We start from the raw sequence: 230,686 nt of genomic DNA, 5'->3' as shown, positions 1-230,686 counted from the left end.
GGGGTGAGGAAGTATTGCTGCCGGATACCATAACGCAGGCACAAATTGGCCGTACGGCTGTGCATCCCATTTCATGGTGGGCGCAGCAGGGTGTGCGGCCACGCGCTGGGCAGTTTTCAAACGCCGTGCAGGAAGGTGCGATTATCCGCCCGGATGGGGTGGGGGGCGAAGCCTTTATCGTCTATCATAATTTCAACGTGATCCGCCGCTACAACCCCTCCGATTTCTACGCGCTGGGTGTAGGGCTTCTTGGTGATGCAATAACGTGAAAAAACTCGCCCTTGTAGGGTGCCTGGCAGTGCTGGCCTGTTCGCGCCTGCAGCCCGTGGCACAGCAGGATCTGCATTATACAGTTGGACCGGCCTGGCAGGCAGGCGGCAAGTGGTTTTACCCGCGCGAAGACTTTGCATGGCAAGGCACAGGCCTGGCTGTAAGGGAACCTGCGCAGGCAGAAGGACATCTGACAGCAGATGGTGAGGTCTGGCACGCTGCCAGCATGACGGGCAGCCATCAGACATTACAGCTGCCCGCCGTGGTGCGTGTGACCAATCTGGACAACGGGCGGCAGATTGTGATCCGCCTGAATGATCGTGGCCCGAATGATCCAGGGCGCATGATTGGCCTTTCCCCACGTGCCGCAGATTTGCTTGGCGTGGGTAAGGAGCCTGCACGTGTGCAGGTGGTGGAAGATGAAATGGTCAGCAGGCAGTTTGCCGAGGTGCTGCCCGGTGGCCCCATGTTGCAGATTAGTGCGGCCCCGCTGGAAAAAGTGCAACAAACGGCATTAGGTAACGCGCCAGTGGATAGGCAGGGCCTTACAGTTCTGGCAGATAACACCACGCAGGAAACACCTGCGCCGGGCAAGGTGGTGCTGGCAGATCTGCCAGCCACTGTTATGCAGGGCGCGCCTGTGTCCAGCATGCTGTGGGTGGAAACCATGGATTTTACATCTCGCTTGGCCGCCATGCGGCAGGCGGCGGCACAGGGTGCCAGCGTTCGGCCTGTGTTTTTGGCGCACAGCACCATGTGGGCTGTGCGCTACGGGCCTTTTGCGACTATAAGCGAAGCAGATGCCGCCCTTAAGCGGGCACTTGCTACTGGTTTAACCGGATCTCATATCGTCGTCGAATAGGGAAAAATGTTGCAGACTCGACGGTTCTTACTCGCAGGGGGCGCTGCCCTTTTCTCTGGTGCCTATGCGCTTGATGCCATGGCACGGCCTCGCCACCACGGCGCGGCGGCCAAAGGTGCAGCACCTGCGGCGGCCCAGCCTGCTGTGCCGGGGGCGGATACACCCGCCACCACGCCCGTGGGGCCGGTGGACACACAGGCACGCTGGGCCTGCATTCTGGATTACAATAGCGGTGCCACACTGCTTGAGAAAAATGCAGATGAGCGCATGCCTCCATCATCCCTTACCAAGATGATGACGGCGTACGTTACATTTGGCATGCTCAAATCTGGCCGCCTGAAGCTGGACCAGATGTTGCCCGTAAGTGAACGCGCATGGCGTATGCAGGGTTCACGCATGTTTGTGCCCTTGGGGCAGAGCGTGAGCGTGCAGGATCTTATTCAGGGTATGGTCATCCAGTCCGGTAATGATGCCTGTATTGTGATTGCAGAAGGCATTTCCGGTTCGGAAGAGCAGTTTGTGGCGCTGATGAATGATACAGCCACCAAGCTGGGGCTGACCAATTCACACTTCATGAACGCAACCGGCTGGCCGGCAGAAAATCATTACATGTCTGCGCGGGATGTGGCCTATCTGGCCCTGCGTCTGATCCATGATTTCCCGGAATATTACCACTTCTTCTCGGAAAAAGAGTTCCTGTTTAACAAAATCCGGCAGGAAAACCGGAACTCTCTGGTGGTTAAAGGTTTGGCCGATGGCCTGAAAACCGGCCACACAGATGCAGGTGGTTTTGGCCTGTGTGCATCTTCCGAGCGTGAAGGGCGGCGTGTTGTGCTGGCTGTTAACGGCCTGCCATCTTCTGCAGCGCGTGGGCGTGAAGCTGAACGCCTGATGGGCTGGGCTTTTGCCAATTTTGAAACCGCACAGATTGTCAGCAAAGGCGATGTGTTGGAGCAGGCTCCGGTATGGATGGGCGTAACCCAGACAGTGCCGCTGGTGGCTGCGCAGGATTTCAAAATCCTTCTGCCACATGGCTGGCGCAATGGCACGCATCTGGCGCTGGACTATAACGGCCCGATTATTGCGCCTGTGCAGGCCGGGCAGGTTGTGGGCCAACTTACAGTGTCGCTCCCCGGTGGGCGGCAGGCCAGTATTCCGGTGCAAGCCGGGCAGAGCGTGCCTGCACTTGGCTTTTTGGGGCGGGCTGCACGTCGGCTGCACCTGTAATCCATGGCTTGTGGCATGTTCATAACGTTGGAAGGCGCAGAAGGGGTGGGAAAATCCACCCAACTGCGGCTTTTGAAGGAAAATCTGGAAGCGCAAGGCCAGAAAGTTTTGGCCACGCGTGAGCCGGGAGGTTCTGCCGGGGCGGAAGATCTGCGCCAGCTTTTGCTTTTTGGTAAAAATCCGCTCTCTGCTCGGGCAGAAATTCTCACCCATTTTGCTGCACGGTATGATCATGTTGATCAGGTCATTCTGCCCGCCCTCAAGGCCGGGCAGATTGTGCTGTGTGATCGCTTTACCGATTCCACCATGGCGTATCAGGGTTACGGGCGCGCCAATGGTGATCCGGCTATTTTAAGCCTGATTGAAACTCTGCAAAAACAGCTTGGTTTGCAGCCAGCTATAACTTTTCTGCTGCAAGCGCCGCGTGCCGTCTCCCGCCAACGTCTGGCTGCACGTGGTGCGCCAACAGACAGGTATGAACAGGCGGACGAGGGTTTTCATGCTCGTTTGGCAGATGGGTTTGCACATATTGCCAAAACCGAGCCGCAACGGGTGGTGGTGGTGGATACCTCCGTTCATTCGGCAGAACAGGTGAACGCCCAGATTCTGAAAGATATCCAGACCCGTCTGGCCCATGCCGGGGGCTGAGGGCGTGCAGGAACCACGCTTGGCATCTTTGCAACTGTGTGGGCATCAGGCCGCTTTGCAGGCGTTTCGGCAGGCCATGCAGGGTGGGCGTTTGCCTCATGCGTGGCTGATTACGGGGCCACCGGGCATTGGTAAGGCTACATTCGCGTTCCGGCTGGCACGTATTTTGCTGGGTGGGGAGGATGAACTGAGCCCCGCTGGGCGGCGCGTTTCTGCCGCTACCCATGCAGATTTGCTGGTGGTTGCCCGCGGGTTTGATGAAAAACGTCAGAAATATCGCAGCGAGATTGTGGCGGATGATGTGCGCCCCATTAACTTCTTTTTGCGGCGCACAGCGGCAGAAGGTGGGTGGCGCGTTGTGATTGTGGATGGTGCGGAATACATGAACCGCAGCGCCGCTAACGCCGTGCTGAAAATTCTGGAAGAGCCACCACCCGCTACGGTATTGCTGTTAACCTGTTCTGCTCCGGGGCGGCTTTTGCCTACCATCCGTAGCCGATGCCGCAAGCTGGAACTTGCCCCGCTGGATGCTGCAGATATGTCTGCCGTGCTGCGTGCGCAGGCTCCAGAGGCTTCGGATACAGAAATACAGCGCGTTATGGCAGAGGCCCACGGCGCGCCCGGGCGTGCTCTGGCATTGCTGGCAGATAAGGGTGGTGAAATTGCCAGCCTTGTGCACGAAGTGGTGCAGGGTATTACGCCATTACGCAGCTATGAGGTTGCAGAAACCATTTTGCGCAGGGATTATGGTTTCAGTCTGTTTTTCAGCCTGTTATCAGACACACTCCAGATACAGGCCCGTCAGGCGGCGCGGCAGGGCAACCCGCAATGTGTGGCCTTGGCCAATGCGTGGGAAGCCACCATGCGCAAGCACGCCGAGACGGAACGCTTTAATCTGGATAAACAGGAAGCCCTGCTTGAAGCTATGACGATTGCGAGCCGAGAATGACCCGTCGTTTCTATGTAACTACGCCCATCTATTACGTGAACGGAGCGCCCCATATCGGCCACGCTTACACGTCTATTGCTGCGGATGTGATGGCCCGCTTTCATCGTCTGGCAGGGGATGAGGTCTTCTTTCTGACAGGCACGGATGAGCACGGCCAGAAGGTGGAGCAGGCCGCGCAGGCCAACGGCACGGATGCCAAAAGCTTTGCAGATAAGGTTTCGGCCGATTTCCGCAACATGGCCGATGCCATGAACATCTCTTATGATGACTTCATCCGCACCACAGAACCGCGCCACATTACCAGCACGCAGGCATTGTGGAAGAAGGTGGCGGATAACGGGGCCATTTATCTGGGCGCGTATGAGGGCTGGTACGCCCTGCGTGATGAATGCTTTTACGGTGAAGATGAACTGGTGCCCGGCCCGGATGGCAAAAAAGTTGCCCCCACAGGTGCGCCGGTAGAATGGGTGAAGGAACCCTCTTACTTCTTCAAGCTGTCCGAGTATCAGGATCGGCTGCTGGAGCTGTATGAAAACAACCCGGATTTTCTGGGCCCACATGGCGCACGAAACGAGATTGTCAGCTTTGTGAAACAGGGTCTGCGCGATCTTTCCATCAGCCGCACCAGCTTCAAATGGGGCATTCCTGTTCCGGGTGATGATAAGCACGTTATGTACGTGTGGTTTGATGCGCTTGCTAACTATCTGAGTGCTCTGGGCTACCCAGATACCAACGCACCGCGCATGGCATTCTGGCCTGCCAACCTGCATCTGGTTGGTAAGGATATTGCACGCTTCCATGCCGTTTACTGGCCAGCCTTCCTTATGGCTGCTGGTATTGAATTGCCGCGCAAGGTGTTTGCCAATGGCTGGTGGACCATTGAAGGCCAGAAGATGAGCAAATCTCTGGGCAATGTGGTGGACCCGCGTGATCTGGTAAAGGAATTCGGGCTGGATGCGGTTCGCTTCTTCCTGCTGCGCGAAGTGCCTTTTGGTGGGGATAGTGATCTTTCCCGCAAGGCGCTGATCATGCGCAACAATGTGGAACTGGCGAATGATCTGGGCAATCTGGCCCAGCGCACGCTTTCTCTGGTAGCGCGTAACTGCGGCGGCATTCTGCCAGAACGGCGTGAGCTGACAGAGGAAGATACCCATCTGCTGGGGCAGGTGATGGTGCTGCCAGATCTGCTAAAATCTCAGATTGAGCGGTGCGCCCTGACTGATGCGTTGGAAGATGTGTGGAAGGTTATCCGTGCCTGCAACGCGTATATCGATCATCAGGCCCCGTGGGCGCTGCGCAAAACAGATCCCGAACGCATGAAGGATGTGCTGCGCGTGTTGGTGGATGCCCTGCGTGGTATTTCCACCATGCTCCAGCCTTTCATGCCGCAGAGCATGGAGCGCATGTTGGATCAGCTTGCCGTTACGGCAGAAGAACGCAGCTTTGCCGCGCTGGAAACGCCATTGCCCGGTGGGCGTCAGCTTCCGGCGCCGCAGGGCATCTTCCCCCGCTATGTTGAGCCCGAACAGGCATAATGATGACAGAGGACGTTACAAAGTTGGCAGGGCTAATAGATTCTCACTGCCATCTTGATCATTTTTCAGCCGAGGAAATGCCAGAACTGCTTGAGGCCGCCAAAGAGGCGGGCTTGAGCGGGATGGTTACCATCGGCACCCGCTTGGCCCGTGCACCGCAACAAAAGGCGCTGGCCAAGCTGGATACGCCAGATATGCGCGTATGGTGCACCGTTGGCACACATCCAGACCATGTAGAGGAAGAACCTCTGCCCACTGTGGCGGATATTGTGGCCATTGCAGATGTGCCTGAAGTGATTGGCATTGGTGAAACCGGGCTGGATTACTTCCACGGCAAGGAAGACGTGCGCCCGCTTCAGCATGAATATTTTCGCCAGCATATTCGTGCCGCGCGGGAACTGGATGTGCCGGTTATTATCCATGCCCGCCAGGCAGACGAAGATGTGGCCACCATTTTAGAGGAAGAACACGCGAAAGGGGCTTTTCTCATTTTGCTGCATTGTTTTGCCTCTGGCCCCGAACTGGCGCAGCGTGTGGTTAATCTGGGCGGATATGTCAGTTTTTCAGGTATCGCCACATTTCCGAAATGCGATGAAATCCGGGCAGTTGCGCGCGATCTTCCAGCAGATCGCATTGTGGTGGAAACGGATTCTCCCTACCTCGCACCCGTGCCAAAGCGCGGCAAGCGTAATCAGCCGGCTTTTGTGGCGCATACGGCAGCCCGGATTGCACAGGAACGCGGCATGGAACTGCCAGATTTCACACGTATGATCACAGAAAACTTTTACCGGTTATTCCGCAAGGCAGTGTGATGGTTGCCAAGAGAATGCGGGAGAAACGGGTATGAAAATTACAGTTCTGGGGTGTGGTGGCTCTGCTGGTGTGCCCATGGTTGGTGGTGCCGATGGCCACGGAATCTGGGGCGCGTGTAACCCGAAGGAACCCCGGAACACCCGCACACGCTCCTCCATTCTGCTGCGGTTAAAAAATGGTGCTGGCGTATTGGTGGATACGGGGCCGGATTTGCGTACCCAGCTTTTGGCGAATGGCATTAGGGATTTTGAATCCATTATCTTCACCCACGCCCATGCGGATCATATTGCCGGGTTGGATGAAGTGCGCGCCATTAACCGCGTGATTGAAAAGCCTCTACATGCTTATGGAGCAGCGCAAACGCTGGAAGATATTCAACAGCGGTTTGATTATGTGTTCAAACCGTGGACACCACCAAACTTTTTCCGTGCTGTGGTGGAAGCACACCCGGTGAAAATGGGGCAGCCTGTTACCATAAGCGGTACGGAGTTTACCCTGTTTGATCAGGTGCATGGCCGTGTTGGCTCGACTGGTGTGCGATGCGGAGACTTTGTTTACAGCACCGATGTGATGGAGTTTCCCGAAGACTCTGTGGAAGTTCTGCGTGGGGTAGATACGTGGATGGTGGATTGCTTCCAACGCCAGCCCCATAGTGCACATGCTTGGTTGGAACGCGTGCTGGAATGGCAGCAGGCTATCAATCCACGCCGCATAATACTCACCCATATGGGCCCGGATATGGATTGGCAGTGGATGCAGGACCATCTTCCCGCAGGTATGGAACCCGCATGGGATGGCGCTGTGTTTGAGGTTGCTGACCCCTAAAAGAAACCGAGAGAGGGTTTGTTTTGGCAAACCCTCTGCACATTTTGGGCCTTAGCGGCTCATCAGCACCGTAATGTCGGCATGTTCCAGCGTATAACGGGTAACACCCCCCAGAATGAGCTGGCGTAGGCGAGAGTGCGAATAAGCACCCATGGCCAGCATGTCGGCATTAAAGTCTTTACACGCAGCTTCCAGTCCTTTGCCCACATCTCGATCCACGGGTGGGAACTCCACACAATCCGCCGTAATGCCGTGAATAGCCAGATAATCCACTACGTCCTGCGCGGTGGGGCCGCGTCGCTGGTAATCTCCACAGTGCAGCACGCGTACGGCATCTGCGGTTAATGCCCATGCCAGAGCGCCACGCAGAGCGGACGAAGCCTCTGCCGTGCCGTTCCATGCAATGCAAACACGCTTGATAAGCCCTTTGGGTGGCGTGCGCGGGGCAATAACTACCGGGCGTCCGCTATCAAACAGAACGGCATGTAGGGTTTCGGAAGATGAAACAGCATCACCTGAATCGGGGTGCGGCACGAGCGTGAAGTCAGACAAGCGTGCCTGCGCAGGCACAATTTCACTTTCCGCACCGCGCAGAATGTTAAAGCTGATGGTTGGCGTATCCATCGGGAAGGGGCCGCGTGGTGGCACCACCTGAATATCTGGATGCGCTGCCACAAAGCGTTCAAACAGGGCGTGCACTTCATGCGCATGGCGTGCGCCTTCGTGCTCGGCAGAGCGCATCAGGTCTTCCACCATAGCGCCGGAAAGGCCTTCACCAGCCAGCGGCGCCATTTCCCGCCCATCTGGGCGAATGTGCAGCACAGCCAGATGAGCGCCAAAGCGGCGGGCAAAGTTATAGCCTCGGATCAGTGCGGCTTCAGCATTGGATGTGCTGGGAAGCGGCAGCAGAATTTTACGAACATCTTTCATTCTTATTTTTCTCCGCTGTCTTTTAAAATAATACGTTTCAAGTGGCTGTGTGCTTACGGATATAAACGCGTAACATCCCAATCGTTTCCATTACGTGCCCATACAGCGCGATCATGCAAGCGGAAGCGCCGTTCCTGCCAGAACTCAAAATATTCGGGGTTTACCCGGTAGCCAGACCAGTTGGCCGGGCGGGGAATAGGGTCTTGCGGGTATGCTTCTTCCGCCTGTTTCAGGCGTTCTTCAAATACGGCGCGGTCTGCCAGCGGGCGGGATTGATCCGATGCCACAGCACCAAGGCGGGAAACGCGGCTCCGACTCGCAAAATATGCATCGGCTTCTTCCGGTGTTACGGGGGTAACAGCCCCTTCAATCCGAATCTGGCGGCGCAAACTTTTCCAGTGAAACAGCAGGGCTACGTGCGGGTTTTCTTCCAGCTCACGCCCCTTGCGGCTGTGCGTGTTGGTATAAAACACAAACCCTTTATGGTCTGCCCCTTTAAGCAACACAATGCGGGCCGATGGTCTGCCATCCCGCGTGGCGGTGGCCAGCACCATGGCGTTGGGGTCGTTCACCTCTGTCTTTTCCGCCTCCTTCATCCATGTTTCAAACAGCGTAAACGGGTTGGCTGCCAGATCAATCAGAGGCTGACTGTCTAATGGGAGGGCTGCGGGAGAAGGTGAGGTTTCCGTCATGCTCGGACTCAATTCGTGTTCGTTTACGTCAAGCTGCGGCATTGCAGCTTTACGCCTGTTATCATACTCCTACGTTCACCGGGTTTGAAGCATGTGTGTCGCTTTGCTCTTGTTTCAATAGCGCGTGTATGCGACCAACCAGCGAACATTCGGATATTTGAACAACAGAAAATAGGTTGAGGTCACGCATGTCTTCTCCCAACGCCACATTGCCTGCTCAGGGAACGCTCATGAAGGGCAAGAAGGGTCTGGTAATGGGTGTCGCTAATGATCGTTCCATTGCATGGGGCATTGCCTCCGCCGTTGCGGCACAGGGTGGGGAGCTTGCGTTTACGTATCAGGGCGAAGCTCTGGGCAAGCGCGTGCAGCCTTTGGCAGAAAGCGTGGGCTCCAGCCTGGTTCTGCCTTGCGATGTTACAGATGACGCCGCCATTGATGCTGCTTTTGCCACCATTGAAAAAGAATGGGGTGAGCTGGACTTTGTGGTGCACGCCATTGGTTGGGCAGACAAACAGTTCCTGCGTGGGCGCTATGTTGATACCCCGCGTGAAGCGTTTTTGAAGGCGCTGGATATTTCCTGCTACTCTTTCACGGCCGTTGCGCAGCGCGCTTCCAAGCTGATGAAAAATGGTGGCTCCTTGCTAACCCTGAGCTATCTGGGTGCAGAACGGGTGATGCCGCATTACAACGTGATGGGCATTGCCAAGGCCGCGTTGGAAGCTTCTGTGCGGTATATGGCAACAGATCTTGGGCGTGATGGCATCCGCGTAAACGCTATTTCCGCAGGCCCGATCAAAACCCTTGCCGCCAACGGCATTGGGGATTTCCGTTACATTCTGAAGTGGAACCAGTACAACTCACCGCTCGAACGCAACGTGGCGTTGGAAGAAGTGGGTGGCGCTGGCCTGTATATGGTGTCTGATCTTTCATCCGGCGTAACGGGTGAAGTGCACCATGTGGATTGCGGCTACCATGTTGTGGGCATGAAAAACCCAACTGCTCCTGATATTTCTGTAGCTGGGGACTGAGGGCGCGCCGTGTCTTACAATACCTTCGGACAGCTTTTTCGTGTGACCACTTGGGGTGAAAGCCACGGCCCGGCCATTGGCTGTGTTGTGGATGGATGCCCGCCACGTCTGGCGCTTACAGAAGCAGATATTCAGCCGTTTCTGGATAAGCGCAAGCCGGGGCAATCCGCCTTTACCACGCAGCGTAAAGAGCCGGATCAGGTGCGTATTCTGTCTGGCGTGTTCGAAGGGCAGACAACAGGCACGCCTATCTCTCTGATGATCGAAAACACAGATCAGCGCTCGCGCGATTACGGCGATATTGCCCGTACATATCGCCCCGGCCATGCTGATCTGACGTATGATCTGAAATACGGCATCCGTGATTATCGTGGTGGCGGCCGTTCCTCTGCGCGTGAAACGGCTTGCCGTGTGGCCGCTGGCGCTGTGGCCCGCAAGATTTTGGGCGATGGCGTGCGTATTCGTGCCGCGCTGGTGCAGCTTGGCCCGCATGATATCGACCGCACGCGTTGGGATTGGGAAGAGGTAAACCGCAACCCCTTTTTCTGCCCAGATGCCGGTGTGGTGGCGGAATGGGAAGAATATCTTGCGGGTATTCGCAAGGCGGGATCTTCCATTGGTGCCGTGATTGAGGTTGTGGCAGAGGGTGTGCCCGCCGGTTTGGGTGCCCCCGTTTATGGCAAGCTGGATTCAGATCTTGCCGCTGCTCTTATGAGCATCAATGCCGTAAAAGGTGTTGAAATTGGAGATGGCTTTGCTTCTGCATCCCTCACGGGGCAGGAAAATGCAGATCCGTTGTATATGCGAGATGGCAAGCTGACTTTTGGCGCCAACCACGCTGGTGGTATTTTGGGTGGTATTTCCAGCGGCCAGCCTATTGTGGCCCGCTTTGCCGTTAAGCCAACCAGCTCCATGCTCACGCCGGTTCCATCCATCACAACGGATGGCAAGGAAACGGAAGTGATTACCAAAGGCCGGCATGACCCATGTGTGGGTATTCGTGCCGTACCAGTGGGTGAAGCCATGATGGCCTGCGTGTTGGCAGACCATCTAATGCGCCACCGGGCACAGGTGGGCTAAAAGCCCACCCATTCACCTTTTAGTCTAGCAGAGTGGCTTCCAAAGTAATGGAGGCCCCTTTGAACAGTTTGGAAACCGGGCAGCCTTCCTTGGCTTTTGTGGCCAGTTTTTCAAACTGATCCGCAGTTGCGCCCGGAATACGCGCCTTAAGGGTGAGGTTGACTTTATCTATTTCAAACCCGCCATCCTTTTTGTTCAGGCTCACGTCTGCGCGTGTATCAATGGCAGAAGCGGTCAGCCCCGCTTCACCCAGAATGAGCGAAAAAGCCATGGAAAAACAGGCGGCATGTGCAGCGCCCAAAAGCTCTTCCGGGTTGGAACCGGGCTTGCCTTCAAAGCGGGTGTTAAAGCCGTAAGGTTGGTCTTTTAAGGCTCCACTTTCGGTGGAAATTGTGCCTTTGCCTTCCTTGATGGAACCTTCCCAATGTGCGGAACCGTATTTGATAATGCTCATACCCAAACCTTTTCATTTATGTGTGAATGTTAGAAAACCATCCTAACGGTTAGCAGCCCAAACGCTCTTACGGGGGAATGGTTCAGGAAAAGCTGCCATGCTCTCGCAGAGATGAGCAGGCGAGAGCGCAACGATGTGCCTATAATGCTTTCCAGTTAAAGGCCTGCCGCGCGCGCATACTTCTTTCTTGCATGCAAAAGAAGTTGGGGGCATGTGCAGGTATGGATCCAGCCCTGCCAGCATGTAAGGTGCAAAAGGCAGATACGGCTGACAATGCGGAGACCACGATGAGTTCCACCACGACCGATACCGCTTCTTCTGTTGATGTCGTCCTGATCGGTGGGGGCGTCATGAGCGCCACGCTGGGAACCCTGCTGCGGCAGCTTCAGCCGGACTGGAGCATCAGCATTTTTGAACGCCTGGATAGCGTGGCGGAAGAAAGCTCCAACGCCTGGAACAACGCCGGCACAGGCCATTCTGCTTTGTGTGAGCTAAACTACACGCCACAGCAGGCAGATGGCAGCGTTGATATCTCCAAGGCTATCAACGTAAACGAGCAGTTTCAGGTTTCCCGCCAGTTCTGGACGTATCTGGTTGAGCAGAACATTCTGGCTTCTGCGCGAGATTTTCTGACCCCCGTGCCACATATGAGCTTTGTGTGGGGGGATAAAAACGTATCCTTCCTGCAAGCCCGTTATAAGGCGCTGAGCGAACACCCGCTGTTTTCCGGCATGGAGTTTACGCAGGATCAGGCACAGATTGCGCAGTGGGCACCGCTGATTATGCGCAACCGCCCCGCGGGCCAAAATCTGGCTGTCACGCGCAGCCTGCGCGGCACGGATGTAAACTTTGGTGCACTTACGCGCTTGCTGTTTACCTATCTGGTCAGCACGCCAGCCTGCACATTGCACACCAAGCACGAGGTGCATGATATCCGCCGTGATGCAGATGGCCGCTGGGTTATTAAGGTGCAGGATACGCGCCTGAATACGGAACGTGAGGTTAAGGCGCGGTTTGTCTTTATCGGTGGTGGTGGTGGTGCTCTGCCGCTGTTGCAGAAAACGGGTATCCCGGAATCTCGCGGTGTGGGTGGCTTCCCGGTTAGCGGGCAGTTCCTGCGTTGCACCAATCCGGATCTGATTGCACAGCACCATGCCAAGATTTATGGCAAGGCCTCTGTTGGTGCACCGCCCATGTCTGTTCCGCATCTGGATACACGCATGATAGACGGCACCCCAGCGCTGCTGTTTGGCCCATATGCGGGCTTTTCTACCCGGTTCCTGAAAAATGGTTCCTTAATGGACCTGCCGCGTTCCATTCGGGCAAGCAATATCAGCGCCATGCTGGCTGTGGCCCGTGATAACTGGCCGCTTACCAAGTATCTGATCGAACAGGTCATGCAGTCCCATAACGATCGGATCAAGGCGCTGCGGGACTTTATTCCCGATGCACAGGCCAAGGATTGGGAACTGGTTGTGGCTGGCCAGCGCGTGCAGATTATCAAGAAAGACGCCAAAAAAGGCGGTGTTCTGCAATTTGGTACGGAAGTTATTTCCAGCGCAGATGGATCTGTGGCCGCACTTCTGGGGGCTTCTCCGGGTGCATCAACTGCAGCCCCAATTATGCTGACGGTTCTGAAAAAGTGCTTTGCCAGCAAGCTGCCTGAGTGGGAAGAAAAGCTGAAGCAGATTATCCCATCCTATGGCCAGAAACTGGCAGATAATCCGGCACTCTGTGCGCAGCTATTTGATAAAACCACCAGTGTTCTGGGGCTGAAAGAAGCCTGATATTGCATAGAGCCTGCCTGTTATTGCGGCAGGCTCTTATTGCGTTTTATCAGATAAAGGTAACCGGGCTGTTGGTATCGGATATGCTCATATCCGCCCGGTTCCACCAGCAATTTTCTGGCGGCCGTGGGGTAGGGATAAACTCTGCCGGATTGCCGGAAAAAGAGACTGTGTTGGTGGGTGTTTCCTGAATACTCAGCTCAGAACACCATAGCAGGCCGCCTTCTGCTGCCAGAAAGGCATTGATCTTGGCCATAAGCAGGCAGACCATCAATTCAGTGGTGGGGTCTCCCGGTGTAATGACAATACGGGCCGCGCGGGCTGGCTCGTTGGTTTGAAACCACGCCAGCAATGGATCATCCTCTGCAAGTTGTAGGGCATGATCCAGCTTTTCATCTACAAACCGATGCCATGTGCTTTTGGCTTTCTGGAAGGAAACCGGCATGTTGCCTTTGCCATCCAGCGGCGCAAAAGATGTGGGTTTCAGACGTACGGTTACAAACTCATTATGGCCGTGGGGCAGGGCGCAGCTTTCACTCGCACCATGAATAAGCCGATGGCCCATGGAAAAACGGCGGGTAAAAACAAGATCAGGCATGTGTCTGTGTGCCTTTTTTGTGGGCTGCGTAGTCATCCCACCCAGATTTGCGCAGTTGGCAGGCGGGGCAGGTGCCGCACCCATGCCCCCATGCGTGCAATGTGCCGCGCTCTCCCAAATAACAGGTGTGGCTTTCTTTATTGATCAGCTCAACAAGCGGTTGCCCGCCAAGCTCTTCCGCCAGCTCCCATGTCTCGGCTTTATCCAGCCACATCAAGGGAGTGTGCAGAACATAGCGGGATTCCATGCCAAGGTTGAGCGCAACCTGTAGGGCTTTGATGGTATCATCCCGGCAATCCGGGTAGCCCGAATAATCAGTTTCGCACACGCCGGTAACAATGTGCTTAATGCCACGCCGAGCTGCCAGAGCAGCCGCAAAAGTAAGAAAAATCAGATTTCGGCCCGGCACAAACGTATTGGGCAGGCCGTTTTCTGCCATGCTGATTTCAGCATCTCGCGTTAAGGATGTTTCAGAAACCTCGCCCAGCGCGTGCAAGGGCAGGGTGTGGTCTTCTCCCAAACGCGCAGCCCAGACGGGATTCTGATGCGCAAGCCCTTGGCGAATACTGGCACGGCATTCCAGCTCAACCGCATGGCGCTGGCCGTAATCAAACCCCAGTGTTTCTACGCGCCCATAGCGTTCCAGCGCCCATGCCAGACAGGTTGCGGAATCTTGGCCACCAGAGAAAAGAACAAGGGCAGATTCCTGTTTATCACGGGCAGGAAGGGGCATGATTAAGGTATTCCGATAAGCTTGTGGGTCTGGAGTGAAAGCCCCCATAAAGGGTGCGCCAGACAGTATTCAATAGCGGCCTGGGTGTTGGCTGCCTGTTGCGGTCCATCCATAGGCTGAAGCCAGAAATGTTGGAAATCAAGATTTTCCAGAGCAGCAGGGTCAATGTCCGGCTGCGGGAATACGAACTTCAACTCGGTTCCCGTTTTTTGCACCAGCTCAGCTCCGGCTTTGGGGCTGATGCATAGCCAGTCTATGCCTGCGGGCGCGGTTACTGTGCCGTTGCTTTCCACTGCAATGCTAAAGCCTTGGGCGTGCATGGCATCTATCAGGGCGGCATCAAGCTGGAGCAGGGGTTCACCCCCTGTAAAAACAACCAGTTTTTGGCCGGTTGCTTTTGTATCCTGCGTAGGCTGCGGCCAGAAACTGGCAATGGTTGCTGCCAGTTCGGCCGCATTTTCAAACTTGCCGCCGTTCACGCCATCTGTGCCGATAAAATCGGTATCGCAAAACTGACAGATAGCTTTAGCCCGATCTTCCTCCCGCCCAGACCAGAGGTTGCAGCCTGTAAAACGGCAGAAAACAGCCGCACGACCAGCCTGTCCACCTTCACCCTGAAGGGTAAGAAAAATTTCTTTAACCGAATATGTCATGAATTATGCAGAAGGCAGGCTAATGCCTGTTGTGTGCATACCAAGCTTATCCAGCAGGGCTCTGTCACGCGTGGCCTGTGGGTTGGGGGTGGTCAGCAGGCGTTCACCATAGAAGATGGAGTTGGCGCCAGCCAAAAAGCAGAGTGCCTGTGTTTCATCACTCATGTTTTCACGGCCAGCGGCAAGGCGTACGCGGCTTTTGGGCATGGTAATGCGTGCGGCGGCAATCATGCGCACAAAATCAAGCGGTTCCACTTCGTCCGCTTTGGCCAATGGTGTGCCTTCCACCTTAACCAGCAGATTGATTGGCACGCTTTCAGGGTGTGCGGGCAGGGTGGCGAGGGCCGTAATCAGGCCAGCGCGATCTGATTCATTTTCACCCAACCCCACAATGCCGCCGCAGCACACATTGATGCCAGCATCCCGCACGTTGGAAAGCGTATCCAGCCGTTCCTGATAGGTACGGGTGCTGATGATTTCTCCATAATATTCGGGGGAAGTATCCAGATTGTGGTTGTAGTAATCCAGCCCGGCATCATGCAGTTTATGAGCCTGCGCATTATCCAGCATGCCTAGTGTGACACAGGTTTCCATGCCCAGTTGCTTTACGCCTTCAATCATGGCGCACACGGTATCCAGGTCACGCTCCTTGGGTGAGCGCCAGGCCGCACCCATGCAAAAACGGCTGGCCCCAGCGGCCTTGGCTTTTTTGGCTTCGGTCAACACGGCTTCAACAGCCATCAGCTTATCTGCCTTTACGCCTTGCTCATGCTTGGCGCTTTGTGGGCAGTAGGCGCAATCTTCCGGGCAGCCACCTGTTTTGATGGAAAGCAGCGTGGAAATCTGGATTTCCGTGGGATCAAACGTAGCGCGATGCAGGGTTTGCGCCCGGAACATCAGTTCAGGAAACGGCAGGTCAAGCAGAGCCTGAACTTCTGCGACCGTCCAATCATGGCGGACTTCCGAAGAGGAGGTGACAGAAGAGTGAGCGAGCGGGGAAGAACCATCAGGCATGGAGTGCAAACCGAACCAGATTTATAGAGAAGGAAAGTGATTTATAGCCTTTTTATCGCAGTAAGGCCAGTTTTCACGTTGCGTGTTAAAGACATATTCAGGGCTATACGCCATACTAAATGTTTATAATTCAGCTTGTCATGATGCGGCTGGAATGAAGGAGAACAAAATGTCTGCAAAAAAAAGGCGTTTCCGGCGCGGTTCTTGCTGTTGCAATTACCGGACTTCTGGGTGGCTGTCATGAACAGCATGAAGAAAATGCCAACCGTGCGGTACGGCCGTTGCGGATGCCAAATCCGGCTGCAGTCTATTGTATCAAGAAAGGCGGCACGCTGAGCACCGAAAGCACAGACAAGGGCAGATCAGTTACTGCCATCTGCCAGACGGCAGCGTGATGGAAGAATGGGAACTGTTCCGCAGGGACAATCCAGCGCCCAAAAAGTGATCTGATCGATCGAGCGTGATTTTTGGCCCGATGCAGAGCGTTTTGACCCGTGAGGGGGCTTTGCATCGGGTATTTTGAGCGCTTTAGGCGGTAGGGTGGATCGATTTCAGGATTTTAGGGCGTCAGAATGAGCGTGTGAAAGCATGCGGTGTGGATATGATGGATCGACCGGAGTATTTTCGAAACGGCCATAAATCGCATAAGATATATTATGCCAACAAAATGGACTATAAAACATGAGCGCATGAGGGATCGTGTATATAACTATCCATTATGATAGTTAATTGGGGAATATGACCCTTGCGGCGTTGAATTTTGGGTTGTGGGTTCCTTATTATATCTGTATCACATCGTTAATTACATTTTCTGTCATACGGGTTTGTGTGTAGTGACCGCTCTTTCTGATGATACAGCGACCATAGCAAAGCAGCTTGTGCCTGTGCAGGAGAACCCAGTTCTGCTGCTGCGCAAGGCAAGTGAGCTTTTGGGAGACAGATTGGCTGTTCTCTCCTCTTTCGGGGCGGAATCTGCGCTGCTTCTGGCAATGGTGGCAGAGGCCGATCCGGCCATGAAAGTGCTGTTTCTGAATACCGGAAAACACTTCCCGCAAACCCTCGAATATCGGTGGAATTTGGCGGATTTTCTGCATCTTTCCAACGTTCAGGATGTAGCGCCCCAGCCCCAGCAGGTCGAAAATCGAGATCCTACCGGGGAATTATGGGCGTTTGATCCGGATGCCTGCTGCGCCTTGCGCAAGGTGGAGCCTCTAAAAGTGGCCTCTCTGCCCTATGAGGCATTGGTGACCGGGCGTAAGCGTGGGCAGGCCGTTACAAGATCTACGCTGGAAATTGTGGAATTACGAGAAGATGGGCAGCTACGGCTCAACCCTCTTGCATTTTGGAGTGCGGAAGACATTACGCAGGAAATGCAGCGCCGGGGGCTGCCTCCTCACCCGTTGGTGGCGGAAGGCTATCTTTCCATCGGCTGCGCCCCGTGCACGCAACCCGTCAATGGTGAGCAGGATGCACGGGCCGGACGCTGGGCCGGGTTGAACAAAACCGAATGCGGTATCCACATCAAACACTAACGGGTTTTGGCTGATTTTACCCTCAGCCGCATCGTGTCATACACAGGGTTACGGAAACGGAAACATGGATCATCTTGATCAACTCGAAGCTCAGAGCGTTTTCATTCTGAGAGAAGCGTACAGAAAGCTCAAACCTCTGGCCATGCTGTGGTCTTTGGGTAAAGATTCCAATGTGATGGTCTGGCTGGCCAAAAAGGCGTTTCTGGGCCGGGTTCCCTTCCCTGTCATGCACGTTGATACCGGCAAGAAGTTCCCGGAAATGTACAAATTCCGCGATGAATACGCCAAAAAGTGGGACCTCAACCTGCTGCTGGGCGAGTGCCCGCCGGTAGAAGATATGGACCCCTCCCTGCCTCCTGCTGCCCGTTCTGCAGCCCGCAAAACGGCAGGTCTTGCCGCCATGATCGAAAAGCACAAGCTGCAGGGCGTTATTGCCGGTATCCGCCGTGATGAGCAGGGTACACGTGCCAAGGAACGTGTTTTCAGCCCGCGTGGTGCTAGCCATAAATGGGATATCCGCAACCAGCCGCCCGAATTCTGGGACCAGTACGCAACGCCGCACGAAGAAGGCATGCACATTCGCGTGCATCCGCTGCTGGCTTGGCGTGAAATCGATATCTGGCGCTATATCGAGCGTGAAGGCATTCCGCTGGTTGATCTGTATTTCGCTAAAAACGGCAAGCGTTACCGCTCCTTGGGTGATTCAGACATCACCTTCCCGGTAGAAAGCAACGCTTCCACTCTGGCGGAAGTGATTGAAGAACTGGAAACAACCAAAACATCTGAACGCGCAGGCCGCGCAATGGATCATGAATCTGAAGATGCTTTTGAACGCCTGCGTGTGGCGGGTTACCTCTGATTACGGCGTGGACTGGAAATAGAATATCATGAGCGAAAAAGTTTATTCATCTCAGGATGCCGCCACGCCAATCGTGATTGTGGGGCATGTTGACCACGGCAAATCCACCCTTATTGGGCGTTTGCTGCACGATACGGACAGCCTTCAGGATGGCAAGGTTGCCCAGATTATTGAATCATCCAAAAAGCGTGGCCTGAAGATTGAGTGGAGCTTCCTGCTGGACTCCCTTCAGATCGAGCGCGATCAGGGTGTTACGGTTGATTCCACCCGTATTCCGTTCCGTTTGGGCCAGCGCGAATTTGTGATTGTGGATGCACCGGGACACCGCCAGTTCCTGCGTAACATGATTACAGGTGCCGCCGATGCAGAAGCCGCCGTGCTGGTGGTGGATGCGCAGGAAGGTGCGCGTGAACAGACACGCCGCCACGCCATGCTTTTGCACCTTATCGGCATTCGCCACGTTATTGTGCTGCTGAACAAGGTGGATCTGCTTGATTTCGATCAGGCCAAGGTGGAAGCGGTCGAAAAATCCGTAACGGAACTGCTGAACAAGCTGGGGCTGGAAGCTGCTCTGTTTGTTCCGGCTTCTGCGCGTGATGGTGATAATATTGCCAGCCGTTCAGAACGCTCTCCGTGGTATAAAGGCCCTACGCTGACAGAAGCTCTGGCCAGCGTGCCCTCACCCGCTTCCCGCTCCGAACTGGCGTTGCGCCTGCCCGTGCAGGATGTGTATCGTTTTGATAACACCCGCTATGTGGCTGGCCGTGTTGAACGTGGCCGTGTGCGTGTGGGCGATACGGTTATTATCGGCACGCAAAAAACCCCTGCCCGCATTGCTTCGATTGAAAGCTGGCATACGGCACCGCATGTGTCTGCCTCTGCCGGGCAATCCATTGCAGTAACGCTGGAACCAGACGTTATTCCCGATCGTGGTGACCTGTTGCACCATGCCGATGCTGCGCCTATGGAAGCCTCCCGCGTGCGGGTGCGTCTGTTCTGGCTGCGTCAGGAACCGCTGCGTGTGGGTGAGCATTTCCGCCTGCGTCTGGCCACGGCAGAACATGCCGTTACCGTGACGGCCATTGATAAAGTGGTAGATCTGGATGATCTGACAGAACATCCCGGCACCGAAGTTCCGCCCGAAGGCTTTGCGGAAATCGTGCTGTCTGCGGCAGAAAACATTCAGTTTGACCCGTTCACCCCCGGCACGACGGATGGCCGCGGTGTGTTGGTTGACCGCCAGCAGCGTATTGTGGGTGGCGCACCCATTATTGGCCCAGCCAGCATTGCAGATGGTGAAAAGGTTATTCACCCAAGTGCCAGCACCGTTACCGTGCAGGACCGTGAACGCGCCAAGGGCCATAAAGGCTCTGTGTTCTGGCTGACAGGTCTGTCTGGCTCTGGCAAAAGCACGCTGGCCCGTGCGGCAGAAACCCGTCTGTTTGCAGATGGTGTGGATGTGACCGTGCTGGATGGTGATACGCTGCGTGCCGGCCTGTGCAAGGATCTGGGCTTCTCTGAAGCTGATCGGACAGAAAACGTGCGCCGGGCTGCGGAAGTGGCACGCCTGCTGCGTGATGCCGGTCAGGTTGTGATTGTGGCCCTGATTTCCCCACTGCGTTCTGACCGTGATCTGGCCCGCCAGATTATTGGGGACGGGTTTGAGGAAGTGTTTGTAGATGCCGATCTTGGCACCTGCGAACAGCGTGACCCCAAAGGCCTGTATGCAGCCGCCCGTGCAGGAAAAATCAGCGGCTTTACGGGCATTGATGCTCCGTATGAAGCCCCTGCCGCCCCTGCTCTGCGGCTGGTAACAGGTAAGGATAGCGTAGAAGCAGCCACAAAAACGCTAGTGACTTTTGTAGAAGACACCGTGCGTAACAAAACGGGTGCCCGCGCGCAGTCCTGATTGCGTTCTGGTTTGATAAGGCGGGTGTAAAATACCCGTCCTATCTGCCCTTGCAGGTGGTTGTTAAGAGCATATGTGTATCTTGAGGTGCCGGGGGTGCTTCAAGATACGTTTTTGATTCGTGATATATTGATATTCTCGCATCTGTTGTGTAATTCTGAACCTGCACACGGGGCAGAAAGGGATAAGCGTTGGATCGGAGAAATAATCGGCGGGATGAACAGGGGCTGAGCGTTGTTACAGCCAACCGTCTGCTTGATGGGCGTATTGTATGGTTGGATGCGCAAGGTAAGTGGCAGCTTTTTATCCAGCAGGCGCATCCTTTCCCCAATGCGGAAATGGAACAGGTTCTGGCCCGCCAGAACGCAAAAGCTGCCGCGGATGAAGTGGTTGGGGTGTATGGTGTACAGGTCGAGCAAACATCGTCTGGCCTGCTGCCCATAACCACGCGGGAGCGTATTCGTGCCCTTGGGCCAAGCGTTCATGCCGAATTCACACCTGCATGGCAGGCTGCGCAACACGCCAGCGCCTGATACCAGCAGAGCAAGACGGACACAGTTAAAGCCATGTCTCATTCCACCCAGCCTGCCCTTCCGGTTGGTCGTTACGCGTATGATGATGTTGATCGTACGTTTCTCAATCAGCGTGTTGAGCAGTTTCGGGATCAGGTTCAGCGTCGTATCGCTGGGGAGCTGACCGAAGAAGAGTTCAAACCCCTGCGGTTGATGAACGGCCTGTACCTTCAGTTGCATGCCTATATGCTGCGTGTGGCCATTCCCTATGGCACGCTCAGCTCATCCCAGATGCGCGCCTTGGCACATATCGCCAGAACGTATGATCGGGATTACGGGCACTTTACCACACGGCAGAATATCCAGTTCAACTGGATCAAGCTGGAAGATACGCCCGATATCCTGAACGTGCTGGCTGATACAGAAATGCACGCCATTCAAACCAGCGGTAACTGCATCCGTAATGTTACGTCAGACCAGTTTGCTGGCGCTGCGGCGGATGAGGTGCTGGATCCGCGCGTGCATGCTGAAATCCTGCGCCAGTGGTCTACCCTGCACCCGGAATTCACGTTCCTGCCGCGTAAGTTCAAGATCGCCATTTCCGGTAGCAAGCAGGACCGTGTTGCTGCACGCTTTCATGATATCGGCCTGCTGGCCCGTAAGGGTGAAAACGGCCGTGCCGTGTTTGAAGTGTACGTTGGCGGTGGCTTGGGCCGCACCCCTATTGTGGGTGTAAAGCTGCGTGATGACCTGCCAGAAGAAGACCTGATTGCGTATCTGGAAGCCGTGCTGCGTGTTTATAACGAATACGGCCGGCGCGATAATATGTACAAGGCTCGTATCAAGATACTGGTGCAGGCCTTGGGCGCAGAGGCTTTTCTGGCCAAGGTAAACGCAGAATTTGCGGCTATGGATCGGGCGCGCTATCGCCTGCCAGCAGAAATTGTTGCGGCCATTCAGGCCCGTTTTGGCACGCCAGAGTTTCAGGCAGAAAATGGCGCGGCAGATGCTTTGGCCGCCCAACAGAAAGCCGATGCGCAATTTGATGCATGGGTGCGCACCAACACGCATGCTCACAAACAGCCCGGCTACGCATGCGTTACCATATCCTGCAAGCCGGTTGGTGGTATTCCGGGGGATGTAACATCTGCCCAGATGGATCTGCTGGCTGATCTGGCAGATAAATACAGCTTTGGTGAACTGCGCATTACGCATTTGCAGAATGTGGTTCTGGGCCATGTGCGCCAGGATGCGCTGCATGAATTGTGGCAGATCCTTAAGGCAAATGGGCTGGGCACGGCCAATATCGAGATGGTGACAGACATTATTGCCTGCCCTGGTCTGGATTATTGCGCACTGGCCAATGCGCGTTCCATCCCGATTGCGCAAAAGCTGAGCGAACGCTTTGGAGATGCCACACTCCAGCAGGAAATTGGCAACCTGCGTTTGAATATCTCTGGCTGCATCAATGCCTGCGGGCACCATCATGCGGGCCATATCGGTATTCTGGGTGTTGATAAACGGGGTGAGGAAGCATTCCAGATCACTCTGGGTGGCAGTGCAATGGAAGATGCCTCTGTCGGGCAGATTCTGGGCTCTGCACTTTCTGAAGATGAAACGGTTGATGCCGTGGCGCGGATCATAGATACATATCTGGCCCAGCGTGAGGTCGGAGAACGGTTTATTGATACGTGCCGCCGTCTTGGCACAGCCCCCTTCAAGGATGCAGCTTATGCCCCTGTTTGAAAACGGCCAGATTATTGAAGATACATGGCTGATCGCACAGGATGATCAGCCATTGCCGGAAGGTGATGTGCTGGTGCCGCTGGCGCGTCTGGCAGAAGGTTTGGGCCGTAATGGCAATGGGCGTCTGGGCGTTCTGCTCAAGCAGGATGAACAGGTGGAAGACCTGAAAGCCGCCCTGCCCCGGCTTGATATTGTGTGTCTGACATTCCCCATTTTCCGTGACGGACGGGCCTTCACGCAGGCGCGTAGCTTGCGTGAACACCTGCATTATGCGGGAAAAATTCGTGTAACCGGGCATTTCCTGCCCGATCAATACGAATTCCTGCTGCGTTGCGGGGTTGATCAGGTGGTTATTCCGGAAGGCAGCAAGATTGATGTGTGGGAAAAAGCGCATCATCGCTTCACCATCGCCTATCAGCCTTCTGTGTTGAACGAAAAGCCGGAAGGCTTTGCATTCAGGAGATTTCTCTCCTAATCAGGCTGCGTGATTATGCTGCGCGCCCTGAAGACAGATTGCACAAATATGGCCCGCAAGGCTGGCGTATGGAGTTTACGCCAGTACTTGGGGTTTGCCCTTAAAACAACGCGATGGACATTTCGGGTAAACGAACAGGCATGGCCGCTGTTAACCAGCCAGAATGGGCAAACAGCGGTTGTGGCTTTCTGGCACGAAATATTGCCCCTTACACCAGCCTTGTGGTGGTGGGCTGAACCTCAAAACCCCCATATCCGCCTACGTGTGCTGATAAGCCGCAACCGTGATGGCCGCATGATTGCAGATGTGGTGGCCCCGTGGCGTATCTGGTCCATTGCCGGATCATCAGATTCCAAAGGAAAAAACAAAGGTGGGGCCGCAGCTCTCAGGCGGATGCGTGCAAGCTTGCGCAATGCCACCCTTGTTGCCATTACGCCCGATGGCCCGCGTGGCCCGCGCCGGCAGGCGCAGCAGGGCACGCTGGCCCTTGCCAAACTGGCGGGCAAACCGATTGTGCTGGTGGGTGCAACATGCACAGGCATACGGCTGAAAACATGGGATAAGATGATTTTCCCGCTGCCTTTTGGGCACGGCACCATGGCCTGTGCGCCTCCTATAGATATGCAGCGGCATAATCAGGAAGAAGGCAGCGGCGGCGAAACATTTACCCAAAAGTTGGAACACGCGCTGGATAACATGATGCATCTTGCGCAACAGCCTTCCAGCATGTCTTCTCCAGCAGGTTACTCGCAGGAAAAAGTGGCCCTTAGCCCGCTTTCCCTTATGCCTTCGCGCGTGTGGCAGGTGGCAGCTACGGTTCTTTCCCCTGCTCTGCCTTTTTTTCTGAGATGGCGGCAAACCAAGGGAAAGGAAATTCCATCCCGCGTGCGGGAAAGAATGGGTTTTCCTTCACGCTCTCGGGGCAATGCAAATCTGATATGGTTCCACGCCGCCAGTGTGGGAGAAACCGTTTCTATTCTGCCACTTGTTTGCGCATGTCTGGCGCAGAAAACAGATTTTCAAGTGCTGGTCACAACTGGCACGGTTACAGCTGCGCGGCTATTGGCGCAGCGTCTTACGCACCCGCGTGTGGTACATCAGTTCATGCCGCTGGACGTACCGCGTTGGGGCAAGCGCTTTTTAGATTACTGGCAGCCAAAAGCCGCTGTTTTTACGGAAAGCGAACTATGGCCCAACATGCTGGGGCTGTGCCATACACGTAATATTCCCGTCATGCTGGTTAATGGCCGTATGTCTGCATCTTCCTTTAAGGGGTGGCAGCGTATGGGGCGTGTGGCGCAGCGGATGCTGGAGCGTTTTGCGTGGGTTTCTGCACGCTCGGATGAAGATGCCCAGCGCCTGAAACAACTGGGTGCCACCAAGCTGCTTGAAACGGGAGACCTGAAAACCGCAGCCCCCCCCTTGCCGGTGGATGAGGCTGAATTGGCGCGTCTGAAAGAACGTTTGGCAGGCCGCAGGATTTTTGCTGCGGTTTCCACCCATCAGGGTGAAGAACAGCAGATTGCGCAGGCAGCCAAGCTGATCCGGCGAGATTACCCGGATGTGCTGGTTCTGGTTATTCCGCGCCATCCAGAGCGCGGGGCAGATTTAAGTGTGATGCTGGGCTATGTGCCGCGCCGTGGTGCCGGGCAAATGCCTACAGAAGATGATCTGCTTTGGGTGTGCGATACGCTGGGTGAATTGGGGCTGTTTTTCCGTCTGGCATCGTGCGTGTTTATTGGCAACAGTCTGCCCGGTGTATTGGGTGGTGGTGGCGGACATAATCCGTACGAGCCTGCTCGGTTAGGATGTGCCATTGCATCTGGCCCATTGGTGCAGAACTTTGTAGATGCCTTTGCGCACATGGCCACAGGCATTACAATTGTAAGCACTGCGCAGGAACTGGCTGCATGGGTGCGAGATATGTTCGCAAATCCTGGCAAACGGCAGCAGCTTGCAGATAATGTGCAGCGCATTGCTACGGCCAATGCAGATCTGCCAGAACGTCTGGCAAAGCATATTCTAGCGCAGATATGGTAAGGCTGCGTGCCCCTGCGTTTTGGAGCCAGCCTTCTGTCCAAATAAGGCCGCTCCTGTTATCTCCCTTTTCTGCCATTGTGGCGGCAATAACGGCACGTAAACAGCGCCAGATGGGCTGGGCGGCACCGGTGCCCGTGTTGTGTTGCGGGAATATTTCTGTAGGCGGCGCAGGTAAAACTACGGTGGTGCTGGATCTGGCTTCTCGCCTGCTCCAGCGGGGCAAAGCCCCTCACATCCTCACGCGCGGATACGGTGGGCGCCTACGCACCACAACACAGGTAAACCCTGCACAACACACCGCGCAGGATGTAGGGGATGAACCCTTATTGCTGGCACAGCTTTGCCCTGTATGGGTTGGGGCAGACCGTGCAGCTTCTGCGCGTATGGCTGTGGCTGCTGGTGCTGATTGCCTGTTGATGGATGATGGCTTTCAAAATCCATCCCTCCACAAAAATCTCTCCTTGCTGGTGGTGGATGGTGGTGTTGGCTTGGGTAATGGCCATGTTTTGCCAGCCGGCCCGTTAAGGGAGCAGCCATTGCAGGCCTTTGCGCGGGCACAGGCTACAGTTTTGATCGGGCCGGATAAAACAGGCTTTCAGGAACGATTTAGCAAAATGGCACCGCATCTTATGCGGGCAGAACTCCGGCAGTCTGATACGGTTAGAATGTTACAAGGGCAGCGTTGTGTGGCGTTTGCTGGGCTGGGGCGGCCAGAAAAGTTTTTTGAAGGGCTTAAAAACTGCAATATTGCATTAGCGCAGAGCGTAGCCTTTCCTGATCATTATTTTTATAAACAACAGGATTTGGCGCGTCTGGCAGACATGGCTGTTTCTCTGCAGGCGCGTTTGGTGACAACACCCAAGGATGCCGTGCGTTTGCCTGAATACTTCCGCCAGAAAGTGATAACCGTAGGTGTAGAACTGGTATGGCAGGACCCTGCTGCACCAGAAGTCTTGCTGGACCAGTTTTTGAACGGGGTAGCAGAATGAGCAGCAAAGCTCTCACCGCTGCCTTGCTGCAGGCAGAGGCTCTTTTAGCAAGCGGTTTGCTGAAGTTTCTGACATGGCTTGGCCCTGCCACCGCATCCAATGTTGCGGGGAATGTCTGCCGTTTTATTGGCCCTAAACTGCCGGTTTCTGGGGTGGCATATCGCAATCTGGAACTCGCTATGCCAGAGCTCAGCCCTCAGCAGCGCCGCCAGATTGTGCATGGTGTGTGGGAAAATCTGGGCCGCACGGTGGGGGAACTGCCTCATATTGCGGCCTTGCAGGAAAACACACCTTCTGGCCCGGGTTTTGAGGTTCAGGGTGCTGAATATCTGGAGGAACAGGCGCGCAAGGGTGGGTCTGTTCTGTTTGTATCCGGCCATATCGGAAATTGGGAAATGCTGCCCCCCGGAGTAGCCCGGCATGGCACGCCTTTTGCCTCTTTCTACCGGGCCGCAGGCAATCCGCTGATAGATGGCATGATCCGCCGTTTGCGTGATAAAGCCATGGGCAACACGCCTGTGCCATTGTTTGCCAAAGGCGCCAAAGGTGCGCGAGAGGCACTCTCTTATGTCTCCAAGGGAGGCAGGCTGGGTATGCTGGTTGACCAGAAAATGAATGATGGCATTGAGGTCTCATTCTTTGGTCGCCCGGCCATGACAGCCCCTGCCCTTGCCGCCATGGCGTTGCGTTATCGATGCCCGGTTATTCCTGGCTATGTGGAACGCCTTGGCCCTGCCCGTTTGCGTATTGTGGTTGAGCCACCGCTGGATCTGCCTGATACGGGAGACCGCAAGCAGGATCTGCACACATTGGCGCAGATGATCAATGATCGCCTTGAAACATGGATAAGGCGCAAGCCAGAAAGCTGGCTGTGGTTACACCGGCGTTGGCCCAAGGAACTTTATAAGCGCAAGGCCTAGTTTTTTGGGTGTGTGCATGTAAGGCATGGGCCGAATGCAGGCCTGCGTGCTCGTCTTGCCACACGTAAAGGCGTATGATGCGCTCAGTCTTTAATGCCTTATTTTATTAGGAGTTACAGCAATATGTCTTCACCCAGCCCAGCCCTTGCCACACGTTTGGAAGCCGCGCGGGCTGTGGTGCATGATGCAGCACAAATGGCCATGGCCATGCGTCCGCCGCCGGGAGGGCCGCAGGCCTCGCAAAAATCTGCGCAGGATTGGCTGACAGAAACAGATGGCGCGGTAGAAGCCTTTATTGCCAACCGCATGAAAGCTCTTTTCCCTGATGATGGCTTTCAGGGCGAAGAAGGTGGCGTGGCCCGTACAGGTAGCCTGCGTTGGGTGGTGGATCCTATTGATGGTACGTCCAACTATGCCCGTGGCCGTTGCCGGTGGTGTATTTCACTCGGCCTGCTAGATGGGGATGAACCCGTGGCCGGTGTGATTGATGCCCCAGCATTGGGTGAAGTTTACACTGCCCTACGTGGATATGGTGCATTTTTAAATGGCAAGCGTATTCAGGCCTCTCCGGTAAAAGACCCCGCCAGTTCCATGATTGAAATGGGCTGGAGCAACAGAGTGCCCAAACCTGTATTCATGGAAAAAATGGATGCCATTATGGCAATGGGCACCATGCCCCGTTCTGGTGGTTGTGGTGCGCTGGCGCTGGCTGATGTGGCCAGTGGGCGGCTGGATGGCTATATCGAAATCGTTATCAACCTGTGGGATGTAGCCGCCGCCCTGCCCTTGCTGGCAGAAGCCGGGGCACGTGTTTCACCCTTTTTGCAGGAAGGTGGGCTTACGGGGCCAGCTACAATTATGGCTGCAAACCCGCATATTGCGCAGGCTCTTTCCGAGGCTGTGTCCATTCCGCTAGCATAAATGAAAAACATGTACGCTGGGCCTTTCTGCGGCCACAAAAGCGTGCTTTCTAGCAGATCATATTTACCGGCTTATTGTGGAGAATTCCGGCATGCGTCTGGTTACTCACCTCTCTTCTGCTTCTCTGGCTTTGGCTGCTGCGTTTTCTCTGTGCGTTGCGGCACCGGCTCAGGCGGCTGATAAGCCGCAGGCGCTGGTTGATAAGGCTGCCCTGAGCGTACAGGATGTTTTTGTAGGCGCAACCGGCCAAAGCCCGATGGTAACCAATCTGGCCAAGGCGCGTGCCGTGATGGTGTGCCCGGATATGTTCCGCATGTCTATTGCCTTTGGTGGCGCGCATGGTGGCTGCCTACTGCTGGCGCGCGATGCGCGTGGTTCATGGTCTGACCCGGCATTTTATACCCTTAGCACCGCATCCTTCGGTTTGCAGTTTGGGGTGCAGAGTTCCGAGATTGTTTTCTTTGTCATGACGGATCGCGGCTTGCAGGCTCTGCTTGATAGCCAGTTCCAGTTTTCTTCTAATGCTGGAGCTTCTTTTGCCAGCATGAGCACGGCAGTTGCTAAGGGAAATGCGGGTGCACGCAATACGGATATTCTGATTGCCCAGAAATCTCAGGGTGTGTTTGCTGGTGCTTCCTTGGGCGGCAGCAAGCTGACCGTGAACAGTGATGCCAACCGTGAATACTACAAGCAGAGCGTTGGGCCGGAAGATATTGTGGTGAGCATGCGTGTGAACAACCCGGATGCAGACCCCCTGCGGAGTGTGCTGATGCGTTATGCCGCTATGGCAAAAAATGTCAGCGCGTCTTCTACATCCTCACGCGCATCTAACAGCAACACGGTTTCTCAGAGCGATGCAGATGCTCTGGCAGCAGATACGGTTGGGGCATCTGGCGGTGGTGGCATCAAGCAGGAAAGCCTGAGCCCCTCTAGATAAGTTTTTTCTATGCTGAAGTATTAAGCGCTTTTTACCCTTGAGGGTGGAAAGCGCTTAATGCGTATTATGCTGCCGAAAAGCAGAAACATTCCGATTATGTTCGGCCAGAGTGGTGGAAAAATTATGTCCACCATTGCCATTTGCCACAAAAAAAAGAGCATCCCCACTGGCTGGATGTGCTGCGGCCTCTAATGAAGACAGGCCGGGTGAGCAAATAGGCCCGGGAGGCAACCCCGTAACAGCATACGTATTATACGGATCTGGCGTAGCGAGATCTGTGTGTGTAAGTGCGCGCCCCAGCGGTGGATTGCCATGTGTTATGGCATAAATCACGGTTGGGTCTGTTTGCAGTTTCATGCCCTTTTGCAGGCGGTTTAGAAAAACGCGCGCAACCATGGGCCTTTCTGCAGGTAAGGCTGTTTCTTTTTCTATCAGGGAAGCCAGCACAAGCAGAACCTGCGGTGAGGATATAGTGCCATCCAAAGCTGGATCATGCTTTTGCCAGACAGTATCTAGCGCTGTTTGCATGGCGTTTTGTGCACGCTTTACAATATCCGCACGCTGGCTATTTCGCAGATAATTATAGGTTTGCGGTAATGTGCTGCCTTCTGCTGGCAGAGGTGCCTCGCCTTCCAAAAAAGGGGCAGAGGCAATAATGGCCTGAATCTGGTGGGCAGAAAGCCCTTCAGGAATGGTCAGCTTATGTAAAACAGGTTTGCCGTGCCGCAAAATAAACAGCACATTCTGCATGGAAACATGTTGTGGAAAATGCAGTTCTGCAGCGTGTAGCTGGCCACTTTTACGCGTAAGAGAAATAGCTGTTACAAACAGCTTATCTGTAAACCAGCCAGACGGCAAAACTTGTGCTTGTTGTAGCGCGCTTATCGTGCTGGCGTAGCCACCATGTGGCACCACAACATCCGTAGCCACTGGCAGAGGCCCCGGTTTTGTATAGTTATACCATGCAAAAAAACCTGTTCCTCCCCCTGCTAAAGCAGAAAGAAGAAACAGGCCCCCTAGCCATTTCAGGGCAGCACGGCCTTTTTTGGCAGGCTGTTTTGCAGGCTTCTTTTTCGGTTTAGACGCCACGCACAATCAGGCTGGCATTTGTGCCGCCAAATCCAAAGCTGTTGGAAAGAGCCACGTTGATTTCCCGTTGCTGCGCCGTGTGGGCAATGCGGTCAATCACGCTTTCACGCGATGGATTATCCAGGTTCAGCGTAGGCGGTGCCACGTTATCCCGAATAGCCAGAATGGAGAAAATGGCTTCCACTGCACCAGCCGCGCCAAGCAAATGGCCTGTTGCAGATTTGGTGGAAGACATGGCCAGCTTACGGGCATCATCACCAAACAGACGTTCAACAGCTTCCAGCTCAAGATCATCCGCCATGGTGGAGGTGCCGTGAGCATTAACGTAGTTGATATCTGCCGGGGTAAGGTCTGCACTTTTCAGTGCAGCGCGCATGGCGCGGTATGCCCCGTAATGGCCTTCTGCCGGTGCGGTAATGTGGTATGCATCACCAGACATGCCGTAGCCGATAATTTCGCCATAAATCTTGGCGCCACGGGCTTTGGCGTGTTCGTATTCTTCCAGCACCACAACGCCGGAACCTTCACCCATTACAAAACCATCACGGTCTTTATCCCATGGGCGGGAGGCTTTTCCGGGCGTGTCATTAAAGCCGGTGGACAGCGCGCGGGCTGAACAGAAACCAGCAATACCCAATGGGCAAACGGTTGCTTCTGCCCCACCTGCCACCATTACATCGGCATCACCAAACATGATAATGCGCGCGGCATCACCAATGGCATGCACACCGGTGGCGCAAGCTGTCACAACTGAATGATTTGGCCCCTGAAAACCATATTTGATGGAAACATGGCCAGAAACCAGATTGATGAGAGCGGACGGGATAAAGAACGGCGAAAGACGCCTAGCCCGACCTTCATGCACGGTAATGGAGGCATCATAGATGGTTTGCAAACCACCAATGCCAGAGCCAATCATCACACCGGTGCGGCATTTATCTTCTTCGGTTTCGGGTTTCCAACCGGAATCCTCAACCGCTTCCGTTGCTGCCACCAGCCCCATGTGAATGAAGCGGTCCATTTTGCGCTGGTCTTTGGGGGAAATCCACTCGGAAAGTGTAAGCTTTCCTTCTGCGGTCGGCCCTTCCGGCACTTCCCCAGCCACATGGGCCGGCAGATCGCTTGGGTCGAACTGCGTGATTCTACCAATCCCGCTTTCGCCTGCAATCAGACGTGACCATACGTTTTCAACGCCCAGACCCAGAGGTCCGACGATGCCCATTCCGGTGACGACTACCCGTCTCCGTCCAGAATTTACTCCGGCCGACTGCAACAAACCAGCCCGCTCCCTGTTCTGCACGTATATGGTCCCTCAAATAGCAGAGGGACCTACAGTTTCCGTTAAACGCAAAAGTACCTGAAAATCAGGCAGCTTTCTGCTTTTCGATGTAATCGATAGCATCTTTAACGGTGGTGATTTTTTCCGCTGCATCTTCCGGGATTTCGACATTGAAGGCTTCTTCAAACGCCATCACCAGCTCAACGGTATCAAGGCTGTCAGCGCCCAGGTCATCGATGAACGATGCATCCGGTGTGACCTTGCTTTCCTCGACGCCGAGATGCTCGACCACGATTTTCTTAACCTTATCAGCGATTTCGCTCATCTGTCTTTGTATCCCATAGGCCCGGTTTTACATGCGGGCAGGTTGTTCTGGTGCCTGCTCTACCACAACCCCCATTGGTAGAAGAATAGAAAACAGCACTGCTTCCGTTATTCTTCCCCAGCAACAGGGGTTGCGGGCGCTTAGCACGTTTTTCCATCACAAGCCAAGGCAAACCGGAAAAGACTTTCTTCCGGCCCCTTGGCCATGTGCGTGTTTGTATAGTCTGTCTGCCACATCTGAAAGGATTTTGCACCCTCTCTTCTGCGCAGAGAAATGCAGAGGCCAAGTTTAAGGGCGTTACCCCTTAAACCATTGCCATACCGCCGTTTACATGCAGCGTGGTGCCCGTAACCCATGCAGCTTCGTCCGATGCCAGATACAGCACGGCAGAAGCCACATCTTCTGGCTGGCCCAGACGCCCCAGCGGAATCGCGCCCAGAAGTTTTTCTTTTTGTGCGTCTGGCAGAACATCTGTCATGGGGGTCACAATAAAGCCCGGAGCCACCACGTTTACTGTTACGCCACGCGGCCCGGCTTCCTGCGCCAAGGATTTGCTCATGCCTACAATGCCAGCTTTTGCAGCAGCATAGTTGGCCTGCCCGGCATTGCCGGTAGAGCCGATTACCGAGGAAATGTTGATAATACGCCCTGCCCGGCGGCGCAGCATGCCCTTAAGCGCTGCGCGGCACAGCCGGAAAGGAGAAGACAGATCAACATTCAGAACCTGATCCCAGTCTTCATCTTTCATGCGCAGGGCCAGCATATCGCGCGTTAGGCCTGCGTTGTTCACCAGAATATCAATGGGTGCTCCAGCAGCTTCTTCTGCCTTGGCAATCAGCCCATCGGCTTCTGCCGGGTCAGAAAGGTTGGCAGCCACGTAGAATGCGCGCCCCTCCCCCAGTTCTTCTGCCTGTTTCTGCAACACGGCTTCACGCGTGCCAGACAGCACCACTTTTGCGCCCTGTGCGTGCAGCAGGCGCGCAATGGCGCTACCAATGCCACCGCTTGCGCCTGTAACCAGTGCTGTTTTTCCGTCCAGTTTGAACATGATATGTATTTACCCGCTGTTTTTACAAAGTTTTCAGGAAAGATTCGATATCGGCGGGCGTTCCCACAGAAAGGCCAGTCACTTCAGAATCAATGCGGCGCACAAGGCCGGAAAGCACTTTACCTGCGCCAATTTCTACAAACGTATCTACGCCCATGCCCACCATAGCGGCCACACTTTCGCGCCAACGCACACGGCCAGTAACCTGACGCACCAAGTTTTGCCGAATCGTATCGGCATCGGTTTCGCGCTCGGCTGTTACGTTGGCAATTACGGGCACAATCGGGGCGGCAATTTCGGCTTTGGCCAGTGCTTCGGCCATCACATCTTCTGCTGGTTTCATGAGCGAAGAATGGAATGGGGCGGAAACCGGAAGCTTGAGCGCGCGCTTGATCTTCATTTCCTTGGCGATGGCAATGGCTTCATCAATGCCTGCGCTCTTGCCGGAAATAACAATCTGGCCGCCGCCGTTATCGTTGGCAATTTCCACATCGCCTTTGGCAGAGGCTTTGGAGCAAATATCTTCTGTCTGCGCCAATGTAACGCCAATCAGGGCTGCCATACCGCCTTCCCCTGCGGGAACAGCTTTCTGCATGGCCTGCCCGCGCAGCCGCAGCAGGCGTGCGGCTTCTGCCACACCAAAGGCACGCCCAGCAGCCAGAGCAGAATATTCACCTAGAGAATGCCCGGCCAGCAGCGTAACTTTGCCGGCAAGATCCAAGCCGCCATCCTGTTCCAGAACGCGCAGAACAGCCATGGAAACCGCCATAAGTGCAGGCTGGGCGTTTTCTGTGCTGGTCAGGCTTTCCATCGGGCCTTCAAAAATGATTTTGGAGAGTTTTTCGCCCAGGGCGTCATCAACTTCTTCAAAAACAGAACGTGCCGCAGGAAAAGCTTCTGCAAGTTCCTGCCCCATACCAACAGACTGGCTGCCCTGTCCGGGAAAAACAAATGCGTAAACGGCCATGATACTCACTGTTCCAAATTTTTCCTTGCCAGACGGATGGAAGCCACCTGTTTTGGCAAGATCATGAACTGCACGGGCTGCTTTGTTATGTTTTGCGCTTTATGGCGGCCTGTAAAAAGGAAGCCACGCAAAACGCAGACCGGCAGGAAATCGGGCGGCAGAATACGGTGCAGTTTAGCGCCGCACAATACGCCAGCCCAGAACAAGCAGTGCATCCCACGGCAGGGCAAGACATTCATGCGCGATACGTAGGAGTTTTTTGCGCATGTTGGGCACATGCGGCTGTGTACGTAAAAAAGGCACAGCCTGCACTTTCCAGCCTGCAAGGCGCATAAGCAAAACGCAGCGCGGCAGATGCAAGGGGCTGGAAACAACAGCTATGGGCTGAGCAGTAGAATACCCTGCCTGACGCAACAAACGTGTGCAGGCAATGGCGGAATCAAACGTATCTCCCGCCGTGGGTTCGGGCAAAATAGTGTCTGGAGCAACGCCGGCCTTTAACAGGCAGGAAGCCATAACATCTGCTTCTGTCTGGCCATTTTGTGGCACGCCACCTGTGGGAATATACATAACGGGCCCATGCGCAGCGCCAAACACAAGTGCTGAATGCACCCGGTTTAGGAGCGCTACAGAAGGGCTGCCATCTGGATTGAGGGCTGCACCAAAAATAATTACGGGCAGTGCTGACACTTCAAATCTCCTCCCCGCAATGGGTGCAATCAGGCTGGAGGACGTAACAGCACGCGGTTAAGCCGCTCCAGAGTGGTAAAGCCTTCAGCCCACACTTTGCGGAACTTGCTTTCCGAAATACCACGTGGGGCCACGGCCTCTGCCAAGGCGCCAACAGTGCGTTCTCCATCAATTAATGGCAGAATGCCGCGCATTTGTGGCGGCAAGGGAATGGGCACCACCAACGTGCCAAACGCAAAAGGTAGTGTGTGATCTGGCCGCATCTGCTTGGCCAACTCTACCCCCGGTATTTCACGCATTACTGGCACAGCCGCAAAATCTAGCGGGTCTGGAGGTGTAACGCGTGCGCCTTTGCGTACAACATAGGCAACGTGTGTGGCCATATTGCCCGCCAGATCTTCCGCTATAGCGGCCTGCTGCTGCCATGGTAGGCCGCTGATGCGTGCACGCAGGCGTGGGTCTGGCAAAAACAGGGTTGGATCATACCGCGCCGGTTCCATCAGGCAGGATGGTTCCAGACCGGCTTTGTCAAGAAAATTCAAAAATTCGGTAACGGTATAAGCACGATCTCTCGGGTTCAGCAGCAGATCATACAATCCTGCATCGCCGCCAGAGAGATGATCTCCAAAGTTACCATTCTGCCGCAACCACGCAGTAGCCGGTAGTGTGCGCATGACGCGGCGCGCCATATCCAGCCGCGCTTGAGGCGTTTCGGAATGCGGGGCAATTTTTTCCAGTGCATCCTGCACCATGTAAACGCCTGTGCGCCCATAAGGGGCATAGACCATCAGCCCCATTCCACCACCGGGCGCGAGGTGCTTTTCCAGCATGGCTAATGCGGCATCAGGATCAGGCAAATGATGCAGTACACCACAGCAATCAATATAATCAAAAAGGCCCAGATCCAGCCCATCCAGCTCTGTCAGAGAGCCCTGAATGAAGCGGATATTTGCCAGCTCCCGCGCCTCTGCCCGCGCCTGTGCAATGGAGAGCGCTTTTTGGGAGCGATCCACACATACAACCTCACCGGGGCGCCCCGCGCGTTGTAGGTGTGTTGCCAGCATGATGGCGCCATCCCCCGTGCCGCACCCCGCCACCAGTGCCCGCAAAGGCTGGCTTTGCGGCCGTTTGGCACCAAAAACCCAGTAGTCAATTTCCCGCAGGTGGCTGGGGCTGCCTATTAAAAGGCGCTTGGCCTCATCCTGCGGGTTTCTTTCCGGGTATGGATACGCCTCATACTGGGCGGCAAGGCTGGAATCGCGCGTATCGGCGGGGGATTGATCTGTCATGCTGGCGCGGCCTTTCCTTAGCGGGGCAGCAGTTTGCCGCGCTGCCAGGCTTCTGCCGCTTCATCGGCTGTCATGCCTTCAACACGCATGGCGTAATCCATGGCGCTGATAATTTTGGCGCTCAGCATCAGTTCATCCAGTTCGTCCAGAAGGTCCTGCTCCATTTCATCCTTGGTTTCTGCACGGATCAGAATGCGTGCATCCTGTTCGCCCCCCAGTGCGTTCTTGGGGTCGTTCAGGATACGGAAACCGCCAATGTGGAACAGGAAGCAAGGCTGAAACAGCGGCATCAGCACCAGTTCTTCCCGCTTGAGGGCAGCGTTCAGCTCTGCCAGAGCTTCTTCATCCGGCAGCACTTTCAGGCTGAAGCCTGCGGTGTCCAGCCCATACTGCTGCAACACGTTTTCCATGTGCTTTTGCAGGGATGCAGGCGTGATAATGGTGCGGGAAAGTTCTGGCCCAGCCTGTGCCACATCATCCAGAGATGTCAGCGGCGTATCTTCTGCAGAAATGCAGCAATGGGCGGCTGGGCGAAACAAATTGCCAAGAGGCAAAATACCGGGGGCCAGCATGCCCGCATCTTCATCCGGTAGCCATGCAGACACGTAAAAATCAACCTCACCCTTTTTGAGCATGTCTGTCAGCACGTCTTTAGGGCCAGTGACAATATCCGGCTCTACATCATTGGCTTCCAGAACGCGGATGATTGCTGCTGCCGTAGCCTCATGCACGGTGGTTTCGGGGTATGCGAGGGTCAGGCTTGTCATCTCAGGATCCTTTCAGATCTGCTCGAACTGGTGATGGTCTGCGTAGTCCTTGCAGCAGGAGAAACCCATGAGGCAATCCCTGAAATGGAAATAACAGGATTTCGTAATGATTTGGTGCAAGGCAAAGGGCAAAAAAAAGCCGCCCTTCCCTTGTAAGGGAAGAAGGCGGCCAACCGGAATAATACCTTAAACTGGGGCGTTTAAGCGGCAACAATACCCTGTTCGCGCGGCATGACGGGGCGGATCATGTTCAGGGCATCTGCAAAGGTGTTAAAGCTGCCTAGTTTATTATCACGGATAGCATCCATAACAATCCAGCGGTTGCCGTGGCAGTAAATCTGGTAAGCCGGATCTGGCGTTTCGCGCACCCATACCACAACATAACCAGCGGAAACGCCGGCCTGCTTCTGTTCAGATACAAAAACATCCGCATCGCAAATGCCCATGGGCTGAGCAGCCTGAACCCAGCGGGTAAGGTAAGCCTGCTGGCGGGATGTGATCTCCATCTGGAATGGGATGATCTGGCAGGTGTGTTGCTGAGAAGATGTTGTTGTGCGCGTCATGGTTTCTTTTATCCCCCTTACAATCCCGGTTCGGTCTTGATGTTTGGAGTGTAAAAGAGCCGCAGCGCGCTACGCTATGAGAAAACGAATGTTAACGCCTCAAAAGCAGGCAGGTTCGAGGCCTCGTGACGAAAAAAACACAGACGCACGCAAATTGCACAATTTTTATGCCTGTTTTTTGTGCAAACGCCTTTCTGCGATGCAGAAAAAAGAATCAGAACTTTGCCGAAACCATTAATGAGCCATAGTTAAACAGGCCAGACTTGGCTGTGGTGAACTGCTGTGTCTGCCAGACCTGACTGTAGGAAATGCGCAAACCGCAGAACATAAAGGCCAAACCGGCGTGAATTTCACCCACATCCCATTTTTTAATCACATGCAGGGAATTGCTGCGCATGGTGTTGCCTTGCAATGAGGCATCATACCCAACGGCCTCACCCGTTACGCCACCAAAGATGTACCATGAAAAAGGACGCCGAGATTTATAGGCATCTGTGCCATCTGTGCCGGAGGCCTGAATGGTAGGTGTGCCGAAATCACTATCCAGCCCCTGCCCGATACGGAACACATCCCCAATGCGGCCATAAATCTGGTAATCACCAATGGCTGCAGCGGCGGATGGCAGCATGTCAAATTCTACGCCAAACACATGCGCCAAAGGCAAACGCCAGATACGCCCACCCTGCACCTGAAAGATGGGCTGGTTTTTAAGCTGGTGAGACCAGCCCTGGTTTTTGGTATCGCCAATCAGGCCATGGAATCCGTTCTGGAGCTGCTCGCCCAAGCCGCCCGGCCCCATAATACCAAACTGAATGCCAAATACGCTGCGGGTTCTATCCGTATCATTAATAAGGTTCACGGTGCCCAGCAACAGGCTGGAATAGGGCCTATCATTAATACGGGCAGTTTGCGCCTGCCCCGGAGCCCACGGGCTGGAAACCTGCGTGTTGCGCGGCGTAAAGATAAGCTGCTGCAAGCCTATACTGATACGCTGCACCCCTTCCCCCCAAATGGCCTTGTTAATGGCGGCAATGGGTGTGGGCAGCGTGTTGGTGCCGGATGTCCAGTTAAAGCGCAGGCCGCTGGTATAGTATTGGTCCGACGTACCTTTCAGGGTGGTTATGGCATCGTTTTCACCCTGAAGAGTCCATGTGCCTTTGTTATCAGAGGCAGGAGTCGCTTTGGCGGAAGAAAGAGAACACACGGATGCCCCTGCCAGCATAAGAGACGCAAGGGCAAGGCGCCGTGCGCGAAGCCGTTTTAAAACTACGGGCATGCTTTTTCTTCCATTTGGCCATGTGCGGGCATGATTCTAGGCTGTTCTTAATGGATAATACCCGCACAAGAAAGCCCGTTTCCCCTTATCCTGTCTTGCTGTGGCTATCATGCCAGCATCAGGCGGTTATGGGGGCGGAGGTATCACATAACTGTGAGATTAAGAAAAGTGTGTGAAACTCCCGCCAATTTCATGCTTTCCTATAGTCGCACGCTGTTGGCTGTGCTACGGAAACAGTGGGCGCATTTGCAGCTTTCAGGAACGGGAACGGTGGCGTTTTCTTCAAAATACGTAAACGTGTCAACCCATTCCGGCAAACTGCCCGTTTTTCAATATCGGGAGAAGCTTCAGCCTTCTCCGTACTCCAGGATCAAGACCGTTGAAAAGTAACAGGACCGACCGCAGCTCTCGTTTTCCTCGCCGCGGCGGATTTGATGACGATTACATGTCCATGCCTTCCTTTGGTGAGCGCCCAGCATTTGGTGGCGGTGACCGTGGTGGATTTGCACCGCGCCGTGGCGCTGGTGGTCCGCAGGTTGTGGCTTCCGGGCCGGAAGTTGGTGCAACTGTTAAATGGTTCAACAGCGAAAAAGGCTTCGGCTTTGTTGAACTGGCAGATGGCACCGGTGATGTATTCCTGCACGCCAATGCACTCTCTCAGGCAGGCCATCAGGGTGTAAGCCCCGGTGCGACACTGGTTGTACGGATTGGCCAGGGCCCGAAAGGTCGCCAGGTTGCGGAAGTTATTTCCGTTGACGAAAGCACCGCTCAGCCAGAACGCCCCCGTGCACCGCGCCCCGGTTTTGGCAGCCGTCCGGCTGGCCGCCCTGCCCCGGATCTGTCCATGGCTGAAGACACACGTGGTACCGTAAAATGGTACAACTCTGTCAAAGGCTTTGGCTTCATCACACCGGAAAGCGGTGGCAAGGACATTTTCGTTCACGCTTCTGCTCTTGAACGGTCTGGCCTGAGCGCACTGAACGAAGGTCAGGGTGTAAACGTAAAGGTGGTTCAGGGTCAGAAAGGCCCGGAAGCTGCTGAAGTTTCTCCGGCCTGATCCTGATTTTAGAATTAGGTTTCAAGAAAAACCCCGGTTTTGCCGGGGTTTTTTTTATGCTTGGCTGATTGAATATTTCAACAGGCAAACGGGAAAGAGAGGTTAGTAGTCCCCCTTCCCCTTATTCCGGATCAGGCGCGCTTTATCACGCTGCCAATCTCTGTCTGCAATACTCTGTCGCTTGTCATGGCTTTTCTTGCCAACGCCCAAGCCGAGCGTAACTTTTGCCAAGCCTCTATCATTAAAATGCACATTTAAAGGCACAAGTGTTGCGCCCTGCTTGGCAATGGCACCTATAAACTTGCGCATTTCCTTACGGTGCATCAGCAGCTTGCGCGGCGCGCGCGTATCAAAGCGAGAAAGAACGCCGCCCTGATATTCAGGAATATAGCTGTTAAACAGCCAGAGCGCTCCATCCCGTTCGCCCGCAAAGGCTTCGTTAATGGTGGCACGGCCAAGGCGTAGGCTCTTAACCTCAGCGCCCTTCAGCACAAGTCCGGCTTCAATGGTTTCCAGAATATTGTAATTGAAGCGCGCCTTACGGTTTTGCGCCACCATGCCATGAGAGATCATGGAGCTTTTGGCAGATTTTCCAGATTTGGAGCTCATCAGTTCAGTAGCCCGACATCAACAAGGGCAGCGCGTACTTTCTCACGAGAAGGTTCGGTTAGCGGAGCAAGCGGCAGGCGGCAAGTTTCCCCCGCAAGCCCTAGCAGGCTGGCTGCGTATTTGGCCGGGGCCGGATTGCTCTCGCAAAACAGCGTATCATGCAACGGTAGAAGCTTGTCCTGAATGGCAATGGCATCCTGCGTGCGGCCTTCTTGCCACGCCTTTTGCACATTGGCACACAAGGCAGGCGCCACATTGGCGGTTACGCTAATGCAGCCATCACCACCTGCAGCCAGAAAAGCTACGGCAGTGCCATCTTCCCCAGAAAGCTGGTTAAAGCGTTTTTCTACTGCGCGGCGCACCTGTAATGGGCGCAAAAGATTTGCTGTGGCATCTTTTACGCCAATAATATTGGGGTGCCGCGCCAGACGCGCCATTGTTTCCACGCTGATATCAACAATGGAACGGCCCGGAATATTGTAAAGAATAACCGGAATGGAAATGGCATCTGCAATAGCCATGTAATGCCGGTAAAGCCCTTCCTGCGTGGGCTTGTTGTAATATGGCGCTACCACCAACACAGCATTTGCCCCGGCTTTTTCAGCATACTGCGCCAGATCTATGGCTTCGGATGTGCTGTTTGAGCCTGCGCCTGCAATAACAGGAACCCGCCCGGCCGATACCTTAATGGTACGTTCCACTACCGCGTGGTGCTCAGCATGAGAAAGGGTTGGGCTTTCCCCCGTTGTGCCAACAGCACACAAGGCGGACGTACCCTCACGGATCTGCCAGTCCACCAGTTTTTCGAACGAGGCAAAATCCAGACTGCCGTCCCGGTTCATGGGGGTAATCAGCGCGGTAATAGACCCGGAGAAAAAGGTATCAGACATGGGCAGTCACTTATCCTGAAATGGCATGTGCCGGCACACTGCGCGGCGTGTCCTGCCCTTCGGCAGGGGTATGCTGGCGGAAGGGCGATTGAGGGTAGACACCTAGAATTGTGGTGTTCTGTGCAAAAAAATCAAGTTCTGCCAGTGCTTTGCTCAACCGTATATCATCTGGATGACCATCAACATCCAGCAAAAAACGGGTGGCGGCAAAGGTTTCACCAGACATGTAACTTTCCAGCCGGGTCATGTTGACGCCGTTGGTGGCAAACCCGCCCAACACTTTATACAACGCGCCGGGTTGGTTTTTGACACTGAAGATCAACGTCGTCATCACATTAGGAGTTTCTACCGGCGGACGATCTGCTGTGCGGGAAGCAATATAAAAACGCGTGGTATTGTGGTCTGCGTCTTCCACGTTCTTTTTAAGAATTTCCAGCCCATAGAGTTCTGCTGCCAGAGCAGAAGCCACAGCGGCCTCTTCCGGCTTTTTCCATAAAGCTACCAACTCCGCGGCACCCGCCGTATCAAACTCGGCCACGGGTTCCAGATTGTAATCACGGATCAGGTTTCTGATCTGCCCCAAGGCTACAGGGTGCGTATGCACGCGCCGCACCTGTTCCATACGGGTGCCGGGCACAACCAGCAGGCAGTGTTCCACCCGTTGAAAGTGCTCTCCCACAATTTGCAGGCCAGAAGCTGGCAACAGGGAATGGATATCCGGCACGCGCCCGGCCAAGCTGTTTTCGCACGCCAGCATGGCCAGATCTGCCCGGCCCTGATGCACAGCATCAATGGCATCAGCAAAGGTACGGCATGGCAGGGTTTTCCACCCCGGTTTGGCGTTACGGCAGGCCAGATCTGAATACGCGCCCGGTGTGCCCTGAAAGGCGATAACCTTTTGTGTCATGCCTCAATTATGCTCCAAATGCACGGCGTGCGCGTTCCAGATCTTCTGGTGTATCCACCCCAAATGGCGCTGATGCAAGGCGTGTGCAGCCAATACGCATGCCAGCTTCCAATGCCCGAAGCTGTTCCAGACTTTCACGCTTTTCCAAGCCAGATGGTGGCAGAGCTACAAACCGCTCCAACGCAGCCCGGCGCCATCCATACACACCAATATGGTGCCATAGCGGCCCATTGCCCCACGGAATAGGCTGGCGGGAAAAATAAAGCGCGGGCGCTGTTTGCGTATCCTCTGAAAAATCACAGGCCACTTTCACCACAGAGGGTGCGTTTTTTTCAGCATCCGATGTTACGGGCGCAACCAGTGTGCCAACATCATACGCTGGGTTGGCCATAACATCCATAACCGCACGTAAGGCCTGTGGCTCAAATGTTGGCAGGTCCCCCTGCAGATTCAGCAGCACATCATATTTGCCGTCAGGATCAAACGCTTGGGTGGCCTGCCATACTCTGTCTGACCCGGAAGGTAAGTTGGGGTCTGTTAGAATCGCGGTGCCACCTGCTGCGGTTACGGCATCATAAATTTCCTGATCTGCTGCGGCCACCACAACCGGGCCAATATTGGCGGCCATGGCTGCATCCCACACACGCAGCACCATGGGGCGGCCAGCAATGTCTGCCAGCGGTTTTCCTGGCAGGCGAGTGGAAGCAAGCCGGGCAGGTATGACAACAAGAGAAGAAACCATCAGCTTGCTCCGAAAAGCGGCTCGTCCTATAGCCGGTTGAAAGCGGCGCGCAGTTTATGAAAGCTGCACGGTAAACGCAACCGGCAGAAAACGAGGTGCCTCCCGGGCATGGATGGCAGGTTTCTGAACAGAATAGCGGTTTCCACCGTACTCAGTGCGGCAGTGCTGGCAACATGTGTGTTTGCCGCACGCAGCACCGTGCCAGATACAGCCCCTGCCCGCCCTGTTTTTTCTCTGCCGGGGTTAGAGCCCGTACCTATTGCTCCGTTAATGGTGCAGGCCAATGCGCAGCGTGGTGGCGCAACCGTAAGGCAGGTTTGTGCGCAGTGCCACGCTTTGGCTGGTGGAGCTACGGAAAATGCTGGGCCACCACTGGCCGGCGTTGCCGGGCGTGGTGTGGCATCATGCACAGGCTACATCTATTCTGCGGCATTGCGGCAGCATGCAGGCCAGCACTGGACGGACCAGATGCTGGCAGATTGGCTTATGGCTCCTGCCCGCTTTGCGCCCGGCACACGTATGTCTCTCACCGGTATACCAGACCCCGCCCAACGGGCGGATGTTATTGCATTTCTTCACACTCTCGGCGGGCAGGCTGCGCCCGCGCAGGCAGGATGCACACCATGACACATTCGGAAGAACTCGGCCTTTTTACTGATGTCGCCACCATGATGGCAGATGCTGCCCGCACGGTTGTGCGTCCGTGGTTCCGACGAGATGTGGCGGTGGATGATAAAAAGGATGCAAGCCCCGTAACCATTGCAGACCGCAGCGCAGAACGGGTGATGCGTGCCATTCTGGCTGAACGCCTGCCCGATCACGGTGTATTCGGTGAAGAATTCGGCCACGAAAACGCAGAGGCTCCGTGGCAATGGTTGCTGGATCCGGTAGATGGCACGCGGGCTTTTGTAACGGGTCGCCCCATGTTTGGAACGCTTATTGCCCTTTGCCATCATGGTGTGCCGGTGCTGGGGCTGTTGGATCAGCCGGTGCTGAATGAACGCTGGCTGGGTGTGAAAGGCCAGCCTACGCAGTTTTCATCACCGCTGGGCGGGCGGCCTGCCACACGCCAGAACGTGGCGCTGGAAGCCGCAGAAATGTCCTGCACATCCCCCGAAATGCTGGAACTGGCCCCGCATACCGGCTGGAAAACCCTGAAAGCCTGCGCCAAGCGCATGACATGGGGTGGAGATTGCTACGCCTATGGCCTGCTGGCTCTGGGGCAGATTGATCTGATCGCCGAATGTGACATGAATCCGTGGGATTGGGCTGCCCTTGTGCCCGTTATTGAAGGCGCAGGTGGCGTGATAACAGCATGGGATGGCACACCCTTACGGATGGATGGAGACCGTACAGTGCTGGCGGCTGGTTCGGCATCTTTACATCAGCAGGCCGTGGCAACCTTGCAGGCAGATCGCTAGATTTCGGTATCTTTTCTTTATCTCTCATGCGGCGGCCCTATCAATTTTGTAGTTTTTGAGATAGGTCTGCCGCTCGGCACAACAGCTATTTGGTCGGTTCCACATGAGCACAAGCACGCACCTGTCTCTCCCCAAGGACAAGATCCGCATTCTGCTGCTGGAGGGTATCCACGATAGTGCCGTCGCCCTTCTTAAAGCCAGCGGTTATGAAAACGTTGTGCGTCATAAAGGCGCGCTGGAGGGCGATGCCCTCAAAGAGGCGCTGGAAGGTGTGCATATTGTTGGCATCCGTTCCCGCACGCAGCTGACCAAGGAAGTGCTGGATGGCGCAGACCGGCTTATGGCCATTGGCTGCTTCTGCATCGGCACCAATCAGGTTGATCTTGAAGCTGCGCGCATGAACGGTATCCCCGTTTTTAACGCACCTTACAGCAACACACGTTCCGTGGCGGAACTGGTGATGGGCGAAATTGTCATGCTCATGCGCCGTATTTTCCCACGCTCTGTGGAATGCCATGAAGGTAAGTGGTCCAAATCCGCCCATAATAGCTGGGAAGTACGCGGTAAAACGCTGGGTATTGTCGGCTATGGCTCTATTGGTTCCCAGCTTTCCGTGCTGGCAGAAGCCTTTGGTATGCGCGTTGTGTATTACGATGTGGTGGACAAGCTGGGCCACGGGAATGCGCTGCCGGTAGAAACGCTGGAAGACCTGCTGGCACAGAGCGATGTTGTTAGCCTGCACGTTCCGCAGCTGCCCACAACCAAGAATCTGATGGGTGAAGCCCAGATCAAGGCGATGAAGAAAGGTTCTTTCCTCATCAACAACGCACGTGGCAACGTGGTTGATCTGGATGCGCTGGCAGAAGCACTGAAAAGCGGCCATCTGCTGGGTGCTGCTATTGACGTGTACCCCAAGGAACCCAAAGGCCCGAACGATAAGCTGGAAACACCCGTGCAGGGGCTGGATAACGTTATCCTCTCCCCACATGTTGGTGGCTCCACCGTGGAAGCGCAGGAACGCATTGGCGTGGAAGTGGCGCGCAAGCTGGTGGAATATTCCGATGTGGGGTCCACATTCGGTTCCGTGAACTTCCCCGGCGTTCAGTTGCCGCAAAGCCCACGTGGCACGCGCTTTATGCACGCGCACCGCAATGTGCCGGGCATGATGATGCGCCTGAACGAAATCTTCATGAACGCAGATTGCAACGTTACGGCGCAGTTCCTGCAGACGGATGGAGAAATCGGTTACGTGGTGATTGAAGCCGATACCGGCGGCAACACGGAACTGGATGATCGTCTTCTTCAGGCTCTGCGCGGTCTGGAAGGCACAATCCGCGCACGCCTGATTTACAAAGGTAAATAAGCGTGTCTATCGGGGCGGGAATACTCAATTCCCGCATCCGTAGCTTTGCCTTTTGCGGCATAGAAGCCCGCCCCGTTTGGGTGGAAGTGCAGATTTCCAGCGGTTTGCCTGCCTTTTTAATGGTTGGCCTGCCGGATAAAGCCGTAGCAGAAGCGCGTGAGCGTGTGCGTGCGGCGCTCACTTCCATCGGGCTTGCCCTGCCTGCCAAGCGTATTCTGGTTAATCTTGTTCCCGCGGATATTCCCAAGGAAGGATCGCATTTCGATCTTCCCATAGCCTTGGCGTTGCTAACGGCCATGGGTGTAATTCTGGGTGAGGAAGTGGCGCGGTATGCCGCTTTGGGCGAACTTTCCCTAGATGGGCGGCTCAACCCGGTTGCGGGTGTGCTTTCTGCTTCCCTAGAAGCAGCTGCCATGAATTTGGGTTTGGTATGCCCTGCGGCACAAGGGCAGGAGGCCTTGTGTGGTGGGGATATTTCCATTCTGGCCGCACCAGATCTGCTAGCACTTATCAATCATTTTAACGGATTGCAGGTTTTGTCTCCTCCAGCGTTTGCTGTGCAGGAAGATGAACCGGTGTCTGAACCCGATCTGGCGGATATACGCGGGATGGAAACGGGCCGTCGTGCGTTGGAAATTGCAGCGGCAGGCGGGCATTCCCTATTGCTCAGTGGGCCGCCGGGTGCGGGTAAATCCATGCTGGCTGCGCGTTTACCGAGCCTGCTGCCAGATCTTTCTGTGGCAGAGAGTCTGGACGTTTCGCGCATTTATAGTGCGGCGGGTTTGCTGACTGGTGGCCGGCCCATAAGGCGCCCCCCTTTTCGTGATCCGCACCATTCCGCCAGTCTGCCCGCTTTAGTGGGCGGAGGTGCCCGTGCGCGGCCGGGTGAAATCAGTCTGGCGCATCGGGGTGTGTTGTTTTTAGATGAATTGCCAGAATTTTCCCGCTCCGCTTTGGAGGCGCTACGGCAACCGTTAGAAACCGGCCAGATCAGCATTGCGCGGGCTGCCGTGCATGTAACCTACCCTGCCCGCTTTCAGCTTATTGCGGCCATGAACCCGTGCCGTTGCGGGTATCTGGGTGATGCCAGCCGGGAATGTAGAAAAGCCCCGCGCTGTGGTGAGGATTACATGAACCGTCTTTCTGGCCCATTGCTGGACAGAATAGACATGCATCTGGCCATGCAGCCCTATGAACCCTTGGGCTATATGGCAGGCCCACCGGGAGAAAACAGCGCAACAGTGGCAGAGCGAGTGCGGTGCGCGCGCCAGATGCAGGCAGAGCGACAAGGTGCGCGCAAGAACGCAGAGGCCGCGTTGGAAGATTTGTGCGTATCAGCAGAAGCGCAAAACATGGCGCAAGCCATAGCGGCCAGATTTCGGTTTTCTGCTCGCGGCTATACACGCATGTTACGCGTAGCACGCAGCATTGCTGATCTTGCAGGAGAGCTAGATATTCAGCCCCAGCATGTGGCAGAAGCAGCCACCTATCGCAGCCGGAGCTCTGCTAACTAACCCCGGCTGGTAGAAAATTGGTCAGGCGCTTTTAAGAACCTGCAAGCCCTGTTCCAGATCAGCAATCAGATCATCCGGGTTTTCCAGACCAATCTGAAGGCGAAAAGCTGGGCCAGCCTGTACAGGGGATTCACCGCTGCGGGTAATGCCACCCGTGGTAGGCAGAATAAGGCTTTCATATCCTCCCCAAGATGCGCCAATGCCATACATCTTCAGGGCATCAATCATGCGCTGCATGTCCTGCACTGTGTAATCGGCCTTCAGTACAACACCAAACAGGCTGCCTGCTCCGGTAAAATCACGCTTCCAATATGTGTGGCCGGGGCATTCCGGTAATGCGGGGTGTAACACGCGGGCCACTTCCGGCTGCGTTTGCAGCCATTTGGCAATGTACAGGGCAGATTTTGCCTGCTGAGCCAACCGCACACCCATGGTGCGCAGGCCGCGTAACGTAAGCCAGCATTCATCTGGCCCAGCTACCTGCCCCATCTGAATGGCGGCATCACGCAATGTATGCCACAGGCGTGTATCGGCAACAGTAATGGCACCAGCAATCACATCAGAATGGCCAGCCGGGTATTTTGTAAGCGCCTGAATAGACACATCCACGCCGTGTTTAAATGGCGCAAAAATGCCAAAGCCCCATGTATTATCTAAAAACAACAAGGCACCATGCGCATGGGCAACTTCTGCCAGCATGGCAACATCCTGCACCTCAAACGTGTGGCTACCGGGGCTTTCTGTAAACACCACACGCGTATTGGGGCGCATAAGGGCCGTTATGCTTGTGGTATCCGCACATGGTGAAAAATAAGAAATTTCCACCCCAAAGCGTTTGAGCATATTTTCTGCAAAGCGCCGGGTTGGGCCATATACGTTATCTGCCAGCAGGCAGTGATCTCTGGCTTTGAGAAAAGCCAGAAGCGGCGTGGTGCAAGCTGCCAGACCAGAACAGACTACTTGCGTGTCCGAGCCGCCTTCTATGGTGGCAATGGCTTTTTCCAGCTCATGCTGGGTGGGTGAGCCCATGGCCCCATAAATACTGACATGCTCATACCGTTTGCGGCCCGTCTGCTGCATGGCATCCAAGGATGGAAACACAACGGTAGAGCCACGTTCCAGTGGCAGGTTTACATAGGTACCTGCCTCTGTTGCTTGTGGGCGTGCAACATGGCTGAGGGAAGATGCAAGTTTAAGCCAGCCGGCGGAAACTCTGTTTTCGTCTGTCATGCTGTGCGTTCCACTGTTACGGGCGCATTGGGGAAGCTGCCCCATTCGGCCCAGGATCCATCATACAAGGCACCCATATTAAGCCCGGCAATAGCCAAACCTGCTGTCAGCACGGCGGCGGTCATGCCGGAGCCGCAGGTGGTTACGGGGGTATCAGCTTCCGTAATGCCTGCTTGCGCAAATAGAGTATGCAACTGTTCAGGCGGTAAAAACTGCCCTTTTGTATTCAGCAGGTTTTTATAAGGCATATTACGCGCGCCCGGCATGTGGCCTGAAGCGACATTGGGCCGAGGTTCTGGAGTTTCACCATAAAAACGGGCAGCGCTGCGGGCATCCAGAATGGGGCGTGCGCCGTGTTTTACAATATCCAGCATGTCCCCCAGCCCTACAATATGCGTATAACATGTGCGTGGCTGGTAAGGTGCCGGTAACGCTGCGGTTGGGGCTGCGGCTTCTGTTGGGTGTCCATCACGCACCCATGCGGGCAATCCGCCATCCAGAATAAAACTGTGTTCATGCCCAAACAGGCGCGTTAACCACCACCCGCGGCAAGCCGATGCCACATTGCCCTGATCATAAAAAACCACGGTATCCTGTGCCGTTATGCCCAACCTGCCAAACAGGTGGCTAAACCGCGCGGCGGAGGGGGCAGTATGTGGCAACGCGCTTTCTGGATCAGAAAACAGTTCGATATCAAAATACCGGCTACCGGGAATATGCGCAGCGGCAAAACTTTGCTGCGGGTTAAAGGTTTCTCCGGGCAAGAGGGCAGTTGCATCCAGCACATGCACGCCGGAGGAGCCAAGCATTTCGGCCAGTTTTTGTGTGGAAATAAGAGGTGACATATCGGCTGTCTGACCCATTGTTATTCTGAATATTCTACCGCAAAGATCACACAGCCCTGTCTGGCTGGCAAACAAAACATCATGGTGCGGCATGTTGAGTGTGCATGGAGAAGTTTTGTTTTCACACCAGACAAAATCCAGATTTCATGATTTAATGGCGGAATGGCAACTGGTCAGCCCGCTTCTACCGAACGCATCATGCGGCTGCTGCTTTTGGGCGGCATTACGTATGGGTGCGTTCTGGTGCTTGCACCCTTTTCTTCCGCTCTGCTGTGGGCGGGCGTGCTGGCTTATACAACGTGGCCATTGTTCCAGCATTTGCGCCGCCGCATGGGGCCAAACGCTGCCAGTTTGACCATGACATTGCTATGCGCCGTTGGCGTGGTGTTGCCGCTGGCATTTCTGGCATCTGCCTGCGTATCATCCGGCCCACGCTGGGCGCGGCAGGTTATGGCGTTTGTTGGCACTATTCATGAACTGCCACCCCTGCCCCATTGGATTGCATCACTGCCGGCGTTTGGGCCGGATATCAGCCACCATTGGGAGCGCTGGAGCCGTAACATCAGCTCTGTGGGGGATGAACTACGCCCCTATGCGGGTGAGATCATTCAATCTCTCCTTGAAGTGTTGATGCGCATGGCCAATGGCGCCCTGCATCTGGTTATGGCGCTGTTTATTGCCTTCTTTTTTTGGCTCAGCGGCCCCATGTTATGGGATACGGTGCAAGCCGTTATGGTGCGTATTGCAGGCCATCAGGCCGGGCGGCACCTGCATATTGTGGGCAGCACGGTACGCGGAACAGTGTATGGCATTTTAGGCACCGCGATCATACAGGGTATTCTTACAGGTTTGGGCCTGTGGCTGTTAGGGGTTGGAGAAGCTGTTATTTTAGGTGTGCTGGCGGCATTTCTGGCGGTTTTTCCCATAGGTGCTCCGTTGGTGTGGATACCTGCCGCCCTATGGCTGTTTGGTATGCACCATCCGGGAAAAGGCATTTTACTGCTGCTTTATGGTGTTTTGGTTATCTCGGGGGCAGATCATCTTATCCGCCCGCTGTTTATTGCGCGGGGCAGTAAGCTTCCCTATTTGCTGACAGTTCTGGGTGTTATTGGCGGCCTTCTGGCTTTTGGCGGTGTAGGCATTTTTCTGGGGCCTATTCTGCTGGCTATTGGCTTTACGCTCACAACAGAATTTGCAGCAGATGAAGCCGCGCAACCTCTTACGCAGGATGAAAAAAGGACTCTGACATCATGAGGCGTCCACTCTCTCGGCTGGTTGAGTTTGCGCGTCGCAAGTCAGCCCATTCCTTTGTTGCCTGCGATATGGAGGGCGTGCGGGTTATTAGCTGGAACCTGCTGCGCCGCACGGGGGCAACCGTGCATGACATTGCCGCCCTTATTGAGGCCGAAAAGCCCGATGTGCTGCTGATGCAGGAGGCCACGGTAGAAATAGACGTGCTGCCAGATGTAATTGGTGGCCACTATGCGCGTAACCCGCAGCCGGGGCGTATTCATGGTGTGGCATGTTGGAGCCGTATTCCATTCGCGCGCGCGCCCAGAGCCTGCACCATTCCTTCTGGGCCGCTGTTTAAGCGTCATGCCCAGATTATTGAGTATGATAAGTTTTCTCTGGCCAATGTGCATCTGTCTCATGGGCAGATGTTAAACCGTAAGCAGTTGCGGCGTTTGGCCACTCTGCTTTCTCCCCCATGTGCCATTTTGGGGGATTTCAACCTGTTGGGCCCAACATTGGTGCCAGGTTTTAAGGATGTTGGGCCTAAGGCCCCCACACACCGGATGGTAGATTTGCTGCCTATTAGAATTGACCGGTGCTTGGTGGAAGGCATGCAGTGTTTAAGTGCACGTGTTCTGCCGGTTTTTGCCTCGGATCACCGGCCTATTGCGGTCACTTTACGGCCTTTGATTGGGCTGTAATTTTTACAAATAGGGCATAAACAATCTGGCAAACGCATCTCGGATCTGGATGATCTTGTTACGATTATCCAGATCATAATGTGTGAGCCGTTTGTTGCGGTGTTTGGTAATAAAATCATCCAGCATTTCGGCCAATACGGTATCGTAGATTTCCATATTGATTTCAAAATTCAGCCTGAGGCTGCGAATATCAAGATTGGAACTTCCCACACAAGACCAAGCCCTATCCACCACCATTAACTTGGAATGGTTAAAGGGTGGATTGGCCAGCCAGACACGCACCCCGGCATTGAGCAAAGGTGCAATATTGGCAGCACACGCCCAATCCAGCGGGAGATGATTGCTCTGGTGGGGGATAACAAGATCAACCTGCACACCGCGAAGGGCTGCCAGCCCCAGCTCGGACATCAGGCGTTGCCCCGGCAGAAAATAAGGCGTCATCAACCTTACGTTTTTGCGGGCCAGCGTAATGGCCTGCAACATGGTGTATTCTATTTTTTCCAGATCTGTATCCGGCCCAGCCGTGACAATACGTGCTAGTGATTCGCCTGTGCTTTTGTGTTCCTGAAAATACAGATCACCATGCAGGCGCTCCTGCGTGGTAAAATACCAATCCCACGCAGCGGCTTCGGCCAACTGACGGACAACCGGACCTTCCACTTTAAAATGCGTGTCCGATACCGGGTGCTTGGGTTTGCGGGAAACCATGTTTTCATCCGCAATATTCAGCCCGCCTAAAAAGCCGATACGCCCGTCTACCACCAGAATTTTGCGGTGATCGCGCAAATTGATGAAAGGCATCCGCCACGGCAGCAAAGAATGCATAAAGCGCGCGCACGGCACCCCTGCCCGCCGCAACCGATGGTAAAGGGGAGAAAGAAAATAACCGCTACCTATGCCATCAACCAGCACACGCACTTGCACGCCACGTTTATGGGCAGCAACCAGTTTATCTGCAAACAGGCCACCTACTTTGTCATCTCTGAAAATATAGGAACACAGCAGAATGCTTTTGCTGGCTTTTTCTATGGCATCCAGCATATGCGGGTATGCGCCATCTCCATCATGCAATGGAATGATGGAATTGCCACCGACCAGAGCGCGACTGCTCAGCTTACCCACCATAAGGGCTAATGGCGCAAACTGCCCTTCTAGCTCCCTGTTCCAGGATGAAGGTTGATCTATTTCCAACCGGCGGGGGGAGCGATCTCCAACCAGCTTTTTGGCCAAGCGGGTTACGCGGTTGATGCCGAACATCAGATAAAGGGTTGTGCCCAGTATAGGCATAAACACACACGCGCCTATCCACCCGATAGCAGATGCCGTGTTGCGTTTTGTAAGCAGAATGTGCAACCCGACAGAAACAACCAGCACAAACCTGATAATTGTAAGCACAAGCGTAAAAGGTGAAATGGATAAGTCTGGCAACATGATAGGTAAAATGCTCACACAAAATGGGCTGGGCTATAAGATACCGAACAAAGTGGCTGCAAAACAGGGGCCAGCATTTTTGCAGAAACAAAGACGCGGCAGTGTTGCCTACACGCAAGGTGTGGCAGCCGAACAGCAAGCCTGTGACTGGCTGGAGCAGGACGGATGGACCGTGCTTTTGCGCCGAGCCCGCACCCACCGCGGTGAAATTGATATTGTGGCCAGTAAAGCAGCAGTTCTGTGTTTTGTGGAAGTAAAAAAACGGCGTTCTATAGAAGAAGCCTTGGTAAGTTTACAGCCAGCACAACAGCGGCGCTTATTCCGTGCGGCGGAATGTCTGCTGCAAAAGCACCCTTATTGGCAATATGAAGAAATGCGTTTTGATCTGTTTGTGTTTGATGAGGCAGGCAGGATGGAGCGGTTGGAGGATGTTATCCGCCAAATGTAAAAAAGGCGCTTCTGCAACAGGAGCGCCTTTAAAACATTCGTGGGTGTAAAAGAGAAAAAATCAGGTGCGATGGCGGCGTTTGACACTATGTGCAGAAACCGCATGCGCTGGGTGGTAGCTTACAAGCCGCACCATGCTATGGGCCTTGCCGTGCTGGGCTGCAGCCAGAACAACACGGTGTGAGGACTTGGCCACAGCAACATGCCGGACATGGTGCACAACCGGCGGCGGCGCTGCTGTAAGCGCCGCGAAAGTCAACTTGCTGGCTTCCAGATCAGAAATAATGCGTTCTGCCCGAGCAGAGGAAGAAGTGGTGACTAACCCTACGCCAAGTGCTGTAAGAGCAAGAGCGCCACGTACAACCGCAACTCGTTTCATTAATCTGATCCCAACCTGTTTCTCTTTTCTTTAGGAACTATACAGTCCCACCCCCACTTGACAACCCAAAAATCAGGCTGGGGCGTTACAAGGAATGTTTTTTTCCTTGAACAGGTTTTGCAGTTCACCAGACTGATACATTTCGGTGACAATATCGCACCCGCCAATGAATTCCCCTTTTACGTAAAGCTGGGGAATTGTCGGCCAGTTTGAGAAATCCTTAATGCCCTGACGGATGGCCGGATCAGCCAGCACGTTTTCAGTTTTGAAAGGCACGCCAAGGTGCTGGAGAATCTGCACAACGCGAGCAGAAAAACCGCACTGAGGGAAATCGGCATCCCCTTTCATGAACAGCATGACGGGGTTGGCTTCAATGTCCTGCTTGATGCGCTGCTGTGCTGTATCTGTCATGGTCTGATATCCTTAAAGCTAAGTGATTAGGGAGCAGAAGTTGTAAGCGCCAGCGCATGCAGCTTGCCGCCCATGTGGCCCTGCAGGGCCTGATAGACAAGCTGATGCTGCCGCACGCGTGAAAGGCCCCGGAAGGCTTCGCTCACCACGGAACAGGCATAATGATCACCATCCCCTGCCAGATCATCAATCTTGATCTGGGCATCCGGAAAAGCCTGCCGGATATAGGTTTCGAGTTCTGTGGCGGACATTGCCATCGGTCTGCTTCCTTCCCGCTTGTTTGTTAGTTGCCCATCAGCGTCGGGAAAAACGCTTCATGGGCCGTTTTTAGGCGTGCTGCGGATATGGTGACGCCGCTGGGCAGAATCAAATCATTTCCGCCTGAGCGGGCAATAATGCGTGCTGGCACACCAGCTGCCTGAGCGCGTTCGCACAGGGCTTTGCCGTTTGCCACACAAGCCAGATAGCGGGCCTGATCTTCACCAAACCAGAAGGCTTCTGGCCGGATGCCGGAATCTGGGCTTTCCAGCTCACATCCAATGCCGCTTGCCATCACCATTTCTGCGGCGGCAACCATAATGCCACCGTCAGCAATGTCATGACATGCGGTAATGGTGCCATCCAGAATGGCGCTGCGCACAAAGTCACCATTGCGTTTTTCAGCAGCCAGATCGACCGGCGGTGGTGCACCAGCTTCCTGACCAAGGATTTCACGCAGCCAGATGGTCTGGCCAAGTTCACCCTTGGTTTCACCAATCAGCACCACGTCAGATTCTGGCTGCATGCCAAGGCCAACAGCCTTGTTCACATCATCCAGAACGCCCAAAGCGCCAATGGCGGGTGTGGGCAGAATGGCTGTGGTGGAGCCATCTGGGTTTCGTGTTTCGTTATAAAGAGACACGTTGCCGCTCACGACCGGGAAGTCCAGCGCTGTACAAGCTTCCCCCATCCCTTCAACCGCGGCCACAAACTGGCCCATGATTTCTGGCTTTTCCGGGTTGGCGAAGTTCAGGTTATCCGTTACGGCCAGTGGGCGTGCGCCAGTAGCTGTAAGGTTACGCCATGCTTCTGCAACAGCCTGTGCACCACCCGTTTTTGGGTCTGCCTGACAGTAGCGCGGGGTGCAATCTGTGGTGATGGCCAGACCGATGTCTGTATCTTCCACCTTCACAATAGCTGCATCAGCCGCACCCGGACGGCGGACTGTCTGCCCCCCTACGGTGCTGTCATACTGGTTCCATACCCATGCGCGGGAGGCCAGATCTGGAGACCCAACCAGCTTTAGCAACGTGGCATCCAAAGAAAGCGGTGCATGCACGCCTTCCAGCGGAGCCGGCGCTTTGGGTGGTGTTGCTGGGCGATCGTAAATGGGGGCCTGTTCTGCCAATGGGTCCAGCGGAATATCGGCTTCCAACTGCCCTTTGTGCTTGACGACGATGTGGCCGGTATCTGTCAGATGCCCGATAATGGCAAAATCCAGTTCCCATTTTTCAAAGATCTTGCGCGCCACGTCTGTCCGGTCAGGGCGCAGCACCATCAGCATGCGTTCCTGGCTTTCAGACAGCATCATTTCATAAGCCGTCATGTTCGGCTCACGCTGTGGCACGGCATCCAGATCAAGCTCGATACCTACGCCGCCCTTGCCTGCCATTTCCACGGAAGAAGATGTCAGCCCTGCAGCGCCCATGTCCTGAATAGCCACAATGGCATCTGTTGCCATCAGTTCCAAACAGGCTTCAATCAGCAGCTTTTCAATGAAGGGGTCACCCACCTGCACCGTGGGGCGCTTGGAAAGTGCATCTTCATCAAACTCGGCGGAAGACATGGTGGCACCATGGATACCATCACGCCCTGTGCGGGAGCCCACGTAAACAACCGGGTTGCCAACACCTGCCGCAGCGGAAAGGAAGATACGGTCCTTACGGGCCAAACCAACCGTCATGGCATTTACCAGCGGGTTGCCATCATAGGCCGGGTGGAAGTTGATTTCCCCGCCTACGGTGGGCACGCCCACGCAGTTGCCATAGCCGCCAATGCCACGCACCACGCCATCAATCACGCGGCGGGTTACGGGGTTTTCCGGGCTGCCAAAACGCAGGGCGTTCAGGTTGGCAATGGGGCGTGCGCCCATGGTGAACACATCGCGCAGAATACCGCCAACACCCGTGGCCGCACCCTGATAGGGCTCGATAAAGGATGGGTGGTTATGGCTTTCCATCTTGAAGATGGCGGCATAGCCCTGCCCAATATCCACCACACCAGCATTTTCACCGGGACCATGAATAACCCACGGCGCCTTGGTTGGCAGCGTGCGCAGCCACTTGCGGGAAGATTTGTAGGAGCAGTGTTCCGACCACATCACAGAGAACACGCCCAGTTCTGTCAGGCTGGGGGTGCGGCCCATAATGGACAGCACGCGGCCGTATTCCTCAGATGTCAGCCCGAATTCACGGGCGAGAGATTCATCAACGGTTACAGGCTTATTCACCGGACTACAGCCTCCACCAGACCTTGGAACAACGGCAGACCATCTTCACCACCCATCAGAGGATCAACCAGATCTTCTGGATGAGGCATCATGCCGCAAATGCGTTTGTTTTCGCTCAGAATGCCCGCAATGCTGTTAACGCTGCCATTGGGGTTGCTGGCGGCATCATCCGCCTGCACGTTGCCCTTGGCATCGGCATAGCGGAACGCCACAAGGCCTTCACCTTCAAGCCGTTCCAGCGTGGCGATATCTGCCGTGTAATTGCCATCACCATGCGCCAGCGGGGTGCGGAAAACATCGCCCTTTTTCCACTTGTGCGTGAAAGGCGTGTTTTCTGCTTCCACTTTCAGGTAACAATCCTGAGAGAGAAAGCGCAGGTTGGCGTTGCGCAACAGTGCACCGGGCAGAAGCCCTGTTTCCGTTAAAATCTGGAAGCCGTTGCATACACCCAGAATATGGCCGCCCTTTTGGGCAAAGGCTTTGATAGCCCCCATAATGGGAGAATGCGCGGCCATGGCACCACAGCGCAGATAATCGCCATAGCTAAAACCACCTGGCAGCACGACCAGATCGGTATCTCCCAGATCTGTTTCATGGTGCCAGATCATGCGCGGGGCCTGCCCTGTAACACGCTTGAGGGCAATGGCCATATCGCGCTCCCGGTTCGTGCCGGGGAATACGATAATTGCTGCTTTCATTTTTTCACACTGCACGGATAAGAGGCATGCAGGGCGGCAAAAACGCTTTCACCAACCGGCTTGTCCAGTGTTTCAGAATGCGCTTTCAGCCAGGCGAGAACCTTGGAACGCATAACGGGCATGGTTTCTGTGGTAGGCACACAAAAACCAGCAGGTGCAGATGGATCACCCTCGTTCCGATCATTGATCTTGGAAAGAGAGACACCATCCGTCAGGCCGCCAATATAGGCATCGCAAATGCCAGCGCTGGTGGCGCGCGTGCAAAGGCGGGCAAAGTTGCCTGCCTTCATGGGCGCAATGCGCTGGGCATGGGCAAAGCCCGGTGCCGCGCATGCCAAAGCCAAAGTTACAAGGAGGGTGCGCTTCATTCCGCCACCTCTACAGAGTAATCTTCAATTACCAGATTGGCCAGCAGATCACGCGCCATGGCATCGGCCTTTTTCTGGGCTTCCTCGGCTTTTGCGCCGGGCAGATCCAGCTCAATCACCTTGCCCACGCGCACATCCTGCACGCCTTCAAAGCCAAGTGTCTGCAATGCGTGGCTAATGGCCTTGCCCTGCGGATCCAGAACACCGTCCTTCAGCATGACGGTTACACGTACCTTCATTTTCAAGCTCCCGTTGCCACCAGCGTGGTTACTGGACCGTTTCCGGCCCCTTCATATCTCCGCCTGCCCCGTTTTCTGGCAGGATGCCCATGCGGCGCGCCACTTCCTGATAGGCTTCTTTTACGTTGCCCATATCGCGGCGGAACCGGTCTTTATCCAGTTTTTCGTTTGTGTGCATATCCCACAGGCGGCAGTTATCTGGCGAGATTTCATCTGCCAGCACAATCTGCATATCTTCGCCTTCCCAGATACGGCCAAACTCCAGTTTGAAGTCTACCAACTGGATGCCGATACCGCTGAACAGGCCGCACAGAAAATCATTTACCCGCATGGCCATGCGGGTAATTTCTTCCATATCGTGCGGGCAGGCCCAGCCGAAGGCGATGATGTGGTCTTCTGAAACCAGAGGATCACCCAGCGCGTCATTCTTGTAATAGAATTCCACAATCGGGCGTGGCAGACGCTCCCCTTCGGGAATATCAAAGCGCTTGGAAATGCTGCCAGCGGCAATATTGCGCACAACCACTTCTAGCGGAATAATTTCCACTTCCTTTACCAACTGCTCACGCATGTTGATGCGGCGGATAAAGTGCGTGGGAATGCCGATTTCCTGCAACCGCAGCATCAGAAATTCACTGATACGGTTGTTCAGAACGCCTTTCCCGGTAATTACGCCGCTTTTTGCGCCGTTCCCTGCTGTGGCATCGTCCTTGAAATATTGCACAAGGGTGCCAGGTTCGGGGCCTTCAAAAAGGATTTTGGCTTTACCTTCATAAAGCTGACGCCGACGGGCCATGATGATCCTTACCTGTCGAAAAAGGGTAAGCCAGTTCGGGCAGAACTGGCTGTTGTTCAAGGGGCCAGCCAGTATGGCCCCTTACATGCTAGGATATGGTTCATAGCAGGCTTCCGGGTAGGAAGATATATCCTGCTATGACAGGGGAGCCTGCTTACTGGCGGGGCCCTGTTTCACCAAAGATTTTTTCGTACTGCGTATCCAGCGCCTTCAGGTGCTGGCGGCTATCCATTGCTGCATCCAGAACGTCGGGGGAGATACGGCCAGAAATTTCCGGATCTGCATCCAGATTTTCACGGAAGGTTTTGCATTCCGGCGTGCCTAGTTTGGTCCATGTTTCCATGGCGTTACGCTGCACGATCCGGTAGGCATCCTCGCGCGAAAGACCAGCTTTGGCCAGTGCCAGCAGCACTTCGCCGGAATGTACAACACCGCCAAGGCTTTCAATGTTGGCGGCCATGCGGTCTGGATACACCAGCATTTTGGAGATCATGCCAGACAGACGCACAAGGGCAAAATCCAGCCCGATAGTGGCATCTGGGCAGATGTTCCGTTCTACAGAAGAATGGCTGATATCGCGTTCATGCCACAGGGCTACGTCTTCCAGCGCCGGAATAACGGCCGCACGTACCAAGCGGGCCAGACCTGTCAGGTTTTCTGTCAGCACCGGGTTGCGCTTGTGCGGCATGGCGGAAGAGCCCTTCTGGCCCTTATGGAAGAATTCTTCTGCTTCACGCACTTCAGAGCGCTGGAGATGGCGCACTTCAATGGCTAGACGTTCAATGCCGCTGGCAATCACAGCCAGAGCACAGAAGTAAGCGGCATGCCGATCACGCGGGATAACCTGCGTGGAAACGGTTTCCGGCTTCAGGCCCAGACGTTCTGCCACGTAGGATTCAACGCGCGGGTCCAGATGCGCATAGGTGCCCACAGCACCAGAAATGGCACAGGTGGCAATTTCAGCGCGCGCAGTTTCAAGCCGTTCTTTGTTGCGGGCGAATTCTGCGTAATGGCCAGCCAGCTTCAGCCCGAAAGATGTGGGTTCGGCATGAATACCGTGGCTGCGGCCAATGGTGAGGGTATGTTTGTGTTCGAAAGCGCGTGTTTTCAGCGCATCCAGAACACCATCCAGATCTTTCAGCAGCAGGTCTGTTGCCTGCACAAGCTGTACGGCCAAACAGGTATCCAGCACATCGGATGATGTCATGCCCAAATGCACAAAGCGGCTTTCCGGGCCAACCTTTTCTGCCAGCCATGTCAGGAAGGCAATGACGTCGTGCCGGGTTTCGGCTTCAATTTCATCAATGCGGGCCAGATCGGCATCAGAGAAGGCGGCCATTGCGGCATCGCCTTTTTCGCGCACAACCTTGGCGGCTTCCTTTGGCACGGTGCCATATTCAGCCATGGCTTCACATGCCAGCGCTTCAATTTCAAACCAGATGCGATAGCGGTTTGTGGGAGACCAGATGGCGGCCATGACGGGGCGAGTATAACGCGGCACCATAACGCAGAATTCCTTAACCAAAACAATAAAGCCAACAGGTGGCGTCTCTCTAGCGGATTTCGTGCCTTTCGTCTGCCCGCAAAGCGGAAAACTTTGACTTTTTGTGTTCCTTCCCGAAACTGCCGCCTTTTCGGGCGCATTTTGCGCCCTGTTTTTCGAATCGGAGCTCACGTGAACGGCTTTCTGGATTCCTTCAGCCTGACAGCATTTGTCGCCTTTTTGCAGGTTGTGCTGATTGATGTGACACTGGCGGGGGATAACGCCGTTGTTATTGGTATGGCGGTGCGGTCTCTTTCTGGCGCGCAGCGGCGGAAAGCCATTTTTGCCGGTGTAGGGCTGGCGGCTGTTATCCGTATTTTGCTGGCGCTGGTGGCGGTACGGCTGCTGGAAATTGTGGGCCTTACGCTGGCCGGCGGCTTTTTGCTGCTTTGGGTATGCTGGCGCATGTACCGCGAAATGCGGGAAAGCCATGCCGATGCTGATGCAGGCCCGGCTCCACCAGCCAGCTTGGGAAAAGCGATTTTCCGTATCCTGATAGCTGATTTGTCCATGAGCTTGGATAACGTGCTGGCTGTTGCCGGTGCTGCGCGGGAGCATCCGGCTATTCTTATAGCCGGTCTGGCGCTTTCCGTGCTGCTTATGGGGCTGGCGGCGTCTGTTATTGCGCGGCTACTGGATAAATATAAATGGATTTCCTGGGTTGGCCTGCTGATTGTTCTGGCCGTTGCCATTGAGCTGATTGTGAAAGGTGGCGGCGAAGTTTGGGGGCATTTGCCCCACTGATTGAAGGCTGGTGCGGAAAGCACTTGCCAAGGCGCGGGAAACGCGCTGATTCTGCGGTATGAGACGTTTTGCGATTTCGTACCGATACCGCCTTGTGGCGGCTGTTTCTCTGGCGTGCATGGGGCTGAGCGCCTGCTCGTCCTCCTCGCCAGAACAGCAGGGAGCCTCTGAAAACCGTTTGGCATGGCCAACGGAGCAGCAGGCCGCCCAAGGCACACCCCCTACAAGTGATGTCGCCAGCCGGTTGACGGTCTGGCTGGGGTTGGTGAAATCCTCGCAGAACAGTGCGCAGGCTTATGCTGATTTCCTACAAACACGTCCGGTATGGCCCCGTTGGCAGTTGCTGACATCACGCATGCAACTGGCATTGGCCAAGGAAACAGATCCAGCCGTGCTGGCCCGGTTGTGCGCCACACAAAATCTGACATATGGCCCTGCCCTTGCGCAATGTGCCACGCAGGTTCCGGCCTCGGCGGATTTAAGCAAACGCTTGAATGCAGAAGCCGCACAGGCTTGGGTAAATGGGAATGATGCCAGCTCCGCCGCCGCAGCCCTGCAAAGCAACTTTGCATCTGCCATCACGCCAGAACGTTCTTGGTTGCGGTTTGATCGTGAAGAAAAAAATGGGCTGATCGCGGCAGCCAAGCAAACCCTGCCCACTCTTTCGGCCCAAAAGCAGCAGCTGGCGCAGGCCCGCCTGGCTTTCCGTGCCGATGATCCGGCAGCAGAAACACTGCTAGCCGCCCTACCCGCTAACCAGCGGTCTGACCCTTACCTTATTTTTGATCATGCGCGCTGGCTGCGCAAACAGCAGCGTTATGATGAAGCCGTGGCGCTATGGAAAAGCGCTGGTGTAGATGCCGAACGCAGCACACATGGTGCCTCATTCTGGCGGGAACGAGATACGCTGGCGCGGGAATTGATTCAGGCAGGTCGTGCCGCAGATGCTTTTGCTGTGGCAAATGATACCGCGACCACACCAACAAACAGGCTGGATGCACAGTTTCTTTCCGGTTGGATTGCCCTGCGCCTGCAGCATGATCCGGCAACAGCAGAAACTTTTTTCCGCCCGCTTGCGCAGTCTTCAGCCCTTATTACGCGTAGTCGCGGCTTTTATTGGCTTGGGCGGGCGCGTGCTGCGGCAGGAGATTCCGCTTCGGCCCACGCAAATTGGCAGCAGGCTGCGGCCCTGCCCGGTACATTTTATGGGCAAATGGCAGCTGCTGCACTGGAAGGCCGCAACAATGTGCTGCTGGACCCCGCCAATGTGCCAGAGGAAACCCGCACGCGCCTAAAAGCTGAGCGTGACCCGGAAACAACCACATCAGAAGATGTTTACGTTTCTGGCAGTGAACTGGCGCAGGCAGCGCAAATTCTTGTTTCATGGGGAGATCGCCCCCATGCGCGAGATTTTATGAACATGCTGGAACAGCAGGTTACAAGTACGCCGCAGCGTCTGGCACTGTCTTCTTTGTCTGCGCAGTTGGGCTTGCCGGATATCGCCGTAACAGTCTCCCGCCATGCGGGCCGAGATGGCGTATTTTTGCTGCGCTCTGGTTGGCCGCTACCTTATACGCCGCCATCCAGCACGTTGCCTGCGGGCGTGGCACTCGGTTTGATGCGGCAGGAAAGTAACTTTAACCCTGATGCCGTTAGCCCCTCTAACGCTATTGGGCTTATGCAGCTTAAGCCTTCCACTGCAGGAGATATGCTGCGCGTAACGGGCCTGCCGGCCTCAGCAGCAACGGCTGCCGGGCTGCATGATCCAGAAAACAACATGCGTTTGGGCACAGCTTATCTGGAGCATATTCAATCCCGCTTTGGGGCTGTGGTGCCGTATATGGCCGCAGCGTATAATGGAGGCCCTACCCGTTTGGCACGCTGGTTGAGCACAGCTGGCAACCCAGCCCAGAACGGCGCTTCTGCCGAAGAGATGATCGACTGGATTGAGAGTATTCCCTATTCCGAAACGCGGAATTATGTGCAGCGTGTGTGGGAAAACATGACCATCTATGTGGCATTGGGGAACTAATAAAATGGATATGGCACGGCTGATAGCAACATTTGGTGGGTGTGGGCTTTCCCCCCGCGCACCGGGTACGGTTGGTTCCTTGGCTGCACTGGTGGTGGGGTTGCCTTTGTTAAAGCGCCCACGGCTTTTGGTGGCAGGTATTGCTGTTGTCACCGTGGTGGGTTGGTGGGCCACAAAACGCAGTGGCAAAGGCGAAGATCACAGCTGGATTGTGATTGATGAAGTGGCCGGTATGTGGATAGCCCTGCTGGCGTGCCTGCCCAAAACAGAGGAACAGGCCCGTGAAAAATGGTTCTGGATGTATCCTCTGCTCTCGTTTGCCTTTTTCCGTTTGTTTGACATTACAAAGCCCGGCCCCGTTGGTGTGCTGGATAAACGGCATGATGCCACAGGTGTGATGGGGGATGATGTAGTTGCAGGCGCTATGGCAGCGTTATGTGTAAAAGGCGTGCGCACGGTTGTGGGGCGCTCATCACACTAAGCGGAAGGTTTGGGCCATGTCTGCGGTTGATGCATCTTTTTCAGAGCTTTCTGTGTTGGCAGCAGCTGAGCGTGTGCTGGCCCGTTTACGGCAGATAGATGGACACGTGGTAACAGCAGAAAGCTGTACAGGTGGTTTGGCTGCGGCCATGTTGACGCATTTTCCCGGTTCTTCCGATGTTACGGAAGGCGGGTTTGTCACGTATTCCAACATCATGAAGCAAAAGGTGCTGGGCGTTCCGGCTAAAGTATTGGAAAAGCACGGGGCCGTAAGTGCACAAACCGTGGAAAAAATGGCTGAAGGTGCGTTAGCAGCCTCTCCACTCGCAACTATTTCTGTCGCTATTTCTGGTATTGCTGGGCCGGGTGGCGGATCAGAGGAAAAACCCGTAGGGCTTGTATGGTTTGCCACAGCCAAGAAAGATGGTGCTGCTGTCTCGGACAAGCAGATTTTTTCAGGCGGGCGGGAAGATATAAGAGCGCAAGCGGCATTACATGCGTTTGAACTGATTTTACAGCGTTTGAGCTAAAATCACCAATAAAATGCTGCTGCCGAAACAGGTCCGACAGCAGCACGCCACTCAGATTACTGAGCCGGAACAGGAGCCGGCAGCGGAGCATTTGTTGGCGCCGTAGCAGTAGGCGCTGTAGGCAGAGCTGGCGCTTTTACGCCTGTGCCAGCAGCTACCGGGGCCGGAATGCCAGGAGCAGATACGCTTGGTGCGGTAAGAGTTGGTGCAGATGGAGCTGTTACGGCAGGTGCTGCGCCAGCAATGGCAGGAACCTGATTGCTCTGTGCCGCTGCCAGGCTTTTGGCGTTCAGATCTGCTGTTTCAGCATCACCGTTGTTCTGTGCAGCTTTTTCACCTGCGGCACATTTGCCTTTCAGGCAATGCTCATGGTGATGGTGCGCATGCATACCATGATGCGTTGCGGTTTCAGCAGCCATAGCTGGCGCAACAGCCAGAGTTGCAGAAGATGCCAGCAGAGCTGCCGCAAAAAGTTTTTTCATATGGATATATTCCTTCAATAAGGTTGAATCGCCTTTTCACAGGCAATTCCCATATTCCACAATAGGTTACAGAAAATTGCCTGCGCGTATCATAAGCAGGGTTTCAACTGAAACAAAGGAATAAACCAAAGAAAATATCCGCGCTGCTTTCAGGTGGCGGGGTGTTCACTGGTACAGGCTGTTGCTGTGTTGGTGGTTGGCGTTTGTGGCGGCCCATATACTTCCCGCGCACGTTTGATAAAGGCAGAAACCATCAGCCTTGTGGCCTCTGTAAATACAACACCAATAGCCGCCTGCAAAATGCGCGAACGGAACTCAAAATCCACAAAAAACTCTACAAGGCAGCCTTCAGGCGTTGCAGTGAATTTCCAGATATTGCGCAAATACCTAAAAGGCCCGCGCTCATACCGAACGGTAATGGATGATGGACGGTCCAGGGTCACGCGCGATGTAAAACTTTCCCGAAACGGGCCAAAACCAATGGTTAAGTCCGCAACAAGTTCTGTGGCGGTGCGAGTGCGCACTTTGGCGGCAACACACCAAGGCAGAAACTTGGGATACTGGCCAACATCGGCAACAAGATCAAAAATCTGATCCGGGCGATAAGGTAAAACACGCTTTTCTGCGTGCTGTGGCATTACTGATCCTCCTTCAGGCGGGCATTGCGTGCATCACGCAGTGCGGCAAAGTCGGCATCGGCATGGTAGGAGGAGCGCGTAAGCGGGCTGGAGCTAACCTGTAAAAAGCCTTTTACGCGTGCCATTGTGCCGTAATCCTCAAACTCTGCCGGGGTAACAAAACGTGCAACTGGGGCATGTTTGACTGTAGGCTGGAGATACTGGCCCATTGTAATAAAATCTACATCTGCCACGCGCAGATCATCCATGACCTGAGCGAGTTCCATTTTTTCTTCCCCCAATCCAAGCATCAGCCCGGATTTGGTAAAAATGGATGCATCAAGCTGTTTGACCCGATCCAATAACCGCAAGGACTGGTAATAACGAGCCCCCGGCCGAATAGTCGGATACAGGCGTGGCACGGTTTCCAGATTGTGGTTGAAAACATCAGGTCGTGCTTCAACAACCACTTCTAACGCGTTCTTTTTGCGTAAAAAATCTGGTGTCAGGATTTCAATGGTTGTTTCTGGTGCCGCAGTACGGATGGCATGAATAACGCGGGCAAAATGGTGTGCGCCCCCATCTTCCAGATCATCCCGATCTACGGATGTAATCACAACATGCCGTAGCCCAAGGCGTGCTACGGCTTCTGCCACGCGGGTGGGTTCATCTTCATCCAACGCATGCGGCAGGCCGGTAGTCACATTGCAGAATGCACAGGCCCGAGTGCAGATTTCCCCCATGATCATCATGGTGGCATGGCGCTGAGACCAGCATTCCCCAATGTTGGGGCACGCAGCTTCCTCACACACGGTTACCAGTTTGTTGCTGCGCATCAACGCGCGTGTTTCGTGGTAAACTGGGTGGTTGGGTGCCTTAACGCGTATCCAGTCCGGTTTGCGGGCTATGGGGTTGTCTGGCCGGTGTGCTTTTTCTGGATGACGCAGCTTGTTGGGGCTGCTGCCTCCTGTTCGATGATCAATCACAACGCGAATAGACATATCTTTGCCCGCTTTTGCCAAGGGTTACCACAGAACTGGAACGCTCCTGCCGTGGCGTCAAGGCAGGAACGCTCCAGATAGTGCTTTGGCAACATCAAACCCTTGAGATGATACACCAAAACTAGAAGTGAAGCGCCCCGCCATAAGCGGCCAGAACGGCTTCGTGCATGGATTCAGAAATGGTGGGATGAGGGGAAATGGTTTCCATCAGCTCGGCTTCAGTCAGCTCTGCTGTGCGGGCAATAACAAAACCCTGAATCATTTCCGTAACTTCCGCGCCAATCATATGCGCGCCCAACAGTTCGCCTGTCTGGGCATCAAATACGGTTTTTACCATGCCCTCAGGCTCACCCATGGCAAGCGCTTTGCCGTTAGCCATAAGCGGAAATTTGCCAACGCGCACTTTGTAACCGGCTTCCTTGGCACGCGCTTCTGTATACCCAACAGAAGCCACCTGAGGCCGGCAATATGTGCAGCCCGGAATTTTTGTAACATCAATGGGATGCACGGTTTTGCCAGCAATGGCTTCAACGCACATCACAGCTTCATGGCTGGCTTTGTGTGCAAGCCACGGGGCCCCTGCCAAGTCACCAATAGCGTAAACGCCCGGTTCACCCGTACGGCACAGATCATCGGTAACCACATGTGTGCGGTCTACTTTGATCTTGGTGCCTTCCAGCCCGATATTTTCAACATTGCCGACAATGCCCACGGCAGAAATAACGCGGTCTACGGTAATGGTTTCCGTTTTGCCGCCTACTTCTACCGGCACAGTCACATCGTTCTTGCCCTTTTTCAGCGCCCCAACCTTGGCGCTGGTAAGAACGCGCATGCCCTGTTTTTCAAATTCCTTGCGGGCCAAGGCGCTGATTTCTTCGTCTTCCACGGGCAGAATACGCGGCGCAACTTCCACCAGCGTAACTTCAGACCCCATGTTGCGATAGAAGGAGGCAAATTCCGTGCCAATAGCGCCAGACCCAATAACAAGCAGCCGCTTGGGGAGTTCATCTGGCACCAAGGCTTCCCGATAAGACCAGACAAGTTTGCCGTCTGCTTCCAGCCCCGGCAATGCACGCGCACGCGCACCTGTGGCCAGAATAACATGCTTGGCGGTAAGGGTTTGTGGTGCGCCACTTTCCGGCTGCACCAGCACCTTGCGCTTGCCACCGGCAGCAACGCCGCCCAGCTTACCAAATCCTTTAAAAACAGGAACTTTGGCTTTTTTCAACAGGTGCTGCACACCAGATGCAAGCTGTTTGGAAACAGCACGAGAGCGCGCAACAATTGCTTTAAAATCAAAGCTTACGCCATCAGCTTTAAAGCCATATGTGCCCAGATCATGCAGCAGGTGGTTGATCTCGGAAGCGCGCAGCAATGCCTTGGTGGGAATACAGCCCCAGTTCAGGCAGATACCCCCAAGATGATTGGCTTCCACCACAGCAACGGAAAGCTTGAGTTGTGCTGCCCGAAGTGCCGCTACATAACCGCCCGGCCCACCGCCAATAACGATGATATCAAAATCAGTCTGGCTCATAATATGCCTGATCCTCAGAAAGCCGCGCGGTTAGAGAACGAGTGAAAGCGGAGATTCAACCGCTGCACGGAAAGCAGAGAGCCAACGGGCTGCCGCAGCCCCATCCACCACGCGATGATCCACCGAGAGGGTAACGGTCATGACTGTGGCAATAGCCAGCTCATTCCCTTTCACCACAGCCTGTTTTTTACCTGCTGCAATAGCCAGAATGGCAGCCTGCGGCGGGTTAACAATGGCGGCAAAGTCTTTTACGCCGTACATCCCCATGTTGGAGATGGAGAACGTACCACCCTGAAACTCTTCTGGCTTCAGCTTGCCGGCGCGGGCGCGGGCAATCAGATCCTTGGCTTCCTGACTGATGTCTTTCAGGCTCTTGCGGTCTGCCTGTTTGACGATAGGCGTGATCAGCCCATCATCGAGAGAAACGGCAACCGAGATATCTGCATCTTCGTGCAGGATCATGGCCTCTTCGGTGTAAGACGCGTTCACTTCCGGCACCTGCTTGAGAGCAACGGCAGAAGCCTTAATAAGCATGTCGTTTACAGACAGCTTGAAAGCATCTGCCCCTTCTGCCGGAGACATGGCATTAAGCTGCGCACGCAAAGCCAGAAGTGCATCCAGTTCTACATCTATGGAAACATAGAAGTGCGGAATGGTGGCTTTGGATTCACTCAGGCGGCGGGCAATAACCTTGCGCATGGTGGTGTGCGGTACTGCGCTGCTGCCACCAGATGCAGGCAAGGTAGAAGCCACCAGCCCTGCACTCGGGGCTTTGTTAAGAGCTGCTTCCACATCCCGTTTGACAATGCGGCCATTTGGGCCAGTGCCTTTAATGGCTGCCAGATCAATATTCTTCTGGCGTGCAATGCGTCGCGCAAGCGGAGATGCCACAACCCGGCCAACAGGTTTATCTGCCCGCTGTGCAGGGGCTGCCTGCGTTACCACTGGTGCTGCTGAAGCGACAGGTTGCGGTACAGGGGCTGGCTCAGCAGATGCCGCGTTTTGAGGTGTGTCGATGTTATCGGGCACCGCCTCGCCTTCTTCCACCAGAATGGCGATAGGTGTGTTGACCGCAACACCTTCTGCACCTTCCTGAATAAGGATACGGCCCAGAATACCTTCCTCAATGGCTTCTACTTCCATTGTGGCTTTGTCGGTTTCAATCTCGGCCAGAACGTCACCGCTATTTACGGCGTCCCCTTCCTTTTTCAGCCAGCGGGCCAGTTTGCCCTCTGTCATGGTAGGAGAAAGAGCGGGCATTAAAATTTCAGTCGCCATCTGTCATTCCCTCACATCAGGCCAAGTGCGGCTTTAACCACATCTTCAGGCTGTGGCAGGGCCAATTTTTCCAGATTGGCGGCAAACGGCATGGGCACATCCACACCCGTTACACGGGCCGGTGGGGCATCCAGCCAATCAAACGCGTGTTCGATCACCTGCATGGCAACTTCTGCGCCAATACCTGCAAACGGCCAGCCTTCTTCTACCGTAACCAGACGGCTGGTTTTCTTTACGCTTTCTACAATTGTATCTGTATCCAGCGGGCGCAGGCTGCGCAGGTTGATCACTTCAGCCTCAATGCCTTGTTTGGCCAGCTCAGCTGCAGCATCCAGCGCCGTGGTAACAGCAATGGAGAATGCAACAATTGTGACATCCGAGCCAGCGCGTTCGATCTTGGCCTTGCCGATGGGCACAATGAAATCTTCATCAATCGGGCAAGGGAATTTGCGCCCGTAAAGAATTTCGTTTTCCAGCACCACAACGGGGTTGGGGTCACGGATAGCGGCGCGCAACAGGCCTTTGGCATCTGCGGAAGACCACGGCACAACCACTTTCAGGCCCGGCACATGGGCGTACCAGCTACCGTAACACTGAGAATGCTGCGCACCCACGCGGGATGCAGGGCCGTTTGGCCCACGGAACACAATGGGGCACCCCATCTGGCCGCCAGACATATACAGCGTTTTGGCTGCGGAATTGATGATATGGTCAATAGCCTGCATGGAGAAGTTCATGGTCATGAACTCTACAACGGGCTTGAGGCCAGTAAGAGCAGCGCCCACGGCCATGCCTGTAAAGCCGTGTTCGGCAATAGGCATGTCAATTACGCGCTTCTCACCAAATTCCTGCAACAGGCCTTGGGAGATTTTGTAAGCGCCCTGATACTGAGCAACTTCTTCACCCATCAGGAACACGTCTGGATCACGCCGCAATTCGGCAGCCAGTGCATCGCGCAGTGCTTCACGCACAGTGATTTCCTGCGTCTCGCCCCAGTCTTTTTCTTCTTCCACCGGGGCAGATACTGGTGCGCTTACGGGAGCAGATGCGGTTGGCTGTGCTGCGGGCGCGGCTTCTGCAAGGGCAGTGCTTTTAGGCGTGTCGATATTATCTGGCACCGCCTCGCCTTCTTCCACCAGAATGGCGATAGGTGTGTTCACAGCCACACCTTCAGTGCCTTCTGCTGTGAGAATACGGCCTAGAATACCTTCTTCAATGGCTTCTACTTCCATTGTGGCTTTGTCGGTTTCAATCTCGGCCAGAACGTCACCGCTATTTACGGCGTCCCCTTCCTTTTTCAGCCAGCGGGCCAGTTTGCCCTCTGTCATGGTAGGAGAAAGGGCGGGCATTAAAATTTCAGTCGCCATGTTTATGCTCAAGCCTCCAGAACAACATCCGTATAAAGTTCGGCCGGATCTGGTTCCGGGCTGGTCTGCGCAAATTCCGCAGAGTCGTTCACGATGCCCTTGATCTCGGTTTCCATGGTTTTCAGTTCTGCTTCTGTCACGCCAGAATCCAGCAGGATGTGTTTAACGTGTTCAATGGGATCACGCGTTTTGCGGACTTCATCCACCTCATCTCGCGTGCGGTATTTTGCCGGGTCAGACATGGAATGGCCACGATAGCGGTATGTCATCACCTCCAGCAGGTAAGGCCCCTTTCCTGCGCGGCAATGCTTTACGGCTTCTTCTGCTGCGGCATATACGGCGGCAACATCCATGCCATCCACCCGCTTGCCGGGAATGCCCCACGGCTCGCCATTTTTGTAGAGTTCGTGCGATGCAGACGCCCGCTCAACAGCGGTGCCCATACCGTAACGGTTGTTTTCAATAACAAAAATACAGGGGAGCTTGAGCAGAGCAGCCAGATTGAAACTTTCGTAAACCTGGCCCTGATTGGCTGCGCCATCACCAAAATAAGCTACGGAAACTTCATCCGTATCACGGTATTTGTTAGCAAATGCCAGCCCGATACCCAGAGAGACCTGCGCGCCAACAATGCCGTGGCCACCGTAAAAGTTCTTCTCGCGGGAGAACATGTGCATAGAGCCACCCTTACCGTGGGAATACCCGGTAGAGCGGCCCGTCAGTTCTGCCATCACGCCACGAGGGGTCATACCGGCTACCAGCATCTGGCCGTGGTCTCGGTAAGATGTAATCAGCTTATCGCCTTCTTTCAGGCTCATCTGGATACCAACCACCACAGCTTCTTGCCCGATATACAGGTGGCAGAAACCGCCAATCAGACCCATGCCGTAAAGTTGCCCGGCTTTTTCTTCAAAGCGGCGGATCAGAAGCATGTCATAGTAGGCTTTAAGAAACTGGTCTCGTGTTAAGGAAGGACCATTATTCCCTGCCTTACCGACCTGTTTGGCGTTCGTTCCCATGCGTGATGAACCTTCTGCGATATGTAAACAGTTCGTAATAAATGGTGCGTAACAACGGCATCCGTTTCCAGATCTTCAGGTGTTTCCTAAAGGCCCAGTAAAACCGCATGGTGTTTCGCGTGATTCATTATGCAGCGTTGTAGTCTCCTGAGCGTCCTCCACTTTTGTGAAGGAGCTTTATATTTTCTATCTGCATGCCGCGGTCAACTGCTTTGCACATATCATAAAGTGTAAGGGCTGCAGCAGACACGGCGGTTAACGCTTCCATTTCCACCCCGGTTGCGCCGGTTGTTGTAACAGTTGCGGTAATCTCGATCCTGTTATCGTTCGGCGCCAGATCCACTGTTACACTGCTCAGGCTAAGTGGATGGCAGAGCGGAATAATATCAGCTGTTTTTTTTGCGGCCATAATGCCAGCAATACGGGCTGTTGCCAGAACATCACCTTTTGGCGCTGCGCCTGAAAGGATCATTTCCAGTGTTTGGGGCTGCATAATAATAGCCCCGGTGGCAACAGCCTTGCGGCGTGTGGCAGCCTTGGCGGAAACATCCACCATATGGGCATGTCCCGCCGCATCCAGATGTGTGAGTGCTGGAGAGGAGGCCACGTTAGGCCAGCCCCAGAAGTTTTTTGGCTGCATCGCCCGGGTGCGGATTACGCAGCAGGGATTCACCTACCAGAAAGCCCGTTACACCGATGCCAGAAAGCTGAACGATATCTTCATGCGTTTTGATACCGCTTTCAGACACAATAATCCGATCCGGCGGCACAAGCGGAGAAAGTTCCCGCGTGGTCTCCAGACTGGTCTGAAGTGTTTTGAGGTTACGGTTGTTGATACCTATCAGGAAGGTATCCAGCGCAAGGGCGCGGTTGAGTTCTTCCTCATCATGCACTTCCACCAGCACATCCATGTCCAGCCCTTTGGCGTGGTCAACCAGTTCCAGCGCCATTTCATCAGACAGGATGGACATAATCAGCAGAATGCAATCTGCCCCGATCATGCGGCTTTCATAAACCTGCCATGGATCAAGGATAAAATCCTTGCGCAGAACTGGAAGGGAGCATGCCGCCCGCGCCTTGCCCAGATCTTCATTATCACCATGAAAGCAGGAGCTTTCCGTCAGCACGGAAATACAGGCTGCGCCGGCTTGCTCGTATTCTGCGGCAATTTCTGCGGGATCATAGGTTTCACGCAGAATACCGGCAGAAGGAGAAGCCTTCTTGATTTCTGCAATCAGGCCAACGGCACGGTCCGCAGCTTTTTCCTTCAGGGCCCGACCAAACCCGCGTGGGGCCTCTTTGGTTTCCTGCGCTTTGGCCATGATTTCCTTAAGGGACATCAGGGTGGAGCGATGTTCAACTTCCAGCTTGGTGCGTGCGCAGATGCGGGAGAGAACATCCGGCAGTTCGTCAATCTTGCTGGCAAGAATGTCCGGAGCAGAACCTGCCGAGGACGCGAGTGGTGTATCGTTCATGATTATCCTGTCATGTCTCAGGCGCGTGCATCCGGGGTGGAAGCACGCAAACCATTCAGCACTGCCAAAGCCGTGCCATCATCCAGTGGGCGTGCAGCCAGAGCCACACTTTCCCGCAAGGCCTGCGGATCAATGCGTCCGTCCCGCAGGAGCGTTACCCGCCCTGCCACGTGGAGTGCGCAGGCGGCGTTCAAAACCACTGTATCACGATATGCCCCGGGTGCGCCATGCAACAAAGCTTCCAGAGCTTGAGCATTATATTGGGCATCTCCCCCCAATATGGCGCTAACGGGGGCATAGGCAAGGCCAGCCATTTCCGGCGTAATGGAAAACGGGCAGATGGCACCATCTTCCAGCGCCATAACCTGCGTGGGGCCTGCCAGCGTAATTTCATCAATGCCGCCCTGCCCGTCTGATGGCAGGCCGCATACGGCCCAGACTTTCTGGGAGCCCAGATTTTTGAGCACATTGACCATCGGCTCTAGCCATGCGGGTGAGAACACGCCCACCAGTTGCCGCTTAACACCTGCTGGATTTACCAAAGGCCCCATCAAGTTAAACAGCGTACGCACACCCAAGGCTTTACGTACCGGGGCAGCAAAACGCATGGCAGGGTGATGGTGCGGGGCAGATAAAAAGACAGCCTTATGCGCCTGCATCTGTTCCGCCAGCACTTCAGCCTGTGCAGAAAGCGGCACACTCAGCGCGGCCAGCACATCGGAAGCGCCTGATCGGGAGGAAATAGCCCTGTTGCCATGCTTGGCAACAGGCACACCCAGCGCACCCATTACAAACGCCACGGCGGTAGATACATTCAACGTGCCGTAATTGTCTCCGCCCGTGCCGCATACGTCTATTGTATCGGCTGGCATGGCGGGTACACTGTGCATACGGGCCCGTAAGGCGGTTACACCGCCCAGCAGTTCTTCCTGTGTTTCCCCACGCACGCGCAAGGCCATAAGAAAAGCTGCAATACGCTCTGGCGCAATCAGGCCATCCATAATTACGCCAAAAGCGGCTTCTGCTTCGGCTGCGCTGAGTGTCTGTCCTTCAGCGACACGTGCCAGAATGGAGGAAAAAAACTGTTCACCTGCCTGCTGAGGCGCGGTGTCCTGAGTGGTGACAGGCATCAGGCAACGGCCTGTTTTTCTTTCCAGGCAGCAGCGATGGAAAGAAAGTTTTTCATCAGATCATGGCCGTATTCCGAGGCAATGCTTTCCGGATGGAACTGCACGCCCGAAATAGGATATTGCCGGTGGCGCACACCCATAATCACGCCATCTTCCGTCCACGCCGTAACTTCCAGAGCATCAGGAATGCTGGCGGGTTCAAGCGTGAGGCTATGGTAGCGTGTGGCATTGAATGGGTTGGGTAGCCCTGCAAAAACATCTTGCCCGTTATGGAAAACGGGGCTCACCTTGCCGTGCATGGGCGTAGGTGCACGCACTACTTCTGCGCCAAATACCTGCCCAATGGCCTGATGCCCCAAGCACACCCCAAAAACTGGCACCTTACCGGCTGCGGCAGATATCAGATCACAGCAGATCCCTGCCTCATTGGGGGAGCATGGGCCGGGAGAAAGCACGATGGCCTCTGGCTTAAGGGCCAGAGCATCTTCCACACTCAAGGTATCATTGCGGCGTACGTCACACTGCACACCCAGTTCACCCAAGTAGTGAACGAGGTTGAAGGTGAAGCTGTCATAATTGTCGATCAGAAGGATCATGGCCGAATGATGACCTTATGTGCTGTTGGGGTCAAATAAGAATGAAACAGAAGCGACATTAGGAACGCCCTGCCCTTGCCTGTTCCAGCGCAGCTTCTGCGGCGCGGAATACGGCGCGAGCTTTATGGCGTGTTTCTTCATATTCTGTTTCGGGCACACTGTCTGCCACTACGCCACAGCCTGCCTGCACATGCATTTGCCCGTCTTTTACAACGGCCATACGCAGCCCGATACAGGTATCCATGTTGCCGCCAGCACCAAAATAGCCAATGCACCCGGCATAGGTGGCGCGGCGGGTGCGCTCAACTTCATCAATAATTTCCATGGCGCGGATTTTAGGCGCGCCCGTAAGGGTGCCTGCGGGAAAAGCGGCCACAAGAGCATCCAGCGCTTCCAGTTCCGGCTTGAGCGTGCCCTGCACGTTAGAAGAGATGTGCATGACGTGGCTGAAACGCTCAATGACGAATCGTTCCGTTACTTTCACCGTGCCGGGAATGCTGACACGGCCCACATCATTACGGCCAAGGTCTATCAGCATCAGGTGTTCGGCTAATTCTTTCTGATCGGCCAGAAGGTCTTTTTCAAGCCGCAGATCTTCCTCGGCAGTTTTGCCGCGTGGGCGCGTGCCCGCAAGTGGGCGTACCGTCATGGTGCCATCCTGCAAACGCACCAGAATTTCGGGCGAGGAGCCGACAAGCGAGAACTCACCAAAATCCAGATGGAACAGGAATGGCGCCGGATTGATGCGCCGCAGCGTACGATACAGCGCCAGAGATGGCAGCGGAAACGGTGTGGAAAAACGCTGGCTGGGCACAACCTGAAAGGCATCGCCGGCGGCAATATAATCCTGAATACGCTCAACAGCCTGACAGAATTCATCCTTGCTGAATGAGGAACGCGGCTCGGCGGGTTCGGGCAGGTTTTCTGGCGGTTTGGGTAAAGGCGGAAGCGCCCCTGCCAGACATTCCCGCGCACGGCGGAGCAGGTCTTGCGCTTCATCCCAAGCTTGCCCTGCGGTTTCATCTTTTTGCGGGCGAACGGGTGCGGCCAGAATGAGTTCGTCACTCACCGTGTCAAACACAGCAAAAAGACCGGGACGCATCAGAATAGATTCGGGCAGGTTCAGGTCATCCGGTGGGGCATCTGGCAGATGCTCCATCTGGCGCACCATGTCATAGCCCAGATACCCAAACAGGCCCGCCACCATAGGGGGCACACCCTCGGGCAGCTCCAGACGCGTGGCGTGGATGAGCGCACGTAGGCTTTCCAGCGGCTTTTCTGTCAGAATGTGCGGGGCGCTATCCGGGTTTTCCGGGTTTTCATCCAAGGTGATCTGCCCGTTATGGCAGGTCCAGATGATATCCGGTTTGAGGGCGATAACAGAATACCGCCCGCGGGATGTGCCGCCTTCTACACTTTCTAGCAACAGCGTGTTTTTGCCTGTGCCACCATCAAATCGTGCAAGGCGCAGATAGGCCGAAACCGGTGTGAGCAGATCCGCAGCTTCTACAGAGAACACAACAGAAGGCAGACCTTGCGCCCAAGCGGCCTCACATTCCTGCCGAGAGGGTGAAGGCGCAATGCGTGCGGTAATGCTCATGGCGTGGCTGCTCCTCCAAATCCGGCTGCAGATAGTGTGGCCATAACGGCGCGTTCGTTAATATGGGGCGGCGTGCGTTTGCTTAATGCTTCAACGTAACTGGCAACCAGATCATCACTATCGGCCTGTGCCAGAGAATCTTTCAGGCGCTGCACGCCATCGGCAGGCGCTGGCGGATTGGGCACGAACAGTTTTGTAACAACCGCCACAAGGAAGTGGCCATCATCTTCCGCCATAACTGCCTGCCCCGGCTGCATGCGCGGCAGATAGTCCATCAGTGCGTCTGGTATGTTTTTGTTGGGCTTGGCGTAGGAGAATGCCGCATCCCGCGTCATCAGTGCGCCCGGTGCGTTTGTTGCTGCCAGAGCCTGCTTGTTTTTGGCTGCCAGATACAGGTTTGTTGCCTGCTCATTTGCGGCATGTTTGCGGGCTTCGGCCTGCCATGCGGCCAGAACATCTGCATGTGCCTGCTCAAAGGTGCGTGGCGCTGCTGGCGTTGCGGTATCTACTTCCACAGCAAAGCTGCTGTTGTCTGGCCCATCAACAAGCGTTGCGCGAGCGCCGGGTTTTTGCGTGAAAATCTGGTGGATAATGGCTTCACGCAGCTTGCCCGATGCAGGCAGCGGTGCGGGTTCCTTATCTGCAGTCAGGCCCTGTGCATCCAGTGTGCCTGCAGCAGCAACAGCACCCAGATCAGCCGGAATGGCATCCAGCCCTTTACCTGCAAGGGCATCTTGCAGTTTGCGTTTGCGTTCACCCGCAACCGATGGCGCAACAGCGGCCCGATACTGTGAGAGAATGTCTTTTTTGGCATCCTCATACGGCGTGGTATGCGGAGCCGTTATTTTGGTGACGCGAAAAACAGCCCATCCCCCTTCTGTTTTAAGCGGATCACTCACCTGCCCTTCAGGTGCCTGAAAAACCGCCTGCCGCAATGTGGCGGAAGGAATGGTGGATGGGCGCGCATTTGGCATTTCTACCGCTGCGGCATCTTTTGCGCTGTTCTGGATAGCCTGCCAGTTGCCACCTACTTTCCATGCATTGGCAATGGCGGTTGCCTGCGCCTGATTTTGCAGGGTTATCAGCTGAATATCGCGCGTTTCTGGCACATTGTAGCGGGATTTCTGCTCATCATAAATGCGTTTGATGTCAGCTTCATCCAAGGTGATGCTGTCTGCCACTGTTTGGGGGGAAAGCACCACAATTTTGGCATGGCGCAATTCCGGCGTGCGGAACATCCACGGATGGTTGTTGTAATAGCGCTGGAGCACAGCATCGTCTGGCGCTTTGGGTGTGGGCTGTGCATCAAACGGAATGCTTACAAAATCCACCACGCGCGTTTTTGCACCGTAGGTGAGAAAACGCTGAAGCATTGTGTCGGAAACGCTGCCAGCCTGTGCCAAAGGCTGCAGAATGGTGCGGGTTGTCAGATCATTCCGCACCATATCCAAAAAGCGCTGCTCGGTCAGCCCGCGGTCACGCAGTTTCTGATTAAAGCTGGCGCGGTCAAACTGGCCATTGGCCCCTTTGAAATAAGGGAGCGAGAACACTTCATCCCGCACGGCCGAATCAGGCACGGCCACTTTCAGTTTCTGTGCAGTGTTCAGCAGTTCTGCCTGCCCAATCAGGCGGTGCAGAATCTGGTAGGCAACCTGCCGCTGCATGGCCAGAGGAATTTGCGATGGGTCCGTCACCCCCATCTGGCGCGCAATAGTTGGCAGTTCAGATTGCAGGGCTGTGGCCAGATCATCGGCAGAAACCTGCTGTTGTCCCACTTTGGCAACAACATCTGTTTCTTCCCCCATATAGCCCATAACATCGCCTATTCCCCAGCCGACAAACGCCAGAAAAATGACAATTGCAGTCACCCGGCCCAGCCAGGACTCAACAAAAACGCGACGTAGATAGGAAATCATGACCCGATGGATCCACAGCTATGCTTTAAAAAAACCATACCACAAAAGGGTATGCACAGGCGCGGCACCATAAGGGTAGCTGCGGTGCTTGACCAGACATAACCGTGCCTGCACGCCAGACAGGCAAGAATAAGGCGCCTGCTCTCTTGCCCCAAAGGGTGCGTCTATGGTTTAGCCTTCATGGAAGAACCATATTGTAAAACGCGCGTGCCCGTTGGCATGGCGCGCTACAGGCAAGGAGCAGGGCATGACCAGACAGATTATTGTCGGCAACTGGAAAATGAATGGCCTAAGCCGTGATTCGCAGGAACTCGTCAAGGCTATTACCAGCGGCCTGCCCGCCAACAGCGCAGATGTTGTGGTATGCCCGCCCTTTACCCAGCTTGGGCTGCTAACAGATATGCTTAAGCCCACACCGGTAAAGCTGGGTGCGCAGGATTGCCATCAGGAAGTTTCTGGCGCGCATACGGGTGATATTTCTGCCCCCATGCTGGCCGATCTGGGCGTGTCTTATGTTGTTTTGGGTCATTCAGAACGCCGTCAGGAACATGGTGAGCTGGACGAAACGGTGCGTGAAAAAGCCATGGCCGCTGCCAAAGCCGGGCTCACCCCTATTGTCTGTATTGGTGAAACAGAAGATCAGCGCGAAACCGGTGAGCACTTTGATGCGCTGGGTTGGCAGATCAAGGGTTCCCTGCCCGATGGTTTCAACGGTATTCTGGCATATGAGCCCATCTGGGCAATTGGTACAGGCCTTGCTGCCACCACCGATCAGATAGCCGAAACCATGAAATTCCTGCGTGAAGAATTGGTGCGGCAGTTTGGAGAGGCTGGAAAAGTCATCAAAATCCTGTATGGAGGGTCCGTAAACGCCGGGAATGCGGCCACCATCCTGCCCATTCCTGAAGTGGCGGGTGCGCTTGTTGGCGGCGCCAGCCTTAAGGCGGACGCGTTTCTTTCCATCGTCAGCGCAGCATCTGCTGCCTGATTTGCTGTTCTGATCTGGAATCTGACATGACCACAGCCCTGCTGATCCTGCATTTCTGTGTGACCATAGCCCTGATTGGCGTTGTGCTAATTCAGCGGAGTGAAGGCGGTGGCCTTGGAATTGGCAGCAGCCAGGGCATGGGGGCTTTCATGTCCGGCCGTGGAACAGCCAACCTGCTTACGCGCACAACGGCTGTGCTGGCTGGTGTGTTCATGCTGCTTTCCCTGTTGCTGGCCGTGCTTTACAAAGGCTCTGTTACGGGTGAAGGGCACGATATTCTGGCCCAGCCCCCGGCAGCCACCACGCCCGCACCTGCTGCTCCGGCAACAACGGCTCCGGCTCCGCAGCCAGCTGCTCCGGCGCATCCGTAAAATGCAGGTTACTCTCTCCTTTCCGCCATGTGTGAGGAGAGAGCCCTTTTATCCCTTCAGCTCCGCATGTCCTGTGGCATGCGGTAGTTTGCGTTTGTCCATCTTTACCCGCCCGGCCATGTCCGTGTAGGAAGTCTGCTCATGACCCGCTTTGTTTTTATCACCGGTGGTGTGGTATCCTCTCTTGGCAAAGGCATTGCATCTGCTGCCCTTGCTGCCCTGTTGCAGGCGCGTGGCTACAAAGTGCGCCTACGCAAGCTTGATCCCTACCTGAACGTTGATCCCGGCACCATGAGCCCCTACCAGCATGGGGAAGTGTTTGTGACTGAGGATGGTGCCGAGACAGATCTTGATCTTGGGCATTACGAACGCTTCACAGGGGTGAATGCTTCCAAGGAAGACAACACCACAACAGGTAAAATTTATTCAGACGTTATCGCGCGTGAACGGCGTGGTGATTATCTGGGCGCAACTGTGCAGGTTATCCCGCATATTACGGATGCCATTAAAGATATTGTTGTGGCCAATACGGATGATCTGGATTTCGTATTGGTGGAAATTGGCGGCACAGTTGGTGATATTGAAAGCCTGCCGTTTCTGGAAGCGATCCGTCAGCTGCGCAATGATCTGGGCCCGGATCAGACCATGGTTGTGCACCTTACGCTGCTGCCGTGGATCCCTTCTGCAGGTGAGCTGAAAACCAAGCCGACCCAGCATTCCGTTAAGGAATTGCAGAATGTGGGTATTCAGCCGCAGATTCTGCTGTGCCGGTGTGATCGCCCCATTCCACCAACAGAGCGGCGCAAGATTGCCAACTTCTGTAACGTGCGGCCAGAAGCCGTTATTGCCGCGCGGGATGTGGATACCATTTACTCCTGCCCCCTCTCTTACCACGCAGAGGGCATGGATACCGAAGTGCTCCGTTACTTCGGCCTGCCACATGCAGAAGAACCAGATCTGACAGGGTGGGAAAAGATTGTAGATGCCATCCGCCACCCGGATAACGAGGTGCGTATTGCCGTGGTTGGCAAATACACAGCCCTGCTGGATAGCTATAAATCCCTGAACGAAGCCCTGCTGCATGGTGGTATTGCCCACCGTACCAAGGTTGTTCTGGACTGGGTGGATGCCGAGGTTTTTGAAAAAGATCCTGCATCACTGGAAGCCAAGCTGGGCGATGTAGATGCCATTCTGGTGCCCGGCGGGTTTGGTGAGCGTGGCTCTCAGGGCAAGATTGAGGCCATTCGCTTTGCGCGTGAAAAAGGTATTCCGTTCCTTGGGATATGTTTTGGCATGCAGATGGCGGTTATTGAATGTGCCCGCAATCTGGCAGACCTGCCCAATGCGTCTTCCACCGAATTTGGCTATACGGAAGAGCCTCTGGTAGGCCTGATGACGGAATGGGCACGCGGTAACGAACGCCTGCGCCGGAGCGAAGGCGGAGAACTGGGCGGCACCATGCGCCTTGGGTCCTACCCTGCCAAGCTGATTGAAGGTTCCCGCGCAGCGGAAGTGTATAACGCAACTTCCATTCGTGAGCGGCACCGCCACCGGTATGAGGTGAATATTCATTACAAGGATCAGCTTGAAAAAGCCGGTATGAAGTTCTCTGGTCTTTCACCAGATGGCATCTTGCCAGAAGTGGTGGAATACCCAGATCATCCGTGGTTCATTGCTGTGCAGTATCACCCGGAACTGAAGTCTCGCCCGTTTGCACCGCATCCGCTGTTTGCCGGTTTTGTGGGAGCTGCACTGGAAAAGGCGAAAAAAGCATGACGCAGGCATTGGGTTCAGATTTCCAGCTTGGGTCTTTGTACATCGGGAACGATCAGCCTTTTGTGCTGATCGCCGGGCCGTGCCAGATTGAATCTGCGGCTCATGCCATGGAAACAGCCACAGCGCTGAAGGAAATCTGCCAGAAGGCTGGTATCGGGCTGATCTATAAAAGCTCGTTCGATAAAGCCAACCGCACTAGCATTTCTAGCGCACGTGGCATTGGCATGGCAGAAGGGCTGGATATTCTGGCAAATGTGCGCAACACGCTGGATATTCCGGTGCTGACAGACGTGCACGCGCCAGAACAGTGCGCCCCTGTGGCGGAAGCTGTAGATGTGCTGCAAATTCCCGCTTTTTTATGCCGCCAGACGGATTTGCTGTTAGCTGCTGGTAAAACTGGTGCTGCGGTCAACGTGAAAAAAGGCCAGTTTCTCGCTCCGTGGGACATGAAGCACGTGGCGGCCAAAATTGCCTCCACCGGTAATAATCGCATCATGCTGTGCGAACGCGGCACCAGCTTTGGCTATAATACGCTGGTAAACGATATGCGCGGCCTGCCCATTATGGCCCAAACCGGTTACCCAGTTGTGTTTGATGCCACGCATTCTGTGCAGCAGCCCGGTGGTTTGGGCGGCGCATCTGGTGGCCAGCGAGAGTTTGCCCCTGTGCTTTCTCGTGCTGCTTTGGCAATTGGTGTGGCATCTCTGTTTATTGAAACGCATGAGAACCCGGACCAAGCACCGAGTGATGGCCCCAACATGCTGCCAATTAAAAGCCTGCCTGCCTTGCTGGAGCAGTTTAAACAGATTGATGCTCTCATTAAGGGGTAAGCAGCCAGCTTGCTTTCTAGCAAAAAGCCGCAACCTGATTATTCAGGCTGCGGCTTTTTTTGTAGATTCTGCAAGGGAGAGATAAATCCTCTCCCTTGTTTGTGCGGGTATTAGACGTCTAGATTGGCAACCTTGAGTGCGTTGCCGACAATGAAGTCACGGCGCGGTTCAACAATATCGCCCATCAGGGTGGTGAAAACATCGCCCGCTTCTTCCACATCACCTACGCGTACCTGCAGCAGTGTGCGCATGGCCGGATCCAGCGTGGTTTCCCAAAGCTGGGCATCATTCATTTCGCCCAGACCTTTAAAGCGGTTGATGGTCAGCCCACGGCGGCCCTGAGCCAGAAGACGGGCGTAAAGATCAGCCGGGCCGCTCAGCTGGTGCTCGGTGGTATCGTTTTTCAACGCCACGCCCTCTGCAAAGTCTTTTTGCAGGCGGTTTGCTTGCATGGTCAGCCAGCGGGCATCGTTACTAGCCAGCATGGTGGGGTCAATGCGGTACACTTCCCCTACTCCACGCACATTGCGGGCCAGTTCCACACCATCGGTGCTGGCAACGGCTTTCCAGCTTTTTTCATTTTCAGCAGATGCGGCATCAAGGCGTTGCTGCAGTGCGGGCATCCGCTGCTGGAGCTGCTCCACATCCGTTGTCAGCGCGCCAGCCAAGGCTACCTGCTCAATAATCCAGGAAGGAATACGGTTGGAAAGGCGGTTAATAGCCTGCGCCGCCTGCCGAATAAACGGAAGGTCTGCTGCCAGTTCTTCACCGCTTACAACGCGTTTATCCGTGTAAACAAAGCTGGCGTTGCTCAGGGCCTTGTTGAGCAGATACTGCTCAAGTGCTGCATCGTCTTTCAGATAGGTTTCTTCATTCCCGCGTTTGGCGCGGTAAAGAGGCGGCTGGGCGATATAGAGGTAACCGCGCTCAATCAGTTCCGGCATCTGGCGGAAGAAGAAGGTCAGCAGCAGTGTACGGATATGAGAGCCGTCCACGTCAGCGTCAGTCATGATGACAATGCGGTGGTAGCGGAGCTTCTCAATAGAAAAACCACCCTGCTCTGGCTCACCACGGCCAATGCCAGTGCCCAATGCGGTAATAAGCGTGCCAATTTCGGCAGAACCCAGCATACGGTCAAACCGTGCACGCTCTACGTTCAGGATTTTACCTTTAAGCGGCAGAATGGCCTGAAAGCGTCTGTCACGTCCCTGCTTGGCGGTACCACCTGCGGAATCACCCTCCACAATAAACAGTTCAGCTTTGGCGGGGTCACGCGCCTGACAGTCTGCCAGCTTACCGGGAAGCGAGGAAACATCCAGCACACCCTTGCGGCGTGTTAGCTCACGCGCCTTACGGGCGGCTTCACGCGCAGAGGCCGCATCCAGCACCTTGGAGATAACAATTTTTGCTTCTTTGGGGTGGGTTTCAAACCAGTGGCTGATAATGTCTGCCGCCGCCGCATGCACAACGGGCTGCACTTCGGAAGAAACCAGCTTGTCCTTGGTCTGGGATGAGAACTTGGGGTCTGGCACCTTAACGGACAGCACAGCCGTCAGCCCTTCACGCATATCTTCCCCTTGCAGGGAGAGCGCATCTTTTTTGGCAATGCTTTCTGCATATTTACCAACAACACGGGTAAGCGCCTGACGGAAACCTGCCAGATGGGCCCCACCATCACGCTGCGGAATGTTGTTGGTGAAGCACAGCATGGTTTCATGGAAGCTATCGTTCCATGTCAGCGCAAACTCTACCTTAATGCCGTTATCCGGGTTTTCCAGACTGCCGGTAATGGGCGGGGCAAACAGCGAGGTACGAGACCGATCCAGCCAGTTTACAAAAGCTTCCAGCCCGCCTTCGTAAAAGAATTTTTCTTCCCGCACGGGGGTAACGCGTGCATCACGCAGCACAATTTCTAGCCCGGAGTTCAGGAAGGCCAGTTCACGCAGGCGGCGCTCCAGAATGGTGAAATCAAAATCCGTTTTGGGGAATGTTTCACTGCTGGGTTTGAAAGTGACTTCCGTGCCAGAGGGTTCGGAAGAAGGGCCAACCACTTCCAGCGGGGCATCACGCTCACCATGCTGGAAGCGAATGAAATGTTCCTTACCGTTACGCCAGATGCGCACTTCCATCCATTCGGACAGAGCATTCACCACAGCAGCGCCCACGCCGTGCAAGCCGCCAGAAACCTTGTAGGAGTTCTGGTTGAATTTGCCACCAGCATGCAGGCGCGTCAGCACCACTTCAGCGGCGCTAATGCCTTCTTCAGCATGCATATCCGTAGGAATGCCGCGCCCGTTATCACGCACGCTCACACTGCCATCTGCATTGAAAGTGACAACGCAGCGAGATGCAAAACCGGCCTGAGCCTCATCCACCGCGTTATCAATAATTTCAAACGCCATGTGGTGCAGGCCGGAACCATCATCCGTATCACCAATATACATGCCGGGCCGTTTACGGACAGCATCCAGCCCCTTCAGCACAGAGATCGACGCGGCATCATACTCTTCGGAAACGGCAGATGGCGTGGGCTGAGAGAGGTCGGTCATAAGAACGGTACGCTCCGTACAGGAAAGAACAAAAAACCTTTTATTCTTATACCCTGATCAAACCTCTGGGGCCAGATTGAGCAGCATGTTTTATGACCCTGAGAGCAAAAAAGCTCCGTTTTTCAGGGTTTCAAACTGGGCAGTCTGCTTAAGTGGTGCAAAAGGCGCCTGATCTGTGCCGGTAAGCAACACGGTTGTGCGAAAATCCTGCACAATTTCCAGTAATGAGGCCCGGCGCGCGGCATCCAGATGCACCAAAGGTTCATCCAAAAGCAAGATGGGGGGCTGCCCACGATAATCCGTTACAAGCCGGGCATGTGCCAGCACAACACCAATAAGCAAGGATTTTTGCTGCCCGGTGCTTGCTAGTGCAGCGGGTTGTCTGGACGAAAGATCTTCCAGCAGAAAATCACTGCGATGCGTGCCAAATGTGGCCCGGCCACGTGCTGCATCATCTTCGCGCAGATCAGCGAGTTTTTCGCGCAGCCAGTCCTCTACGGCCAGTGCTGGAGATGTTTCCAGTTTTTGGGCCACAGCGCATTCCAATGTTGCAATGGCAGCAGGAAAAGCCCCCAGACCATTTTGGGCGTAATGGCAAATCTGGCGCACGGTCTCTTGCCGAGCTGCTGCAACAGCCACAGCATGCCGCGCCATGGAGGCCTCAAGCCCGGATAGCCATGAGTGTTCGGAAAAGCGTGTTTGCAGCAGTTTGTTACGTTGTGTCATGGCGCGATCATACGCTGCCAGTTCTCGCGCATGGTGGGGCGTAACTGCCATAACCAGACGGTCCAGAAAGCGTCGTCTGCCGGATGCGCCCTCACTAAACAACCGGTCCATCTGCGGGGTGATCCATACAGTGGCGAGGGTATCTTCCCACGCCTCCTGCCCCCGGATCTGCCGCCCATTTAGTAAAAAAACGCGGCGTGGCCTCTCCTGCCCCCCCTGTGTGCCGGTGCCGAGCTCAAGAAACTCATCTTCAGTTTCAATGCGCGCAGAAATACCCCAGTTGGTTGCACCCATGCGGCCGAATTGTGTAAGGGGTGCCGCGCGCAAGCCTCTGCCCGGAGAGAGAAGAGAAACCGCTTCCAGCAAATTGGTTTTGCCGCTGCCGTTTTCGCCCGTTAGTACCAACAGGCTTGAATCGGGAGACCATACAAGCCGTTCGTAATTGCGAAAATTGGAAAGCGTAAGTTTAAGAAGCCGGGGCATGCCACGCTGCTTCTGCTGGCCTGCCTGCATTTGGGCAATGCTGGCAGACCGTAAGTGTTAAAGCAAAAAAGCGGATCACACGCGCATCGGCATGAGAACATACAGTGCGGATGGGCTATCTACATCGCGCACAATGGTGGGGGATGCGCTATCAGCAAACGCAAATTCCACCTCTTTTTCTACCTGATCTGTAATGTCGTTGAGGTAGCGGGCCTGAAAGCCGATTTCCAACCCTTCTGCATCGTAGGAAATGCGGTTGTCATCCAGTTCTTCCTTAGCCACCCCTTGCTCGGCACTGCTGGCAGACAGAGTGAGCAAGCCGGGCTCGAGCGTTAGCTTTACCGGGCGAGAGCGTTCCTGACTAATGGCAGCAACACGGGCCACGGCATCGGCAAAGTCTTTTTTACCAACCCGCAGAATGCGTGTGTTGTTGCGTGGGATAACGCGTTCATATTCAGGGAACGTGCCGTCAATCAGCTTGGATGTGAGTGTAACTGGCCCTGCCGTGAACTGAATACGCGTTTCAGAAAGTGCAATTTCCACTTCTTCCGGCGCTTCATCAATCAGCTTGCGCACTTCGGCCACTGTTTTGCGCGGGATAATAACGCCCGGCATTCCCGCAGCACCCGCAGGCAGGTCAGCTTCTACGCGGGCCAGACGGTGCCCGTCAGTCGCCACGGCGCGCAGTTTCGGTTCTCCATCTACTTCCGTGCCATGCAGGAAGATACCGTTCAGGTAATAGCGGGTTTCTTCGGTGGAGATAGCAAACCGTGTGCGGTCTATGAGCGAATGCAGTGTTGTGGCAGGCAGTTTGAACCGATGCGGGAAATCCCCTGCGCCCATGGATGGAAAATCATCTACGCTCAGCACGTTCAGGCGGGTGGCATAGCGGCCGGCACGCAGCAGAAGCGGGCCTTCGCTATCGGCCTGATCCAGCTCTACATCCACGCCATCGGGCAACTTGCGCACAATTTCGTACAAAACAGCTGCGGGGGCCGTTGTGGCCCCTTCCCGCGTGATTTTGGCGGGAACTTCCTCAACCACTTCAATTTCCATATCTGTGGCTTTCAGGCTGAGCTGTCCGTTAGCTGCCTGAATAAGAACATTGGCTAGAATGGGTATGGTGTTACGCTTTTCCGCAACACTCTGGATATGGGCCAACGCCTTAAGCAGTGTTGCGCGTTCCGCCGAAAACTTCATCTAACCCTCTTTCCTGCAAGACAGGGCCTCTGTTTTGCAAGAGGCATCCGCTTTTTCCACCTCGAAAAGTAACAGGTGGGCGTTATCAGTCAATCCCTTTGGAATCTCTACGTTTTCAGCTTTCCAGCATCCGCCGTAGGAGTTCCACATCTTCTGCAAAAGCTGCATCCAGCCCCATAAGTTCCGTAACGCGATTTACCGCATGCATAACGGTTGTGTGGTCACGATTACCGAACTTGCGCCCAATTTCTGGCAGTGAGCGGCTTGTAAGCTGCTTGGCCAGATACATGGCAACCTGCCGGGGCCGCGCAACATTGCGCGCCCTACGGGCGGATGACATGTCTGTGAGGCGGATATTCCAGTGCTCTGCCACTTTTTTCTGGATTTCCTCAATCGTCACACGCCGGTCGTGTGCTTTAAGGATATCGTGCAACACTTCCTGTGTCGCTTCCAGCGTAACGGGGCGCCCAAACAGGTTGGCATGAGCAATCAGGCGGTTAAGCGCGCCTTCCAGTTCACGCACGTTGGACGTGATTTTGTGTGCCAGAAACTCCAGAACCTTACCGGGCACCACAACGCCAGACGCAGCAGCTTTTGATTCCAGAATAGAAATACGCAGTTCAAACGTGGTGGCGTGAATGTCCGCCACCATGCCACATCCCAAACGCGTGCGCAGCCGATCTTCCAGCCCCGATAGATCGGATGGAGATTTATCAGCCGAAACCACAATCTGCCGCCCAGCATCCACCAGCGCATTAAAGGTATGGAAAAACTCTTCCTGTGTGTTGTCCTTGCCGATCAGGAACTGCAGATCGTCAATCATCAACACATCGACAGAGCGCAGTTGTTCCTTGAACTCGATGGTGGACTGAGAGCGAATGGCCGCAATAAACCGATACATGAACTTTTCGGCAGACATGTAGGCCACAGACACGTTGCCGCTCTGGATCAGCTCGGCCCCGATGGCGTGCATCAGGTGTGTTTTACCCAGCCCGACGCCGCCATAAAGAAATAGCGGGTTAAAGCCAACGCTGGAGGGCTTTTCTGCAACACGGCGGGCGCAGGCATAAGCAAATTCGTTTGGCTTGCCCACCACGAACGTATCAAACGTAAAGCGGCTATCCAGCGCGGTTACCAAATCACTCCGCACTTCTGGCGCGGTGCGTGCCGCTGGGGTTACCTCTTCCTGCGCGGGTGTTGTCGCACTGGCGGTGGGAATATCTTCCAACGGTATGGGGGCAGGATCACCGGCGCGGGCAACCTGCAACTCTACCCGGCGGATACTGGGTATTTCCTGGTTCCACAGTTCACTCAGGCGGTCACCATACTGGCTTCGCACCCAATCGCGCAAAAAGCGTGTGGGTAAAAGCAGGGTGATTTCATCGCCATCAATCGGGCCCAGCGCAATTTTGGTCAGCCAGGTGCGGTATTCAACTTCGCCAACTTCGCCCTTCAGGCGGGCGCAGATACGCAGCCACGATTCCTCAAGCCCCTTGCCGTCTTCAAGCCGGGAAAAGGCGCTTTCGTCATCGTCCACTCCGATTGTCATTTTTGCTCCCGAGCTGTCATTAAGGCGCGAATGGGTTCACGCAATTCACAAAACTGGCGGCAAGTGTGCTGCCGGTGCTGTGCAACATCTGTAACGGCCTTGGCAGCCTATGGTGCAGGCTTGCTTTTATCTTGCAAAAAGATAGCCCGAACAGCGCCAAGCCATCCAGCAAGGTAAAGCAGTGAGAGCAAATGGAGCAATCAATATTTCATGCTGCCAGCCCTGCTTGCACTTTATCCAGCCAAGGTGGTGATAAAAACAAAGCCGAACCATCTGGGTGATGATTCGGCTTTATCTCAAAGCGTCAGATGGCCACCATTTAGGTGGCCCCGCACTTTCCTCAGGCCGGAGCCAGTGCTTTCACACGGGCAGACAGGCGGGAAATCTTGCGGGCCACAGTGTTGTGGTGGATAACGCCCTTGGTGGCCGCACGCTGGATTTCTGGCTGAGCAAGGCGCAGTGCTTCGCGCGCAGCGCCATGATCACCAGCTTCAACTGCGGTTTCTACTTTCTTGATGAAAGTACGCATGCGGGATTTGCGGGCGGTGTTACGAGCAGTCCGCTTCGCGGTCTGCCGGATGCGCTTACGCGCCGAAGCGATATTCGCCATGAGTTTCTATTCTGTCCAGCACTTAAGAAAGATTAAAAGGGCAGACACGCCGGAACGCGCTACCCAAAAGAGTAAGCGGTGCTGTAATGCACCTAAGCGCCTTCCGTCAAGCTTCTTCCGTGCCGACCACTAGGATTTTACCCGTTTTTCTGCCTTTGGGGACAAAAAAATGTGGATCGTCCGGCCTGTGTTATCTGCTGCACGCCAGAGCATGCGGGCGCGCCGGGGCAATTGGGGCATGGTTTGCCCGTTTGCCCATATACCCGCCATGCGTGCTGAAAGTATCCGAGCCCGCCTTCTGGGCGCACATAATCCTTCAGGCTGGAACCTCCTGCTTCTATGGCCTCTTCCAGCACATCCCGTATGGCCTGCGCCAATTTGCGGGCTTTGGGGGCGGTAAGATTGCAAGCTGGCATGGTTGGAGCAATGCCAGCCCGAAACAGGGCCTCGCACACATAAATATTGCCCAACCCCGCCACAACCTTCTGATCAAGCAGAAAAGGTTTGATAGGCATCCGCCTGTTCTTGCTGGCAGCCAATAAAGTTTGAGGAGTAAAATCAGGTTCAAGTGGCTCAGGCCCCATACCTGCCAGCAATGGGTAGGTCTCTTCCTGATCGGTGGGCACCAGATCCAGCATCCCAAACCGGCGCGGATCTATATACCCGCAGCGCTTTCCGTCCTGCAGAATCAGCACGACGTGCTCATGCCGTAACGGCTCTGTTGGAGAATCGAGAAGCACGCGCCCAGACATGCCCAAATGCCAGATTATGGACATTCCACCAGACAGGCGCATAAGAATATATTTGCCCCGGCGACGAAAGCCTTCTATCCGGCGGCCTTTGATTGTTTGTGAGAAATCGGCAGGAATCCGCCATCTCAGGTCGTGACGGCGCACAATTGCTTCTTGGATGGTACCGTTTTGCAGGGCAATCTGCATCCCGCGCATTACGGTTTCTACTTCAGGGAGTTCCGGCATGGCTAAAAAGCAGGGTATAGGGGAACCCCATGACCGACAACAGCTTTACGCCCTCCCCCGCTTCTTCTGACGCAACAGTGGAAGAAACGGATTTCGGCTTCCGTTCCGTAAGGAAGGAAGAAAAGAAAAACCTTGTTCGTGACGTGTTCGATAGCGTCGCCGGCAAGTATGACGTGATGAATGACATCATGTCCCTTGGCATCCATCGGGTATGGAAGCGTATTTTTGTAACAGAGCTTGGCCCGCAGCCCGGCATGTCTTTGTTGGATCTGGCCGGTGGCACGGGTGATATCACCTTTGGCTGGCTGAAGGGTGGCGGTGGTTCCGCTATCATGACCGACATCAACAGCAGCATGCTGTCTGTTGGGCGGGACCGGGCCATTGATCGTGGTTTTGTGTCTGACCTGTCTTTTTGCGTTGTGGATGCAGAAGCCATTCCACTGCGTGATATGTCAGTAGATCGGGTTTCCATCGCTTTTGGCCTGCGCAACTGCACAGATAAAATGGCCGTGCTGCGTGAAGCGCGGCGTGTGCTCAAGCCCGGTGGGCGTTTTCTGTGCCTCGAATTTTCCCGCGTTCAGGTGGCAGCTCTGGCCCCTATTTATGATGCGTGGTCTTTCAAGGTGCTGCCTGCCATGGGCAACCTGATTGCCAAGGACCGTGATAGCTACCAGTATCTGGCAGAAAGTATCCGCACCTTCCCGGATCAGGAAACACTGGCGGATATGTTCCGTGAGGCTGGGTTCTCTCATGTGCGGTATCAGTCCCTTTCCGGTGGTATTGCGGCCATTCATTCCGGCTGGCGCGTGTAAGGCCAAAAGGTATGGATGTGGCTTTGCCTTCCCGTTCCATTCTGCTCATTGTGGGCGGCAGTATTGCCGCCTTCAAGGCGCCGGAGCTGGTGCGCCTGCTTAAAGGTGCGGGCATGCAGGTGCGCTGCGTGCTAACGGAAGGTGGAAGCCAGTTTGTAACCCCACTTACCCTGCAAGCGTTAACTGAGGAGCCGGTTTATACAGACCTGTTCTCGTTAACAGCTGAGCAGGAAATGGGGCATATCGCGCTTTCCCGCTGGGCAGATCTGGTTCTTGTTTGTCCTGCGTCTGCCAATTTGTTGGCGCGCATGGCAGCAGGTCTGGCGGATGATCTGGCCAGCACGCTTTTATTGGCCACAGATGCGCCTGTCATGGCTGTTCCCGCCATGAATGTGAGAATGTGGGAACACGCTGCCACGCAGGATAACGTGGCCACGTTGCAGCAGCGCGGTGTGCACGTTGTGCCACCAGCTATTGGCCCCATGGCTTGCGGTGAGTTTGGTGCAGGCCGTATGCCCGAACCTGCCGATATATTGGATGCCGTGTTGGCCTTTTTTCGCCATCAGCAACAGCAGGATGGCCCTTTGGCGGGTAAATCTGTTCTGGTAACGGCAGGCCCCACGCATGAACCGCTGGATCCTGTAAGGTATCTAGCCAACAGGTCATCCGGTAAGCAGGGCTATGCCATTGCGGCAGCGTTGGCAGACCTTGGGGCAACAGTTACGCTGGTAAGTGGCCCAACTACGCTACGCGCTCCTGCCGGTGTGACGTGTGTTCCGTGCGAAACGGCCTGCCAGATGCTGGAATGTGTGAAGGCCGCCGCTCCGTTTGATGCAGCAGTCTGCACCGCAGCGGTAGCAGATTGGCGGCCTGAGGTGCAGGCTGGGCAAAAAATTAAAAAAACCAGCCGGGATGATGTGCCCGCCCCTATTCGGCTGGTGCCTAACCCAGATATTCTGGCCGAAATTTCAGCCCCCAGCCCACAGCGGCCAGCGCTTGTTGTGGGGTTTGCGGCTGAAACCGAAAAGGTTGAAGAACACGCAACCGCCAAGCGCCAGCGCAAGGGATGTGACTGGATTGTTGCAAACGATGTAAGTGCTGGCACAGGTATTATGGGGGGTGATAGTAATCAGGTTGTTCTGATAACCGCCCAAGGGAGCGAGCGCTGGCCACACATGCCCAAGGAAGAAGTTGCACAAAGGCTTGCTTCCCGCATGGCAGATTGGTTTACAGAATCCTGATAGAGTGTTTTTGAAATTTTTATAGAGGCTTGTTGATGTCTGCACCCATTTCTCCTTCGGCTGATCTTAGTGTGCAGGTGCAACGCCTCCCTCATGCGCAAGATTTGCCTTTACCCTCCTACGCCACAGCAGGCGCCGCGGGGATGGACCTGTTGGCTGCGGTAGTAGAGCCCGTAGTATTGCTGCCCGGCGCACGGGTGCTGGTGCCAACCGGGCTGCGTATTGCTCTGCCCCGTGGGTATGAACTTCAGGTGCGCCCGCGCTCTGGTCTGGCCCTTAAGCACGGCATCATTCTCCCCAACTCTCCCGGAACAGTGGATGAAGATTATCGCGGAGAACTGGGTGTTATTGTGCTGAATGCCGGGCAGGCTCCGTTTACTATTGAGCGCGGCATGCGCATTGCTCAGGCTGTTGTGGCACCCGTGACACGCGTGGTGTGGGCCGAATGTGATGAACTGGATGAAACGCAGCGCGGCGCAGGTGGGTTTGGCAGCACGGGAACCGGAGTGCCATGAACAGAAGCTGGATGAACCTTGTACCTAGGCCACAAGGTTCGTCTTCTCTGCCTTTACGTTATCTGAACAGCGCAGATGCCCTGCTGCTTTTGTGTCTGGCCGCTGCGGCAATAGCGCTTGGGGCCGCGGTAAGGCACATGCTGGGCCCATTGGTGGCCCCAGCCAGCATGCCCATACATCTGGATATGTGGCACCTGCCCGGTTACGCGCTACGCACCACCATACGCATGTTTGCGGCTTTGGCGTGCTCACTTGTGTTTACGTTTGTGTATGCAACGCTGGCGGCAAAAAGCAGGCGTGCAGGACAGATTTTGGTGCCGCTGCTGGATGTGCTGCAATCTGTTCCCATCCTTGGGTTTCTGTCTTTCACCATTACGTTTTTTCTGGGGTTATTTCCGGGGCGCATACTGGGTGCGGAATGTGCTGCCATTTTCACTATTTTTACCAGTCAGGCATGGAACATGGCGTTGGGCATGTATCAGGGCCTGCGGTCTGTGCCGCCTGAACTGGAAGAAACCGCCCGCTGCTTTGGCCTGACAAGCTGGCAGAAGTTCTGGCGGCTGGAAGTGCCTTGCACCATTCCCTCTCTGGTGTGGAACGCCATGATGTCCATGGCCGGTGGCTGGTTCATGGTGGTGTATTCTGAAAGCATTACCGTTGGCAGCACGGATATCACTCTGCCGGGCATAGGCTCCTATGTGGGTATGGCCATAGATCACCAGAATATTGGCGCCGTAGCTGCAGCCATTGTGGCCATGATGGGTGTTATTCTGGTGTACGATCAGGTGCTGTTCCGGCCTTTGGCGGCATGGGCCACGCGTTTCAGGCTGGAAAGTGTGAACGCAACCCAGGTTGTGGAGCCATGGTTTTTGCGGCTGGTGCGCCGCACGCGTTTGCTGCGGATGTGCGGGAATGCCCTGCTTTCTGTTGGGCGGCGTATTAGCTACTTGCCTCTGGGGTCTCGTCCTAACTCTGTGCTGGTTAATGCCGAGGAGAATAATGGTGGCGCAGACTGGCTGTGGTGGAGCTTTCTTCTGCTCGTCTGCCTTGGGGCGTCATGGCAAGTGTGGGACTACGCCCATACACATTATACACTTGGCCAGATTGCCTATGTGTTTGGGTTGGGCGGTATAACATTGGTGCGTGTGGTCAGCATGCTGGTGCTGGCTTCGTTAATCTGGGTGCCTGTAGGTATCTGGTGCGGTCTGGACCCAACGCGCGCCCGGCGGGCACAGATACTGGCGCAGTATGGGGCAGCTTTTCCTGCAAACCTGTTCTTTCCGGTGTTTGTGGTGGTGATTGTGCATTTCCACTTAACCCCGGATATCTGGCTCACCCCTCTGATGATTTTGGGTGCGCAGTGGTACATCCTTTTTAACGTTATTGCCGGGGCGTCCTCCTTCCCATCCAATCTGTTGGAAGTTGGCCGCAATCTGGAAGTGAGAGGCTGGTTCTGGTGGCGGCGCATCATCCTGCCGGGTATTGCCCCTTATTACCTTGTAGGCGTTATGGCGGCCGCAGGTGGCGCATGGAACGCAGCCATTGCATCTGAAGTGGCGCAGTGGGGAGAAACAACCTTAACGGCCCATGGCTTGGGCGCCTATGTTGCGCAAAGCACTCAGCTTGGAAACATTAGCAATGTTGGGTTGGGTACGGTGGTGATGTGTGTATTTGTCATGTTCACCAACGCTTTGGTATGGCGCCCCTTGTCTGACTTTGTGGCACGCCGCCTGAAACTGAACTGAACCGGATAGATAGCAATGGCATCTGGCCCAGAGAAAAAAACATTTCCATCCGGCTCTGTTTTGGCAGAAGCACGCAATGTCAGCCGTTTTTACCATAAGGACAGCGCCGCCGATGTGCAGGTGCTGGATAATATCAGCCTGACCCTGCATGCCGGAGAAATAGTGGGGCTGCTTGGGCGGTCTGGTTCTGGCAAATCCACCCTGCTGCGTATTCTGGCAGGTTTGTTGCCGCCCTCATCTGGTGAGGTGTTGTGGAAAGGGCAGCCGCTACGCAAACCCACGCAGGAAATTGCTGTGGTGTTTCAGTCCTTCGCCCTGTTCCCGTGGATGACGGTGGAGGAAAACGTAGCACTGGGTTTGGATGCGCGCGGCGTGCCTGCGGCAGAACGTGACAAGCTGGTTGATGATGCCATAGATCTGATAGGGCTTGGCGGTTATGAAAACGCATGGCCCAAGGAGCTTTCTGGCGGCATGCAGCAGCGCGTGGGGCTAGCGCGCGCCTTGGTGGTGCATCCTGATCTGCTGCTGATGGATGAGCCTTTTTCAGCCTTGGATGTGCTGACAGCGGAAAACCTGCGGACAGACCTGATTGAGCTTTGGTCGGAAGAAAAGCTGCCGGTTCAATCCATGCTGATTGTGACGCATAATATTGAAGAAGCCGTGCTGATGTGTGATCGCATCGTGATTGCGTCTTCTAACCCCGGACGCATTGCGCATGTGTTGCACGTGCCATTTGCACACCCACGCAACCGCGAAGATGCAGAGTTCCGCCAACTGGTGGACCACATTTATGCGTTGATGACGCAACGTGCCCCCATTGTTTCCGAAGCGGATCTGGCACGCCGCGGCGCGCCGCAGGGGGCTGCCCTCACCCGCTCTTTCCGGGCTTTGGTGCCTGTTTCCATCACTATGATGATTGGGATGATGGAGGCCTTGGCCGCCCCCCCTCTAAATGGGCGAGCTGATTTGCCGGTATTGGCAGAAAAACTTCAGCTTGAGCTGGATGATCTGTTCCCATTAGGTGAATCTCTGGAACTCTTGCGTCTGGCAGAGCTGGAAGATGGAGATATCCTGCTCACCAATGAGGGCGTGCATTTTGTTCTGAGTGATCTGGATGAGCGCAAAGCCATTATGGGCCATGCGCTGCTGCATAACGTGCCATTGGTGCGGATGATCTGCACCCTATTGGATGAACGCCCTACACACAGCATTAAGGCAGAGCGCTTCCGTAGTGAGCTGGAAGACAGCATGTCTGCCGATTACGCACGCCAGACACTCCAGACCATTATTGGCTGGGGCCGGTTTGCGGAACTGTTTGACTATGATGAAGAAGGAGACCGCTTCTTTCTGGAAGATGAAACTTCCGAATAAGCGGTCTGCTTTTTATGCGGGGCTAAAGTAACGCGCAAATTCCTTGCGGGCTTTAGCCACTTTGGGGCTGATAACCACCTGACAGTACCCTGCCATAGGGTTGCGGACATAATAATCAAAATGCGCTTCTTCCGCAGGCCAGAAAGTGGTGAGAGGTTGGATTTCCGTCACCACAGGCTGGTCACCCCAGATTTTTTCCTGCGCGATGTCTTGCTTCGTACGTTCTGCAATCTGCTTTTGCTGGTCATTTTCATAGAAAATAACGGAGCGATACTGCGTGCCCTTGTCATTCCCCTGCCGGTTCAGGGTTGTGGGGTCGTGCATAATAAAGAAGATGCGCAGAATTTCAGCGTAACTGATAATGCTCGGGTCAAACTCCAGCCGGATCACTTCGGCATGGCCAGTCTGCCCAGTGCACACCTGCTGGTAGGTAGGGTGTTGCACAGTGCCGCCAGCATAACCCGGCGCAATGGAGAGAATGCCCTTCATGCCGCGGTAAACGGCTTCTAGGCACCAGAAGCATCCACCGCCTAATATTGCTGTTTCCATGCTTCCGTTCTCCCCTTATCTTGTGTGGGCAATAACCTGCCAGCAATTAAGCCTGCAGGCTATATTGGCTCGCGCGGTTGTTACCCGATGCGAGACAGAGCGGCCTTCAGGCGCACACATTCGCCCTGCTGTGCTTCCAGGCGGTCCCGCATTTCCTGCACCACTTCCGGTTTGGCGCGAGTGACAAAGTTTTCATTGCCAAGTTTCTTTTCGGTTTTGGCAACTTCATCTTCCGCCTTGCCTAGTTCCTTTTTCAGGCGAGCACGTTCGGCATCCAGATCAATCAGCCCGGCCAGCGGGATAATAAGGGTTGCCTCATCCACCACAGCCTGTGCGGAACCATGCGGAATATCACCCTGCAATGGCGCAATTTCCGAAACACGGGCCATACGGCCAATGGCTTCCTGCCAACGCTGTGCGTGTTCCAAGGTTTGCGGCAAGGCGTCTTTCAAAAAGACTGGGGCTTTCTGTGCTGGCGGCACGTTCATTTCTGCGCGCACCGTGCGGATTTCCGTAATCAGGCGGATAATCTGATCGCACTCTGCCTGAGCGGCTTCTGCACCGGCAGGCACGACAGGTTCCGGCCAGCTAGCAGAAATGAGGCTACCTTCTTCCCCATATCCAAAGGAATGCCACAGCGTATCCGTTACAAACGGAATAACGGGCTGTAACAGACGCAGGATAACGCCCAGAACATAAGCCGCTACAGCGCGAATTTCGGCTGCTTCGGCTTCATCCGTGGAATTAAAGACGGGCTTTGCAAACTCCAGGAACCAGTCACAAAAGCGGTTCCAGACAAAGCGGTAGCAGCTGAGCGCATATTCATCAAAACGGTAGGAATCCAGCGCCCGCGTTGCTTCCGTAATGGCAGCAGCAGCTTCCGCAATAATCCAGCGGCCCAGCGGAGATTTCACGGTTGCCGGATCAAACCCTTCTACAGGTTTAACGCCGTTCATTTCGCAGAAGCGTGCGGCATTCCAGAGCTTGGTGATAAATGCGCGGTAGTCTTCTACCCGCTTGCGGCCCAGTTTAACGTCTCGCCCAATGCCGGTAAGCGCGCAAATGGTAAAGCGCATGGCATCTGCGCCGTACTGCTCAATCAGTTCCAGCGGATCAATGCCGTTGCCTTTGCTCTTGGACATCTTCTGCCCGTGCTCATCGCGCACAAGGCCATGAATGAAGATGTTGCGGAACGGCACATCGTGCATGAAGTGCTGGCCCATCATCATCATCCGGGCAACCCAGAAGAAGATAATGTCAAAGCCTGTTACCAGCACATCAGTGGGGTAATAGCGGGCAAGTTCTGGTGTTTTATCTGGCCAGCCAAGTGTGGAGAACGGCCACAGGGCGGAAGAAAACCACGTATCCAGCACGTCTTCATCACGCCGCAGTTCTACTGCCTTGCCGTAATGGGCATTGGCCTGTGCCTGTGCATCGGCGTCATCATGCGCCACAAACACGTGCTCATCTGGCCCGTACCATGCAGGAATACGGTGGCCCCACCAAAGCTGGCGCGAAATGCACCACGGCTGGATATCACGCATCCATGCAAAGAAGGTATTTTCCCACTGTTTGGGAATAAAGCTGGCACGGCCAGATGTAATGGCTTCTACCGCTGGGCCAGACAGCTTTCCGGCATCACAATACCACTGTGTGGTCAGGCGTGGCTCAATAACCGCGCCACCGCGTTCGGCATGGGGCACCTGATGGCGATGGGGTTCGATTTTTTCCAGCCAGCCATCTTCTTCCAGACGGGCGACAATGGTTTTGCGTGCTTCCTCGCGGGAAAGGCCAGACAGGCTGCGCACAAAAGCCGGGTCAGCCAGGCCTTTAACCGCGCTCAGGTCCTGCTCAATTTCGTCCAGCACAACACGGGCCTGATCGTCCAGAACAGAGAGCATGGGCAGGTTGTGGCGACGGCCGACTTCGAAGTCATTAAAATCGTGCGCGGGGGTAATTTTAACCGCACCCGTGCCTTTTTCCGGGTCCGAATGTTCATCCGCCACAATCGGGATCAGACGGCCAGTAAGCGGCAGGCGAACGGATTTGCCAATCAGGTTTTTATAGCGTTCATCTTCTGGATGAACAGCTACCGCAGTATCGCCCAGCATGGTTTCTGGCCGCGTGGTGGCCACAGTAATTGTTGCATCCCCCGCGCCTTCAACCGGGTAGCGAATATACCACAGGTTACCGGCAACATCCTTGCTTTCCACTTCCAGATCGGAAATGGCGGAGCGGAAAACCGGGTCCCAGTTCACCAACCGGCGGTCACGATAAATCAGCCCTTCGTTGTAAAGGGTTACAAACACTTCCCGCACCGCGCGGGAAAGACCTTCATCCATCGTAAAACGTTCACGCGGCCAATCGAGCGATGCCCCAAGGCGGCGCAGCTGCTTTGTAATGCCGCCGCCGGACTGCTCTTTCCACTCCCACACGCGTTCAATAAACGCATCGCGGCCCATTTCCTGGCGGGTTTTACCTTCGGTGGCCAAGGTACGTTCCACCACCATCTGGGTGGCAATGCCTGCGTGGTCTGTGCCGGGCTGCCACAGGGTGTCAAACCCCTGCATGCGCTTCCAGCGGATAAGTGTGTCCTGCAATGTCATGGTCAGGGCATGGCCCATGTGCAGGGTGCCGGTAACATTCGGCGGTGGAATCATAATGGTGAACGGCTTTTTGCCGCTGTTGGGCTGTGCAGAAAATGCCTTTCTGCTTTCCCATAATTCGTACAGGCGTGTTTCTATTTGGGCCGGCTCAAAAGACTTGTTCAGCATATGTATTCCACCACACAACGTAAAAAAGGCGGCAGGCATGTACTGCCTCCGCCTTTGCAGAGCAATCATCCGGTTTTATGCAGCGCACCCGTTACTGAAATGTGTGCATTTACCCAGTAACGGTGTGTCTGATTTCCGGTATTACAGACCGCGCTGCGTCAGACGTTCCACTTCCTTACGGACAGCAGCCTGCACGATGCCTGCAAGATGTGCATCCAGCCACTTTTTAAGGAATACGCGCACTTCCTGGCGCACGATATCTTCAACAGTCAGAGACCCTTCATGTGAAATAGCCACTTTTCTCTCCTCATGCTCTCTTAGATACTTATCCTGCAGGGTTTTCTGCAGAACAGCGAATGAATTTGATGTATCTGACATGGTTTCGTCATTCAGGGGGATAGGGAGAGGACCAGACATATCGTGTTCTGCCTTTTCAGTTAGCGGGATCTGTCTCAGATCGGTTACGGATAGAATACCGTCATCATGAGCGATAGGTGATGACTGCACAAGAGCCGCGTCTTCTCCCATATTGACTGGATGATGAGCCGAATTGTCGGGCTGGCTGGAGTGATGATCCGGCTCTGCTTCCTGCACAAGCCCTTCCATCATGGAAGGTGAAAGAACCAGCATATCGTCGTCTTCATCACCCTCAGCGGAGTCTGTGTCCGAAGAAGGGGGAGCCATGGCTGCCAGATGTTCATCATGCAGGGTCTGTCGGATAGAAGACAGCACATCTGCTACTGATTTACCTGTACCTTCAGATGAATCCTGTGACGATGCCATACAATAACCCCTGCCCTTACCCTTGCTGTTCAGCTTTTAGCGCCCTGGTTGGCTGACCGCATAATCGTTCAGCCCCCAAAGACGATCTTTTACAGCGTTATAGTATGCCTTGTCATCATAAAGAGGAACATTCAGCTTGAGATCGACCGCCGTTAGGCGGCCAATGGCGGCTGCAACGTTGTACGAAGTCAGCACCATGTTGCTCAGGCTTTGCACAAGGGCAACTTGTGCCTGCAGCAGAGTTTGCTGTTGCTGTAAGACTTCTAGCGTGGTGCTGGTGCCCACAATAGCCTGCCGTTCTACCCCATCCAACGCCACGGTGCCTGCCTGAATGGCTGCGCGGTTACTGTTGATGGCAGCTTGGTAAGCAACGAGCTTCTGCCAGTTTGAAACAGCATCCTGGGCAGCAGTTCTACGCTGAACATCAACTTCGCGGTGAGCTGCCTGCGCTTGTTGCTTAGCCTGCCTTACGGCCGCGTATTCCGAACCGCCCTGATAAACAGGAATATTGAAGTTGATCATGGCGTATTTGTTTTCATCAATCTGGTTATTCAGGCTTTGGTTAACCTGCCTGGAATAAGCCACAGTGGCGGAAACTTTGGGCATGATTGCCGACATTGCAACAGATACCGCATCTTTTTGGGAAGATTCGGCAAACAGTGCATTGATAACATCAGGATTGTTTTTAACCGCCATGGCGGCGGCCATCTGTTCATTTTTAACTGGCAATACCAGAGGTTGCGGCGGCATCAAATTAGGCGGCGGCGCCATGCCCACAATTTGCATATATGTGGCCTGCGCAGTTTGGAGTGTGCCTTCAGACTGCTGACGGGTGGCCTTGGCTGTTGCATAAGCAGATTCAGCCTGCGCAACGTCTGTACGCGTAATTTCCCCTACCCGGAAGCGTTCATTCGTTGCGCGAAGCTGTTGCTGAAGCACGCGTTCGTTGTTGATGTTCAACTGTAAAAGCTGCTCATCCTCAATAACCGCCACATATGCATTAACAACTTGCTTGAACACTTGCTGTTCAGTGGAAATCAGATGCGCACGGGCCGCCATAACCTTGTTGACGGCCTGATGTGTCGAGGAGGTGGTTTTGCCGCCTGTATACAAGGGCTGGTTGACAGTTACGCCTGCTGTGTAGCCTGGGGTATTATACTTACGAATATAGCCAGTGGCGGGTTGATCTGCCTCCCCCTGATAATCGTTTACACCATTATAGTATGTCAGGCCTACTGTTCCACTGACAGTGGGGCGCCAGCCAGCCAAAGCGGTTGGCACCTGTTCATCTGTCGCACGTAAGGTGGCGCGGGCTTCCTGAAGGGTCGGGTTTGTCAGATAGGCCGCGGCAAGCGCTTCCTGCAGCGTGTGTGGCACAAAGGTTGGCGAACCACTGCCATCGTATTTCTGTCCCCATGCAGTGGAACTGCATAGCAAAACAGCCATACCTACCCCTGCTCCGCAAATACGCCGCATCTGATACTCCTGATTCAGTTACCGTATTGCCGCTTAAGGCACTGCTCATGCCACGATACTGAACCTATTTCTACAAATTTGTAATCAGCTGCGGCAGAATATCTTTCTAAAAGTTTATTTCTAGAATTCAAAAGTAATGGGCGCGGCAAGATCTGGCAGTAAGGGAAGCTGTGTTTCAAAAAGGTTAGTGACAATAAAACTGGATGCACTTTCTGGCTCTCTCATGGCAACAAAGGCTTTTGCCAATTTGTTGGAAGATGCCATTACGCCAGCCATGGTGCCGGATGCAGCAAGTTGCGCGGCGCAAAAAGCGGGAAAATGCAGAATGGCGCCATCAAAATAAATAACATCATAAGGAGCATTGCCTGCCGCGCCTTCGCTGAGGGGGGCAATGACCCATGAAACATTTAAAGCTTCTTGTTGGCAAAAATGTTGCCCTTGTTCGGCAAGATGTATGTTGGATTCAAGGGCTGTAACATGGGCGCCGAGCGTAGCAAAAAGTGCTGCCGTGTAGCCGGTGGCGGCCCCCACAACAAGAACCCGCGCCTTTTCTAACGGCAGAACGGCCTGAATGAGGCGCGCGGTAAGTAGCGGCTGAGGCAGCACGCGCCCTTGGCCCAGAGGGAGTGTGATATCTGCATAAGCTACAGATTGCTGATCGGGCATAACGCAACATTCACGCGGCAATTCCCGCATGGCCGATAATAATGAGAGGTTTGTAATTTCTGAGGGACGAAGTTGATCGTCCACCATAAGGTTGCGTGCGGTTTCCATATCTTTATCTTTTGGATACGGCATTGGGTAGGAATTCTGCTGTATTGCGGCTTGAAATGTCACGTTTTCCCATCCCTTGCGGTTAAGGTTTATGCCCTTTGCGGTTCCTGCCAGATCAAGGGCAAAACATTTTGTGACACACTGATTTAAAATTCGCACAACACAACGGCTTGACCAATCCGCCAGAACAGGAGATAAGGCACCCCATCACCCGATGGTCTGGTGGCAGAATGGTGATGCAGCGGACTGCAAATCCGCGAATGTGGGTTCGATTCCCGCCCAGACCTCCATCTGCCTACGAATCTAAAAGACAATGCTTGATATTTTCCGCAGAAAGCCGCGGTTGTCAGCTCTTGTTCGTATGCTAAAGCCCCAAAAATAAGCCTGAAAAACTGACCGATTCGGAACGTTTCTATCTGCGTGTGAATCCGAGGAGAGATCGGTTATGACGCTTGAAGTGCTGTACAGGCGCGTAAAAAGCAGTTTTTATTCGGCAACTCTATCGCCTTCATACGGCGGAGGGCGCAGGTTCAACCTCTGTCGCTCCCACCATAATACTTGCAGAGTTCACAAAAGCTGTCCTGTTGCGGGCACATTGGGCGCAATGTACGTTCAGAACCCCTTGGGTAGTCTGCATATTTTGGGTGGTCTGGGGTGCAGGTAGAAGCGTTGCCTCTTGTGGCTGCTGCGTTCACATTCCCGCTGTCATAATTTTGCAAAGGAATACTCTCGTGAGTAATGACACAACAGCACAGAATGGCGTTCTGCGTTCCGTTAAGGTGCAGAAGGACGGAAGCACCAAGGCAAAGCTGTGCTTTACAAAGCAGGATCAGAATATTGAATTTTCTGTAACGGTCACCCTGCCCCCAACGCCGGGCGCAAGTGCTGATGCTGCGTTTGTTGATACCGCCAACCTGCTGGGCCTGACCAAGGTTGCCATTCAGAAGGTGGCAAAAGATCAGAACATCACGCTTCCAAATTTTGCGGAATAAAAGATACTGCGGGCAGCGAATCTGTAAAAGGTGCTGCTGCCCACATATCTTGGGCTCCGGTTTGCCATGCCGGGTATAAACATTTCGCAAGAAAGGGCTTGGCTTGTGCAGAAAAAATTTGCCGATGTTTTTCTGGAAAAAGTAGAACAGATAAACGCTGGGCGATCAATTTATGCCAGCGCAGGTGCGTTTTTATGTGTCTGCTTTATGCTGGGTTTGGCCAACCTGATCTGCCATTTCGGCCTGCATATTGATCTGGCTTATCTGGTGCGAGATCTTATTTTTATCATGGCATTTTATTTTTTCCTGCCCCCTCTCATTCTATGGGTCGGAAAAGGCAGATTACCGGGTGGTGATAGCTAAGGTTTTTTGCCCCCATCAAGCTTGTGCTTTACTTTTTTTAAGCAGCACAAGCTCTCAGGCAAAAACTTATTATCGCTCTTTCTGGCCGACAATCAGGCTGCGTAAGATACGTTCACGCAGGCATTGCGGCAGCAGTCGCTCAAGAACCCGCAGCACCCTAAATGGCCACGGAAAGATATAAACTTTCTTTTGTTTGGTAATGGCCCGGATAATGCGGCGCGCAGCACTTTTGGCCGAAACCAGAAATGGGCGCGGCCCTTCCAGCCTGCGGCTCATGGGGGTGTCTATAAAGCCTGGCACAATCAGCGTTAGGCCCACCCCTTTATCTTCCCACGCCAGACCTGCCGCGCGTGCAAAGAAATCCAACCCACATTTGGAACTGCTATAGGCCGGAGAGCACGGAAGCTCGTAAAACCCAGCAACGGAGCCAATAAGGGCAATGTGCCCGCCCCCATTGGGGATCATATTCTGGGCAGCAGCCGTGGCCAAGGCTACAGGTGTGGCATAATTCACCTGCGCAAGTTTTAATACTTTTTGCGGGTCTTCTGTCATGCTGCCTAACGGCTGTATGTCAGATAGCCCAGCCCCCAGAATAACCAGATCAGGCTTATGGTCCGCATAATCGGCTTCAAACGCCGCCAGAGCGGCTTCACCGTCACACAGATCAATCTGGCGGGTAAAAACCGCAGAGCCGCGCGCGCAGCACGTTGTGGCAATTTCTGTCAGGCGTTCGGGGTTTCTACCCCATAATATCAGGGTCCGGCCCGGCCGTGCGTAGCGTTTGGCCAGTTCCATTCCAATTCCGCCGGTGGCCCCAGTTAGCAGAACAGAGCGTGCGGTGTGTTTTCCGTTCGCAACAACTTTCACACTTTTCCCTTTCCCAATGCTGCGTAATAAGGCATCACCCACTGGCTTTTGGCTTTCACACAACGGAGTGGCAATGTCTTCCCCCACTCAGATTACGGTTACACCTGTTTCGGGTTCACGCCAGCTTTCTCTCTTTATAAAACTTCCACGCCTTCTTTACGATGGCTTGCCGAGTTATGTGCCCTCTTTAGATATGGAGCAGCGGGATATTTTTTCACCCACGCATGCACCATTTTTTGAGCACGGCTTTGCTTGTTATTTTCTGGCGTGGCGGAATGGAAAGCCCATTGGGCGTATATCTGCCCAGATAGATGCCTTGGCTCTTAAGCAGCCCGGCCCGCGCACGGGCTTTTTTGGTGCGCTGGATACGCTGGAGCCGGAATGTGTGGCCCCATTGCTTGAAGCCGCCACACAATGGCTGAAGCTGCGCAAAGTTGAGCGCATACGAGGCCCGTGGACACTGAATAGCAATGGTGAATCCGGGATTATGGTGGAGGGGCAGGATGAGCCCCCCATGATAGGCATACCGTGGCACCCCAAAACTCTTGGCCCCGCGGTTGAGGCTGCCGGGTTTAAGCGTGCTGTGGACTTGCTGTCCTACCGGATGGAAACCAGCCCTTCTGCCGAGCGTGCAAACCAGATACCTGCCAATATCCGGCAGCGTCTGGGGGCTATTACCATGCGCGGCCTGCGTAAGGACAAGGTGAATGAAGACGCCGAAATCCTGCGCGAGATCTATAATGATGCGTGGTCTGATACATGGGGGAACATTCCCCTTACACAGGATGAGGTGAAAAGCCTGCTTAAGGCGCTTAAGCCCATCTTGCGGCCAGAGCAGTATGTACTGGCTGAAGTGGCAGGAGAACCCGCAGCCATTGCGCTGGTTATTCCCAACATGTTTGATATCAGTGGTGATCTGGGTGGCGCACCCTCTCCGCTTGGGTGGCTCAAGCTGGCTTCACGCGTGGTCAGCCATGATTTCCGGTCTGCTCGTGTGGTGTTGCTTGGTGTACGCAAAAAGTATCTTGGCACCGCCCTGCGCGCCATGCTGCCAGCCCTGATTATTGATGAGTTGATGAAGCGTGGCCACGTGCTGCCTTACCGCAGCATTGAGCTTGGTTGGGTTCTGGAAACGCATGAAGGACTGCGCAAGCTGATTGAGCGCATTTCTCCCACGCCTTACAAACGGCACCGGATGTACGAAAAACTTTTGACGGAATAAACCGCGCTCTGGCGGGTGGAACACCTAAAGGTGGCTCCACCCGTGGGAACGGAATTGCAGGTTTTTGCCTGCGCTATCCAGAACCGTTACGCCTGTAGATCCCTGCGTAAATTCCCCTATGCGGGTGACTTGTACGGGGCCGCAAACAGTATCTAACGTGCCGTTGCTCAGCAGCGTGGCTTCGTGTTGAGCAGGAACGGCAAATAAGATCTCATAATCATCGCCGCCAGTCAGGCACGTTTCCAGCCATTTTGGGCCGGTTTGGCGGGCTGCGTCTGATAGAGGCACTGCATCTGCGTGGATGGTCACATGCAGCGTGTTTTCCCGCGCCAAATGCCCTGCATCTTGTAGCAGGCCGTCTGAAATATCCATGGCAGCAGAGGCAAGGCCGTATAAAGGCAAACCAATACGGGGCTGCGGCAGGCGGTAACGCTGTGCCAGATACCCGGATGGATCAGCTATTTCACCTTGAAGGGCGCGTAAGCCCAACGCACCATCGCCAATGGTGCCGGTAACCCACAAACCATCGCTAGCCTGTGCGCCTTGTCGGCGGATAGCCTGCCCCGGCAACACAGAGCCAAGAATGGTTAGGGATAACACCAGCGGGCCACGGGTAGAGGTTGTATCTCCCCCCAATAACTGGAGCCCGAATTGCTCCTGATCCGCTTTCAGCCCCTTACAGAACTGCGCTACCCACTGTTCGGTAATATGGGGCGGCCGCGCAAACGTGAGCAGCCAACCTTCTGGGCGACTGCCCATGGCTGCCAGATCAGACAGATTGCAGCGTAACAGCTTGCGGCCAATGGTTTCTGGTGGATCATCTGGCAGAAAATGAACATTTTCCACCATGCCATCCGCTGCAATCACCAACTCCCGCCCTTCTGGCGGCGTGAAAACAGCGGCATCATCCCTCAACTCAAGGGCAGCAGCACCAGCCAGAGCAGAAAAATGCTGCCGGATAAACGCAAATTCCTGCGGCAGATCAGTCTGGCTGCTGGGTTTGTTCTGTATCATGGTTCCGTTCAGCCGCCAGACGTTTGAAGAGCGTATCCAGAACGCCGTTCACAAGGCGCGGTTCGTCACCAGAGAAGAACGCATGGGCTACGTCCATGTATTCATTGATCAGCACAGGAGCAGGTGCATCACCTTCTGTGGCTTCTGCAGCAGCAGCCAGAAGCAATGCGCGCAATACCGGGTCTAGCCGTGCAATGGGCCATGTTTCTGGAAGTGTTTTTTCAACTTCCTGCGTAACCTGCGTGCGCATGGAGGTGACCAGCCGCACAATATGGCTGAAAAGCTGTGTATCGGCCTCTGGAATGCAGCCATCTTCATAGCTTGCGCCATCCAGCGTTGTGCCAAACCGATGGACCAGAAACTGCTCAATAACGTTTTCTGGGCGGTCTCCATTCTGGTCAATCTGGAACAGGGCCTGCACAGCGGCAACGCGTGCTGCCGTACGGGGGCGTTGTGCCCCTTTCAAACGGGGTTCATCCTGTAATTCTGTCATCCATCCCTCCTGCCCGGCTAGTCAGTTGCAAAGCCGGGTTTCATGACGTTTTTCTGTTCTAAGGTCTAGTCTTTTCCGGGGGCTGGGGCGCCACCTATTTCCATAAGGTTCAGAATTTCCGAAAAATCCTTGGCTTCCGTAAAATCGCGGTACACGCTTGCAAACCGCACATATCCAACGCCATCCACTTCCTTAAGGGCATCCATTGCCAGTTCCCCTATGCGGGTGGATGTCACCTCGGTTTCCCCATTCCCTTCAAGCTGGCGCACAATGCCAGTTACAATCTGCTCAATCTGTTCTTCCGAAACAGGGCGTTTGCGCAGGGCAATGCGGATGGAGCGTGCAATTTTTTCCCGGTCAAAGGGCGCGCGCCGGCCATCGTTTTTCACCACAACCAGTTCACGCAGTTGCACGCGTTCTACTGTGGTAAAACGCTGCCCGCAGGACAGGCATGCACGCCGCCGCCGAATGGCCAGTCCTTCCTCATTGGGGCGACTGTCCTTGACCTGACTATCTGGGTTCCCGCAAAAAGGGCAACGCATGGTGGTATCAACCTTCCCTCAGGCGCATTTTTGGCTGGCGTTTTCTGTTGTTAAAAGAGCGCGTATGTAAAGGCACCACTTATTTCTTTTGGGCCGTTTCGTCCATACCATGTGGCGGTCCATCTGGATGGAGAAATTATGAAACGCAGCCATTTTGCTGTTCTATTCTGTGCAGCTCTTTCTTGTTTAGCCTATGCCGCACCACAGGTTTGGGCCGATAATCAGCCTCCCCTGCCCGTTTTGCCCGATCAGGCAGATGCGCAAAAAGATATTAGCATATTTAACACATCACTGCATCTGGCACCGGAAGGAGAGCCGGCAACGGTGTATTTCTCTTTGTCCAATTCCAGTGAAACAGCACATCTGCTTACGGGTGTAAGCTCTCCTGTTTGTCAGAAACTGGTTGGGCACCATGCTGACCAGGAAAGCACAGGTGGCACTCGGGTGCTGTTTACCCACCTTGCCCTACCCGGCAATTCTACACTGGTGTTTCCGCCGGGCGGTTACCACCTGCTCTGCTTTGGCCTTTCCAATAACGTGCATGCCAATCAGAACGTGCAGTTTACATTCACATTTATGGGCGGGTCTTCAAAAACTGTTTCTATCCCTGTGCAGGATGCAGGCACAGACGCAGAAAGTGACCACAAGCCAGACTGATCACGTTTAATTCAGTAAAACGCCATTCTGGCAGGAAAGAACTTCCTGCCAGAAATTGTGGTTTCAGCCGCCCGTATAGGTGCTGAGGGTGCGCTTAACAGCCTGATGCCACCCGGCAATCATGGTGCGGCGCTGTTCATTTTCCATTTTGGGTTCAAACAGAGCGCCCCGTGCCCATTCAGATGCCACGGTCTGCTCACTATCCCACACACCTGTTGCAATGCCTGCCAGAAAGCCTGCGCCCAGAGCGGTGGTTTCCACATTGCGTGGGCGTTCCACCTTGGCCTGCAGCATGTCTGCAAGAAACTGGCAATACCAGTCATTGGCAGACATGCCGCCATCTACGCGAATGCTATCTGTGGTGCCACCGCCATCCTGCATCATGGCGGTTACCAGATCGAGCGTCTGATACGCCACGGATTCCAGAGCTGCGCGGGCAATATGCGCGGCACTTGAATCCAGCGTGAGGCCGCAGATAAGCCCGCGTGCGTCCGGGTCCCAATGCGGGGCGCCAAGGCCTACAAAGCCCGGTACCATATAAACGCCGTGGCTGTCTGGCACGCGCGTGGCCATATCATCGGTTTGAGAGGCATGGGTAATCAAATGCAGCCCATCACGCAGCCATTTGATAGCTGCACCGGCCACAAAGATGGAGCCTTCCAGCGCATAGGTGGTTTTGCCATTAATGCGGTAGGCAATGGTGGTGAGCATGCGGTTGCGTGATGTTACGGGTTTATCCCCCGTATTCAGCAGCAAAAAGCAGCCCGTTCCATAAGTGGCCTTGGCCATGCCGGGTGTGAAACACGCCTGCCCCACCACAGCGGCCTGCTGATCCCCTGCAATGCCAGCAATAGGAATAGGCCGACCGAACAGTTCCGGCACGGTTTCACCATAAATGCAGCTGCTATCCTTCACTTCTGGCAGAAGTGCCGCAGGTACGCGGAAAAGACGCAGAAGGTCTTCATCCCACTGTTGGCGGTGGATATCAAACAGCATGGTGCGAGATGCGTTGGTTACATCCGTTGCGTGCACCTTGCCGCCAGTCAGACGCCACAGAATGAAGGAATCAATGGTGCCAAACGCCAGTTCACCCTTTTCTGCACGCTCGCGGGCCTGAGGCACGTTATCCAGCAGCCAGGCCAACTTGGTGGCAGAAAAATACGGGTCAATCAAAAGGCCGGTGCGTTCACGCACCAGTGTTTCTGCACCTTCATCCCGCAGCTTTTGGCACACATTGGCCGTACGCCGGTCCTGCCAGACAATGGCGCGATGGATAGGCTTGCCGGTAGCGCGTTCCCACACCACAATGGTTTCGCGCTGGTTGGTAATGCCAATGCCTGCCACCCGGTCTGCCGCGCCAGATTTTTCCAGCGCTGCGCGCGCGGTGCTTACAACATCTTTCCAGATATCTTCGGGGCAGTGCTCCACCCAACCAGCCTTGGGGTAATGCTGTGCAAACTCCTCTCTGGCGGCGGCGAGTTCCTGCGCATCACGATCAAAGACAATGCTGCGTGTTGATGTCGTTCCCTGATCAATAGCCAGGACACAGTCTTGCTTGCTCATTAAGGAGTATCCTTCTGCGTGTTGCGGTCAGTCGGCCGCCGTCGTGGTCACCCGGGCCCGTGCGGGCATAAATGGGCGGAGAAGTGTCTGGTAAAGTGTGGCACCCACTAAACCGCCCACCATGGGGCCAGCAATAGGCATCCACCAATAATTGCCGGGGGAAGGAAACGCGGCACGTCCCCATCCTGCAACAAAACAGAAAATGCGCGGCCCAAGATCACGCGCAGGGTTAAGCGCCCACCCTTCCAGAAAGCCGGAAGATGCGCCCAGAATGGCCACCAGCAGGCCAATAATCAGCGCGCCGGAATTGGCTTGCGGGGCCACGGTATTGTATTCACAGGTAATGGCAAAAATACCCAGCACCAAAATGGCGGTCAGGATAACCTCATTCATCATGGCATGAAGTGGGGTTACAAAATCACCGGGATGGGTAAAGAAAACGCCAGAAGCTGCGCCATCATTCACCCAGTCCAGATGATTGGCGAGCGCGTAATGCTGGATAACAGAGCCATAGAGGGCGTACACAAGCGAGGCCCCTAAAAAGCCGCCGCCAATTTGTGCCACCCAGTAAGGCACAACTTTTTTCCAGGAAAATCCACGGTAGCATGCCAAGGCCAGCGTAACGGCCGGGTTGGCATGCGTGCCAGATACAGAGCCAGTTACATAGATGGCCAGCGTAACGGCCAGCCCCCATGTAATGGCAACACCCCAGTAAGCCTGCTTGTAGGGGCTGGGATCATACAGCGAGAACATTGCTGCCACTGAATCCCCAATAGTCACAATAATCATAACAGCCAGACATTCGGCTATCATTTCCCCAAGCAGGGCTTTTCCTGTTTTTTCCATGACCTTCCTCATTATTATTTTTGTTGTTGGAAAGGACGTATCTATGGTTCTCAGATATCAGGCAAGTTTCTTCCCGACATATGCTTCAACATTGGCTTTTTCTGCATCGTTCAGATGCAGGCCCAGCTTGCTGCGGCGCCACAGAACATCTTCTGCCGTGCGTGCCCATTCACGAGAAATCAGATAATCCACTTCGCGCGCTGTCAGGTCACCGCCCAGCACTTCACCCATATCCTGCATGCTATTGGCTTCACCAATAATTTCGTAGGTCCGGCTGCCATAATTGCGCATCAGGCGCCATGCAAGACCTTCCGGCAGCCATGGTGCTGTGCGGCGCAGGCGTGCCAGAGCCTGATCAAACCCACCGTCACCCAAGTCACCACCAGGCAGAACTTCCTGTGCAGTCCAGCTCTGGCCGCCCACTGCGGGCAGAACAGGTGCCAGTTTTTCCAGCGCGTGTTCGGCAAGCTTACGGTAAGTGGTGATCTTGCCACCAAAGATGGAAAGTAGCGGCGCACCATCCTGCGTATCCAGATCCAGCACGTAATCACGCGTGACGGCAGAAGCGTTGGCAGAGGCATCATCATACAGCGGACGCAGGCCAGCGTAGCTCCACACCACATCGCTTTCTTTTACCTGCACGTTCAGATAGCGGTTTACGCTTTCACACAGGTAGGTCACTTCATCGGGCGCAATTTCCACTTTGCCCGGTTCCTGCTTCCACGGAATATCGGTGGTGCCAATCAGCGTGAACTTCTGTTCATACGGAATGGCGAACACAATACGCTTATCCGGGTTCTGGAAGATGTAAGCCTGCGGGCCTTCATACACGCGCGGCACAATAATGTGGCTACCCTTGACCAACCGAACCGATTTGGAGTTCGGGATCTTCAGCGTATCGGCCAGCAGGCGCGCAACCCATGGGCCAGCAGCATTTACCAGCGCCTTGGCGCGTACGGTTGTGGTTTTGCCGGTTGCGCGGTCTTCCAGCGTGGCTTCCCATACGCCGTTGGCGCGGCTGGCGGCAATCAGGCGGGTGCGGGTGCGCACATCTGCCCCACGTTCGGCGGCATCCATGGCGTTCAGCACCACAAGGCGGCTGTCCTGCACCCAGCCGTCGGAATACACAAAGCCTTTGGTGTATTCGGGCTTCAGTGCCGCGCCGGATGAGTGCGTGCGGAAATCAATGCAGCGAGACTTCGGCAGTGTCATGTTGGAAGCAAGGTGATCGTAAAGGAACAGGCCAGCCTTGAGCATCCACGCCGGACGAACCAGCTTGGAATGTGGCAACACGAACCGAAGCGGCCACATGATATGCGGTGCCATTTTCAGCAGGCGTTCGCGTTCCATCAGCGCTTCGCGCACCAAGCGGAATTCGTAATATTCCAGGTAACGCAGCCCGCCGTGGATCAGCTTTGTGCTGGAAGATGACGTGTAGCTGGCAAGGTCATCCTGCTCTACCAGCAGAACAGAGGCGCCACGGCCAACAGCATCTCGTGCGATGCCTGCGCCGTTTACCCCTCCTCCAACAATGAGCAGATCATAAATGCGGGCGGGAGATGCAGTAGGTGTGGTCATGGTTTCTTCCGGTTTCGGTCAGAACGCAAACTTCTGTCTTTTATTCGTATTCGAAAAGAAAACGCAAGAAGAATGGCGTCAATATGGCCAGATGGCGGTTTTTAACAGCCTTCTCCGCTTTCCTTTACGAAAAAGAACGATCACGGCTGGGCAATATGCAGCTTTACATCGTGCTCTTTTAGCAGAGCGCGAATGCCCGCAGGTGGCGGTTGATCGGTATAAAACGCGTTAACCTGTGTAATATGCCCAACCCGTGCCATGGGTCTGCGGCGGAATTTGGTATGATCCGCCAATAAAAAAACAGTGCGCGCATTGCGTAGGATCGCCTGCGCTGCGTTAATTTCATCGGCATCAAAATCCAGCAATGTGCCGTCTTCATCTATGCCGCTAATGCCGATCACACCAAAATCTGCTCGGTATTGCTCAATCATGGCGGCGGCTGTGGGGCCAACTATGCCACCATCACGCAGACGCACATGGCCACCCGTAATAATCAGGCTACATTCAGGGGCTGGGGCCAGAAGTGTAGCAACATGAATGTTGTTGGTAATAACCCGCAGCGCCTTATGGGTGCGGAGAGACTGGGCAAAGGCTTCTGTGGTGGTGCCGATGTTGATGAAAAGCGAAGCCCCATTGGGAATAGCCTGTGCGGCATTGCGCCCAATAGCTTCCTTTTCGCGCAGGTTCAGGATTTGCCGATCGGAATAGGAAATGTTTTCTGAAGGTGAAAGGGAACTGGCCCCGCCATGATGCCGCGCTAAAAGCCCTTGTGCCGCCATGGTATTGACGTCTCGCCGCACGGTTTGCACCGTAACATTGAGCTCACGTGCCAGATCTTCACTGGTTGCGTAGCCATGTTGCTGCACCAGCTTGAGAATACGAAACCGACGTTGTTGCACTGCCTGTGTCATGCCTGCGCTGTTTCAAGAACCTCCAGCACGGCTTCTCCGTACCGTTCCAGCTTGGAGCGCCCTACCCCTTTGATATCGCCCAGTTCATCTAGGTCTGAAGGTTTTTCCATGGCGATATCGCGTAGCACGGAATCATGGAAGATAACGTAAGGCGGAATCTCCTGCTCCTGCGCTTCTTCCCGGCGCCATTGGCGCAAGGCATCAAACAGCGCTTTGCTATCTTCTGTAAGGGCTATGCCTGTGCTTTGGCTCCCGCGGTCTGATAACCGGCTGGTTGTTTCCACAACAGGGTCTGCCCGTAAGTGAACTTCTTCTTCTCCGCGCAAAATGGGCCGGGCTACATTCTGGTTTAAAATCAGGCCGCCGTACTGGCCTTCTGTGCGCAAGGCGCCACGGGCTATAAGCTGGCGCACCACGCCGCGCCAGAATTGCTCGCTTTTATCCTTGCCAATGCCCCATACGGTCAGCTTGTCATGCCCATTCCGCGTAATGGCTTCTGTGGTTTTGCCACGCAATACACCGATAACATGTAGCGCGCCAAAGCATTGCCCTGTGCGATACACGGCAGAAAGCAGCTTGCGTGCGGCTTCGGTGCCATCAAATGTCAGCACCGGGTGCAGGCAGTTATCACAATGGTCACAGGGTTCGGCCAGCTCCTCACCAAAACAGTGCAGTAAGGCGCGGGTGCGACAGCCTGTGGTTTCAGTCAGCGCAATCATGGCTTCCAACCGGCTGCGCATAATCCGCTTTTCGCTCTCTGGTGCGGCAGATTGATCCAGCCAGTAACGGGCACGGGCCATGTCCTCCCCGCCGTAAAGCAGGAGTGTGTCTGATGGCAGGCCATCGCGCCCTGCTCGGCCAATTTGCTGGTAATAGGCTTCGGGCGAGGCTGGCATATCCAGATGCACAACGGCACGTACGTCGGGCCTGTCTATACCCATGCCAAAGGCAACGGTGGCCACAATAACAAGGGGTTCACCAGAACGAAAACGCAGCAATGCGGCGCGTTTTTCTATAGGGGAAAGTCCGGCATGATACGCCAGCGCTGGCCATCCACGTTCACGCAGAGAAGCGGCCATGCGCTCCGTACGCGCACGGCTGCCGCAATACACAATACTGGCTGCATCCTTATGCCGCTCCAGCGCTGTAATAAGTTGGCGCGTTTCAGATGCTTTGGGCTGGACGGAAATGTTGAGATTAGGCCGATGAAAGCTGGAAACCAGCACTTCGGCATGCGGCATATCCAGTGCTGCCAGAATATCTTCGCGCGTACGTTCATCTGCTGTGGCAGTAAGGGCAATACGCGGTACATGCGGAAAATGCCGCGGCAATGCTGTAAGCGCGCGGTATTCTGGCCGGAACTCATGCCCCCAAGCCGAAATACAATGGGCTTCATCAATAGCAATAACCGAAAGCGGTATGCGCACCAGCCGGTCCAGCGTGCCGGATGAAAGCAGCCGCTCTGGGGATATATACAGCAGGTCTATCCGCCCGTTTGCCAGATCTGAACGGATTTTGGCGGCTTCATCGCCTTCCAGTTCAGAGTGGAGAGCCGCCGCGTTAATGCCAAGCTGGCGTAGGCCCGCAACCTGATCATCCATCAAAGCAATAAGGGGGGAAATAACCAGCCCCATACCTTCCCGGCACAGGGCAGGTATTTGGTAACAGACACTTTTGCCGCCGCCGGTTGGCATAAGCACCAGTGTATCTCTGCCTTCCATAACGCATTCAACGGCTTGCGCCTGAAGGCTGCGAAAACCCGGAAAGCCAAAAACCGCCTGCAGGACTTCCTGCGGCGGTTTGCCAGCAAACCGGTCCCGTTCCAGCCTGCTATGTGAAAACTGAGAGGGCGTGGATATGGAGCCGGTTTCTGTCATTCTATCAGGGGTTGGCCAGTTCAATCTCCACGCGGCGGGAGCCAACCTGCATGCCTTCGCTGCTGGAAGGTGCGCGTGGGGTCTGGACGATATGATCACCCGCCACGCCATCTTCGCTCAGCTGCTGGGCAACAGCCTTGGCGCGCTGAATGGCCAGAAGAGCATCAGCAGAAAGATCATGTCCTGCGTGTGCATAACCTTCCACTTTTACAATGCGGGAAGGATGCTTTCTGGATTCGTCCGCCACCTGCAACAGGACATTGCGAGCATTGTCATCCAGCTCTGTTGACCGAGCGGAAAAGAAAACCACGTATTTGCGTGGTGCATTGCCAGCACAGGCAGCCAAAAGGCAGAGACCAGCAACAGGAAGCAAGCGGCGCATATAAAATGTCCTAATCAAGATATGTAATTATTTCCTAACTGGTGCCCTGCCGGGGCCATTACGTCAACATAGATTTGCTTACGCAACGGCAGCTTTGGCAATTCCGGCAGAAAGCCGCCAGATACGGTCCAGCTTTTCCACACCAGTCAGGCGGTGGGCAATAAGGATAACTGTGCGCCCTTCTGTAACGGTGTTGAGTGTGCGCAGGAAGTCTTGCTCGGTCTGGGCATCCAACCCGGTTGCCGGTTCATCCAGAATCATGATGGGTGCTTGTGTAAGCAATGTGCGGGCCAGTGCAATACGCCGCCCCTGCCCGCCAGATAGCCGTACCCCACCTTCACCCAGCCATGTGTCCAGCCCTTCTGGCAGGTTGCGAACAACATCTGCAATGGCGGCTTCTTCCAACGCCCGCCACAGGTCTTCTTCCGAGGCGTCCGGGCGGCCCAATAGCAGGTTGGCGCGGATGGTATCATCAAACAGATGGGTAGCTTGGGAAAGCCATGCGATACGCTGGCGCAGAGAGTCTGCCTTAATGCGGGAAATATCCTCCCCACCCAGCGTGATGGTGCCTGCTTCTGGCGTAGCCGCTTTGAGAAGTAGCGCCGCAAGGCTGGATTTACCCACGCCAGATGGCCCCAAAATAGCCACGCGCGTACCTGCGGGAATATCCAGCGTAAGGCCATCAAACACCCATGGGCGATTTGCAGCCCAGCGGAACTTTACGCTTTCTACATGAATATGTGTGTCTAGCGGTGCATCTGTTTGCTCAGATGCCGGAATGCTGATGGCAGATGGCTGTTCAGCCACTTCTACCACGCGACGTGCTGCGGACCCCATTGCGCCAGCCTGTAACCCGGCGCGGGTGAGTGCTGCGGCACTTTCAAAAGCAGCAACGGTCAGGAACAGAATGCCTACACCTTCAAGCGCGGGGATGTGTTCTGCAAATAGGCCACCAATGCTCAGCAGCACAGCAAACACGGCAATCTGCCCGGCCAGAAAAGCCATGGCATTGGCAAGGGCAGCCCGCCGTGCCAGACGCAGCTGATCTTGCAGAAGTGCTGCATCTGCCGCCTGCACACGCGCCAGCATCCGGCCTTCAGCACCAAAGGCGCGGATTTCACGCAGGCCCCCTACCAGATCCAGCACCGTAATGCGCAAATGGGCCAGATGATGCACAATCTGGCTGGCAGATGCGCGGCTGGACCGTGCAATCATCCACGGCACTACAAAAGCAGAGCAGGCAAACAGCAGCCCCACCATAAAGCCTAGCAGCACACTGGCATGGCCCGCAATAATGACCAAAGCGGGGAATGTTACACAGGCGCAGATAAGCGGCATGACAATGCGCAGGTACAGCCCATCTAGCGTGCCAATGTCTGAAACAAGGCGGGAAAGCATATCCCCAGCCCGGCGGAAGCCCAGCCCGGCAGCAGCGCCCTGTGCGAGGGAGCGGAAAAACCATACGCGCAAATCAGCCAGCGCGCGGAACATGGCATCATGCGCGAACAGGCGTTCTGCATAACGCAGGATCACGCGGCCTGCACCAATCCAGCGCAAGGCGGCTGTGGCAATAACAATTTCGCCCATAACGCAACCGGCCAAACGCAGACCGGAAGTTTGCATCAGGGCCAGACCAAAAGCCAAGGCCAGCAGAGCCAGAACAATACCACCCGCAAGGCGCGCACCCTGTTTGCGCCAAAGCGCAAAAACGGTGCGGATAGCTTGCCAGTCTGTCAGTTCCCCGGTGGGACGAGGGTTAGGGAGAGAGGTCATGCTCAGGCTGCTCCCTGTCGGCTGATAACGCGGCCACCGGCCAGATCTATACGGCGGCCTTTAAACATATGCACGGCGGCAGAATGGGTGGCCAGAATAACGGTGCGGCCTACGGCCAAGCGTTGCAGGCTTTCAAACACGCTTTTTTCTGTTGCCGGGTCCAGATGCGCTGTGGGTTCATCCAGCAGCAGCACCGGGGCATTTTTCAGATAAGCGCGGGCAATGGCAATACGCTGGGCCTGCCCACCGGAAAGACCAAACCCACCTTCCCCAATCCGGGTTTCCAGCCCTTCGGGCAGGCTGGGCAAAAACTGGTCAACCGCAGCAGATTTTAGCGCGGCCTGAAGTTCGGTATCGCTGGCATCAGGTTTTGCAAACAGAATGTTCTCGCGCAGGGTGCCGGCAAATAGAACCGGTTTTTGCCCAATCCAAGAAACCATGCGTGCCAGTGCGTCTGGCACAATGCTATCCAGCGGTGCGCCGTTAAACAGAACGCGCCCTGTATCAGGCTGAATAAAGCCCAGCAGCAATTCCATGATGGTGGATTTGCCGGAACCTGAAGCCCCTGCCAGAATCAGGGTTTCACCTGCAGGCACGGTAAAGCTGACATGGTCTAGCGCCAGACCACGTGCGGGGTCCCACGCAAAGCTGACATCATCAAAGGAAACCATCACGCCATTGGCGTTGACGGTGCGTGCACCCTCCGGCGCAGGGCGATCCTGAGCTTCAGGCAGTTCCAGAACAGCCGTTGCGGCCCCTTGGGCGTGTGCCCTGTCCTGATAAGCAAGAGCCAAGCCACGCAGAGGCGCAAAAAACTCGGGCACAGCCAGCAGAACAAACAGCCCCGCTGTAACGGCATGCACCAATGCCGGAGCACTTCCCTCCGCCTGTAGGGCCAGAGCCTGCCTGCCATCCATAATGGCAATGGCAATCAAAGCAACAACCATGGCGCAGTCGATGGAAGCGGAAGACAGAAACGCAACCCGCAGCACTTTCATGGTGCGCTGGCGTAGTTCTTCTGCAGCATCGCCTAGTTTGCGGGTTTCATCTTCTGCCCGGCCTGCCAGCACAATGGTGGCAATGCCTTTAACCCGGTCCAGAAAACGCGCCTGCAGGCGTGTCATGGCCAGAAACTGATTGCGGGAAGCCACAGCCGCCCCAATACCGAACAGTGCCTGCCCAAAAGGTACGGCGATACCGCATAGACCCAGAACCAGAGCCGCGTGAGGCTGCACAAAGGCTATGGGGATAAGAATGGCAACAGGTGCTGCAATCCACAGAATAGAAGCAGGAATCCAGCGGCCAAAAAAGCCGTCTAGCGCTTCCACACGGTCTACAATGGTGGAGGCCAGCACACCGCTATGCACGCGGCGCAACAGTGCAGGCCCACCTGTAAGAACAGAAGCCAGAACCTCACCACGTAACCGGCGGCGCGCGGCAATGCCTGCACGTGCGGCACCTGTATCGGCCTGAACCATAACCAAAGCGCGTAGAATGGCCAGAACAGGAAAGGCCAGAAAAGGCCATACAGGCATGGGGCCTGCGGCTTCTGCCATTTTCCAGTTTACCAGGGCATGCCCCAGCACAACGGCCACACACCAGACTTGCCCTATACCGACAAGACTGGAGAGCAGCCCGGCTCCAACCACTGATCGCGCTGCCTGACGCCCCAGACGCGATTGTGTCCGTGTCCAGTTGCGGATTGCTGCTTTCTCGTTGCTCATAACACAAGGCGTTTATACCGACAGGCGCAAGACGCAAACAGTTTAGAAAGCCAACCCCTGCTGCAATCTGGGCATAGCGTGCATTTTTTGCCTTATTTTTTGGTCTCTGGTGGGTTTTCTGGCAGGCGCATGACCAACGTATATTGCACGCCGCCTTCCCCCTTATACGTAAGTGTTGCCTTAAGCTGGCGCGCAAATGCGTGAATGAGTTTAAGGCCAATACCTTGATGTATTGGCGGTTCTTCCCATACGCACCCTACGCCGTTATCTCCAACCTGCATGGTAAGTTGGCCATGGCTGCGGTGCAGGCGCACAAAAATCGTGCCTTTCTGCCCATCGGGGAAAGCATATTTAATGGAGTTGGTGATAATCTCCGTAACAATCAGGGCGAGAGGCACAGCCTGATCCGGGTCCATCCAGAAACTGTCTGAAACCACGTCCAGCGTCATGCGCCCAGATTCTGATTCTCCGGCAATGTGGAGTGTCTGCTCACAAAGCTCTTTGAGAAAAACAGACATGTTCAGGCTGTTCAGGGCATCTTCTGCGTAGAGTGTTCGATGCAGTGTTGCCAGTGCACGAATTCTATCACGCGCGAGGGCAAATTCTGCCCGCACCTCCGGGTGTTCAATCTGGTTGGCCTGCAGGTTGAGCAAGGAGGCCACAATCTGGAGATTGTTCTTAACGCGGTGGTGCACTTCCTTCATCAGCAGTTGCTGATGCGCCATTGCCTTTTTAAGCCGTGCTTCATGGCGAGAAAGGCGGCGTGTGGCACGGGTAAAAGCCTGCCCAAGGCGTTGGAGTTCAAGTGGCATGGAGCGGGTGATGCGTGCATCAAAAATCCCTTCCATTTGCCATTTCTGCACGGAATATGTGAGGCGACGCAAAGGACCTATCAACACAATATTGGCCGCTAACGTAACGGCAACCAGGCCGATGACCAGTAGCAATACCAGCCCTACAATTTGCAGGATCATGGTATGCAGGGCATCAGATTCCATGGATGTGCGCTGGGTGGAAACCAGAATATCTGCTCCACCAGCAATAGCGCCCAGAGCATAGCCCCCCAACCCGGTGGGGAGCGTGATAATGCTGCGCTCACTGTTTTCCAGCGCATTCTTGAGTTCATGCACGATGGAAGGTGGTGGAGATTGCCACCCGCAATCCGAACATACAGGCAACAACTGCCCATTATGCATGAGCAGCCACGCCTGTATGGGGTTGTCATCTTCTGCAAAAACCTGCCAGCCGGAGGCACTACCCAGATACGCCCTTTGCCGGGATATCTGGAGAATGCCCATCAGATAGCCATGTGCTTCAGGGAGGGCCAAAAAACCTGCTGGCACGGTAATGCGCAAAAAAGCGCCACCTTCCCCCGGTCCGCCACTGGTCTGCACGGCCTCAAGCAATGTGGAATGTACATCTGTTGGCATGGAAAGAGCCCCTACCTCCGCACATCCCCGCCCTTGGGGGGAAACGGATTGAATGGGTTTTCCTTCATCATCCAGCACGGAAAGAAAGCAGTAACGCTGCCCGCTAATGGTTTCCATAAGCCGGAGGGCATGCACAATCTGATCCGGTGTCAGATCCATATGGCCTATGGTTTCAAGGGCGCTACGTAATCTGTCTGTATCGTGGCGGAATTGCAGGTCCAGCCGCATAATGGCGTTGCCAGCACGTTGCGCACTGCCCAGAGTAACTTCGCGGTAATTATGCAGAGCCAGCACAGCGCCAATGGCAATAACAGGAACGGCTGAAAGGCAGATCAGCAGCCGCATCCGTGCGCTTGTGGTGCTGAAAATACGCCCTAAACCAGACAGAAGGGAGGCCGCTACCCGGCTTGCAGGGCCTTCCCCTCGCCCACTGATATGCAAAGTGCTTAATCCTGTTTTTCTCGATCTTCCTGAATCAGCTTAAGCAGTTCTTCAGGCACGGGTTCATTCACAACGTTATCAAACATCTGGTGCAGGCCACGCTTCAGCCAGAGGTCAAAAGCTTTATCCCGCTTTTTTTTCGGCTTTCGGGATTGGGTATCGTCTTTCCTTTTTCCCATCCTGAACTCCGGTTTCTGCCATACCATCCATTCGGGCATGACCTGTTGGGTGCTGTGTTTGCACGACTCTGCGGGCTTTGGATCCCTGACATCAGTATCGTACGCCATTGCATTTATGCCGTCTGCTGTGCGTTACGCGTTGTGTTGCGGGCCGTGCGGGTTTTACGTCGAGCAGAAGATGTTCTGGTGGTGGATTCTGAACCTGTTTTGTCAGAAACACCAATGTCCTCTTCTCCCATCAGCCAGACTTCCAGCTGCCGACGTGCCCGAAAAACCCGGCTTTTTGCTGTACCCACAGCGCATCCGGCAATGTCTGCCAGTTCCTGATAGCTCATCCCTTCCAGAACTCCCAAGACCAAAGCTTCCCGCTGGTCGTCTGGCAGCCGTGCAAGTGCTGCATCCAGTTCTTTCAGGGCCAATCTGTCTTCATGCCGCCCGCTTACAGACAGCAAAGACTGAGGGGTATCATCAATGTTCCCGACCTCACGCTTTTTGCGAAGATCAGAGATAAAACGGTTACGCAGAATACGGTGCATCCATGCGGCAAAATTGGTGCCCATAACAAAGCTTTCCTGCGCTGCCAGAGCATTGCACACAGTATCCTGCACAAGATCTTCGGCTACAGAACGATTGCGGGTAAGCGCCAATGCCTGCACGCGCAGTTTGGGGAGGATAGCGATAACCTGATCATGGAAAGAGGCTGTCATTTTTGTGTTCTCCGCCTTGTGGATCTCTTACCCCTTCAATGTTCGGCGGAGTGAAAAGGTTACATTCAAAAACAAGCGAGTGTTCACGAAAACGAGAGCGCCAGATTTACGAGCCTTCCGGGTCGTTTTGTTTATCCTGTGTGGCCATGACCTTCTTGAGCGCGGCGCGTGCGCGTGAAACGCGCGCCTTCATGGTGCCCACTTCCACCTCGCATATTTCTGCGGCTTCTGCGTATGTCAGCTCCTGCGCGCCAACAAGCACCAGAGCCTCACGCAAGAGCGGAGATATCTGCCACAACAGGCTTTCAAGCTCCTGCATTTCGGTTTGCGTGTGCGGAGACGATTCGGAGGTGGATGCAGGCTGGTGGCCATAATCTTCCAGCGCAATGCGCTCCCTGCGCCCGCGGCGGTGCTGCTCCAAAAAAAGATTGCGCAAAATGGCAAAGCACCAGGCCCGCAGGTTTGTGCCCGGTGTAAAGCCATCTGCCTTGTCCAGAGCACGCACAATTGTATCTTGCACCAGATCATCGGCAATGGCGGAATCACGCGCCAGAAAGCGTGCAAACCCACGTAATGCAGGGATAATTGCAAGAAGTTCTGTGCGAAACGTGCGCCGCGTGGCAACATGGGTGGAATGTGGAGTGCGAGTCAGGATAAATCCCCTTTCCGGAAAGCCGGTGCGCGTGCATCATCGCGTTCTCGCATGTTTTTGTCATGACCCATTATGAAGGAGACTTGCCATGTCAGAGTCGCTGCGTGACGGCCTGATCCGGGCCCTCCCTTATGGCAGACGTTATGCGCGCGCGCTGACAGGCAGCCAACCAGAAGGTGATCTGCTGGTGGCCGAAAGCCTGCGCGGCCTTTCTGCGCAACGGCTGAAGGAAGGCTTTACACCCCTCTATCAGCTCTATGAGGCAATTTCAGGGCTATTTTCTCGTAAAGGGTTTGCTGCGGAATATGATGTTGCAGGGCTTTCTGTAACACAGCGCCAGCTTTTGCTGCTGATCACGCTGGAAGAAGTGCCGGTTGAAATGGCCGCGCGGATTACAGGCGTATCCACCAAACAGGCGGAGCAGGAACTGGAAGACGCACAGGGCCGCTTACACAAGAATGTGCAGACATCCGTGCTGATTATTGAGGATGAACCCATTATCGCCATGGATATCGAACAGCTTGTGCTGCAATGTGGGCATCAGGTTGCAGGCATAGCCCATACACAGGTCGATGCGGTAAAACTGGCCAAGGAAACCAAGCCGGGGCTTATTCTGGCAGATATTAACCTTGGCCCGGGCGGAGATGGCATACAGGCGGTGGCAGAAATTACCTCCTCCTTCAATGTGCCGGTTATTTATGTAACCGCGTATCCTGAACGCTTGCTGACTGGGGAAACCATGGAACCCAGTTTTGTCATTACCAAGCCGTTTGACCCCCTCACCCTTGCCGTAGCCACGTATCAGGCCGTTAGCAGCGCACGCACGCAGGCTGTATAACTAACGGGCCTTCATCGCTCTTTCATAACTCGGATTATCTTTTCTAAGCATGGCGCATCCTCCTTTACTCCACCTTCAGGACATCACTCTTACACTGGGGGGGAACCCACTTCTGGATGGCGCAGGCTTTGCCGTTGGGCGGGGTGAGCGCTTGTGCCTTGTAGGCAGAAACGGTTCGGGTAAGTCCACTCTCCTAAAAATTGCGGCTGGCGTTATTCAGCCGGATTCAGGTTCTGTTTTTGTGCAGCCCGGAGCCTCTCTGCGCTATCTGCCGCAGGAGCCGGATTTAACCGCCTATGCCACAACGGCAGATTACGTGGTGGATCAGATTGCAGACCCGGACATGGCATGGCGCGCCGCGCCATTGCTGGATGCGCTAGGGCTGACAGGCAAGGAAAACACGCAAAACCTTTCTGGTGGTGAAGGCCGGCGCTGCGCCATTGCCGGGGTACTGGCGGCCGCCCCTGATGTGCTGCTGCTGGATGAACCCACCAACCATCTGGACATGCCGACCATTGAATGGCTGGAGCGCGAGCTGCTGAGCCTTGGCTGCGCCATGGTTATTATCAGCCATGATAGACGCCTGCTTTCCACTCTTTCACGGTCTGTTGTGTGGCTGGATCGGGGCATTACCCGCAGGCTTGATGAAGGTTTTGGACGGTTTGAAGCCTGGCGTGAAGAGGTTCTGGAACAGGAAGAGCGCGATGCGCACAAGCTGGACCGGCAGATTGCGCGCGAAGAAGACTGGATGCGTTATGGTGTTACGGCACGCCGTAAACGTAACGTCCGCCGCGTGCGGGAACTGGCAGATTTGCGTACAGCCCGTAAGGAGGCCATTCGGGCACCAGGCACCCTCACCCTGAACACGCAGGCTGCCGCAACATCCAGCAAGCTGGTGGCTGTGGCCGAAGATATCAGCAAGGCGTGGGGTGAAAAACAGGTGGTTCGCCATCTGGACTTGCGCATCTTGCGCGGAGACAGGCTGGGTATTGTTGGTGCCAACGGTGCAGGCAAAACCACATTGCTGCGTATGCTCACGGGGCTGGACCAACCCGATAGTGGCACCATCGCTCTTGGCCCTTCCCTCAACATGGTTACGCTGGACCAGCAGCGCCGGAGCCTGAACCCAGAACGCACCTTGGCTGATACCCTTACCGAAGGTGGCGGTGATATGGTGCAGGTTGGCACGGAAAAGCGCCACGTTATTGGGTATATGAAGGACTTTCTCTTTCGGCCCGAACAGGCGCGCACCCCGGTAAGCGCTCTTTCTGGTGGGGAGCGCGGGCGTTTGATGCTGGCCTGTGCCTTGGCCAAACCCTCCAACCTACTGGTGCTGGACGAACCGACGAACGATCTGGATCTGGAAACACTGGATATCTTGCAGGATATGCTGGCCAGTTACGAAGGTACAGTGCTGCTTGTAAGCCATGATCGTGATTTTCTGGACCGGGTTGCCACATCTGTTCTGGCAACGGAGGGAGATGGCAACTGGATAGAATATGCCGGAGGTTACAGTGACATGCTGGCCCAACGGCACCAGAAACCCCTTACAACTGCCGCCGTGGTGGAAAATGAACCTGCCAAACCCAGCAAAGAGGCAACACCAGCACGCGGCCCAGCCAAAAAGCTGAGTTATAAGGACCAGTTCGCGCTGGATAATTTGCCCAAGGAAATGGAAAAGCTGGAAGCACAGGCCACAACCCTGCGTGAAAAACTGGCTGACCCAGATCTGTATGGAAAAAATCCGGCGCAGTTTGAAAAGATTTCGGCCGATTTGCAAAAGGTGGAAGCCAAGCTGGCTGAATCTGAAGAACGCTGGCTGGAACTGGAAATGAAGCGCGAGGCCCTGCAGGCAGACTAAGGGCTGGCGCATTTTTCAACCATCTTCGACTTGCAGGTAGGCAGCGGCAGTGCCTATGTTTTGGTATGCCCTGTTTTACTGGTTCTCTTTATAAGCGCACTCTTCCTGTATGCAGTGTGGCGCTTCTTGCCCTCCTAACCGCAGCGCCAATGGCGTATGCGCAGGATACGCCTGCCGCTGCAGATGCTGAAGGCGCGCAACCATTGCTCAGTCTGGCGCCTTTACCGCCGGGGAGCGTGCAGCCAGAAGCCCCAAAGCCGGAGGGGCCGAAAGCGCCAGAAGTTATGGCCAAAAGCAAGACTGAAGCGCCAGCAATGGTGGAACAGGATATCCGCCCACCATCCATTGCGTTTGATGGGCTTTTTGCGGCCATCCATCAAACACGCATGTTTACAGACCCCAAAGTGGTTTCAGACATTGTGCCCGATCGCTCACCTACAGATCTGGTGGCACTCTGGAAGCAGGAAAAAGACAAGCCGGGCTTTAACCTCAAAGACTTTGTAACAGACCATTTTACTATCCCTGCCCTGCGCTCTGCCGCCTATACGCGCAAGCCTGATGAAAGCGTGCGTGATTATATTTCCGGCATGTGGGATGTGCTTACGCGAGACCCGGACGTGGCCATGTCATGGTCTACCCTGCTGCCTCTGCCCTATAAATATATTGTTCCGGGCGGACGGTTTGCAGAGATTTATTATTGGGATAGCTACTTCACCATGATCGGCCTGTATGAGGATGATCATGTGGACCTCATGCGTGATATGGTGCGCGATATTGCATCGCTTATCAATACGTATGGGCATATGCCCAACGGCAACCGCACCTATTACCTCAGCCGTTCCGGCCTACCATTCTTTTCCCTCATGCTGGATTTGCTAGCCAGCCACGATGGGCAAATTGCCTATACCTCCTTCCTGCCAGAATTGCAGAAGGAATATGATTACTGGACATTAGGTGCCGCCAATCTGCCACCGGGTATGGCACGCCACCATGTGGTGCGCCTGCCAGATGGCACCCTGATGTTCCGTCATTGGGATACACGCAGCGCCCCGCGTGATGAAAGCTGGCCGCAGGATATGGCCACAGCGCAGGAAACAAGCCGCCCTTCTGGCGAAGTCTGGCGTGATTTGCGTGCTGCGGCAGAAAGCGGGTGGGATTTTTCATCGCGCTGGCTGGCTGATGGCAAAACGCTCACAACAATCCAGACCACATCGTTGCTGACCATTGAGCTGAACTGTCTGATGGTGCATCTGGATCAGACGCTCTCTCATGCGTACGCACTGAATGGTCAGGAAGATAAGGCGGCCTACTACGCGCAGCAGGCAGAAATTTTGCGCTCTGGCATCAACCGGTTTTTATGGAACGAAAAACAGGGTGCCTATTTTGATTATAACTGGCGCACCGGGCGGCAGACGGACATTCTTTCCATTGCGACGTCCATGCCGCTGTTCCTGCATCAGGCCAGTGTAAACCAGGCTGATGCGGTGGCCGAAACGCTTAAAACGCGCTTACTGCATGTGGGCGGCCTAACAGCAACCGAGCACCCAACAGGCCAACAGTGGGATGCCCCAAATGGCTGGGCGCCGTTGGAATGGATGGCCGTTAAAGGATTGGAACAATACGGGCATCATGAATTTGCGGCTGATATTGCACGCCGCTGGATGGCCCGCGTGATTGGCACCTTTGAACGCAGCGGTGTGTTGCTGGAAAAATACGATGTTTCTGCCACCGAGATCAGCCCAACAGGCGGTAAAGGTGGTGGGGAATACCCCATGCAGATTGGCTTTGGTTGGACGAACGGCACCTTGGTGGGCTTTATGAACCGCTACCCGCAAAATACGCGGCAGGTGTTGGATAACAACCCGCTGGCGGATCAGCCTTCTCAGCAGCCCCTACCCCCGATTGATGCGTGGGATGCCAAAGGCCCGGAAATTCCGGTGGAAGAGCGCTCTCCTTTGCGCGGTGTGCCGCTATCATCCCTCAATATGGAGCAATTCAACAAGGATGATGATGGCGATGATGACGATGCGCCTGCGCAGGAAGCCCCGCACAGTGCGTCATCATCAGATAAACCGGCCCAGCATACTGATCAGCCAGAAAAACCAGATAATCAGTAAGCACAGGCCAATGTGTTACGGAGTGTAGTGGATAACACTCCGAATAGATTTACCTTCGTGCATCAAATCAAATGCTGTGTTGATATCTTCCAGCGGCATGGTGTGGGTTACAAACGGGGCCAGCTCAATTTTGCCTGCTATGGCATCTTCCACCATGCCGGGCAGCTGAGTACGGCCCTTAACACCGCCAAACGCCGTGCCTTTCCATGTACGCCCCGTTACCAACTGGAACGGACGAGTGGAGATTTCCTGCCCGGCGCCGGCCACGCCAATAACAACAGATTGGCCCCAGCCACGGTGTGCGCATTCCAAAGCCGCGCGCATAACTTCCACATTGCCGATACATTCAAAGCTGTGGTCCACACCCCAACCTGTCATTTCAATAATGACCTGCTGAATGGGGGCTTCGTAATCCTTCGGGTTGATAAAATCTGTGGCCCCAAAAGCCTTGGCCAGCTCAAACTTGTCCGGGTTGGTATCAATGGCAAAAATGCGCCCGGCCTTGGCTTGGCGGGCACCCTGAATAACGGCCAGCCCGATACCGCCCAAGCCAAAAACAGCTACGGAATCTCCTTCCTGCACCTTGGCCGTGTTGTGTACGGCCCCAATGCCAGTGGTGACCCCACAGCCCAGCAGGCAAACATGTTCGGGGTTGGATTTGGGGTTGATCTTGGCCAGGGAAACCTCAGCAACCACTGTGTATTCACTAAAGGTGGAACACCCCATGTAGTGGTAAAGCGGCTGGCCTTTGTAGGAAAAACGGCTGGTGCCATCGGGCATTACGCCCTTGCCCTGTGTGGCGCGTACAGCAATGCACAGGTTGGTTTTGCCAGAGGTGCAGAACTCACACTTACCGCATTCTGCTGTGTATAGCGGAATAACGTGGTCTCCCGGCTTTACGCTGGTAACGCCTTCGCCCACTTCCATTACAATGCCTGCGCCTTCATGCCCCAGCACAACGGGAAAAAGCCCTTCCGGATCTTGGCCAGAAAGAGTGAAGGCATCTGTATGGCAAACGCCAGTGTTCAGGATTTTAACCAGAACTTCCCCCGCCTGTGGGGGGGCTACGTCAATTTCAACAATTTCCAGAGGCTGGCCCGGTTTGAATGCAACTGCGGCGCGTGATTTCATGAAAACCTTCTCCTGTTCCTCAAGGCTGGCAGTAATCTGCCATATCCTCTTGCCCGTTGATATTGAGAGTTCGGGGTTAAGGCATCACAATTTCCCTCAAACATAAACATCGTGGTATTTCGTGTTCTCCATCATAAATGGTATTTATCAAAAACACCTTCTGCCCTGCCCTTCAGGATCAGGATTTCAGACGGAGAAATTAAAGGATGAGAAAATGAAGTGCCCTTCTTGTGGTTCCGAGTATCCCTATCATGATGGAAATTTGTGGGTTTGCCCGGAATGTGCCCATGAATGGAATGAAGAAACCCAAGCGGATACTGCCGGAGCGGAAGATTCATCTGTTGTGCTGGATGCCAACGGAAACCAGCTTGCTGATGGTGATACGGTAACGGTTTTGAAAGACCTGAAAATCAAAGGGTCTTCTCAGGCTGTTAAAGGTGGCACCAAGGTAAAGAACATTCGGCTGGTGGATGCGAGCGATGGCCACAACATTGCCTGTAAAATTGCTGGCTTTGGCGCGATGAACCTGAAATCAGAATTTGTGAAAAAATCCTGATTATTTACACAGAGGGCGCATTTTCAAACATGCGCCCTCTGGTTTGTTAGCCTGTGTTTTTTACATCCATGCCAAAAAGGGTGAGATGCACAGCAGAATGCCTATAAGGGTAATAAATATCAGGCTGGGTTTGCGGTATTTGCTCAGATCAGGTGTTTTTATTACCAACCAAACGGGTAGCAGGCAGCCAATAATACCAAAAATCGGGCTGCTGAATGTTGTAAAAGACAATACCGGCAAATTGGCAACCACTGCCCCCCATGAGAGCAGGATGGCAAACCCCATAACGCCGTATTGAACCCAGTTGCGGTGCAGATGTCCGGGTTTAACCCAGTGCCCAAGCATGGAACTGAAAATACCCACGCTGGCTTCCCGAAAGCCAAGGTACACCCCAAAAAATGCTGTCATAACGGCAAAAAGATTTAGGATAACGCCAATCAGGCTAATGGAACTTGCCGGAAACACCTGTGCGATAATGGCCAAGGCAGAGATATTCTGCTGGTACGCAGCAATGGCATCACTCGGCTTCATGGCCAGAGTAAAGGAAATTGCGTAGAAAAAGACCGTTACAAACAGGATTGCAAAAGCAATATTCATGGCCCGCAAGGCCTTGTAACGCGCCACTTCTGGAGATTTTTCCCGCGCCCGGTAGGAAATGACCATAGGGCTGAGGGTTTGAATAAACAAAATAGACGTAAGTGTAAAAGGCAGCGTGATAACCGCTTTTGTTATCAGCGTGCCAACAGGCGGTAATGCGCCAAGATTAGCGGTGTTCCAGCGCGGGATCATGAAAACACCCATGGCTGCCACAATCAGCAGTTTGGTGATGACCATAAAGGAAGACATGCGGAACAGCAGCTTTTCCCCGCGAGATGCCAAACCTACCAGAACAGTGAGTAGAATAAGCGGGTACCACGCATAATTGGAAAGTAGATGCTGTGTTATGCCAAAGCTGTGCAGGTAAGATGCACTATCGCGCGTAATGGCGGTGGCATATACAAACATCCATATAACCAGCATGACAAAATACAGTGCACCCAGCAAAGTGCCCCAACCCCGCCCCAGATAGCTGGAGATCATATCCGGGTAGGTCTGGCTTACGCGCGCAGAAGCTAAGGTGTTGATAAACAACCGCTGAAACAGATACATACCCGGGTATCCAACCACGGCTGATAGCAGAAAAACCCACACGCCCATTAGCCCCACCTGCACGGGCAAAAACACAATGCCCGCACCAATGGCCATGCCAATGCTCATGAAAATCCAGCCGATATCAGTGCCATCAAACCGTGTAGCTTCTTTCCATTGCTGGGGAGAAAGCGCATCGGCTCCGGCGTTTGATGTGCGCGTATCTGGAGGCTGCATAAAGGTTTCCGTTATCTAGGTGATCTCATTTATAGAACGAGTAGATTGAGAGAACTCATAAAACAACAAAAATGATGTGATCCGATAATTTAACGAATAAAAATAGTTAATTGTATCCCAAGTTAAAGCGGTTTGTGGCAGATACGCTTCGTTTGGGTATGAGGTATGGTATGGGGCGTTTTTGCCCTGCCACCTCTGATTGTATTGTTTTGATAAAAATGCACACACAGCCTGTTTCAGCCCCCAAGACTATTGCCCTTATTGGGGCTGGAGCCGTTGGGCTTTGCCTGGCGGCCGCTTTTGTTCGGGCCGGATGGCAGGTTGTGGTGTGTGGAGCGCGGGTGCGGTTTTCACAAATTGAAGAAACCGAAGGGGCAAACACGCATACATACCCTATTCGACATGCAGTCACACCGGCAGATATTGGCCTTTGCGATGCCGCTATTCTGGCAGTGAAGTCTTATCAAACCCAAGATGTATCCGCTTGGTTGCGCGCATTTAATCGGGCCAGCGCTACTATTCTGGTTGCACAAAACGGGCTTGGGCAGAAAGAGTGCGTGGCAACCTATGCGCCACAGGCCCACATTCTACCGGCTATTGTTTACTTTAACGCGCAACGTTCAGCCCCTGGCAAGGTCACGTTAAAACGCATTGGAACGCAGGATTTATGTGTGCCAGATGATGCAACTGCACAATATTTTGCGGATGTTCTGCAAAAAGGAAATATGCGGGTTGGGATAACAGCAGATATCACGACTGCTTTGTGGTTGAAATTGCTGGCAAATATTACAGCCAATCCTATAACCACGCTGACTGGCCGCCGCACAGGGGTCATGCGAGGTCCTGCCATTCAGGCGACAGCCCGACAGATTATGGTCGAAGCTGTAAAGGTTGGCCAAGCCGAAGGCGCAAAACTGACTGCGCAGCATGTAGAGGATATTCTGTTATGGCTGCAAACCATACCGGCTGAGAGTATCACATCCATGTTGCAGGATCGGCAGGCCGGACGAGAGTTGGAATATAAGGCTTTAACCGGTTACGTTGTAAAAGCGGCAGAAAAACATGGAATTGATGTTCCACTGAACCATCTGATTTTATCTCTGTTATCTTCTATCCACCCCGCAGATTCCTGAAAGGCATAACAGCATCATGAAACGTGCGTACAAAGTTGTAGATGTTTTTACAAAAACACCTTTGCTGGGTAACCCGGTAGCTGTTGTGCTGGATGCGGATGGGCTGGATACCAAAACCATGCAGGCTATTGCGAGTTGGACAAATCTGTCTGAAACCACATTTCTGCTGCCTCCTACAAACCCGCAAGCCGATTATCGGTTGCGCATCTTCACCCCCAAGCATGAGCTCCCATTTGCCGGGCACCCCACCCTTGGCAGCGCGCATGCCGCGCTAGAAGCTGGGCGCGCTGTGCCTCGCAATGGTGTGCTGGTGCAGGAATGCGGCGTTGGGCTTGTAGAACTGGCTGTGGAGGGAGATGGCGCAAACAGAACGCTCTCTTTTTCCGTGCCGCCAGCAAAGCTTACCCCTTTAAACCCTGCCCAGATTGAACGGCTGGAGGGCATTCTGGGCGCAACAGTTGAGCGTAAAATTACCCCCATGATTGTGGATATGGGGGTTGTGTGGATTGTTGCGCAGCTTTCCAGCGCATCTAAAGTGCTGGCTCTGCGCCCGGATTTCGGGCGCTCTGCGGCGTTTGAGCACAGCCTTGGTGCGACCGGCATTACAGTTTTTGGGCCACATGCAACAGATAATGCGCAAATAGAAGTGCGCTCTTTTGCGTGCTCCCAAGGCGTGCAGGAAGATCCTGTTTGTGGCAGCGGAAATGCTAGTGTAGCCGTATTCCGTCAGGCGCTTGGCCTTCTTCCCAAAGGGCGTAGCGATTATACGGCAACACAAGGGCATTGCCTTGGGCGCTCTGGCCGCATTGCAGTGCATATTCACGCAGAGGATGGGCAAATAACTATTGGCGGCCAATGTGTAACGGCAGTGGATGGCGTTTTAAAAACCTAACAATCGCAGTTTTTAAAACGCTTTTCTTTTTTACGCAGATACAGCTTGCGCCAGACGTTTTACAACTTGGCGCGAATGCTGCATGAGCTCTGGCACATCAACACCTTTTACCACGCCATCATACACAACAGGCTTACCCGCTTTGAGCACGTGCCGAACGCAGGCAGCTCCAGAGGCTACGGGTGCAATCAGTGGATCTGCCAACCCAGCGTGACGTGGATGATTGATATCATGCACCACCAGATCCGCCACCATACCTTCTGCTACGGTTCCTATATCTGGTAGCCCCAGAATACGCGCACCTTCGTGCGAACTCCAACGCACAACATCTTCACAACGAATGGCATCTGCGCCATGCACAAAGCGGTGCAAAAGCCATGCAGTGTGCATTTCTGCGCCCATATCGCAGGCCTCGTTTGAGGCCGCACCGTCAACCGCCAGAGAAACACGCCCCCCAGCCTGTTCCAACGCTGGTGCTGGTGCAATGCCAGACCCCAGCCGTCCGTTGCTTTGCGGGCAATGGGCCATGCCTGTTTGGGTTTGGGCCAGAAGTGCTATTTCGCTGGCATCAAGGTGTACCAAATGGGCAAACCACACATCTGGCCCCAGCCAACCATGCTCACCCACAAACTGAACGGGGCGCATGCCGTACACCTCATTGCAGTATTTTACGTAATTTTCTGTTTCTGAAAGGTGCGTGTGCAGGCCAATGCCCATGCTACGTGCGCCTTCAGCAAGGGCGCGCAGTTCATCCGGCGTTACGCCCCATGTGGGGGTGTTGGGCGCTATGGCGATGCGTCTGCTGCTATCTGGCGCCGGATCATGGTAACGGCTGACCAGATCACTCACCCGCTTGAGCATTTCATCCAGCGTTTCTGTGGGGGCCGGAACAATTTCATCCGTATCAAACTTACGGGTTCGCGTGGTGCCACCGCGGGCCAGAACCAGCCGCATGCCCAGCTTTTCTGCTGTTTCAAACAGCACGGCGGCAGGATCATACTGATAGCTGCGGGCGAATAGATAGTGATGATCCACTACTGTGGTGCAGCCGGAGAGAAGAAGCTCCACCATACCAACCTGGGCGGCCGTTTGCAGTGTGTCTTCATCCAAATAGCGCCAATATGTGTTGGGCACCAAACGCAGCCATTTTTCAAGCGGCGCGTTAATAGCGGTAGGAATACCTTTCAACATGCTCTGAAAAAGATGGTGGTGGGTAGAAACCAAGCCGGGTGTAATCACGCCACCTTTTGCATCCAGCACTGTATCGCCCGCTTGTTCGGGAACATGCCCAATGCTGACAATACGCCCTGCCCGTATGCGGATATCTCCCGTGCGCCGTTCCTGCAGGCCTTTCAGGCCAGTAAGAATGCCGGATGCATTGCGAATAACCAGATCATTCATGCGGGCATCACCTTGGCGCGGTCTGTAAATTTGGTTGTAAAGGCGGATTGCCAGTTTACGGTTTTATCCAGCAGATCATTATCCACCATGAATTGATATGTTGCCTGCCAGCGGGCTTCTGTCATACAGCCTAGGCCTAATGTTTTTGTATCTCCGCCTTCCACCACGTTGGCTTTGGCCATGGCACTATGGCCAAACATAATCTGGCCTTCTGTCATGCGTGGATTGGCTTTGCGTATCAGGGCATTGCCGGGCTCTGGATCACGCATGTAATCTTGCCACCCTAATAGAGATGCATGCACGAAGGCTTGCGTGGTGGCATCATTTTTGTCTGCCAATTCATGGGTGGTCAGCACTGGTGTGCCGTATGGTGGATAGCCCAGATCTGCAAATGGAAAGAACTTTACAGGCACATTGCGCTGCTGGGCCTCGTAGGGCTCAGAGGATGCATAGGCTTGCACCGCCATTTCCGGGTCCAGAAAAAATGGTTGCAGGTTAAAGGTATAGGGTTTTGCCTGCGCTGGGCTGTAACCAAACTTCTTGCACAACCACCCCCAATAGGATGCATGGGCCGGGCTGGAAATAAGAATGGGATGATTACGTAACTGGGCCAGATCTGTAATGTTATCGTGCGTCATCAACCCTTGCAGATCATGCTGGAAAGAGGACATGACAGTAAGTAACGGCATGCCGCCCTGTATGCCGCGCAGGGTTTGAAAATCATAACCCGTTACAAAATCTGCACGGCCAGCCGCCAGTATCTGCATGGTGTTTACCTGCGGGCCGCCCATATCTATGTGAACATCCAGCCCTTCCTGCGCGTAAAACCCTTTAGCCAGAGCCTGATAAAACCCGCCTACTTCTGCCTGCGCAAACCATGATAGCAGCAGCCTGACCGGCGTTGCGGCCTGTGCACGTTTAAACGGCGTAAATGCCGCAACAGACGATGCCGCAGCAGCTGAAAGCAATGTTCGACGTGTAAGAGACATCCCGAATTCCTGCACTGGCATGATCTGTTTATTTCGTATTCGGTATGTTCATACAGAACGTGCGCGTTTGGGAAGCTGTAAAATAGAGCACGCTTCATTGCTTTTTTTGTAACGATTTACCCCTTGATCTTCGCAGGATTGAATGGCCTAAACTGCATAAATCATTTCTATGCAGGAATGTTATATGTCGCGTCTCTCAGCTTTTTCTTCCCCAGTTGCTATTTCTCGGCTGGCTAAAACCATCATGGTGGGAGCATTGGGTGCGTTTGGCCTGATTGTCGCGCTGAATAACGTTACTGATTACAACTCGAACTTTCAGTTTGTGCGCCATGTTCTTAGCATGGATACAACATTCCGCGGCAACAGCTTGATGTGGCGCGCCATATCCCAACCTGTTCTGTGGCACCTGTTTTACGGCCTGATTATTTTGGGGGAAGCCGTAACCGGTCTGCTTTTTGCCATTGCAGCTTATCAGATGAGCGCGCGCCTTTGGGCCCCGGAAGATGCCTTTAAAACCGCAAAAAAGTTTGTGCCAGCAGCTACGGCTTTGGGGTTTCTGATCTGGTTTTTTGGTTTTTCTGTTGTGGGGGCCGAGTGGTTTCTTATGTGGCAATCACAGGCATGGAACGGCCAGCAACCTGCATTCCGCTTTTTTATAACCATGCTGGCTGTGTGCATTTACGTGCAGCAGCCCGAATAACCTACCGCCTTATTCTTCTGCAAAGTTTGGATAGATCATGCAAGAAACCGTTATCAGCATTCAATCTGCTGAAAAAACCTTTCCAAACGGTGTTCAGGGGCTGGCACCTATTACCTTGGATATTCACCCCAAGGAACGTATTGGCCTAATTGGCCCTTCTGGTTGCGGCAAAAGCACATTGCTGAAGCTGATTGCCAACTTACACCAACCATCTTCCGGGCATTTGACGTGGTGGAACAAAGGGTTTGCAGAAGTTGGTAAGGAAAATCGCCGCCTGTCCTTTGTGTTTCAGGAACCCACGCTTATGCCGTGGAGCACGGTGCGCAAAAACGTACGTTTACCGCTAGATCTGGAAGGGATTTCTCCTGATGTATCAGCGCCGCGCGTGCAGCAGGCGCTGGAAATTGTAGGCTTGGCCCATGCGGCAGAACGCTTTCCAGCCCAGCTTTCAGGCGGGATGAAGATGCGTGTTTCCATTGCGCGGGCATTGGTCACGCGCCCTAACCTGCTTTTAATGGATGAACCCTTTGGCGCTTTGGATGAATTAACGCGCAACCGGCTGGATGAGGACATGGCCACGCTATGCGCCAAGGATGACCTTACCCTGTTGTTTGTAACACATTCTTTGTATGAGGCGGCTTTTCTTTCCACCCGCGTGATGGTTATGGCGGCACATCCGGGCCGGATATTTGCCGAATATGAAATTGACCCAAGCATTCCCAGAAATGAGGAATTTCGCCTCAGCGATACATTTGCCACGATATGCCAGGACCTGAGCAAACTGCTTATTGAGGCATCTCACTCTTCCCTTCTTGCAGAGGTGGCCTAACTTATGCCTGCCCGCCTGATATCCATTTTTGCCCCCCTTGCTGTAGGCATTCTGTTTTTGCTGTTGTGGCAAGGTGTTTGTTATTTCTGGCATATTCCGCCTTACCTTATGCCAGCACCATCTGATATTGCGCGTTCTCTGTTCAGCAATATCGATACGCTTTGCCACGCGCTTTACAGTACGCTTACCGTTACATTGGCAGCACTCTGTGTTTCTGTCGTTCTGGGTGTTTTGGTTGCTTTTGTGCTGGTGCAGCATCCGCTTATTGAACGCAGCCTGATGCCCTATGTGGTGCTCATGCAGGTTACACCTGTGGTGGCTCTTGCCCCATTGATTATTATTTTAGTAAAAACAACACTGTTGGCACTTGTTATCTGCGCCACGCTGATTGCTATTTTCCCTATTATTTCCAATACGTTGCAAGGTTTTAAAAGTGTTGATCCGGGGCTGGAAGCGTTTTTCCGTATGCACAAGGCCTCACGCCTGAAAACACTTTTGCGCCTGCAAATACCCAGTGCTCTGCCCATGTTTATGGCGGGCTTGCAAATTTCCAGCGGCTTGGCCCTTGTGGGCGCTGTGGTGGCCGAGTTTGTGGCTGGCACGGGTGGCAACAGTGCCGGTTTGGCTTACGAGATTTTGCAGGCTGGGTTCCAGATGGATATTCCACGCATGTTTGCTGCGCTGTTCATGATTACCCTTACCGGCCTTGCCCTTTATATGGCCACAAGCAGTATCAGAAAGCTTGTTTTGCATAACCGTGTTCAGCACTACGGCGTGTCGTCAGTTAAGCAGGATGATGATTGAGGCGAACTGCACGGCTGCGAGGAAGGTCGATTTCAGTTTATCGTAGCGGGTTGCGATAGCGCGAAACTGCTTGAGTTTATTGAAGAACCTCTCAACAAGGTTCCGTTCGCGATAGAGAGAAAAATCGGTTTTCCGTCGTGTCGTTCTGTTGCGTTTTGGCGGGATGACCGGGGTAATCCCGCGCTGTATCAGCCGATCGATCAACCTGTCCGCGTCATACGCCTTGTCAGCAAGGAAAGCATCCGGTTCGATGTTTTCCAGAAGTGGTTCTGCCTGGGTGATATCGGCATCCTGTCCCGGTGTGATGCCGAGTTCCACTGGATTGCCCAGAGCGTCGCAGATGGCATGGATCTTTGTAGTTAGCCCGCCTCGTGATCGTCCGATGGCCTGATCCGTGCCCCTTTTTTGAGAGCTCCGGCACTATGCTGATGCGCTCGGACAATTGTGCTGTCGATCATCATGTATTCGTTGTCGTAATCAGCGGCCAGATAACGAAATATCCGTTCGACGCGGATTTCTCACACTTGAGGCAATTTCGGGTCATTTTGTAGAATTCAGTCATCCCACAGGAGCCCGATCTGGAATATTGACGATATTCTGCTTCTGGCGGCGGGTTCTGAACGCAGTGAGGGTGTCACGGCCTGAGAAGGCAGTGTTGGTGGAAGCTATGTGGTCTGTGCACTGTCTGTTTCTTCAGATGGCCTGCCGGAGCCTTCGCAATCGTGCATGAGCGAGGGCGAATTCATGCTGACAGGGGAACATGTCCGGCATGGACAGGACAATCCGACGGACGCTGAGCGTTACACGTGTCGCGATTTTGAGCAGCCGTGCGCGTATGGTGCCACAGGTCGCCGTCTCCAGGCTGGTCTGGCCAAGGGCCAGTCTTTGCAGAGCGGTCAGCAGGACATAGGCTGCGGCCGAGAACCACAGCCGGAGCTGGTTGGCCCGGATGGTGTGGGACGAGGTCCTGTCTGAGAACAGATCCATCTGGCATTCCTTGATGCGGTTTTCCATATCCCCGCGTGCGCAGTAAATCTGTTCGTAGAGATGGCGGGGGTCGGACATTCCCTGCGGTAGGGTGGTGACAATGAAGCGATGATAGCGGTTGCCGTGGCGCCATTCGGCCTTGGCCACCACCCGCCTGCGGCGCGTCCAGCTGTCCTTTGTGATCCAGTCAAAGGAGGCGAAACCGCGCGCAGCTCTGCCTGTCGTGGCGGCTTCGTCACGAACCTCAGCGGACAAAGAGGCAATCCGGTCATACAGGCGGGTGTTGCCTGCAAGCCCGAACAGGAAGTCAACGTGGTTGTCTTCGCACCATGTCATCAGACTGTCCCGGGCGAAACCGCTGTCCCCACGCACCAGGATACGCACCCGGGGCCAACGGCTCCTGATCTGCTCGACGATCCGGCGGATGTCTGCCAGTGCTTCCTTCCCCGGGTCCCTGTCTGCCGTGCGCAGGGTAGCGCTGAGGAGATGGTCCCCGCAGAAGACATACAGGGGAAGATAGCAGTTATGGCCGTAATATCCATGAAAGGCGCGGCCTTCCTGATGGCCATGGATACGGTCATCGGTGGCATCCACATCCAGAACGATCCGGGCGGGTGCGTGCTCATGCTGGTCAAGGAAGAGCGTGACGAACAGGGTAGCCAGGGCCTCATGATCAGCAATGATCCGACAGTAACGATCTGCCTTGTGCCCACTGCGCTCCAACCGGTTCAGTGTAGATTTGCCAGCCAATGCTGCGCAGTTTGCCCGGCCTCCTGACAGACGACCCGAGGCCAGACCAAAGATCAGGTCATGCCGCAGGGCATCGTGATCATTGAGATCTTCATAGCCCAGTGCCAGGCCCATGATCCGCTGACGGACAAGGTCTTCAACCCGGTATTCCACAAAGCCGGGATGCCGCTTATCGCGAAAACAGGCAGCAAAGCGGCGGCTGAGCCCCAGAATGTCATCAGCCTGCTTCACCAGAATGACGCCCCCATCCGAACTCATGCGACCCCCGTCAAAACGGGCCACAACACGCCGTCCACAGGAGGCTGGAAACTCATACGCGCCTGCGCTACACTCTGTCTGCATCGGGTTTTCTTGATGATTATGGAAATTTCTTTTCTACAAAACAGACTTTTTCATAATCTAACCCGATGTACAACCCTTCTGTGAGATTTCCGCGTCGATGACGCCGCTTTCACACCAGCGGCGCAGACGCCGGTGCACGTTTTTCCAGTCACCGAAACGGGCAGGAAGGTCGCGCCATGGAATACCCGCGCGATAGCGATACAGCACCGCCTCCACGAACAGACGGTTATTCACCGCAGTGCCGCCGACATAGCCTTCTCGACCAGGAAGAAGATCCTTTATCCGCTCCCACTGGTCATCGCGTAAACTATAGCGCCGCATCTGTCTGTCTCCCCAAAAAATGGGAAAACAGTCAGCACACGCAGACACAAAGTACAACCCTCACGTGCCACTCTCAGGGCTTAACTGACGACACGCCGTAGAAATAAAGTGTTTACCCATATCATTTTGTTGACTTATCGAAACATCAAGATCTATACTACAACAAGTGAGTAGAAGCGGTCGGAATAGAAATATTCTGGGCATTGCTCCACCATGTTGGTCTTATTCAGCATGGGGGAAGCTTTGGCCGCTAGAAAACACGCTTTCCCACATGCTGGTTTGCACCAACTGCTACGCCCTATGGGCCAGTTTGCAATTTGTGTGAGAAACGCCATGACCCTGAATACCAAAACCACCCCGGATTACCCTATGGAAGAGCTCAAGCGTGAGGCCACTATAGGCAGCATGGGCACAACCTCCGTCCGCTCCATCCCTGTTATAGATTTTTCAGACTATGAGAACAGACGCACTCAGATTGCGGATGATCTGTGGAATGCCGCAACTCAGGATGGTTTTTTTCAGGTTATCAATCACGGAATTTCGTTAGGAGACATTGATAATGCTTTTGCGGAGGCAAAAAGGTTTTTTGCTCTTCCTATGTCTGAAAAGGAAGTTTTCAAAAAGAAGCCCACCGTAAATGCGGGCTGGGAATATTGCTCTCAGGTACGGCCTTCCACCGGCACGCCAGATAACAAGGAATCTTACCAGATTACTTTGCCGGAAATGGATAATCTGTGGCCGGATGAGCAGGTTCTTCCCGGATTTCAGGCAAAACTTCTGCAATTTGAGGAAGATAACTGGCAGCTTGCCATGAAAATACTGTCCTGTTTTGCAGAAAAACTTGGGTTTGAAAAAGATTTCTTTGCAGAGTGCTGTAAAAGATCTTCTCCGGGGTATCAGTGCACCTTACGTCTTATCCACTACATGAGCATGGAAAACGCCAAACCGGAAGATTTCCAGCAATGGCGTGCAGGTGCGCATTCAGACTTTGATTGCCTGACACTCCTGCACCTGCGTGAAGGTGAAGGCGGCCTGCAGCTTTGCCCAGGCAATGAAATTTCATCCAATGCGTGGACAGAAGTGACACCCGTGGCAGGTGCTGTCACCTGCAATATTGGTGACATGCTGATGCGTTGGAGTGATGATAAACTAAAGTCCACCCTCCACCGCGTGCGTATGCCGCAACCAGGCGAATACCTTGGCCCACGTTTGTCTGTTCCCTTTTTCTGTCAGGCAAATCGGGAGGCTGTCATTGAAGGGCCAGAAGGTAAATACCCGCCAATTACAGCGGAAGACTACATCTACCAGCGCCTGCATGCCAACTTTGTACAAAAGCACAAGTAATGGGTGCGTATGGGGGAAGGTTAACTTCCCTCATACAGTTTTTGTGCCAGACGGTTATGCTGTTCTATAACCATATTCACATCCAGCTTTGTAAAATGGCCGTCCTGTATCAGCACTTTGCCGTTAACCATACTAAAGGCAACGGAAGATGGGGTGCAGAACACCAGGGCCGCTACCGGGTCACTTAATGCGCCGGTATATTCCAGCTTGCGCATATCAAACGCAATAATATCGGCTGCTTTTCCTACCGTTAACTGGCCAATATCAGTGCGGCCCAGAACTCTGGCCCCTCCGCGTGTGGCTAAAGTCAACACATCACGCGCTTTAAGCATCATGGCCTGTTCATCCTGAGCAGATAATAGACGGGAAACCAGCATAGCTTGCCGTGCTTCTGCCAGAATGCTCGCGCCATCATTAGAGGCAGACCCATCAACCCCCAACCCGACAGGAACACCCTGCTTCTGCATAGACCAAATGGGGGCAATGCCAGATGCCAAGCGCATGTTGGAACATGGGCAATGCGCTATTCCCGTACCTGTTCGGCCAAAGCGGGCCATCCCTGCAGCATCCAGTTTAACGCAATGGGCATGCCATACATCGGCACCAACCCAGCCAACATCTTCTGCATATTCTGCAGGTGTCTGGCCAAAGCGTTCCTTGCTGTAAGCCACATCGTGCTGGTTTTCGGCCAAATGTGTGTGTAGCCGGGTGCCAGTGGTGCGGGCTAGTTCTGCCATGTCACGCATGAGTTCCCGGCTAACAGAAAAAGGAGAACATGGTGCGCCGCCTACGGTCAGCATCGCCAGCGGTTCCGGGTCATGGTACGTTTCAATCACGCGTAGCGTATCACGCAGAATGTCGGCTTCTTTTTCCACCAGACTATCCGGCGGCAGCCCCCCTGCACTTTCTCCAACACTCATGCTGCCGCGGCAGGCATGAAAGCGCATACCCATTTCAAGCCCAGCCTCAATTTCATCATCAAGGCGGCACCCATTGGGGAAAAGGTAAAGATGATCACTGGTTGTAGTGCAACCAGACATCAGCAGTTCTGCCATGGCCGTGCGGGTGGAGGCTTTTACCATGTCTGGCGTAAGGCGTGCCCAGATGGGGTAAAGCGTTTGCAGCCATTGGAACAGAGATGCGTCCTGAGCCTGCGGAATAACCCGGGTTAAGGACTGGTACATATGGTGGTGCGTATTCACCATGCCGGGCATAACCACATGGCCAGACATATCCAGCACGTCATCCGCGGGAGGATGCGGGTCTTCCATACCACCAAGGGCGACAATCTGCCGCCCCTCTGTCACGATCCACCCGTTTTTCAGCTCCTGCCGGGCATCATCCATCGTGACGAGGCACAGGGCGTTTTTCAGCAAGTATCTACGTGACATCATAAAAACACCTAGCCCCTCCCTTTGTTGCAAAGAGAGGGGCGTTAAGTTTGTTCAGGACGGTATTAGAAAGAGGTAGAGATCGTGCCTGTCATGGAGAAGCGTGGTTCCACCATAAAGGTATTGCCGTAACCTGTGTAAGCTGCGGAGCTCCCGCTATAAACCGTGCCGGCATCATGCTTGCTGTAAACAGCGCCCATGGCACCCGTGCGCACAATGGAACCGGTAAGGTTGGTGAAGTTCAACCGGAAAGTGGGGGACTTCACAAAGCCAAATGGCTTGAAGTGATACCCAACTGTCAGGCTGTTGGTCACGTAACCCGGTATTCTCTGGTCTCCGGCAACGCTGACGGACTGCGGGCCGGTGTAATGGACGGAACCGTTGGCAAAGAAGCCTTTATACTTATACGTCAAACCAAAGTTGGCCATAACCCGTGGCGCCATAATGGCCTGCGTGCCTTTGGAATGTAGCATGATGTTCTGGTACGGATCGAACACGTTGCTGTCCTGCGTGGCGTGCAGATACTCCACAGAGGCATAAGGGCTGAAGCCATGGATCTCACGCCCGGCGATCATGAAGTCCAGCCCGCGCATGGTCTGGCTGCCGATGGAGAACGGACGGTAGTTGTTCATGCCCATATACTGGTCAACCACACGGTTGGTCACGTTGTAGTTGAAGAATGACAGATCCATCATCATGTAGCGGTTGTGGTAGCGGTAACCCAGTTCTTCCTTGATGGAGTACTGGTTTTTTAGGATCGGCACATCAGTGTACAGCCAGCCCATATCGTTTTCTGTTGGCTGACGGTAATCCCCTTCCGCATTCACATAAATCTGGTTCTGATCATTGATGTTGTAGCTGATGGAAAGCTGCGGCAATGGTGCCGTGCTGTTGCGCCCCTGTCTGCCGTAGTAATCCTTGTTCCATGCGTTGGACATCACAAACTTGAAGCCACCGTTAATCAGCAGTTTGTCATGCAGATACTTGGCTGTATCCTGAATGAACAGCGAGTGGATTTCATACCCCGCAACCTGCCGATCACCTTTATCAATGCGATATTGAGACCAGTTCGGGCTGGGTGCGCCCCCTGCGGGCATGGCAAAGCTGGTGGGGTAGCTGCGGTCTGATTGGCTGTTGTTATACCAGTAACCGAAGGTCAGGTGGTTGTGCTTGTCAATATCGTAGCCGAGTGATGCCGTGGCACCCACTACGCGGTCACCATGTTCCTGAAAGTAGCCAATCGTGTTCTGCATATCACCCGCAGAGTTGGCTTCCGCGCCATTGGGTTTGGCGCTCCAGCCCTGCCCATAGGTAAGGTATGGGTGCAGATCGAAGGACAGCTTGTCTGTAATAACGGTGTGGATAGGCGCACTCAGGAATATCTGGTTCCAGTGGTCAGCGTTGTTCTTCCAGTAGTTCGCGTTACCCGGATGGGATGAGCGATCCCAACCCTGCCCCGTGTGCTTGTACCGCATGAACTGGTCTTCTGTGGGGTAGTTATCAATTGTCCAGTCAGCAGAGTTCCATGAGATAAACAGGTTGGCGTTGGACCCGTTTTCCCAATCCTTGCGGGCGCCAAAATCAATATGCTTACGCTCGTTAATGCCAGAGCCCATCCAGCTGCGTGCATGCGTGTTGGAAAAGGAGAAGTAGCCCCGGATACCGCTGTTGCCGATATCACCTGAATCAAGGCGGATGAACTCACGCGAGAGGTTGTTGGTGCCGTAGGAAAAATCCGTCATACCGCCAAATTTGTGGGAGGAGATATGGGATTTGGAGTTCATCACCCCACCCGCAGCAGACATAACGGGCAGATCACGCGCCGCACTGCCGGGTGTGATGCTTACTTCATCCACGTTTTCTGAATCAATAATTTCTGCAAGATATTTTGCCTGCCCGGCAGAAATGCCATCCACCATAATGGCCATGTCACGGTCTGTCAGGCCGCGTGTCTGCACCTGCCCGCCCTGCATGCCCGATGTATCCGGGGTGGTCACGTTCACACTCGGCAGGTTTTTAACCAGATCCAGAGATGTGGAAACGGGGCTGCGCATATCAATATATTCTTTGGTGACCGTCTGCACCGCATGGGGAGCTGTTTCAAGCCGCATCATGCCGCCGCCGCCATTGCGCTTGCGGCGTGTGGACCCCACCGAAACTTCTTCCGTTCCGTGTGCCTCAATCGCTTTTGTGGAGCGCGGGCGCACATGTGCAGCGGAAGATGTTGCAGATGTCCGTGTGAGCTGGGATGATTTTTTGGCTGCCGTGGCCGTTTGTGCTTGCGCCGTAGAAAGACTGGCACAAAACCCAACAGCACTGACAAGGCAGGACAACGTTGCCAGATGTTGGCGGTATGTCAGTCGGGACAGAACTGGGCGGGCTGGCGCAATAATCCGAAAGGACATGAGAAAATTCCTCAGCAGGGAAGCTTAACAACGATGCAGGAACACAAGGCCTTTTTTTTCAAATTGGCCTGTGCAAGAGCCGCAATTTGAAAATCAGCAGAGATCTTTGAGTAAGCTTCCGACATGAGATTAAGGCTCCGGGCAGCGGGCTATAAAACGATACGATATCGATATATATAGGCTTATAAGCGAACGCACAAAAATAAAAAAGGCACTTTCTTGTTGCTGTTTTAAGAGCGCCGCCTGATCTGAATTTGGCAATGCAACATTGCTTTTTTTGCTTTTGAGAGAACGGAAAAAACCTGCGTATAGTTTGTTTCGCCCTTGATATGGCGCAAGAACGAACGCTTTTGATTGACCTCCTAACCCCAGAGGCCCGTATGCAAATCCTGCCCAATGTTTTACGTGTTGCAGATGCGTCCGGGAAAAGGGCAGTGCAACGGTGTGACTTTTTAGCGCACCCTCCTTTTTCAGATATACCGGATGGCCTGTTCCGCTCCTATCTATCCCCCGCCTATACGGCGACAGTGAAGCAGGTGCGTGAATGGATGGAAGATGCCGGCATGCATTGCCGGATAGATGCTGCAGGTAATCTGATTGGCCGTTATGAAGGTCTTGCGCCCAACGCCCCGGCCCTGCTGATTGGTTCTCATCTTGATAGTGTGAAAAACGCAGGCAAGTATGATGGCACATTAGGCGTTATTCTGGGCATAGAGGCCGTTGCCAGCTTTCATGCACAGCAAAAGCGTTTCTCCTTCGCCATAGAGGTGATCGGTTTTGGGGATGAAGAAGGATCGCGCTTTCCTGTCTCCATGCTAACATCCCGCGCTGTAGCGGGCTCCTTGGACGCGTTGCCAGATGTACAGGATGCTCAAGGCACCAGTATCCAGCAAGCACTTCAGGAAAGTGGGCTAGACCCCGCGCAATATCTGGAGGTCAGCTATAAGCCCTCTCAGGTTCTGGCTTATTTTGAAGCGCATATAGAACAGGGGCCTGTTCTGGAAAGCACGCACCATGCCGTTGGGCTGGTGACATCTATTGCCGCGCAATACCGGTTTAAGGTGACAATGAAAGGCATGGCCGGGCATGCGGGCACATTGCCCATGCATTTGCGCCAGGATGCCTTGGCTGCTGCTGCTGAAGCCATTTCCTGCATAGAAAAAATTGCGCAATCAGGCCCGGATGATCTGGTGGCAACCGTTGGGCAAATGAGTGTAAAGCCCGGTGCGCCCAATATTGTGCCGGGCTGGGTGGAGTTTAGTATTGATGTGCGTGCAGGCACCGAAAATGTGCGTAACAAAGCCGCAGAAACACTAACCCAAGCCCTGCACGAGATCAGCCAAAAACGCGGTGTGGAAATGGAACTTGCACTTCAGCATGATCTTTCCGCCACACCGTGTAACCCGCAGCTTAGCAATATTCTGGCATCATCCATTCAAACAGTCACGGGGCAACCGGCTTATGCGCTGGTAAGTGGTGCCGGGCATGATGCCATGATCATGGCTGCCCTTACCCCTGTATGCATGCTGTTTATCCGTTGTGAAAAAGGCATAAGCCACAACCCTGCCGAAGCTGTGCAGGATGAAGATGTAGAAACGGCTTTACGTGTCATGTGCGATTTCATCCAGAATATTCCATCAGAAAAAGCCGCTTAATCATGGAGCAAACCCGTATGATTTCACCAATGTTCAAACAGATTGATCCGCCCCAACGGTTTTTGATGGGCCCCGGCCCCATTAACGCCCATCCGCGTGTTCTGCGTGCCATGTCTGCCGATATGCTGGGGCAGTTTGACCCGGAAATGACGGAATACATGAATGAAACCATGGCGCTGTATCGTCAGGTATTCATGACACAGAACAAATGGACATTTCTGGTAGACGGCACGGCCCGTGCCGGTATTGAAGCGGCTCTTGTTTCTCTGGTGGAACCGGGCGCAAAAATTCTTATTGTGCGGGCTGGTCGCTTTGGTTTGCTGCTTTCAGAAATTGCAGAACGCATAGGGGCAGAAATCTGCACGCTGGACCTGCCGTGGGGTGAAGTGGCCTCGCTAGAGCAGATAGAAGCGGCATTGCAGGAGCATAAGCCGCAGGTTCTGGCCTGCATTCATGGTGATACCTCCACCACAATGGCGCAACCTTTGGATGGCGTTGGCGCATTGTGTAAAAAATACAATGTTCTTTCCTATGCAGATGTTACGGCCACACTGGGTGGTGTGCCGGTTTGCACAGACCAATGGGGGATTGATGTGATCTCCGGCGGTTTGCAGAAATGCATGGGCGGGCCGCCGGGTTCTGCCCCCATTACCATTTCGGATCGGGCTGCCGAGCACATTATGGCCCGCCGCCATGTAGAGGCCGGTATCCGCAGTGCAAGCCTTACGGATGGGCTGCGCCCGCGTATTCCATCCAACTACTTCGATCTGGCCATGGTGATGGATTACTGGTCTGAAAAGCGGCTGAACCACCATACCGAAGCCACCACCATGTTGTACGGCGCCAGAGAGGCTGCCTGTATTGTGCTGGAAGAAGGGCTGGAAAACCGCTTTGCCCGCCACAAAATGGCCAGTACGGCGCTTATTGCGGGCCTGCGCGCAATGGGGCTGACCATTTTTGGTGATGATGCACACCGTATGGCTAACGTTACAGGCGTATGGATTCCAGCCAGTGTTGATGGAGACAAAGTTCGCATGCGTATGCGGGATGATTTTGGCATTGAAATTGGCACGGCTTTTGGTCCGCTTACTGGCAAAATCTGGCGCATTGGCACCATGGGTTACAATGCCGTTAAACACAAAGTGTTGCTGACATTGGGTGCATTGGAAGCGGCTTTGGCTGCTGAAGGGTTTAAGCCCCCGCGCGGCGCTGCGGTGGATGCTGCCATGGCATCTTGGCCGTAAACTAACGGAGTAAAGTGCAATGGAATTGAATAATCCAGAAACACTCCGGCAGGTTGAAGCCTGTTCAGACCTTTATGAACGCGCTCTGGCCGAAAATAATGTGCAAGTTCTGGATGATCTGTTCTGGAATGGCCCGGAAGTGGTGCGCTACGGCGTGGGTGAGAACCTGTATGGAGCGGAAGAAATAGCAGCGTTTCGCCGCTCCAGAAAAGGAGGAAGCCCGCCACGCCGTAACCTGCGGCGCACCATTACCGCCATTGGCACTGAAAGTGCTGTTGTCAGTCTGGAATTCCAGCGAGAAGGGTCGGATCGTATCGGCCGTCAGATGCAGACATGGATACGGACTGACAATGGATGGAAAATTTTGGCAGCCCATGTGTCACTCATGGCGGCGCGGCCAGAAACCGAAAGACCTGCTTTATAAGGAAATTAGGCCCATGACCGCCCCTTCCTCTGATCAGGAAAATCTTGTGCACGCACGCGCAACAGCCATAGGGCTAGATCTTTCTCCCACATGTCTGCCGGGGGTTATCAGCAATTCCGCCCTTTTGGCGCACTATGCCAAACTGGTTGAACAGCACACCCTGCCCGATACGTGTGAACCAGCATACGAGTACATTCCATGACCCGTTTTTCCAGCGCGCATGCCATTGCGGAGGCTATTCGCTCTGGTAAAAAAAGTGCAGTTTCCATTATTCAGGAAACATTAAATACGTTGCGTACACAGGATCATGACATCCAGAGTGTCACGCATCTTTTTGCAGATGAGGCCTTGCTACAGGCCCAGAAAATAGATGCCATGCGGCAGGCGGGCCAAATTTTGCCCCCATTGGCGGGTGTGCCATTTGGCGTGAAGGACCTGTTTGATATTGCAGGCCACGTAACCACGGCAGGCTCTGTTGTGCTGCGCAATACGCCACCAGTACAAAAAGATGCCGCCATTGTGCAGCGGCTTAAAGCTGCTGGGGCCATTCCCGTTGCAACATTGAACATGGATGAGTTTGCTTACGGTTTTGCAACCGTAAATGCTCATTACGGCACAACCCATAATCCGCATGATCTGGCCCGTATGGCTGGGGGGTCCTCCGGTGGGTCTGCTGCGGCTGTTGCTGCGGGTTTTCTACCATTTACCCTTGGGTCTGATACCAACGGATCTATTCGTATTCCGGCATCATTGTGCGGTGTGTGGGGGATAAAACCTACTTTTGGCCGCCTGCCCCGTGCTGGTGCCTATCCGTTTTCTGCCAGTTTGGATGTAGTGGGCAGCTTTGCATCCTCTCTGGATGATCTGATTACAACATTTTACGTGATGGATGGCAGCACACCAGCGCCAGAACCAGCAGCCGATACGCTGCGGATTTCCAGATTGGGGGGATGGTTTGCATCCAATCTGGCGCCTGCCCTTGTGGCAGCGCTGGACCGTGTTTGCGCCAGCCTGCAAACCACCAGCACGGTTGAATTGCCAGAAGTGGCAAGCGCACGTGCAGCATCTTTTCTGATAACCGCAGCAGAAGGCGGAAACCTGCACCTGCCGCGCCTGCGCAAACAGGCAGCAGAATATGACCCCGCCACGCGAGACCGCCTGATTGCCGGAGCCTTGTTGCCATCATCCACCTATCTGCAGGCTCAGCGTTTTAGAAACTGGTTTCGTACAAAAATCCACGAACTCTTTCAGAAAACAGATGTTCTCATAGCGCCTGCTGTTATGGGGGAAGCGCCTCTGCTAGACCAACCCACTGTTATGGTGGACGGTAAACCTGTATCCGCCAGGGCTAATCTGGGCCTGTTTACGCAACCGCTTAGCCTGCCAGGCTTGCCTGTATTGTGTTTGCCCTTGAAAAATACAGGCTCTTTGCCGCTTGGCTTGCAGCTTGTTGCTGCTCCGGGGCAGGAAGCCGCGCTGTTTAGTGTTGCGCGGGCGCTGAAGAAAAGCGGTTTGGCAGGGTGCGTGCCCCTGCCAGAAAAAGAAATGGCCTAAACAGTTATGGGGATGGGTGGAGCACATGCTCCACCACTTCCGCCGCAACAAGGGCGGCAATAACTTCTGGCCGTTTATCCCTGATTCCACGCTCTCCTATGGGGCAAATGAGGGACTGTAAGCGCTCTTCTTCCATGCCAAGCTGGCGGAAGCTGTGTTCAAACCGCCTGCGTTTGGTGGCAGAGCCAATAAGCCCCACGTAAGAGAGATCATCCCGCAAAAGAGCAGATTCTATAATTAACGCATCCAAGGTGTGGCTGGGTGTAAGCACCAGCACGCCTGCTTTGGCAGGTGCAGTGTGCAATATTGTTTCCCATTGGTCTGTTATGCGTGTTTCTACGCCTGCGGGCACAGGGCCAAATTCGTGTTCTCTGGGGTCTATCCAAATCAACCTCAGGGGTAGCGGTGCCAAGCTATAGGCCAGGGCACGCCCAACATGGCCCGCTCCAAACATCAGCAGCACCGGGCGCGCTTCAAGTTCTTGCCGAATATTGTTTTCCAGTTCGTTTACAATATCTGGCGTTACACGCTCCAGCCGAACGCGTGCCCAGCCTCCGCAGCACTGGTTGGTATTTTGCCCACCCAGAATAAATTCATGTTCACGCAGCTTTTCGTGCTGGCACAGCATCTGACGTGCCTGTGCAACGCATTCATGCTCCAATGCGCCACCACCCACAGTTCCGGCTAGAAAAGAGGTGCCCACCAGCATGAAGGCACCTGTTTCACGCGGGGTGGAGCCTTTGGCTTCCGTAACACGCACAAGAATGAGCTGTTCTGGATGGCGGTGCCAGTGTTGAAGAACCCTTGCAACCTCTCGCATGATCAGCTCCGTATTAGTGAGGCATGTCCTTTTGTTTTTTAAGCCGCTCCACTGTGCGTAAAATCTGCTCTGGTGTGGCGGGTGCATCCAGTTGCGGGCAGATGCGATAATCCGCAATGCTTGCTATGGCGTCCGAGATGGCATGCAATACCGCCAGCCCATGCACAAAAGGTGGTTCTCCCACAGCTTTGGAACGGAAGATGGTTTCTTCCCGGTTGGGGGAGTTCTCAAGCAGCTTCACATTAAAAATCGGCGGTCTGTCTGAGCAGGCCGGAATCTTATAGGTGCTGGGGGCATGTGTACGCAGCCGGCCTGTTTGATCCCACACCAGCTCTTCCATTGTCAGCCATCCTGCCCCTTGTATGAAGCCCCCTTCAATTTGGCCAATATCCAGAATTGGGTTTAGGGATTGCCCGGCATCGTGCAGGATATCCACGCGCTCCATGCGGTTTTCACCGGTTAGCAGGTCAACCGCAACTTCTGCACAGGCGGCTCCGTAGGCAAAATAGTAAAATGGGCGGCCGCGGCCGGTTTTCGGGTCCCACGAAATTTTGGGTGTTTTGTAAAAACCGGATGAAGAGAGCGAAACACGGGCCATATAGGCGGCCTTCACCACATCCACAAACGGAATACAGTTTTCCCCCACCTGCACGCCATTGGCTCCAAAATGCACGGTGCTTTCTGGCGCCTGCCAATGCGTGGCGGCAAAGCTGACAAGCCGTTCCTTAATTTTGCTGATAGCATCTAGCACGGCCATGCCGTTTAGGTCTGCCCCGCTGGATGCTGCTGTGGCTGATGTGTTGGGCACCTTGCCTGTGGTTGTGGCCGTAATGCGCACGCGGTTTTCGGGCAGGCCAAATTCCCGCATGGCAATTTGCACCATTTTGGTATGCAGCCCCTGCCCCATTTCTGTGCCGCCGTGATTTACCTGCACAGAACCATCCGTATAGACATGCACCAGAGCGCCAGCCTGATTGAAATGCGTGGCGGTAAAGGAAATGCCAAATTTAACGGGCGTAAGGGCTATGCCGCGGCGAATGTATTTACTGGTGCGGTTAAAGGCACGGAGTTCCTCACGGCGTTTACGGTAATCACATTCTTCAGCAAGCTGTTTCATGATTTCCCGGGAAATGGAATCTTCCACGGTCATGAAATACGGCGTGATGTTTTTGTCTTGCGTGCCGTAAGTGTTGCGCAAACGCACATCCAGCGGGTCCAGCCCCGTGGCAAAGGCAATTTCTTCTACAACCCGTTCGGCGGCAGCAATGCCTTGGGGGCCACCAAAGCCCCGGAATGCTGTGTTGGACTGCGTGTTGGTGCGAAAGGGTTCTGATCGCAGCCGCACATCAGGATAGTAATAGGCGTTATCTGCATGAAACAGCGCTCTATCCGTTACCGGGCCAGATAAATCAGCAGACCATCCGCACCGTGCGGCCAGCAGCATATCTACGCCCTGAATATGCCCTTGCGCATCAAAGCCAACATCATAATCAATCACAAAGTCATGCCGCTTGCCTGTCATGATCATATCATCATCACGATCAAGGCGGCATTTTGCGGGGCGTTGGGTTATTTCTGCAGCCAAGGCCGCCAGACAGGCCGGAGCATTTGCCTGGGTTTCCTTACCACCAAAGCCGCCGCCCATACGGCGCACCTCTACAGTTACCAAATTGCTGGGGCGGTTAAGAATATGCGCCACCATGTGCTGGGTTTCTGTGGGGTGCTGTGTGGAGGAGCATATGCGCATCTCCCCTTCTTCGCCCGGCGTAGCGAGTGCAGCTTGCCCTTCCAGATAAAACTGTTCCTGCCCCCCAACTGTAATGCGCCCGGAAAGCCGTTTGGGAGCGTTTTCTAGCGCATTTTCAGCATTGCCACGCACCATTTCAAGCGGACGGCACACCATGTCTCCGCCTTTTTGGCGGGCTTCTTCAACGGAAAGAACTGTAGGCAGGTCTTCATACACAATCTTGGCTTTGCGCGCGGCTTTGCGGGCTGCCAGACGTGTTTCGGCCACAACGGCAAAAATGGGCTGGCCGTAATAAAAAACCTCATCAGTGGCCAAAAGAGGTTCATCCCCCGCGCCTACGGGGCTAACCTGGTTTTCCCCCAGCACATCTTGGGCAGTAAGCACGCACAAAACGCCGGGAAAATTCTTAACGGGCTCCAGGTCCATAGAAACAATGCGAGCATGGGCCTTGGTGCTTAACCCGGGCACCACATGCACAACATTTGCGGGTGTGGGAATATCATCAATATACGTTGCCTTGCCGGAAACGTGCAGGCGCCCACTTTCATGCTTCAGGCTTTGTGTTGCGCCACCGGGAACAGTTTGGGGTTCGTGAATATGCTTTTTAAGCATGGGAAATCTCCCTCTAACCTTCCAGGCAGATAGGTTGAGCACTTCCTTGATGGGCTGTTTCTTCAAAAAAGCGCGTTAACAGGTTGGCGGATACAGTGGAGCGATACCACGCACTGCCCCGCATATCCGTTAAGGGCGTAAAGTCATTCTGTATGGCTGTGCGTGCGGCTTCTAACGCTGCAGTATTCCACTTTTGGCCAACCAAAGCTTTTTCCGCCATTTTGGCACGGCAGGGAATGCCCGCCATTCCGCCAAAAACCAGACGCGCTTCTGTTATCTTGCCTTCTGCATTTATGGAAACTGCAAAGGCAGCCATAATGGCAGAAATATCCTGATCAAACCGTTTGGAAACCTTGTAGGCCCGCATAATTGTTTGGGCAGATTGATCCGGTATAAAAATACCTTCTATAAATTCAGCGGGCTGCCGGTCCTGCTTTCCGTATTCTACAAAGTAGTTTTCTAACGGAAGCTGCCGCCGTGTATCGCCTTGCCGTAAATGTAGCACGGCACCGGCGGCTATAAACAAGGGTGGCCCGTCCCCAATGGGTGAGGCATTGCCTATATTGCCGCAAACAGTAGCGGCATTTCTGACCTGCGTAGAGCCAATGCGTTTTACGGTTTCCAGCGCATCTGGCAGATGCATTGCCAAGGCAGGAAGGGCCTGCGTGTATGTTACGGCTGCGCCTATCCACAAACCGCCATCATGCTGTTCGAGTTTGAGCAGATCCTTGGCAGATCTTACAGCAATAACATGCGGCAGATCGCGCAAATGCTTGGTAACCCACAAGCCAACATCTGTAGCGCCAGCAACAAGAGTGGCCTTGGGGCTTTCCTGATAAACGGCAGCAAGTACATCGGAATTGGCAGGCAAAGTGATGCGGCCATGGGCGTTTTGAATATCTACACTGCTGCCATCCTGTAAGGCAGAAAGGCGCAGGATTATGTCCTGTTTCTCCACATCAAAACGGTTGCCCTGCTGCACCATAATACGGCGCGCCTGCTGCATGGCGCGGATAATGGGGGCATACCCTGTACAGCGGCACAAATTGCCAGCAAGTGCTGTATTTATGGCTTTAGGATCATCTCCCCCGCCGTTTTGTACATAAGCTACCATGGACATTACAAAGCCCGGCGTACAAAACCCGCATTGAGACCCGTGCAGATCGACCATAGCCTGCTGCACTGGATGCAGTGAGCCATCTGGGTTTTGCAAATGCTCAACTGTAAAAAGCTGGGCACCGTCCAGCATCCATAAAAACTGGATACAGGCGTTTACGCTACGCCATGTCAGTTGGCCGTTTTCAAGGCGTACAACCATAACAGTGCAGGCCCCGCAGTCTCCTTCATTACAGCCTTCCTTGGTGCCGGTTAGCCCTTTTTGGTCACGTAGCCAGTCCAATACTGTGTGAGTGGGAGAAAGATCAGACACTTCGTGCAAAGTCTGACCCAGATAAAACCTTATATGGTGTCGCATTTTTTGGTCTCTGTAGAAGAAGTATAGGGTCAGGGTTTATCTGGAGCAGGATTTGGGAGGCCGAGAGCCCAGTTTATCTTCCGAGATCACAACAACATTCTTCCACATTTCCGGGTGAGTGGTTGCTGGCTGCGGGGCGGCCTCTACGTCTTCCACAACAGCATCATGCGTGCCGTGATTGAAGATGAGGTGCAGGATAATGGCGGACATGGCCCCTAGTGTGATGCCGCTGCCAAAGATGATCTGAGCCCATGCCGGAAAGTGGTCTGCAATGTGGGGCTGTGCCGTAGCAAGCATGCCCAAGCCAACACTGGTGCCAACAATAATGCCGTTATTCTGGTTATCAAAATCGACCTGCGCCAAGGTTTGAATGCCCACCACAGCCACAGCAGCAAACATGGCCAAGGCAGCGCCACCCAGCACTGGCAGAGGCACGCAGGCCATCAGCACAGCCAGTTTGGGCAGGCAGCCCATAACCATCATGATAAGAGCTGCAGCAGCTACAACCCATCGGCTTTTTACGCCCGTAAGCCGCACAAGGCCCACGTTTTCGGCAAAGCAGGTATAGGGAAAGGAGTTAAAAATACCCCCCAGCATTGTGGCGGCCCCATCTGCCCGAATAGCGCGGGTGATATCATGCGGAGTGATCTTTTTGTCCACAATCGCGCCGGTGGCAAACACATCGCCCGTTGTTTCCAGCATGGAAATCATCATCACGATAATCAGTGAGAGAATGGGCACGATATGAAAGCTGGGCATGCCAAAATACAGCGGGCGCACAATGGTTAGTAATGGAGCGGATGACACATCTCCAAAATGCGCGTCTCCTAAAACCCATGCTACCAGCGTGCCCATAATCAGCCCGACCAACACAGCAATGGTGCCAATGAAACCTTTGAAGAAACGCTGAACAGCCAGAATGCACAGCAGCGTGCCCAAGCCATACGCAACATTACGCAGGCTGACAGGGTTTTGCATGGTGCCCGTGCCTTGGCCATTCACAATATCATTGGCAGCCACCGGCAGCAGAGCCAGCCCGATAACCAGAATGACAGACCCGGTGACAACAGGCGGGAAAAAACGGATCAGGCGTGAGAAAAACGGCGCCACAAAGTAGGAAAAAATGCCTGCAACAATAACTGCGCCAAAAATCTGATGCAGCCCTTCAATCCCGCCCCCGGCAGCCGTGCCAATGGCGATCATGGGGGTGACGGAAACAAAGGTAACCCCTTGCAAAAGCGGCAATTTTACCCCAAGCGGGCCAAGGCCTACGGCCTGAATAAGAGAGGCAATGCCACAGGTAAATAGATCGGCTTCAATAAGATGTTCCAAGGCATCGTGCGAAAGCCCAAGAGCACTGGCAAGCAGAATGGGCACAATAACGGATGCAGCATAGAATGTGAGCACATGCTGCAACCCATAAACACCCAACTGCCAGAAAGGCAGGAATTCATCTACAGGATGAACCGCTTGCGGAACGTTTCTGGCAGCTTTCATCTTTCAGCTTCCCCTGTAAGTGGAATAACCATAAGGCGCAGCAAGCAGCGGCACATGGGCGTGCATGGCCTCACCCAATCCAAAAACAATTGGCACGACATCCAGAAATAGTGGTTCCGGCAGGTTCATGCCCTGTTGCTGGAAATAGGCGCCTATTTCAAATTCCAGCCGATACGTGCCGGATTTGAGCTCAAGACTTCTGAGCTCCGCACACCGGCCATCGGCATTTGTTAGCCCCGTAAACACAAGGGTATCGCCCGCAAAAAGGCGGATCTGCACAGCGCTGGCCGGACGGCCAGAAACTGTGTTGAGCACATGTGTGGAAAGAGAGCTCATGCCTGCACCTTATCCTGCAATCTCAGGGCTGCTATTGCATCAATCTGCTTTAGCGCCTCTGCAAGCTCTTCCGTAAAAGAGCTTGTCAGACGTTGTTCCATGGCTTCCAGAATAACGGCTTTGGTGGCTTGTCGAACACAAATAACAAACGGCATGCCAAACTTTTTCTGGTAAGCATCATTCAGATCACGCAGTTGCCTGTATTCTGCGGGAGAGAGCTTATCTAACCCGGCACTCCCCTGCTCCTGCGTTGATTCAGCGCTTAGGTCCGGGTCTATGCCCATACGGTGGCCAAGTTCCGGGTGAGCACGTACCAAAGCCAGCTTCTGGCTTTCTGGAGCCTGTTGCACGGCTTGAGAAAAAGCGTGTTTCATCTGCTGCATGGAGGCAAAGGGGCGCTGCTTTGCAGCTGCTTCTGCCACCCACGGAGAATGCTCGTAAATGCCGCCAAATGCTTCAACAAACTGTTGGGGAGAGAGCGTGTTGACATCTTGCAGGGGTATCATGCCGGGTGCACCTTTTGCCAATGCCGGGCAATTTCCAGGCGGGTTGGTGCCCATACATCTTCATATTGCTGGATATGCTGTATGAACTTGGCAACAGCCAATGCCCGCGCAGGTTTGCCTGCCAGACGGCAATGCAGGCCAACGGACATCATGCGCCCGCCTTCCTGATACAGCATGTCAAAGCAGTCTCGCAGGTAGCGGAAAAACTGTTCACCTTCCGTAAAGCCGTTCAGGGCCGCAAACTTCATATCGTTTACGTCCAGTGTGTAAGGCACAATCAGCTGTGGCTTGCCGTGTGTTCTATCATAATACGGAAGGTCATCTGCGTAGGAATCTGCATCATAAACAAAGCCGCCTTCTTCTGCCACAAGGCGTGCTGTGTTGGGGCTTGTGCGCCCCTGATACCAGCCTAGGGGGCGCTGCCCCGTAACCTGCGTATGGAGCGCTATGGCTTGCCGAATATGCTCGCGCTCAACATCTTCAGGCACATGCTGATAATCAATCCAGCGCAAGCCGTGGGAGGCAATTTCCCACCCGCTTTTCTGCATGGCGGCAACGGCTGCGGGGTTACGCGCCATGGCTGTTGCCACACCAAATACGGTGGGCTTTATGCCTGCCTTTTCAAACAACCGGTGTAAGCGCCAGAACCCCGCGCGGCTGCCATATTCATACAGACTTTCCATCTGCATGCAGCGTTCGCCTACGATAGACGTTGTGCCGATCATTTCCGAAAGAAAGGCCTCGGACCCTTTATCTCCGTGAAGAACAGAGTTTTCGGCACCTTCTTCGTAATTCACCACAAACTGTACGGCTATGCGGGCCGCATTCGGCCAGTGAGGATCCGGCGGGCAAGCGCCGTATCCAACCATATCGCGCGGGTAATTCTGCATTATTTCCCTACCTTCCAGAACACATCATCAAACACACTGAGGAGGTTCCAGACTAACCAATTCATCTACGTTGTAATCCAGCAAGCTTTGCAGGTGTTTTTCACCGTCCTGCACAAACAGATCACGCCCGATGCCAAAGGTTAGTTTTTCCACCCCAAAGCGCATGGCACTGATGGAGGAACCCGAAAGCCCCATGCTGGGTGTGGCAGAAAATGTAAAGTTATGGATAGCCGCCAGCATGGGAGCCAGCGGATCAGACGCATTGCGCGGCAGAAACTGGAAGCGTTCGCCCAGATAGGGGTGACTGCCTAAAAGTGTGCTCTGTTCGTCTTCCGGTGGGGCAAAACAATCCCGCCAGAGGGCAATATGTGGTGCCAGTTTGGCCAGTTCTGGCCGCTGGGCCAGATCAATTACAAAACCGGTGCCAATAATCAGGAAGTCAAACCGCATTTCACCATGTGGTGTGGTTACAACCACTTCCTTGCCTTCCTCTTTTACGGAAAGCCATGGAGTGCCCGTATGGAAGGCAAAGTTTTTATGGCTCCGGCAGCGCCAGAACGTATCCTGCGGGGGCGGCTGGTTGAGATCATAAATCCGCCGCATGAAGCGCCAGCGCACAAGATCATCCAGTTCTGAAAAATAGCTGAGGAACCCGGCATTTTCCATCCAGCGATAGGGATTTACAGATGGAACTTTTTTGCGGCGCAGGCACAGATCAACCTGCTTGGCGCCATGTTCCAAAGCTGTTGCAGCGTTATCAAAAGCCGAGGCCCCAGCCCCAAGAACGCCAATGCGTTTGCCACGCAGTTTTTCAAAATCAATCTGTTCATGCGTATGGGCATAACGTGTTTTGGGCAGTGATTTGGTAATGAAGTCTGGCACATGCCATGCGCCACCGCCTTCAATACCGGTTGCCAGCACAATTTTACGTGCCCAAACCTGTTTTTGCACACCGCCAGCGCATGAAAATGTCAGTTTCAGCAGGTTGTCCTGCCACTCAATATCTACCAGTTCATGCTCATTTTTTACGGGCAGTTCCAGAACATCACGCACCCAATCCAGATAAGCCTGCCAATCCTGACGGGAGATTTTATCCAGCGTATGCCATGCGGCAGCACCGTAGCGGGCTTCATACCAGGATTGAGGTGTCAGGCTGGGGATACCGAGGTCCGGGCCAGTAACATATTTGGGCGTACGCAGTGTTAGCATACGTGCAAACGTAATCCATGGTCCTTCTCCCCCTTTAGGGGCTGTATCAAAAATACAGGTGTTTGTAATGCCGCGCCGCTTCAGCCCAAAGCAGGTGGCCAGACCACCCTGCCCGCCGCCAATAATCGCAACATCCAGAACATCTTCGCCATCATGCTTGTGGGGAATGCACCAATTGCCTGTTGCATACTGAATTTTTGCGAGATCATCACGCACACGTTTATTAAGCTGTTCCATGCCTGCATATCAGTCCGAAATATGCGTTGCCCGAAAACAATCTGATTCATGTCCCTGACAACGACGATAAAATCAAGCATAATGTTTCACATCCGCATCGTTCTTGTATATGACATAATTCAGCATGGTGCGTTCGCAAAATGAGAGCAAAAGCAAATGCCAGTTTTTTCCCGTTTTCTTCGTTACTTCATGGCTGTTGCTCAGCATGGCTCAATCCGTAAGGCTTCGGACGAACTGCATATTGCCGCTTCCGCTATTGATAGGCAGATTCTTCAGGGTGAAAAATTGCTGGGCACGCTGTTGTTTGAGCGCCTGCCAACGGGCCTGCGCCTGACAACCGCCGGAGAGTTACTCTTAACATCCTGCCGCCATTGGTCGCGCGACTTAAATACGCTTAAAATCCAGCTAGATAACCTTAAAGGCCTGCGGCAGGGTACGGCGGATATTCTTATCCCGGATGCGCTCACCAAAGGTTTTCTGCCGGTTCTTCTGGGGCGGTTGCGTGAAAGTCATCCAGGTATTCTGGTAAGTGTGCATGTGCGCAAAAGCCAGAATATGGGAGAACTTTTGGTAAAGGGACACGCAGATTTTGCCCTGATGTTCAACCCAAGCCACATGCGGGAATTGACCGTGCGGGCACATAAGGAAATCCCGCTAGGGTTTATTTCTCTGCCGTCTCACCCCGTTGCAGCGTTGAGTGAGGCACGCTTTAGTGTGGCGGCGGAATATCCGGTTATTGTGCCCTCGCCGCCTCTTGCACTTTGGCGGCCCATTGGGCTTTTGGAAGCAGAAACAGGTATAGAAATAGCCGCCGTTGCGCGCGCAGATAATATTCAGATGATCAAATCTCTGGTGCTGGAAGGCACGGGAATTGGGATATTAAGTTATCTGGATGCCTATGATGAGGTGCAAAAAAATCAGCTGGCTTTCACCCCTATCGTGCATAAAAAACTTACGCCACTTTCCTTGGCTTTGTGTGTAGATCGTTCTCGCCAGCTTTCTACGGCAGCGCGGTTTATTATTAGTGAAATTGAAAATTTCTTTCTGGAACAGCTATAAAATCATGTCAGTCTCTTCTGCAAAAACGGCTATTCGGGGTTGCTACATCACTTTCAAGGGCAATCCTTTTATGGTGCCCCCGGAAGAAAGTTTGAGCGTTGAAGAAGACGGCCTGATTGTAATGGAAGCTGGCCGCATAACGGACTGCGGGCCTTATGCGGCCCTTGCACCCAAGCTGGATAAGGCAGTTCCGATTACGCATTACCCGGATAGCATTATTTCTGCCGGGTTTATTGATACGCACGTCCATTATCCACAAATGCCAGCTATTGCCTCGTGGGGGCAGCAGCTTTTGCCGTGGTTGGAGCAGTATATTTTTCCAACTGAAGCCAGGTTTGATGATTCCACTTACGCAGAAGCAGTTGCCAGTGCATTTCTGGACGAGCTTTTGCGGAATGGCACAACCACGGCAGCTGTATATTGCACTGTGCATGCGCAATCGGTGGATGCGTTTTTCAGACAATCAGAAAAACGTGGAACCCGCATGATTGCGGGCAAGGTGCTGATGGACCGCAATGCTCCAGATAACCTGCGTGATACCGCCAAAAGTGGATATGATGATTCAGCCGCTTTAATCCAACGTTGGCACAATAAAGGCCGCCAGCTTTATGCAGTAACGCCTCGCTTTGCCATTACCAGCACGCCAGAACAACTTGAAATGGCTGGAGATCTGCTCACGCGCCATTCCGATGTCTTTATGCAAACACATCTGGCGGAAAATATGGATGAAATTAAAGCTGTTTCCAGCCTGTTTCCAGAATCCGCTTCATATCTGGATGTTTATGCGCAAGCAGGTTTGGTTGGAGCACGTTCTATTTTCGGGCATGGTATTTATTTGCAGGAAACAGATTTTCAGCACTGCCATCATGCCAAGTGTACACTTGCACATTGTCCAACCTCCAATCTGTTTTTAGGGAGCGGCTTATTCAAGCTGTTTGACGCCATTCGGTCAGACCGGCCCGTTCATGTTGGGCTGGGTACAGATGTTGGTGCTGGCACAACGTTATCCATGCTTGGCACAATGGGCGAAGCCTATAAAGTTTCTCTCATGGCTGGAGGAGAACGGCTGCAAGCCATTCAGGCTTTTTGGCTTGCAACGGCTGGAGCCGCAGAAGCACTTAAACTGGATACAAAAATCGGCCGCATTGCACCCGGAATGGAGGCTGACTTCTGTATATTGGATCCAGCCGCTACACCTATGCTTGCGCAAAGAACCGCCCACTGCCAGGCGGTGCAGGATATGCTTTTCCCGTTGATGATCTTGGGGGATGACCGCAGCGTAAAAGCAACTTGGGTGAATGGGAAAGCTGTGTATGAGCGGCCTTAAAAAGCCGCCACACATCCATCGCTACGCGGGTCAGCCGCACCTTCCAGCACACCATCGGCATGCCTTACAATAGCGCCTGCATGCCCCATCATACTAGAAAAAGGCGCAACACGCTCTACGGGGTGGCCTGCTTTTTCCAGCTTGGCCACAACGCCCGCATCCATGTTGCTTTCCACTTTCAGGGATTGGCTTTCACTGCCCCATGTGCGGCCCAACAACCACCGAGGCGCCGTAACAGCCTGCTGCAAAGGCATGCCAAATTGTGCATATCTGGTAAAAACCGCAGCCTGTGTTTGAGGTTGGCCCTCGCCCCCCATTGTGCCGTAAACCATCACGCGGCCATCATCAAAATGTGCGAGTGCCGGGTTAAGGGTATGGAAAGGCTTGCGCCCCGGCACAAAGGCATTCCATGCGCCTTCCTCCAGTTGGAAGGAGGCTCCGCGATTTTGCCAGAGAACACCCGTTTGCGGCAGAAAAACGCCAGATCCAAACTCAAAATACAGGCTTTGTATCATGCTTACGGCAACGCCAGAGGAATCAATAGCGCCCATCCATGTCGTATCTCCAGCCTGTGAAGGCTGAGGCCACGGGGAAGCACGCTGCATGTCAATTTTATGCGCCAGTTCTGTGCAAAGCTCTTCATTGTCCAGAAAAGCCTGAGCGTCTTCTGTCATCCATCGTGGATCGCCCACATGGGCATTACGGAACAGAAAAGCCTGTTTTGTTGCTTCTACCAACCCATGTATGTGGGCAAATCCCTCGCCTTCCTGTACTTCCAGTTTTTCAAATAGTCGTAGAATAGCCAAAGATGCCACACCCTGCGTTGGAGGTGGCGCATTGTAAAGCTGAGCATGTTTCAGCTTTGCGGAAAGCGGTTTCCTGAAGACGGCCTCATGTAATGAAAAATCTTCAGAGCTTAAGGGGCTGCTTATTCGTTGTAGATCCTGCAAAAGGTTTTGCGCGGTCGTTCCAGTATAGAAACTTTGCAGTCCATCTTGAGCGAGTTGACGTAGCGTGTGCCCTAATGCTGGGTTCTTGCGCACCATGCCATGCTGAAACAATTTGCCATCTGGCGCATAGGATTGCGCAAAATCCTCATTTTGCAAAAGCTCATTTTGCTTGGAGGCCAGAAGTTCTGCTTCACTTTCTGAAACAACATAGCCATTTTCTGCATACCAAATGGCATCTTCCAAAAGTGCGTTTATTGGAAGGGGATTTTTGATAGATGCACTCTGTTGCAAGGCAAGCTGCCAGCCAGAAACAGTGCCTGCCATTGTATTGGCCGCCCAGCCCCCACGCCATGGCACAGTTGTATGGCCCGCGTTACGATATGCGTCTATTGAACCCTGTAAAGCTCCGGCACCACAGGCTTCTATAACTTCTACCCGGCCATCTGGGTAAGAAACCAGCCAGAAGGCATCGCCCCCAATGCCGGTCATATGTGGGTAAACGGCACATAAGGTAGAGGCCATTGCTACAACGGCCTCCAGGGCTGTGCCGCCCTGTTTTAGTATGGAAAGGCCGCTCTGGCTGGCCAGATGATGCGGTGATGTCACCATCCCGCGCCCCGACTGGAATGTATTTTGCATGACAATCAACCGCTTTTCATAAATGGAAATAAGATAATACGACGTATCAGATACTTGACCACACCAGCAGGTCAAACCCCTCCTTAATCACTTACCGTCAGCGAACTGTTCCTGTCCGACGATTCCGAGTTTTGTGACGCCGAGGCGCTGTGCGTCGGCCATGACGTGGATGACGGTCTTGTAGTCAGCCAGACGGTTGGGCTGGAGATGGAACTCCGGGCGGGAAGCCTCTGGCCCGCTGGCGATCTCACGCAGATGCGCCTGCAGATCGGCCTCGCCATTGATGGGCTGGCCATTCCAGGTCAGCGAGTTGTCAAAGTCCACAACCAGTGTCACCACAGGTGTTTCTTCCGTGCTGGGCGGCGGGTTGCCCTGCGGCAGATCAATCGAGACCGCCTGCGTCTGCAACGGGATGGTGATGATCAGCATGATCAGCAACACCAGCATCACGTCAATCAGCGGCGTGGTGTTGATATCGACAATGCCTTCATCTTCCGTTGTGCTCTCAGAGCCAACATTCATGCCCATGGCCTGTGCTCTCCCCCACAGGATGGGGTGGCGTGCTGCGCCACCCGCCCCTGCCTATTTCGGCTTTTCCGTAATGAAATCGATATGGCTGATGCCCGCTTCCTGACACGTCGCCACCAGACGGCCCACACTCTCATAGCGTGTGGTCACATCTCCGCGGATCTGGATCTGCGGCTGAGGCTTCTGCACCGCCGCCTTCTCCAGCCGGGCCAGAAGATCGGCCCGGTCCTTGATCGGCGTTTCATCCCAGAAGGTCTGACCATCCGCCGTGACTGCCAGAACCACATTGCTCAGCTTGGTCTGGGTTGGCTGGTTCATGTCCTTGGGCAGCTGCACCTTCACGGTATGTGTCGCCACCGGAATGGTGATCAGAAAGATGATCAGCAGCACCAGCATCACATCCACAAGCGGTGTGGTGTTGATGGCGGAGACGACGTCGTCTTCCCCGCCGCTATCGCCAACCTGCATGCCCATAAGCGTTCTCCTTGCCTTGACCTGACCCGTTGATTAGCCGACGCGGTTGGAAACCGTGGCCGTGGTGGGGGAGTTATCGGGGCGCACCACAATCTGATCCACCGCAGCCCCATGACGCACGCCACCGATGAGGATGGACTGCAGGTCAGCGGCAAAGTCACGCACCAGGTCCATGGCCGTCTTGTTGCGACGTACCAGCAGGTTGTAGCCCAGAACGGCCGGCACAGCGGTGGCCAGACCAATGGCCGTCATGATCAGGGATTCACCCACGGGCCCTGCCACCTTGTCGATGGAAGCCTGACCGGCAATGCCGATGGCTGTCAGTGCGTGGTAGATCCCCCACACCGTGCCGAACAGACCGATAAACGGAGAGGTGGAACCCACGGTGCCCAGAAAGGCCAGACCCTTTTGCAGGCTGTTCTGGATGTTGTTGACCGCGCGCTGGATGGACATGCCCGTCCAGCTATGCAGGTCAATGCTTTCCTGCATCGTGCCTTCATGGTGTTCGGCAGCCACAATACCGGTATCGGCGATGTAGCGGAACGGAGAGGTGGAGGTGAGTGCGGAAGCACCTTCCTGAATGCTGTGCTTGGTCCAGAAGCTTTTGGTGGCTTCCTTGGCGGCGGCGAACAGGCGGGCCTGCTCGATGAACTTGGTGATCATGATATACCAAGTGCCCAGGGACATGGTGAGCATGATCAGCAGCACGCCGCGGGCAATGATATCGCCATTGGACCACAGAGCACCCAGACCGTAGGGGTTGGCTTCTTCCTTGGTGTCTGCTGCCGCAGGTGGCGCCTGTTCAGCCGGAGCGCTGGCAGCAGGTGCAGGGGCTGGGGCTGCATCCGGTGTGGCGGCAGGTGCCGGTGCGGAAGATGGCGCCGCATCAGGAGCCGGGGCCGTGGCTGCGGGTGCTGCAGGAGCAGCATCCTGCGCAAAAGCCGCAACTGGGGCTGCAGTGCTCATCAGCAGCGCCAGAGCCGGAGCCGCAAGACCTGACACAAAAGAACGGGGCAGTCTGGTCATCTTCCTCATAATCCTCATCATCAGGGCCCGATCCGGCAGGGTATGGCCATTATGGGCCGGGCAATCCGTTATTGTGTTCGTAAGCTGATCTCAGTCATCCAGCTTGAAATGGATGACATAGACCTTGTGCAGTTCCTTCACCGGCACACCATTGCGCATGGCCGGACGATAACGGGCCTTGTGCACGTAATCCAACGCCGCCTGGGCAAAGGCCTGACCACCAGAGACCGACTGCACCTGGCAGTTGCTGGTCATGCCCGTGGGTTCCACATCACATGCAACCGTCACGCGGCCTTCAATGTTGTCTTCCTCCATTTCTGGGGGATAGACCGGCTGCACATGGTTAAGCGGTGCCGTTCCGGCCGTGGTGTCTGGCGCATCGGATGACGGTGCGCTGGCTGCGGGTTCGGTAGCGGCAGGTGGCGCCTTGGCCGTTTTGGTCTGTGGGGGTGCCGGATGTTTGGGGGGCGCCTTGGCCACATGCTTGATGGGCGGCTTGGGCGGGGGCGGCACCTTGATCTTGGGCGGTGGAATGAACGGCGGGGGCGGCTCTGCCATCACCGGCGGTGGCGGCGGCGGTGGAGGTGGCGGCGGTGGCGGCTGAGGTGGTGGCAGCACTTCCGTCTGGATGGGCGGGTGTTCAACGGGCACGCTCGCCTTCGTGCCCATCCCATACATCAGCCCCCACACACCAGCTCCATGCAAAAGAAGAACCGCTATAAGCGCACCAGCCCCAACCGCACCACCAGCGCGAAGAACATAACGCTCCTTCCCCTCTGTTCGTTGAGAGTTATCCTGCATTGCGCCAGTTTCCCTCCGTTGCTTTCTTGAAAAACCTCTGGAAAAGCAACTCTAGAAAAATATTATTCCTGATAAATAGTTACTTTTATAAAGTTAAGATAAATTTTCGTTTCTTACCAAAAACAAAAAATGCACTTCCTCGTTGCCAAATAGTGATCGGGTAGGAAATGTCCGTCAGAATCATGGCAGCGCATATCAGTTCCTCACAAAAATAACGAAATTAGAAGTTATATAATTAAATTACACATAAAAAATTGAGTCAATTATAAAACACAAAATTTTAATAGTGATTTAAACTTGAAGCTCTGCCCTATCTTAAAAAGCGTGATGCGTGAGGCGGCACTGCAAAATAAAATGTTTGGGCACACAAATGGGTGCGCGAATATCAAATATATTTTTGCAATTATGTAATTGTTATATCTACATGCTCATAAATGAATATTTTATGAGTAATAAAATGTAGAGAGAAAGGTATGAGTAATTATTTTAAGTTCTGTATGCGCTTATTTTATCGATCTATGTGTTCCAAATCTTTTTCTGGGGCAATAATATTTCTTACTCTTTGTTTGAGTTCTTTGGGGTTGGGAAAGCCCCCGTCCCGCTTGCGCTCCCATATTACTTTATCATCTAAACGGATTTCAAATTTTCCCCCTGTATCAGGGCAAAGGCAATAAGTGTGTTTTCCGGTTTGAATCTCTAATGTCAAAGACGAATGGGCAATGAGTAAGGTTGCTATGCTAACGTCTGTTTTTAAAGCGATATAGATGCTTTAGGTATGTAACAACTTCATTATGATACACTTCAAACATGAACAAAATGTCAATTTGTTTTGGTGCAATTGTTAAGGTGTTTATGCAGCTTTTTTGATCAAGATCATTGAGGGGTTTTTGTTGTTCTTTTAATCTGCAAAACTCAGAAGATTATGGGTTATGCAGCCCGTGTAGAGCAATGTGTTGGTATATAAAATAATAACTTGACCATTGTGTCATAATTTAATCATATGCCCCGTCTGCATTCTGCGCTTTGAACATATTGTTATCAGCTTTTTTCCAGCAAGGTTTATTGTGAAAACTCCTGCCAAAATTGCAATCATCGCTGTTTCTCTCTTTGCAGTCGCGGGCGGGGCCTTCGCATGGCATGAACATCAAGTCGCTCAAAGTGTGCCAGATGGCATTATTTACGGAAACGGGCGATTGGAATTTACCCGTGTGGATGTGGCCGTGAAATATCCGGGGCGCATTACGCAATTATTGGCGCAGGAAGGGGATACCGTAACCTCCGGTCAGATTCTTGCGCAGGAAGATAAGGCAACCATTCAGGCGCAATACGATCAGGCAAGTGCACAGCAAAATCGCGCAGCAAGTGCGGCAGGCCGAGCCTCGGCTGAGCTTGTGGCGCGTCAGGCAGCCTTGCAGCTCGCACGTGATGAATTGCGGCACGCCCAGAAAATGCGGCAGCAAAACCTTGTTTCCGATATGGAGGTTACGCAACGGCGCACGCAGGTTGAAACTGCACAGGCTGCGGTAAATGCGGCCTCTCAGGCCGTGCAGGAAGCTGTGCATGCCAAGGAAGGCGCCGCAGCGCAGGTCAATCAGGTTCAGACCGTTCTGGATGATATGACCATTCGCGCCCCTGTTTCTGGCCGGATTGAATACCGTGTTATTGAAACGGGAAGTGTTCTGCCGCCGGGCGGGCGTGTGTACTCCATGCTGGATCCGGTGGATCCTTACATGACGCTGTTTTTCCCCACCGCATCTATTAGCAATCTGAAAATAGGTGATGAAGCGCGCATCCGGTTTGATGGAATGGATACGCCGGTTGCGGCCACTGTTTCCTTTATTGATAGCCAGGCCCAGTTCACCCCCAAATATGTGGAAACAGCCACCGAGCGTGAACAGCTTGTATACCGCGTAAAACTGCGCGTAACCGCAGATGAGCAGAAGAAACTCGGCACATTGTTAAAAGCTGGAATGACGGGTGAAGGCTATATCAAGCAACGGCCAGATGCCGCATGGCCTAAAGCAGCACTGTCTGGCGATGCCAGATAATGGGGGCATCTGCTTCTGAAATTCGTGTTGAAGGTGTAAGCCATGCTTATGGTGGGCGCGATGTTCTGCACGATATTTCCCTTACCCTTCCCGCAGGGCAAACCATTGCGTTTATTGGGCCGGATGGTGTTGGTAAATCAACACTTCTGGGGCTGATTGCGGGGGTTCGGCATCTTCAGCGTGGGGCCATTCACACACTTGGTGTGGATATCAGCAACAGAGCCGAGCGAGAGGCTTTTCTTTCTCGCCTGGCTTTTATGCCGCAAGGGTTGGGCAAGAACCTCTACCCTACCCTTTCTGTGCGTGAGAATATCGACTTTTTTGGCCGGCTGTTTGCGTTGGATGCCACAACCCGCGCCAACCGTATTACGCATCTGCTGGATGCTACCGGTCTTGCGCCTTTTCCAGACAGACCCGCAGGCCACCTTTCTGGCGGTATGAAGCAAAAGGTCAGCCTTTGCTGCTCCTTGGTGCATGAGCCAGACTTGCTTATTCTGGATGAACCCACAACGGGGGTGGATCCACTTTCCCGGCGTCAGTTCTGGGCGTTGGTGGAGCAGATGCGGGCTGAGCGCCCCTCCATGACCGTTATTGTTTCTACCGCTTATATGGATGAAGCCGAGCGGTTTTCATGGCTGGTGGCCATGAATGCCGGGCGTATTCTGGCCTCTGGCCCCACAGATGAGGTGAAGAAGCAGACCCACACCACAACAGTGGAAGCGGCTTACATCTCACTTTTGCCTGCGGCGGATCAGAAGGAAATTTCTGATTTTGCAATTCCGCCTTATCAGGATGATGGCAGCCCCCCGGTTATTGATGCTGAAAACCTGACGCGTAAATTTGGATCTTTCACGGCGGTTGACCATGTGAGTTTCCGTATCCGCCGGGGTGAGATTTTCGGGTTTCTGGGCTCTAACGGCTGCGGTAAATCCACCACCATGAAAATGCTGACAGGGCTACTGGATATTACCAGCGGCACAGCAACCCTGTTTGGCCGCCCGATAACACCGGGAGACATGAAAACGCGTATGCGTATTGGCTACATGTCTCAGGGTTTTTCTTTGTATGAAGAACTGACGGTACGCCAGAACCTGATGTTGCAGGCAGAGCTTTTTCAGCTTTCCTCAACCGAGGCCAAACAGCGTGTTGAAAACATGCTGCAAAGCTTTCAGTTGGCAGATGAGGCCGATAGCCGCCCAACGGGCTTGCCCTTGGGGTTTCGGCAACGGCTGCAACTTGCCGCCGCCTGCATTAACAACCCGGATATTCTTATTCTGGATGAACCAACTTCTGGCGTGGACCCGGCTGCGCGGGATATGTTCTGGAAGCACCTTGTAGCGCTTTCACGCCAGAAACATGTGACTATTTTTGTTTCCACACACTTCATGAACGAAGCCGCCCGGTGTGACCGTATTTCCCTTATGGATAAGGGCAAGGTGCTGGCTATGGGCACCCCGGCCGAGATTACGAAGGAGGAAGGTGCCTCCACTCTGGAAGATGCGTTTATTTCGTGCTTGGAAAAAGCTGGTAATTCCATAGCTGTAGCCAAGCCTCAGCAGGCTGCCACAGCAGCAACGGGCGCAATGCGCACAATACCGCCCTATATCCGCTGGTTTTCACGCTGTTGGGCTTTTGCGCGGCGAGAAGCTGTGGAACTGATGCGTGACCGCCTGCGGTTGATGTTCGCTATTCTTGGCCCGACCATTCTACTGCTGATTTCAGCTTATAGTATCTCGTTCGATATCAACACCATTCGCTACACTGTGGTAGATTACGATCATACCCATGCCAGCCGAGAGCTTGTCGAGCAGTTTCGGGGCTCTCGTTATTTTCAGGAAACCGCGTTTTCACCAGATCGCGAAATACTGGAAACACGCATACGCCATGGGCAGGTTGCAATGGGGCTGGATATCCCGCCCGGTTTTGGGCGAGATGTTGCCGCAGGACGTAACCCGGCCATTGGTGTGGTTATTGATGGTTCCATGCCCTTTTTAAGCGCCAATGTGCGTTCTTACACAGATGCCGTGCTGTTAACCTATATGGCGAATATGCAAAAAACGCTGCCGGCATCCGTAACATCCAGCCTGATACCCGTAAGCATAGTGCCGCGCTTTGTGTACAATCAGGAATTCCGCAGCATTTTTGCCATGACCCCCGGCACCATCATGCTGGCGCTTATTCTTGTTCCCACCATGCTGACAGCTCTTGGTGTTGTGCGCGAAAAAGAAATTGGTTCCATTATGAACCTATATGCCTCCCCTGCCAGTTCCGGGCAGTATCTGGTGGGCAAGCAACTGCCTTACGTGGCATTGGCTGTCATGGCTTATCTGGTGCTGGTGGCGCTTTCTGTTACCGTTCTGGGGGTGCCGCTTAAAGGCTCTTTTATAGGGCTGAGCATTGGGGCCACGCTGTATATTCTGGCAAGCACCGGGCTGGGGCTGCTGATTTCAACTTTTGTCAGTTCTCAGGTGGCGGCCATTTTTGGCACGGCCATTATTTGCCTGATTATGTCTGCCAATTTTTCTGGTTTGCTGTATCCGGTTTCAACGCTTACCGGGTTTACCTATTATCTGGGCAAATCTTTCCCGGCTTCGTGGTTTCAGCTTATTAGCCTTGGCAGTTTTACCAAGGGGTTGGGTATTAAATCCTTTCTTTCCATGTATCTGGCACTGGGTGGTTTTGCCGCGCTTTACATGGTGGGGGCACGCCTTTTCTTGAAAAAGCAGGATACGTGATGCTGCGCTGGCTCATAAATGTCGGCCTGCTGTGCCGCAAGGAATTCCACAGCCTGATGCGTGATTTTGTGCTGATGGGCCTGATTGTTTTTGCATTTTCGGCGGCCATTGTTCTGGTTGCGCATGGGGTGCGTGTGGATGTTGCAAACGCAACAGTTGCGTTTATTGATGAAGACCACTCAGCCCTTTCGCGCCAGTTACGTTCTGTTGTGCTGCCGCCTTACTTCAAGCCCCCTACCCTTACTAACCGTATTGACGGCAAAACGGGCATGGATAACGGAACCTACAATTTCGTTATTGATATTCCACCGCGTTTTGAAGCCGATGTGCTGGCAGGCCGCACGCCACAGATACAGGAACTGATTGACGCCACGGCCATGACACAGGCAGGGCTTGGCAGTGTTTATCTGCAACAAATTTTTCTGGGTGAAGTAGAGGCGCAGCTCCATTCCCCCGATATCAACAAGCTGATGCCGTTTCATCCTGAAAGCCGCATCCGTTTTAACCCGAATAGTGAATCTGCATGGTTTACGTCTGTTATGCAGGTTGTCACCAACGCAACAATTCTTTCCATCGTGCTGGTTGGGGCTGCGGTTATTCGTGAGCGTGAGCACGGCACCATTGAGCATCTTCTGGTTCTGCCCGTTTCCGCCAGCCAGATTGCTATTGGGAAAATTCTGGCAAATGGTGCTGTTATCTTTGTAGCCAGCATGCTTTCCCTTTGGGTTATTGTGCATATCGGGCTGGCTGTGCCTATTTCTGGCTCGCCTTTACTGTTTGCCGCCTGCCTTATTTTATACCTGTTTTCGGTAACATCTCTGGGGATGATGCTGGCCACCATTGCGCCCACCATGCCGCAGTTTGGGCTTTTGGTCGTGCCGGTTTATGCCGTGGCCTACCTGCTTTCTGGCGCGGCAACACCAGTGGAAAGTATGCCAGAGGCTGTGCAATCCTTGGTGCGGTTTTTCCCTACCACGCAATTTGTCAAAATCTCACAATCCATTCTGTATCGCGGTGCGGGTCTGGAAAGTATTTGGCCTTCGCTGCTGGCTATTGTGTTCTCTTCTACTCTCTTTCTTGCCATGGCGCTGCTTCGCTTCCGTTCCATGCTTGCCCGCCAGGATTGAATGCTGATGTCCCTTTCTTCCTCTTCTACGCGCTTATTGTTCGGCACTCTTCTATGCACTGGCTTGGTGGCGTGCTCTCCTTTCCATACCAAACTGCCGCCTTCCCACGTGGTGGTTCCGGCGCAGTTCAGCGCTACACCGCAGGATGCACAACCTACAGACCTGACAAACTGGTGGACAGCATGGCAGGACCCGTTGCTTGATCAGCTTGTGCAAAATGCGTTGGCTGCCAACCCGGAAATACGCATGGCGCAAGAGCGTGTGCAGGAATCTCGCGCCTATACCCAAATGGCCAAATCCGCCTTGTATCCGACCATTGGCGCAACAGGCGGCATGATGGGTGGTGGTGTGGATTGGCGGCACCCGGTGCCACCCCTTATGAAAATGGCAGATCCAGACATTCAGGACCCGGCAACGGATGGGCATCTGGCAGGCATAACCATGGCGTGGGAGCCAGATATCTGGGGCCGCAACCGAGCCCGCAAACGGGCCGCGCAACATATGGCCTTGGCGGCAGCAGATGTGCTGCATGGCACACACATGGCCATTGCGGCAGATGTGGCTGCTAATTACCTTACGGCGCGCGGGCTGCAACAACGCATTACATTGCTGGATCAATCTGCCCGCACGCTGCAGGAGCTTTTGCAGTATGCCTCAGCTCGGTTTGATGCTGGCCAGACAACACGGGCTGATTTGGAAACCATAACGGCCCAGATCAATCAGGTACAGGCGCAACGGCCATTACTGGTTGCCGCGTTTGATGCGTGCCGGCATCGGCTGGCTATTCTATCCGGCCTGCCGCCCGAACAGGCGCCTGATCTGTCAGCGCCGGCGCAATACCGAGTGCCAGCGCCACCTGCTACCGAATTGCCTTCTACAGTGCTGGACCGCAGGCCAGATGTGTTGTTGCAAAAGAATATTGTGCAAGCCAATCTGGAGCGGTTGATCAGCACAAAAACAGATTTGCTGCCACGGTTTGGGCTAGAGTTTTTTGGTGGTGATGGACGCTTGCGGTTTGATGGTATTCCGGGTGTATCCGGCTCTGGCGGGCTTATGGCGGTTAATGCCTATCTGCCTATTTTTACGGCTGGGCGCATACAGGCCAAGATACGTGCTGCGGACTCTCAGCTAAAGCAGGCTGTGGCATCATATGATCAAACGGTTCTGACAGCTTTGGCAGAGGTGGAAGACGCCTATGAAAGCCGTTCCAGCGCAGACCAGAACATTGCCAGCCTGAGTGGAGAAGTTTCATCCCTCTCTCTCGCCACAACTCAGGCGCAGGGCCTTTACGAGGGCGGGCAGTTTACCATGCAGGATATTCTGACAACCCGGATAAAAAAGATTTCCGCACAGGATGAACTGGCAAGTGCCCAAACCCGGCAGGCTTTGGCAACAGTGCGCCTTGCGCGGGCTTTGGGCGGTGGCTGGGATACGCAAACAACCAAGCGGTAAAAGCCTAGCGCCCATTGCTGTGCTTTTAGGTCTGAACTTTGCTGGATTGGGCAATTAAATCCAACAGAGCTTCTGCTGCCGGGCTGCGATAACGCTCCTTATGCCGCAAGCCATAAAAGAAGCGTGTGCCCAACGCTTGGGGCACGGCATGCAACGTGCCCGCCTGCACGGCGGGTGCAATGACGAGCGCAGAAAGAGCACCAATACCAGCCCCTGCCTCAATGGCAGTGCGCACACTCTCGTTAGAAGGCAACACAAGCGTTACATCCAGTTCTGCCGGGTCTATGCCGTGTTGGCGCAAAGCGTGTTCCAGTGTGGTGCGGGTGCCAGAACCCGGTTCACGCATGACCCATTTGGCAGATCTAAGCCACGTGGCATCTATAGTGTCAGGCACATGCGCATCGGCTTGCACAATACTCAGGCTATCTGTTGCAACGGGCCATTGCGCCAAGGCGGGATCATCCACCAGCCCTTCTACAATACCTAAATCAACTTCACCGTTTTTAACGCGATGTGCTGCTTCTTCTGTGTTGCTGATGGCAATATCCATAACAATTTGCGGATATTGCCGGTGGAATTTTACCAAAAGCGCAGGCAGCCAATAGGCAGCAATAGTCTGGCTGGCAACAACGCGTAATGTGCCTTGCTTTAGCCCGCTAAAGGCTTCCAGCATGTTCTCGGCCGTTTCTGCCTGCGCCAGAACTGCACGTGCTTCTGGTAAAAACAGACGGCCTGCTTCTGTGAGGCAAATACCACGCCCAACACGGTGAAACAGCTTGACCCCATGCTGTTCTTCCAGCGTGGCAATGGCGGCAGATACGGCGGATTGCGTAACATGCAGGGCCTTGCTGGCCGCAGTAACGTGCTCGCGCTCTGCAACTGCAATAAAAAAACGAAGCTGTTCTACGGCGTGTCGTCAGTTAAGCCCTGAGAGTGGCACGTGAGGGTTGTACTTTGTGTCTGCGTGTGCTGACTGTTTTCCCATTTTTTGGGGAGACAGACAGATGCGGCGCTATAGTTTACGCGATGACCAGTGGGAGCGGATAAAGGATCTTCTTCCTGGTCGAGAAGGCTATGTCGGCGGCACTGCGGTGAACAACCGTCTGTTCGTGGAGGCGGTGCTGTATCGCTATCGCGCGGGTATTCCATGGCGCGACCTTCCTGCCCGTTTCGGTGACTGGAAAAACGTGCACCGGCGTCTGCGCCGCTGGTGTGAAAGCGGCGTCATCGAACGGATATTTCGTTATCTGGCCGCTGATTACGACAACGAATACATGATGATCGACAGCACAATTGTCCGAGCGCATCAGCATAGTGCCGGAGCTCTCAAAAAAGGGGCACGGATCAGGCCATCGGACGATCACGAGGCGGGCTAACTACAAAGATCCATGCCATCTGCGACGCTCTGGGCAATCCAGTGGAACTCGGCATCACACCGGGACAGGATGCCGATATCACCCAGGCAGAACCACTTCTGGAAAACATCGAACCGGATGCTTTCCTTGCTGACAAGGCGTATGACGCGGACAGGTTGATCGATCGGCTGATACAGCGCGGGATTACCCCGGTCATCCCGCCAAAACGCAACAGAACGACACGACGGAAAACCGATTTTTCTCTCTATCGCGAACGGAACCTTGTTGAGAGGTTCTTCAATAAACTCAAGCAGTTTCGCGCTATCGCAACCCGCTACGATAAACTGAAATCGACCTTCCTCGCAGCCGTGCAGTTCGCCTCAATCATCATCCTGCTTAACTGACGACACGCCGTAGTGTCATGCCTGATTTCATACTTCAATCAATCATAATTTTCGATTGGAATGAATAGAATAATGAGTTGGAGTGATGAAATGGCTTTCCCTTATTTTTTGCGCAGAAAGGGAAATTGCCATGTTCACCACATCTCAGGCGCAGCCATTATTCAAACAGCGTATGTTGGACGTTATCAGCCATAATCTCCCTGGTGTTTTATTGTGCTTGGGTATTACGGGCATTGCTTACCTTTGCCAGCAGGTTGAAGGATTTTTATTTGGGAAAATCTGGCTGGAAATGCTCAATCTGGCGCTTATTGCCGGTGTTGTGGTGCGGGCTATGCATAAGCCAGATCATCTGTGGCAGCCGGGTATCAGAACATGCTCCAAAACGCTTTTGAACATCGGGATTGTGCTGCTTGGGGCTTCTTTTAGCATTGATGCCGCATTTGCTGCCGGGCCATGGCTTTTGGTTGGCGTTATGGGGCTGGTGGCATTTAGCCTGATATTTACCAGCTGCATTGGCCGCCTGGTGGGGTTACCTTTACCCCAAACTCTACTGGTAGCTTGCGGAAACTCCATCTGCGGCAATTCGGCCATTATGGCGGCAGCCCCCACCATTCATGCCAAAGATGAAGATATTGGCGCAACTATTGCCTTTACGGCAGCAGGTGGCCTGATACTGGTTGTGGGGTTGCCACTTGTAGCGCCCTTTCTGCCCCTAGATAGCCGCACCGGTGGCGCCCTTGCCGGGCTAACGGTTTATGCCGTGCCCCAGGTTGCAGCTGCGGCCTCGGCTTTTGGCGGTAATGCGGGCCATATTGGTATGCTGGTGAAGCTGATGCGTGTGTTGATGTTGGGGCCAGTGTGTATTGTCCTGTCCATACTTCATGCACGTTTCAACCGTGAAAAAGTGCAGCATACGCATCGTGCTCCGCAGATGGTGCCGTGGTATATTGTTGGCTTTATTGTCATGATGATTGCGCGTTCCGTGAACGTTATTCCGCATGAACTCATTGCGCCTTTAAGCTTTACAGCCAATTTTTTAACCATTCTGGCCATGGCTGCGTTGGGCTTGTGCATAGACATACGTTCGGTTTTTCGGGCGGGCCGTCCACTGCTTCTGACGGAAGGGTTTTCTCTGCTCGGGCTGATTTGTGCCAGTATGTTACTGCTTAAAGTCATGTTCTAGAACAGCCATCAGCATCGGGAGCCCATATTGCATAATCTAGACTTTAGTTCATGGCACAGCTTCCTGTTCACCATGATTGGGCTCTCGCTCATTACCTTGATTGGTGTGGGCATCAGGCTGTTGATGATGGTGCTGATCCAGCAGCGGCGAGAGCGTATGAACCGCCAGATCAATGAACGTTTGCGCACATTGATTGCAGCTTACCGCACATTGGGTGGCTCTTTTACCGGAGATCTGGCGGTAGACCCACGGCATAAGCGAGATTTCCGTGTTATGGCGGATACGGATGCCACAACAACTACTTCCATATTGGAAGATGCCAATGCATCAGACCGGGCACGCCGTATTCGTGATGCTGTAGAGGCAGCTTTATCCGACATCATTCTTCTGGGTAAGGAAGAACATGTGCGTTTAGCAGAACATGCTGCGCGTGAACTGGTAGCAGGCCAGCGGGTGCATACGCATGATCTGGTTGTATCCTTGCGTAATTTTGTAAGGCAGGCGCTGGATCTTGCCCCTATTCCATCTGATCTGAGTATTCCCACACAAGGCCCAACCCGCGTGCAGGCTTCTGGTGGCAAAGGGAAAGATGGTGGGGCAGAAAAAGCCGGTGGCGGCGGGGGTGGTAATGGTGGAGGTGGCGGTATGCAGGGCGGTGGCGATATGGCCATAACCGGCAGCCACACCGCAGATAATCAGGACTCAATCACCTCTTCAGGGCATTAAAGACTGCCAAGTCGGATGATGTAATGCCTAAATTATAAAGGATGCAGAAGGAAACTTCTGCATCCTTATTGTAAGTTAGTTTCCGATTTTGATTAAACGGGATGCACGGCTGAGTGCGATAATCGGGAAGAGTTGGCGGTAAAGATCATAACGCAGCATAAAGGCGCGTGAGAGCTCGGCCCCCTGCATCAGACGCTTTGAAATGGCAGGGTCATCCAGCTTGATGGTCTGGCCTACACCGTAACCGGGGAAGCCCGTACCGGTGAACTCCTCTTCATTCCAGCTTCCGTCTTCTTCCTGCAAATCAATCAGGTAGCGGCAGCCTTTGGCTATGGCCTTATAATCCTGCGGACGGTTGGCTGCTATCAGCCCCATAAGAGCCCAAGCCGTTTGGGATGGCGTGGTGGTGCCGTGGCCGATGGAAGATACTTCCATATAGGATGCACAGCTTTCACCCCAACCGCCATTTTCCTGCTGACAGTTAATGAGCCAATCACATGCCTTGGAGATGTAAGGCTGTGTCATATCCTCACCCAATGCCGCCAGAGCAGGCAGAACAGCCCCGGTGCCATACAGGTAATTTACACCCCAGCGGCCAAACCAGGGCCCTGTTGGGTCTTGCTCCTTACGAATGTAAGCCAGCCCACGCTGGATACAGGGCAGATCACGCGGCAAGCCCAACAGGCCAAAAGCTTCCAGAACGTGCGCCGTAACATCTACCGATGGCGGATCCAGCGCTTCCCCAAAATCGCAGAACGGGATTTTGGCAAGAATGCTCTTGTTGTTGTCCTTATCAAAAGCGCCCCAGCCACCGCAGGAACTTTGCATGGCAACCAGCCACCGCACGCCACGGCCAATGGCTTCTTCTACGCCTTTGGCTTGCCATTCAGGCCGGTTGCGGCAGGATGCCAGGGCAATTAGCGCGACGGCGGTATCATCTGTATCGGGGTATCTGTCATTGGCGTATTCAAACGCCCAGCCACCGGGTTCTGTATTGGGGAGTTTAACAGACCAATCCCCCTTCACGCGCACTTGGCGAGAAAGCAGCCAGTCCAGAGCTTTATCCATTTCTGGGGTAAAGCGTTCTTCGGCATTGGCATCATGCAGCGCCATGAGAGACAGCATGGTATCCCATACCGGGCTGTTTGTGGCCTGAATCCAGCTGGCATCCCCCTTATCATGCCGCCAACCCGGATCATTCAGTGCATCCAGCGCCTTTGCCATAACGGGATGGTGGAATTGATAGCCCTCACCATGCAGGGCCATCAGCCCGTACACCCATGGCGGCTGAATACCCCCCCAGCCACCATCTGCATCCTGATGCCAGATAATCCATTCTAGCACGTATTTAATGGCCGCTTCCCGCGAAGGAGCGCGTTTAAGAAAAGAAGACTGCAGCCAATGCAGGCCTTTATCTGCCAGACGGAAGAAGTCCGCAATAACATCCCTGCCCTCTTTGGTGGGCAGTTCGTAATCAAAATTTGCTCGCCCTTCAGGGAAAAGAGCATCCAGCCGATCTTGCGGGCGCAGCGGGCGTGATGGACGACGCGCAGACAAAATTGCCAGCGGCATCATGGTGGCGCGGGCCCACTGCGCAAAGTTGTAAATGGAAAAAACAAAATTATCGGGGAACCAGATAATTTCAGGCGGAAGGTTCGGTGTTTTCTCCCACGGCCATTCCCCAATCAGGGCCAACCAGTAGCGGGTGAAAACACGCACATTCTTCAGGCCGCCTTTGCTGATAATCCAGGCAGCAGCTTTGCTAACGGCCGGGTCATCTTCTGCATAACCCAAAGATCTGAGAGCTGCATAAGATTCCACAGTCGCGTTGATATCACCACAGCCAGCACCATAATATGTGCCCCAAGAGCCATCGGGCCGCTGCATTTCAAGCAAAGCCTTGCCCAGACGTGGGCGCAGAGGGTGATCTTCCAGCCCCAGGAACCACAAGGCCAAGCACCATTCAGCTTCCATGGAGGCATTGGACCCAACAGAACCCACCCAATGGCCATCGGGCTTTTGCTGCTTCATCAACCATTCACAGGCGGAAGACAGCGTGTGTGTCAGGCTGTTCCCCATTGCTTTCAGGGCTGACAGATCTGCCGGAACCTGTGGAGCAGGTTTTTGACGCACAATATCCGAGGTTCCAGACTGAATAAGGGTGTTAACGTTTGTTCCCTGTGTGTCTGAACCGGAACGCAAAATCTTCTTTAATGAAAAACGGCTTGCCATATTCATTGTGTCATACCTGCGCGAAATATCATGAAAGACTCATTGGTTCCTGTTTTAAAGATCACGGTGTTTCTGCTTGGGGCGTAATAAGCCGCAGGCAATCTGTAAACACTGAATCCCATCCAGACTGATCCATAGCGATAAAGCCGAAGCTTCTGAGAAGGAAAGCCCCTTCGGCTGCAAAAATTGCAGTACGTGCCTGCCGCGCATCTTCTGCGGTAACGTTACAATCCCCAAACCATCCTGCGTACCATTCCCGTATCCGGTTAAGGTATTTGGGGGATTGCAGCAGGGTAATCAGCATACCCACCATTCTGGCTTGCGTGGCGGCATCTATCTGGCGGCATGCCAGAACATAGGCACGCGCCCGCTCTGCCAAAGATGCCTTGGGCCCCGCATGTTTTTCTATTTCCAGATCAAAAGCCGCTATCCAGCGATCAATCATGGCGGTAATCAGGTCATCCTTGTTGCCAAAGCAGTATTGCAGGCCACCTTTGGTAATTCCTGCGGCTTTGGCTACGGCATCAAGCGTTAAAGCGGTGGCGCCGCCTTTCTGAACAAGCAGTTCCGCGCTGTCCAGAACGCTCTCCCGATCAATGGTTCTGCGGCGGCCCATGCACCGTCCTCTATTATTTCAATCCATCCGGATGGAATTAAAATGAGAGCGATGATTGTGCAACCATATTATTGGAATACACGGATGCATTTTTAGAATGGCAGAAAACATCCCGATGCAAGTAAGAAAATTCACATAATGTCATGATAATAAAAAATAAATTCCGATTTTTACGACCTTAGTGCATCTTCAATAAGGGCATTGAGTGTCATCTTCTCACCTTCTCGCATCAGCAAGGCTTCCAGAAGCCCGTCTATGGCCAATACAGCCAAGCCATGCACTTTGGCCCACAAGGCTGCGCGCGCACCAGCACGTGTATGGGCAGAATGCTGACCTTTCAGTTCTCCCACCAATTGTGTGAGCATGGCAGATGTTTTGGCTGCGGCGGCATCCAGATGCGGGTTTTTCCTATCAATTACATCGCTGCGGAACATAAGTGTAAACAGGCCGGGGTGCTGCATGGCAAATTGCACATAGGCTACACCCACAGCGTATGGCCCTTTATCAAGCAGCGGCGTAAGCGTTGCGGCCAGTTCCTCATACCCTATGGTTGCCAGTGCGCTAAGCAGGCCAGTTAGATTACCAAAGTGCGGAATTGCTGCGGTTTGTGAAACACCCGTATGGCGTGTAATGGCCCGCAACCCCAGCGCAGCAATGCCCTGCTCCTCCAGAATAGTGCGCGCGGAACGCAACAGAGCGGCACGCAAGTCTCCATGATGATAGGCTTTTTTAGGCTGAACAGGCTGGCCCATTACATATTTTCCAGAATATTCACGATGACCATCAGAACACTTGACATTCTATCCCCATGTTCCATTCTTAACATTGTTAAGTTTCAATTTGTCGGGCGGTCAAACACAAGACCAATAGCCTGAGGAAGGATCCCTCTTGCGTTTTCTCCCCTCTGTTTATCATGTTTCTCGTCTGGTTGCTGGTCTTTGCCTTATGGGGGTGAGTTCTGGCGCCATTGCAGCAACAGTATCCCCTTCTGGCACGGCTGGTACGCTTACATCGACGCAATCTTTACCAGAGGCTTTTACGCTGCCAGATGCTGGGCGTTCCCTGCGCATTACGTACCTTTCCACCAATGGCATTACAGGCAAAGGGCTTGTGCCGGTTACGGCAGAGGTGATTTTGCCCGCGGGTAAGCCACCTGCTGGTGGGTGGCCCATTGTTGCCTGGGCACATGGCACGGTAGGCGTTGCAGACCGTTGCGCGCCCTCTAACAACCCGTGGAGCGCACGTAACAAGCGTTATCTTTCTGAATGGATGAAGCGTGGCTTTGCCGTAGTTGGCACAGACTATCAGGGCTTAGGCACTCCCGGCACGCACCCATACCTGAATACGCGTGTGGAAGCCTATAGCCTGCTGGACGGCGTGAAGGCAGCTTTGGCCTCGGTGCCGGATTTGCAGAACAAGATCATGATTGTCGGGCAGTCTCAAGGTGGTGGGGCCGCTTTTGCTTCGGCTGCTTTTGCTCCAACCTATGCGCCAGAACTGAATATTCGGGGCACGGTGGCCACGGGTGCGCCTTATATTACCCCGGAACTGCTCAAGCAGATGGCAACAGCGCCAGACAATGCGCCATATAACCCCGTTATTGTTTATGCGCTTTATCTGGCGCAGGGCCTTTCTGGCTATGATACAGGCTTTAAGCCGGAAAGCGTTTTTACGGCCAAAGCCATGCCAGCCTACCGTGCTGCAGCTAATTTGTGTGTGTATGAGCTGACAGATAAGGTGAAGGAAGATGGCCTGAATTTCAGCAACTCCCTTAAGCCCGATTTTGCAAAAAATCTGGCTCCGGCTTTACAGGCAATGCAATACCCCACCATGCATCTGGCTCAACCCCTGTTTATTGGCACCGGAGAGCTTGATAAGGATGTGCCTCCGCCGCTTCAGTACGGATTGGTAAAGGCAGCCTGCGCTGCTGGCACAGTTGTGCAGGCGCATGTTTATAAAGGCCTGAACCATGATCAGACGGTAAATGCCTCATTACCAGATTCAGCTTCTTTCACGCAGGCTGTCATGAACGGGCAAGCTGTTACGCCTCAGTGCACCCCCATGCCAGAATAAAATCACCTACACATATTCGGGTTTGATTGCGGGAGGGAAAGCGGCGGCTTTACGTTTTTCCTCCCTTGTGCGGGGCATATAACGCCTTCAATATTCATGCATGACAGAAACCCCTGCTGCGTATGTTCATCGCATCCATCATTTTTTGCAGTCTCCGGCAGGAGGAGCAACTGCCCTGCTTCTGGCCTCGATCACGGGGTTTGTGCTGGCAAACTCGGCTTGGTGTGGTGGTTACGAAGCCCTGATTACAACACCCATGCGGCTTTCTATTTTAGGACCGCACACGCCAGATACGCTTGAGGCATGGGTATCTGATGGGTTGATGACGCTTTTTTTCCTGCTGATTATTCTGGAAATCAAGAAAGAGATGGTTTCTGGCCATCTTTCATCCATGCGTCAGATTGCCTTGCCGTTGATTGGCGCATTGAGCGGTATGGCTGTGCCCGCGCTTACCTATTTTTGGGTAACGTATCAGCATGCAGATGCGGTTCATGGATGGGCCATTCCTGTAGCCACCGATGCGGCATTTACACTGCCCGTTATTATGGCGCTGGGTGCGCGTGTTTCTGCCGGGGCGCGGGCATGGCTTATGGCGCTTGCCATTTTTGATGATGTGTTGGGCATTGTTGTTATTGCCCTGTTTTACGGTTCTGCACTTTACTGGCCTGCACTGGCTGGTGTGCTGTGTGTAACCGTAGCCATGATTGCTGCAAACCGGTTGGGATGCAGATCTTTGTGGGGGTATTTTGCCGGATGCCTGCTGCTGTGGGGTATGCTTTTATCTTCTGGCCTGCATCCAACACTTGCCGGGGTGATTACTGGTCTTTGCCTGCCGGCTCAACCGCGTACAACCGATGCAGAACAGATTACACCGCTTGAAAAAGTATCATCCGCATTAACACCATTCGTGACATGGCTGGTCCTGCCCCTGTTTGGCTTTATGAATGTTGGGGTTTCTCTTGCTGGTGTGCATATGGAGGCACTTCTTGCTCCTGTTCCCTTGGGTATTATGCTGGGGCTGATTATAGGAAAGCCCGTGGGTGTGTTTGGCGCAACCATATTGTCACTCCAACTGCGCATAGCGCCTGCCCCAGCAGCAACATCCATAAAAATGCTTTTCGGGCTTTCTCTGCTGTGCGGCATTGGCTTTACCATCAGTCTGTTTATTGCTGGTTTGGCTTTTAAGGATGCAGATACAATAGTATCAGCAAAACTGGGGATATTTGCAGGATCTGTTATTGCAGCATTGGCTGGCTGGAGTTGGCTGCGCTGTTTGCCTGTTAAACAACCAAGCCAGCATTCTGCAAACCTTGCGGCTGTAAGCGGCAAATAGCTTGGCATGTTCGTTTGCTTTGTGTCTGCCGCGTTTGTTAAGGGCAGACACAAAGCAGAACGATACGTTTTTAACCTATACGAATAAGCTTGCGGTTAATGAATTCCTCAATCCCGAGGAAAGAAAGCTCCCGCCCAAAGCCAGAATTTTTAATGCCACCAAATGGTAGTTCGGGCGCGGCAGCGGTGGCTGTGTTAATAAACATCATGCCGGTTTCAACCTGCTCGGCCACCTTTTCTGCCCGTCCGATATCGCGTGAAAATACGGAACCACCAAGGCCGTAGGGTGAGTCATTCGCCAGATCAACAGCTTCCTGCTCAGATGCCACCTTATGAACAACCGCAACCGGGCCAAAGATTTCCTGATAAAAAACAGGGTTATCTTTTTTCACATTGGTCAGAATTGTGGGTTCCATAAAAAACCCTTTACGGTTTATCCGCTTGCCACCAGCAACCAGTGTTGCGCCGGCTTTTACGGCTTCATCAATCTGTTCCAGCACCAGATCCAAAGCGCGTTGGCTGCTCATGGGGCCATGTGTTGTGCCTTCTGCCAGTGGGTCCCCAATATGGAATTGGGTGATGGTCTTTTTTAGCCCATCCAAAAACGCATCATAAATTTTTTCATGCACAATCATGCGTTTGGCAGCAGTGCATACTTGCCCGTTATTGGCAAAGCGGCCCCATGTAGCCCATTTGACGGCAAGTTCCAGATCGGCATCATCCAGCACAATAAAGGCATCACTGCCGCCAAGTTCCATTGTGTCCTTCTTGAGTGCCGCACCTGCTTCTGCCGCTACGGTTTGCCCTGCCCGCTCACTACCGGTAAGTGCCACACCACGAATACGCACATCCTTGATCAACTCGGCAGATTGATCATTGCTTAGGAAAATATTGGTATAAACGCCTGCTGGCGCTCCGGCATCATGAAACAGTTTTTCAAACGCCAGGGCACATTGCGGCACGTTGGGGGCATGCTTGGCTATTACCACATTGCCCGCCATCAGGTTGGGCCCGGCTACCCGTGCCAATTGGTAATAGGGAAAGTTCCAAGGTTCGATGCAATAAATAACACCGAGTGGCTGATTGATTATTTTTGCGCTGCCATCTTTCACCTTAAGTGGTGTGGGAGCCAGAAACTCCTCTGCCCCATTGGCGTAAAAGGAAAGAATATCTGCCGTAATATCAATTTCTTCCAATGCATCTGGCAGCGCTTTGCCCATTTCCGTGGCAATCAGGCGCGCATGGGCTTGCCGATCCTTACGCAGCAGATCAGCCGCCTTTGACATGATGACTTTACGCTCGGCAATACTGCGCTTTTTCCAATCTGTGCGCCAGATATGGTCTGCCTTGTCTATAATCTGGCGCATCTGTTCTGGGGTATGCAGTTCAAACGTGCGTTCAACAGCTTCAGTTGTGGGGTTAATTGTCTGATATGTAATCATTTTTTGGTATCCTGATTATAGAAAGGGTAATCGGTGTATCCGTGCGCGCCGCCGCCATACATGGTTGTGGGGTCTATGGCGTTAAGGGGCCATCCGTGCTGCAAACGCGCAGGCAAATCCGGGTTGGCGATGAATTTGCGGCCAAACCCGATCATGTCTGCCCAGCCGTTTTGCAAAACGTGGTCTGCTTTGGCTTTATCGTAACGACCCGCGCACAAAATGCGGCCCGGAAAGATATCTCTTACGGCCGCACGGAATGAATCCGGCATATCTGGCGCGTTATCCCAGTCCGCTTCTGCCAGAGAGAGATACGCAATGCCTGCATCCGCCAAAACACGTACCGCTTGGGTATAGGTTTCTGCCGGATTGCTTTCCAACAAGCCGAGATAAACGCGTTCCTCCGCGGTTGTGCTGAACAGTGGAGAAAACCTGACGCCCAGCCTTTCAGGAGAAACCACGGCAGAAACGGCCTCAACCACTTCACGCAGAAATCTCAGACGGTTGGAGAGTGAACCACCATAGGCATCTGTGCGAAAATTGGCGCGTTCAGAAATAAACTGGTTGATGAGATACCCATTGGCAGCGTGAATTTCCACGCCATCAAATCCGGCTTGCAGTGCGTTTCTGGCGGCCTGCGCATAAAGTTCTACCAGTTCATGAATTTCGGGAATGGTTAAAGCGCGCGGAGTATCCGGCGGCACCAGTTTTCCGGTGCCCGGGCCAGTTGGGATAAAAACATTCACACCCGTTGCGGCCACAGCAGAGGGGGCAATAGGCGGTTGGTGATTGGGCTGCAAAAGATGATGAGAAACACGGCCTACATGCCAAAGCTGTGCAAAAATGGGGCGCTTTTTGGCATGTACTGCATCTGTTACCAGTTTCCAGCCTGCAATCTGTTCAGGAGAGTAAATGCCGGGTGTCCAGGCATAGCCCTGCCCGCGTGGTTCAATTTGCGTGCCCTCGGTAATCAGAAAACCAGCCTGTGTGCGCTGGGCATAGTATTCGGCCATAAGCGCATTGGGGATATCGCCCGGTTGGGTGCTGCGGCAGCGCGTGAGAGGCGGCAGAAAGATCCGGTTTTTCAGGGGCAGATCACCCAGTCTTATGGGATCAAAAAGAGAAATTGAAGTCATGATCAGCCTTGTTCAGAAGCAGAAATAGTCTCTGGTCTGCTCGTAAACATTGGCCTATTAGGTTTAAGGCGCAAGAACGCACATAAACCGCCTATAGTGTCAGGAATGATACCATGCCCCGTATTCGCCACACCACGCTAACATGCAGCCCCGGCTGCACCGTAGAAGCCACGCTGGAGTTGTTTGGGGGCAAATGGAAGGCGCTTATTCTGTATCATCTGTTTGAAGATGGCGTGCTGCGCTTTAGCGAATTCCGTAGGCGTATGCCAAATGTAACGCAACGTATGCTGACAAACCAGTTGCGAGAACTGGAAGCCGATGGCCTGATTTCCCGCACGGTTTTTCCAGAAGTGCCACCACGCGTGGAATATGAACTGACCGACTTGGGTAAAACACTCAAGCCGGTCATCCATGCATTAAAGGAATGGGGTGATAAATATGCCCACAGCGTGAGGCAGAAAAAAGAATCAAGTGGTGGGTAAAAGCCCCCTCACCTACGTTCATAAACGCACATGAGGGGGAGTTTCTTTACTTCAATCCAGTTTTTCACGCTGCCAGAAGCGGAGATTGCCGCAGGTTTTTACAAATGCGTTGGCATCGTTTTGACTGCCCAGTTTAATGCAGCCTTTATCAACATCATCTGCCAAACCTGCCTTTTTGAACAATGTGCAGGCTTCTGAAGAATACCCAATATATTTGCAGTGCGTGAAAGCGTCCGTCAGGAAATCTTTGGCAGCAGGAGTGCTGGCCAGCACTTTTGTGCCTTCCTTGGAAGCCAGAATGGCTACAGCATCGTATAATACCGATGGCCCGCCGTCTGTTTTCTGTTGCGCAGCTACCTTGGTACCATCTGAGAGTGTAATGCCGCCAATTTTGGGGGCGATGACTTCGTAATTGGCTTTTTCTGCCTGAAGAGCGGAAATGAGCGCAGCAAAAAGGTCTGCATCCACGCCATCTGTCGCCAGAATACCCATTTTACGGCCAGCAAACGCTTTTGGCCCATTTTTAACGATACTGAGGGCATCAGATGGAGGAAGGTCAGTGCGTGTAGGCTGCGTTGCCTCAGCGGGTTCGGGCACTACAGGTAAGCCCAGATGATCGGCCACCGTTGTTGCCAGCTCCTCATCAATATGCAGGAGATGAGAGACAACGCGCGAACGGATATCAGGCCGCTCCACCTTGCTCAGTTCAAACGTAATGCCATCTGCAATATGTTTCTGTTCAATAGGCGTCTGGCTGATGTAAAATTGTCGGGCCTGACTGTAGTGGTCTGAAAAACTTTCGGGCCGCAACCGCCGTTTCGGGCCGGTTTCCTCACTTGCAAAACTGCGGAAGCCCTGTTTGGGGTTTTCACGCGGGCCACCTGCTGCGCCCCAACTATTTGGCTCGTAATTGGCACGGCCCACGGGGTTGCGCATGGCCATATGCCCATCTTGCTGAAAATGCGCCATGGGGCATTTGGGGGCATTAATGGGAATATGCGTAAAATTGGGGCTGCCAAGCCGTTTTACCTGCGTATCCAGATATGAGAAATTGCGACCCTGAAGCAATGGGTCGTTCGAGAAATCAATCCCAGGCGGCACATTCTGGGTGCAAAACGCAACCTGCTCTGTTTCGGCAAAAAAGTTATCAACTACGCGGTCCAGCACCAGGCGGCCTACCGTTCTTACAGGTACTAACTCTTCGGGAATGAGTTTGGTGGGGTCCAGCACATCGAAATCGAACTTTTCAGCAAATTCTTCATCAAAAAGCTGCACGCCAAGTTCCCATTCAGGAAAGTCTCCGCTGGAAATTGCGTTCCAAAGATCTCGCCGATGGAAATCAGGGTCCGCCCCATTGATCTTGACCGCTTCGTTCCAGACAACAGACTGTAAGCCCTGCTTTGGCTTCCAATGAAACTTTACAAAGGTTGAACGGTCATTGCTGTCCAGAAAACGGAATGTATGCACCCCAAACCCTTCCATAAAACGAAAGGATCGCGGGATACCCCGGTCTGACATAACCCACATGATCATATGGAAGCTTTCTGGGGTAAGCGAAATGAAATCCCAGAAGTTATCATGGGCCGATTGAGCCTGCGGAAAATCACGGTCTGGCGCGGGTTTTACGGAATGCACCATATCGGGAAACTTGATAGCATCCTGAATGAAGAATACCGGGATATTGTTGCCAACCAGATCCCAGTTGCCTTCCTTGGTGTAGAGTTTAACGGCAAATCCGCGAACATCTCGCGCAACATCAAATGAGCCTTTGGAGCCTGCAACTGTGGAAAACCGCACAAAAGCAGGTGTACGTTCTCCCACATTCTGGAAAATAGCTGCGCGAGTAACGTCTGCAAGGCTATCTGTCAGCTCAAAATAACCGTGGGCACCATAGCCACGGGCATGCACAACGCGTTCGGGAATACGTTCGTGGTCAAAGTGGAAAATCTTTTCCCGAAAATGGAAATCCTCCATCAATGCCGGGCCGCGGGCACCGTAACGCAACGTGTTCTGATCATCCGCTACGGGAATACCCTGAGCAGAGGTAAGCGTTGCAACATCCCCCCCAGCTTGTTGGTGTGTTTCTCCTCCATTTCCCTGCTGTTCTGTATAACTCGGTTCAAATTTGGTTTTAGCAGCCTTGCCTGACGTATTTTTTTTGACAGCCATGATCTTCTCCTCGCCGTTGTTTTGGCAGGAGCGTCGTCCCTTTACATGTCTTAAAATCGTACGCCTTTAAGGTTTCGTCGCTCCCCGTATTTTAAGTCTTACGTATGGGGGACAGAATAGTTCCTGTGGTGGATGCCAGCACGCAAGCACAACAGCACAAAACGTGTTATATTGGGTTTATGGCAATTTCTATCCTTCCCAATATTTCTCTGGCCGATTCCGAATTGGAGGTCACTTATATTTTGGCGTCTGGTCCGGGTGGGCAGAATGTCAACAAGGTTGCCACGGCTGCTCAGTTACGGTTCGATGCAGCGCATTCTGCATCTTTGCCAGATCGGGTGCGGGCGCGTTTGCTGGAATTAGCGGGCAGTCGAGCCACGCGTGATGGCGTTATTGTTATTACGGCACGGCGCTTTCGCACGCAGCAACGCAATCGGGAGGATGCAATAGAACGTCTGGCGGCTCTGATACGTGAGGCTGCGCACCGCCCGGCTTTTCGTGTTGCCACCCGCCCTAGCCGCGCAGCACGGCAGCGGCGCCTACAAGGAAAAGCTCATCGCGCACGTATTAAACAAGGGCGAACAGTGCGGTTTGATGATTGATACCGCCCAATAAGCCCAAGCTGAATGAGCGGCTATTTTCCGTTAAAAATTATTTCTGCTTCTACTTTTTAAGATACATCCCGTTCTGGAACGTTTAATGCATTCCAGCGTTGAATAACGGCTGAATACTTGGCGGTTAGAATAATATTTTATCTGCTGGGTAACTTCATTTTCTTTTTTGCAATCTACCCAAAGTACACGCGAAACACCTGCGACTGCTTCTCTTGGATGGAGAACGAATATGCGCACTCCTTTTGTCAATACTCAGGCCCCTTCCAGTTCCTCCAAAACACAGAAAAAGGCGGAGCAGAAGACGGCTGATGCCAAAGCAGGCGGTAAAAAGCCGGCTCCAGAAAACAACAAAGCGCAAAATGAAGCGGTGAAAAAGCAAACTCTTCTAAAAGAAAAAGCACCGTCTTCTACCTCAAAAACAAGAAAAAGCCTGTTTCGGAAATAGCACATAAAGGCCGCGTTTAACGTGAGTACGGCCCTTATAAGGGAGTTGGTACATGCATACAGAACAACTATCTGATACCGGCCCCAAAAGTGCCAGCCGTTCGTTTTTACGCCGTTTGTTCGGGGGGCATATTCACATCAACATACAGGATGACCTTTTCCCGATAAAAAGCGAAATTTTTGGCATTGAACGTTTGGAAGCGCACGCCAAAAGCTTGGCAGTTGCACAGGCCGTTGTGCCCGCCAAGCATAATCGGCGCGGGCAGCCTCTTAAGCGCAGATTGGCAGAAAATGCGGCCCTGCTGGCTGCGGCAAATGAAACAGTAACCAAGGCAAGCCAAAGAGGGCGATTGTTACCACCAGCCGCCCAATGGTTGGCAGATAACTATGCCCTTATTGATATGCAGATTAGAGAAACCAGTCTGGATTTGCCGAGTGGTTACTATACGCGCCTGCCCAAGCTTGCGAATGGCCCTTTTATAGGTTTGCCGCGCGTGTTTGGCATTACATGGGCTTTTGTGGCCCATACAGACAGCTATCTTCAGCCCGATTTTCTGCGCCGGTTTCTGCTTGCCTACCAAACGGTTACACCACTTACGATAGGTGAGCTTTGGGCTGTTCCCATTACCTTGCGCATTGTTTTAATAGAAAATCTGCGCCGGATTGTAAGCGCCATTATAGATAGCCATGCCAGCCAACAAGCAGCGGATATTTTGGCTGATCAACTTGCATCTGCCCGAAAGAGCGATGCGCCCGCATTGTCCGCCATATTATCTCAAATAGATCCACGCATTATTACGCCTGCATTTACGGCGCAGCTTGCTCATCGCTCAAGAGGAATAGATCCAGAAAAAGATCCTGTACTTATATGGCTGGAGCAGCGTCTGGCAGACAAAAAAACAAATATCGAGCAAGGCATTCAGGAATATTTACAAACACAGGGCGCCTTTAACGCCACCATTCGAAATATTATTACCAGCCTGCGGCATATTGCAGAATCAGACTGGACAGAAACATTTGAACAAGTGTGTTTGGTGGATACAGTATTTGCAGAATACGCAAGTTTTACATGCGCTGATTTTGCCAGCCGAGACCTTTACCGCAAAGCCATTGAAGATTTGGCCTATGGCAGCACTGTTGATGAAATTGATATTGCCAAAAAGGCAGTTTCCTTAGCGCAGGAAGCTACTTCTTCCAATACGTTTGACCAACGCAAGAATGATCCCGGTTATTATCTGGTAATGGAGGGGCGCTCCATTCTGGAGGCCTCCATCGGTTTTCGCCCAAGCCTTACCAGAAAACTGGCGCAAACATTCTGCCAAAGCGGCATTACAGGTTATGCCGTAATTGTTTTTATGCTGGCGCTCATCTTCCTGGTTGGTCCTGTATGGCTTTCCTTTCAGGAAAGAGCATGGTTCCCGTGGGTACTCTTGGTGGCAGTTCTGGCATTTGCCCCCGCATTGGAAGCAGCAGTTGCGTGCATTAACTGGATGGCTTTGCGCGTTACCAAGGTAACGGCATTACCGGGATTGGAGCTTTTAGGCGGTATTCCGGTAAAATTGCGCACAATGGTGGTTATTCCTGCCCTGCTTACTAACGTAAAAACGGTGGAGGAGCTTTTATCCCGGTTGGAAGTCCACTACCTGGCCACACATGATAGCGGTGTGTACTTTGCGCTTTTAACAGACTGGTCTGATCATTCAGAGGCTTCTGCCCCAGAGGACGAGGCACTTTTTCAGTCAGCTGCTGCCGGTATTCATCATCTTAACCAAAAATACGGATCTGTCCCGGATGGTAACAGGTTTCTCCTTCTTCATCGCCACAGGGTTTGGAGCGAGAGTGAAGGCGTATGGATGGGGTGGGAACGCAAGCGGGGCAAGTTGCATGAACTGAACCGACTGTTGCGCGGTGCAACAGATACCACTTTTTTGGCAGAATGCTGCCAGAATATTCCTCAAGCTGTAAAATATATCGTCACGCTGGATGCAGATACACGCCTGCCCCTTGAAACCGTTAAAAAACTGGTGGGTAAACTGGCGCATCCCCTTAACGCGCCACAGTTCAATGCCACAACCGGGCGTGTGCAGCAGGGTTATGCCGTTTTACAACCGCGCGTTACCCCCTCTTTGCCTATCGGGCATCAGAGCACTTTGTTCCAACGCATTTTTTCTGCATCTAGCGGAATAGATGCCTATTCATCTGCCATATCAGATCTTTATCAGGATATGTTTGGAGAGGGATCTTACGCGGGCAAAGGCATTTACGAAATTGATGCGTTTGAAGCAGCCTTGGCCGGACGTGTGCCAGAAGCAACCCTTTTAAGCCACGATCTGTTTGAGGGTATTTTTGCGCGTGCCGGGTTGGCGTCTGATATTGAGGTGATAGAGGAGTTTCCGACAGATTATCTGGTTGCGGCTCAAAGGCTCCATCGTTGGACACGGGGAGACTGGCAACTGCTTCCCTGGATTGTTTCAGGCATATTCCGCACCCCTTCCCCGCGCGACAGTTTATCTGGAATTGCGCGCTGGAAAATGGTGGATAATTTGCGCCGCACCTTATGCGCACCCTTTACTCTGTTGGCTCTGATTATCAGTTGGATTTTGTTGCCAGAAAACGCCGGTATCTGGACGTTGTTTATCCTTCTGATTATGGCTGTGCCTGCTTTTCTGCCAGTTATTCCCGATATTGCCCCCCGCCGAGAATGGATCAGTTTTCGTAGCTATTTTAATGTATTGGGAGCATCCATTTCCAATGCCGTTGTGATGACGGCACTGAACATCACGTTTCTGGTGCATCAGGCCTGTTTGTTAGGTGATGCAATTATACGCACCCTTGGGCGCGTTTTTGTAACACGGCGATATTTGTTGCAATGGGTGCCTGCAGCGCAAACGGCAGATCTTTTGCAATCCGGGCTGCTTCAATATTACCTGAAGATGCTTTCTGCCCCACTTATTGCGGTTATTCTTGTCATACAAGTAACCATGCAAGATGTAGAAAACCTGATTTTTATTGGCCCACTGGCTGTTCTGTGGGCGTTTTCTCCCGCTATTGGGTTATGGACAAGCCGGGTAGCTGTTTTAACGGCTCAATCCCGCCCATCTCGCACTGATATTCGCACTTTACGACTGACAGCCCGCAATACGTGGCGCTTTTTTGAGGAGTTTGTTACAGCGGATGATCACATGCTTCCGCCAGACAATTTTCAGGAAGTCCCCTCTCCCGTTGTAGCCAGACGTACATCTCCCACCAATATAGGGCTTTATCTTTTATGCACTGTCAGCGCCTATGATTTTGGCTGGAATGGCTTGGCGGATACAATAGAGCGGCTTGAAAACACATTTAAAACACTAGATGCATTAGAAAAACACAAAGGGCATTTGTATAACTGGTATAGTACGGCGGATTTGGAGCCTCTGGCGCCTTTATATGTTTCTACCGTAGATAGCGGTAATTTTGCTGGCCATCTTGTTGCCCTAGCCCGTGTTTGCCGAGAATGGACTCTCAATTCAGCCCAACCATCCATGTGGCGTGAGGGAATAGCAGATGCCATTACTTTAGCCATTACAGATCTTACTTTCCGTAATGGTGAACGATTGCAGAATACAAAGCAGCAAAAAGTTCTTGTTCGGTCACTCGCACGGTTAAAAACATCTGTTCTGAGCGCCTCCGAAGTAAAAACCGAGGCCAGTTTGCTTTCATTGCTGAAGCAGGCGCAAACCATAGCAGAACACGCATCTCACCTGTACGCTGAACCCACTGCAGCAGAAGAACAAACTACCGCAGATCCACTTTTTTGGTGTTTGGCACCATTAAAAGCGATTGAAAGCCATTTGCGTGATTTGGACCACGCGCAAGGCACAACATTTGAAGCCCGGCTGAAAGAGCTGCAAACCAAAGCAACCATGCTTGCATATGGTATGGACTTTGCCTTTTTGCGTGATCCTGCACGCAAGCTTCTGTCTATCGGGTTTGTGGTAACCGAAGATACGCCCGATAGTAACTGCTATGATCTGCTGGCTTCTGAATCTCGGTTAGCGGTCTTTTTTGCTATCGCAAAAGGAGACATTCCCGCGCGAGACTGGTTCCGTCTGGGGCGGGCCCTTACCTCGGCTGGCAGCGGAGCCGCACTGGTATCGTGGTCTGGCTCAATGTTTGAATATCTTATGCCTTCTCTGGTTATGCGTGCGCCTATAGGCAGCCTGCTCCAGCAAACCAATGCGCTTATTGTGCAGCGCCAGATTGCTTATGGGCAATCACACAACATTCCATGGGGTATTTCGGAATCAGCCTATAATGTGCGGGATGTTGATTATACGTATCAATACTCCAACTTTGGCATTCCGGGTCTGGGGTTAAAACGTGGCCTTGGGCAGGATAGAGTTGTGGCGCCCTATGCCACCCTGCTGGCGTCTATGGTTGATCCGCAAAAAGCTGTGGCTAATCTCTCTGTTCTGGAAAAAACAGGAGCGCACGGTCGATACGGTTTTTACGAAGCCCTGGATTACACTCCAGAACGCGTGCCGGATGGGCAGAAAATGGCCATTGTGCAGGCTTACATGGCGCATCATCAGGGCATGTCTATTCTTTCCGTTGCAGATGCCGTTCTGGACGGCATCATGAGAAAACGCTTTCATGATGACCCAGTAATTGCCTCGGCCGAATTGCTGTTGCAGGAACGCGCCCCACGCACCGGTGCGGTGGCTCACCCTCTGCCAATTGAAGAATACCCGCTTCCACGTTCGGAATTGCCGCAAGCCACATCTGGCCGCTATTACGGTACGGATTATACGCCAGTACCTTTTACGCATCTTCTTTCCAATGGCCGTTATACAGTTATGCTCACGGCTGCGGGGTCTGGCTACACCATGTGGCAAGGCTTGGCTGTTACGCGGTGGCGGGAAGACCCAACGTTGGATAATTTTGGGTCATATCTCTACCTCAAAAACGTAAAAACCGGGAAAGTCTGGTCTGCTGGCATTCAGCCCTGTGGGGAGGAGCCGGATGATTACGTAAGTGTTTTTCATGAAGATCGTGCAGAATTTACCCGGCGTGATGGTGCTCTCACCACAACGGTTGAGGTTATGGTTTCTGCGGAAGATGATGCTGATGTGCGCTACCTGACCGTTTTTAATGGTGGCTATGAGAATGTTGAAATAGACATTACATCTTATGCAGAACTCGCTTTGCTTGCGCCAGATGCCGATCTTGCGCATCCGGCGTTTACAAAACTGTTTGTAGAAACAGATTATCTACCAGAAGCCAAAGCCCTTATAGCAACCCGTAGGCGCCGCACGCCTGATGAACCGGAAATCTGGGCTGCGCATGTGGCTGTGTGCGCCACACCCATGACGGTAGAAACAAACCGCGCACAGTTTGTTGGCCGTGGCCGCACACTACAATCCCCTGCGGCATTGGCGGGAGAAACAGAACTATCTGGCCAAACAGGAACAGTGCTGGACCCCTGCTTTGCAATGCGCAGCCGTGTCAGCATTAAACCTGGTGCTACAGCGCGGATAACGTTCTGGACAATGGTGGCTTCATCCCGTCAGGAGCTCGAACGCCTGATTGAGGTGCATCAGGATGATACAGCGCTGGACCGTGCGCGCACACTGGCCTGGACACAGGCGCAAATCCAGTTTCGGCATTTTGATATTACACCAGCAGAAGCAGATCTGTTCCAGCGTTTGGCAGGCCACATTCTGTTTGCAAATGCTGCCTTACGGGCACCATCCTCCGTTATCATGCAGGGTATGGCCGCCCAGCCAATACTGTGGGAACAAGGTATTTCTGGTGATCTGCCTTTGGTGGTTTTGCGCGTAAAGGATACGCCAGATACGGATATTATCCGGCAGGTTCTGCTGGCCCATGAATACTTGCGGCTTAAGCAGGTTGCTGTCGATCTGGTGTTGATGAATGAACACCCATCTTCTTACCTGCAGGATTTACAGAACACTCTTGAAAACCTTGTTCGCTCCATGCCCAAAACGGCAACCGTGGCTGGCTCTATCAGCATTTTACGGGCTGATCTGATATCCGCACCAGTTAAGAACCTTTTGCTGGCGGCAGCCCGGGTTGTTCTTTCAGCAGATAAGGGTTTGGCAGAACAGCTTGATCAGGCCGATGTGGCGGTGGCTCCAAAATCTGTTTTGTTTCAAACACCGCATGTGTTCGCGCCCAGTGCCTTCAAGGTACCAGATATTCCCGAACTTGAATTTTTTAATGGCCATGGTGGGTTTGCTAAGAATGGGCAGGAATATGTGGTGGTATTGGCATCTGGCCGTACAACGCCAGCCCCATGGATTAACGTGATTGCCAATGATACTGCGGGTTTTCAGGCATCTGCCGAAGGAAGCGGTTATACATGGGCGCTGAACAGCCGTGAACACCAGATAACCCCGTGGTCCAATGATCCTGTCAGCAATCAACCGGGCGAGATTTTTTATCTGCGGGATGAAGATACAAAGGTATTATGGAGCCCCACAGCCACTATTCGCCGTGATATAGAAGCAACCTATGTTTGCCGACATGGGCGAGGCTATACGCGGTATGATCGTATCGCGCACGGCATAGGCAGCACGCTGTTGCAATATGCGCCGGTAAAAGACCCTATAAAGATTTCTCGCCTTCAGTTGCATAACCTTTCAGGCCATGCCCGCACACTTTCTCTGACCGGATATGTTGAATGGGTGCTTGGTACGGCACGCTCCAAAACAGCGCCGTTCATTACAACGCAAATAGATGAAGCCACAGGGGCGCTGTTTGCACGCAATCAATGGAGTGCGGTTTATGGTGGCTGCGTTGCCTTTGCCGATATTGGTGGTTACGTCACTGCCAGTTCAGGAGACCGGACCTCCTTTGTTGGTAGAAATGGTACACTGAATAGCCCTTATGCCCTAACACTGGCAGATACCGTGCAGGGAAGCACCGGTGCTGGGCTTGATCCGTGCGGTGTTTTGCAAACCATAGTTACTTTGCCAGCAGATGGACGGGTGGAAATTGTTTTCCTGCTAGGAGAAGCAGAAAACGAGGCTGAAGCCAGACGAATAATTGCCCATTACCGGACGGTTGATCTGGACACCGTTCTGGATGAGGTCAAACAGCAGTGGAACAGTATTTGTGGGTCTGTTCAGGTTAAAACGCCTGATCGCAGCATGGATATCATGCTCAATGGCTGGCTGTTGTATCAAACACTTTCCAGCCGCGTGCGTGCGCGTGCAGGTTTTTATCAGGCCAGTGGGGCTTATGGGTTCAGAGATCAGTTGCAGGATGGCATGGCCCTTGCAGCCTCCTGCCCCACTTTGGTGCGGGAGCATCTTGTTCGCGCGGCCTCCCGCCAGTTTGTGGAAGGCGATGTGCAGCATTGGTGGCTGCCGCAAACAGGAGCAGGCGTGCGCACTCATATTTCGGATGATTGCACATGGCTTGGTTACACGGTTGCGCATTACGTAACCACAACAGGTGATCTGGCTGTTCTGGATGAAAATATCGGTTTTCTGGAAGCCCCTCCGCTACCCATAACCGAGCATGACAACTTCATGGTTCCAGCACACTCGGCCGAAAGCGCAACACTTTTTGAGCATTGCGCCCGTGCGCTTGATCGGAGCCTTGCCGTGGGTGTGCATGGCCTTCCCCTTATGGGCACGGGGGACTGGAACGATGGCATGAACCGTGTGGGGGAACAGGGCCGTGGAGAAAGTGTGTGGCTTGGTTGGTTCCTCTACTCCACGCTTGAGATATTTATCCCTATCGCTCGCGCCCGTAATGAGGATATGCGGGCAGATAAATGGCAACAACACACCCGTAAACTGGCCAAAGCGCTGGAACATACATGGGATGGAGATTGGTACCTGCGGGCCTATTTTGATGACGGCACGCCCCTAGGTTCCCACACCATGCCGGAATGTCAGATAGATGCCATTTCCCAATCATGGTCTGTGCTTTCTGGGGCAGCCATGCCGGAACGGGCCAACCACGCCATGCGCTCCGCCATTCACAGGCTTGTGCGGCAGCAGGATGGGCTCATTCTGGTGCTTACGCCACCATTTGATAAAGCCATGCCAGACCCCGGCTATATTCGTGGGTACCCACCTGGCATACGTGAAAATGGCGGCCAGTACACCCATGCAGCTTTATGGACGGTTATGGCGATAGCGGCCTTGGGTGATGGTAATCTGGCCCAAACGTTGTTTCATATGCTCACCCCCATTACCCATAGCCAGACACAGGAACAAGCAGCCCGTTACAAGCTGGAACCCTACGTTATTGCTGCTGATGTGTACTCCGAAGCCCCGCATGTTGGGCGTGGTGGGTGGTCTTGGTACACCGGTTCTGCCGGTTGGATGCAACGGGTGGGAACCGAGACCATTCTTGGCGTGCGTATCCATGCAGACAAGCTTTTGATAGACCCGTGCATTCCGCAGCATTGGCCAGAATTTGAGGTAACATTGCAATGGAAAACAGCGCGATACAGTATTCTGGTGAAAAACCCGGATCATGTCTGCCGTGGTGTTAGAAAGATCACCGTAGATGGTCTGCAAAGTTACATGATGCATGAAGTGAACATGCAAGATGATGGGCTTTTACATAAAGTAGAAGTGATACTTGGCTCATGAATATTTGCTAAACATGGAACGAATACCAATTTCTTCCCGTTCATGCCGCTCTTAGGGGGATCAATATGCGCCGTATGTTTTTCATCACAACCGCTCTGTTCATGATAACACCGGCGCTTGCAGCCTCTGCCCCTCCCGTTGCACTCACGCATGTGCGTATTGTGGATGGCACCGGAGCACCCCCTATAGAAGATGCAACACTTGTAATGCAGGGAGATCATATTCTTGCTGTTGGCAAGGATGTGGCCATACCCAAAGATGCCAAAGTGCTGGATCGTTCAGGAGATACTGCCCTGCCCGGCATTATTTCCGATCACAGCCATGTTGGGCAGTATGAGGGCGTAACCACGGGGTCCCAGTTTTATACACGTGCCAATATCATGGCTGCACTTGGGCAGTATCGTCGTTACGGTGTTACCACGGTTACGGCGTTGGGTAATAACGTGCCAGATGTGTTTGATCCGCTCCGTAAGGAGGCACACGCAGGGAAAACGCCAGCTGATCTATTTGGGGTTGATCAGGGCATTGGCGTTCCCAACGGTGCGCCGCCCGTAAATGTTGCTCCTAACCAGCTTTTTCGCCCCAAAACGGCCAATGAAGCCCGAGAAGCCGTGGATACAATGGCAGATGAAGGCACAGATCTGGTTAAAATCTGGGTTGATGATTTTGATGGCACGCTGCCCGTTAAAATGAACCCGGATATTATTGCTGCCGTTGTGGAGGAATCTCACAAACGCAAGTTACGCGTGGCAGCGCATATTCATGACTTGGAAGATGCCCAGCATGTTGTGGCTGCCGGGGTGGATATTCTTGCCCATGGCGTGCGGGACAAACCTGTTACGCCAGAGCTGGTTGCGGCGCTGAAATCTCGCGGCATCTGGTATATTGCCACCCTTCAGCTGGATGAAGCCACAACAGCATGGGCTGATCGCGCACCGTGGACGCAAACTCCCTTTGCAATAGCAGGGCTTTCTAGCCCGTTACAGAAACAGATTAATGATCCTGCATGGCAGGCACAGCACAAAGCTGGCAAACAGGCTGATTTTGCCCACTCATCTTTAGAGATGAACCTGCAAAACCTGAAAACACTGCATGATGCTGGTGTAAAAATCGGTTTTGGCACAGATAGCGGCGCCACCCCTTTGCGCGTGCCCGGTGTGGCAGAACATCGGGAACTCGCCCTTACCGTGCAGGCAGGGCTAGCACCTTTGCAGACTATTCATGTTGCCACCCAGAACGCAGCAGATTTGCTGAATCTTTCTGATCGGGGCGTATTGGCACCGGGTAAACGGGCAGATGTATTGGTGGTTGCCGGTAACCCTGCCGCCAATATAGCAAATGCCGACAAGATTATTGAAACATGGGAAAACGGCGTAGCCATTTCTCCCCCTGTGCTGCAAAAATAAAAGGCAGTGTTCCCCCGGCCTGCCAGATTCACCTTTAATATGGCGTGCATAAAGGGGCTTGCCCTGATACGTTAGGCCTTACCGAGGGGTGCCCCGACATGGGGCTGAGAGATTGCAGAGCCAACAGGCAGCGCAATGACCCTTTGAACCTGATCCGGGTTATGCCGGCGAAGGGACAGGTTTGGCCACCCTATCCTTTTTGCTGGAATTGCGCGGCAGGGAGCCACGTTCTTGCGGAAAGGGAATTGCCTGACCATGATCGCCAATGTTTTGAGTATTGCCGGCACCGACCCCACAGGTGGCGCAGGAATTCATGCAGATATTAAAGCATTTTCGGCCATGGGAGCTTATGGCATGGCGGCCATTACGGCTGTGGTGGCCCAGAACACCCAAGGTGTACGGTCCTTTGTGGCGCTAGACCCACAATTTGTGGGTGAGCAAATTGATAGCGTGTTTGATGACGTGCGGGTGGATGCCGTTAAAATTGGAATGGTGCCCAATATCGGCATTGCCGAGGTTATTGCAGAACGGCTGCATCATCATGGTGCAAAAAATATTGTGCTTGATCCGGTTATGGTGGCCAAAAGTGGAGATCACCTTCTGGAAAGCAGTGCAGTCAACACTATCAGAGACCTTCTGGTGCCACTTGCAACGCTTATTACCCCCAATCTGCCAGAAGCAGGCGTTTTGCTGGATGCCGACCCTATGTGGACGCTGGATGAAATGCGCTTACGGGTAAAAGAGTTGGCCAAGCTGGGTTCAGAATGGGTTTTGCTGAAAGGTGGCCATCTTGAAGGATCAACCGAGAGTGTTGATCTGCTGTATGGCCCCGATGAAATTATGGAGTTTGCAGCGCCCCGTATCCACACACGTAATGACCACGGTACCGGCTGCACACTCTCTGCTGCAATAGCGGCGTTACTACCTTCCAAATCGGTGGAAGAAAGCGTGCGTGAGGCAAAAGCGTATCTACATGGCGCTCTTGCGGCGAGTGATACGCTTGATGTCGGGCATGGCCACGGCCCCCTGCACCATTTTCATCACCTTTGGAAATAATGTGCGGTTTTATCGGCATCACAGAGCGTGATGCCGATAAACAGGGGTATATCAGAGTTCAATATCTACTTCACGAATGCCAGCGCGCTGTGCGGCATCCGGGTGGCCTTGGTGGAACGGCTCATCTGCAAGCAGTTTCACGTCGCTCAGTTCAGATACGGCAAGGCAATCCCACTGCCCCTGAGCAGGCACGCGCTTTTCATGTGCATCCACACCACGATACATCAGCACTTTTTCTACGCCATCTCCTTTGCCCAGAGCGTGGGGTGAACCAACCTGCGGCTTGTCATGAAGCGTAAAAGAAACGGCTTTTTTCTGTTCAATAGCGGTACGTAAAATGCTGTAAGTTGACATGGTTTGTTTCCTCTTTGCAGGAATAACAGTCTAACCCGCATGTGGCTTAAAAAAGCCGGAAGCTGACAAAAGCATCGTGCAGGTCTTTTACGGGGTTACGCCCCTTCATCCACAAAAGCGAGAGAACTGATATAGGAGCAGCTATACCTGCCCCTACCACAGAACAGCCTTGCTGATCTGTGGCATGTGTCATTTTACAGCCCACATTGTGCAATGCCACTTACTCTTTCTTGACAAAAGGCAAATAATCTTCCTTTAACAAGAGCACAATTTGGAGAGGATTTTTGTCTAGATCAGTCACCATGCACGCAAAAATGCGCCTGTTTGCCAGCCGATGGCTGGTGGCCATTTGCGTGATGGTGGGGCTTGTTGGGCAGCTTTTCCTCCAAAGTCATGCGCAGCTGGGGGAAATGCCCCGCGCTACGCTTGAACGCCTTACCGGCCTTCATATTGGCCCAGCACTTAAAAGCCCGGCATGCCCTGATATGGATGATGCCATGGTTATGCCTGACGATGATGAAAGGCATGATCCCGCACACCATTCGCATGATGATAACAACGGGTTCTGCCCTCTCTGCCCGCTGCTGCAACTGCCTGATATCGCCTTTATCGGGGTTTTTGTTGCCTTAAGCATTATGCTGCTGGCAAAGCGGCAGATCTATCATGATCGTGCCCCACGGGCTCCACCTGCTGGTGTTTTTACGGGCCTTCCCCATACACGTGGGCCACCTCTTTCCCTGTCATGTCTTTACTGACAGGAACACGTTTTTGCGGCTGCTATCTGTAATATAATAGCATCTGTCATTCCCGCCCTATGCGGGAACCAGCCATAAGGGCTGGATACATCAACCTGCCCTGTCAGCCTTTATGTATGACGCTGTCAGGACAGATAGGTATGTCTCGTATTTTTCGAACACTCCCATGTTTTGGGGTTATGGTAGGCGGTCTTACGCTTATCTGTGCGCCAGCTTTGGCTGCTTCACCCCCCGCCTACTGCACGCCAACCTCAACCAGTGGGCCTAAAAAATGCAGCGCTTCAGGGCCTTCATGCGGGTGTTCATCTTCGGCAAATCACGCATCTGCTGAAACAACCCATCAGAATATTACGGTATATGGATCTGGCTCCCGACATTCCTACACTGTGCCAACAATAGAAGCGTGGGGGAAAACGCCGGTTGCACTGAAGGATATTCCCCAGTCTGTATCTGTCATTACACAGCAGCGTATGGAAGATTCCAACATGCTGACAATGACGGACGCCATGCGCCAGATTAACGGTATTCGGGTTATGCCGGCCTCTACGGCCAATTCAAATTTCTACTCACGTGGGTACCAACTCACCACTTCTGTGGATGGCACGCCAAACGCTTCTGGCACGTTGAATAACGCCAGTTTTGATCTTTCCATGTATGATCGTATCGACGCGGAAATCTCACAGAAGGGTTGTACATCGGGTTAGATTATGAAAAAGTCTGTTTTGCACAAAAGAAATTTCCATAATCATCAAGAAAACCCGATGCAGACAGAGTGTAGCGCAGGCGCGTATGAGTTTCCAGCCTCCTGTGGACGGCGTGTTGTGGCCCGTTTTGACGGGGGTCGCATGAGTTCGGATGGGGGCGTCATTCTGGTGAAGCAGGCTGATGACATTCTGGGGCTCAGCCGCCGCTTTGCTGCCTGTTTTCGCGATAAGCGGCATCCCGGCTTTGTGGAATACCGGGTTGAAGACCTTGTCCGTCAGCGGATCATGGGCCTGGCACTGGGCTATGAAGATCTCAATGATCACGATGCCCTGCGGCATGACCTGATCTTTGGTCTGGCCTCGGGTCGTCTGTCAGGAGGCCGGGCAAACTGCGCAGCATTGGCTGGCAAATCTACACTGAACCGGTTGGAGCGCAGTGGGCACAAGGCAGATCGTTACTGTCGGATCATTGCTGATCATGAGGCCCTGGCTACCCTGTTCGTCACGCTCTTCCTTGACCAGCATGAGCACGCACCCGCCCGGATCGTTCTGGATGTGGATGCCACCGATGACCGTATCCATGGCCATCAGGAAGGCCGCGCCTTTCATGGATATTACGGCCATAACTGCTATCTTCCCCTGTATGTCTTCTGCGGGGACCATCTCCTCAGCGCTACCCTGCGCACGGCAGACAGGGACCCGGGGAAGGAAGCACTGGCAGACATCCGCCGGATCGTGGAGCAGATCAGGAGCCGTTGGCCTCGGGTGCGTATCCTGGTGCGTGGGGACAGCGGTTTCGCCCGGGACAGTCTGATGACATGGTGCGAAGACAACCACGTTGACTTCCTGTTCGGGCTTGCAGGCAACACCCGCCTGTATGACCGGATTGCCTCTTTGTCCGCTGAGGTTCGTGACGAAGCCGCCACGACAGGCAGAGCTGCGCGCGGCTTTGCCTCCTTTGACTGGATCACAAAGGACAGCTGGACGCGCCGCAGGCGGGTGGTGGCCAAGGCCGAATGGCGCCACGGCAACCGCTATCATCGCTTTATTGTCACCACGCTACCGCAGGGAATGTCCGACCCCCGCCATCTCTACGAACAGATTTACTGCGCACGCGGGGATATGGAAAACCGCATCAAGGAATGCCAGATGGATCTGTTCTCAGACAGGACCTCGTCCCACACCATCCGGGCCAACCAGCTCCGGCTGTGGTTCTCGGCCGCAGCCTATGTCCTGCTGACCGCTCTGCAAAGACTGGCCCTTGGCCAGACCAGCCTGGAGACGGCGACCTGTGGCACCATACGCGCACGACTGCTCAAAATCGCGACACGTGTAACGCTCAGCGTCCGTCGGATTGTCCTGTTCATGCCGGACATGTTCCCCTGTCAGCACGAATTCGCCCTCGCTCATGCACGATTGCGAAGGCTCCGGCAGGCCATCTGAAGAAACAGACAGTGCACAGACCACATAGCTTCCACCAACACTGCCTTCTCAGGCCGTGACACCCTCACTGCGTTCAGAACCCGCCGCCAGAAGCAGAATATCGTCAATATTCCAGATCGGGCTCCTGTGGTATGACTGAATTCTACAAAATGACCCGAAATTGCCTCAAGTGTGAGATGGGGTGGTTGCCGTCCTCCCCGCACGGCATCGCAATGTGCCAGAATGGTCGTTGGAAGAAACGACTGCGCGAAAGGACGGCAGATGAAGGATACAGTGATAGGCGTTGATCTGGCAAAGAACATTTTCCAGGTTCATGGAGCTTCGCGTGCGGGCGAGGTGATGTTTCGCAAAAAGCTGCGTCGTCAGCAGTTTATGCAGTTCATGGCCACGCAGCCGCCTGCTCTGGTCGTTCTTGAAGCGTGCGGGAGCGCGCATTACTGGGCTCGCGAACTGGCAGGAGCTGGTCACGAGGTCAGACTGATCGCTCCGCAGTATGTGAAGCCTTTCGTGAAGCGCCAGAAGAACGATGCTGCTGATGCGGAAGCGATCGTCATTGCGGCCCGGCAGCCGGAAATGCGCTTTGTCGAACCACGCACTGAAGCGCAGCAGGCGCGTGGCGTTCTTTTCCGGGCCCGGCAGCGTCTGGTGCACCAGCGCACGGAACTGGTGAATGCCCTGCGTGCCGTTCTGTATGAATTCGGTCTCGTCGTGCCACAGGGGATTGCGCATATCAGACACATTGAAACCATGCTGGATGAGGCGGTTCTGCCAGAGGCTGTGAAGCAGGAATGCCTTGATCTGCTGCGACAGATTTCGGAGCAGAGTGTGCGGATTGATGTCAGAACAAAGAAGATCAGGATGCTTGCCCAGGAAAGTGAAAACACCTGCAGATTGCAGAGCATGCCTGGAGTGGGTCCTCTGACCGCTCTTGCGATTGAAGCTTTTGCGCCTGACCTGCAGAGCTTCCGGCGCGGGCGCGACTTTGCTGCGTGGCTGGGGCTGGTGCCCCGTCAGTTCTCATCTGGCGGAAAGGAAAGGCTGGGGAAGATATCAAAAGCCGGGCAGGCTGATATCCGCAGGCTTCTCATCATGGGCGCCATGACCCAGGTGAACTGGGCCAGCCGTAAGGCCCCTGCACCGGGAAGCTGGCTGGCACGGATGCTGGCCCGCAAGCCCCGTATGCTGGTAGCCATTGCGCTGGCCAACAGGATGGCACGAGCCATCTGGGCCATGGCAACAAAACAGGAGGATTATCGGGATCCGGCCCTGTCCCTGGCAGCCTGAGCGATGGCTCGGCTCCCGCGGATGGAACCGGTAGGGGTGTGAGAGGGCGATGACCTGAATGGGCGCATGATCGTTTGATCCGGATCGGAAAAACCAGTGGATTTCTCTGTGCTTTAAAGCACGCCTGTGAGATTTGGATCTGATCCGCTGATCACCATACCGGCCAGTGGCTTCTGAAAGGCCACATCAACAGGCCTTACAGAAGACCGCACACGATCACACGTCAATATTGGTCAGAAAACTCTTGCATAACGGACGGTAACCACAGAAGAAATCCGCGTCGAACAGCGCGACATGATTGCGTCATTTCCGTCCTTCAACCCAGAGCAGGATGATCTGATGGAGTTCCGCCGCAGCTTGGTTGAAGGGACAACAGCTCTCCTCAATTCTGGAGCTGTCAAATATGAGGAGCGACTGATCCCCGGCCCAGATGCAGCCCCGGATGTTCGCGTTATCCTATTTCACCCACCTAAAACCAGCAGAACAACGTCTGCCATTCTTTACGTCCATGGTGGCGGCATGATTGCCGGAACCCCTGACATGCAGGCGGGTATGCTGGACCGACTGGCATCTGAAACAGGCACCCTCATTGTCTCGGTTGATTATCGCTTGGCACCGGAAACGCCTTTCCCTGGTGGGTTGGAAGATGTTTATGCCGCACTGGTCTGGCTGCATGAGAGTGCGGGAGAATTGGGCATTAATTCTGAGCGCATCATGGTTATGGGTGATAGTGGTGGAGGATGTTTGGCCGCCGCCACAGCACTTCTGGCGCGAGATCGCGGCAAGATAAAATTGCACGCACAAGTCCTGATTTATCCAATGCTTGATCTGCGCACAGGCAGCACAGATGCACCTTCAGATGATCCGACAACAGGAGAGTTTGTGTGGACACGCGCCCAGAACCAACATGCTTGGTCTGCCGTGCGTGGAGAATTGGCTGATGATGATCCGCAATTTGGTTATTTATCGCCTGCATTCATGCGTGATCTCTCTGGCTTGCCGCCAACATTCATTATTACTGGTGCGCTGGATCTATTTCGCGATGAAGATATCACTTTTGCGCAGCGCCTATGGAAAGCAAGCGTACCAACAGAACTTATCGTCTATGCCAATGAAGTACATGCCTTTGACCTATTGCCCTCCTCTCTAGGCAAGCGTGTGCGTCATGATGTGTTGGAAGCCGTACGTCGCCTGTTATAAACTTACAAACCCCGCCAATACACGGCTTGCAAATCTGGCACCAATTACAGACACTCCTCTTTCCTATGAAACATGAATAACTTTGTCATAATACAAGCGATAGTTGTGTTATTGAGCGCATGATAACGGCAGATAAAGGGGATTTTTGGGTGGATACAGAGCAAAAACAGATTTCTGAAAACACCGATCACCCCTTGCCTGCCGAAACACCATCGCTGCAAATCGCACTACAGGAAGCCGTAAATGCAAGCCTGTGGGAAAACAGTGTTCCCGTTCTTGAAGAACTTGCTTTCGACAACAAAACGGACGTTGAATACCCTGCCGTAGAAATTACCATCAGCAGTGAACCTCCGTTTCTTACGCCACGCACATGGATGTTGCAGCAGGTTCGCCCCCAAGAACTGCGCGTGCTGAATGATCGTGACATCACGCTTGATGGGGCATTGCTTTCCGCCCAAACGGAGGCTTCCAAAGCTGTCGTAACAGTTATCGCACGTGCCGGAGAGCAGGAATTAACCAAAACCACCCGCGATGTGCGCGTGTTGGCCCGTAATGAATGGGGCGGCTTATGTGGCATTCCTGATATTCTTGCAGCATTTGTTTTGCCGAATGACCCAGCAATAGCCCGTATTCTGCGCAATGCAGCCGATATTTTGCAGCAGGCTGGGCAAGTTGCCTCGTTAGAAGGATATCAGGGCGATAAAACCAGAGTATGGGCACAGGCGCAGGCTATCTGGTGTGCTATTTGTGGGCTGAACATCACTTACATCAACCCTCCCGCATCGTTTGTGGAACATGGGCAACGCATTCGCCTGCCCTCTCAGGTGTATGAAGAACGGCTGGCCACCTGCCTGGATACCACCGTTCTTTTTGCCGCCTGCCTTGAGGCCATTGGCCTGCGCCCATTGATTGTTCTTACCAAAGGGCATGCATTTGCAGGTTTCTGGCTTTCTCAGCAGGATGCAGGTGCATCCGTTGTTCAGGATCTGCCAGGCATACGCAACCGCCTGAAACTTGATGATCTGCGCGTTTTTGAAACAACGCTTGTAACGGCTGCCCGCAAACCTAGCTTTGCAATTGCCTGTGAGCGCGGAGAGGCCCACCTGCGCGATATCGGCGATGATGACGAAGACGCATTCCGTGAAATTATTGATGTGCATCGCGCACGTCTTCGCCGCATCCGTCCTCTTTCTACACCAGGTTTGCGCACAGATACGGCGCTTGATGAAACCTCGGAAGATACTTCCGAGCAGCCACTTTTTGAGGCTCCTCCGGCCCTGCGTGAGGAACGTGAAGAGGAACTGTTACCGGATCGCCCCGCTGATCGTGTTCAGCGTTGGTGCAATCGTCTTCTGGATATGTCAGCGCGTAACCGCCTGCTTAATTTACCGAAGTCTGACCGTCAGCAAATTGAGATTGAGTGCCCAGAGCCTGCCACGCTGGAAGATATGCTGGCAGACATGCGCGCAGGCGGTAACGCTAAACCTTTGCGCTTTATTTCTGCGCCAGACCTGATGGATGAGGATGATCCGCGCAACAAATCCCTTCATCAAGGCCGCCATCAGGAGGATGCCGCACGCGCCTATGCCATAGAGGCGCTTGCACGGCGCGAGATTGTTGTCCCGCGCAAGAAAGAAAACCTCCAGAACGCCCTTATCGAGATTTATCGCCAAGCCAGAGCTGCGGAGCAGGAAGGCGGCACGAATGTGCTCTTTCTGACCATAGGGGCCTTGGCGTGGACACCAGAGGATAAGAGCAAGCCTTATCTTGCGCCACTTATTCTTGTTCCGGTTATTCTGGAACGCGCCAGCATTAAATCTCCCTTTACGTTACGTGCGCACAGTGATGAAACCCGCATAAACACAACACTTTTGGAAATGCTGCGTGCGGATTATGATATCCGCATCCCCCTGCTGGAACATGAAAACCTTCCTGAAGATGGTTCAGGGTTGGATGTACCAAAAATTATCGAAGCATTCCGGCTTCATCTGCGCCACATTCCGGGATGGGAAATTCGTGAACATGTTAGTCTGACCACATTAAGTTTCTCAAAGTTCTTGATGTGGAAAGATCTTCTTGAACGGCGAGACAAGCTGGCTACCAATGATGTTGCAAGCCGTCTGTTAAATGGTGTTCAAGAACCCGAGCAAGATGGTGCTACACCTTCCAATGGGTTTGATGCTTCTCAGGATCTCGATACGGCATTGGCTGAAGCCGATCTTGTCTGCCCGATGGAAGCTGATTCCTCACAGCTCAAAGCCGTGGCACGGGCTGCTGCGGGCGAAAACTTTGTGCTGATTGGCCCACCTGGCACAGGTAAAAGCCAGACTATTGGCAACATTATTGCCAATACGCTTGCGCAAGGCCGCACCGTATTGTTTGTGGCCGAAAAGCGTACAGCGTTGGAGGTTGTACGCAATCGGCTGGCAAAGCTGGGTATTGCCGAGTTCTGTCTGGATCTGTTCTCACCCAAAGCCAGTAAAATGGGTGTGCTCCAGCAATTCCAGACAGCCCAGGCCGCGCTGGAAGATTTTCAGCAGGAAGAATACGCACACACAAAACAAACACTTGATGCGCTGCGGCTTGAACTGAATGCTTACGTTCACGCGCTCCATGCCCCACGCCGAAATGGCTGGACGCCGTACCGAGGTATTGGCATCACATTACGTGCGCAGGAAGAGAAAATCGTACGCATCCCCCTTGTATGGCGCGATGCTGATGCACATTCAAAAACAGATTACGACAACTTAGTGCAGGCGGCCGAAGACCTGGCCACACTCTATGCCCGCATTGGCGATATTGTTGTATCTCCCCAATTAGCAGGCCTTGAGCAGACGGAATGGTCCCCTCTGTGGGAGGCGCGGTTGCTGGAGACAGTCAACGCAACGCTGGCAGCTTTGGAGGAACTCCGCAACGCGGCTCATGATGTGGTCAAGGCGCTTGCATTGGGGGCAGATAATTTATCATTTATCCGCCTCGGGCAGATTGATGCGCTATGCGCACATTTATTACAGCCCCATGTTGCCGGTTGGGCGTTTGGAGATGCCGCGCAGGACATTTGCAGCCAAGTGCTTGCAGAAAAAGAGCAGGTTGCCAAACATCGCACCCTGACTGAAGACCTGAATACACGCTGGAAAGAAAGCGTTGATACGCTTCCAGTGTCTGACATTCTTACTGAATGGCGCACGGCAAAAGAAAAATGGCTGATAGCACGTTCCATGGGGCAAAAAGCCATCCGCAAGCGGTTAAATGACCATGCCACAGCCATGCCGGAAGATTGCGAAAGTGATCTGGAAAAGCTGGTGGAACGCCAGACCATTGCCAATAAGCTGGAAGAAGCACCGCACAAGGCACATATCGGTGCCCTATGGCGCGGGCTTGAGACTGATTTCGACCAGGTAAACCTTGTTTTTGAATGGGGACAGCAGGCCAGAAACCATCTTGGCGGATGTATGGCAGACACTGCTGCCCTCCTCTCTGCCCGCACTCATCTCAAAACCTTGCTTACCGAAGGGCAGGATCTGCTGGCACCGGGAGGCAGCGTTCATACTGCACTCACGCAGTATCGGGCTGCCTTCTCAGCACTGCAAACAACCCTGAAAACGCTTACTGAGTGTAGTGCCAGTAATATCAGCGCTCTGGTAAACCCCAAGGCTCCTGATTGGCTTAACGAGGTTAGTGAAAAACTACAAAGCTGGAAAAATTCTGCGCGTGAATTGCGTGACTGGTGCGCATGGCAACGCGCCTGCCACCATGCAGCACAACTGGGTTTAACGCCTTTGGTGACTGCAATAGAGCAAGGTCTGGTTTCGCAGGAAGATGTGCTTTCTGTTTTTGAGGCAAATTACGCCCGTTGGTGGACCATGCATGCCGTAAGTGATTCCGCACTGTTAAGCGGTTTTGTGGCTGCAACGCATGAAGGGCGTATCCTGCGTTTTCGTGAACTTGATGAGAAACTGAAAAACCTAGCGGTCAGGTTGATACGTGCACGCTTGGCAGGACAAATTCCCGGAGAAGCCACGCGGCAGCATGACCCTGAATACAAGGTATTAACGCGCGAAATTGCAAAAAAGACCCGTCATCTCCCGGTACGTCAACTGGCTGAAAAAATGCCTCACGCCCTGCGCACGTTAACCCCCTGCCTGATGATGAGCCCTCTTTCTGTGGCCCAATATCTGCCGGCCGATGCTGAACCTTTTGATTTGGTGATTTTTGATGAGGCCTCTCAGATTGCAACATGGGATGCCATTGGCGCTATTGGCCGAGGAAAACAGGTTATTGTTGTGGGAGACCCCAAACAGCTTCCGCCAACAGACTTCTTTATAGCCGGCAAGGCTGCGGAGGATGCAGCCATATCCGATGAAATGACTGACCTTGATTCCATTCTGGATGAATGCCTTGGCGCAGGTATTCCTGCCATTAGTCTGGAATGGCATTATCGTAGCCGGCATGAAAGCCTGATCGCCTTCTCTAACCAGACATATTATAGCGGCAACCTCGTCACCTTCCCCTCACCTGTCACATCAGATCAGGCGGTATCATTCCGTTTCGTGCCCAAAGGCATTTATGAACCCGGACGTAACGGCTCCCATACCAACCCTGTAGAAGCACGTATGGTGGTTGCCGAGGCGGTAAAGATCATGCGGGATGGGCGGGAACGTTCCGTTGGTATTGTTACCTTTAATAGTGAACAGCAAAAACTGATTGTCGATCTGCTGGAAGCAGAAGTGCGCAAAGACCCAAGCCTTGAAAGATTTACGGGCGATGCTGCCCCAGAACCTCTGCTTGTAAAAAATCTGGAGAATATTCAGGGTGAAGAGCGCGATGTTATGCTGTTCTCCCTGACTTATGGCCCTGATGTTGCGGGCAAGATTTCCATGAACTTCGGGCCGCTTAACCGGGAAGGCGGTGAACGGCGCCTGAATGTTGCCATCACTCGTGCCAGAGAACAGTTGATTGTGTTCGGCTCACTCCGAGGCGACAAGATTGCAATTGAGCGCACGCGCGCCGCAGGTGTGCGTGATTTGCGCCGCTTCCTGCTCTTTGCTGAACGTGGCGCAACAGCACTGGCTGGTGCGCATGAAGGTTCTGTTGGTGGTTATGACAGTGTATTCGAAATTGAAGTTGCCTCTATGCTGCGTGCCAAGGGGTGGGATGTCATAACGCAAGTAGGTGTATCCGGCTTTCGTATTGATTTGGGTGTGGTGGATCCCGATCTGCCCACCACATTTTTAGCGGGCATTGAATGTGACGGAGCGACCTATCACCGAAGCGCTACTGCGCGTGATCGGGATAGGCTTCGGCAGGCCGTGCTTGAAAACCTTGGCTGGAACATCCTGCGCATCTGGTCCACAGACTGGTGGACCAATGCACCGCGTGAAGTGGAACGGGTTGACCGTGCTCTGAACGCGCTTTTGGAAGAAGCACGCAAAAAACGGGCAGAACAGGCAGAACATGATGCGGCAATGGCAGCAGCAAGCCTGAGCGAAACTTCCCCCGAAATAGAGGAGATTTCTGCCAATTCTGTCGCTACATCTCACGCAGAACCTCTGGCGGAAACCCCACCATCCGATGCGTTGGCACTAGCTGCGCCACCATCTGAACCACTTTACGCCAAGGCTCCTACTGAAAGTGTTACACTCACACCTTCAAAACCGGTGATTGATCCTTCCCGCTTTCATCAGGAAGATTATCTGCCCACATTAACGCAACTCATTCATCAGATTGTGGATGAGGCAGGCGTTATACGTGAAGATGTGCTTATCCAGACACTCTCGCGCGATCATGGCTTTGCCCGTGTGGGCAGAGAGATACGTGAGCGCATTCAACGTGCAGTTCCATCCTCGCTTGGTCGTACGGAAGAAAGTGTGGGTGTATTCCTGTGGTCAGAACGCCTGCCTGTTGCGCCACGCATGCCTCTGTCTTCTTTCTCTTCAGAAAAAAGCATAGATCCTACCAAAGTCCCGCTGCCTGCTCTGGTGGATCTTGCCTGCCGCGCTATCGCCATTGATTGCCCTGATGATGAAGCCATTACACGTATGCGCGATGCCTGCGGTATGAGCCGTATGGGGCAAGCAACACGCACCAGATTTGCTGAGGCCTTGCAAGCCGCGCGGCTGATGAATGATAACCAGACCGAAGTATTATTCTGAAAATATCAACAGGCATTGCAAGAATGAAGGTGTGTGACTGAGCACCTTCATTCTCCATTCTGATTGGCCACGACACCATAAAAAACCAAAGCGTTTGTATGAACATACGCTCCGGCCAGAAATCAGTATGGCTAAGTTATTGACAGATATATTCGCGTCATAAATGTTGTATTTTATGACGAACCCATAGAAATGGTGAAATATATATTCCATGTCAATTGATCTACAGACCGCGCACAGTGCCATTGATGCTGCTACGCATCTCAAGCAACAGTTTGCCACACGTGCCGCGCATCATGATCGTACTGGAATTTTTGCGCAGGAAAATATTGAAGATCTTCGTCAGGCAGGGCTGCTGTCTTTACGTCTATCTACACCTGCGCGCCCTACGCCATTCACGCTAACAGTTGTGCAGGATATTGTTGGGCAGATTGCTCAGGGTGATGCTTCTACAGCACTGGTTATGGTCAATCATTATATGGTACGCGCTGCCATTGCGCATCACCAATTCGGCTCAGATGAGATCGCCCGCTGGATAGAAGATGATCAGCATGATCAACTGCTGAATATCCTTTTGGCGGAACCAGACCTTGGATCTACATCTCGTGGCGGATTGCCAGGTACAGTTGCCACCCGCACGGAAACCGGATGGGTTTTAACAGGACGAAAAGCCTATGTAACGGGCATTCCTAGTTTATCATGGCTTCTGGTACGTGCCCGCACAGATGAGACCCCAGCACAAGTTGGCACCTTTATTGTTCCTGCCAAGGCAGATGGCATTGAGGTTCTTGAAAACTGGGACCACATCGGCATGCGGGCCAGCAATAGCCATGAGGTCATGTTTACCGAGGTTACCTTGCCTCCCGATGCGGCACTGGAATTGCATGCACCTGATGCACCACCAATCGGGCGTAATACTCTTGTTTTATGGAATACAGGCCTGTTGGGGGCTTTATATAATGGCATTGCCACCGCCGCATTGGCTTGGTTTTGTGACTTCCTGAAAAACCGTGTGCCATCCAATTTGGGAGCACCACTGGCAACACTGCCTTCAATGCGCGATGCTGTTGGCGGATTTACCATTACATTGCACATGAACGCCATGTTGCTGCACCTTTACGCAGCAGATGTAGAGGCGGAGCATTCTCCCCAGCAACTAAAGGCACATGCAGCAGTTATAAAAACGCGTGTTGTAGATGCCGCTGCGGATTTTACATCTGCTCTCCTTGGTTTGGCTGGTAATGCCGGACTATCTGCTCACAATCCATTAGAGCGTGCCCATCGCGATGCACTATGTGGGCGTATTCACGCACCTCATGCTGAATTACTGCGGCGGATCGCAGGCCAGCAGGCTCTTTCTTAAACTCGCAATCATTCTAGTCTCGGGAAAAACCAATACTCTTTCCTTTTGAAGGGAGATGGAGCTCTTCAAAAGGAACCGACATGAATGTGTTAATATTGTCTGCTCATTTTTGTTGTTCATGATATAGAATCTTAACCATGACACATATCCCCGAAAAAAATGATTGTCCCAACATAACAAGGCGTACGGTGATTGTAGCAGGCGCAGTGGCCGGCAGTATGGCTTTGGGTGGCAAAGCCCGCGCCAGCGGCCTTTCTGACTCGTGGCAAAATGGGGTCTGGCTCAACAAGCCCCATCAAAGCGTGATCACGGCCGATACACTTGAAATGACAACGGACAAAGGCTCCGATTTCTGGCGTGAGACCTTTTATGGGTTCACCCGTGATAGTGGCCATTTTTACGGCATCCATGCACCATCACGCTTTACCGCACAGCTGCGTATCCGTGCGGAATATGAGAAGCTGTATGATCAAGCCGGGCTTATGGTGCGGATTGACGAAAAGCACTGGGTAAAGGCCGGTATAGAGCTTTCTGATGGGCGCGCAATGCTCAGCAGTGTTCTTACAGATGGCCGTTCAGACTGGGCAACGGCCCCTTATGAAGGCAATCCAAAAGACTTCTGGATTCGAGCTACCGTAGCCGATGGTGTGTTAAGGCTTCAGGTCTCTGGTGATGGCAAGCTTTGGCCTCTGGTGCGCTTGGCCCCCTTCCCCACGGCCACATCTTACCTGGTTGGCCCGATGTGTTGTACGCCCGAGCGTGAAGGCCTGAAAGTGCGTTTTTCTGACTGGCACCTCAGCGCGCCACTCGGCAAGGCCCTGCATGATCTGACATAATGGCGCACCGAAGCGAAAAACAGAAAATGTTGGCTGGCGATCTGTATATCGCCAGCGATCCTGAATTGCAGCAGGACATGGCGCAATGCGCTGAATGGCTGGTCCGATATAATAATCGTCAGGGATCTCTGACTGAACAACTGGGAGCCATTGGAGAGAACGTCTGTATCCGCCCTCCTTTTCATTGTGATTACGGCTATAATATTTTTCTAGGCGACAATGTCTTTCTGAACTTTAACTGCATCATACTTGATGTGATGCCTGTTAGGATTGGAAGTGGCACGCAAATTGGCCCCGGTGTTCAGATCCTGACGGCAGACCATCCGCGGGATCCTGAACTACGTCAAAAAATGCTGGAGTTTGGCCAGTCTATTACTATCGGAAAAAATGTCTGGATTGGCGGCGGAGCTATTATCTTGCCTGGGGTTATGATTGAGGATAACGCCATTATCGGGGCTGGCAGTGTTGTTACGCATAACGTGCCTTCTGGCGTAACCGTAGCTGGCAACCCGGCACGCCCCTTGCGCAGGATTGCTACATAAACAAAATACTTAATTTCACTTTTACTCACATCATAAGATTAATATTTGAATCGTTTTGCCAAGCTGCAAACATCTACGCTTTTTTGGGGTATAACCCTCATAGAATGCTGGTTTTCAAGAAATCTATTGATGAACTGTTCCGTCGATAATGGAGCAGTCCTTTGACGCGGAAATCTCACAGAAGGGTTGTACATCGGGTTAGGTTATGAAAAAGTCTGTTTTACGTAAAAGAAATTTTCGTAAGCTATAAGAAAACCCGATGCAGACAGAGTGTAGCGCAGGCGCGTATGAGTTTCCAGCCTCCTGTGGACGGCGTGTTGTGGCCCGTTTTGACGGGGGTCGCATGAGTTCGGATGGGGGCGTCATTCTGGTGAAGCAGGCTGATGACATTCTGGGTCTCAGTCGCCGCTTTGCTGCCTGTTTTCGCGATGAACGGCATCCCGGCTTTGTGGAATACCGGGTTGAAGACCTTGTCCGTCAGCGGATCATGGGCCTGGCACTGGGCTATGAAGATCTCAATGATCACGATGCCCTGCGGCATGACCTGATCTTTGGTCTGGCCTCGGGCCGTCTGTCAGGAGGCCGGGCAAACTGCGCAGCATTGGCTGGCAAATCTACACTGAACCGGTTGGAGCGCAGTGGGCACAAGGCAGATCGTTACTGCCGCATCATTGCTGATCATGAGGCCCTGGCTACCCTGTTCGTCACGCTCTTCCTTGACCAGCATGAGCACGCACCCGCCCGGATCGTTCTGGATGTGGATGCCACCGATGACCGTATCCATGGCCATCAGGAAGGCCGCGCCTTTCATGGATATTACGGCCATAACTGCTATCTTCCCCTGTATGTCTTCTGCGGGGACCATCTCCTCAGCGCTACCCTGCGCACGGCAGACAGGGACCCGGGGAAGGAAGCACTGGCAGACATCCGCCGGATCGTGGAGCAGATCAGGAGCCGTTGGCCCCGGGTGCGTATCCTGGTGCGTGGGGACAGCGGTTTCGCCCGGGATAGTCTGATGACATGGTGCGAAGACAACCACGTTGACTTCCTGTTCGGGCTTGCAGGCAACACCCGCCTGTATGACCGGATTGCCTCTTTGTCCGCTGAGGTGCGTGACGAAGCCGCCACGACAGGCAGAGCTGCGCGCGGTTTCGCCTCCTTTGACTGGATCACAAAGGACAGCTGGACGCGCCGCAGGCGGGTCGTGGCCAAGGCCGAATGGCGCCACGGCAACCGCTATCATCGCTTTATTGTCACCACGCTACCGCAGGGAATGTCCGACCCCCGCCATCTCTACGAACAGATTTACTGCGCACGCGGGGATATGGAAAACCGCATCAAGGAATGCCAGATGGATCTGTTCTCAGACAGGACCTCGTCCCACACCATCCGGGCCAACCAGCTCCGGCTGTGGTTCTCGGCCGCAGCCTATGTCCTGCTGACCGCTCTGCAAAGACTGGCCCTTGGCCAGACCAGCCTGGAGACGGCGACCTGTGGCACCATACGCGCACGACTGCTCAAAATCGCAACAGTCGTAAAGGTCAGCGTCCGTCGGATTGTCCTGTCCATGCCGGACATGTTCCCCTGTCAGCATGAATTCGCCCTCGCTCATGCACGATTGCGAAGGCTCCGGCAGGCCATCTGAAGAAACAGACAGTGCACAGACCACATAGCTTCCACCAACACTGCCTTCTCAGGCCGTGACACCCTCACTGCGTTCAGAACCCGCTGCCAGAAGCAGAATATCGTCAATATTCCAGATCGGGCTCCTGTGGGATGACTGAATTCTACAAAATAACCCGAAATTGCCTCAAGTGTGAGAAATCAGCGTTGAAGCCAAATATTCTGATATCTCCTTATAAATACGTGTATTTTCCGCCATGCCTTAGCCGAAAACATGAGGAAATTCCACGTCATCTTCCATCATGACATTGTGCATGTACAATTATTTATGGATTTAGCTGAACGGGATAAAAATGTTGCATTTCCGCAACGCAATGCAAAATATACGGCCCTGATATGTTTTTTTATATCGTTTCTTAAACGTAATAGTTTACGGCTGTGAAAGCAATAACGCTTCATCAGTGGGACATGAAACATGCGATTAGCCAGACGCTTTTCCCTTCTTGCCACCACACTCTGCACCGTTTTGCCTTCACTTTCAGTTGCAGAAACAACCGAAACAACAGCTACACACCGTAAAGTTTCGCATCAGCATGCTGGGAGTGTAGCTGGTAAATCAGTTGCTCAAACTACAGCTCCCCCGGCAGCAACAGCCAGCCATAAAAAAAATAATACAAAAGCTCTATATGCTACGGATGTAGAAACCGTAAATGTTTCAACCGGCACCCATTCAACCAACCGCAAAGCACGGCAGAGCACATCTCCCGTTACAGTTGTATCGGCAGCAACTTTGCGCCGTTCAGGGCAGGTCAACTTAGCAGATTCATTGGTTCGCACTTATGCTTCCATTAACGTGCAGGCTATGGCCGCAGATAGTGCCGCCCTTACGTCCTCCATTCAGATGCGCGGGCTTAACCCGAACGAAGTGCTGGTACTGGTTGATGGCAAACGCCGTCATTCAACCGCAAATATTGTTGCTGATGCCGGACCGCAGTTTGGTTCAACCGGCGTTGATCTGAACATGATTCCGGCAAACGCTATTGATCATATTGAAGTATTAGAAGATGGCGCAGCCGCCATGTACGGTTCAGATGCCATTGCGGGTGTTGTAAATATTATTACAAAAAAGGAAGATCACGGCCTGCATATGTCTGCCCAGACAGGCGCCAATGCTTATAATGGTGATGGCTGGCAGTACCAATTAAATGCAGATGGTGGCCTGAAGCTGGGTGAAGATGGGTACATCCATATATCCGGCCAGATCACACATACAGATCATTACGTTGTAAAAACAAAAGATCATCGCCTTTTAGGGTCATGGCCTGAAGGGGCAACAACGACGGGCTATTATAATGGCATCGTGCCCAACGCCATGAATGTGCCGTTGGATTCCAACAAGATCATGAGCACACCAGAGGAAACACGGGAAAACCTTGCCATTGATTTTGGCAAGAAAATTACCGATGGCATCAACTTTTATGGTTTGATCACCTACGCGCATCGCTATGGTGAAGCCTACGAAAACTATCGTATTCCAACCATCGCCCCCTCTTATTATCCTTACGGCTTCTCACCCCTCGAAACCATTCGGGAAGATGACTACGCGGCAACCCTTGGCCTTAAAGGTGATAACTTTTTTGGTTTTGATTGGGATCTGAGCACCACTTATGGTGCAGATGAAACTAAAATTGGCAATAAAAATACAGCCAATACGGGTATGCTGTCTTCTGATTGTTCTTCAGATCCAACATCTTCCAACTACTCATCCCTTGGTTGTGGCTGGACCCCAACAACAGTTCGAGCTGAAACATACAGGTTGGCACAGTGGACCAATAATCTGGACTTTCGGCGGCACTTTAATATTGCCCAGAAAGTTCCCATGCTGCTGGCATTTGGCGGCGAACACCGGCTGGAAACATATGATCTAAAAGCTGGCAATGCCGCATCCTATATTCTGGGAGGAACACAGGGTTACGCCGGTATTGGGCCGCAAAGCGCAGGCAGCTGGAGCCGTGATATCTGGGCCGCTTATGTAGATGGTGATTTCCACCCGCTTAAAAACTGGGATCTGGATTTTGCTGGGCGTTTCGAGCACTATACAGATGTTGGAAATACCGAAAACGGCAAGGTTTCTACGCGGTATGATATAACCCGACGCATTGGTGTGCGCGGAACCATCAGCACCGGTTTTCGTGCCCCTACCCTGCCAGAGCAGCATTATTCCGCCATGAACGTGGATCCAAACGGAGCATCCGGGCTGTTGCCGGTTGATTCCGAAGCAGCCCGCACTCTGGGAGCTAGCAAACTCAAGCCGGAACGTTCTGTCAGTGCCAGTGGTGGCATTGTTGTTGAACCTGTTGAAGGGTTCCATGTTGAAGCAGATGTTTATCAGATCAACCTGCGAGACCGTATTGTGGGCGGTGGCACGGTTAAAGGCGCATCGGCCATTTCGGCCATTGAACAACTTGGTTATCTGCTACCTTCCAATGGTCTGATTGCAGACAACGTATCTGCATATTACATGACCAATGGTGCCAGCACGCGTACTCAGGGGCTGGATATTAAAGCAGACTATACGTTCCGTTTTCGTAAAGCAGGCACTCTGGCTTTAACACTGGCGCTAGACCTCAATCGTACACGCCTGCACCACAATGCTCTGGATACAAATGGCAATTCCTTGCTGAATGCACAAAATATTGCCTACATCACGACTGCCTACCCACGTAGTAAAATTATTCTGAACGCATTTTACCATTACAAAAACTGGGACTTTAACGTACGAGAAACCCGGTATGGTGAAACAACCTCCATGCTGACCTATTACGACTGGCAGAACCAGAACACGCCCTGCTCTGGAGGTGGAAATCTGGCTTACTCCAACACGTGCTTTAGCCAGTTTAAAAACACACCACGTTGGATGACCGATATTGAAATTGGTTACCGCTTTAACAAAAACTGGCACATGGCTGTTGGCGTCAACAATATTGCCAATGTCCGGCCCCGTATTGTTGCGCAGATCAATAATTCGCGCGGTGCACAACCATATGACCAGTTCTCACTGCAGGTACCAATCACAGGTGCCTACTACTATGGCCGCCTGAACGCAGATTTCTAAAATAAGTAATGCAGAGCGTTTAATTTTAAACGTTCTGCATTTTTACCGGTTCTTTTTGTAAGGGACCATGAGTAAAAAGCAGGAATACTCAATGGCAAGTCCATCACGCACCCCTTCGCAAACACGGCGGCAACTGTTGAGCCGCATTGGCATGGTAGCAGGAAGTGCTGCACTTTATCAGGCCATGACCAGCATGGGTCATGCCATGGGAACAGATTTTTCTGGCCCGCCCAAACTATCAGGGACAAAAAAAGGAACATCAGTTCTGGTTCTGGGGGCTGGCCTTGCAGGTATGTTGAGCGCCTACGAATTACGAAAGGCTGGATACAATGTTAAAATCCTTGAATTTCAATCACGTAGTGGTGGTCGTAATATCAGCCTGCGCGGTGGAGATACGGTAACAGAACTGGGGGGCGCAACGCAAAAGGTTGGTTTTGCTTCAGGGAATTATATTAATCCAGGCCCGTGGCGTATTCCCTACCACCATCAAGGACTTTTGCACTACTGCCGCGAATTTGGTGTGCAGCTTGAACCATTTATTGAGCTCAATCATAACAGCTGGCTCCATTCAACGGGCTCTTTTGGTGGCAAAGCTGTGCGCTACCGGGAATTGGCGGCAGATTTTAATGGATTTACGGCAGAACTGCTGGCCAAGGCAGTAGATCAACACAAGCTGGATGATCTGGTTAGCACAGACGAGGTTGCTTACCTTAAAGATGCCATGCGTGGCTGGGGCGCCCTTACACCTGAATTGGCTTATGCTAAGGGAAATACCAGCTCCTTACGCCGCGGGTTTGAAAAACCGCAGGGTGGTGGCTTGAATGGTGCCCCGGTTCCCTCTGATCTGATGCAGCGAAACGAAATTTGGAAATCCGGCATGTGGAACTGGATGGCATTCCATGAGCGGCTGGATATGCAGACAACCATGTTCCAACCTGTTGGGGGCATGGATAATATTGGCAAGGCATTTACCAAGCAGGTGCGGGATTTACTGCAACTTCAATGCAAGGTTACAGCCATTCATCAAGACGTTAATGGCGTTACTGTAACCTATAACGATATGCAGCACGCTGGCGCGGTGAGGCAAGCCAAGGCAGATTATTGTGTCTGCACCATCCCCCTTTCCATTCTGTCACAACTGGATGTGCAAGTGAGTGCTGGCATGAAAGCAGCCATAGGCGCTGTGCCATACGCATCTTCCGTCAAGTTGGGTCTGGAGTTCAAGCGGCGTTTTTGGGAGGAAGATGACCAGATTTACGGCGGTATCAGCTTTACCGACCAACCGATCAGCCAGATTTCCTATCCAAGCCACGGTATTTTTTCCAAAGGACCAGCCGTGCTGTTAGGAGGGTATATGTTTGGCCCAGCAGCATATGACTTTGCCGGCATGACACCACAAGAAAGACTGGAAGAAGGCATAAAACAGGGGCTGGCCTTTCATCCACAATACCGCAAGGAATTCCTGAATGGCGTGAGCTTTGCCTGGAGCCGCGTACCTTGGACATTGGGGTGCTGTTCTATGTGGAGTGAAGAAGCCCGCAAAACCCATTACAAAACCCTATGTTCGATTGACCAGAGGATTGTTCTAGCCGGAGAACATGCCTCTTACGTAGGATGCTGGCAAGAAGGGGCTATTCTTTCCGCGTTGGATGCCGTCACACGTTTGCACAAACGAGCACTGGGAGCCGCCTGATGCGTAAATTTCTTCTTGTTTCGGCACTGGTGAGCATTCTTGTGCCTTGTGGTTGGGCGCGGGCAGATAGTGCAAGCGCCATATCCGGCAAAATGGAAGACTTACCATCAGGTGAGGCTATTTACCGGCATATCTGCCAGAGTTGCCATATGCCTGATGGACAGGGTGCTGTTGGAGCCGGGGCGCAAATTCCTGCCTTGGCGCATAATTCCCATTTACAGGTTGCAAGCTACCCTGCCACGGTTATCCTTAACGGTTACGGAGCCATGCCTTGGTTTGCGGGCTTGTTAAATGACAAACAAATTGCGGATGTGGTGGATTATATTCGCACGCATTTTGGCAATAATTACAAAGATAAACTTAACCCGTCGGAAGTGGCACTCATGCGCCCTCACCTGACTGCAGAGGAGCAATAAGTTCATGCGTTTCTTCAAATTATTCGGGGTTTCAACCTTACTTGCGACAACAACTTTTGTAGTAATGGGATCAGCGGCACCAGCATACGCCCAGAGCGATATTATACGGCATAACGAGGCGACCTTTCCTATTGCATCTGCAATTGAAGTACCTGCCGGATATTCCACCATCTATCTGAGCGGTATGGGTGCTCCTGTAATTAATCCTCAGGCCCCTGCAAAATCTCTGGAAGCCTACGGTAACATGGCAGCCCAAACGGAAGGCTCACTTAAACGAATAGAGGAAACACTCAAAGGCATGGGGCTAACCATGGGCGATATCGTGCAGATGCATATTTTTATGATAGCCGATGCCCAAACCAAGAAACTGGATTTTGCAGGAATGATGGATGGTTACAAAAAATTCTTTGGCACAAAAGTACAACCTAACTTACCTGTGCGTTCAGCCTTTGCCGTAGCGCAGCTTGCTAATCCCGGATGGTTGATTGAAATTGAAGTTGTGGCCGTAAGACCAGCCCATCATTAAATCAGATTAGTATGTCGGGTATGGGCAAGATCTAGATATCTCGACGCGGATTTCTTCTGTGGTTACCGTCCGTTATGCAAGAGTTTTCTGACCAATATTGACGTGTGATCGTGTGCGGTCTTCTGTAAGGCCTGTTGATGTGGCCTTTCAGAAGCCACTGGCCGGTATGGTGATCAGCGGATCAGATCCAAATCTCACAGGCGTGCTTTAAAGCACAGAGAAATCCACTGGTTTTTCCGATCCGGATCAAACGATCATGCGCCCATTCAGGTCATCGCCCTCTCACACCCCTACCGGTTCCATCCGCGGGAGCCGAGCCATCGCTCAGGCTGCCAGGGACAGGGCCGGATCCCGATAATCCTCCTGTTTTGTTGCCATGGCCCAGATGGCTCGTGCCATCCTGTTGGCCAGCGCAATGGCTACCAGCATACGGGGCTTGCGGGCCAGCATCCGTGCCAGCCAGCTTCCCGGTGCAGGGGCCTTACGGCTGGCCCAGTTCACCTGGGTCATGGCGCCCATGATGAGAAGCCTGCGGATATCAGCCTGCCCGGCTTTTGATATCTTCCCCAGCCTTTCCTTTCCGCCAGATGAGAACTGACGGGGCACCAGCCCCAGCCACGCAGCAAAGTCGCGCCCGCGCCGGAAGCTCTGCAGGTCAGGCGCAAAAGCTTCAATCGCAAGAGCGGTCAGAGGACCCACTCCAGGCATGCTCTGCAATCTGCAGGTGTTTTCACTTTCCTGGGCAAGCATCCTGATCTTCTTTGTTCTGACATCAATCCGCACACTCTGCTCCGAAATCTGTCGCAGCAGATCAAGGCATTCCTGCTTCACAGCCTCTGGCAGAACCGCCTCATCCAGCATGGTTTCAATGTGTCTGATATGCGCAATCCCCTGTGGCACGACGAGACCGAATTCATACAGAACGGCACGCAGGGCATTCACCAGTTCCGTGCGCTGGTGCACCAGACGCTGCCGGGCCCGGAAAAGAACGCCACGCGCCTGCTGCGCTTCAGTGCGTGGTTCGACAAAGCGCATTTCCGGCTGCCGGGCCGCAATGACGATCGCTTCCGCATCAGCAGCATCGTTCTTCTGGCGCTTCACGAAAGGCTTCACATACTGCGGAGCGATCAGTCTGACCTCGTGACCAGCTCCTGCCAGTTCGCGAGCCCAGTAATGCGCGCTCCCGCACGCTTCAAGAACGACCAGAGCAGGCGGCTGCGTGGCCATGAACTGCATAAACTGCTGACGACGCAGCTTTTTGCGAAACATCACCTCGCCCGCACGCGAAGCTCCATGAACCTGGAAAATGTTCTTTGCCAGATCAACGCCTATCACTGTATCCTTCATCTGCCGTCCTTTCGCGCAGTCGTTTCTTCCAACGACCATTCTGGCACATTGCGATGCCGTGCGGGGAGGACGGCAACCACCCCATCTCACACTTGAGGCAATTTCGGGTCATTTTGTAGAATTCAGTCATACCACAGGAGCCCGATCTGGAATATTGACGATATTCTGCTTCTGGCGGCGGGTTCTGAACGCAGTGAGGGTGTCACGGCCTGAGAAGGCAGTGTTGGTGGAAGCTATGTGGTCTGTGCACTGTCTGTTTCTTCAGATGGCCTGCCGGAGCCTTCGCAATCGTGCATGAGCGAGGGCGAATTCGTGCTGACAGGGGAACATGTCCGGCATGAACAGGACAATCCGACGGACGCTGAGCGTTACACGTGTCGCGATTTTGAGCAGTCGTGCGCGTATGGTGCCACAGGTCGCCGTCTCCAGGCTGGTCTGGCCAAGGGCCAGTCTTTGCAGAGCGGTCAGCAGGACATAGGCTGCGGCCGAGAACCACAGCCGGAGCTGGTTGGCCCGGATGGTGTGGGACGAGGTCCTGTCTGAGAACAGATCCATCTGGCATTCCTTGATGCGGTTTTCCATATCCCCGCGTGCGCAGTAAATCTGTTCGTAGAGATGGCGAGGGTCGGACATTCCCTGCGGTAGCGTGGTGACAATGAAGCGATGATAGCGGTTGCCGTGGCGCCATTCGGCCTTGGCCACGACCCGCCTGCGGCGCGTCCAGCTGTCCTTTGTGATCCAGTCAAAGGAGGCAAAGCCGCGCGCAGCTCTGCCTGTCGTGGCGGCTTCGTCACGAACCTCAGCGGACAAAGAGGCAATCCGGTCATACAGGCGGGTGTTGCCTGCAAGCCCGAACAGGAAGTCAACGTGGTTGTCTTCGCACCATGTCATCAGACTGTCCCGGGCGAAACCGCTGTCCCCACGCACCAGGATACGCACCCGAGGCCAACGGCTCCTGATCTGCTCCACGATCCGGCGGATGTCTGCCAGTGCTTCCTTCCCCGGGTCCCTGTCTGCCGTGCGCAGGGTAGCGCTGAGGAGATGGTCCCCGCAGAAGACATACAGGGGAAGATAGCAGTTATGGCCGTAATATCCATGAAAGGCGCGGCCTTCCTGATGGCCATGGATACGGTCATCGGTGGCATCCACATCCAGAACGATCCGGGCGGGTGCGTGCTCATGCTGGTCAAGGAAGAGCGTGACGAACAGGGTAGCCAGGGCCTCATGATCAGCAATGATCCGACAGTAACGATCTGCCTTGTGCCCACTGCGCTCCAACCGGTTCAGTGTAGATTTGCCAGCCAATGCTGCGCAGTTTGCCCGGCCTCCTGACAGACGACCCGAGGCCAGACCAAAGATCAGGTCATGCCGCAGGGCATCGTGATCATTGAGATCTTCATAGCCCAGTGCCAGGCCCATGATCCGCTGACGGACAAGGTCTTCAACCCGGTATTCCACAAAGCCGGGATGCCGCTTATCGCGAAAACAGGCAGCAAAGCGGCGGCTGAGACCCAGAATGTCATCAGCCTGCTTCACCAGAATGACGCCCCCATCCGAACTCATGCGACCCCCGTCAAAACGGGCCACAACACGCCGTCCACAGGAGGCTGGAAACTCATACGCGCCTGCGCTACACTCTGTCTGCATCGGGTTTTCTTATAGCTTACGAAAATTTCTTTTACACAAAATAGACTTTTTCATAATCTAACCCGATGTACAACCCTTCTGTGAGATTTCCGCGTCGAGGACAAAATTCTTCCTGCCTGTCGTGAACTTGGCATCGGCATAACAGCCTATGGCGTGCTCGCGCGTGGTCTAATCAGTGGGCACTGGCAAGGGGCTAAGGGGCCAGGGGACTTTCGGGTTCGTAGTCCCCGCTTTCAGGAAGGCAATGTCGAGCGCAATCTGGCCCTTGTGGAGACATTACGCGAAATTGCAGCCACCAAGGGCGCAAGCGTGGCCCAACTCGCAATTGCCTGGGTGGCAGCACAGGGTGACGACATCGTACCACTTGTAGGAGCCCGCCGACGCGATCGGCTCTCCGAGGCGCTGGGTGCGCTTGATCTTGCGCTGACGCCTGACGATCTGGCTGCTATCGAGCAGGCAGTTCCAAAAGGGTCTGCTACCGGGGAACGCTACGATCCGAAACAGATGGAGGTACTCGACAGCGAGAAATCGGGGTTCGGAAAGGGTTAGGAATAAGATAGAGCCGGTGCAAGTATCTGGGCCGGTCGACTCTTATTTCTACCATCCTCACTGGCAGCGCTCTTCAGCTTTTTTCAGCTCGGCAGATACAGACACTTACGTCCGCTTTTCAGAATTTAGCATGATGCTTCTCGTGTCCGTCATGAGGCGACTGCTGTCTGTCTGCTCTGTTTCTGCTGTGCTGACAGACAGTATAGGGGGGGAGGCGGACTGTCGGCTTTAGATTTTACACTCGCGTGAAATACCATAAACCATCAAACAAGACGCAATATCTTGCCTCTCATTTTCAACGAATATAAGAATGGTAAATACGAAATGTTCGTGGTATTGACAAATGAAGAATATTATTAATCGCTGACTTTAAAACGGAAAAAGAATAATTTATTTCCCATAAAAAGTATAGACTCGATAGCGATGTTTTTATGTATTTAATTGATGCCGGACTATTAATTATCGAATCAATCGTTGTATCTGCGACCCATCCCGAACATCCGTAATTAACATTTAACTCCAGAACAAGATCAGAAAAACATGGATAGTAAGAAAAAGGTATAAGTGTCGCTACGCTTGCAGTGGGCAGCATGTAATAAATGCGGTTATGGTTTCTTTGTGGCTCCCAATATGCAGATAGTAGAACTTGTTCTGCTATTGTGGTTGTAGTCCTTCCAAACATAATCTGCGCCATATAAACCTCGAGAATATAAAGTTTTAATATTATTATTTAATTTATGCACTAGTCAAATACGAACCCGACCTACTTGTTAGAGTATCCAATACGAAGGCGGCTTGAGCGGGGGGCGCATGATTCCCGCATACTGCGCCAGAGGGATAAACACGCATACTTGACAGTTCAGGCCATCCGGATGGCTACGGGCACACCGTCCTGGACCTTGATGTCAACAGACAGCACTTCTGTTTGTTGTGATATTTCTTTGGCTGCATCATTCAGCCCTTTGATTATATTTGCACTTTCGACAGTGATTTTTTCAAAAAGGACGTTCTCATGAGCAAGGACGGAGGCCTTGATTTCATATGATGATATACCTTGGATTTTATCCCGAAACGCCTTGTCTATTGATAAACCAACCTCGCCCATAGGGGACAGAACGGCCAATGCATTGGTAATATCCTGTAGGCGCACCTTTTTCCCCGTATCGCGACCAGGAAATGCACACAGGAGTTGATAGCCGCAAGCCCGTGCCCGAATACACAGGAGGATTTCATCGCACGTCCTCCCAATGCTGGCCTGAGATTCCTTGATCGCAGTTGCATACTTGCTTGATCCCCAGCCTTCTTTCTTGATGACGCTGAAGGCCTCAATCTGAGCTCTGATGTCGCTGGTCAGGTGCTCCTGCACCCTGACAAGATCAACTTCATGGCGTTCGATTTCCTGCAAGACTTCGTTGGCCAGTTCCCCTGTCAAAACAGAAGGGGCAACCTGCTGAAAGTAACGGATGGACGCAGTGATTATGGAGCGACGTTCATTCTGCTGGAATTTCGAGACATCTTTGATCGAAGCTTTGATTTCGTCGAGGCTTTTTTCAATAGCTTCCAGTTTTTTCTGCTCCGCCATGGCGGCAGCCAATGTCAGTAACGCGGCGGGAGTAGCTAGACTGACCAGGGACGCCGGATCGAGGCGGACCATACCTTGGTGACCCTTGGCAGTACCTACATAGTGGCCCAACTTTTCGCTGTATGAAAGCGCCATTTCTGCGCGATAGTAGTTCCCATTTTTTAATATTTGTTCGGTCGAAATAAATGGTTGGGCGCCCTTCAGTATCGGCGTCAGAACATTCAGCAAGTTGCGACTGTATTCCATGTCCCGCCACCCAGTTGTGTCGGCATCGGGAATCGTCGCAAGAGATAGAACCCGGTCACCATTTTCAGTCTGGATGATAACAGAGTCCGACGCGCTATCGATGCTAGCAGAACTATTACTGATTTCTGTTCCGGTGATTGAGGCGGGTTGGATCCGTCCTTCCTCAATCAGTTTACGGCGCAGATATATTATCTGCAGCATAATTGCCGCAAATGGCGGCCAGGCATCCGAACTCAATATGCCCCGCACGGCAGCCGACACGGCCGTGGCTGCCTCATTGACCAAAGCCTGCTGGTCGAAGGTAGATGGACGGAGAGATAGATATTGCTTTGAAAACAAATTCAACAGGGTCGCTTCGTCTTCGCCCGTTAATGTTGAGGGAAACCCGACCTGTTTGCACAAGCCACCAATGATCTCGGTGTAGGAGGGGCGCTTCCCATCGTTGCGGCCAAGAGCCTGCAAGCCAAGCCGATAAATCTCGTCGCCTATCCGGTCTGCGTAATGCGTGTGGTCAGGAAAGTACTTTTCGAACGCACGACTGATTTTAAGAACGCTCTGCTGTGATTGCCCAAGGACATCTACAATCGGATCAAGTTCCTCATTTGTGCAATTCGCAAGAACATCATAAAGATCACTGCACAGGTCATTGTCTTGTAATTGCGTCATGTATGGTCCTCGTTTTGCTGTCGGTGGACAGGCGTTTCTCTTTCCTAACTGATTGCACGGTCGGGGCCTAGTATCCGCTAAGCAATACCTGTCAGGATGTGTAGGGAATGCTGGCTGCGGAAACGTCTGCTTTTAGCCATTCCCTGAATACCCAAAGAACGTCCGAGATGAGGGCGTAAGCGGACTATTTCCTGAGCCTGATGATTCCGAATTCGTGCCACATCCACCCAAAATCGTAGGCAGCCGTGGCACCGCCACTCCCTTGGGCTCGGACCGTAGTGTTTTCGATATCCTTCAACCAGATGGCCACCTTTTTACGCCCTGAGGCTGTCTGGACGGCCTGGCGCGGCGTCATATCTCCCAGGGCCGGGACTGGCTCATCAAGCACCTGCCGATAGTGCCGCTCCAGCATCTGCACGATAATCCGGGCTTCCTCCTCGGGCGGGATCTGCAGTTCTGGCGAGACCTCACGTCCATGCGTCCCCCGGTCTTCCATAGCCTGCGCCGGCGTCATGATCTGCGTGAGCGGAGCGCGCACGAGATCTCCCAGACCAGCCTGCAGCATGGCGCGGCCACGTTCGGCACGCTCTTTCGAGTTCACCTGCAGCCGCAACTGCCGCCCCTTCAGATCCAGCGTGCCGAGCACGATCGCACCATCATCCATCTCGGTGCGCAGGAACCGCCCATTTTCATCTCGTCCAGCCTTGCCCACGGGATTACTCGGTTCTTTCAGCCAGTTCCAGAATGACCGGTTTTCCGGTTGCAGGGCCATGACCCCGTCAAGCACGTCCGCCACTGTCTTCTGTGTCACGCCCTTTGCCAGCGGGAAACACACTTCGTGGAAGACCAAATCCTCTCCGTCCCCATTGAACAGCGCTGACCCCTCCATCTGCCGGGCCATGTCCTCCAGTGTCCGAAACAGCCAGGTCAGCATGAACATGGGCGCAAGTTCATACAGCGTCTGCGTATCGACTTTTGGAAACTCGGCCTTGCCCCGTCTTTTCCGCAGAGCCCTGTAAAGGTTCCCTGACAGATCTTCACAGGCGCCCCGTGAATAGGCGAGCAGCCCGCCTGCCAGAATGGTCTTTCCATCGGACGGTACGAGACGCGCTGCAATCCGGTCCCACTGTTCCAGCGTCCGGGTAGCCGTGCCTTCATGCGCCAGAACGGGTTCCCCACCCCGCAGCAGGTCACGCGCCATCAGGCTCTGGCCGGGTTTGATATCCGAGACTTCATACAGACTCATGACCGAAGCCTTGAGGGCACGCATGTAGGCGCTGTTGCGCGGCCCTTCCTTCCAGCCCCGCCGTTTGAGGTAAACGTCGACGAAGTTCCGGCCATCGTCCCAGTCCTACCCGAGAAAATCTTCGAAAGCGCAGCCCCACAGCGTCATGGCAACGTCAGGGCCGATCATCTCCGCCAGATCCTCGAAGGAGATGTCGCCCGCTTCCAGCGCCGGACCGATGTGATCGCTGAGCACTTCGCCAAAACACTCCTGCCAGTCCTCCTGACCGAGATAACGGATCAGTCCCGTGAGTTCGTCTGCGGCCATGGCTGCTCGTGCGTCTCCTGATACGGACAGCAGAAGCGCAGACTGTCCTGACTCGACAAGCCTAGAATGATACCCCGAAACAGGCGGCAGGGTGCCCCGCTTTCACTCATTTGTGAAAGTGGACAAAATCGCGCCCTGGTACCTTTCCGTCTGTTTCCTATGTGTTTCCTGCGGTGGAAATCTGGACACAAAAAAGCCCCGCCAACCGATTGGTTGAGCGGGGCTTTAGGTATGGTTGCGGGGGCAGGATTTGAACCTGCGGCCTTCAGGTTATGAGCCTGACGAGCTACCGGGCTGCTCCACCCCGCGGTTGAAGATGTGTTGAAATTTGTAGGGGTAAGATTTGTATAGGGTGGATTGGAAGACCTGGCGGCGACCGACTTTCCCGTGGCTTAAGCCACAGTATCATAGGCGCTGGGGGTTTTCACGGCCGAGTTCGGGATGGGATCGGGTGGATCTCTCCCCGCCATGGCCACCAGGTCATCCAGTCCACCCTGTAAGGGGTGTGTGGAGGACGGTTGGTTATGAAGAAGTAGGCGTTATATGGATGATTTCTGTGCACGGGCCGTCCTTTTAAGGGGACAGTAAGAGAGTGAGCCTATTGGGTGATTAGGACCAGTTAGCTGCACGTGTTACCACGCTTTCACACCTGGCCTATTAACGTGGTGGTCTACCACGACCCTCAGGGAGACCTAGTTTTGAGGTGGGTTTCCCGCTTAGATGCTTTCAGCGGTTATCCCTTCCATACTTAGCTACCCGGCGGTGCCGCTGGCGCGACAACCGGTGCACCAGAGGTATGTTCATCCCGGTCCTCTCGTACTAGGGACAAATCCTCTCAAGTCTCCAACATCCACGGCAGATAGGGACCGAACTGTCTCACGACGTTCTAAACCCAGCTCACGTACCACTTTAATCGGCGAACAGCCGAACCCTTGGGACCTGCTCCAGCCCCAGGATGTGATGAGCCGACATCGAGGTGCCAAACCTCCCCGTCGATGTGGACTCTTGGGGGAGATCAGCCTGTTATCCCTAGAGTACCTTTTATCCGTTGAGCGATGGCCCTTCCACGCGGGACCACCGGATCACTATGGCCGACTTTCGTCTCTGCTCGAGCTGTCACTCTCGCAGTCAGGCGGGCTTATGCCATTGCACTCAACAGCCGGTTTCCGACCGGCCTGAGCCCACCATCGCGCGCCTCCGTTACACTTTGGGAGGCGACCGCCCCAGTCAAACTGCCCACCATACAGGGTCCCGGATCAGGCTAACTGACCACGGTTAGACATCAGAAAAATTCAGGGTGGTATTTCAAGGATGGCTCCACAGGAACTGGCGCCCCTGCTTCAAAGCCTCCCACCTATCCTACACAGAATGTCTCTGATGCCACTGTAAAGCTGCAGTAAAGGTTCATAGGGTCTTTCCGTCTGACCGCGGATACCCCGCATCTTCACGGGGAATTCAATTTCGCTGAGCCGATGCTGGAGACAGCGGGGAAGTCGTTACGCCATTCGTGCAGGTCGGAACTTACCCGACAAGGAATTTCGCTACCTTAGGACCGTTATAGTTACGGCCGCCGTTTACCGGGGCTTCAATTCAGCGCTCTCACACCTCCTCTTAACCTTCCGGCACCGG

The 230,686-nt window shown here is 53.7% G+C and carries 197 protein-coding genes, 2 tRNA genes, 2 rRNA genes, 7 pseudogenes and 1 riboswitch (2 of these 209 running past the window's edge); of the genes and pseudogenes, 96 read left to right on the top strand and 112 right to left on the bottom strand.

The annotated features are described in order from the left end of the window. The 8 genes in view from ABNV41_RS05650 to ABNV41_RS05615 are tightly spaced (at most 31 nt apart) and all read left to right on the top strand, a layout consistent with a single transcriptional unit that may run on beyond the window. A protein-coding gene (locus ABNV41_RS05650) for a lytic transglycosylase domain-containing protein (RefSeq protein ID WP_050819697.1) crosses the window boundary here: on the top strand, window positions 1–269 show its 3' end. Its footprint begins 727 nt before the window's first position; the window shows 269 of its 996 coding nt (coding positions 728–996); its start codon lies off the left edge, out of view; the stop codon is at window positions 267–269. Then, window positions 266–1,132: an RlpA-like double-psi beta-barrel domain-containing protein gene (locus tag ABNV41_RS05645; RefSeq protein ID WP_349935059.1), complete on the top strand. Its 867-nt coding sequence runs from the start codon at window positions 266–268 to the stop codon at window positions 1,130–1,132. The genes ABNV41_RS05650 and ABNV41_RS05645 overlap by 4 nt, the downstream gene beginning before the upstream one ends. Before the next feature lie 6 nt (window positions 1,133–1,138). Continuing rightward, the gene (locus ABNV41_RS05640) at window positions 1,139–2,359 is read left to right on the top strand and encodes a D-alanyl-D-alanine carboxypeptidase family protein (protein ID WP_050819699.1); all 1,221 of its coding nucleotides are present in this window, start codon (window positions 1,139–1,141) and stop codon (window positions 2,357–2,359) included. Between the two features lie 3 nt (window positions 2,360–2,362). Further along, entirely contained in the window at window positions 2,363–3,007 is a 645-nt protein-coding gene (gene tmk / locus ABNV41_RS05635; protein ID WP_050819700.1) for a dTMP kinase, read from the top strand. A 4-nt stretch (window positions 3,008–3,011) separates the two neighbouring features. Next, window positions 3,012–3,956 carry a DNA polymerase III subunit delta' gene (locus tag ABNV41_RS05630; RefSeq protein ID WP_050820392.1) on the top strand — a complete coding sequence of 315 codons (945 nt, stop codon included), beginning with the start codon at window positions 3,012–3,014 and terminating at the stop codon, window positions 3,954–3,956. Then, window positions 3,953–5,491 (top strand): methionine--tRNA ligase, encoded by a 1,539-nt coding sequence (gene metG / locus ABNV41_RS05625; protein ID WP_349935058.1) that lies wholly within the window; start codon window positions 3,953–3,955, stop codon window positions 5,489–5,491. The genes ABNV41_RS05630 and metG overlap by 4 nt, the downstream gene beginning before the upstream one ends. Next, window positions 5,491–6,303, top strand: a complete 813-nt coding sequence (locus ABNV41_RS05620) for a TatD family hydrolase (RefSeq protein WP_050819702.1) — start codon at window positions 5,491–5,493, stop codon at window positions 6,301–6,303. The genes metG and ABNV41_RS05620 overlap by 1 nt, the downstream gene beginning before the upstream one ends. A gap of 31 nt (window positions 6,304–6,334) precedes the next feature. Then, window positions 6,335–7,129 carry an MBL fold metallo-hydrolase gene (locus ABNV41_RS05615; RefSeq protein WP_050819703.1) on the top strand — a complete coding sequence of 265 codons (795 nt, stop codon included), beginning with the start codon at window positions 6,335–6,337 and terminating at the stop codon, window positions 7,127–7,129. A 51-nt stretch (window positions 7,130–7,180) separates the two neighbouring features. On the opposite strand, the gene ABNV41_RS05610 is transcribed toward ABNV41_RS05615, so the two are convergent. Then, entirely contained in the window at window positions 7,181–8,059 is an 879-nt protein-coding gene (locus tag ABNV41_RS05610; protein WP_087651355.1) for a universal stress protein, read from the bottom strand. Between the two features lie 53 nt (window positions 8,060–8,112). Continuing rightward, window positions 8,113–8,793, bottom strand: coding sequence for a pyridoxamine 5'-phosphate oxidase (gene pdxH, locus ABNV41_RS05605; RefSeq protein ID WP_196332546.1), 681 nt, complete (start codon window positions 8,791–8,793; stop codon window positions 8,113–8,115). A 146-nt stretch (window positions 8,794–8,939) separates the two neighbouring features. Here pdxH and fabI point away from each other — a divergent pair, with 146 nt between their 5' ends. Beyond that, on the top strand, window positions 8,940–9,779 hold the full coding sequence (gene fabI, locus ABNV41_RS05600) for an enoyl-ACP reductase FabI (protein ID WP_003623523.1): 840 nt from the start codon (window positions 8,940–8,942) through the stop codon (window positions 9,777–9,779). A 9-nt stretch (window positions 9,780–9,788) separates the two neighbouring features. Continuing rightward, on the top strand, window positions 9,789–10,859 hold the full coding sequence (gene aroC / locus ABNV41_RS05595; RefSeq protein WP_003623525.1) for a chorismate synthase: 1,071 nt from the start codon (window positions 9,789–9,791) through the stop codon (window positions 10,857–10,859). Between the two features lie 19 nt (window positions 10,860–10,878). Here aroC and ABNV41_RS05590 read toward each other — a convergent pair whose 3' ends face one another. Beyond that, window positions 10,879–11,313 (bottom strand): OsmC family protein, encoded by a 435-nt coding sequence (locus ABNV41_RS05590; protein WP_003623526.1) that lies wholly within the window; start codon window positions 11,311–11,313, stop codon window positions 10,879–10,881. A 77-nt stretch (window positions 11,314–11,390) separates the two neighbouring features. Between ABNV41_RS05590 and ABNV41_RS05585 the strand changes: the two genes are divergently transcribed. Beyond that, on the top strand, window positions 11,391–13,100 hold the full coding sequence (locus tag ABNV41_RS05585) for a malate:quinone oxidoreductase (RefSeq protein ID WP_310257305.1): 1,710 nt from the start codon (window positions 11,391–11,393) through the stop codon (window positions 13,098–13,100). A gap of 49 nt (window positions 13,101–13,149) precedes the next feature. Here the strand turns inward: ABNV41_RS05585 and ABNV41_RS05580 are convergent, their stop codons facing one another. Genes ABNV41_RS05580 through bioB form a run of 4 tightly spaced genes read right to left on the bottom strand, consistent with a single transcriptional unit; the run spans window position 13,150 to window position 16,098 of the window. Continuing rightward, window positions 13,150–13,698: a 6-carboxytetrahydropterin synthase gene (locus tag ABNV41_RS05580; protein WP_050819706.1), complete on the bottom strand. Its 549-nt coding sequence runs from the start codon at window positions 13,696–13,698 to the stop codon at window positions 13,150–13,152. After that, window positions 13,691–14,431 carry a 7-cyano-7-deazaguanine synthase QueC gene (queC, locus tag ABNV41_RS05575; protein ID WP_050819707.1) on the bottom strand — a complete coding sequence of 247 codons (741 nt, stop codon included), beginning with the start codon at window positions 14,429–14,431 and terminating at the stop codon, window positions 13,691–13,693. The genes ABNV41_RS05580 and queC overlap by 8 nt, the downstream gene beginning before the upstream one ends. 2 nt (window positions 14,432–14,433) lie before the next feature. Next, on the bottom strand, window positions 14,434–15,084 hold the full coding sequence (queE, locus tag ABNV41_RS05570) for a 7-carboxy-7-deazaguanine synthase (protein ID WP_050819708.1): 651 nt from the start codon (window positions 15,082–15,084) through the stop codon (window positions 14,434–14,436). 3 nt (window positions 15,085–15,087) lie between these two features. Next, window positions 15,088–16,098, bottom strand: coding sequence for a biotin synthase BioB (gene bioB / locus ABNV41_RS05565; RefSeq protein WP_050819709.1), 1,011 nt, complete (start codon window positions 16,096–16,098; stop codon window positions 15,088–15,090). Between the two features lie 287 nt (window positions 16,099–16,385). Between bioB and ABNV41_RS05560 the strand changes: the two are divergent. The 12 genes and pseudogenes from ABNV41_RS05560 (at window position 16,386) to ABNV41_RS05505 (ending at window position 28,938) form a co-directional block, all read left to right on the top strand. Then, window positions 16,386–16,543 (top strand): annotated as a pseudogene (locus ABNV41_RS05560) (DUF333 domain-containing protein). A gap of 322 nt (window positions 16,544–16,865) precedes the next feature. Then, window positions 16,866–17,630: a phosphoadenylyl-sulfate reductase gene (locus ABNV41_RS05555; protein WP_349935057.1), complete on the top strand. Its 765-nt coding sequence runs from the start codon at window positions 16,866–16,868 to the stop codon at window positions 17,628–17,630. A gap of 64 nt (window positions 17,631–17,694) precedes the next feature. Next, window positions 17,695–18,489: a sulfate adenylyltransferase subunit CysD gene (gene cysD, locus ABNV41_RS05550; RefSeq protein ID WP_050819711.1), complete on the top strand. Its 795-nt coding sequence runs from the start codon at window positions 17,695–17,697 to the stop codon at window positions 18,487–18,489. Between the two features lie 28 nt (window positions 18,490–18,517). After that, the gene (gene cysC / locus ABNV41_RS05545; RefSeq protein ID WP_050819712.1) at window positions 18,518–20,398 is read left to right on the top strand and encodes an adenylyl-sulfate kinase; all 1,881 of its coding nucleotides are present in this window, start codon (window positions 18,518–18,520) and stop codon (window positions 20,396–20,398) included. Between the two features lie 191 nt (window positions 20,399–20,589). Further along, the gene (locus ABNV41_RS05540; RefSeq protein ID WP_003628795.1) at window positions 20,590–20,931 is read left to right on the top strand and encodes a DUF2849 domain-containing protein; all 342 of its coding nucleotides are present in this window, start codon (window positions 20,590–20,592) and stop codon (window positions 20,929–20,931) included. A gap of 33 nt (window positions 20,932–20,964) precedes the next feature. Continuing rightward, a complete protein-coding gene (locus ABNV41_RS05535) occupies window positions 20,965–22,656 on the top strand; it encodes a nitrite/sulfite reductase (RefSeq protein WP_349935056.1) in 1,692 nt (563 codons plus the stop codon). Next, complete coding sequence (locus ABNV41_RS05530; RefSeq protein WP_050819714.1) at window positions 22,643–23,131, top strand: DUF934 domain-containing protein; 489 nt, start codon at window positions 22,643–22,645, stop codon at window positions 23,129–23,131. Before ABNV41_RS05535 ends, ABNV41_RS05530 begins: the two co-directional genes overlap by 14 nt. A 15-nt stretch (window positions 23,132–23,146) precedes the next feature. Beyond that, window positions 23,147–25,171, top strand: a complete 2,025-nt coding sequence (locus ABNV41_RS05525) for a glycosyltransferase N-terminal domain-containing protein (protein WP_196332547.1) — start codon at window positions 23,147–23,149, stop codon at window positions 25,169–25,171. Continuing rightward, entirely contained in the window at window positions 25,165–26,160 is a 996-nt protein-coding gene (gene lpxK / locus ABNV41_RS05520) for a tetraacyldisaccharide 4'-kinase (protein ID WP_050819716.1), read from the top strand. Before ABNV41_RS05525 ends, lpxK begins: the two co-directional genes overlap by 7 nt. Continuing rightward, entirely contained in the window at window positions 26,157–27,080 is a 924-nt protein-coding gene (locus ABNV41_RS05515) for a lysophospholipid acyltransferase family protein (protein WP_050819717.1), read from the top strand. Before lpxK ends, ABNV41_RS05515 begins: the two co-directional genes overlap by 4 nt. Window positions 27,081–27,173: 93 nt before the next feature. Beyond that, window positions 27,174–28,001, top strand: a complete 828-nt coding sequence (locus ABNV41_RS05510) for an inositol monophosphatase family protein (RefSeq protein ID WP_006115241.1) — start codon at window positions 27,174–27,176, stop codon at window positions 27,999–28,001. Window positions 28,002–28,092: 91 nt separating this feature from the next. Next, window positions 28,093–28,938, top strand: coding sequence for a lipid-binding SYLF domain-containing protein (locus tag ABNV41_RS05505; RefSeq protein WP_004449106.1), 846 nt, complete (start codon window positions 28,093–28,095; stop codon window positions 28,936–28,938). A gap of 54 nt (window positions 28,939–28,992) precedes the next feature. Here ABNV41_RS05505 and mltG read toward each other — a convergent pair whose 3' ends face one another. The 10 genes from mltG to ABNV41_RS05455 form a co-directional block, all read right to left on the bottom strand. After that, window positions 28,993–30,027: an endolytic transglycosylase MltG gene (mltG, locus tag ABNV41_RS05500; protein ID WP_080986788.1), complete on the bottom strand. Its 1,035-nt coding sequence runs from the start codon at window positions 30,025–30,027 to the stop codon at window positions 28,993–28,995. Further along, window positions 30,017–31,327 (bottom strand): beta-ketoacyl-ACP synthase II, encoded by a 1,311-nt coding sequence (gene fabF, locus ABNV41_RS05495; RefSeq protein ID WP_006115244.1) that lies wholly within the window; start codon window positions 31,325–31,327, stop codon window positions 30,017–30,019. The genes mltG and fabF overlap by 11 nt, the downstream gene beginning before the upstream one ends. Before the next feature lie 64 nt (window positions 31,328–31,391). Next, a complete protein-coding gene (locus ABNV41_RS05490; RefSeq protein ID WP_003628807.1) occupies window positions 31,392–31,631 on the bottom strand; it encodes an acyl carrier protein in 240 nt (79 codons plus the stop codon). Window positions 31,632–31,935: 304 nt separating this feature from the next. Further along, window positions 31,936–32,679: a 3-oxoacyl-[acyl-carrier-protein] reductase gene (gene fabG / locus ABNV41_RS05485; RefSeq protein ID WP_050819718.1), complete on the bottom strand. Its 744-nt coding sequence runs from the start codon at window positions 32,677–32,679 to the stop codon at window positions 31,936–31,938. Between the two features lie 22 nt (window positions 32,680–32,701). Next, window positions 32,702–33,646, bottom strand: a complete 945-nt coding sequence (gene fabD / locus ABNV41_RS05480; protein WP_050819719.1) for an ACP S-malonyltransferase — start codon at window positions 33,644–33,646, stop codon at window positions 32,702–32,704. A gap of 174 nt (window positions 33,647–33,820) precedes the next feature. Beyond that, window positions 33,821–34,336 carry a YdcF family protein gene (locus ABNV41_RS05475; protein WP_050819721.1) on the bottom strand — a complete coding sequence of 172 codons (516 nt, stop codon included), beginning with the start codon at window positions 34,334–34,336 and terminating at the stop codon, window positions 33,821–33,823. Window positions 34,337–34,365: 29 nt separating this feature from the next. Further along, entirely contained in the window at window positions 34,366–35,625 is a 1,260-nt protein-coding gene (locus ABNV41_RS05470; protein ID WP_087651352.1) for a bifunctional 2-polyprenyl-6-hydroxyphenol methylase/3-demethylubiquinol 3-O-methyltransferase UbiG, read from the bottom strand. Between the two features lie 17 nt (window positions 35,626–35,642). Continuing rightward, window positions 35,643–36,392 (bottom strand): glycine betaine ABC transporter substrate-binding protein, encoded by a 750-nt coding sequence (locus ABNV41_RS05465; protein ID WP_050819723.1) that lies wholly within the window; start codon window positions 36,390–36,392, stop codon window positions 35,643–35,645. Window positions 36,393–36,592: 200 nt separating this feature from the next. Next, on the bottom strand, window positions 36,593–36,955 hold the full coding sequence (locus ABNV41_RS05460) for a hypothetical protein (protein WP_050819724.1): 363 nt from the start codon (window positions 36,953–36,955) through the stop codon (window positions 36,593–36,595). Window positions 36,956–37,169: 214 nt separating this feature from the next. Then, on the bottom strand, window positions 37,170–38,231 hold the full coding sequence (locus ABNV41_RS05455) for a lipid A deacylase LpxR family protein (protein ID WP_004449120.1): 1,062 nt from the start codon (window positions 38,229–38,231) through the stop codon (window positions 37,170–37,172). A 379-nt stretch (window positions 38,232–38,610) separates the two neighbouring features. Here ABNV41_RS05455 and ABNV41_RS05450 point away from each other — a divergent pair, with 379 nt between their 5' ends. Next, window positions 38,611–39,288 (top strand): cold-shock protein, encoded by a 678-nt coding sequence (locus ABNV41_RS05450; protein WP_006115255.1) that lies wholly within the window; start codon window positions 38,611–38,613, stop codon window positions 39,286–39,288. Between the two features lie 102 nt (window positions 39,289–39,390). Here the strand turns inward: ABNV41_RS05450 and smpB are convergent, their stop codons facing one another. The 4 genes from smpB to ABNV41_RS05430 are packed head-to-tail and all read right to left on the bottom strand — an operon-like array spanning window position 39,391 to window position 42,436. Further along, on the bottom strand, window positions 39,391–39,897 hold the full coding sequence (gene smpB / locus ABNV41_RS05445; protein ID WP_003628823.1) for an SsrA-binding protein SmpB: 507 nt from the start codon (window positions 39,895–39,897) through the stop codon (window positions 39,391–39,393). Next, the gene (gene dapA / locus ABNV41_RS05440; RefSeq protein WP_128105256.1) at window positions 39,897–40,787 is read right to left on the bottom strand and encodes a 4-hydroxy-tetrahydrodipicolinate synthase; all 891 of its coding nucleotides are present in this window, start codon (window positions 40,785–40,787) and stop codon (window positions 39,897–39,899) included. Before dapA ends, smpB begins: the two co-directional genes overlap by 1 nt. Before the next feature lie 10 nt (window positions 40,788–40,797). After that, window positions 40,798–41,694, bottom strand: a complete 897-nt coding sequence (locus tag ABNV41_RS05435) for a prephenate dehydratase (RefSeq protein WP_050819726.1) — start codon at window positions 41,692–41,694, stop codon at window positions 40,798–40,800. 7 nt (window positions 41,695–41,701) lie between these two features. Then, complete coding sequence (locus ABNV41_RS05430; protein WP_087651349.1) at window positions 41,702–42,436, bottom strand: 3-deoxy-manno-octulosonate cytidylyltransferase; 735 nt, start codon at window positions 42,434–42,436, stop codon at window positions 41,702–41,704. 108 nt (window positions 42,437–42,544) lie between these two features. Between ABNV41_RS05430 and ABNV41_RS05425 the strand changes: the two genes are divergently transcribed. The 4 genes from ABNV41_RS05425 (at window position 42,545) to ABNV41_RS05410 (ending at window position 46,734) form a co-directional block, all read left to right on the top strand. Further along, window positions 42,545–43,063 (top strand): cytochrome c family protein, encoded by a 519-nt coding sequence (locus ABNV41_RS05425; RefSeq protein WP_050819728.1) that lies wholly within the window; start codon window positions 42,545–42,547, stop codon window positions 43,061–43,063. After that, a complete protein-coding gene (locus ABNV41_RS05420; RefSeq protein ID WP_196332548.1) occupies window positions 43,060–43,857 on the top strand; it encodes an inositol monophosphatase family protein in 798 nt (265 codons plus the stop codon). Before ABNV41_RS05425 ends, ABNV41_RS05420 begins: the two co-directional genes overlap by 4 nt. 103 nt (window positions 43,858–43,960) lie before the next feature. After that, window positions 43,961–45,220, top strand: a complete 1,260-nt coding sequence (gene serA / locus ABNV41_RS05415) for a phosphoglycerate dehydrogenase (RefSeq protein ID WP_050819730.1) — start codon at window positions 43,961–43,963, stop codon at window positions 45,218–45,220. Between the two features lie 2 nt (window positions 45,221–45,222). Beyond that, on the top strand, window positions 45,223–46,734 hold the full coding sequence (locus tag ABNV41_RS05410; RefSeq protein ID WP_080986789.1) for a YifB family Mg chelatase-like AAA ATPase: 1,512 nt from the start codon (window positions 45,223–45,225) through the stop codon (window positions 46,732–46,734). A gap of 21 nt (window positions 46,735–46,755) precedes the next feature. On the opposite strand, the gene metC is transcribed toward ABNV41_RS05410, so the two are convergent. Together metC and ABNV41_RS05400 are read right to left on the bottom strand one after the other, a co-directional pair. Beyond that, complete coding sequence (metC, locus tag ABNV41_RS05405) at window positions 46,756–47,964, bottom strand: cystathionine beta-lyase (protein WP_349935055.1); 1,209 nt, start codon at window positions 47,962–47,964, stop codon at window positions 46,756–46,758. Continuing rightward, window positions 47,961–48,902 carry a sulfurtransferase gene (locus ABNV41_RS05400; RefSeq protein ID WP_080986790.1) on the bottom strand — a complete coding sequence of 314 codons (942 nt, stop codon included), beginning with the start codon at window positions 48,900–48,902 and terminating at the stop codon, window positions 47,961–47,963. Before ABNV41_RS05400 ends, metC begins: the two co-directional genes overlap by 4 nt. 69 nt (window positions 48,903–48,971) lie before the next feature. Here ABNV41_RS05400 and ABNV41_RS05395 point away from each other — a divergent pair, with 69 nt between their 5' ends. After that, entirely contained in the window at window positions 48,972–50,063 is a 1,092-nt protein-coding gene (locus ABNV41_RS05395) for an AI-2E family transporter (RefSeq protein ID WP_050819732.1), read from the top strand. After that, a complete protein-coding gene (locus tag ABNV41_RS05390) occupies window positions 50,060–50,743 on the top strand; it encodes an endonuclease/exonuclease/phosphatase family protein (RefSeq protein ID WP_050819733.1) in 684 nt (227 codons plus the stop codon). The genes ABNV41_RS05395 and ABNV41_RS05390 overlap by 4 nt, the downstream gene beginning before the upstream one ends. 3 nt (window positions 50,744–50,746) lie before the next feature. On the opposite strand, the gene cls is transcribed toward ABNV41_RS05390, so the two are convergent. Then, window positions 50,747–52,174, bottom strand: a complete 1,428-nt coding sequence (gene cls, locus ABNV41_RS05385; RefSeq protein ID WP_050819734.1) for a cardiolipin synthase — start codon at window positions 52,172–52,174, stop codon at window positions 50,747–50,749. On the opposite strand from cls, the gene ABNV41_RS05380 reads away from it, so the two are divergent. Further along, window positions 52,173–52,622, top strand: coding sequence for a YraN family protein (locus tag ABNV41_RS05380; protein WP_196332638.1), 450 nt, complete (start codon window positions 52,173–52,175; stop codon window positions 52,620–52,622). The genes cls and ABNV41_RS05380 overlap by 2 nt on opposite strands. Before the next feature lie 60 nt (window positions 52,623–52,682). Here the strand turns inward: ABNV41_RS05380 and ABNV41_RS05375 are convergent, their stop codons facing one another. The 9 genes from ABNV41_RS05375 to purB all read right to left on the bottom strand — a co-directional run bounded on the left by ABNV41_RS05375 (window position 52,683) and on the right by purB (window position 59,504). After that, complete coding sequence (locus ABNV41_RS05375; protein WP_050819736.1) at window positions 52,683–53,000, bottom strand: hypothetical protein; 318 nt, start codon at window positions 52,998–53,000, stop codon at window positions 52,683–52,685. Window positions 53,001–53,072: 72 nt separating this feature from the next. Then, complete coding sequence (grxD, locus tag ABNV41_RS05370) at window positions 53,073–53,411, bottom strand: Grx4 family monothiol glutaredoxin (protein ID WP_003630611.1); 339 nt, start codon at window positions 53,409–53,411, stop codon at window positions 53,073–53,075. A 26-nt stretch (window positions 53,412–53,437) separates the two neighbouring features. Further along, window positions 53,438–53,668 carry a BolA/IbaG family iron-sulfur metabolism protein gene (locus ABNV41_RS05365; RefSeq protein ID WP_006115272.1) on the bottom strand — a complete coding sequence of 77 codons (231 nt, stop codon included), beginning with the start codon at window positions 53,666–53,668 and terminating at the stop codon, window positions 53,438–53,440. A 26-nt stretch (window positions 53,669–53,694) separates the two neighbouring features. Further along, complete coding sequence (gene purL / locus ABNV41_RS05360) at window positions 53,695–55,899, bottom strand: phosphoribosylformylglycinamidine synthase subunit PurL (RefSeq protein ID WP_087651346.1); 2,205 nt, start codon at window positions 55,897–55,899, stop codon at window positions 53,695–53,697. Beyond that, the gene (gene purQ, locus ABNV41_RS05355) at window positions 55,896–56,597 is read right to left on the bottom strand and encodes a phosphoribosylformylglycinamidine synthase subunit PurQ (RefSeq protein WP_050819738.1); all 702 of its coding nucleotides are present in this window, start codon (window positions 56,595–56,597) and stop codon (window positions 55,896–55,898) included. Before purQ ends, purL begins: the two co-directional genes overlap by 4 nt. Next, on the bottom strand, window positions 56,594–56,965 hold the full coding sequence (locus ABNV41_RS05350) for a Rap1a/Tai family immunity protein (protein WP_003630617.1): 372 nt from the start codon (window positions 56,963–56,965) through the stop codon (window positions 56,594–56,596). The genes purQ and ABNV41_RS05350 overlap by 4 nt, the downstream gene beginning before the upstream one ends. Then, entirely contained in the window at window positions 56,962–57,204 is a 243-nt protein-coding gene (purS, locus tag ABNV41_RS05345) for a phosphoribosylformylglycinamidine synthase subunit PurS (RefSeq protein WP_087651345.1), read from the bottom strand. The genes ABNV41_RS05350 and purS overlap by 4 nt, the downstream gene beginning before the upstream one ends. A 28-nt stretch (window positions 57,205–57,232) precedes the next feature. Continuing rightward, complete coding sequence (purC, locus tag ABNV41_RS05340) at window positions 57,233–58,000, bottom strand: phosphoribosylaminoimidazolesuccinocarboxamide synthase (protein WP_349935054.1); 768 nt, start codon at window positions 57,998–58,000, stop codon at window positions 57,233–57,235. A 154-nt stretch (window positions 58,001–58,154) separates the two neighbouring features. After that, window positions 58,155–59,504: an adenylosuccinate lyase gene (gene purB / locus ABNV41_RS05335; protein WP_012812894.1), complete on the bottom strand. Its 1,350-nt coding sequence runs from the start codon at window positions 59,502–59,504 to the stop codon at window positions 58,155–58,157. Window positions 59,505–59,675: 171 nt separating this feature from the next. Between purB and ABNV41_RS05330 the strand changes: the two genes are divergently transcribed. The 4 genes from ABNV41_RS05330 to ABNV41_RS05315 are packed head-to-tail and all read left to right on the top strand — an operon-like array spanning window position 59,676 to window position 63,329. Continuing rightward, window positions 59,676–60,287, top strand: coding sequence for a YjbE family putative metal transport protein (locus ABNV41_RS05330; RefSeq protein ID WP_087652109.1), 612 nt, complete (start codon window positions 59,676–59,678; stop codon window positions 60,285–60,287). A gap of 58 nt (window positions 60,288–60,345) precedes the next feature. Next, window positions 60,346–62,319, top strand: a complete 1,974-nt coding sequence (locus ABNV41_RS05325) for a lytic transglycosylase domain-containing protein (RefSeq protein WP_050819740.1) — start codon at window positions 60,346–60,348, stop codon at window positions 62,317–62,319. A 4-nt stretch (window positions 62,320–62,323) separates the two neighbouring features. Beyond that, complete coding sequence (locus tag ABNV41_RS05320; RefSeq protein ID WP_050819741.1) at window positions 62,324–62,800, top strand: phosphatidylglycerophosphatase A; 477 nt, start codon at window positions 62,324–62,326, stop codon at window positions 62,798–62,800. 16 nt (window positions 62,801–62,816) lie between these two features. Next, window positions 62,817–63,329 carry a CinA family protein gene (locus ABNV41_RS05315; RefSeq protein WP_050819742.1) on the top strand — a complete coding sequence of 171 codons (513 nt, stop codon included), beginning with the start codon at window positions 62,817–62,819 and terminating at the stop codon, window positions 63,327–63,329. A gap of 56 nt (window positions 63,330–63,385) precedes the next feature. On the opposite strand, the gene ABNV41_RS05310 is transcribed toward ABNV41_RS05315, so the two are convergent. The 13 genes from ABNV41_RS05310 to ABNV41_RS05250 form a co-directional block, all read right to left on the bottom strand. Beyond that, window positions 63,386–63,811 carry a hypothetical protein gene (locus tag ABNV41_RS05310; RefSeq protein WP_050819743.1) on the bottom strand — a complete coding sequence of 142 codons (426 nt, stop codon included), beginning with the start codon at window positions 63,809–63,811 and terminating at the stop codon, window positions 63,386–63,388. Window positions 63,812–63,960: 149 nt separating this feature from the next. Then, on the bottom strand, window positions 63,961–64,449 hold the full coding sequence (locus ABNV41_RS05305) for a type II toxin-antitoxin system RatA family toxin (RefSeq protein ID WP_050819744.1): 489 nt from the start codon (window positions 64,447–64,449) through the stop codon (window positions 63,961–63,963). After that, entirely contained in the window at window positions 64,449–65,429 is a 981-nt protein-coding gene (lipA, locus tag ABNV41_RS05300) for a lipoyl synthase (protein ID WP_050820398.1), read from the bottom strand. Before lipA ends, ABNV41_RS05305 begins: the two co-directional genes overlap by 1 nt. Window positions 65,430–65,550: 121 nt before the next feature. Next, the gene (lpdA, locus tag ABNV41_RS05295) at window positions 65,551–66,963 is read right to left on the bottom strand and encodes a dihydrolipoyl dehydrogenase (protein ID WP_349935053.1); all 1,413 of its coding nucleotides are present in this window, start codon (window positions 66,961–66,963) and stop codon (window positions 65,551–65,553) included. A gap of 30 nt (window positions 66,964–66,993) precedes the next feature. Continuing rightward, window positions 66,994–68,241 (bottom strand): pyruvate dehydrogenase complex dihydrolipoamide acetyltransferase, encoded by a 1,248-nt coding sequence (locus tag ABNV41_RS05290; protein WP_050819745.1) that lies wholly within the window; start codon window positions 68,239–68,241, stop codon window positions 66,994–66,996. Between the two features lie 11 nt (window positions 68,242–68,252). Beyond that, on the bottom strand, window positions 68,253–69,608 hold the full coding sequence (locus ABNV41_RS05285; RefSeq protein WP_050819746.1) for a pyruvate dehydrogenase complex E1 component subunit beta: 1,356 nt from the start codon (window positions 69,606–69,608) through the stop codon (window positions 68,253–68,255). Window positions 69,609–69,616: 8 nt separating this feature from the next. Further along, window positions 69,617–70,627, bottom strand: a complete 1,011-nt coding sequence (gene pdhA / locus ABNV41_RS05280; protein ID WP_050819747.1) for a pyruvate dehydrogenase (acetyl-transferring) E1 component subunit alpha — start codon at window positions 70,625–70,627, stop codon at window positions 69,617–69,619. Window positions 70,628–70,754: 127 nt separating this feature from the next. Beyond that, window positions 70,755–71,267 carry a cyclic pyranopterin monophosphate synthase MoaC gene (moaC, locus tag ABNV41_RS05275; RefSeq protein ID WP_050819748.1) on the bottom strand — a complete coding sequence of 171 codons (513 nt, stop codon included), beginning with the start codon at window positions 71,265–71,267 and terminating at the stop codon, window positions 70,755–70,757. After that, a complete protein-coding gene (gene trpC, locus ABNV41_RS05270) occupies window positions 71,236–72,102 on the bottom strand; it encodes an indole-3-glycerol phosphate synthase TrpC (RefSeq protein ID WP_050819749.1) in 867 nt (288 codons plus the stop codon). The genes moaC and trpC overlap by 32 nt, the downstream gene beginning before the upstream one ends. Window positions 72,103–72,119: 17 nt before the next feature. Beyond that, complete coding sequence (gene trpD / locus ABNV41_RS05265) at window positions 72,120–73,232, bottom strand: anthranilate phosphoribosyltransferase (protein WP_050819750.1); 1,113 nt, start codon at window positions 73,230–73,232, stop codon at window positions 72,120–72,122. After that, window positions 73,232–73,828: an aminodeoxychorismate/anthranilate synthase component II gene (locus ABNV41_RS05260; RefSeq protein WP_003625532.1), complete on the bottom strand. Its 597-nt coding sequence runs from the start codon at window positions 73,826–73,828 to the stop codon at window positions 73,232–73,234. Before ABNV41_RS05260 ends, trpD begins: the two co-directional genes overlap by 1 nt. Before the next feature lie 58 nt (window positions 73,829–73,886). Next, complete coding sequence (gene trpE / locus ABNV41_RS05255) at window positions 73,887–75,428, bottom strand: anthranilate synthase component I (protein WP_050819751.1); 1,542 nt, start codon at window positions 75,426–75,428, stop codon at window positions 73,887–73,889. Continuing rightward, window positions 75,425–77,344, bottom strand: a complete 1,920-nt coding sequence (locus tag ABNV41_RS05250; protein ID WP_087651341.1) for a SurA N-terminal domain-containing protein — start codon at window positions 77,342–77,344, stop codon at window positions 75,425–75,427. Before ABNV41_RS05250 ends, trpE begins: the two co-directional genes overlap by 4 nt. Window positions 77,345–77,591: 247 nt before the next feature. Between ABNV41_RS05250 and tpiA the strand changes: the two genes are divergently transcribed. The 4 genes from tpiA (at window position 77,592) to kdsA (ending at window position 81,309) form a co-directional block, all read left to right on the top strand. After that, complete coding sequence (gene tpiA / locus ABNV41_RS05245; protein ID WP_012812904.1) at window positions 77,592–78,332, top strand: triose-phosphate isomerase; 741 nt, start codon at window positions 77,592–77,594, stop codon at window positions 78,330–78,332. Window positions 78,333–78,358: 26 nt separating this feature from the next. Then, window positions 78,359–78,703 carry a preprotein translocase subunit SecG gene (gene secG / locus ABNV41_RS05240; RefSeq protein WP_050819753.1) on the top strand — a complete coding sequence of 115 codons (345 nt, stop codon included), beginning with the start codon at window positions 78,359–78,361 and terminating at the stop codon, window positions 78,701–78,703. Between the two features lie 141 nt (window positions 78,704–78,844). Next, a complete protein-coding gene (locus tag ABNV41_RS05235) occupies window positions 78,845–80,479 on the top strand; it encodes a CTP synthase (RefSeq protein ID WP_050819754.1) in 1,635 nt (544 codons plus the stop codon). Then, window positions 80,476–81,309, top strand: coding sequence for a 3-deoxy-8-phosphooctulonate synthase (gene kdsA, locus ABNV41_RS05230; protein WP_050819755.1), 834 nt, complete (start codon window positions 80,476–80,478; stop codon window positions 81,307–81,309). Before ABNV41_RS05235 ends, kdsA begins: the two co-directional genes overlap by 4 nt. Before the next feature lie 110 nt (window positions 81,310–81,419). Here the strand turns inward: kdsA and gyrB are convergent, their stop codons facing one another. From gyrB to mutM, 6 genes are all read right to left on the bottom strand, one after another. Continuing rightward, window positions 81,420–83,858 (bottom strand): DNA topoisomerase (ATP-hydrolyzing) subunit B, encoded by a 2,439-nt coding sequence (gene gyrB / locus ABNV41_RS05225; protein ID WP_050819756.1) that lies wholly within the window; start codon window positions 83,856–83,858, stop codon window positions 81,420–81,422. Window positions 83,859–83,948: 90 nt separating this feature from the next. Next, entirely contained in the window at window positions 83,949–85,097 is a 1,149-nt protein-coding gene (gene recF, locus ABNV41_RS05220; RefSeq protein WP_080986791.1) for a DNA replication/repair protein RecF, read from the bottom strand. Window positions 85,098–85,142: 45 nt separating this feature from the next. Then, on the bottom strand, window positions 85,143–86,267 hold the full coding sequence (dnaN, locus tag ABNV41_RS05215; RefSeq protein WP_050819757.1) for a DNA polymerase III subunit beta: 1,125 nt from the start codon (window positions 86,265–86,267) through the stop codon (window positions 85,143–85,145). A 115-nt stretch (window positions 86,268–86,382) separates the two neighbouring features. Then, the gene (gene dnaA / locus ABNV41_RS05210; protein ID WP_050819758.1) at window positions 86,383–87,816 is read right to left on the bottom strand and encodes a chromosomal replication initiator protein DnaA; all 1,434 of its coding nucleotides are present in this window, start codon (window positions 87,814–87,816) and stop codon (window positions 86,383–86,385) included. Between the two features lie 340 nt (window positions 87,817–88,156). Continuing rightward, window positions 88,157–88,426, bottom strand: a complete 270-nt coding sequence (rpsT, locus tag ABNV41_RS05205; protein ID WP_012812907.1) for a 30S ribosomal protein S20 — start codon at window positions 88,424–88,426, stop codon at window positions 88,157–88,159. Window positions 88,427–88,563: 137 nt separating this feature from the next. After that, window positions 88,564–89,403 carry a bifunctional DNA-formamidopyrimidine glycosylase/DNA-(apurinic or apyrimidinic site) lyase gene (gene mutM / locus ABNV41_RS05200; protein ID WP_050819759.1) on the bottom strand — a complete coding sequence of 280 codons (840 nt, stop codon included), beginning with the start codon at window positions 89,401–89,403 and terminating at the stop codon, window positions 88,564–88,566. Window positions 89,404–89,432: 29 nt separating this feature from the next. Here mutM and ABNV41_RS05195 point away from each other — a divergent pair, with 29 nt between their 5' ends. From ABNV41_RS05195 to ABNV41_RS05175, 5 genes are read left to right on the top strand one after another with little or no spacing between them, the layout of a single operon-like run. Beyond that, complete coding sequence (locus ABNV41_RS05195) at window positions 89,433–90,215, top strand: class I SAM-dependent methyltransferase (protein WP_042787282.1); 783 nt, start codon at window positions 89,433–89,435, stop codon at window positions 90,213–90,215. 11 nt (window positions 90,216–90,226) lie between these two features. Beyond that, on the top strand, window positions 90,227–91,456 hold the full coding sequence (coaBC, locus tag ABNV41_RS05190; RefSeq protein WP_050819760.1) for a bifunctional phosphopantothenoylcysteine decarboxylase/phosphopantothenate--cysteine ligase CoaBC: 1,230 nt from the start codon (window positions 90,227–90,229) through the stop codon (window positions 91,454–91,456). Window positions 91,457–91,491: 35 nt separating this feature from the next. Next, window positions 91,492–91,971: a dUTP diphosphatase gene (dut, locus tag ABNV41_RS05185; RefSeq protein WP_050819761.1), complete on the top strand. Its 480-nt coding sequence runs from the start codon at window positions 91,492–91,494 to the stop codon at window positions 91,969–91,971. Then, window positions 91,968–93,716 carry an ABC transporter permease subunit gene (locus ABNV41_RS05180; RefSeq protein ID WP_050819762.1) on the top strand — a complete coding sequence of 583 codons (1,749 nt, stop codon included), beginning with the start codon at window positions 91,968–91,970 and terminating at the stop codon, window positions 93,714–93,716. Before dut ends, ABNV41_RS05180 begins: the two co-directional genes overlap by 4 nt. A 15-nt stretch (window positions 93,717–93,731) precedes the next feature. Beyond that, window positions 93,732–95,087, top strand: coding sequence for a nitrate/sulfonate/bicarbonate ABC transporter ATP-binding protein (locus ABNV41_RS05175; protein WP_050819763.1), 1,356 nt, complete (start codon window positions 93,732–93,734; stop codon window positions 95,085–95,087). A gap of 12 nt (window positions 95,088–95,099) precedes the next feature. Here ABNV41_RS05175 and msrA read toward each other — a convergent pair whose 3' ends face one another. The 5 genes from msrA to ABNV41_RS05150 all read right to left on the bottom strand — a co-directional run bounded on the left by msrA (window position 95,100) and on the right by ABNV41_RS05150 (window position 101,467). After that, complete coding sequence (msrA, locus tag ABNV41_RS05170) at window positions 95,100–95,636, bottom strand: peptide-methionine (S)-S-oxide reductase MsrA (protein WP_050819764.1); 537 nt, start codon at window positions 95,634–95,636, stop codon at window positions 95,100–95,102. A gap of 80 nt (window positions 95,637–95,716) precedes the next feature. Next, the gene (locus ABNV41_RS05165) at window positions 95,717–98,410 is read right to left on the bottom strand and encodes a valine--tRNA ligase (RefSeq protein WP_050820400.1); all 2,694 of its coding nucleotides are present in this window, start codon (window positions 98,408–98,410) and stop codon (window positions 95,717–95,719) included. A 141-nt stretch (window positions 98,411–98,551) separates the two neighbouring features. Then, on the bottom strand, window positions 98,552–99,193 hold the full coding sequence (locus tag ABNV41_RS05160; protein ID WP_050819765.1) for a DUF2497 domain-containing protein: 642 nt from the start codon (window positions 99,191–99,193) through the stop codon (window positions 98,552–98,554). Window positions 99,194–99,229: 36 nt separating this feature from the next. Continuing rightward, the gene (locus ABNV41_RS05155) at window positions 99,230–100,669 is read right to left on the bottom strand and encodes a TolC family outer membrane protein (protein WP_050819766.1); all 1,440 of its coding nucleotides are present in this window, start codon (window positions 100,667–100,669) and stop codon (window positions 99,230–99,232) included. A gap of 120 nt (window positions 100,670–100,789) precedes the next feature. Then, entirely contained in the window at window positions 100,790–101,467 is a 678-nt protein-coding gene (locus ABNV41_RS05150; RefSeq protein WP_050820401.1) for a protein-L-isoaspartate O-methyltransferase, read from the bottom strand. Window positions 101,468–101,659: 192 nt separating this feature from the next. Here ABNV41_RS05150 and ABNV41_RS05145 point away from each other — a divergent pair. The 3 genes from ABNV41_RS05145 to ABNV41_RS05135 all read left to right on the top strand — a co-directional run bounded on the left by ABNV41_RS05145 (window position 101,660) and on the right by ABNV41_RS05135 (window position 102,798). Further along, window positions 101,660–101,733: transfer RNA gene (locus ABNV41_RS05145), tRNA-Cys, on the top strand. A gap of 441 nt (window positions 101,734–102,174) precedes the next feature. Next, window positions 102,175–102,435, top strand: coding sequence for a hypothetical protein (locus tag ABNV41_RS05140; protein ID WP_003624276.1), 261 nt, complete (start codon window positions 102,175–102,177; stop codon window positions 102,433–102,435). Between the two features lie 105 nt (window positions 102,436–102,540). Beyond that, window positions 102,541–102,798 (top strand): hypothetical protein, encoded by a 258-nt coding sequence (locus ABNV41_RS05135; RefSeq protein ID WP_230844503.1) that lies wholly within the window; start codon window positions 102,541–102,543, stop codon window positions 102,796–102,798. A 69-nt stretch (window positions 102,799–102,867) separates the two neighbouring features. Here ABNV41_RS05135 and ABNV41_RS05130 read toward each other — a convergent pair whose 3' ends face one another. Continuing rightward, entirely contained in the window at window positions 102,868–103,707 is an 840-nt protein-coding gene (locus ABNV41_RS05130) for an SDR family oxidoreductase (protein WP_196332639.1), read from the bottom strand. A gap of 31 nt (window positions 103,708–103,738) precedes the next feature. Between ABNV41_RS05130 and ABNV41_RS05125 the strand changes: the two genes are divergently transcribed. Further along, on the top strand, window positions 103,739–104,887 hold the full coding sequence (locus ABNV41_RS05125; protein ID WP_050820402.1) for a hypothetical protein: 1,149 nt from the start codon (window positions 103,739–103,741) through the stop codon (window positions 104,885–104,887). 24 nt (window positions 104,888–104,911) lie between these two features. On the opposite strand, the gene thiL is transcribed toward ABNV41_RS05125, so the two are convergent. The 3 genes from thiL to nrdR form a co-directional block, all read right to left on the bottom strand. Next, a complete protein-coding gene (gene thiL, locus ABNV41_RS05120; RefSeq protein WP_050819769.1) occupies window positions 104,912–105,901 on the bottom strand; it encodes a thiamine-phosphate kinase in 990 nt (329 codons plus the stop codon). After that, the gene (gene nusB, locus ABNV41_RS05115; protein WP_003624286.1) at window positions 105,870–106,394 is read right to left on the bottom strand and encodes a transcription antitermination factor NusB; all 525 of its coding nucleotides are present in this window, start codon (window positions 106,392–106,394) and stop codon (window positions 105,870–105,872) included. The genes thiL and nusB overlap by 32 nt, the downstream gene beginning before the upstream one ends. Window positions 106,395–106,459: 65 nt before the next feature. Continuing rightward, entirely contained in the window at window positions 106,460–106,936 is a 477-nt protein-coding gene (gene nrdR, locus ABNV41_RS05110; protein ID WP_050819770.1) for a transcriptional regulator NrdR, read from the bottom strand. Between the two features lie 138 nt (window positions 106,937–107,074). On the opposite strand from nrdR, the gene ABNV41_RS05105 reads away from it, so the two are divergent. Next, the gene (locus ABNV41_RS05105) at window positions 107,075–107,593 is read left to right on the top strand and encodes a copper chaperone PCu(A)C (RefSeq protein WP_050819771.1); all 519 of its coding nucleotides are present in this window, start codon (window positions 107,075–107,077) and stop codon (window positions 107,591–107,593) included. Window positions 107,594–107,656: 63 nt separating this feature from the next. Here the strand turns inward: ABNV41_RS05105 and glpK are convergent, their stop codons facing one another. The 12 genes from glpK to ABNV41_RS05045 all read right to left on the bottom strand — a co-directional run bounded on the left by glpK (window position 107,657) and on the right by ABNV41_RS05045 (window position 121,557). Next, window positions 107,657–109,156, bottom strand: a complete 1,500-nt coding sequence (gene glpK / locus ABNV41_RS05100) for a glycerol kinase GlpK (RefSeq protein ID WP_050819772.1) — start codon at window positions 109,154–109,156, stop codon at window positions 107,657–107,659. 27 nt (window positions 109,157–109,183) lie between these two features. Then, window positions 109,184–110,014 carry an MIP/aquaporin family protein gene (locus ABNV41_RS05095; RefSeq protein WP_012812917.1) on the bottom strand — a complete coding sequence of 277 codons (831 nt, stop codon included), beginning with the start codon at window positions 110,012–110,014 and terminating at the stop codon, window positions 109,184–109,186. Window positions 110,015–110,059: 45 nt separating this feature from the next. Continuing rightward, window positions 110,060–111,580, bottom strand: coding sequence for a glycerol-3-phosphate dehydrogenase (gene glpD / locus ABNV41_RS05090; protein ID WP_050819773.1), 1,521 nt, complete (start codon window positions 111,578–111,580; stop codon window positions 110,060–110,062). A 140-nt stretch (window positions 111,581–111,720) separates the two neighbouring features. Continuing rightward, on the bottom strand, window positions 111,721–112,491 hold the full coding sequence (locus tag ABNV41_RS05085; protein ID WP_050819774.1) for a DeoR/GlpR family DNA-binding transcription regulator: 771 nt from the start codon (window positions 112,489–112,491) through the stop codon (window positions 111,721–111,723). Continuing rightward, the gene (gene recQ, locus ABNV41_RS05080) at window positions 112,488–114,368 is read right to left on the bottom strand and encodes a DNA helicase RecQ (protein ID WP_050819775.1); all 1,881 of its coding nucleotides are present in this window, start codon (window positions 114,366–114,368) and stop codon (window positions 112,488–112,490) included. The genes ABNV41_RS05085 and recQ overlap by 4 nt, the downstream gene beginning before the upstream one ends. Window positions 114,369–114,372: 4 nt before the next feature. Beyond that, window positions 114,373–114,750, bottom strand: coding sequence for an OmpA family protein (locus ABNV41_RS05075; RefSeq protein ID WP_050819776.1), 378 nt, complete (start codon window positions 114,748–114,750; stop codon window positions 114,373–114,375). A 78-nt stretch (window positions 114,751–114,828) separates the two neighbouring features. Continuing rightward, window positions 114,829–116,523, bottom strand: a complete 1,695-nt coding sequence (gene cydC / locus ABNV41_RS05070) for a thiol reductant ABC exporter subunit CydC (RefSeq protein ID WP_050819777.1) — start codon at window positions 116,521–116,523, stop codon at window positions 114,829–114,831. A gap of 2 nt (window positions 116,524–116,525) precedes the next feature. Further along, the gene (gene cydD / locus ABNV41_RS05065; RefSeq protein WP_050819778.1) at window positions 116,526–118,247 is read right to left on the bottom strand and encodes a thiol reductant ABC exporter subunit CydD; all 1,722 of its coding nucleotides are present in this window, start codon (window positions 118,245–118,247) and stop codon (window positions 116,526–116,528) included. A gap of 92 nt (window positions 118,248–118,339) precedes the next feature. Beyond that, window positions 118,340–120,022, bottom strand: a complete 1,683-nt coding sequence (locus ABNV41_RS05060; protein WP_050820403.1) for a sensor histidine kinase — start codon at window positions 120,020–120,022, stop codon at window positions 118,340–118,342. A gap of 101 nt (window positions 120,023–120,123) precedes the next feature. After that, complete coding sequence (locus ABNV41_RS05055; protein ID WP_050820404.1) at window positions 120,124–120,336, bottom strand: NepR family anti-sigma factor; 213 nt, start codon at window positions 120,334–120,336, stop codon at window positions 120,124–120,126. Between the two features lie 74 nt (window positions 120,337–120,410). Next, window positions 120,411–121,004 carry a sigma-70 family RNA polymerase sigma factor gene (locus tag ABNV41_RS05050; RefSeq protein WP_050819779.1) on the bottom strand — a complete coding sequence of 198 codons (594 nt, stop codon included), beginning with the start codon at window positions 121,002–121,004 and terminating at the stop codon, window positions 120,411–120,413. A 106-nt stretch (window positions 121,005–121,110) separates the two neighbouring features. Further along, on the bottom strand, window positions 121,111–121,557 hold the full coding sequence (locus ABNV41_RS05045; RefSeq protein WP_230844649.1) for a sigma-70 family RNA polymerase sigma factor: 447 nt from the start codon (window positions 121,555–121,557) through the stop codon (window positions 121,111–121,113). 187 nt (window positions 121,558–121,744) lie between these two features. Here ABNV41_RS05045 and ABNV41_RS05040 point away from each other — a divergent pair, with 187 nt between their 5' ends. The 3 genes from ABNV41_RS05040 (at window position 121,745) to treF (ending at window position 126,472) form a co-directional block, all read left to right on the top strand. Next, complete coding sequence (locus ABNV41_RS05040; protein ID WP_087652099.1) at window positions 121,745–122,494, top strand: response regulator; 750 nt, start codon at window positions 121,745–121,747, stop codon at window positions 122,492–122,494. 49 nt (window positions 122,495–122,543) lie between these two features. Then, complete coding sequence (locus tag ABNV41_RS05035) at window positions 122,544–124,355, top strand: ABC-F family ATP-binding cassette domain-containing protein (RefSeq protein ID WP_050819782.1); 1,812 nt, start codon at window positions 122,544–122,546, stop codon at window positions 124,353–124,355. Between the two features lie 65 nt (window positions 124,356–124,420). Continuing rightward, on the top strand, window positions 124,421–126,472 hold the full coding sequence (gene treF / locus ABNV41_RS05030; protein ID WP_050819783.1) for an alpha,alpha-trehalase TreF: 2,052 nt from the start codon (window positions 124,421–124,423) through the stop codon (window positions 126,470–126,472). Window positions 126,473–126,487: 15 nt separating this feature from the next. On the opposite strand, the gene ABNV41_RS05025 is transcribed toward treF, so the two are convergent. Continuing rightward, window positions 126,488–127,603, bottom strand: a complete 1,116-nt coding sequence (locus ABNV41_RS05025; RefSeq protein ID WP_050819784.1) for an S-(hydroxymethyl)glutathione dehydrogenase/class III alcohol dehydrogenase — start codon at window positions 127,601–127,603, stop codon at window positions 126,488–126,490. A gap of 214 nt (window positions 127,604–127,817) precedes the next feature. On the opposite strand from ABNV41_RS05025, the gene ABNV41_RS05020 reads away from it, so the two are divergent. Next, window positions 127,818–128,159, top strand: coding sequence for a zinc ribbon domain-containing protein YjdM (locus ABNV41_RS05020; protein WP_050819785.1), 342 nt, complete (start codon window positions 127,818–127,820; stop codon window positions 128,157–128,159). A gap of 60 nt (window positions 128,160–128,219) precedes the next feature. Here ABNV41_RS05020 and ABNV41_RS05015 read toward each other — a convergent pair whose 3' ends face one another. Beyond that, window positions 128,220–129,524, bottom strand: a complete 1,305-nt coding sequence (locus ABNV41_RS05015; protein ID WP_050819786.1) for an aromatic amino acid transport family protein — start codon at window positions 129,522–129,524, stop codon at window positions 128,220–128,222. Window positions 129,525–129,742: 218 nt separating this feature from the next. Between ABNV41_RS05015 and ABNV41_RS05010 the strand changes: the two genes are divergently transcribed. Together ABNV41_RS05010 and ABNV41_RS05005 are read left to right on the top strand one after the other, a co-directional pair. Further along, window positions 129,743–130,657, top strand: coding sequence for a ketopantoate reductase family protein (locus ABNV41_RS05010; protein ID WP_087652173.1), 915 nt, complete (start codon window positions 129,743–129,745; stop codon window positions 130,655–130,657). Between the two features lie 16 nt (window positions 130,658–130,673). Next, entirely contained in the window at window positions 130,674–131,549 is an 876-nt protein-coding gene (locus ABNV41_RS05005; RefSeq protein ID WP_050819787.1) for a PhzF family phenazine biosynthesis protein, read from the top strand. Between the two features lie 30 nt (window positions 131,550–131,579). Here the strand turns inward: ABNV41_RS05005 and ABNV41_RS05000 are convergent, their stop codons facing one another. Both ABNV41_RS05000 and ABNV41_RS04995 read right to left on the bottom strand, forming a co-directional pair. Continuing rightward, entirely contained in the window at window positions 131,580–132,950 is a 1,371-nt protein-coding gene (locus ABNV41_RS05000; RefSeq protein WP_050819788.1) for an amidohydrolase family protein, read from the bottom strand. After that, window positions 132,947–133,960 carry an ABC transporter substrate-binding protein gene (locus ABNV41_RS04995; RefSeq protein ID WP_050819789.1) on the bottom strand — a complete coding sequence of 338 codons (1,014 nt, stop codon included), beginning with the start codon at window positions 133,958–133,960 and terminating at the stop codon, window positions 132,947–132,949. Before ABNV41_RS04995 ends, ABNV41_RS05000 begins: the two co-directional genes overlap by 4 nt. A gap of 148 nt (window positions 133,961–134,108) precedes the next feature. On the opposite strand from ABNV41_RS04995, the gene ABNV41_RS04990 reads away from it, so the two are divergent. From ABNV41_RS04990 to ABNV41_RS04980, 3 genes are read left to right on the top strand one after another with little or no spacing between them, the layout of a single operon-like run. Next, window positions 134,109–134,639, top strand: coding sequence for a DUF2165 family protein (locus ABNV41_RS04990; protein WP_050819790.1), 531 nt, complete (start codon window positions 134,109–134,111; stop codon window positions 134,637–134,639). A gap of 37 nt (window positions 134,640–134,676) precedes the next feature. Beyond that, window positions 134,677–135,468 carry an ABC transporter ATP-binding protein gene (locus tag ABNV41_RS04985; RefSeq protein WP_050819791.1) on the top strand — a complete coding sequence of 264 codons (792 nt, stop codon included), beginning with the start codon at window positions 134,677–134,679 and terminating at the stop codon, window positions 135,466–135,468. 3 nt (window positions 135,469–135,471) lie between these two features. Continuing rightward, window positions 135,472–136,272, top strand: coding sequence for an ABC transporter permease (locus ABNV41_RS04980; RefSeq protein WP_349935050.1), 801 nt, complete (start codon window positions 135,472–135,474; stop codon window positions 136,270–136,272). Here the strand turns inward: ABNV41_RS04980 and ABNV41_RS04975 are convergent. The 3 genes and pseudogenes from ABNV41_RS04975 to ABNV41_RS04965 all read right to left on the bottom strand — a co-directional run. Next, window positions 136,249–136,778, bottom strand: a pseudogene (locus tag ABNV41_RS04975) (IS5 family transposase); the annotation flags it as partial. The gene ABNV41_RS04980 and the pseudogene ABNV41_RS04975 overlap by 24 nt on opposite strands. 187 nt (window positions 136,779–136,965) lie before the next feature. Beyond that, window positions 136,966–138,351, bottom strand: coding sequence for an IS1380-like element IS1380A family transposase (locus tag ABNV41_RS04970; protein ID WP_012812390.1), 1,386 nt, complete (start codon window positions 138,349–138,351; stop codon window positions 136,966–136,968). Between the two features lie 93 nt (window positions 138,352–138,444). Further along, a pseudogene (locus ABNV41_RS04965) lies at window positions 138,445–138,672 on the bottom strand (transposase); the annotation flags it as partial. 213 nt (window positions 138,673–138,885) lie between these two features. Between ABNV41_RS04965 and ABNV41_RS04960 the strand changes: the two are divergent. Continuing rightward, a complete protein-coding gene (locus ABNV41_RS04960) occupies window positions 138,886–140,016 on the top strand; it encodes an isopenicillin N synthase family oxygenase (RefSeq protein ID WP_050819793.1) in 1,131 nt (376 codons plus the stop codon). A gap of 20 nt (window positions 140,017–140,036) precedes the next feature. On the opposite strand, the gene ABNV41_RS04955 is transcribed toward ABNV41_RS04960, so the two are convergent. Both ABNV41_RS04955 and ABNV41_RS04950 read right to left on the bottom strand, forming a co-directional pair. After that, window positions 140,037–141,410: an 8-oxoguanine deaminase gene (locus ABNV41_RS04955; RefSeq protein WP_196332549.1), complete on the bottom strand. Its 1,374-nt coding sequence runs from the start codon at window positions 141,408–141,410 to the stop codon at window positions 140,037–140,039. A 62-nt stretch (window positions 141,411–141,472) separates the two neighbouring features. After that, window positions 141,473–143,812 (bottom strand): TonB-dependent receptor, encoded by a 2,340-nt coding sequence (locus tag ABNV41_RS04950; RefSeq protein WP_050819795.1) that lies wholly within the window; start codon window positions 143,810–143,812, stop codon window positions 141,473–141,475. A 329-nt stretch (window positions 143,813–144,141) separates the two neighbouring features. Between ABNV41_RS04950 and ABNV41_RS04945 the strand changes: the two genes are divergently transcribed. The 5 genes from ABNV41_RS04945 to ABNV41_RS04925 are packed head-to-tail and all read left to right on the top strand — an operon-like array spanning window position 144,142 to window position 148,689. Continuing rightward, the gene (locus ABNV41_RS04945; protein WP_050819796.1) at window positions 144,142–145,467 is read left to right on the top strand and encodes an allantoate amidohydrolase; all 1,326 of its coding nucleotides are present in this window, start codon (window positions 144,142–144,144) and stop codon (window positions 145,465–145,467) included. A 2-nt stretch (window positions 145,468–145,469) separates the two neighbouring features. Continuing rightward, window positions 145,470–146,711: an alanine--glyoxylate aminotransferase family protein gene (locus ABNV41_RS04940; RefSeq protein ID WP_087652092.1), complete on the top strand. Its 1,242-nt coding sequence runs from the start codon at window positions 145,470–145,472 to the stop codon at window positions 146,709–146,711. 19 nt (window positions 146,712–146,730) lie between these two features. Then, complete coding sequence (gene hpxZ / locus ABNV41_RS04935; protein WP_050819798.1) at window positions 146,731–147,135, top strand: oxalurate catabolism protein HpxZ; 405 nt, start codon at window positions 146,731–146,733, stop codon at window positions 147,133–147,135. Window positions 147,136–147,148: 13 nt separating this feature from the next. Next, on the top strand, window positions 147,149–147,337 hold the full coding sequence (locus ABNV41_RS04930) for a DUF4089 domain-containing protein (RefSeq protein WP_050819799.1): 189 nt from the start codon (window positions 147,149–147,151) through the stop codon (window positions 147,335–147,337). Further along, the gene (locus tag ABNV41_RS04925) at window positions 147,334–148,689 is read left to right on the top strand and encodes an AtzE family amidohydrolase (RefSeq protein ID WP_050819800.1); all 1,356 of its coding nucleotides are present in this window, start codon (window positions 147,334–147,336) and stop codon (window positions 148,687–148,689) included. Before ABNV41_RS04930 ends, ABNV41_RS04925 begins: the two co-directional genes overlap by 4 nt. 4 nt (window positions 148,690–148,693) lie before the next feature. Here ABNV41_RS04925 and xdhC read toward each other — a convergent pair whose 3' ends face one another. The 8 genes from xdhC to ABNV41_RS04885 are packed head-to-tail and all read right to left on the bottom strand — an operon-like array spanning window position 148,694 to window position 158,017. Then, window positions 148,694–149,509, bottom strand: coding sequence for a xanthine dehydrogenase accessory protein XdhC (gene xdhC, locus ABNV41_RS04920; RefSeq protein WP_050819801.1), 816 nt, complete (start codon window positions 149,507–149,509; stop codon window positions 148,694–148,696). Window positions 149,510–149,522: 13 nt separating this feature from the next. Beyond that, the gene (xdhB, locus tag ABNV41_RS04915; RefSeq protein WP_087652091.1) at window positions 149,523–151,868 is read right to left on the bottom strand and encodes a xanthine dehydrogenase molybdopterin binding subunit; all 2,346 of its coding nucleotides are present in this window, start codon (window positions 151,866–151,868) and stop codon (window positions 149,523–149,525) included. 13 nt (window positions 151,869–151,881) lie between these two features. Beyond that, window positions 151,882–153,342, bottom strand: a complete 1,461-nt coding sequence (gene xdhA, locus ABNV41_RS04910) for a xanthine dehydrogenase small subunit (RefSeq protein WP_050819803.1) — start codon at window positions 153,340–153,342, stop codon at window positions 151,882–151,884. Between the two features lie 36 nt (window positions 153,343–153,378). Continuing rightward, a complete protein-coding gene (locus ABNV41_RS04905) occupies window positions 153,379–154,839 on the bottom strand; it encodes a nucleobase:cation symporter-2 family protein (protein WP_050819804.1) in 1,461 nt (486 codons plus the stop codon). Between the two features lie 3 nt (window positions 154,840–154,842). Further along, window positions 154,843–155,175 (bottom strand): hydroxyisourate hydrolase, encoded by a 333-nt coding sequence (gene uraH / locus ABNV41_RS04900; RefSeq protein WP_050819805.1) that lies wholly within the window; start codon window positions 155,173–155,175, stop codon window positions 154,843–154,845. Continuing rightward, complete coding sequence (gene uraD, locus ABNV41_RS04895; protein ID WP_050819806.1) at window positions 155,172–155,681, bottom strand: 2-oxo-4-hydroxy-4-carboxy-5-ureidoimidazoline decarboxylase; 510 nt, start codon at window positions 155,679–155,681, stop codon at window positions 155,172–155,174. The genes uraH and uraD overlap by 4 nt, the downstream gene beginning before the upstream one ends. Next, window positions 155,678–156,571 (bottom strand): allantoinase PuuE, encoded by an 894-nt coding sequence (gene puuE, locus ABNV41_RS04890; protein ID WP_050819807.1) that lies wholly within the window; start codon window positions 156,569–156,571, stop codon window positions 155,678–155,680. The genes uraD and puuE overlap by 4 nt, the downstream gene beginning before the upstream one ends. A 27-nt stretch (window positions 156,572–156,598) precedes the next feature. Further along, window positions 156,599–158,017: an NAD(P)/FAD-dependent oxidoreductase gene (locus ABNV41_RS04885; protein WP_349935048.1), complete on the bottom strand. Its 1,419-nt coding sequence runs from the start codon at window positions 158,015–158,017 to the stop codon at window positions 156,599–156,601. A 156-nt stretch (window positions 158,018–158,173) separates the two neighbouring features. On the opposite strand from ABNV41_RS04885, the gene ABNV41_RS04880 reads away from it, so the two are divergent. Further along, window positions 158,174–159,076, top strand: a complete 903-nt coding sequence (locus tag ABNV41_RS04880) for a LysR family transcriptional regulator (protein ID WP_006115357.1) — start codon at window positions 158,174–158,176, stop codon at window positions 159,074–159,076. A gap of 4 nt (window positions 159,077–159,080) precedes the next feature. Further along, window positions 159,081–160,403, top strand: coding sequence for a guanine deaminase (guaD, locus tag ABNV41_RS04875; protein WP_087652090.1), 1,323 nt, complete (start codon window positions 159,081–159,083; stop codon window positions 160,401–160,403). On the opposite strand, the gene ABNV41_RS04870 is transcribed toward guaD, so the two are convergent. The 6 genes and pseudogenes from ABNV41_RS04870 to ABNV41_RS04845 all read right to left on the bottom strand — a co-directional run. Continuing rightward, window positions 160,400–161,992, bottom strand: a complete 1,593-nt coding sequence (locus ABNV41_RS04870; RefSeq protein ID WP_050820406.1) for a gamma-glutamyltransferase family protein — start codon at window positions 161,990–161,992, stop codon at window positions 160,400–160,402. The two genes, guaD and ABNV41_RS04870, sit on opposite strands and share 4 nt — an antisense overlap. 87 nt (window positions 161,993–162,079) lie before the next feature. Continuing rightward, window positions 162,080–162,520 (bottom strand): biopolymer transporter ExbD, encoded by a 441-nt coding sequence (locus ABNV41_RS04865; protein WP_012812288.1) that lies wholly within the window; start codon window positions 162,518–162,520, stop codon window positions 162,080–162,082. 54 nt (window positions 162,521–162,574) lie between these two features. Continuing rightward, window positions 162,575–162,994 (bottom strand): biopolymer transporter ExbD, encoded by a 420-nt coding sequence (locus tag ABNV41_RS04860; RefSeq protein ID WP_003627566.1) that lies wholly within the window; start codon window positions 162,992–162,994, stop codon window positions 162,575–162,577. Window positions 162,995–163,027: 33 nt separating this feature from the next. Then, window positions 163,028–164,041 carry a MotA/TolQ/ExbB proton channel family protein gene (locus tag ABNV41_RS04855; RefSeq protein ID WP_196332575.1) on the bottom strand — a complete coding sequence of 338 codons (1,014 nt, stop codon included), beginning with the start codon at window positions 164,039–164,041 and terminating at the stop codon, window positions 163,028–163,030. A 69-nt stretch (window positions 164,042–164,110) separates the two neighbouring features. Next, window positions 164,111–164,821, bottom strand: a complete 711-nt coding sequence (locus ABNV41_RS04850) for an energy transducer TonB (protein ID WP_087652088.1) — start codon at window positions 164,819–164,821, stop codon at window positions 164,111–164,113. 508 nt (window positions 164,822–165,329) lie between these two features. Then, window positions 165,330–165,488, bottom strand: a pseudogene (locus ABNV41_RS04845) (SelT/SelW/SelH family protein); the annotation flags it as partial. A gap of 397 nt (window positions 165,489–165,885) precedes the next feature. Here ABNV41_RS04845 and ABNV41_RS04840 point away from each other — a divergent pair. Genes ABNV41_RS04840 through ABNV41_RS04825 form a run of 4 tightly spaced genes read left to right on the top strand, consistent with a single transcriptional unit; the run spans window position 165,886 to window position 172,183 of the window. Beyond that, on the top strand, window positions 165,886–166,869 hold the full coding sequence (locus ABNV41_RS04840; RefSeq protein WP_050819810.1) for an HlyD family secretion protein: 984 nt from the start codon (window positions 165,886–165,888) through the stop codon (window positions 166,867–166,869). Beyond that, window positions 166,869–169,604 (top strand): ribosome-associated ATPase/putative transporter RbbA, encoded by a 2,736-nt coding sequence (gene rbbA, locus ABNV41_RS04835; RefSeq protein WP_050819811.1) that lies wholly within the window; start codon window positions 166,869–166,871, stop codon window positions 169,602–169,604. Before ABNV41_RS04840 ends, rbbA begins: the two co-directional genes overlap by 1 nt. Continuing rightward, window positions 169,604–170,731: an ABC transporter permease gene (locus ABNV41_RS04830; protein ID WP_050819812.1), complete on the top strand. Its 1,128-nt coding sequence runs from the start codon at window positions 169,604–169,606 to the stop codon at window positions 170,729–170,731. Before rbbA ends, ABNV41_RS04830 begins: the two co-directional genes overlap by 1 nt. Continuing rightward, entirely contained in the window at window positions 170,732–172,183 is a 1,452-nt protein-coding gene (locus ABNV41_RS04825) for a TolC family protein (protein ID WP_050819813.1), read from the top strand. Between the two features lie 25 nt (window positions 172,184–172,208). Here ABNV41_RS04825 and ABNV41_RS04820 read toward each other — a convergent pair. Continuing rightward, window positions 172,209–173,090, bottom strand: a pseudogene (locus ABNV41_RS04820) (LysR substrate-binding domain-containing protein); the annotation flags it as partial. Between the two features lie 97 nt (window positions 173,091–173,187). Between ABNV41_RS04820 and ABNV41_RS04815 the strand changes: the two are divergent. The 3 genes from ABNV41_RS04815 (at window position 173,188) to ABNV41_RS04805 (ending at window position 175,851) form a co-directional block, all read left to right on the top strand. Continuing rightward, window positions 173,188–173,942 (top strand): IS5 family transposase gene (locus ABNV41_RS04815; protein ID WP_087651418.1). Its coding sequence is split into 2 segments (ribosomal slippage): window positions 173,188–173,527 and window positions 173,527–173,942, totalling 756 coding nucleotides; the frame shifts between segments, so codons are not numbered across the junction. Between the two features lie 85 nt (window positions 173,943–174,027). After that, window positions 174,028–175,125 carry a YeiH family protein gene (locus ABNV41_RS04810; protein WP_050819815.1) on the top strand — a complete coding sequence of 366 codons (1,098 nt, stop codon included), beginning with the start codon at window positions 174,028–174,030 and terminating at the stop codon, window positions 175,123–175,125. A gap of 27 nt (window positions 175,126–175,152) precedes the next feature. Then, window positions 175,153–175,851: a hypothetical protein gene (locus ABNV41_RS04805; protein ID WP_196332550.1), complete on the top strand. Its 699-nt coding sequence runs from the start codon at window positions 175,153–175,155 to the stop codon at window positions 175,849–175,851. 75 nt (window positions 175,852–175,926) lie between these two features. Here ABNV41_RS04805 and shc read toward each other — a convergent pair whose 3' ends face one another. From shc to ABNV41_RS04790, 3 genes are all read right to left on the bottom strand, one after another. After that, on the bottom strand, window positions 175,927–178,089 hold the full coding sequence (shc, locus tag ABNV41_RS04800) for a squalene--hopene cyclase (protein ID WP_050819817.1): 2,163 nt from the start codon (window positions 178,087–178,089) through the stop codon (window positions 175,927–175,929). 55 nt (window positions 178,090–178,144) lie between these two features. Next, entirely contained in the window at window positions 178,145–178,699 is a 555-nt protein-coding gene (locus ABNV41_RS04795; RefSeq protein ID WP_003624473.1) for a TetR/AcrR family transcriptional regulator, read from the bottom strand. A gap of 170 nt (window positions 178,700–178,869) precedes the next feature. After that, a complete protein-coding gene (locus ABNV41_RS04790) occupies window positions 178,870–179,451 on the bottom strand; it encodes a TetR/AcrR family transcriptional regulator (protein ID WP_050819818.1) in 582 nt (193 codons plus the stop codon). A 136-nt stretch (window positions 179,452–179,587) separates the two neighbouring features. On the opposite strand from ABNV41_RS04790, the gene ABNV41_RS04785 reads away from it, so the two are divergent. Both ABNV41_RS04785 and nhaA read left to right on the top strand, forming a co-directional pair. Then, window positions 179,588–180,772 carry a lipase family protein gene (locus ABNV41_RS04785; RefSeq protein ID WP_050819819.1) on the top strand — a complete coding sequence of 395 codons (1,185 nt, stop codon included), beginning with the start codon at window positions 179,588–179,590 and terminating at the stop codon, window positions 180,770–180,772. Between the two features lie 100 nt (window positions 180,773–180,872). After that, the gene (gene nhaA, locus ABNV41_RS04780; RefSeq protein ID WP_050819820.1) at window positions 180,873–182,105 is read left to right on the top strand and encodes a Na+/H+ antiporter NhaA; all 1,233 of its coding nucleotides are present in this window, start codon (window positions 180,873–180,875) and stop codon (window positions 182,103–182,105) included. A gap of 70 nt (window positions 182,106–182,175) precedes the next feature. On the opposite strand, the gene ABNV41_RS04775 is transcribed toward nhaA, so the two are convergent. Then, window positions 182,176–183,546, bottom strand: a complete 1,371-nt coding sequence (locus tag ABNV41_RS04775) for an NAD-dependent succinate-semialdehyde dehydrogenase (RefSeq protein ID WP_050819821.1) — start codon at window positions 183,544–183,546, stop codon at window positions 182,176–182,178. Then, a complete protein-coding gene (locus tag ABNV41_RS04770; RefSeq protein WP_050819822.1) occupies window positions 183,543–184,679 on the bottom strand; it encodes an alkene reductase in 1,137 nt (378 codons plus the stop codon). The genes ABNV41_RS04775 and ABNV41_RS04770 overlap by 4 nt, the downstream gene beginning before the upstream one ends. 113 nt (window positions 184,680–184,792) lie before the next feature. Here ABNV41_RS04770 and ABNV41_RS04765 point away from each other — a divergent pair, with 113 nt between their 5' ends. Beyond that, on the top strand, window positions 184,793–185,161 hold the full coding sequence (locus tag ABNV41_RS04765) for a helix-turn-helix domain-containing protein (protein WP_050819823.1): 369 nt from the start codon (window positions 184,793–184,795) through the stop codon (window positions 185,159–185,161). Between the two features lie 51 nt (window positions 185,162–185,212). Here the strand turns inward: ABNV41_RS04765 and ABNV41_RS04760 are convergent, their stop codons facing one another. Then, on the bottom strand, window positions 185,213–187,330 hold the full coding sequence (locus ABNV41_RS04760; RefSeq protein ID WP_050819824.1) for a catalase: 2,118 nt from the start codon (window positions 187,328–187,330) through the stop codon (window positions 185,213–185,215). Between the two features lie 179 nt (window positions 187,331–187,509). On the opposite strand from ABNV41_RS04760, the gene arfB reads away from it, so the two are divergent. The 5 genes from arfB (at window position 187,510) to thiD (ending at window position 199,462) form a co-directional block, all read left to right on the top strand. Next, the gene (gene arfB / locus ABNV41_RS04755) at window positions 187,510–187,932 is read left to right on the top strand and encodes an alternative ribosome rescue aminoacyl-tRNA hydrolase ArfB (RefSeq protein WP_050820408.1); all 423 of its coding nucleotides are present in this window, start codon (window positions 187,510–187,512) and stop codon (window positions 187,930–187,932) included. A 241-nt stretch (window positions 187,933–188,173) separates the two neighbouring features. Continuing rightward, window positions 188,174–188,389 carry a hypothetical protein gene (locus ABNV41_RS04750; RefSeq protein WP_050819825.1) on the top strand — a complete coding sequence of 72 codons (216 nt, stop codon included), beginning with the start codon at window positions 188,174–188,176 and terminating at the stop codon, window positions 188,387–188,389. A gap of 52 nt (window positions 188,390–188,441) precedes the next feature. Then, complete coding sequence (locus ABNV41_RS04745) at window positions 188,442–197,000, top strand: GH36-type glycosyl hydrolase domain-containing protein (protein WP_349935047.1); 8,559 nt, start codon at window positions 188,442–188,444, stop codon at window positions 196,998–197,000. Window positions 197,001–197,065: 65 nt separating this feature from the next. Beyond that, window positions 197,066–198,406, top strand: a complete 1,341-nt coding sequence (locus ABNV41_RS04740; protein WP_349935046.1) for an amidohydrolase family protein — start codon at window positions 197,066–197,068, stop codon at window positions 198,404–198,406. A gap of 74 nt (window positions 198,407–198,480) precedes the next feature. Next, a riboswitch (TPP riboswitch) is annotated at window positions 198,481–198,600 on the top strand. Between the two features lie 61 nt (window positions 198,601–198,661). Next, window positions 198,662–199,462 (top strand): bifunctional hydroxymethylpyrimidine kinase/phosphomethylpyrimidine kinase, encoded by an 801-nt coding sequence (thiD, locus tag ABNV41_RS04735; protein WP_050819828.1) that lies wholly within the window; start codon window positions 198,662–198,664, stop codon window positions 199,460–199,462. 51 nt (window positions 199,463–199,513) lie between these two features. Here thiD and ABNV41_RS04730 read toward each other — a convergent pair whose 3' ends face one another. Together ABNV41_RS04730 and ABNV41_RS04725 are read right to left on the bottom strand one after the other, a co-directional pair. Further along, complete coding sequence (locus ABNV41_RS04730; protein ID WP_349935045.1) at window positions 199,514–199,816, bottom strand: hypothetical protein; 303 nt, start codon at window positions 199,814–199,816, stop codon at window positions 199,514–199,516. 46 nt (window positions 199,817–199,862) lie between these two features. Further along, on the bottom strand, window positions 199,863–200,009 hold the full coding sequence (locus ABNV41_RS04725; RefSeq protein ID WP_155467994.1) for a hypothetical protein: 147 nt from the start codon (window positions 200,007–200,009) through the stop codon (window positions 199,863–199,865). A 121-nt stretch (window positions 200,010–200,130) separates the two neighbouring features. Between ABNV41_RS04725 and ABNV41_RS04720 the strand changes: the two genes are divergently transcribed. The 14 genes from ABNV41_RS04720 (at window position 200,131) to ABNV41_RS04655 (ending at window position 221,468) form a co-directional block, all read left to right on the top strand. After that, entirely contained in the window at window positions 200,131–200,571 is a 441-nt protein-coding gene (locus ABNV41_RS04720; protein WP_050820409.1) for a DUF2946 family protein, read from the top strand. A gap of 140 nt (window positions 200,572–200,711) precedes the next feature. Beyond that, complete coding sequence (locus tag ABNV41_RS04715; RefSeq protein WP_408871379.1) at window positions 200,712–201,275, top strand: TonB-dependent receptor plug domain-containing protein; 564 nt, start codon at window positions 200,712–200,714, stop codon at window positions 201,273–201,275. 57 nt (window positions 201,276–201,332) lie between these two features. Beyond that, window positions 201,333–202,718 (top strand): IS1380-like element IS1380A family transposase, encoded by a 1,386-nt coding sequence (locus ABNV41_RS04710; protein WP_088364685.1) that lies wholly within the window; start codon window positions 201,333–201,335, stop codon window positions 202,716–202,718. Between the two features lie 261 nt (window positions 202,719–202,979). Next, window positions 202,980–204,002, top strand: a complete 1,023-nt coding sequence (locus ABNV41_RS04705) for an IS110 family transposase (RefSeq protein ID WP_050818395.1) — start codon at window positions 202,980–202,982, stop codon at window positions 204,000–204,002. A 294-nt stretch (window positions 204,003–204,296) separates the two neighbouring features. Then, window positions 204,297–205,202: an alpha/beta hydrolase gene (locus tag ABNV41_RS04700; protein ID WP_050819842.1), complete on the top strand. Its 906-nt coding sequence runs from the start codon at window positions 204,297–204,299 to the stop codon at window positions 205,200–205,202. Between the two features lie 119 nt (window positions 205,203–205,321). Continuing rightward, window positions 205,322–211,354: a DUF3320 domain-containing protein gene (locus ABNV41_RS04695; protein ID WP_349935044.1), complete on the top strand. Its 6,033-nt coding sequence runs from the start codon at window positions 205,322–205,324 to the stop codon at window positions 211,352–211,354. 211 nt (window positions 211,355–211,565) lie between these two features. Then, on the top strand, window positions 211,566–212,717 hold the full coding sequence (locus ABNV41_RS04690) for an acyl-CoA dehydrogenase family protein (RefSeq protein ID WP_050819844.1): 1,152 nt from the start codon (window positions 211,566–211,568) through the stop codon (window positions 212,715–212,717). A 137-nt stretch (window positions 212,718–212,854) separates the two neighbouring features. Next, window positions 212,855–213,553, top strand: a complete 699-nt coding sequence (locus tag ABNV41_RS04685) for a DUF1349 domain-containing protein (RefSeq protein WP_050819845.1) — start codon at window positions 212,855–212,857, stop codon at window positions 213,551–213,553. Further along, window positions 213,550–214,095, top strand: coding sequence for a sugar O-acetyltransferase (locus tag ABNV41_RS04680; RefSeq protein WP_087652073.1), 546 nt, complete (start codon window positions 213,550–213,552; stop codon window positions 214,093–214,095). Before ABNV41_RS04685 ends, ABNV41_RS04680 begins: the two co-directional genes overlap by 4 nt. Before the next feature lie 259 nt (window positions 214,096–214,354). Next, complete coding sequence (locus ABNV41_RS04675) at window positions 214,355–215,740, top strand: IS1380-like element IS1380A family transposase (protein WP_349934794.1); 1,386 nt, start codon at window positions 214,355–214,357, stop codon at window positions 215,738–215,740. Between the two features lie 453 nt (window positions 215,741–216,193). Continuing rightward, window positions 216,194–218,833, top strand: coding sequence for a TonB-dependent siderophore receptor (locus tag ABNV41_RS04670; protein WP_050819847.1), 2,640 nt, complete (start codon window positions 216,194–216,196; stop codon window positions 218,831–218,833). Between the two features lie 91 nt (window positions 218,834–218,924). Beyond that, complete coding sequence (locus ABNV41_RS04665) at window positions 218,925–220,526, top strand: flavin monoamine oxidase family protein (protein ID WP_080986797.1); 1,602 nt, start codon at window positions 218,925–218,927, stop codon at window positions 220,524–220,526. Further along, window positions 220,526–220,942: a cytochrome c gene (locus tag ABNV41_RS04660; protein WP_050819849.1), complete on the top strand. Its 417-nt coding sequence runs from the start codon at window positions 220,526–220,528 to the stop codon at window positions 220,940–220,942. Before ABNV41_RS04665 ends, ABNV41_RS04660 begins: the two co-directional genes overlap by 1 nt. Window positions 220,943–220,946: 4 nt before the next feature. Next, window positions 220,947–221,468, top strand: coding sequence for a RidA family protein (locus tag ABNV41_RS04655; protein WP_050819850.1), 522 nt, complete (start codon window positions 220,947–220,949; stop codon window positions 221,466–221,468). Window positions 221,469–221,792: 324 nt separating this feature from the next. Here ABNV41_RS04655 and ABNV41_RS04650 read toward each other — a convergent pair whose 3' ends face one another. Then, complete coding sequence (locus ABNV41_RS04650; RefSeq protein WP_050818395.1) at window positions 221,793–222,815, bottom strand: IS110 family transposase; 1,023 nt, start codon at window positions 222,813–222,815, stop codon at window positions 221,793–221,795. 261 nt (window positions 222,816–223,076) lie between these two features. Further along, window positions 223,077–224,462 (bottom strand): IS1380-like element IS1380A family transposase, encoded by a 1,386-nt coding sequence (locus tag ABNV41_RS04645; RefSeq protein WP_088364685.1) that lies wholly within the window; start codon window positions 224,460–224,462, stop codon window positions 223,077–223,079. Window positions 224,463–224,564: 102 nt separating this feature from the next. On the opposite strand from ABNV41_RS04645, the pseudogene ABNV41_RS04640 reads away from it, so the two are divergent. Beyond that, a pseudogene (locus tag ABNV41_RS04640) lies at window positions 224,565–225,011 on the top strand (aldo/keto reductase); the annotation flags it as partial. Between the two features lie 859 nt (window positions 225,012–225,870). Here ABNV41_RS04640 and ABNV41_RS04635 read toward each other — a convergent pair. From ABNV41_RS04635 to ABNV41_RS04615, 5 genes and pseudogenes are all read right to left on the bottom strand, one after another. Continuing rightward, window positions 225,871–227,505 carry a hypothetical protein gene (locus tag ABNV41_RS04635; RefSeq protein ID WP_349935043.1) on the bottom strand — a complete coding sequence of 545 codons (1,635 nt, stop codon included), beginning with the start codon at window positions 227,503–227,505 and terminating at the stop codon, window positions 225,871–225,873. A 184-nt stretch (window positions 227,506–227,689) separates the two neighbouring features. Beyond that, window positions 227,690–229,057 (bottom strand): annotated as a pseudogene (locus ABNV41_RS04630) (hypothetical protein). Window positions 229,058–229,289: 232 nt separating this feature from the next. Then, window positions 229,290–229,366: transfer RNA gene (locus ABNV41_RS04625), tRNA-Met, on the bottom strand. Between the two features lie 55 nt (window positions 229,367–229,421). Continuing rightward, window positions 229,422–229,537 (bottom strand): 5S ribosomal RNA (gene rrf / locus ABNV41_RS04620). A 108-nt stretch (window positions 229,538–229,645) separates the two neighbouring features. Then, window positions 229,646–230,686: ribosomal RNA gene (locus ABNV41_RS04615) — 23S ribosomal RNA — on the bottom strand (it continues 1,702 nt past the right edge of the window).

Source organism: Acetobacter sp. A11-2, assembly GCF_040208445.1.
In the GTDB taxonomy this organism is placed as follows: Bacteria; Pseudomonadota; Alphaproteobacteria; order Acetobacterales; family Acetobacteraceae; genus Acetobacter; species Acetobacter oryzoeni.
This window is presented reverse-complemented; position numbering and strand designations above follow the sequence as displayed.

Coding starts and splice junctions, on each gene's coding strand:
- ABNV41_RS05640 (WP_050819699.1), top strand. CDS start 1,139: ATGTTGCAGACTCGACGGTTCTTACTCGCAGGGGGCGCTGCCCTTTTC.
- tmk (WP_050819700.1), top strand. CDS start 2,363: ATGGCTTGTGGCATGTTCATAACGTTGGAAGGCGCAGAAGGGGTGGGA.
- metG (WP_349935058.1), top strand. CDS start 3,953: ATGACCCGTCGTTTCTATGTAACTACGCCCATCTATTACGTGAACGGA.
- ABNV41_RS05620 (WP_050819702.1), top strand. CDS start 5,491: ATGATGACAGAGGACGTTACAAAGTTGGCAGGGCTAATAGATTCTCAC.
- ABNV41_RS05615 (WP_050819703.1), top strand. CDS start 6,335: ATGAAAATTACAGTTCTGGGGTGTGGTGGCTCTGCTGGTGTGCCCATG.
- ABNV41_RS05610 (WP_087651355.1), bottom strand. CDS start 8,059: ATGAAAGATGTTCGTAAAATTCTGCTGCCGCTTCCCAGCACATCCAAT.
- pdxH (WP_196332546.1), bottom strand. CDS start 8,793: ATGCCGCAGCTTGACGTAAACGAACACGAATTGAGTCCGAGCATGACG.
- fabI (WP_003623523.1), top strand. CDS start 8,940: ATGTCTTCTCCCAACGCCACATTGCCTGCTCAGGGAACGCTCATGAAG.
- ABNV41_RS05590 (WP_003623526.1), bottom strand. CDS start 11,313: ATGAGCATTATCAAATACGGTTCCGCACATTGGGAAGGTTCCATCAAG.
- ABNV41_RS05585 (WP_310257305.1), top strand. CDS start 11,391: ATGGTTCAGGAAAAGCTGCCATGCTCTCGCAGAGATGAGCAGGCGAGA.
- ABNV41_RS05580 (WP_050819706.1), bottom strand. CDS start 13,698: ATGCCTGATCTTGTTTTTACCCGCCGTTTTTCCATGGGCCATCGGCTT.
- queC (WP_050819707.1), bottom strand. CDS start 14,431: ATGCCCCTTCCTGCCCGTGATAAACAGGAATCTGCCCTTGTTCTTTTC.
- queE (WP_050819708.1), bottom strand. CDS start 15,084: ATGACATATTCGGTTAAAGAAATTTTTCTTACCCTTCAGGGTGAAGGT.
- bioB (WP_050819709.1), bottom strand. CDS start 16,098: ATGCCTGATGGTTCTTCCCCGCTCGCTCACTCTTCTGTCACCTCCTCT.
- cysD (WP_050819711.1), top strand. CDS start 17,695: ATGGATCATCTTGATCAACTCGAAGCTCAGAGCGTTTTCATTCTGAGA.
- cysC (WP_050819712.1), top strand. CDS start 18,518: ATGAGCGAAAAAGTTTATTCATCTCAGGATGCCGCCACGCCAATCGTG.
- ABNV41_RS05535 (WP_349935056.1), top strand. CDS start 20,965: ATGTCTCATTCCACCCAGCCTGCCCTTCCGGTTGGTCGTTACGCGTAT.
- ABNV41_RS05530 (WP_050819714.1), top strand. CDS start 22,643: ATGCCCCTGTTTGAAAACGGCCAGATTATTGAAGATACATGGCTGATC.
- ABNV41_RS05525 (WP_196332547.1), top strand. CDS start 23,147: ATGCTGCGCGCCCTGAAGACAGATTGCACAAATATGGCCCGCAAGGCT.
- lpxK (WP_050819716.1), top strand. CDS start 25,165: ATGGTAAGGCTGCGTGCCCCTGCGTTTTGGAGCCAGCCTTCTGTCCAA.
- ABNV41_RS05515 (WP_050819717.1), top strand. CDS start 26,157: ATGAGCAGCAAAGCTCTCACCGCTGCCTTGCTGCAGGCAGAGGCTCTT.
- ABNV41_RS05510 (WP_006115241.1), top strand. CDS start 27,174: ATGCCTTATTTTATTAGGAGTTACAGCAATATGTCTTCACCCAGCCCA.
- ABNV41_RS05505 (WP_004449106.1), top strand. CDS start 28,093: ATGCGTCTGGTTACTCACCTCTCTTCTGCTTCTCTGGCTTTGGCTGCT.
- ABNV41_RS05490 (WP_003628807.1), bottom strand. CDS start 31,631: ATGAGCGAAATCGCTGATAAGGTTAAGAAAATCGTGGTCGAGCATCTC.
- fabG (WP_050819718.1), bottom strand. CDS start 32,679: ATGTTCAAACTGGACGGAAAAACAGCACTGGTTACAGGCGCAAGCGGT.
- fabD (WP_050819719.1), bottom strand. CDS start 33,646: ATGGCCGTTTACGCATTTGTTTTTCCCGGACAGGGCAGCCAGTCTGTT.
- ABNV41_RS05470 (WP_087651352.1), bottom strand. CDS start 35,625: ATGACAGATCAATCCCCCGCCGATACGCGCGATTCCAGCCTTGCCGCC.
- ABNV41_RS05465 (WP_050819723.1), bottom strand. CDS start 36,392: ATGACAAGCCTGACCCTCGCATACCCCGAAACCACCGTGCATGAGGCT.
- ABNV41_RS05460 (WP_050819724.1), bottom strand. CDS start 36,955: ATGACGCGCACAACAACATCTTCTCAGCAACACACCTGCCAGATCATC.
- ABNV41_RS05455 (WP_004449120.1), bottom strand. CDS start 38,231: ATGCCCGTAGTTTTAAAACGGCTTCGCGCACGGCGCCTTGCCCTTGCG.
- smpB (WP_003628823.1), bottom strand. CDS start 39,897: ATGAGCTCCAAATCTGGAAAATCTGCCAAAAGCTCCATGATCTCTCAT.
- dapA (WP_128105256.1), bottom strand. CDS start 40,787: ATGTCTGATACCTTTTTCTCCGGGTCTATTACCGCGCTGATTACCCCC.
- ABNV41_RS05435 (WP_050819726.1), bottom strand. CDS start 41,694: ATGACACAAAAGGTTATCGCCTTTCAGGGCACACCGGGCGCGTATTCA.
- ABNV41_RS05430 (WP_087651349.1), bottom strand. CDS start 42,436: ATGGTTTCTTCTCTTGTTGTCATACCTGCCCGGCTTGCTTCCACTCGC.
- ABNV41_RS05425 (WP_050819728.1), top strand. CDS start 42,545: ATGGATGGCAGGTTTCTGAACAGAATAGCGGTTTCCACCGTACTCAGT.
- ABNV41_RS05420 (WP_196332548.1), top strand. CDS start 43,060: ATGACACATTCGGAAGAACTCGGCCTTTTTACTGATGTCGCCACCATG.
- serA (WP_050819730.1), top strand. CDS start 43,961: ATGAGCACAAGCACGCACCTGTCTCTCCCCAAGGACAAGATCCGCATT.
- metC (WP_349935055.1), bottom strand. CDS start 47,964: ATGACAGACGAAAACAGAGTTTCCGCCGGCTGGCTTAAACTTGCATCT.
- ABNV41_RS05400 (WP_080986790.1), bottom strand. CDS start 48,902: ATGCCGCACCATGATGTTTTGTTTGCCAGCCAGACAGGGCTGTGTGAT.
- ABNV41_RS05395 (WP_050819732.1), top strand. CDS start 48,972: ATGGCAACTGGTCAGCCCGCTTCTACCGAACGCATCATGCGGCTGCTG.
- ABNV41_RS05390 (WP_050819733.1), top strand. CDS start 50,060: ATGAGGCGTCCACTCTCTCGGCTGGTTGAGTTTGCGCGTCGCAAGTCA.
- ABNV41_RS05380 (WP_196332638.1), top strand. CDS start 52,173: ATGATAGGTAAAATGCTCACACAAAATGGGCTGGGCTATAAGATACCG.
- cls (WP_050819734.1), bottom strand. CDS start 52,174: ATGTTGCCAGACTTATCCATTTCACCTTTTACGCTTGTGCTTACAATT.
- ABNV41_RS05375 (WP_050819736.1), bottom strand. CDS start 53,000: ATGAAACGAGTTGCGGTTGTACGTGGCGCTCTTGCTCTTACAGCACTT.
- grxD (WP_003630611.1), bottom strand. CDS start 53,411: ATGACAGATACAGCACAGCAGCGCATCAAGCAGGACATTGAAGCCAAC.
- ABNV41_RS05365 (WP_006115272.1), bottom strand. CDS start 53,668: ATGGCAATGTCCGCCACAGAACTCGAAACCTATATCCGGCAGGCTTTT.
- purQ (WP_050819738.1), bottom strand. CDS start 56,597: ATGAAAGCAGCAATTATCGTATTCCCCGGCACGAACCGGGAGCGCGAT.
- ABNV41_RS05350 (WP_003630617.1), bottom strand. CDS start 56,965: ATGAAGCGCACCCTCCTTGTAACTTTGGCTTTGGCATGCGCGGCACCG.
- purS (WP_087651345.1), bottom strand. CDS start 57,204: ATGAAGGTACGTGTAACCGTCATGCTGAAGGACGGTGTTCTGGATCCG.
- purC (WP_349935054.1), bottom strand. CDS start 58,000: ATGGCCCGTCGGCGTCAGCTTTATGAAGGTAAAGCCAAAATCCTTTTT.
- purB (WP_012812894.1), bottom strand. CDS start 59,504: ATGGTGCCGCGTTATACTCGCCCCGTCATGGCCGCCATCTGGTCTCCC.
- ABNV41_RS05325 (WP_050819740.1), top strand. CDS start 60,346: ATGAGACGTTTTGCGATTTCGTACCGATACCGCCTTGTGGCGGCTGTT.
- ABNV41_RS05320 (WP_050819741.1), top strand. CDS start 62,324: ATGGATATGGCACGGCTGATAGCAACATTTGGTGGGTGTGGGCTTTCC.
- ABNV41_RS05315 (WP_050819742.1), top strand. CDS start 62,817: ATGTCTGCGGTTGATGCATCTTTTTCAGAGCTTTCTGTGTTGGCAGCA.
- ABNV41_RS05310 (WP_050819743.1), bottom strand. CDS start 63,811: ATGAAAAAACTTTTTGCGGCAGCTCTGCTGGCATCTTCTGCAACTCTG.
- ABNV41_RS05305 (WP_050819744.1), bottom strand. CDS start 64,449: ATGCCACAGCACGCAGAAAAGCGTGTTTTACCTTATCGCCCGGATCAG.
- lipA (WP_050820398.1), bottom strand. CDS start 65,429: ATGTCTATTCGCGTTGTGATTGATCATCGAACAGGAGGCAGCAGCCCC.
- lpdA (WP_349935053.1), bottom strand. CDS start 66,963: ATGAGCCAGACTGATTTTGATATCATCGTTATTGGCGGTGGGCCGGGC.
- ABNV41_RS05290 (WP_050819745.1), bottom strand. CDS start 68,241: ATGGCGACTGAAATTTTAATGCCCGCTCTTTCTCCTACCATGACAGAG.
- ABNV41_RS05285 (WP_050819746.1), bottom strand. CDS start 69,608: ATGGCGACTGAAATTTTAATGCCCGCCCTTTCTCCTACCATGACAGAG.
- pdhA (WP_050819747.1), bottom strand. CDS start 70,627: ATGGGAACGAACGCCAAACAGGTCGGTAAGGCAGGGAATAATGGTCCT.
- moaC (WP_050819748.1), bottom strand. CDS start 71,267: ATGCAGCCAAAAAACTTCTGGGGCTGGCCTAACGTGGCCTCCTCTCCA.
- trpC (WP_050819749.1), bottom strand. CDS start 72,102: ATGAACGATACACCACTCGCGTCCTCGGCAGGTTCTGCTCCGGACATT.
- trpD (WP_050819750.1), bottom strand. CDS start 73,232: ATGCCTGTCACCACTCAGGACACCGCGCCTCAGCAGGCAGGTGAACAG.
- ABNV41_RS05260 (WP_003625532.1), bottom strand. CDS start 73,828: ATGATCCTTCTGATCGACAATTATGACAGCTTCACCTTCAACCTCGTT.
- trpE (WP_050819751.1), bottom strand. CDS start 75,428: ATGAGCATTACCGCACGCATTGCGCCTTCACCCTCTCGGCAGGAATGT.
- ABNV41_RS05250 (WP_087651341.1), bottom strand. CDS start 77,344: ATGATTTCCTATCTACGTCGCGTTTTTGTTGAGTCCTGGCTGGGCCGG.
- tpiA (WP_012812904.1), top strand. CDS start 77,592: ATGACCAGACAGATTATTGTCGGCAACTGGAAAATGAATGGCCTAAGC.
- secG (WP_050819753.1), top strand. CDS start 78,359: ATGACCACAGCCCTGCTGATCCTGCATTTCTGTGTGACCATAGCCCTG.
- ABNV41_RS05235 (WP_050819754.1), top strand. CDS start 78,845: ATGACCCGCTTTGTTTTTATCACCGGTGGTGTGGTATCCTCTCTTGGC.
- kdsA (WP_050819755.1), top strand. CDS start 80,476: ATGACGCAGGCATTGGGTTCAGATTTCCAGCTTGGGTCTTTGTACATC.
- gyrB (WP_050819756.1), bottom strand. CDS start 83,858: ATGACCGACCTCTCTCAGCCCACGCCATCTGCCGTTTCCGAAGAGTAT.
- recF (WP_080986791.1), bottom strand. CDS start 85,097: ATGCAGGCAGGCCAGCAGAAGCAGCGTGGCATGCCCCGGCTTCTTAAA.
- dnaN (WP_050819757.1), bottom strand. CDS start 86,267: ATGAAGTTTTCGGCGGAACGCGCAACACTGCTTAAGGCGTTGGCCCAT.
- dnaA (WP_050819758.1), bottom strand. CDS start 87,816: ATGACAATCGGAGTGGACGATGACGAAAGCGCCTTTTCCCGGCTTGAA.
- rpsT (WP_012812907.1), bottom strand. CDS start 88,426: ATGGCGAATATCGCTTCGGCGCGTAAGCGCATCCGGCAGACCGCGAAG.
- mutM (WP_050819759.1), bottom strand. CDS start 89,403: ATGCCGGAACTCCCTGAAGTAGAAACCGTAATGCGCGGGATGCAGATT.
- ABNV41_RS05195 (WP_042787282.1), top strand. CDS start 89,433: ATGACCGACAACAGCTTTACGCCCTCCCCCGCTTCTTCTGACGCAACA.
- coaBC (WP_050819760.1), top strand. CDS start 90,227: ATGGATGTGGCTTTGCCTTCCCGTTCCATTCTGCTCATTGTGGGCGGC.
- dut (WP_050819761.1), top strand. CDS start 91,492: ATGTCTGCACCCATTTCTCCTTCGGCTGATCTTAGTGTGCAGGTGCAA.
- ABNV41_RS05180 (WP_050819762.1), top strand. CDS start 91,968: ATGAACAGAAGCTGGATGAACCTTGTACCTAGGCCACAAGGTTCGTCT.
- ABNV41_RS05175 (WP_050819763.1), top strand. CDS start 93,732: ATGGCATCTGGCCCAGAGAAAAAAACATTTCCATCCGGCTCTGTTTTG.
- msrA (WP_050819764.1), bottom strand. CDS start 95,636: ATGGAAACAGCAATATTAGGCGGTGGATGCTTCTGGTGCCTAGAAGCC.
- ABNV41_RS05165 (WP_050820400.1), bottom strand. CDS start 98,410: ATGCTGAACAAGTCTTTTGAGCCGGCCCAAATAGAAACACGCCTGTAC.
- ABNV41_RS05160 (WP_050819765.1), bottom strand. CDS start 99,193: ATGGCATCGTCACAGGATTCATCTGAAGGTACAGGTAAATCAGTAGCA.
- ABNV41_RS05155 (WP_050819766.1), bottom strand. CDS start 100,669: ATGCGGCGTATTTGCGGAGCAGGGGTAGGTATGGCTGTTTTGCTATGC.
- ABNV41_RS05150 (WP_050820401.1), bottom strand. CDS start 101,467: ATGCCGTATCCAAAAGATAAAGATATGGAAACCGCACGCAACCTTATG.
- ABNV41_RS05125 (WP_050820402.1), top strand. CDS start 103,739: ATGTCTTCCCCCACTCAGATTACGGTTACACCTGTTTCGGGTTCACGC.
- thiL (WP_050819769.1), bottom strand. CDS start 105,901: ATGATACAGAACAAACCCAGCAGCCAGACTGATCTGCCGCAGGAATTT.
- nusB (WP_003624286.1), bottom strand. CDS start 106,394: ATGACAGAATTACAGGATGAACCCCGTTTGAAAGGGGCACAACGCCCC.
- nrdR (WP_050819770.1), bottom strand. CDS start 106,936: ATGCGTTGCCCTTTTTGCGGGAACCCAGATAGTCAGGTCAAGGACAGT.
- ABNV41_RS05105 (WP_050819771.1), top strand. CDS start 107,075: ATGAAACGCAGCCATTTTGCTGTTCTATTCTGTGCAGCTCTTTCTTGT.
- glpK (WP_050819772.1), bottom strand. CDS start 109,156: ATGAGCAAGCAAGACTGTGTCCTGGCTATTGATCAGGGAACGACATCA.
- ABNV41_RS05095 (WP_012812917.1), bottom strand. CDS start 110,014: ATGAGGAAGGTCATGGAAAAAACAGGAAAAGCCCTGCTTGGGGAAATG.
- glpD (WP_050819773.1), bottom strand. CDS start 111,580: ATGACCACACCTACTGCATCTCCCGCCCGCATTTATGATCTGCTCATT.
- ABNV41_RS05085 (WP_050819774.1), bottom strand. CDS start 112,491: ATGACACAGGCAGTGCAACAACGTCGGTTTCGTATTCTCAAGCTGGTG.
- recQ (WP_050819775.1), bottom strand. CDS start 114,368: ATGACAGAAACCGGCTCCATATCCACGCCCTCTCAGTTTTCACATAGC.
- ABNV41_RS05075 (WP_050819776.1), bottom strand. CDS start 114,750: ATGCGCCGCTTGCTTCCTGTTGCTGGTCTCTGCCTTTTGGCTGCCTGT.
- cydC (WP_050819777.1), bottom strand. CDS start 116,523: ATGACCTCTCTCCCTAACCCTCGTCCCACCGGGGAACTGACAGACTGG.
- cydD (WP_050819778.1), bottom strand. CDS start 118,247: ATGAGCAACGAGAAAGCAGCAATCCGCAACTGGACACGGACACAATCG.
- ABNV41_RS05060 (WP_050820403.1), bottom strand. CDS start 120,022: ATGCGGCTGCTGATCTGCCTTTCAGCCGTTCCTGTTATTGCCATTGGC.
- ABNV41_RS05055 (WP_050820404.1), bottom strand. CDS start 120,336: ATGCCCGAATGGATGGTATGGCAGAAACCGGAGTTCAGGATGGGAAAA.
- ABNV41_RS05050 (WP_050819779.1), bottom strand. CDS start 121,004: ATGACAGCCTCTTTCCATGATCAGGTTATCGCTATCCTCCCCAAACTG.
- ABNV41_RS05040 (WP_087652099.1), top strand. CDS start 121,745: ATGTCAGAGTCGCTGCGTGACGGCCTGATCCGGGCCCTCCCTTATGGC.
- ABNV41_RS05035 (WP_050819782.1), top strand. CDS start 122,544: ATGGCGCATCCTCCTTTACTCCACCTTCAGGACATCACTCTTACACTG.
- treF (WP_050819783.1), top strand. CDS start 124,421: ATGCCCTGTTTTACTGGTTCTCTTTATAAGCGCACTCTTCCTGTATGC.
- ABNV41_RS05025 (WP_050819784.1), bottom strand. CDS start 127,603: ATGAAATCACGCGCCGCAGTTGCATTCAAACCGGGCCAGCCTCTGGAA.
- ABNV41_RS05020 (WP_050819785.1), top strand. CDS start 127,818: ATGAAGTGCCCTTCTTGTGGTTCCGAGTATCCCTATCATGATGGAAAT.
- ABNV41_RS05015 (WP_050819786.1), bottom strand. CDS start 129,524: ATGCAGCCTCCAGATACGCGCACATCAAACGCCGGAGCCGATGCGCTT.
- ABNV41_RS05010 (WP_087652173.1), top strand. CDS start 129,743: ATGCACACACAGCCTGTTTCAGCCCCCAAGACTATTGCCCTTATTGGG.
- ABNV41_RS05005 (WP_050819787.1), top strand. CDS start 130,674: ATGAAACGTGCGTACAAAGTTGTAGATGTTTTTACAAAAACACCTTTG.
- ABNV41_RS05000 (WP_050819788.1), bottom strand. CDS start 132,950: ATGAATGATCTGGTTATTCGCAATGCATCCGGCATTCTTACTGGCCTG.
- ABNV41_RS04995 (WP_050819789.1), bottom strand. CDS start 133,960: ATGCCAGTGCAGGAATTCGGGATGTCTCTTACACGTCGAACATTGCTT.
- ABNV41_RS04990 (WP_050819790.1), top strand. CDS start 134,109: ATGCAGGAATGTTATATGTCGCGTCTCTCAGCTTTTTCTTCCCCAGTT.
- ABNV41_RS04985 (WP_050819791.1), top strand. CDS start 134,677: ATGCAAGAAACCGTTATCAGCATTCAATCTGCTGAAAAAACCTTTCCA.
- ABNV41_RS04980 (WP_349935050.1), top strand. CDS start 135,472: ATGCCTGCCCGCCTGATATCCATTTTTGCCCCCCTTGCTGTAGGCATT.
- ABNV41_RS04970 (WP_012812390.1), bottom strand. CDS start 138,351: ATGCAGACAGAGTGTAGCGCAGGCGCGTATGAGTTTCCAGCCTCCTGT.
- ABNV41_RS04960 (WP_050819793.1), top strand. CDS start 138,886: ATGTTGGTCTTATTCAGCATGGGGGAAGCTTTGGCCGCTAGAAAACAC.
- ABNV41_RS04955 (WP_196332549.1), bottom strand. CDS start 141,410: ATGATGTCACGTAGATACTTGCTGAAAAACGCCCTGTGCCTCGTCACG.
- ABNV41_RS04950 (WP_050819795.1), bottom strand. CDS start 143,812: ATGTCCTTTCGGATTATTGCGCCAGCCCGCCCAGTTCTGTCCCGACTG.
- ABNV41_RS04945 (WP_050819796.1), top strand. CDS start 144,142: ATGGCGCAAGAACGAACGCTTTTGATTGACCTCCTAACCCCAGAGGCC.
- ABNV41_RS04940 (WP_087652092.1), top strand. CDS start 145,470: ATGGAGCAAACCCGTATGATTTCACCAATGTTCAAACAGATTGATCCG.
- hpxZ (WP_050819798.1), top strand. CDS start 146,731: ATGGAATTGAATAATCCAGAAACACTCCGGCAGGTTGAAGCCTGTTCA.
- ABNV41_RS04930 (WP_050819799.1), top strand. CDS start 147,149: ATGACCGCCCCTTCCTCTGATCAGGAAAATCTTGTGCACGCACGCGCA.
- ABNV41_RS04925 (WP_050819800.1), top strand. CDS start 147,334: ATGACCCGTTTTTCCAGCGCGCATGCCATTGCGGAGGCTATTCGCTCT.
- xdhC (WP_050819801.1), bottom strand. CDS start 149,509: ATGCGAGAGGTTGCAAGGGTTCTTCAACACTGGCACCGCCATCCAGAA.
- xdhB (WP_087652091.1), bottom strand. CDS start 151,868: ATGCTTAAAAAGCATATTCACGAACCCCAAACTGTTCCCGGTGGCGCA.
- xdhA (WP_050819803.1), bottom strand. CDS start 153,342: ATGCGACACCATATAAGGTTTTATCTGGGTCAGACTTTGCACGAAGTG.
- ABNV41_RS04905 (WP_050819804.1), bottom strand. CDS start 154,839: ATGAAAGCTGCCAGAAACGTTCCGCAAGCGGTTCATCCTGTAGATGAA.
- uraH (WP_050819805.1), bottom strand. CDS start 155,175: ATGAGCTCTCTTTCCACACATGTGCTCAACACAGTTTCTGGCCGTCCG.
- uraD (WP_050819806.1), bottom strand. CDS start 155,681: ATGATACCCCTGCAAGATGTCAACACGCTCTCTCCCCAACAGTTTGTT.
- puuE (WP_050819807.1), bottom strand. CDS start 156,571: ATGCAGAATTACCCGCGCGATATGGTTGGATACGGCGCTTGCCCGCCG.
- ABNV41_RS04885 (WP_349935048.1), bottom strand. CDS start 158,017: ATGGAACAGCTTAATAAACGTGTGCGTGATGATCTCGCAAAAATTCAG.
- ABNV41_RS04880 (WP_006115357.1), top strand. CDS start 158,174: ATGCCAGTTTTTTCCCGTTTTCTTCGTTACTTCATGGCTGTTGCTCAG.
- guaD (WP_087652090.1), top strand. CDS start 159,081: ATGTCAGTCTCTTCTGCAAAAACGGCTATTCGGGGTTGCTACATCACT.
- ABNV41_RS04870 (WP_050820406.1), bottom strand. CDS start 161,992: ATGCAAAATACATTCCAGTCGGGGCGCGGGATGGTGACATCACCGCAT.
- ABNV41_RS04865 (WP_012812288.1), bottom strand. CDS start 162,520: ATGGGCATGAATGTTGGCTCTGAGAGCACAACGGAAGATGAAGGCATT.
- ABNV41_RS04860 (WP_003627566.1), bottom strand. CDS start 162,994: ATGGGCATGCAGGTTGGCGATAGCGGCGGGGAAGACGACGTCGTCTCC.
- ABNV41_RS04855 (WP_196332575.1), bottom strand. CDS start 164,041: ATGATGAGGATTATGAGGAAGATGACCAGACTGCCCCGTTCTTTTGTG.
- ABNV41_RS04850 (WP_087652088.1), bottom strand. CDS start 164,821: ATGCAGGATAACTCTCAACGAACAGAGGGGAAGGAGCGTTATGTTCTT.
- rbbA (WP_050819811.1), top strand. CDS start 166,869: ATGGGGGCATCTGCTTCTGAAATTCGTGTTGAAGGTGTAAGCCATGCT.
- ABNV41_RS04830 (WP_050819812.1), top strand. CDS start 169,604: ATGCTGCGCTGGCTCATAAATGTCGGCCTGCTGTGCCGCAAGGAATTC.
- ABNV41_RS04825 (WP_050819813.1), top strand. CDS start 170,732: ATGCTGATGTCCCTTTCTTCCTCTTCTACGCGCTTATTGTTCGGCACT.
- ABNV41_RS04810 (WP_050819815.1), top strand. CDS start 174,028: ATGAAATGGCTTTCCCTTATTTTTTGCGCAGAAAGGGAAATTGCCATG.
- shc (WP_050819817.1), bottom strand. CDS start 178,089: ATGAATATGGCAAGCCGTTTTTCATTAAAGAAGATTTTGCGTTCCGGT.
- ABNV41_RS04795 (WP_003624473.1), bottom strand. CDS start 178,699: ATGGGCCGCCGCAGAACCATTGATCGGGAGAGCGTTCTGGACAGCGCG.
- ABNV41_RS04790 (WP_050819818.1), bottom strand. CDS start 179,451: ATGGGCCAGCCTGTTCAGCCTAAAAAAGCCTATCATCATGGAGACTTG.
- nhaA (WP_050819820.1), top strand. CDS start 180,873: ATGACAGAAACCCCTGCTGCGTATGTTCATCGCATCCATCATTTTTTG.
- ABNV41_RS04775 (WP_050819821.1), bottom strand. CDS start 183,546: ATGATTACATATCAGACAATTAACCCCACAACTGAAGCTGTTGAACGC.
- ABNV41_RS04770 (WP_050819822.1), bottom strand. CDS start 184,679: ATGACTTCAATTTCTCTTTTTGATCCCATAAGACTGGGTGATCTGCCC.
- ABNV41_RS04765 (WP_050819823.1), top strand. CDS start 184,793: ATGCCCCGTATTCGCCACACCACGCTAACATGCAGCCCCGGCTGCACC.
- ABNV41_RS04760 (WP_050819824.1), bottom strand. CDS start 187,330: ATGGCTGTCAAAAAAAATACGTCAGGCAAGGCTGCTAAAACCAAATTT.
- arfB (WP_050820408.1), top strand. CDS start 187,510: ATGGCAATTTCTATCCTTCCCAATATTTCTCTGGCCGATTCCGAATTG.
- ABNV41_RS04750 (WP_050819825.1), top strand. CDS start 188,174: ATGCGCACTCCTTTTGTCAATACTCAGGCCCCTTCCAGTTCCTCCAAA.
- ABNV41_RS04745 (WP_349935047.1), top strand. CDS start 188,442: ATGCATACAGAACAACTATCTGATACCGGCCCCAAAAGTGCCAGCCGT.
- ABNV41_RS04740 (WP_349935046.1), top strand. CDS start 197,066: ATGCGCCGTATGTTTTTCATCACAACCGCTCTGTTCATGATAACACCG.
- thiD (WP_050819828.1), top strand. CDS start 198,662: ATGATCGCCAATGTTTTGAGTATTGCCGGCACCGACCCCACAGGTGGC.
- ABNV41_RS04730 (WP_349935045.1), bottom strand. CDS start 199,816: ATGTCAACTTACAGCATTTTACGTACCGCTATTGAACAGAAAAAAGCC.
- ABNV41_RS04725 (WP_155467994.1), bottom strand. CDS start 200,009: ATGACACATGCCACAGATCAGCAAGGCTGTTCTGTGGTAGGGGCAGGT.
- ABNV41_RS04720 (WP_050820409.1), top strand. CDS start 200,131: ATGCGCCTGTTTGCCAGCCGATGGCTGGTGGCCATTTGCGTGATGGTG.
- ABNV41_RS04715 (WP_408871379.1), top strand. CDS start 200,712: ATGTCTCGTATTTTTCGAACACTCCCATGTTTTGGGGTTATGGTAGGC.
- ABNV41_RS04710 (WP_088364685.1), top strand. CDS start 201,333: ATGCAGACAGAGTGTAGCGCAGGCGCGTATGAGTTTCCAGCCTCCTGT.
- ABNV41_RS04705 (WP_050818395.1), top strand. CDS start 202,980: ATGAAGGATACAGTGATAGGCGTTGATCTGGCAAAGAACATTTTCCAG.
- ABNV41_RS04700 (WP_050819842.1), top strand. CDS start 204,297: ATGATTGCGTCATTTCCGTCCTTCAACCCAGAGCAGGATGATCTGATG.
- ABNV41_RS04695 (WP_349935044.1), top strand. CDS start 205,322: ATGATAACGGCAGATAAAGGGGATTTTTGGGTGGATACAGAGCAAAAA.
- ABNV41_RS04690 (WP_050819844.1), top strand. CDS start 211,566: ATGTCAATTGATCTACAGACCGCGCACAGTGCCATTGATGCTGCTACG.
- ABNV41_RS04685 (WP_050819845.1), top strand. CDS start 212,855: ATGACACATATCCCCGAAAAAAATGATTGTCCCAACATAACAAGGCGT.
- ABNV41_RS04675 (WP_349934794.1), top strand. CDS start 214,355: ATGCAGACAGAGTGTAGCGCAGGCGCGTATGAGTTTCCAGCCTCCTGT.
- ABNV41_RS04670 (WP_050819847.1), top strand. CDS start 216,194: ATGCGATTAGCCAGACGCTTTTCCCTTCTTGCCACCACACTCTGCACC.
- ABNV41_RS04665 (WP_080986797.1), top strand. CDS start 218,925: ATGGCAAGTCCATCACGCACCCCTTCGCAAACACGGCGGCAACTGTTG.
- ABNV41_RS04660 (WP_050819849.1), top strand. CDS start 220,526: ATGCGTAAATTTCTTCTTGTTTCGGCACTGGTGAGCATTCTTGTGCCT.
- ABNV41_RS04655 (WP_050819850.1), top strand. CDS start 220,947: ATGCGTTTCTTCAAATTATTCGGGGTTTCAACCTTACTTGCGACAACA.
- ABNV41_RS04650 (WP_050818395.1), bottom strand. CDS start 222,815: ATGAAGGATACAGTGATAGGCGTTGATCTGGCAAAGAACATTTTCCAG.
- ABNV41_RS04645 (WP_088364685.1), bottom strand. CDS start 224,462: ATGCAGACAGAGTGTAGCGCAGGCGCGTATGAGTTTCCAGCCTCCTGT.
- ABNV41_RS04635 (WP_349935043.1), bottom strand. CDS start 227,505: ATGACGCAATTACAAGACAATGACCTGTGCAGTGATCTTTATGATGTT.